Raw genomic sequence first — 230,686 nt, 5'->3', positions numbered from 1 at the left:
GGTAAAGAAGCTGATGAAGGGTCGCTGAAACTGATTGATAACAATATTAACAGCAAGTTTTTGCTTTTCAGGATAGACCAGATCGGCGGGCCATTCCATTGGCAATTTGAGTACTTTCAACGTCAAGTTATCAATGCATATACCATGACTACCGGTAACGATGCCTTGGGACGCGATCCAAAAAACTGGGATATGTTAGCCTCGAATGATGGCGAAAATTGGGTAACGCTAGACAGTAAAAATGATTATATTTTCCCAACTACGGGGGGACCAGATAATAATGGACGCAAAGCAACCTATACTTTTACATTCGACAATGCGACACCATACCACTATTATCGTCTTCAGGTAAGAGCTGTAGGTTCAGGCACGCTATTTCAGATGGGAGAATTCAGAATGCTACAGTTGCCCCTGTAGGACAGACGGAATTAATTAAAAGATAGCTTCATCTAAAAAGCTTTCAAAGACTTAAAACGCAGATTGTTAAGTTATTTCATAACTTAACAATCTGCGTTTTTTAATATAAATAACAGTATGCTTTTCTCTATCCTCCATCTCTTCTTTCGTTATTGGAAGCTCTCCCTCTCTCTCTTCCCCATGCCAGGTGAGATTATAGTTTCTATCCTCACTTATGCGGATAGTTGGTGGTCGTTGGTAATCAGCTAGCGCTAATATTTCGGAAGATGCTGTTGATAAGCGATATTCTCCTCTGTATGGATTTTAAACAAAAAGAGAAGTTGTCTGTAAAAGAATGACGTAATTTTAGTATCATTAACTCTTTAGGAAACTCCTATAACGTTACTTATTTTTTTGAGATAATCCACAAAAATTAAAAAGTTTTTTTGGCATATATTAGTCATTTTTTCAGTGCAAAAATCCTACTGCAAAATAACGTTTTTAAAGTTATCCACATAACTTAAAACCTGTAAAACAAATCATTATACAAAAACCACCTCCACCAAGTGCATTTCTGCTGAAGTTTTAAAATTAATGTGGAAAAGTATAACTACCGCTCGCGTATAAAATATATGATATTTGTTTAGCGAGAGATTTTGACAATCTCGAAAAATCATAATTCATTAAACGTGGTATCAGCGGATTAACTTCTTCTGTTACTTTTAAACTTAACTATAACATGGCAAGAATCATTAAATTCGAAAAAAATGACTGTGCTCCATGCGCACAAGTATCGGCTTACCTTGACAACAAAGGTATCTCTTACGAAACGGTTAATCCTTTCGATGAACCTGAATTGGCGGTTAAGTTCAAAGTAAGAACCGTACCTACGGTAATTGTGCTAGAAGAAGACGAAATAAAACACCGTATTATAGGATTCAGACCAGAAGAATTAGAAGCAGCTATTGCTCACTAAGAAACTCGTATTATTTAAAGCATGACTAACATGACACATTTATATTACGATAGCAAAACGGGCAATGTACAGCGCTTTATAGATAAAGTAACTCAGATCACAGGCTGGACGGCACACCGCATCCACAAGGATATGGTGGCTGACAAACCGGGACACCTCGTTACTTTTACGACTAATTTTGGCAAAGTGCCCTCGTTAACTGAGGAATTTTTACAGACACAGCACAGCAACTTTTTTTCGGTGACTTCAAGCGGCAATCGCAATTGGGGAAGAAATTTTGGCGCAGCAGCAGATAAAATTGCAGAACAATACGACATCCCAATGGCCTTCAAATTTGAGCTATCGGGAACAATGGAGGATATTAATCAATTTATAGACATCATAAAAAATCAATACTATGATAGCAAACGAGGTAGCAAAAAACTGGATATTGCTTAATAACGAAATCATGATTAAACATGATGACGAGTTCAGCCTTCACAAAGATAAAGAGGCTGTTCGCGCCTATTTCCTAGAATATGTCAATAAGAATACGGTATTCTTTTACAATCTAAAGGAAAAAATTGATTATCTGGTAGAAAACAATTATTACATTGACTTCTATCAATGGTTTACGTTTGAACAAATGGAAGAAGTATACAATTTTGTATATGCTAAAAAGTTTCGTTTTCAATCTTTTATGGCAGCTTTCAAGTTTTTCCAAAGCTATGCACTACGCGACGACTCCGGAGAGAAATTCTTAGAGCGTTATGAAGACCGTGTCGTAGCAGTATCTTTATTTTTAGCACGGGAAGAAGGGGTTGAAAAGGCCATCCAATACGCCGAAATAATGATCAATCAAGAATATCAACCTGCTACCCCGACATTCTTGAACGCTGGAAAAAAACGTTCTGGAGAACTTGTTTCCTGTTTTCTGGATGAAATAGGTGACAATCTAAACGGTATTGGCTACGCAGTAGATTCAGCAATGAAATTATCATCAATAGGTGGAGGAGTTTCATTTAATATCTCAAAAATCCGCGGACGTGGTGAAGCTATTAAAGGCGTAGACGGACGTGCGGGCGGTGTTTTACCCATCATGAAGATTATGGAAGATACATTTTCCTATGCCAACCAATTAGGGCAACGTCCTGGTGCTGGAGCGGTATATTTAAATATCTTCCATTCTGATATAGAAGAATTCCTGGATTGCAAAAAAATTAATGTTGATGAGAAAGTTCGTATTAAATCGTTATCCATCGGCATTATTATTCCTGATAAATTCATGGAATTGGCCGAGAAAGACGAAGCCTGCTACTTAATCTATCCACATACCGTAATGCAAGAGTATGGTAAGCCCCTTGACGAAATGGATATGGATGAGATGTACGATGAATTGATCACCAATCCAAACGTTAAGAAGAAAAAAATCAATGCCCGCCACATGTTGGTGAAGATAGCGCAAACACAAAAAGAATCTGGCTATCCATATATTTTCTTCAAGGAAAATGCAAACCGTGCACATGCTTTGAATGGAATAGGAAAAGTGAAATTCTCTAACTTATGTACAGAAATTATGCAGGTTTCGGAAGTTTCTGATATCGAAATTTATGGTAGAGAAGACACAATCCGCTATGGCATTTCATGTAACCTCGGTTCACTGAACATTGCAACTGTAATGGAGAATAAGCGTATCAAAGAGACCGTAAAAACCGCGATGCGGTCCCTAACTGTAGTATCCGACGTGACAAATATCGAGATGGTGCCTTCTATTGCGAAAGCAAACCGCGAATTACACTCTGTAGGTTTGGGTGCTATGAATTTACATGGGTTCTTGGCAAAAAGCTTCATCATGTATGAATCTACAGAAGCACTGGATTTCGCCAATACATTTTTCATGATGATGAACTACTATTCATTAGAGGCGTCGATGGAGATTGCAAAAGAGCGCAACAAAACATTTACAGGTTTCGAAAAATCAGGTTATGCCGATGGCTCATATTTTGACATGTATGTGAACCGCGAGTATACACCAAAAACAGACAAGGTAAAAGAACTATTTGAAGGAGTACACATTCCTACTGTAGCTGATTGGACGAACTTGAAAGGACAAGTACAGGAGCACGGAGTGTATCATGCTTACCGCTTAGCAATCGCTCCTAATCAATCTACATCATACATTATGAATGCAACCGCGTCGGTAATGCCTGTGGTAGATATCATCGAGGTGCGTGAATATGGAGATAGCACAACGTATTATCCTATGCCTTATTTGACGAACGACAATTATTTCTACTTCAAATCAGCATACGATATGGATCAGTTCAAAGTATTGAAACTGGTTTCCGTAATTCAACGGCATATCGATCAAGGTGTTTCGACGATTCTTCATACCAATTCAAAAGATAGTACGCGCGACTTGTCTAAATACTATATCTATGCACACAAAATGGGCTTAAAATCCTTGTACTACACCCGCACACGTAAGTCAAGCATTGACGAGTGTGTATCGTGTTCGGCATAAAAATACATTAACCACTACACAAAACACAGGAGCAGAAATAGAACGGTTTAATACCGATCTATTTCTGCTTCTTTAACAAATAGAATACGTGATGAGTAAACAATTTACAGCGGTAAACTGGAATACCCCGGACAATGATTATGCATTAATGTTTTGGGAACAAAATATCAGACAATTCTGGATTGATACAGAATACATTCCTTCTAAAGACATCGATAGCTGGAAAGGCTTAAGCTGGGATATGAAAGAATGCTATAAAAAAGCTTTGGGAGGCTTGACCCTATTGGATACATTGCAAAGCCATACAGGTATGCCCAAAATTATCGATCATATCGATTCATTGCAAAACAAAGCCGTACTGTCATATATGTGTATGATGGAAGCTATTCATGCTAAATCATACTCTACTATTTTTACCACAGTATCGACAACAAACGAGATCAATGATGTATTTGGCTGGGTGTCGGAAAATAAATTCTTGCAATATAAAGCCGGAACCATCGATAAGTATTACCGCGCCATTGATAAAGAAAATGTTTCTGATGAAGAACTATTCATGGCATTGGCTGCCTCCGTATTATTGGAGTCGTTCTTATTCTATTCTGGTTTCTTCCTCCCGTTGTGGTTGTGCGGACAGGGACAGATGGTGGCCTCCGCAGATATTATCAAAAAGATCGTTGCGGATGAATCTATACACGGTGTATTCGTAGGTTTGATTGCGCAAGAAGTATATGCCAAGCTTTCCAATAAAAGCCAAGTCAAAGAAAAATTCCTAGCCTTACTAAATGACTTATACGAAAACGAAATCAAATATACCGAAGAGTTGTATACTGTTGTGGGCCTCACTGCGGAAGTAAAGGAATATGTACGTTATAACGGGAACAAAGCCTTGATGAATTTAGGATTTGATCCAATTTTTGAAGTAAAACAGGTAAATCCAATCGTATTAAACGGGCTGAATACCGAAACTACACAACACGATTTCTTCTCTAAGAAATCAACAAACTACGAAAAATCAATGGAGATTGTCCATCTAATGGATGATGATTTTAAAATGGATGCCACGGTAGAAGTATAAGAAATGAGAAAAGGGAACTTACAATAGCTTCCCTTTTCTCATTTCTTATATCCTAATACAGATAATCCTCCTTCATCATTTGCAAATAACAGCTCGTTGACTTCTTGCAAACTACCTACGATACGGTCAGCTTTAGACAACTTTTCAATTTCCGATCCATATTTCGTCACCGCTACACAAGTCAGCCCTGCTCCTTTTGCTGCCGCGCAACCTGTCGACGTATCTTCTATTGCCATAATATTTTCCTTAGGGAGACCCAAAGTCTCCGTAGCCAGGAGATACGGTTCTGGATTCGGCTTCGCATATACGACCTTCTCTCTCGTAATAAAAAACTCGAAATGCTCCAATAATCCGTGCTGACCCAAAACGGTATCTACTGTCGTTTGATAGCTTGAAGTAACTAATGCTAATCTTTTATTTTCAGTTGTTAATTTTTCTAGAATCTCTTTAGCATAAGGCATAAGTCGAATAGTAGTCATATCCGACTTAGCATAATTAGCACGGGTTTCTTTCCACATAAACTCTTCCGTCGTTTCTATTCCATAACTGTCCATCAGCATGCTTACATTTCGCACTAAAGTATGTCCTGCAAAATACTGTATCCAATCTTCAAAAGTAATCCGAAGTCCGAATTCCTTCGCCAATATCGGAGACCAATTGCTATAATAAAAGTACTCAGAATCAATTAATGTTCCATCTAAATCAAATAATACAGCGTCTAATTGTTCTAATTGTGCTATCATATAATCTTTTCTTTTTATTCAAACTTAGATAAAATGCTTTGCAATCACGAAAGCAAATAGAAAAACATTATTCGTATTTTTTTTGCATTTACATACAACTATAATTACGTAGAATAAAAATGCAAATTATTCATTCGCGTTTGTTCATATTGTAGGAATGAACACCGCGCGGTTATCGATTTACCTACGGCAAGCTAGCAAGTTCGGTTTTCCTCAGCCTTTGATAATGTATTTATAGTGGAAAAATTGGAAGTATGTCGGAACAATTTTGTCCAAGCACCATTAGTTTTATTTTACTTATTTTTGTTTCAAAGCATACATGTCACAACGAACAATAAAAATAAGCAGATGAAGGTAATAGCCGTAGGTAGAAATTATATAGATCATGCGAAAGAATTAAATAATCCGATTCCCGAAAACCCGGTAATTTTTATGAAACCGGATACCGCTATCTTAAAAGACAATAAAGACTTTTATTATCCAGAATTTTCTAAGGATATACACTATGAAGTTGAAGTGGTGATTCGTATATGTCAGGAAGGAAAGCATGTTTCTCAAAAATTTGCCCATAAATATTATGACGCATTAGGTTTAGGAATCGACTTTACCGCTCGGGATATTCAATCCACACATAAAGAAAAAGCGTTACCATGGGAACTCGCAAAGGCTTTCGATCATTCAGCAGTTATCAGCAATTTGATACCTAAGGAAGAATTTGACAATGTGAACAACCTCAATTTTTCGCTGTCAAAAAATGGAAAAACTGTTCAAAACGGCAACACGGGAGATGTTATGTTTGATTTTGATAGTCTCATTGTGTTTATCTCGAAATACATCACGTTGCGCAAGGGCGATTTGATCTATACAGGTACGCCTTCCGGAGTCGGCCCCGTAGAAATTGGGGACAAGTTGGAAGGGTTTTTGGAAGATAGTTCCATGTTCACCTGCAATATAAAATAGTATGCATAAATTTATATTAGCCATAGGCTGTGGAATGCTTTATTTATCCGCAGTCGCACAGAACAACGATATAATCACTTCGCGGAGCTACCCTCAAGGATATTTTCGTAATCCATTGAATATTAACCCCGACGCTTCGGGTACATTTGGAGAATTACGTTCGACGCACTTTCATGCAGGTGACGACTACCGCACGCAACAGAAAATTGGTCTTCCATTACATGCGGCAGCAGAAGGTTATGTTTCGCGTGTCCGCGTACAAATCGGAGGTGGGGGTAATTCGATTTATATTGACCACCCTAATGGGTATACATCTGTTTATCTCCATATGGACAGCTTTAACGACATTCTCACAAATATTGTCCGCGCAGAACAATATAAGCAAAAGCGATTTGATGTAGACATCGCGCTCGAACCCCGCCAAGTGAACCTAACTAAAGGGCAGCGCATAGGAAACGCCGGAAATACCGGAGGCTCAGCTGGCCCACATTTACATTTCGAAATTCGAGATACTAAAAGTCAGCATCCTTTTAACCCCCAATTATTCGGCTTACATTTTACTGACCGATTTAATCCTACAATTAACGGTGTTACTATTTACGATCTTAATGATGGGATTTTCAATGAGCATACACCTCGACGGCATCAACAGGTAAAAGCGACCACCTCAGGCCGGTATACACTAGCCTCGCCTGCAGTCATTCCAGTAAATGGTAAATTCGGTTTAGGAATCAATACCATTGACAGACATCGCGCAGGCGGATTTCAAAACGGAGTGTATTCGATTGAACTATTTATGGACGCGAAACCTATTTCGACAGTTCTCTTTGAAGAATTGGATTTCAGTACATCAAGGGGCATTCATTCTTATTTCGATTACCCATATTGGAAAATAACAAAGGCCAAAGTACAAAAAAGCTTTAAAGATCCTGGCAATCCCATTGATATTTTTACGCTATTAGAAAATAGCGGAATTATCGAATTGAAGGATGATCTCGTCCATGACCTTAAATACGTGGTGAAAGATGTACATGGAAATTGCAGCGAATTAAATTTTAAAGTACAAAATAAAGCGACTTATAATCCAAAGGTAAATACACCGTCGGGCGTGCAACGATTTGCTTATAATAAAGATAACAAATTCGAGGCGCCCAATGTTAAAATAGACATGCCTATAGGTGTGTTATATGACCATCTCGATTTTCAATACCATGAAGGTCCTCAGGTGGCTACAGGATATTCTTTGTTACAAAAAGTACATAATAACTTAATTCCGCTATTTACAACGTATAAATTGAGCATTAAGCCAAATAACCTTCCAGTACATTTACAGAACAAGGCTATAATTGCTTCCGTCGAAGCTGGCTCTGAGGGGGGTAGATTTGAAAATGGCTGGGTGACTGTAAATACACGTAATTTTGGAAATTTTTATGTTGCCGTAGACACGATCGCTCCTTCAATTACACCTCGCAACCTCAGTAATGGCAAAAATGTAGCTGCACAAACTAAGATAGACTTTACGATAATGGATAATTTCTCTGGAATCCAATCTTTTGACGGTTATATTAATGGCGAATGGGTATTAATGGAATACGATTCCAAAAACAGACATCTTTGGCATCGCTTTGATTCCTCGCTACCCAAAGGAACCCATACATTTAAACTTGTTGTAACAGACTGGAAAGACAATGAAAAAGTTTATGAGGCAAAATTCACGAAATAGCACAAAGATTAATGGAGCTAAGAACAGGGATCTTCGATCCATTATCTTAAATCTTAAACGAATCAAAATCAAAGACGATCGCTATTTTTCTCTTTTATCTTAATCAATAAACGACATGGCAACACTACAAATAGGAGATAAAGCTCCTGAGATCACCGCGAAAAATCAAAAAGGTGAAACGGTAAAACTTTCAGATTTCAAAGGCAAGAAAGTCATTTTATATTTTTATCCGAAAGATAATACACCGGGATGTACGACCGAAGCATGCAATTACCGCGACAATTATCAAAGTCTGATTAACGATGGGATCGAAGTAATAGGTGTCAGTATCGACAGTGAACAATCACATCAAAAATTCATTGCTAAATTTGATTTACCTTTTACGCTATTAGCTGATGAAGATCAAAAAATTGTTAACGATTATGGTGTTTGGATTGAAAAAAACATGTATGGCAAAAAATATATGGGAACAGCCCGTACAACTTTTATCATTAACGAAAACGGAATTATCCAGCACATTATAAAAAAAGTAGACAATAAAAATGCGACACAGCAAGTTCGGGATTTGTTATCCCGTCCTTAATCTTTGTTCTTTTATCTTTGTTCTTTTAGTTATATTTGCCCCTTATGAGCAAGCAGACAGACGACTTTTTCAAAAATATTATTTCTCACGCTAAGGAATACGGATTCGTATTTCCTTCAAGTGAAATTTATGACGGTCTAAGTGCCGTTTATGATTATGGTCAATTAGGTTCGGAATTAAAAAATAACCTAAAGACGTATTGGTGGAAATCCATGGTGCAATTGAATGAAAACATTGTAGGTATTGACGCCGCAATTTTCATGCACCCTACCACTTGGAAAGCTTCCGGTCACGTGGATGGATTCAACGATCCGATGATCGATAATAAAGATTCTAAAAAACGTTACCGCGCCGATCAGCTGATCGAAGATAAAATCGATCGGTATGAAAAAGACGGCAAAACAGATAAAGCAGCACAATTGCAAAAGGATCTAGATGACGCATTGAATGCAGATGATCTCGTTCGCTTGAAAGCTATTATCGAAGAACACAATATCGTTTGCCCTATTTCAGGAACTAAAAACTGGACTGATGTTCGTCAATTCAATTTAATGTTTGCTACGCAGATGGGTGCCATGGCTGATGGTGCAGAACAAGTATATCTTCGCCCGGAAACTGCTCAAGGTATTTTTGTAAACTTTCTGAATGTACAAAAGACCGGAAGAATGAAAATTCCTTTTGGTATCGCACAGATTGGTAAAGCTTTCCGAAATGAAGTAATTGCCCGACAATTTATTATGCGGATGCGCGAATTCGAACAAATGGAAATGCAATTTTTTGTACGCCCGGGTTCGGAATTGGAATGGTATGAAAAATGGAAAGACGCACGCTTAAAATGGCATTTGGCGTTAGGTTCTAATCCAACCAAATACCGCTACCACGATCATGTAAAACTTGCACACTATGCAAATGCTGCCGTGGATATAGAATACGAGTTCCCATTTGGGTTCAAAGAGGTTGAAGGTATTCACTCCCGTACTGATTTTGATTTGAAACAACATCAAGAGTTCTCAAAGAAAAAAATGCAGTACTTTGATCCGGAGATTAACCAAAATTACACTCCGTATGTAATTGAAACTTCGATCGGTCTAGATCGTCTTTTTCTGACCGTATTGGCCAATTCGTTAGTGGAAGAAGACCTCTCTACCGAAGAAAAAACAGACTCTCGTACGGTATTGAAATTTCATCCTGCTATCGCTCCGGTAAAAGCCGCCATCTTACCTTTGATGAAGAAAGATGGATTACCAGAAAAAGCCCGCGAGATCATGGCTAAACTGAAGTTAGAGTTCAATATTCAATACGATGAGAAAGATGCTATAGGTAAACGCTACCGTCGTCAAGATGCAATTGGCACCCCTTACTGCATCACGGTAGATCATCAAACATTACAGGATAATACAGTAACTATCCGCCATCGCGATAGCATGCAACAAGAGCGCGTAAATGCGAATGAATTAGAAAAAATAATAGGCGATTTGGTTAGCTGGACCAGTTTACTGAAACAACTGATCTAACACAGATTAGATCCATTAATACAAAAAGGTAGCATCACTATCAGCGATGCTACCTTTTTTCGTGTTCCTACTATAAAATGTCCCTTAAAAGGTCTATATATAACTTCACTCCCTCTTTAATTTCATCGAGATATATGAACTCATCTGCCGTATGCGAACGCGCCGAATTTCCCGGTCCTATTTTTAGTGAAGGAATAGGCAACAATGCCTGATCACTCATGGTTGGACTCCCATAGATCTTTTTACCTAATTTTATGCCCGAAAGGACGATGGGATGTTCTAGATCTATCACTGAAGGATTTAAACGTGTAGAGCGTGCTGTTACTTCTGACTGGACCTGCGATTGGATTATGTCCAAGACTTCTTGATTGGAATACACATCAGTTGTCCGTACATCCACTACAAATGAGCAGGAAGCAGGAACAACATTATGCTGAGAACCCGCATTAATCATAGTCACAGACATTTTAATAGGGCCTAAATACGATGATGTTTTATCAAATTGGTAGCTTTTAAACCAATGGATATCTTCGAGCCCTTTATATATCGCATTCACACCTTCCTCACGGGCGGCATGCCCCGACTCTCCATGAGCAACACAATCCAACACCATCAATCCCTTTTCAGCCACTGCTAGATCTAAAAGTGTAGGCTCTCCTACTATTGCAAATTCACAAGAAGAAACATGCTTGTAGGCTTCTTCAATACCATTCTTCCCAGACACTTCTTCTTCGGCTGAAGCTAACAAGCAAATATTATATTTCAAATTCCTTTGGGAATAATAATATAAAAAGGTAGCGATCAAGGATACCAAACATCCTCCAGCATCGTTACTTCCCAGTCCGTACAATTTACCTGCTTCTATCGACGCCTCAAAAGGATTTCTAGTGTAACCCGGATTAGGTTTTACAGTGTCGTGGTGTGAATTTAACAATAACGTCGGTTTATCTTTATCAAAATACTGATTGTAAGCAATGACATTATTACCGACGCGATGTACTTTTACACCTCGTTTCATCAAATATTGTCCAATCAGCGATGCAGTGCCTTCCTCATCTCTACTAAATGAGGGCGTCGCGATCATTTGTCGAAGCAAATTAATACTATCTTCAGTTAGCTGGACAATGCTAGTCATTATATAAACCTCCGGCTTGTTTAGCGGAGAATTTAATTCCTTTTATAAATGCAGAACTAAACCCGTTGTGCTCCATCTCGTTCAACCCCGCAATCGTACATCCTTTAGGTGACGTGACTTTATCGATTTCACTTTCCGGATGATTATTCGTTTGCAACAATAAATCCGCAGCTCCCTTAGCGGTCTGTATAGCCATTTTCAACGCGTCGTGTGCATGAAACCCGATCTCCACCCCACCCTGCGATGCCGCGCGAATACTACGCAAGAAAAATGCTATTCCACATGCACATAACGCCGTGGCAGACGTCATCAAATCCTCATTGATCACAACTACCGAACCTACCGTTTCAAACAACCTTTCTACCACGGCAACTTCTTCCGTGTTGGCATTATCTGTTGCAATACAGGTCATCGACTGGCCAATGGCTATTGCGGTATTAGGCATCGCGCGCACCACTATCGTGTCCAATCCCAGCACTTCTTTGATATGAGCACAAGAAACTCCAGATGCAACCGAAACGACAATTTGATGGGGTGACAATGCGGGACGGATCTCCTCCATTACTTTACGAATCTGCTGGGGTAAAATGGCCAATACAATCACTTCAGCCCCTTGAATGGCTTCTTGATTATTTGCGCTTACATCAAAACCCAATTCCTTTTCTTCTTGTAAAGATTGCAGGACGCGTCTTGTGAGCGTAATATTATTCGCTTGGTATTCATCAGATTTCACTAAGCCTTTCGCCAGTGCCAATCCGATATTACCCGATCCAATTATGGTTACTTTTCGCATACAGTTTACTTTGATTATTTTATTGCCAGGCAGGTGCCAAATTTACCTTGTTGGAATAAGTGCAAGTTTAACGCATTACCAATGTAAACATTTTTAACGCCTTTACTTATTGCATTAAATGCATTATCCAATTTTGGTATCATCCCTTCACTAATAACTCCACGAGATTTCAATTTTTTAAAATTTTCGAAGTTGATACTTTCAATAACAGAATCTTCATCGTTTATATCGGCCAGTACACCGTTCTTCTCAAAACAGTAAATCAATGAAGTTTCATACAACTCAGAAAGGGCCAACGCTAAAGATGAGGCTATTGTATCCGCATTGGTATTTAGTAGCTGTCCATTTCCATTGTGTGTAATAGCCGAAAAAACCGGGGTAAATCCAGCATCCAAAAATTTCTTGATGGACAATGTATTCACCGAATCTGCTAGAATATCTCCTGCAAAACCATAATCAATATCCTTCACAGGACGCTTAATCGCCTTGATCACGTTAGCGTCTGCGCCGCTTAGTCCCAACGCGTCGCAGTCGTATTTTTGCAACGTTGCAACAATATTCTTGCTTGTAAGCCCTGCATATACCATTGTCACTACATCCAGCATCTTTTCATCCGTAATACGGCGACCATCTACCATTTTAGCTTCAAGTCCCAAGTCAGAAGCCAGACGTGTAGCGATTTTACCCCCTCCGTGTACCAATATTTTTTTCCCAGGAATAGCTGCAAATTTCTCGAGAAAAACTGCTAATTGATCGCTATCATCAATTATATTTCCACCAATTTTTATTATATGTAGTGTGCTATTTGACATCTATTATTTAATAGTTTGTTATTTTAAATTTTCCAGTATACGCTTCAAAACCACCTGCGCTGCCCACACCCGATTACTTGCCTCTTTAATAACTAGCGAATTCGGGCCATCCAATATCTCAGAAGAAAGTTCCAGATCACGTCTTACGGGAAGACAGTGCATGATTCGAGCATCGTTCGTCAGTTTCAACTTTGCGTTGTCCATCATCCAGTTTTCATTCACTGGATAAACTTCACCATACTCCTTATATGAAGACCAATTCTTTACATACACAAAATCTGCATTGGCCAGTGCTTCTTCCAGATTCGATGTAATGGTAGCGCCTTCGGTAAAGTCTTCACTTAATTCATAACCAGCGGGTTGAGCTATCGTAAACTCGATCAGATTTTCCGCTTGTGCCTTACACATCCACTCCGAAAAAGAATTTGGCACCGCCTGTGGCAATGCTTTTACATGTGGTGCCCAAGCTAAAACGACTTTCGGTTTGACGGTCTTCTTGTATTCAGTAATGGTAATTAGATCTGTTAAGCTCTGCAATGGATGTCGTGTAGCACTCTCTAAAGATATTACCGGGACTCCACAAAATTTTATAAATTTATTGAACAGATCTTCATTATAGTCTGCTTCTTTATCCTTTAAAGAAGGAAAAGAACGTAAACCTAAAATATCGCAATATTCGCCCATAACAGCCGCAGCTTCACGAATATGCTCCACTGTCGTACCGTCCATTATCACGCCATCTTGCGTTTCCAAAGCCCAACCGTCTTTATCCATATTCATTACCATTACGGTCATGCCTAGGTTCGTAGCCGCTTTCTGTGTACTAAGACGTGTACGCAGACTCGGATTTAAGAATACCAAACCTAAGGTTTTATATTTTCCCAAGGTTTCATTTACATGGGGATTGGCCTTTAGTTCAAGAGCCTCTTTTACAATGCTGTCTAAATTCCCGACATCAGCTACTGAAAAAAACTTCTTCATATTTAAAAATTATCTTCGATGAGCGCATAAAGCTCCGTTAAAAACTAAACTCCTTAATTTACGCCTTTAAACGCTCATCTAAAGCGCTTAAAAATCTATCCGCAATTTCCTTTGTAATATTAAGCGCTGGTAATATACGTATCACATTAGGTTTTGCTTCACCTGTAAAGATTCTATTCTTTAACAATAAGTCTTTTTTTACAGTCGAAAGTTCCTCCGGAAGATCAATGCCAATCATTAATCCTCTACCGCGAACTTCCAGTACCTTATCAAAGGTCTTTAACTCTTCAATCAAATATGATCCCACTTGAGCCGCATTTTCTAACAGATTATGCTGTTTAATAATCTCCAAAACAGCCAGAGCTGCCGCACAAGCCAAATGATTACCACCGAATGTAGTTCCCAACAAGCCAAAAGAAGCTTTAAATTTCGGCGCGATGGCGATACCTCCTATCGGAAACCCATTACCCATTCCTTTAGCCATCGAATAGATATCTGCATCGACATCAGCATAGTCATGAGAATAAAAATCGCCTGTGCGACCATATCCGCATTGTACCGAATCAGCAATAAAAACTGCCCCATACTGATCACACAATGACCGAATTAGTTTTAGAAAGGGGATTGAAGCTTCGCGAATACCGCCTACGCCTTGAATACCTTCTGTAATAACTGCACATATCTCTTCTCCATAATCTGTAAACGCTTTTGACAATGCCTCCTCGTCATTAAAAGGAAGAAATACGACGTTTTCCGTCTGATTTACAGGGGCCACAATATTTGGATTATCCGTCGCTGCTACAGCCAATGATGTACGGCCATGAAACGACTTCTGAAAAGCCAGGACTTTTTTCCGCCCATTATGAAATGACGCCAATTTTAATGCATTTTCATTTGCTTCAGCTCCTGAATTACATAAAAATAACGTGTAGTCTTCCTTACCAGATACCTCACCCAATTGCTGTGCAAGTTTATGTTGAATAGGAATCTCAATAGAATTAGAATAAAAACCAATTTGAGTTAATTGTTTGGTCAGTGACTCCACGTAGTGTGGATGGGTGTGACCAATAGAAATAACAGCGTGGCCACCGTATAAATCCAAATATTCATTACCTTCTGCATCCCAAACGATAGAACCTGAGGCTTTAACAATATTGATTGGATTTATTGGATAAACGTTAAATAAGTTCATGAATAAAAAATAAAAGGCGCGATAGCCGGTTACAAACTTAGATAAATTTGCTTTGATATTCAATTATAATCGCGTTGAATATCAAAGCAATTTATCGATCTCTCCTCTGTCTTTGAAAATTAATTATATCTGAAAATATAAATAAGACAAAGTTTAAATAGCTGATCAATAACAAAGAAAGCCTATCATCGCTGATGATAGGCTTTCTTAATCTTATAGAAAAAGACTAGTCTTTTTTCTCTTCAGTAGCAGGAGCTTCTTCAGTTGTTTCTGCTTCCTCAGCTTTCACTTCTTCAACAGCTTCTACAGGAGTTTCAGCACTCTCAACAGCTTTCTTTTTAGAAGAACCGCGACGTCGTGTAGATTTCTTCTCAGTTTTAGCAGTAGCCCCGTATACTTCATTATAGTCAACCAATTCAACAAACGCCATTTCAGCGTTATCACCTAAACGGTTCTCCAATTTAATAATACGTGTATAACCACCTGGACGAGTAGCTACTTTTTCCGAAATTTCTCTGAACAAAATAGTAACAGCATCTTTATCTTTTAAGTAAGCAAATACTGTACGACGAGAGTGGGTCGTGTCGGTCTTCGATTTTGTAATCAAAGGCTCAACATATTGGCGCAACGATTTAGCTTTTGCTAACGTAGTTGTAATACGTTTGTGTTTGATTAATGAAGTTGCCATATTCGCCAACATCGCCTTACGGTGACTGTCAGTGCGGCCTAAGTGATTTACTTTTTTTCCGTGTCTCATTTTAGTTTTGTGTTTTGTGCATACCGTCCTGTTTTGGAGCAAAGACTAAGGAGCAAGGATATTCTTAAAGGGTATTTATTTTTATCCTTGTTCTCTTCTTTCTATTCTTTACCCCTTAAAAAGGGGAATTATGCATCAGGTCGCTTTATATACTATTAATTATCCTCGTCTAATTTAAACTTAGACAAATTCATACCGAATGATAAACCTTTCGATTTAACCAACTCTTGAATTTCGCTTAATGATTTTTTACCAAAGTTACGGAACTTCAACATATCAGCTACGTCATAAGTCACTAACTCTGCTAAAGTACGAATATCCGCCGCTTTAAGACAGTTTAATGCACGTACTGAAAGATCTAAATCCACTAATTCAGTTTTCAAGATCTTACGCATATGTAAAATTTCCTCGTCTACTACCTTAGTTTCCTCTTTAGTTTGAGACTCTAACAACATATTTTCGTCAGAGAATAGCATAAAGTGTTGGATTAAAATACGAGCAGCTTCTTTCAAAGCCTCTTCAGGGTGAATAGAACCATCGGTAGAGATATCTAACAACAACTTCTCGTAGTCAGTCTTTTGCTCTACACGGTAGTTTTCAATGGTATATTTCACATTCTTGATCGGAGTATAGATCGAATCGATAGCGATTACCCCTACAAGACTATCAGTTACTTTATTTTCTTCAGCATTTACATAACCACGACCTTTAGAAACCGATAATTCAACTTCAAGAGTAACCGAAGTTTCCATATTACAGACAACTAAATCTGGATTCAAAACTGTAAAATTATTCGAAAACTTAGTAATGTCACCAGCTTTGAATTGATCTTGACCATTGATAACTACAAAGATCTTCTCGTTGTCACCTTGCTCACCTGACTTTTTGAAACGTACCTGTTTTAAGTTTAAGATGATCTCGGTTACGTCTTCTACTACACCTTTGATCGTAGAGAATTCGTGCGAAACGCCAGAAAACCTTATCGACGTAATTGCATATCCTTCTAGTGAGGACAATAAAATACGGCGCAAAGCATTACCAATAGTTACACCAAAACCTGGCTCTAATGGACGAAATTCGAAAGTACCATCAAAATCTGTTGATTTTTGCATGATTACTTTATCCGGTCTTTGAAATGCTAAAATTGCCATTTATATTCTTTTAATATTTTTTTATAACAATAATTATACCTTAATAACATATGCATAATCCAAGTTTCAGATTATACATATGTCTATCAGTTATTATTTAGAGTATAACTCTACGATTAAGTTCTCTTTAATATTTTCAGGAATATCAGCTCTTTCTGGGAAAGTAACGAACGTACCTGTCAAATCGCTTACATTCCACTCCAACCAAGCAAATTTATTGATTGCTCTTCCGGCTACAGATGTACTGATAGCTTCTAATGATTGTGAACGTTCGCGAACAGAGATTACATCACCTGGACGTAAGCTATATGATGGAATGTTAACTAAACTACCGTTAACATTGATGTGCTTGTGTGAAACTAATTGACGAGCGGCAGAACGAGTAGGAGCAATTCCTAAGCGATATACCACATTATCTAAGCGAGCTTCTAATAATTTCAAGAAGTTCTCACCTGTGATACCTTGTTTTGCCGATGCTTTTGCAAATAAATTAGCAAATTGACGTTCCAATACACCATAGGTATATTTTGCTTTTTGCTTCTCTAACAACTGAATAGCATATTCAGATTGTTTGCCTCTTCTCTTTGAAGGTCCGTGTTGACCAGGAGGATAATTCTTTTTTTCTAACGCCTTATCTGGGCCAAAAATTGGCTCTCTAAATTTACGCGCAATTTTGGACTTTGGTCCTGTATATCTTGCCATTTCTTTTTCTGTTTGAAGTATCTATCAGCCTATAACTGATGAATCTTATTCTTAAACAATAATATTTATTAAACTCTTCTGCGTTTTGGAGGACGACAACCGTTATGAGGAAGCGGAGTAATATCTTTGATGATAGTTACATCGATACCCACAGTTTGTAATGTACGGATTGCAGACTCGCGTCCTGCACCTGGACCTTTAACGAATACTTCGACTTTACGTAAACCCAAGTCATGAGCAACTTTACCACAGTCGTTAGCCGCTTGAGAAGCTGCATAAGGAGTATTCTTTTTAGAACCCCTGAAGCCCATTTTACCAGCACTAGACCATGAAATTGTTTGACCTGAATTGTTTGTCAACGTAATAATAATGTTGTTAAAGGTAGCGTTGATATGAGCTTGACCAATAGCTTCGATAACTACGATACGCTTTTTGGTAGCTTTTTTAGTTTTAGCCATTTCTTAAAGATTATTTAGTAGCCTTTTTCTTGTTTGCAACTGTTTTACGTTTACCTTTACGTGTACGCGTATTGTTCTTAGTACGTTGACCGCGAACTGGTAAATGTTTACGGTGACGTAAGCCACGGTAACAACCTATGTCCATCAAACGTTTGATGTTCAACTGAACTTCCGAACGTAAAGCACCTTCTACTTTGATCTCATCATTGATGATCGTACGAATAGCGGACAATTGATCATCATCCCACTCTGATACTTTTACGTCTTGACTGATACCTGCCTTATCTAAGATATAAGCAGCAGTGTTGCGACCAATACCAAAAATATAAGTAAGGCCAATCACACCTCTTTTGTTTTTAGGTAAATCTATACCTGATATCCTTGCCATATACTATTTTAAGCGATTTTGTTAATAAATTATCCCTGACGTTGTTTAAATTTCGGGTTCTTCTTGTTGATCACAAAAATTTTTCCTTTACGACGGATGATTTTACAATCCGCACTACGTTTTTTTACTGATGCTCTTACTTTCATTTTACTAATTATTTAAGCTCTATTAGAGCAAAACCTTATTTATAACGATAAGTTATTCTTCCTTTAGTCAGATCATAGGGAGACATTTCCAATTTCACCTTGTCTCCAGGTAAAATCTTGATATAATGCATCCGCATTTTACCGGATATGTGAGCAATAATCTCGTGTCCATTTTCTAATTCTACACGGAACATTGCATTAGAAAGTGCCTCTCTAATTATACCGTCTTGTTCTATCGAGGCTTGTTTAGCCATATGTCAATTACTTATTTACGTTGTTAACAACCTGCACAAACAGGAGTGCAAAGATAAATAAAAAATATTGAAAACCAATTACTTTTTATCCAAAACTTTCTCAACATGCTCAAATGATAACAACACATCAGGTTGGCCTTTACGTATTGCAACCATTTGTTCGAAGTGAGCGGATAGCTTACCATCCTGTGTACTTACGGTCCATCCATCATCCCAGAACTTAACCCCGGCCTTGCCGGCATTAATCATTGGTTCGATACAAATTACCAAACCTGGCTCTAATTTAGGGCCTGAACCGCGTTTTCCATAGTTAGGTATTTCGGGTTTTTCATGTAAATGAAGCCCCACACCATGTCCTACTAACTCACGAACAATACCGAAATTATAAGGTTGAACATATTCTTGAATTGCTGAAGAGATATCTCCCACACGCTTACCTGCGACAGCCTGCTCTAAGCCTTTGTACAAAGCATCCTTTGTAACTTCTAATAGCTGTTGAGCCTCTGCGGAGATCTCACCTATACCAAAAGTATATGCCGAATCACTTATAAATCCATTGAGATTAACACCTCCATCCACAGAGATCAAATCACCTTCTTTAATCACATAATCGCTTGGAAATCCATGTACAATTTGATCATTCACAGAGATACATAATGAATATGGGAATCCGTGATAATTCAAGAACGCTGGTGTTCCTCCATGATCATGAATGTAATCGTGCGCCAATTTATCAAGGGACAAAGTAGTAATACCTGGCTTTATTTCCTTGGCAATCTCAGCAAGTAAATGCGAGAGTACATTTGCAGACTCTCGCACTTGCTCAATCTCTTCTTCTGTTTTATAAATTACTTTAGACATTAGAGATTAAATAGCCGATTGATCATATCCTTCTACGGTAGCTGCTGAACGGCCTTTAACACGACCCGTTTTCATTAACCCGTCGTAATGACGCATCAATAAATGACTTTCGATCTGTTGCAATGTATCCAAAACTACTCCCACTAAAATCAATAACGACGTACCTCCGTAAAAGTGCGCAAATTGATTGTTCACACCGAACAAGCTGGCTATCGCAGGTAAAATAGCAATGATTGCCAAAAAGAATGCTCCCGGAAATGTAATACGAGAAATCACATTATCTATAAATAGATTCGTGTCAAACCCCGGTTTGATCCCAGGAATAAATCCTCCATTTTTCTTCATATCCTCAGACATCTGTTGAGGGTTAACCATAATAGCGGTATAGAAAAATGTAAATGCAATAATCAAAATTGCAAAAGTCACATTATACGTCACCGAAGTATAGTTGCTCAAGGAAGTCAAGAAATCGGATTGAATATTTGGAAAAAACTGTGATAAAGACATGGGCAAAAACATAATTGCCTGTGCAAAGATAATGGGCATAACCCCGGCAGCATTCACTTTCAAAGGGATGTACTGACGCACACCACCTACTTGTTTATTACCGACAATCTTCTTAGCATACTGTACCGGAATCTTGCGTACACCCTGTACTACCAAAATAGTGAAGATAACGACAAAAAACAACGCAATAAATTCCAATAATAGCGGAATAATACCACCACCGCTAGGTGCCATCCGCGAAGCCCATTCTGCTGTAATACCAGCAGGAAGCTGCGCAATAATACCTGCCATAATGATTAACGAAATACCATTACCGATACCTTTATCAGTGATTTTCTCACCCAACCACATCACAAACAACGTACCTGCAGTCAAAACAAAAGCAGAAAGGATAGTGAACATTGGGTCAGCAATTGTTTTAGCCGCTGGCTCAATTTGTGTTCTCACATATGCTACCGCTTGTACCAAGGTAATAGCCAATGTAAGGTAACGTGTAATCTGCGTCATTTTTTTACGCCCAGACTCACCTTCCTTTTGCATTTTTTGAAAAGCAGGAACTGCAATCCCCAATAACTGTACAACGATAGATGCAGAAATATAAGGCATTACACCTAGAGCAAAGATAGCCGAACGGGAGAATGATCCCCCAGCAAACATATCCAATAGACCTAGAAGGCCTTCTTTTTGCCCAGTAACTAACGCATCTGGATTAACACCTGGCAGCACCACATGACATCCAACACGATAGATGAGAAGAAAAAGTAAGGTATTTAAAATACGCTTACGTAGATCTTCGATCTTCCATATATTGGTTAAGGTTGTGATTAGTTTCTTCATGTATTAAAGTTTAACGATAGAACCACCGGCAGCCTCTATAGCCTTTTGTGCAGAAGCTGAAAACGCATGTGCCTTAACTTCTACTTTAGCAGTAAATTCGCCACGACCTAATACTTTAATTAAGTCATTTTTAGAAGCTAAACCATGAACTTTTAATGTATCAAAATCAATAGTTGTTAAATTAAATTTCTCAACAAGACTTTGCAATACGTCTAAATTAACTCCGTTGTATTCTACACGGTTGATGTTCTTGAAACCAAATTTAGGTACACGACGTTGCAGAGGCATTTGACCTCCTTCGAAACCGATCTTCGCACTGTTACCAGAACGAGAACCTGCCCCTTTGTGACCACGTGTTGAAGTACCTCCACGGCCAGAACCTTGACCACGACCGATACGTTTTTTGCTTTTTGTTGAACCAGCTGCTGGTCTTAAATTACTTAAGTTCATTCTAAACTAAGATTATGTTGCGCCTTCGCTCTCACTAAACAGGACACAACGATTGACAATTTGATTATTAACGATTAATGGAAAAGGTAAAATACCTCTTCCATTAATTTATTTTAGATAGTCTCTATAGCTACTAAATGGTTTACTTTACGTACCATACCGATAATAGCCGGTGTAGCTTCAACCTCTACCGAGTGGTTCAATTTTCTCAAACCTAATGCCTCAATAGTTTTCTTTTGGCGCTCGCTTCTGTCGATAACGCTCTTTATCTGGGTGATTTTGATTTTTGCCATGATAATTAACCGTTAAATACTTTGTTTAAATCAACACCACGGTGTTGGGCCACTGTATATGCATCACGCATGCTCGCTAAAGCGTCAACTGTTGCTTTCACCACATTGTGTGGATTCGACGATCCTAATGATTTAGCCAATACGTCTTTGATACCAGCTGATTCCAATACCGCGCGCATCGCACCGCCCGCTAATACTCCTGTACCGTGTACAGCTGGTTTGATCAATACCGATCCTCCTGAATATTTACCGTATTGCTCGTGCGGAACCGTGCCGTTGATAATAGGAACTTTAACCAAATTCTTTTTAGCATCATCGATACCTTTAGTAATTGCTTCAGTAACCTCTTTTGCCTTACCAAGGCCATAACCCACGATACCGTTTTCATCACCAACAACTACGATAGCAGAAAAACTAAACGTACGACCACCTTTAGTCACTTTTGCTACGCGCTGGATGCTTACTAAGCGATCTTTTAATTCAATTTCGCTTGATTTTACTCTTTTTATATTGCTTAATGCCATTTCTATATTGATTAAAAGTCTAAACCGCCTTCGCGAGCACCTTCAGCCAATGATCTGATACGGCCATGGTATAAGTACCCATTACGGTCAAAAACTACTTTGCTAATACCTGCTGCTACAGCTTTCTCTGCTACTAATTTACCTACTGCTTTAGATAGCTCTACTTTATTACCTGAGCCTGAAAAATCCTTTGAACTGCTAGAAGCAGATACTAAAGTTTTCCCCGTTGTGTCATCGATAATTTGAGCGTAGATACCTTTATTACTTCTAAAAACTGATAAACGTGGACGTTCAACCGATCCAGTCAGGTTCTTTCTAATTCCTTTTTTAATTCGCTCTCGGCGATTTGTTTTACTTCCTGCCATGGTTATTATTTTTTAGCTGATTTACCTGCTTTTCTTCTTAATACTTCACCTGCAAACTTAACACCTTTACCTTTGTAAGGCTCTGGTTTACGGAAGCTGCGGATCTTAGCTGCTACTTGACCAATTAATTGCTTATCAGTAGATTCCAAAGTAATAGTAGGGTTTTTACCTTTCTCAGCAGTTGTTGTAATTTTAACTTCCTGTGGCAATACAAAAACAATCTGGTGAGAGAAACCTAATGTTAACTCTAATGTATTCCCGTTGTTTGAAGCACGGTAACCTACACCGACTAACTCCTGCGTAGTCTTGTAACCTTCTGTTACGCCCACAACCATATTATTGATTAATGCGCGATATAACCCGTGTAATGCTTTGTGCTTTTTTTGTTCGGTAGGACGACTTACCACGATGTTGCCATCTTCTTCTTTTACGGTAATGTCGCTGTCTACTTGTTGTGTTAATTCACCTTTAGGGCCTTTCACTGTTACCAGATTCTTATCTGATACAGCTATCGATACTCCCGAAGGGATAGCGATAGGCGCTTTTCCAATTCTTGACATCTCTTTGTGTGTTTTTTCCTAGATTAATAAACGTAACATAAAACTTCACCACCTACGTTTTGTATGCGAGCTTCTTTATCTGTCATTACACCTTTCGATGTAGACAAGATAGCAACACCCAAACCATTCAAAACGCGAGGCATGCTGTCAACACCTGCATACTTTCTTAAACCAGGTTTACTCACACGTGTCAGTGTGCGAATAGCCGGTACTTTGCTAATCGGATTGTACTTCAAAGCAATCTTGATCGAACCTTGAGGTCCCTCTTCGATGAATTTGTAATTAGCAATGTAACCTTTGTCAAAAAGAACTTTAGTAATTTCCTTCTTAAGGTTCGATGCAGGAATTTCAACAACCCTGTGGTTGGCCTTAATGGCATTCCTTACTCGTGTAAGGTAATCCGCTATTGGATCTGTATTCATTATTGTAATATAAAATTAGGATAATGGTTTCTTTGGCTAACCTAAGCCATTGACCTACTATCTGTTAATAAAATTCGCAAAGTAAACCTGCTTGAATAGCAATAGGGACTATATAAATAGTTCAAGCAAGCTTTGTTATCATTAAAATAAACACCAAGTGTAACGAACTAATTGATACAATTACATTTCGGCGCTCATACCGCCGGAGGCAGCATGGACTAAATAACTATTTCAATGAAAAAACCCGATAAACCATTTTTCAGGTTTATCCGGGCAAAAGTAAATATTTTTTTCTATTACCAAGAAGCTTTTTTCACTCCCGGGATCTTTCCATCTAAAGCCATCTCTCGGAAAGTAACACGAGAGATACCAAATTGACGCATATATCCTTTAGGACGACCAGTTAATTTACAACGGTTGTGTAAACGTACCGGGGAAGCATTCTTCGGTAATTTATCTAAGGCTGCATAATCACCAGCCTCCTTCAAAGCTGCGCGTTTTTCTGCAAATTTAGCTACCAATTTTTGACGCTTTACTTCGCGTGCTTTTAATCCTTCTTTAGCCATTGTTATTCGAATTTTGATTTTTGAACGGTAAACCGAATTGCTTTAATAATTCCAATGCTTCGATATCATTACCTGCTGAAGTCACAAATGTAATATCCATACCTTGGATTTTATTGATCTTGTCAATGTTAATCTCAGGGAAGATAATTTGTTCAGTAACGCCTAAGTTGTAGTTACCTCTTCCGTCAAATCCTTTGTCATTGATACCGCGGAAATCACGGATACGAGGCAAAGATACTGCGATCAAACGATCAAGGAATTCATACATATTGTTGTCACGTAACGTTACGCGAGCTCCAATTGGCATACCTTTACGTAATTTAAAGTTCGAAATATCTTTTTTCGATTTAGTAGCGACAGCTTGTTGACCTGTAATCAATGTCAATTCTGCAATTGCACTATCAATTAATTTCTTGTCAGCTGTAGCCGCTCCAATACCCTGTGATACGACAATTTTTTCCAGTTTCGGAACCTGCATAACACTTTTATACTGAAATTTTTCTTTAAGCGTTGTACGGATTTCCTCCGCATATTTTGCTTTTAATCTTGGTACGTAAGCCATTATTTGATCTCCTCTCCTGATTTTTTTGCGTAACGAACTATTTTACCATCTGCATTTACTTTACGTCCTACACGTGTTGTTTCACCCGTTTTAGGATCGATTAAAGCCAAGTTAGAGATGTTGATAGCAGCCTCTTTCTCAATGATACCACCATTAGGATTAGCTGCACTTGGTTTAGTGTGTTTTTTTACGATGTTAGCGCCTTCAACGATAGCTCTGTTTGCATCCACTAAAATTTGCAATACCTTTCCTTGCTTACCTTTAGAGTTACCAGCGATAACTTTCACTAAATCACCTTTTTTAATTTTGATCTTGTGAGTTGTTGTTGTTTTGTGTGCCATAATTATAAAACCTCCGGTGCTAGTGATACAATTTTCATGAACTGCTTCTCACGTAATTCTCTTGCAACCGGGCCAAAGATACGTGTTCCACGTGGTTCATCGTTGTTATTTAATAATACTGCCGCGTTGTCATCGAAACGAATGTAAGAACCATCTTTACGACGTATTTCCTTTTTCGTACGAACCACTACCGCTTTAGAAACTGATCCTTTTTTCACGTTTCCAGAAGGTAAAGCGCTCTTAACGGTAACAACAATTTTATCACCGATAGATGCATAACGCTTGCGCGTACCGCCCAATACACGGATTACTAAAACTTCTTTAGCTCCGCTATTGTCAGCCACATTTAGTCTTGATTCTTGTTGTACCATGTTATTTAGCTCTTTCTAAAATTTCAACTAATCTCCAGTTCTTTGTCTTACTCAGCGGACGTGTTTCCATAATTAATACCGTATCGCCGATACCGCAGGTATTAGTTTCGTCATGAGCTTTGAATTTAGTAGTTTTCTTTACGAACTTACCATAGATAGGGTGTTTTACTTTACGTTCAACAGCTACTACAATGGATTTGTCCATTTTGTTGCTAACTACTAAGCCGATTCTTGTTTTTCTTAATTTTCTTTCCATTTCGACTTAATTTTTATGCCTCAGAGGCTGTTTCAGATTTTTCAGCATTCTTACGTTTCGTAATCTCAGTGGAGATACGAGCGATAGACTTGCGAGCTGCTTTAAGAACGTTTGGATTCTCGATAGCAGAAACAGCATGTGCAAATTTCAATTTGTTAAGGGCAGTCTTTTCTTCTACAAGACGAGCTGCTAAGTCCTCTTTTGATAATTCTACGATTTCTGAATTTTTCATCATTTTTAATTTTTGACTGATGGCAACGAAATTCCCTCGACAAGTCGAATAATCCCATGTGGCGTTTCAGTTGTGTTGGGTTATCAATTCTGCTTATATAATGCCTTACGGGTAACGGCCGTAAGGCTTAAACTATTGACATTACCAAACTTCTATTATTATGCTTCTACGTAATCTCTACGTATCACAAACTTAGTTTGAACCGGTAATTTTTGAGCGGCAAGACGCAATGCTTCTTTAGCTACTTCTAAAGGCACACCCTCTGCTTCAAATAACATACGGCCTGGGCGTACTACTGCCACCCAGTATTCAGGAGCACCTTTACCTTTACCCATACGCACCTCTGCAGGTTTTTTAGTAACGGGTTTATCAGGGAAGATACGGATCCACACTTGGCCTTCACGTTTCATAAAACGTGTAACGGCGATACGAGCTGCCTCGATCTGACGGCTAGTGATCCATGCTTGCTCCAATGTTTTGATACCGAAAGAACCGAAAGCTAATTCCGCTCCACGAGAAGCGTTCCCTTTCATGCGGCCTTTCTGCATCTTTCTGAACTTCGTTCTTTTTGGCTGTAACATGTTCGTATTTATTAATCTGTATTTACAGATATTTTAAAATCTAAATTATTTAATTAACCTCTTTTTGCACCACCACGGTTACCACCACCACGATTGTTGTTGCTATTGTTGTCACGACGGCCACCACGGTTACCACCACGATTATCACGGCGATCAGCACCACCTTCGTTACCACCTCGTGATTTTACTCCCGAAGTTTGGCCAATGTTTGGAGACAAGTCACGTTTTCCGTAAACTTCACCTTTACAGATCCAAACTTTGACACCGATTTTACCGTAAGTGGTTAATGCTTCAGCTAAAGCGTAGTCAATATCAGCACGTAATGTGTGTAAAGGAGTTCTTCCTTCTTTGTACTGCTCGGTACGCGCCATCTCAGCACCACCTAAACGACCAGAACACATAATTTTGATACCTTCCGCTCCCATGCGCATGGTAGAAGCTATGGACGTTTTCATTGCACGACGGAATGAAATACGTGCCTCTAATTGCTTAGCAACACCTTCAGCCACTAATTTCGCATCTAGTTCAGGACGTTTGATCTCGAAAATATTGATTTGAACATCTTTCTTAGTCAATTTTTTCAATTCTTCTTTGATCTTATCAACTTCCTGACCCCCTTTACCAATAACGATACCTGGGCGAGCTGTATGGATAGTAACTGTGATGCGTTTTAAAGTTCTTTCAATAACAACTTTTGCCACGCCACCTTTAGAGATACGTACAGAAAGATACTTTCTGATTTTCTCATCTTCAACTAATTTATCGGAATAGTTTTTTCCTCCGAACCAATTAGAGTCCCATCCTTTGATGATCCCTAATCTGCTACCTATTGGATTTGCTTTTTGTCCCATTCTATAATAAATTAGCTGTTAACGTTATTTAAACTATCTACTACCAACGTTACGTGGTTAGAACGCTTGCGAATTCTATATCCACGACCCTGTGGAGCCGGACGTAATCTTTTTAATTGACGGCCTCCGCCTACTGATACTTCTTTCACAAATAAAGCAGAGTTCTCTAATGAAGTACCTTCATTTTGAGTTTCCCAGTTTTTGATCGCTGATAATAACAATTTTTCAACACGACCAGCAGCTTCTTTACTTGAATGCTTAAGAATGTATAAAGCGTTTTCCACTTTCGCGCCACGGATTAGATCCACTACCAACCGCATTTTGCGAGGTGAAGTAGGGCAGTTCAATAACTTGGCAGTAGAAGCTCCTCCTACTTGAGCTTTATCCTGCTCTTTGCGCTGTCTAATTAAGACAGATTTTTTGAGTTTTTTTGTTGCTTCCATTACCTATTATTTTTTCTTTTCTGCGTGGCCTCTAAATGTACGCGTAGGCGCAAATTCTCCAAGCTTGTGACCTACCATGTTCTCTGTTACATAAACCGGAATAAATTTATTCCCGTTGTGCACTGCGAAAGTATGGCCAACAAAATCAGGAGAAATCATAGATCTACGAGACCATGTTTTGATAACTGACTTTTTGTTAGTTTCATTCATAGAAAGAACTTTTCTCTCTAAGTTGTGATCGATATAAGGACCTTTTTTAATTGAACGAGCCATTATTTTTTCCTTCTCTCAATGATGTAACGATTTGAAATTTTCTTCTTCGAACGTGTCTTGAAGCCCTTAGCTAACACACCTGTACGTGAACGAGGATGACCTCCTGAAGTACGACCTTCACCACCTCCCATAGGGTGATCTACCGGATTCATAGCTACCCCACGTACGCGAGGCCGACGGCCTAACCAACGTTTACGACCTGCTTTACCTAATACTTGATTAGCTTTCTCAGCATTTGATACGGAACCTATAGTCGCAACACATGTCAATAAGATCATGCGCGTCTCACTCGAAGGTAATTTAATGATAGCATACTTACCATCACGTGCAGACAATTGTGCATATGTGCCCGCTGAACGTGCAATTGAACCTCCTTGACCTGGATTCAATTCAATATTATGAATGATAGAACCAAGCGGAATGTTTGCCAATGGTATTGTATTACCTACTTCTGGGGCTACTTTATCACCTGCTACAACAGTTTGACCTACTGCAAGACCAGTTGGAGCAATAATGTAACGTTTCTCCCCATCTGCATAATGCAATAGTGCAATACGCGCAGTACGGTTTGGATCGTATTCAATAGTTGCTACTGTTGCGGGGATATCTTTTTTATCGCGTTTGAAATCTATCAATCGGTATGATTTTTTATGTCCCCCACCGAGATAACGCATAGTCATTTTACCGGACTGATTACGACCGCCTGATTTCTTGATTTTTACTACTAACGATTTTTCAGGAACGTTAGTTGTAACATCAGAGTAGTCTGCGCCTACTCTGAAACGAGTACCAGGGGTTACCGGTTTGAATCTTTTAACTGCCATTTTAGTTATATAACACTGTAAAAGTCAATAGTTTCACCGTCTTTAATTGTAATGACGGCCTTTTTATATTTAGGAGCTCTTCCAGATACAAAACCTGCTTTCGTATAGCGGCTTTTGGCTTTACCAGCGACCACTGCTGTATTCACTGCTACTACAGTAACACCGAACATTTCCTCTACAGCTGATTTAATCTGAATCTTATTGGCTCTATGATCCACTTTGAAAGCGTAACGGTTTAATTTCTCCGTCAATATTGAAGCTTTCTCAGTTAAGATAGGTTTTTTTATAATTTCCATATTACTTAGCTAATGCTTCCTCCAAAGTTTTAACAGAATCCGCAGTCAACAATAATTTAGTAGCATTTAATACGTCATATGTATTTAAATCCGACGCTACCACTACTTTTGCTTTCTTCAAGTTTCTGCTTGATAAATAAACATTATTATCATACGCTGGCAAAACCAATAACGTTTTCTCGTCAGCGATATTTAACGCGCTTATCAAAGACACATAGTTTTTCGTTTTGATCGTATCGAAACTTACTGCATCCAATACTACAATGTTACTTTCTTGTGCTTTGTAACTTAACGCTGATTTACGTGCTAACTGCTTTAACTTCTTGTTCAACTTGAAGCTATAGTCACGAGGCTGTGGACCAAATACACGGCCACCACCATTAAACAATGGAGATTTGATAGAACCCGCACGAGCACCACCCGTGCCTTTTTGTTTGTGTAATTTACGAGTAGAACCCGCAATTTCATTACGTTGTTTCGATTTGTGAGTTCCTTGGCGTTGATTCGCTAAGTATTGTTTCACATCTAAATAGATCGCATGGTCGTTTGGCTTTACGCCGAATACTGACTCAGGTAGTTGCACCTTGGCACCTGTTTCTTTACCTGATAAATTTAATACATTAACTTCCATCTCTACTATTTGTCTACGATTACATAAGAACCTTTAGCTCCTGGAATGGAACCACTAACAACAATTAGGTTTTGATCCGCGTAAACTTTCAATACTTGTAAGTTTTGAACTTTTACCCTTTCACCACCTGTACGACCAGCCATGCGCATTCCTTTGAATACACGTGAAGGCCAAGAAGAAGCACCTAACGAACCTGGAGCACGCAGTCTGTTGTGCTGACCGTGAGTCGCACCACCTACACCACCAAATCCGTGACGCTTCATTACACCCTGGAAACCTTTACCTTTAGAAGTACCGACTACATCTACGTACTCTCCTTCTTCGAAAAGTGTCACATCCACAATGTCTCCTAGTTGTTTCTCATCTTCAAAAGTTTTGAATTCAACTAGTTTACGCTTAGGACTCACTCCTGCTTTTGCAAAGTGTCCCTTTAAAGGAGCTGTCGTGTTCTTTTCTTTGGCATCATCATAGCCTAATTGAACAGCGAAATAACCATCCTTTTCTTCCGTACGTATCTGCGTAACCACGCACGGCCCAGCCTCTATTACTGTACAAGGGATATTCTTCCCTTCTGCATTGTACAGGCTGGTCATTCCTACTTTTTTACCAATAATTCCTGACATGTTATAAATAAATTAATTAAAGTCCATCGAAGCAGTAGGGCTTCGCTCAAGACACACTATTCCCACTAAGGGACTGCAAAAGTACAAACATTTTTATAACTATCAAATAATTAGTGCATTATTTTTTTATTTTATATTCCTATGCCATGCAACTAGCAGATAAAGTAAAAATAAATTTAAATACGCCGTATGCCGCGGGTGCATTTTCCGACACGTTATCTATTTCAACACGTCAATATGAAGCAAATCGTGAACCCTAATAATTTATCGAACATGAATGGTACACAAATACCACCCAAGTATAATGTAGGTATTTGTGTAGGGCAGGCAAAACGTCGGTAAAAGAATAAAAGGAAATTGACACAATAGCCGAGTGCCAAAAAAACGTATCGCAATATGGTCACGCCAATTCCTTTTGCCAAAAAAATCCGTTTAGCCTTAAAGTGGTTATGAAAGCAATATATACTATTTTAAGAACCGTCTTATATAACACGGCTTGACAGGCAGCTATATCTCATTTTGAAAACAGACGAAGTGGACCAAGGGGAAAACGACTCGTGAATACTCTCCCTCAACAGGAGCTACCTAAAATTCCTAGAAACTTTCATGACTAGAAATTATTCCTTTTTCAGTTAAAAAGATCAAACAAAATGCTCGGTCTTTCTAACGTTGTTTTTCATCTATTTATTTTTTTACCTGGTTGATGAAAGCGTGATACGAATAATCATTGCTGTGTATCAATACTATTTACATTTCTGTTTCTAAAACTGACCTGTGTTCAACATAACCAGCGTACAACCCTCTATTGTTTCAATGCCCGCTTGCTCCAATTTCTGCTGTAAATCAGGATTTTCAGATCCTGGGTTAAAAATAACCCGCTTGGGATTAGTTTGTAAAATATAATCGTAATAAGGTGCTTGATTTTGAGGACCTACATACATAGTAATGGTATCGATGTCCGTATGGATGGTCTCTGCTGGTTCTATTGCAACACCCGCCACCTCTCCTATCTTACGCCCCACATTCACAATAGGATGTCCTTTACGAACCAATTTATTCGCTACTAAATAAGAGTATCGAGTAGTATTTGTAGTTGCACCTAAAATCAAAGTTCTTTTCATATTATCTAACTGTAATCAATTAACGACAAAATCCCCATTTGCATTATAAGCATTTTGTCTCAAAATAGGCATTTCTAATATTTTATACAAGTCATCCAACTGATTTAGGCTACTATTTACAAAATTTGACAAAAGGACAATTGTTATATCATTTTTTAAATCACGAACATAGAGGTTTTTAAAACCATGCCACCAGCCGGTGTGATAAACGATTTGTTCGTTTTTAGGTGTAAATGTACGCCATCCATATCCATAGCTGAAAACACCTCTTTTTGCATCACTTCGGGGAACATATGCAGAATCCAAAATGGACTTTTCTAGTAACCTTCCTTCGCGAAGCGCGATATCCAACAGGTACATATCCTGTACCGTACTATAGGTTCCTTTATCACCCACTGGCCCGTCTAAGTAATCCTGAACCACCGAGCGTCGCCAAGTACGGTCATGCCCAATTACATCAGTCGGAATTTTTTCATATACCGCTTTAGATAGAACTGCAGTGTTTTTCATCCCGGCCGGTTTAAAAACATGTTCCATCATATAAACACCAAAATCAAGTCCAGACACCTTCTCTACTACCCCAGCTAGGATCATGTAATTGGAATTATTATAATGAAATCTTCCGTCGGGAGTGCCATATCGATTAGGCTTATGCTGGATCATTAAGTTGATAGCATCCAAATTTGTCATTCCCTTCTTTCGATCAGTCCATAATTCTTCCACAAAATACACGTAATTGGGTAAGCCCGAACGATGTGTCAACAACTGTCTAATTGTCACGCCTTCAAACGGAAAACCGGGAAAGAACTCATCCACTTGTTGATCTAATTTAATCTTTCCTTTTTCGACCAATTGTAAAACGGCAATTGCAGTCATCGGTTTGGATACGGAAGCCAACTCAAATTTAGAAACAATTTTCAGGCTATCTCTATGCAGATAGTCGGCCCAGCCAAATGAATTTTGATAAATAATTTTACCTTTTTTAGCAACAAGTACATTTCCATTAAAGCCAGATTTCTTATGTAATTTTACCATAAATTCGTCGATCTGTCTATTGGCCCGAGAGGTGTCATACACCAAAGCTATACTGTCAAGTTCCGCCTGCTTTTGTATGACTTCTGCCTGTTTTTTTTCGGTATTTGAGCAACTGGACAGCCCAATAAAAGAAAGAATAAAAATGAACGGAAGTAATATAAATCTCACTAATAAAAAAATTTGGTAATTAATCAGCCGTTTTTCTACGACAATAGCGAAAAAAGAAGCCACCTTATTATCTAAAGTGGCTCCGTATTTTTACTAAAATTTGATTATGCTAATAAACGAATTGGAGCTTCTAATAACCCTTTCAATGTTTGCAAAAATTGAGCTCCAGTAGCGCCATCCACCACACGATGATCACAACCTAACGTTAACTTCATGACGTTACCTGGAACAACAGCACCATTCTTAACAACAGGAATCTGTTGAATTGCACCTACAGAAAGAATAGCACCATCAGGAGAATTGATAATAGATGTAAATTCATCAATACCAAACATACCTAAGTTGGATACTGTAAATGTAGATCCCTCCCAATCCGCGGGCTGCAGTTTCTTCGATTTAGCTTTCTGTGCAAAATCTTTAACTTCTGCAGAGATATGCGATAAAGATTTACCATCAGCAAAACGGACAACTGGGACCAACAAACCATCTTCTACTGCCATAGCTACACCGATATTCGTATGTTCGTTAAAACGTATTTTATCGCCTTTCCATGAAGAATTTACTGCGGGGTGTTGTTTTAACGCAATAGCCACAGCTTTTATAACAATATCATTGAACGATACTTTTACAGGGGCTACATCGTTGATTTGGGTGCGCGCAGCCATCGCATTATCCATATCTATACTTACGGTCAAATAGAAATGTGGCGCTGTAAACAACGATTCGCCCAAACGACGAGCAATTGTTTTACGCATTTGCGACACATTTGTCTCTGTATATCTTTCCTCCCCTACATATTGCGGAATACTTACTGCTTTTGTTTCAGACCTAGCATCTTCCTGAGATGGAGCAGCTTTAGCTGTAGGGACAAAACTTTCTACATCTTTCTTAACGATACGACCGCCATCTGCAGAACCTTTTACATCGTTTAAATTAATGCCTTTATCACTAGCAATTTTACGCGCTAAGGGAGAAGCTTTTACCCTTGAATCATCTGATGAAGACGAGGACGCTATAGTACTTGTCGCCGAAGAAGATTCTGAAGATGATTTTGATTCTTTAGCTTCAGACTTCTCTTCCGAAGCAGCAACGGCCTTAGCCGGTTTTTGATTCAATAAAGGTGTAACATCTATACCCGCAGGGCCAACTATCGCAATAATATCATTCACCTTTGCTGCTTCTCCAGCTTCTAAACCGACATACAATAAAGTACCATCGGCGTAAGCTGTCACCTCCATTGTCGCTTTATCTGTTTCTACATCTGCTATCGCATCATCAGATTTAATGGTATCACCTACTTTAAAATTCCATTGTGCGATGACCCCTTCTTTCATCGTATCACTCAATAGCGGCATGGTGATTACAGTACAATCCAATTCTTCAGGAGTCACTATTTTACCTGTATCAGCCGATTTCGATTCGTCTTCCGAAGAAGGGCCATCTTCTTTTTTCTGTTCCTGTTTAGGAGTTTCTTCCGTTGATTCTCCACTCAATAGCGCTTCGTAATCTTCACCCTCTTCACCTAAAATAGCGATAATAGCATCTATTGCGACTGCCTCACCTTCTTTAGGGCCTATATACAGCAATGTACCTTCTTGATAAGATTCAAAGTCCATTGTCGCTTTATCTGTTTCAATCTCTGCAACAAGATCGCCAGAATTAACTTTGTCTCCGACTTTTTTGTGCCATTTAGCAATCACACCCTCAGTCATGGTGTCGCTCATTTTCGGCATTTTTACTACTTCAGCCATGTATTATAGTAGATTATATCTTTAAATGTTAAAGTAATTAATATGAATTAATCCAAAATAAAAGGATAATCCTCTTGTACATAAATATCATTGTACAGTTCATCATCACTAGGATATGGAGATTCCTCCGCAAATTTCACAGATTCTTCCACAATAGATTTGACCTCTGCTTCTACTTCCTTAAACCAAGTGTCATCCGCATAGTTATTTTCTAAGATAGCAGCCTTAGTAGTAATCAACGGATCCCGACCTTTATATTCTTCAAGTTCTTCTTTCGTACGGTATTTTGCGGGGTCAGACATTGAGTGACCCTTATAACGGTAGGTACGGATCTCTAAGAAAGTAGGACCTTCACCTGCACGCGCGCGCTGAACAGCTTCATCCATTGCATTGTGAACAGCTACCACGTCCATACCATCTACCGGCATACTCGGCATATCAAAGCCTAAACCCATTTTGTAGATATCCATCATATTAGTCGTCCGTTTTACCGACGTACCCATGGCGTATCCGTTGTTTTCACAAACAAATATTACAGGCAACTTCCATAACATCGCCATATTTAACGTTTCGTTGAAAGCGCCCTGACGAACAGCTCCATCTCCCATATAACATACATTCACATTATCGTTGCCTAAATATTTTTCAGCAAATGCGATACCAGCTCCTAGTGGAATCTGCCCACCGACTATACCATGACCACCCATCATTTTGTGTTCTTTGGAAAAAAAGTGCATCGACCCGCCTTTACCTTTTGAACAGCCCGTAGCCTTACCATACAATTCAGCCATACATGCATTAGCCGACACGCCTTTTGCTAACGCCTGTGCGTGATCACGGTAAGATGTGATCATTGAATCTTCCGGCTTTGTCGCCGAAATAGTACCCGCTACCACCGCTTCTTGACCAATGTATAAATGACAGAAACCACGGATTTTTTGCTGTCCGTATAATTGACCAGCTTTTTCTTCAAACTTACGCATGAGTAGCATGGATCTATACCACTCTAAATATGTTTCTTTTGTTATAGGTGTTGAACTCATTTTATAGTCTTTGTTTCTTACTAAACTGATTACAAATCTAATAATTTATAACGACAAAAAGGATACTTTTAACATCCTTATTGGTTAATTTTTGTTACATTTTATTATTAATGTCAAAATAACAGATCTCTTCGTACGGATAACTATTTAAATAACAAAAAGACGAACATCTCTCGCTCGACTTCGAATTTACCTGAGTATCTCAATTAATTTTTCCTCTTCCAGGGATTCTTGTTTTCCGGTAACCATGTCTTTCAGCGTCAACTTTCCAGACCGAATCTCCTCTTCTCCTACCAACAAAACATACGGAATTGCCTTAGCATCGGCATAGCTCATCTGCTTCTTCAATTTCACAGCTGTGGGATAAAGTTCAGCTGCAATATTTTCTCGACGTAGCTTAAAAAGTAAAGGTAGTGTAAAGGATTCGGCGCCTTTGTCAAAGTTCACAATCAATAATTTTGTACTTGCCATCGTTTTTTTGGGAAATAGATCCAGTTCTTCCAATACGTCATAAATACGATCCGCCCCGAAAGAAACTCCTACTCCAGTCAAGCCTTTCAGCCCAAACATTCCTGTTAAATCATCGTACCGGCCTCCGCCGCCAATACTTCCCATCGCCACCTCGTTGGTTTTTACCTCGAATATACATCCCGTATAATAGTTCAATCCTCTCGCTAAAGTAATATCCACTTCGACCAGCGCATTCAACGCATCCTCGGATTGCTCGAATTGCTTCACATATTCGAATACATCCTCAATCTCGGCAATTCCCTTTAGTCCGTTTTCAGAAGAAGATAAAATAGATTTTAGCTGCTGAAGCTTTTCATGATTAGTTCCGCCCAGCAGGATTATCGGCTTTAACACATTCAAATCAGCCTCCGTAAAACCTCTTTCCAAAAGTTCCTTATTCACACCTTCCAAACCAATTTTATCTAACTTATCTATCGCCACGGTCATGTCGACAATAAGTTCAGCTTTTCCTATCACTTCCGCGATTCCCGTTAATATTTTACGATTATTGATTTTAATGGTAAAATCTTTAAGTCCTAAAGCCTTTAACGCCTCTTGATAGATTAAAATGAACTCTGCCTCATTAAGTAAGCTATCAGATCCCACTACATCCACGTCACATTGATAAAACTCTCGATAACGACCTCGCTGAGGACGATCTGCTCGCCACACGGGCTGGATCTGAAAACGTTTAAAAGGTAATGAAATATCATTCTGATGCATCACGACATAACGTGCAAATGGCACTGTTAGATCATAACGCAACGCCTTTTCCGAAAGGTGGACAATGAGTTTATTGGAGGATTTGGATACTAATAACTCGGAGGGGGCCTTCGCTAAATAATCTCCAGAATTCAATATTTTAAAAATCAATTTATCGCCTTCATCCCCATATTTTCCTGTAAGCGTAGACAAGTTTTCAAAAGAGGGAGTTTGAATTTCATTATACCCGTATTTTTTAAAAACAACTTTCAGTGTATTAAAAATATGATTACGTTTCTCCATTTCAATGGGAGAAAAGTCGCGTGTACCTTTTGCCAAAGAGGGTTTTACTATTGCCATAGCGCAAAGGTAATATAAGAAAGCGAATAAGAAAAAAGGAATTAAAGTAAAAAGGGAGTACTATATCGATTCGATAATCTTCAAAAATTCACAAGCGCGTTCAGCTGCCAGCTTTTCCGCACTCTTCTTGTTGAAATCACGTCCTAAGCCACACACTTCGCCATTTACCTGCACCTGTATACTAAACATCTTGGACGATTCCCCTTCCGGATTATCTGTTTGCACAAATTGCACGTCCTTACCTTCCTGTTGGCACCATTCGATCAAACGACTTTTAAAATTTGTCTCCGTATTCTCTAATGTGTGTATATCAACATGGGGTTTTATAATCCGTGACAATAAAAATTCCCGTGTAAATTGATAACCCTTATCTAAATATACGGCACCAATCAAAGCTTCAAATGCATCTCCTAATAACGAACCTTGTTTATTAGGATAACTTATCATTCTTGCATCGTACTGAATCAATTCGTTCAGCCCCAATTTTCGGGATAACTGATTTAAATTGGCTCTTGAAACGATTTTCGAACGCATTTCCGTCAAAAAACCTTCATCTTTATACGGATAAAGCTTAAAAAGCAACTCGGCTACCACCGATCCTAAGACTGCATCTCCCAGGAATTCTAGGCGCTCATTGCTATTTTTCACACCTTCTTTAATTAATTTCGCAACGGATTTATGTCGAAAAGCCATTTGATATAACTTAACATTACCCGGAACGAATCCAAGTAAATTCTTAAGCTTCTTAATGTAAGCTTTCTGAGGCGATAAATATAGCTTGTAAATACTTAAAGACATGTTTCTACTATAAGAAGAAATAGGTAGCTATACACTACCTATTAAAATCTTTAGCCCAATCACACTGTTAAGCTTTGTATTTTTTAATCACAACAGAAGCGTTGTGACCTCCGAATCCAAAGGTATTGCTCATAGCAGCATTAACCACCCGTTTTTGAGGAGTATTGAACGTGAAATTCAACTTATTATCCAATTCTGGATCATCCGTAAAATGGTTAATAGTGGGCGGTACTATATCATTTTGAACAGCATAAATAGATGCAATAGCTTCAACAGCTCCGGCAGCTCCCAATAAGTGACCTGTCATCGATTTAGTCGAGCTAATGTTCAGATTATAAGCATGTTCACCAAATAATTCTTTTATTGCTTTGGTTTCGCTAATATCTCCCAGTGGAGTAGACGTACCGTGTACATTGATATAATCAATATCCGACACCTCCATATTAGCGTCTCTCAGCGCATTAGTCATTACTAATTTTGCACCCAAGCCTTCGGGGTGCGGTGCAGTAATATGATTTGCATCGGCACTCATACCTCCTCCTACTATCTCTGCATAGATCTTCGCACCCCTAGCCAGGGCATGCTCAAGACTTTCTAAGATAATAGTACCCGATCCTTCCCCCGCAACAAACCCATCGCGATCTTTATCAAAAGGACGCGAGGCAGTCTCAGGATCATCGTTCCGAGTAGATAACGCATGCAATGCATTGAATCCACCTATTCCAGCTTCATTGATAATGGCCTCAGAACCTCCTGTGATGATTATATCGGACATACCAGTCCGAATATAATTAAACGCATCAATCATGGCGTTTGTTGAAGATGCACATGCGGATACACATGAAAAATTCGGACCACGCAAACCATAACGCATTGAAATATGACCTGGAGCAATATCCACAATCATTTTAGGTATAAAAAATGGATTAAAACGAGGTGTACCGTCTCCTTTGGCGTAAGAAGATACTTCATCGTAAAATGTCTTCAATCCGCCAATACCCGATCCCCAAATGACGCCTATGCGATTTGTATCTAGTTGCTCAAATTTCAAATTAGCATCTATTACTGCTTCATCAGTTGAGGCGATAGCATATTGCACAAAAGGATCCACTTTACGTGCTTCTTTTCGATCCATAAACTCATGAGGATCGAAACCCTTTACTTCACAAGCGAATTGTGTTTTAAACTTTGATGCATCAAATTGCGTAATAGGAGCAGCACCACTTACACCATTAAGCAATCCATTCCAGTATGCTGGAGCTGTATTGCCCAATGGTGTAAGAGCGCCTAATCCTGTTACAACTACTCTTTTAAGCTCCATCTATTATGTTTGGCCTAATAAAATTAGTTAGTTAACGTTCTTTTCTAAATAAGCAATAGCTTGACCTACAGTACTGATGTTTTCAGCTTGGTCATCAGGAATTGCAACGTTAAATTCTTTTTCGAACTCCATGATCAACTCAACTGTATCAAGTGAGTCTGCACCTAAATCATTCGTGAAAGAAGCTTCCGGTGTTACTTCGTTTTCATCTACACCTAACTTTTCTACGATAATTGCTTTTACTCGTGATGCGATATCTGACATGATTTTATAGTTTAATTGTTTAATAAATCTGTGCAAAGAAAAATAAATTTCCCCAAAAATCAAACTCTTTTGATTCTTAGCGAAAAATAAAGAACAATAATTTTCAGCTTTTCGGCCCTAAACGGCTCTAACAAACCTCTTTCAATATTAGTAAAAGAATTATCTTTTTGCAAATATATTCTAATTTAATACAAATATTACACATCGGCAACATAAAACTCTTTCATAAATTGTATTTTCGTAAACATAAACAATATCTTAACACCTTGAATAAAATAACATTCAAATTAGAAACTGATTTTGATCTTGAACTGGATTTTATTTTAATTGGCATCAGTTCTTCTCTTCGGGACTATAGACTTTGCCATTTCATAAACAAACATACTGGCCTTAAATTCATCTACGGCAAAGAAGATCCCTTAGATCACAATAATAATCTTAAAAATAAAAACCAAGAAGAATTGGATTATCACATTGTGTTTGAAAAATCAAAGAATAAAAAAGACAATATCCATCATTTTCCGACGTATAGATATTGTAACGACTCTTTCGAATATGAGTTTTATATTATGAATAATAAAAGTATTGAAAACGGTTTTTTGTTACCGGAAGCAGCTAATTTTGACTATTTCTTAATCGTAAAGCATTTCATCGACGAAGAGGATTTAGAAACGCTAATAGATAACCTAAAAAAAGTAAAAGACATATTGTTGGTAAAAGAAATTGACCCAATTACATTGAAATCTAAAGAAAATCTAATATTTTAGCGAATTATTTACAAAGTGTACAAACTACACATTGTAGTATAATAATTATAATATCAACCTAATTAATGATTCCTGAAAATTATTTCAGACACTTAATAAAGTTAAAGAAGAACAAAAGAATACTTACATGAAGAAGATTCAAAAACGAACGAAAATAGTAGCAACTCTGGGCCCAGCCTCTTCCAATAAGGAAGTGCTAACACGCATGATCGCAAAAGGCGTTGACGTGTGCCGTCTAAACTTTTCTCACGGCAGTCAAGAGGACCATCTAAAAGTCATCAATACGATCAATGAAATTAACGCTGAAAACCCTTTCAATGTCGGCATTTTAGCAGATTTACAAGGTCCTAAAATTCGAATTGGAAAAATGAAAGAAGGCGGGGCCATATTGATCAATGGGTCTACCGTAGAGATTACCACACATGAATTAATTGGCGACGAAAACCGCATATATATTACCTACGAAAATTTCCCTAACGATGTAAAGGAAGACGAAATCATATTATTGGATGATGGAAAGCTTCAATTACGTGTCATCAACACCAACCACTTGGATACAGTAAATTGTGAAGTGGTTCATGGTGGTGTCTTGACTTCAAGAAAGGGTGTAAATTTACCAAATACAAAGGTTTCTATCCCCTCGTTGACCGAAGAAGATTTGGACAATCTTAACTTTGCCTTGGATCACGGAGCAGATTGGATTGCAATGTCGTTTGTACGTTCTGCTGAAGACATCAAACAAGGTAAAGCAATCATCGCTGCGAAAGGAAGCCATGCGAAAATAATTGCTAAAATCGAAAAGCCAGAAGCCATTGAAAATATCGACGCCATTATCGAAGCTACAGACGCAATCATGGTAGCCCGCGGTGATCTAGGTGTTGAATTGCCGATGGAAGAAGTTCCAGGTCTTCAAAAGATCATTGTTCAAAAATGTCGCGATTTATCAAAACCGGTAATCATCGCAACACAGATGTTGGAAAGCATGATTACAACACCACGTCCTACCCGTGCAGAAGTAAACGATGTCGCGAATTCTGTTTTAGACGGCGCCGATGCTGTGATGTTGAGCGGAGAAACTTCAGTGGGTGAATTTCCTGAGATGGTAATTGAGACAATGGCTAAAATAATTACCCATGTAGAATCTACTTCTTATCCCTATTACAGCTCCAAGGAAGACACCTATATCGATATCACTAAAATTCCAGATGCAATCTGTAGCTCTTCAATTTTCTTAGCCGAAAAAACAAAGGCCTCTGCAATTGCTGTTATGACAACATCTGGCTATACAGCAATGGAAATTGCCAGTTACCGCCCAGATGCTAATATATATGTTTTCACGGGAAACAAAACCTTATTACGCCTATTAAGTTTAGTCTGGGGTGTTAATACATTTATTTATGAAAGATACGAAAGTACGGACGGCACCATTCAAGACGTAAATGGCTTACTTAGAGAGTACCAATTGGTAGACCCCGGTCAAATCGTAATTAATACCTCCTCTACGCCACTACACGAAAAAGGAAGAACAAACACGATTCGTGTATCCGAATTAAAATAAAAACTGATACTATATAACGGGAAAAGCGGGATACCACATGGCATTCCGCTTTTTCTATTTTCAGAATTAGCAACAATTCAAAGGTGCTTTTTTTATATAACTATTCCCATATATCCTATGAAGAATCATACAAGAGTTTTATGATTAAAGTACTCAAAAACTTAATCAACTATAAAATAAGCTGTTAAATAGTGTTAAATGCGCATAAACGGCTATTTTCATTACTATTTTTGTACGAAATGAAAGCCGGGTTCGCAAATGCATTTAATATTTTTTAGTACATTGAAGCCGTCATGGCGTATCGCATACTAACAGATAAGAACATCTTTGCGATACTTGCCTTGGAGATTTAGCTTCATTACCATTGAAAGGAAAATTGTATTCCAAATGAAAAAAAGAAGTATTGCATTAATAATATGGTTAATGTCGATCGCCTTATTAGGTGTCGTCGCTATGCAATATTATTTTATTCGAGAAACATACCAACAGAAGTCAAAATTATTTGATGAAGGAGTAATGGCCTCATTAAATGCTGTTTCTGGTCTTATAGAACGTAGAGAAATCTATCTTTTCACCCGAGAACAGCAAAAAATGAACCAGACAAAGTACTTGCAGGATCAAGAGAAACAACGAAAAAAGGAGCGTCTTCTAAGTGAACAATTAGATGTCCAAGAAAAAATAAAACTCCTCCAGCAAAAGCAAATCGAAATCGAAAATCGATTCCGGGATGCAGAACGTGAACTCAAAGATGAGTACGGGAACGCTGTAGAACTGGAAAATTCATTTTACGAAACGTATATTCGACGGCCAGCATATCAACGCTATGTGGATATCCAAATCAGCCAAGGGCCTAGTCGAGATGGAAATTTTATTAACAATGATGTGAGCATCGTAGCAACGGTAAACGTGCCAATTATTGCTGCAAAAGACGACAGTGTCCGATACGGGATACCCATCATAGACGGTACCACAGGAAAAGCAAAGCTCTATACGATCGTACTCCCTCCCAAATCCAGCGACAAAATCGCTTTCGAGCTCTATAATTATGAGCGAAAACTAAAAGAACTAAATCTACGGAAACTCGAAAGCGCATTTAGCTTAGAAGATTCGGTGGCTATCTTAGGCGGAAAGAATCCGGAGTTGGTAGAACAAGTAGCTATCGCCATGGAATTGGCAAAAAAACCACTTCGGGAACGTATTAACATTACTTCTGTGCAACGGCTGATCAAAGACGAACTGAATCGCCGCGATATCCATACACCGTTCAATATCGAAATTCGTGATAGACACAATAATAATCTAATCTTTAACATCCAGACTGCTGCCAATTTCAATTCGTCAGAAAAGATCACTCGCTACAGCACACCTCTCTTCCAAGGAGATGCAAATAATCAAACGCCGGGGCTCTTATCGGTATATTTTCCGAATAAAAAGTCTATTATAGCTGACAACATGAGTTACCTCATTTTGCCTACATTGGCTTTATTTGCATTGTTGATAGGATGTTTTGTGTATACATTAAGCATTATCTTCAAACAAAAGAAGATTTCAGAGATGAAAACCGATTTCATCAATAATATGACGCATGAATTCAAGACCCCAGTCGCTACAATAATGATCGCTAGCGAATCCTTGCGCGACCCCGAAATCTCATCCGATGAAAAACGAGTGAACAGATTGGCCAACATCATCTATGATGAGAATGTCCGCTTAGGATCACATATTGAACGGGTATTAAATATTGCGCGTTTAGAAAAAGAGAATTTAAAAATAGAACGTGTTGATGTTGAAGTAAACGATTTGGTGTCAGGCGTATTAGACAGTATGCAATTGCAACTTCAAAAAGCAAACGGCAGAATAAACATCGATTTATCTGCCGAAAAAGACACGGTAATTGGTGATGAATTGCATCTTTCTAATGTAATGTTTAACTTAGTTGACAATGCGATAAAATATAGCCTTGATGCTCCTGAGATAACGGTAAAAACGTATAACTCAAAGGGTAACATTATATTCACAGTGGCAGATAAAGGCATGGGAATGACCAAAGAACAACAAGAAAAAATATTTGATCAATTCTATAGAATACCAACTGGTAACATCCACAATGTCAAAGGATTTGGATTAGGTCTGAGTTATGTGAATGACATTATCAAGCGATTAGACGGGCGTATAGAGGTGAAAAGCGAGAAAGATAAGGGAACACAATTCGAGGTCACCCTTCCGCTGAAATCCAATTAATAGAGGTTACAAACTTAAAAACAATTGTTATGCAAAAGATATTATTAGCGGAAGACGATCCAAATCTAGGTGAATTATTAAAAGACTATCTAGAGCTTAAAGGCAAATATGATGTTGTATTGTGTCAAGATGGGGATCAAGCTTTGGAACAATTCCGAAAAGAACGTTTTGATCTCTGTATTTTTGATGTGATGATGCCTAAGAAAGACGGATTTTCGCTAGGAAAGGAGGTACGTAAGATGGACCAAACTATACCAATAATATTTGCTACGGCGAAGGGTATGATGGAGGACAAAACCCAAGCATTTGAACTAGGAGGAGATGATTACATCACCAAACCATTTCGTGTAGAAGAATTATTGCTACGCATACAAGCGTTATTAAAACGCGTCAGTAAAGATAAGGAAGAAGAATTAGCAGATAAATTTGAGATCGGAAATTACTTCTTCGACTATACCAGCCAAGTAGTTACTTACAAAGGCCAACAACAAAAGCTTTCTACAAAAGAAGCGGAATTATTACGCCTTCTGTGTTTAAAGAAAAACGACGTATTGACACGAGAAGAGGCTTTAGTGAAAATATGGCATGATGATAATTATTTTACCGGCAGAAGTATGGATGTTTTCTTGAGTAAGCTAAGAAAATACTTAAAAGAAGATCCTAATGTAGAAATTGTTAATGTTCATGGTAAAGGATATAAGCTACTTGTAAGCTAAATTAAAAGAATAAAGATGATGGGGAGCTAGGACAAACGACCGATTTGGGCGCGTGATAAAGCCAGTCTAATCTTGTCCTTTTGTTCTTTTATTTATTCTTTTTTTGTAATATCAATTCTTATTCCGATATTAGCTGCGCTTATAGAGAAAGGCAGAGGGACTAGACCCGTTGAAGCCTTAGCAACCTGTCTCTTGACAAGGTGCTACATTCTACTCCGAAAGGGGAAAGATAAGCTGAAGAAACTGATTCAAGTCTCCTTCTCTTACAGCAAAATTTTATACGTAAAAAATTAAAAAAGGGATAAGAGCATGTTAATTACCAACAACTTAGGTTACCCAAGGGTGGGACCGTTCCGCGAATTAAAAAAAGCCAATGAAGCATATTGGGCTAAAAAGATTTCTGCGGAAGAATTATTAGAAGCGGCTAAATCTATTCGCAAAAACAACTGGAAAACTCAAAAAGATGCCGGGATTGATTTAATTCCCTCGAACGACTTTTCTTTCTACGACCAAGTGCTTGACTTGTCATTGACTGTAGGCGCTATTCCAGCCCGTTACAGTTCACTATTAGACAAAATTGACCGTAAATATAACCTAGATTTATATTTTGCTATGGCTCGCGGTTTTCAAGAAGAAGGTGTTGATGTAACAGCAATGGAGATGACAAAGTGGTTTGATACCAACTACCATTACATTGTTCCTGAATTCACTAAAAATCAAGAATTTAAATTGACTTCCGAAAAATTCTTAAACGAATACAATGAAGCGAAGTCGCTGGGTATTGAAACAAAACCGGTACTAATTGGACCTATCACTTACCTTTTAGTTGGTAAAGAAAAAGAAGCCGATTTCAACCGTATAGATTTGATCGACAAATTAGTACCTGTTTATGAAGAAATTTTATCAAAATTAGCAGAGGCTGGCACGCAATACGTCCAAATTGACGAACCTTTCTTAGCATTGGATATCGACGACGCGACACGTGCATTGTACGGCAAAGTATTCGAAAAATTAGCTGCTGCTGCCAAAGGCATCAAGCTCATTGTGGCTACTTATTTTGAAGCTTTGGCTGACAACGAAGAAACAGCGCTGAACTTACCAATCCATGCGCTCCACCTAGACCTGGTACGCGGTGATCAGCAACTGAATACGGTATTAGCTAAAGTACCTGCTACATTAACACTTTCGTTGGGAGTAGTGGAAGGACGTAACATCTGGAAAAACGATTACGAAAAATCTTTGGCATTAATCAAACAAGCGGTAGACGCATTAGGAAAAGACCGTGTATGGATCGCACCTTCCTCTTCGTTATTACATGTTCCTTTTGACTTGGATAACGAGGACAATGAAGAATCACTTCCAAAAGATGTTAAAAACTGGTTAGCATTTGCTAAACAAAAACTTACAGAGGTTAAAGATCTAGCAATCTTAGCCGACGGAGAAGTCGACACCGAAACTGCTGAACGTTTTGAGGCTAACAAAGCGGCCGCTGAAAGCCGTCGTACCTCTCCTTTAATTCACAGACCTGAAGTAAAACAACGTACAGCGAACATCACAGATGACGATGCAAAACGCACATCTCCTTTCCCTCAACGTAAAGCTGCTCAGCAAGCAAAATTTAATTTACCGGCCTTTGCCACGACGACAATCGGTTCTTTCCCACAAACGAAGGATGTACGGAAATGGAGAGCTGACTTGAAAAAAGGAGCTATCTCTCAGGAACAGTATGACAAAGAGATCGCAGAAGAAACTGAAAGAACAATTCGTTTACAAGAACAGTTAGATATAGACGTGTTAGTCCATGGAGAATTCGAGCGTAATGACATGGTAGAGTACTTTGGCGAGCAATTAGCAGGGTACGCTTTCACGAAAAACGGATGGGTTCAATCTTACGGATCCCGCTGTGTAAAACCACCGGTTATTTATGGCGATGTATACCGTCCAGCAGACATGACTGTACGTTGGTCGTCGTATGCACAAACATTGACCGAACGTCCAGTAAAAGGAATGCTAACCGGTCCCGTAACCATTTTACAGTGGTCTTTCGTGCGTAACGATCAACCCCGTTCCACAACGACTTACCAAATTGCTTTAGCGATATTAGATGAAGTACAAGCGTTGGAAAAAGCGGGAATAAAAATTATCCAAATAGACGAACCAGCTATCCGTGAAGGCCTTCCATTACGTAAAGCGGATCAAAAAGACTACTTAAACTGGGCTGTACGCGCATTCCGTGTTTCTTCTTCTAATGTAGATGACGACACCCAGATTCACACACACATGTGTTATTCGGAGTTCAATGACATCATCGAAGATATTGCAGCAATGGATGCTGACGTCATCACGATCGAAACTTCACGTTCTCAAATGGAATTATTAGATGCGTTTGCCGCTGATTTCAAATATCCTAACGATATCGGTCCCGGAGTATATGATATCCATTCACCACGTGTACCTAGTACAGCAGAGATGGTCGAATTATTACGCAAAGCAAAAGCTGTAGTTCCTGCAGAACAACTTTGGGTGAACCCTGACTGCGGATTAAAAACACGTGCTTGGCCGGAAACTAAAGCTGCGCTAGAATCTATGGTTGAGGCGGCCAAAATCTTAAGAGCAGAATAAGACCCGAAAATTAGTGTTATTAAATAAACAAGCCCGAGGCCTAACAGCTTCGGGCTTTATTGTGTTTAATGTCATATTATTAACGTAAAGATTATTTTGCATTCTTTAAATCTCACCTTCCTATCCGCAACGTTATCAAATCCCAAACTTTCCATCTAATCCTAATATTTCACCTATCTAAAAAGAAACAAAAGTTCCGGTTATATGTTATTAGAGGAAAGAAAATAATTACTTATATGAGACATCAAACGATAATTCCCATTTCACTCGTAGCATTGACTTCCACATTACTTACCGGTTGTTCTGTTATTGAAGGCATCTTCAAAGCAGGTGTATGGACGGGTGTAATTGTTGTTGTACTGGTAGTCGCGCTGATTATCTGGTTAATTACTAAGATAATAGGTGGCAGAAATAAATAGCACAGAACCCCACTGGTTTAAAAAATTGTCATTAAAAAGATATTACCATCATAGTACATGACAGAGTTTAGCATAAATATTATGATATTTGCGTGCTAAACCCTATCATGTTATAATCATGTCAAAAAAAATATATTTTCCTTACAAGTCACAGTATCCGTGTATAGGCGATCTGAAAAAGAAAGCAAAAAAAAGGATACCAAAATTCGCCTTTGATTACCTTGAAGGAGGATGCAATGAAGAATTGAATTTGGCCCGAAATGAAAGTGATTTTGACGATATCCTACTAAAACCTCAATATCTACATGTAGCCGAAGATATTGATATGTCTGTTGAACTATTTGGCAGACGGTACAGTGCTCCATTCGGTATATCCCCTATCGGACTCCAAGGTTTGATGTGGCCAAATGCCCCTGAAATACTAGCAAAAGCTGCAGCAAAACATGATATCCCTTATACATTAAGCACTGTATCAACAAGCAGCATAGAGCGTATTGCGGAGGTTTCAGATGGTAAAGCCTGGTTTCAACTTTACCACCCAACGGAAAATAGATTACGGGATGATATATTAAAAAGGTTAAAGGATGTCGAATGTCCCGTTTTAGTCGTATTGGTCGACGTGCCTTCTTTTGGCTTACGGTACCGTGAAATAAAAAGTGGCTTATCCATGCCTCCGAAAATGAATATTTCTAATGTTTTACAGGCGATGATTCGCCCCACCTGGGGAATTAAAACCTTGCAACATGGTATCCCTTCCTTTGCCACACTAAAGCCGTACATGGAAAAAGGATTGGATTTAAGCCAACTGGGACAATTCATGAATAGGACTTTTACAGGAAAGGTCAATGTTGAAAAAGTAAAAGCTATTCGTGATATTTGGAAAGGGCCTCTAGTACTTAAAGGCATCACTACCGATGAAGATATGCAAGCCGCAATTGCGATTGGGGCAGATGGCGTAATTGTTTCTAATCACGGCGGCCGTCAGATTGATGCTGGAGAGTCTTCCATTCATTCACTTATTAAATTGGCAGGAAATCAAGCGTATAAAGAAAAGATCAAAATTATGCTGGATGGTGGAATTCGTTCGGGTGTAGATTTAGCGAGAGCACATGCTGTTGGATCAGATTTTAATTTTATGGGACGACCCTTTATGTATGGTGTAGGAGCTTTGGGCAATGAAGGTGGAGAAAATACAATTAATCTTTTCAAAGCACAGCTTTATCAGGTTATGCAACAATTATCCCTAGAAAATATAGCGCAGTTACCAACAAGATTAATAAAGTAATACACTTAAATTTTTCGGTCCTTATTCATATTACGAATAGGAACCGAAAAATCTTCAATTTCGTTTTTCAAACTATTACTACCTCTGAATTAAACGCTGTCTGTCGTGTTGTTGGATTCTCTTGTAAGTCAGTTAGACTCCTTTATTTTACTTCCAAAACAACAGGGCAATGATCTGAATGTACCGCATCAGATAGAATCCCTGCGTGCGAAATATGATGTAACAAAGCAGGGGAAGCCATATTATAATCAATACGCCAACCTAAGTTTTTCGCTCTAGACCCTGCACGATAGCTCCACCAAGTATAGTGATGTGGATCAGGGTTAAAATGTCTAAATGTATCAACGAATCCCGATTGGATAAAATTCTCCATCCACTCCCGCTCAGCAGGTAAAAATCCAGATGTGTTTGCATTGGATTTCGGATTATGAATATCAATAGCACGATGACAGATATTGAAATCACCTGAAATAATTAATTTAGGTTTTTCGAGTAGTAGTTTATCCGTATATACTTTAAAATCATCCAGAAAACGATACTTGAATTCCTGACGCACATCTCCGGTGGTACCGGAAGGAAAATACGTGCTCATTACAGAAATATCGTCAAAGTCAGCTCGAATTATTCTGCCTTCAAAATCGTAATCTTCATGACCACAACCATACTCAATGTGGTTAGGAGTTATCTTCGTAAATATAGCTGTTCCACTATATCCCTTTTTTTGAGCGGGGTACCAATAGTGCTCATAGCCCATTTGTTCAAGGTAAAGTATTTCAGGAACCTGATCTGCAGTCGCCTTTATCTCCTGCAAGCACACGACATCAGGATCTACTGTCTTCAACCAGCCTAACCAATCCTTTTTAAGCGCAGCACGTATTCCATTGACATTGTAGGTTACAATTTTCATTTACTGAACGTTATAATATTTAGATTTAAAGGAATCAAACAATTTCGTAAAGAAATCATCCTTTGCTTGCAATCCGTTATTTTCACGCTCTAAATTAATCGCCTCTCTTCGCGTCAATATGTGCATTGCCATTCGCTCGTTCTTTAATGGACGATCAAAAGGATCCGTTTCGACCACGGCTATCTTGTCCACGATTTCCACCCCTGTTAAAAGCTCTCCAAAAACCGTATAATTCCCATCCAAATGAGGAGTCCCTCCTACCGTCGAATACGCTTGACGTTGAATAGGTGACAATTTTTTACCCTGCATTCTAAATTGTTCCAAAGAATCTAGTCCAGCCTGTGAGTACTTACGTCCTTGGACGAAATAGAACTGCGAAGCGGAAGATTGCTTGGCAGGATTATTATCCCGCGCAGCACCGATCGTTCCTTTTTTATGAATTAATTCCGATTGGATTTCAGATGGAATTTTATACTCAAGACCTCCATTACCCAATTGCACGCGATCCGCAGCATATCTGGAGTCCGGATCTCCACCTTGTATCATAAAATTATGGATAACACGATGAAATAATAAAGAATCATAAAATCCTTCTTTTACCAACTTTACGAAATTGTCACGATGCTTGGGCGTTTCATTGTATAACCTCAAAATAGCACTACCTTGACTCGTAGAAACATTAACGTAATAATGCGTAGGCTTTTGCGCCTGCGTTACGATACAAAAAAGCAACAAAACGGCGGTGAATAACTTCTTCATCTATTAAATAATTTCTAACTCCTGAAAATAATCTATGATCAACGATTTCATGATCATTTCCTGTTCCAATAAGGTATAATTTGGAACAGGCTTTACCAACTCCCAGTGCGGCCAACCATCCTCATCCAGTCCTTTAAGCTCATAAAAGCCCATAGCACTAAACAACCGACAAGTTGCGATATGCATGAGCTCTTCCTTCTCGCGCTTCGAAAACTTCTTAGGGCCTTGTCCCAATTCTTGCACACCAATCAGAAAAAGCATTACTTTCATATCGGGCAGTTCCATATCAAAGTTTTCGGCGATCACACCGCGCAACTCTTCCCACTTCCTATTTACTTCTGCTATCTTCATATAATAATCCAAAAGTAAAAATTATCTTTGATGAACACGGCAAGCAGTACATAAAAAATGTGGCTTCCCAAAGAAAGCCACATACTAACAATATAAACTATCTATGAAAACTAATACTCAATCGGCACATTAAACTCTACTCGGCTGCCTCTTTCTGGCACACCTGTTACCCGTACAATATTACGTTTAGTATTACCCAATGCAGTCTCTACATCATCTACATTATTTACAGGTTTGCCATTAATTTCAGTAATAACTAAGCCACTCTCTACACCAAAATATTCGAATACCCCTCCACGATGTATCTGTGTTACCACAACACCCGAACTAATTCCCAATTCTTTCTTACGGGCATCGGTAGCCGGAATAAAGCTGGCACCTAACTTATTATAGATTTCCGTCGCGCTAGCGCTGCTACCCTCTTCTTCGGCTTTAGCCTTCGCTTCTTCACCCTTCAAGGTAATGGTAGCTTCTCTTTCTTTACCCTCACGTTTGTAAGAAATTTTCACTTTGTCGCCAGGACGTAATCTTGCTACACGCTCCTGCAAATCTGATGAAGAATAAATTATGTTGCCGTCAATTTTAGTAATAATATCGCCTTTTTTAATACCGGCCGCTTCTGCTCCACCCCCTTTTACCGCATCAAAAACATAAAGACCTAAAATATCAGTGAGACCAAATTCCTTCTTCTGTTCTACGGTAAGCTCTGAAATTTCTCTAAAACTTACACCCACATATCCACGCTTCACACTACCGAATTCTCTAAAATCGTCTAAGATCTTTTTCGCCAAATTGATAGGAATAGCAAAACCATATCCTGCATATACACCGGTCGGCGACGCAATAGCCGAATTGATACCGATCAACTCTCCTTTTGCGTTTACCAAGGCTCCCCCACTATTCCCTTTATTAATTACTGCGTCAGTCTGGATAAAGGACTCTATCGCTGTATTTACAATCTGTTCTTCTTGTTGACCTTGGCCCTGACCGTACCCGTAGCCTCTTGGTTGTTGTTGCTGTGACTCGCCTAAAATTCCTATCTGACGACCTTTCGCACTTACAATACCAGCTGTTACGGTAGACTGTAAACTCAATGGATACCCTACTGCCAGTACCCATTCACCAATCTGCACATTGTCCGAATTCCCTAATTTCACCAAAGGCAACCCTGTCGCATTCACTTTGATAAGCGCCAAATCGGTATTAGGATCTTTACCAATTACTTTTGCTTCAAATGTACGTTTGTCAGTAAGTTGCACCTCAATTATATCCGCATCTTCTACAACGTGATTATTCGTTACGATATAGCCATCCGGCGAAATGATTACACCCGATCCGGAAGCCTGCTGTGGCTGACGCGGTTGCGCACGTCTTTGCTGTGGCATGCCAAAAAACTCTTCAAACATATCGAAAGGCGAACCACCACCACCACGCTGAGATCCGCGACTTGTCATCGTGACTTTAATATGCACAACTCCCGGAGACACAGCCGCAGCTGCTTGTGTAAAATCTAAATTCCCGGTTGAAGACACCATATCCTCTATGGGACTGGCATTATTCGCATAGTAGACCTTCTGTCTTTCTTCAAAAGACATATTATCTAGTTGCTTATTTTCAAACAATTTATACCCCCCTACTGCTACAGCTCCTCCTAAGACAGCTGTTAATAATGTGATTCCTATTTTCTTCATATTTATTTGCTGTAATATCTTAACTTTGTTAAAAATTTATGTTACTTTATTCTAGTTGTGTATGTTCAAATGTAATACCATTAAGCGCCTTCATGCAAGTTTTGTCAGTTAAAATTTGTTAACAAAACGACTCGTTTCTTTAATTTAACAAGATTTAACATACTTTAAAAGAATTGTAACAAGAATATTAATTTTATGGTGGATTTTCAAATTAAACATAAAAAAATAAAGTTTTTTAAATATCAAGGAGCAGGGAATGACTTCATCTTGATTGACAATAGAAAAGGCCTTTTTGACCGTGAAAACGAAATATTAGTCCGTGATCTATGTGAAAGAAGGTTTGGAATCGGTGCAGACGGGTTGATGCTACTTCAAGATACGGAAAATTACGATTTTGAAATGGTATATTATAATGCGGATGGGCGCGAGGGTACCATGTGCGGTAATGGCGGTCGGTGCATCGTCGCTTTTGCCAGAGATCTTGGTCTTATCCAAAACAAAACTGTCTTTTTGGCAGTAGATGGTGAACATATAGCCGATATTGATGGCACACAAGTAAATCTGGGTATGATAAATGTCGCGCAAGTCGCCCGCGATTCTGATGCTTATGTTCTTAACACGGGCTCGCCACACTATGTTAAAATAGTCGAAGATTTAAAAACGTTCCCTGTTTATGACCAAGGATCTGCTATCCGAAATAACGACACCTATCGTATGGAGGGTATCAATGTAAATTTTGTTGAAAAAGAAGAGCATGGTTATTTCCTGCGCACCTTCGAAAGAGGCGTGGAAGATGAAACCTATGCCTGCGGAACCGGAGCTACCGCCACGGCTATGGCAATTGCAATACACGAGAATAGGGAGGGCGACATAGCGTTTCCGATACGCGTAATGGGGGGACAGTTGTACATTTCTTTTCACAAAGAAGGTGATACATTCACGAGTGTATTCCTTAAAGGACCAGCTACTTTTGTTTTCGACGGCGAAATTTAGTCCATTTTATTTGAAGACTTCCCCTCCTAAACGTGAATTTATCTGTATATTAGAAACCTTTTTTAGAAGAAATTGGTTTTGATGCAAAAGATAGATAATTCCGTACCTTACCGTTTAATATATTCATTGGGAGAACACCCCTATTTAGGCTATTTAATTGAACCTCATATCGTCCAGCTAAACTCCAATGGCTCCGACTCTTTATCATACAAGCGCGTATTTACCAATACTGTGGACGAATTTAAATCGGCACTCGATGAAGAGGATTATAAAATAATCAAGCTTTTGGATGAAATCGAACAAACACATGTCATTAAGCGATTTCACAAGAAAGCAATCCGACCAATGGATTACTTTTCTAAAATTTTTGACCAAAAAATACACCATTATATTCGTCCTAAACTGGACCAAAAAATGCTGAAGGCATTGGAACTCATCGGTGACAAACCGCTATTTCTAATGAGTAAAAAAGATGGATATCCGGCGAATCAAGCACTTAAAATAGCAGATCGACCAACTTCCATTCTCTTCCATTTTAGACGTAGTGAGGAAGAAACCCGTTATTTCCCTACACTCAAATATAATGGATATCGCATGGAGTTCATGTTTAAAAATGCGGAAGTTATTATCAACCAGCAGGCCTGGTTATTGTTAGAAAATACATTATATTATTTTGACCAACCTTTGGAAGGTAAAAAACTCAGCCCCTTTTTAAATAAAAGGTATATTGCTGTAGGACGCACCACAGAAAAGAAATATTTTGAGACTTTTGTAACCGGACTAATTGAAAAATATAACGTATACGCCGAAGGATTTGACATTAAAACCGTTAAGGAAGATGCGATTCCTGTCCTAACGTTAAATTATGTGGAAGGCGGACAATCGCATCTCAAACTTTCATTTAACTATGGAGACTATTCCTTTTCGGCCGGGGGCGAGCATAAGGTTTCTGTCCGCATGCAATACGAACCCCAAAAAGACCTGTATACCTTCATTCGTATCAAAAGATCCATTACTTGGGAAGAAAAACAACGAGAGCTTCTCAATGGATTCGGTTTACAAAAATTGGACGCTTTGTTTGGGAGCTATGTTACCGAACAAGGAAAATCCATTTTTAGTTGGCTAAATGAAAATCAACGTGCGCTTCTCGAGAAAGGCTTCATCATTCAACAAGAAACACGAGATAAGACCTTTTTTATCGGAAAAAGTTCCATAGACATAGAGGTAAACGAAGATAACGATTGGTTTGATGTACGGGCATTCGCCAATTTCGGCCCGTATAAAATACCTTTTATCCAGCTCAGGGATCATATTTTAAACCGTATTCAGGAATTTGTATTGCCTAATGGCGAAATAGCGATCCTTCCTGAGGAATGGTTTGCACAATATGAACACCTCTTCCATTTTTCAGTAAAGAAGGACATATTGCAGTTTAATAAAGCGCACATCGGCCTTCTGTACGAAATCAGCGAACATACCGCACTCACTATAAGTCGCAAACTGCAACATCTTTCCAGTTTTGAAAAAATTGCAACCATTGATCCACCTCATCATTTCACAGGACAGCTAAGGCCTTATCAGCAAGCAGGCTATAATTGGTTTCATTTCTTGCAGGAATTCAAATTTGGAGGTGTATTGGCAGATGACATGGGGCTTGGAAAAACTGTACAAACGTTAGCATTCTTACAAAAGCAAAAAGAAGATCTAAAAAGTACAGATCACGCCAAAACGTCTTTATTAATTTTACCCACTTCTCTGGTGTATAACTGGCAAAAGGAAGCAGACAGATTCGCACCTGAAATGCGCATCTTACTGCATACTGGGTCCAATCGATTCAAAGACCCCTATGCGTTCTCCCATTTCGATTTGGTCATTACCACCTATGGTATAGTGCGATCTGACGAAGTTATTCTAGGCAAGTTTTTTTTCAATTATATTATTTTAGATGAAAGCCAAAATATTAAAAACCCGACTTCTAAATCGTTCAAATCGATAAAAACACTTAAAAGCAGAAACAAATTAGCATTAAGTGGGACCCCTGTTGAAAATTCCGTTTCAGATATATGGTCGCAGATGCATTTTACGAACCCAGGTCTTTTAGGAAGCTACGCGTTTTTTCAGAAAGAATTTGTGGTCCCTATTGAAAAGAAAAAGGATGAGGAAAAAGCCAAAAGGCTTCAAGCAATTATAAAACCGTTTGTTCTTCGCCGTACGAAGAATCAAGTCGCTACAGAATTGCCGCCTAAAACGGAACAGATCATTTACTGTGAAATGACAGAAAAGCAGAGCGACAAGTACGAAACCACCAAGTCTGAGTACCGTAATGCGTTATTAGAAGGGGTCGTACAACAAGGCGGAAAAACATCACAGATCACATTGCTACAAGGGTTAACAAAATTGCGTCAACTCGCTAACCATCCGAAAATGGTCGATGAAAATTTCAGCGAAAATTCAGGTAAATTCCAAGCGGTTTTGGATATGCTAGAGTCCATTTCTTCGGAACAGAACAAAGTCTTAATTTTCTCTCAGTTTGTAAAACATCTTCAGCTTTTTAAGACACATTTTGACAAGCACAAAATCAAGTACGCCTATCTCGATGGTGCGACGAAAGACCGAGCAGATGCAGTACAAAACTTCAAAGAAGATAAGGACACAAAAATATTTCTGATATCCATCAAAGCCGGCGGTGTGGGCTTAAACTTAACAGAAGCCGATTATGTCTTTATTCTCGACCCGTGGTGGAACCCCGCTGTAGAGCAACAGGCTATCGACCGAACGCATCGCATCGGTCAAACGCAGAACGTTTTTATTTACAAATTCATCAGTAAAGATACCGTTGAAGAAAAAATAGTAGCTTTACAAAACCGCAAAAAATCAATTGCTAACTCACTCATTACGACCGAAGAAAGCTTCGTTAAATCCCTATCTAAGGATGATTTAAAGGAGTTATTAAGATAATATACCACGTGAGATCTATCTTATGCTTCTCTGTTATCGATAAAAGTAATCGGCTTACGGCTTAGTGGATTGAAAACCGAGCGTTGTAACTCTTCAAGTGCAACAAACTCAATCTTTGGAGTAACACGTAACTTAGCACGGAAATGATCCTTCACTTCATTCAGAAATTCCGCCGAAATATCGGGAGAGAATACACGAATAATGATCTCGTCGGTACCAATTTCATTATGTAAAATTTCAATTTGATGAAGCAAAATCTGGGGAAACCCAGCTAATAGATCATGCATAGCCGGCGGATATAAGGTTGTTCCCTTGTACTTTACCATATGTTGTTTTCTACCTTCCACAGCTCCTATCCGATATGTATTGCGTCCACATTTGCAAGATTCAGTATACTTACGTACCATATCGCCGGTTTTGAACCGCAACAACGGCAGCCCCTGTACACCCAATGTAGTGACAACCAATTCCCCACTCTCGCCATCGGCAACAGGCTTTTCCTCCTCATTCAATATCTCCGTAATAATCAAATCTGGCTGGACGTGACCTCCGTTGAAATGTTCACATTCCGTAAAAGCAGCTCCCATCTCTGTCGATGCATACGTCGAATACAATTTTATATCCCATTTTTCCAAGATCCGCTGTGTAAGCACTGTATTGTTCAGCTCTTTATCACGAAGCGCTTCACCTATGCAAATCACGCTTTTCACACTTGATTTTTTGTAGTCTATACCATGTTGTTCCGCAAATTCGATCAGTTTTAAGAGAAAAGAAGGAACAGAAACCAAATAATTTGGGTTGTATTTCAAAATAGAATCCCACTGCATTTGGGGAATACCTGATCCAACGCGGATGATGCCTGCACCTAACTTTCGAAGTCCCAAGAAATAGGCTAATCCAGCCATAAACCTACGGTCTATCGTCGTCATCAGCTGCACCACATCACCTTTGCGAACACCTGCAATTTGAAAAGATTGCATTTCATTTTCCGCCAATCGCTCTAAATCCGCATCCGTTAAACCAAAAGTCACAGGTGATCCTAATGTTCCGGAAGTCGTACAGTAATCGACAATTTCATATGGAGGAACACACAAAAAATCGTCATTGTGCAATTGTAAGTCGTTCTTTGAGGTGAGGGGTAATTTTCGCAGGTCTTCTATCGTCTGAATGGATTTCACATCGATTCCGTAGGTAGAAAATAACCGCTCATAGAAGGGAGAATGGTCAGCGAGATATTGTAATTGAAGTTTTAGTAACTGCTCTTGAAAGCTTTTAATTTCTTCTCTCGAGCGGTATGCTATTGTACTTTTACTCATCTTCTATTTTTAATGTTAAAATTACCCGAAGATAATAAAACTCGTGCATTATACTTTCCATTTTGTCATCTCGACGTTGGAAATTTTGAAGCAATTATTCAATTTAATACGCCCCCAAACGAATAATGATCTAAGAACTATACTTTATAAGACTTTAGAATACCTTTGACGAGCCCTCCGTTTAATAAACCGGGATTTCAAGAAGCCAATTAAGAAGATAGTGATTCACGAATATGCCCCATTAAATACGTACGTCCTAAAATTTCGGCACAAGTAGCTATCCCACCTATTGTGACACCCAAAATTCCATGCATATTTACCCCTTGTCCCGTAAAATAAAGGTTCATTATTTTTGACTTTGGAGAAATCATCGTTCGCAATGGATCATTATAATCCTTTAAAGGCCCATATAAACTACCTTCAAAATTACCGATATAATCGCGGTAAGATAGCGGTGTAGATGCATAACTTGCTTTGATTACCTTACCAAGGTCAGGAATTTTCTTTTCTACCTCAACGATCATTTGATTTATTTTCTGTTGCTTGAATCGTTCATATGACTCCCCCCGCTCCCCCATTTCTGCAACAGTATTAAACGTATCATTCCATTCTTTCAATTCATCAAACCGCATATAGCTGAGGATGGTGATCGTATCTGCATAACCCACATTATGTTTGTCTTCCGTCATAGAAAGCATATACATGGCAGGCCAATTAGTAATCGAATATCCAGAGGCCGACCAAACTGATTCCAAATTCCGATGATAAAAAAGATTAGAAGGGTTATAAAACACTTTTTTCTCCAAAAGCACGAGATGTACACTGAAAGAGGATACCGTAACAGGCAGCGCAGTAATACGTTCAAAATAAGCCTTGCGGAAATAGTTCCGCCCTATTTGCTGCAGAGTTAATTTCGGATCTGTATTCGAAATAAATAAATCGGCAGTATATCGATTGCCTTCCGCCGTTTCGACATCGGCAATTTTCCCTTCCTTTAAATGATATTTTATGACTTCTTGCCGTTTATAGGCTTGGCCGCCAAGTTTTTTCAGCCTCCGAATCAATAATTTACTAATTTGACTTCCTCCATTTACGCAGCGGAAAGCACTTAGTATATAGGAATTGACAGAAAGCGCATGCACATAAAAGGGGGTTTTCGATTCCTCCCCCGCATACAAAAAATTAGCCCCTACCAGCACCGCTTTCAGTTTATTATTAGTCGTGAGGTCGTCGAAATACTTCTTCACGCTTAAATCTAAAACATGTTGTGGATAGGTCTGTTTATCTTCAAGATTGTATAACGGAAAAGCCCTACATATATCTTGTAGATCCACTACGTATTTTCGCAACGCCTCCCCCTCATCTGGAAAATAAACTAGCAGTTCATTTACAAACCTGTCATATCCCTGAGCAATAGGATATCTATTTTCATCGCCATCAAATAAGATTTCATCAAAAACTGTTGGCATACGCTCTAATTTTAACGAAGACATTATTCCCAGGTAAGAAAAATATTGAAACAGATTTTGCCCCTCATCCAGTCCTCCAAGGTAATGCACTCCCGTATCAAATATTTTTTTATTGCGCGAGAAGGTTTGTAAATTACCTCCAAATTGACTGTTCTTTTCGAGAACACAAACACGATAACCTTGTTTGGCCATCACAACAGCCGACACCAGTCCCCCTAATCCACTACCTACTATTATGACGTCGAATTCCTCCGTTGTCATATTACCTTCTTTTTAGTACATCACAAAAAAGTTCTTCGTCATTGCGAGAAGGAGGTACGACGACGAAGCAATCTCTATGGAAGAAAAACGCAGATTGCTTCGTCATACTTCCTCGCAATGACGCGTTTTTTATTTTGTTTTCAAGTTTTCTCATGTATTGTATACTTTCTTGTAAATTTCGATTTTGTTTCCAACACGTATTCTTTCAAAACCCGCTCGGATCAAGGAGTCCAAATCATTCAATGTGTTCACATTTATTATTTTTGAAAAACCAGCAAGATCAATCGATGCTATTTCATTAGTCCCCAACAAAGTCGATATCAACAAAATATCACCCATTTCCATTTCCGCTTCGAATCGAATCCGTCGATGTTGTTTCCAATAAATACTGTTGGCCACTTCACGCTTTTCTCGATCAGCTATAACTCCCGTCAATCTCCTCGATCCATCCTGTAAGGATAACAAATAATCCAATTCGCCATAGGAATCTGAGAGGTGCACCACATTGCATCTTCCAGATATATGCGAATCTACATTATAGAACAGTTCTTTATTTGCTTCTAGACTTGACCGTACAGACTCCGTTATATCGCGGTCCTTATACAGGTAAGCAGTATTTATTTTAAATATAAAATAATTTTCATCTTCTAATTCTCCTCTCCATATATTGTATTCTTGGCGAAAATAGGCTGATATGATTTTAGTTCGATCCGAATAGACTGCTCCAAAAGTGAGATCGTCAATTGCTATCCGCTTTCCGATAATCGCTGTCAATTTTCCGTTGAAAGTCATGAAATCACCTTTTGGCAATACATCGCCATTTCCGTGTATATAGATTGGAAGGATATCCATTTTAAGCTGTTCAGCCAAATAAAATGCGCCCTTGTGAAAACGCCCAATCCTATTATCATACGAACGCGTGCCTTCGGGAAAAACAACAATCGAAAAACCATCTTCCACCTTCCCTCGGATCAACTCCAAACTTTCTTCTACACCCTTACTTATAGGATAAAACCCTAAAGCCTGAACAGCCTTTCCAAAAATCGGAGATCTCCAAACCCAGTCATTCACCAATAACATCATTTTAGGGATCAGCATGCCCATTGTTAGTGTGTCTAAAAAAGAACTGTGATTAGCAATAATAATCGCTGGCTTTTTAAAATTTTCCTGATGCGGGTTAATAGTCGTCTTCCGTGTTAACGGATGAAGATACAGCACCGACTTCATAAATGTCCCTGTTATACTGCGGAATAAACTTTTCTGCCGCTCTTTACCTATCGGAAGAAGTGGAAAAACAAACCGCCCTATACCTGACACGATCAAACAACCTAAACCATAATAAGCGAAAAGCAGAATAGAAAAAATTAAGATGGTTAACGTAAAGGGAGATTTTCCCTTTTTTGCACGATCAGAGATAAAGAACCGAAATAATATCGGATAGAAAACAAAGGTGATAATAACCGCCGCAAACACGCCTATCAACGATACAGAAGAAATAGAAACTAATGCAGGATGCTTGGCGAATATTAATGCGCCGATTGCCAACACAGTCGTCAAAACAGCCAATAGGATTGATGTGCGATAGATCTGTAATTCATCCTTTCCTGTCGCGTATTGCTTCTGAAGCGCCGTGGTCATGAAAATACTAAAATCAACACCGTGCCCAAATATCAATGTGCAAACTATAGCACTGAAAATATTGAATTCAAGTCCAAAAACCCCCATCAAACCTGCCGTTACCAATCCCGTTAGCCCAATTGGAATAGAAGCCAGCAGCACTAATTCTATCCGTTTAAAAAAGAACCAAAGTATCAACAAGACCGCCACAAATGAGTAACTGACAAGCGAATTAAAGTCGTCTCGAAGTTTCCCTAAATACGTTTCGTTTAATTGCTTTCTATCGATCACGACCACACCTTCCAGTAATTCCAAGGATTTGACTAAATCGTTCCGGTGTACTTCCTCCAATTTCACCAAACTCGACACCGTAAAAAAATGTCCTTTGCTTGCCACAAAGTCTGTTAAACCCATATTCGGTGCATCTTGAAAATCGCTGTAGGTCAACGGCGTAAAATCTTTCGCCAACAAGTTGTAGAATTCCTGATGTGCGTCAGCGCTAAACCCGTAGACCGCTCCCTCTTTTCGAATCTGCCTTTCCAACGTTGTTTTGTTGTAATAGTGCCAAAAAGAATTCCACTCCGCGATTTGTTGGCGTTGGTCTCGTGCAGATTTCAGCAGTGCATTGATATTGGAGAAACTTTTTACCTCACCCCGCTCTTTCGCGGCCAACAGCACATTGGCAATTTCTACATTACGTTCCAGCGCCGTATCCAGTGTATTTCCGGTAGCCACTACATACAAAGACTTGGCAGACGAACTTGTTAATTTATCAAGCTTTTGATCCACACCTTTCAAATCTGCCGGGATATAGTTCAAATCTGACAAGTCATTGTTGAAAGTGACCTTACGACTCGTAAAAAAACTAACAAAAATCAATAATAGACAGATGCCAACCAGAGCCTTACTGCGTTCAAATGGAAATGCCGCGATTTTATCTATAAAACTATTGTGTGTTAATGTGCTCTTTGGACTATAGAGGTGAGGGATGATCAGTAACGTAAATATTGCAGAAGAGAATACCGTGATCGCAGCGAAAATACCAAGATCTATCAACGCTTCAGAATGTACAAATAACAAACACAGAAAGGCGACAGAAGTCGTAGCCCCACTCATGACAAGCGGTTTCGTCAATTCCTTGTACAGGGTTTTAACGTCGGTATTCTTCTTATAATGTGTTAGCACATGCAACGCATAGTCTATCGTAATCCCAATTAAAACCGCTCCTATACTTATGGAAATGGCTGATATCACCGGCTTATACAGATACACACAACCTAAAGCAAACACACCTGCAAAAATTGTAGGAATAAATACGAGCAATGGAATATAGATCTTGCGGTAAAAGAAAACCAGAAGAATCATCAAGATACTCATTGAAATCAGCACCGTCTTCGTGATGTCTGATTTTATTTGGTCAGCATTGGCTACTGCAACTAATGCCGATCCGAAATAAAAAACCTTAGCCCTATTTTCAAACTTCGTATTTAGCGTCTTTTGTATCGCATACAATTTATTTGCAAAAGCTTTATTATGCTCCGTTTCAACACCCACATATTTAGGTGACAGGAACAGAAGTACAGCACTGGAATCCCTGGTCGTAACAAATCCATTATGCAGGATAAAATTCTCCCCTACATTTACCTGCTGTAATTTTTCCAATCCCAGAAAAGCCAACCCTAACGGATCCTTTTGAATGAAATCCGTAGCCACAAATCCGGTAGGCGAGATCAACGTATGATAATTCGCAGCAGCTTTTGCTTTTATTGCTGTGGGTGTAATTTTGTTCGCGATGCTGTCATAATCTGTTGATGTTAAAAAAACTGGAAGATTTTGGAAAACGAAATCATAAGTCTCCCCCAGATCCTCATTGGTTATCTGTCCGATGATCTCAGAAATATACACGGTATCCTGTAATAGTGTATCTGCAATCTCTTGAGCGAGGGAAGTGACATCATCGATACTGCCGTCTCTATCCTTTTCTAGAAGAACGGTGATTTTATCCGAAAAGTTAATTTGCTGGATGACTTCGGTTGTTAAGCTCGAATTCTCACTTTTAGGAATAATCTGCGTAATATCCTCTTCAAAGCGAATCTTGGATGCTAAATACCCAAAGATGACAAGGAATAGCACGGCAACACACCACGAAAAAAAACGATTTCGTTGTACCCAACAATAGATATGGTAAAATAGGTTGTGCATTAATCAGCAGACACCGTCCTGTTATTTCTTAATTTGATCAACACATAACTCCCGAAACCGGTAAGTAATGCCATTGCCGTAGCTAAGATAAGGCTCCCTACTAAATATTGAACTAAATGAGATTGAATAATTGCAAAACTAATCTCATCAGGATAAAATAGACTTTGTTGCTTTACAGCAGGTACTATGAGACTTCCCATCGCTAAGGAGCCGTAAATAATTATGGGAATAAAAGGGGGAAGGCTAATGTTTGAAAAAGCAAAAGCCAAAATTTTATTTAAGCGTAAAAAAACAGATAAAGTAATCACTATAGCTGTCTGAAAGCCCCAAACGGGTGCTATGCCCATGAAGACACCAAGACCAATAGATGCGGCCATTTTTTCAGGAGAATCTTCACTTCCAAAAATATTCTCTTTCACAAAATCAGTGAGATTTTTTTTTTTGAAAGAACGAATTAAATTTCGGGGAACAATATAGAAAAAGGTTAAGAACACCAATATCGTATTCAATATGCTGATTCGCGTGAAATCCCTGAATGGTCTAAAGTGAGACACACGTTCCTCCGGATCATACAATACCCGGACAGGCACATTTTTTACGGTCACACCATTCCAAGCAGATCGTACGATTATCTCTATTTCAAATTCAAATTTGCGCGTGTAAAAACGAGATGGAATTACCCCTAAAGGATAGGCACGATACCCAGATTGGGTATCGGTTAATTTAATTCCAGTCTCAAACCAAAACCAGAAGTTGGAAAATTTATTCCCGAAACTACTCTTTTTGGGAACCGATTCATGCGACATATTCCGACTGCCTATCAGTAGTAAAGGCGCTGAAGCCTGCCTTATTTCTTCCACAAAAATGGGTAAATCGCTGGCGTAATGCTGTCCGTCAGAATCGATGGTGATTGCGTAGTTGAACCCTAATTCTTTTGCTTTTTTCAGACCCGAGCGCAGCGCCATCCCCTTGCCTTTATTCGCTGCAAATGTAATATGATGCAGTTGCGGATACACTGCTAAAATTTGAAAGGTGCTATCCGTAGAGCCATCATTTACGACAATAATCTGATCGGTATATTCCAACACCCCATCCAAAACACGTTGTAGGGTTTTATGGTTGTTATACGTCGGTACGACAACCACTATACCTAATTGGCTCATTTGTATATGAATAGGTTGTTGCATCTTTACCGCATCTATTTTGATAGCTTATCAATTTCCGAAGCAGTGAAAACTCCAGAACGTTTTGTTACATACCGCCTTACCAGATCTTTTACAGCAGTATTTTGAGCAGAAAAGTTAGTCAAAATCATCTGTTTATCCGTATCTATATCCATCTTATATTTGAGTATCTTGGGTGTATTTTCTTGAATAATTAAACGAATTAATCTAATCTCCACATTATTAGGCGCACTCTTAACAGCGGCTTCTATATTCTTGATTCCAGCCACAACTAATTCTTTCTTATCTTTCTTATCTGTAATATACCGAGCCTGTAAACCATATACAGCTCCTTTATACGCTTGGATAACCGGATCTCCTTTATCGTAACCCTTCAGTATATGATACAAGTGTTCGGTATTCGCTTTCGAATTATCTGCTTTCTCAAAATCGGCACGAATAGTGCCCAAATCAATCGGAGAAATCCAGAAACAGGAAAGAACTAAAGCTACTAAAATCTTCATATTATTTCAATCTATACGTACTTACCAACTTCAATGCTATTGTATCATCAAAGTATGTTACATTTTTCACTTTATATTCTGACTCTTCAGAACCCGAAATGTCAAGTTCTAATTTTAGATCAGGGTTAATTTCTGGATTAATCAGCGCCATGAATTTAACATTCGATGCTTTGTGCATAAAGAGCGGTCTTTTCACAACACTTTCAGTTAGCTCTTTAATAATCTGCATCATGCATACACCCGGCGTAACCGGATTATTTGGAAAGTGCCCCTCGAAAATAGCGTGACCTTTATTCAATGTTATATGCGCTATATATTTTTGATCCTCGACCTGTTCCAATGCACGCAACGTATAAAAGTCTTGTAAAAGCATATATGGTTCTTTAGATTTCAAACTTAGATAAAATGCTTTGCATTAGGGGTAAAATTCCGCCAAAAAGTTTTTCGGGGTACCCCATATTTTGGCGGAATATTACCCCCTCCGCGCCAGACCGATGTACTATGTTTGTATCGTTGCAACAAGAGTTCGTAAATGTTTAGTGTTTGATTTAAATTTTTTCAATTATGGCAATTAACTATAATGTCGCCGAAATCGGCAAACCGGGAGATCCTACGGCTCCCAAAAAGTTCTACGCACGTCCGGTAAGTGCCGGAGAAATCGTATTGGAAGATCTAGCTTCTGATATTTCACATGCTTCGTCTATAAACGAAGCCGATGTATATGCTGTGCTGCAGAGTCTGCTCAGGGAGATTCCGCGCAACATCTCGCGGGGATACATTGTCCGTCTGGGCAATCTGGGTTCCTTTCGTCTGGGCTCGAACAGTACCGGCACCGATACAAGGGAAGAGGTCAGCGCTACGAACATCGTTCGTACACGTTTGATTTTCCACCCGGGCAAGCAGCTAAAGACGCTCCTGCAGGGTTTAACTTTTAAGAAAACCGAGTAGTTCGCCTTTTTGAATTACAGGCCGAAGTCTGCATCTATTGGGTACAGACTTTTTTTTGCCCTAAAAAAAGCCTAAAACGACTGTGTTAAAATAAAAAAACGCTTCGTAAACTTTCCAAAACCTGTGGACAAGTTGACAAAGTTCACGAAGCGTTTTAAAAAATGACTTCGACGGGTTTATAAAGCCGCTAAACGTACTTTTCTGACACAAGAAACATTTCTTTGAAATTAATTTAATTAAATAAATTAAATGTTATTTAACGTGATTTCAGTTCAAATCTATTCAATTATATCGCATTGAATGAGCATATAGGATAGATTTTTACAACTCAAAAATAGCATCAGCAATGGCTTCATTCACCCGATGATGACTAAAGACAAATCGGGTAAACCCGTTAGCGTTATCTAATAACTTTACTTCAGAAACCTGATAGCTGGACTTATCAAAATAAAGGACAAGCTGTTTCATCGCTTTTTTCACGTCCTTTGCTAGGGGATCTAATTTCAGAATATACTGCGTATTGGTTTGGAAATAAGAAGGTGAAAATTCCGTTCCCTGATAACCACTGCCGTTCATATTGGATTGGATAGCCTGACTAATCTTCTCAAACTGCTTACTACGCGACATATCCATCGTTTTTTTACTACCCTTTTCTTCTACCGTGATTTTTTTATCTTTAAAAATTAAGGCTGAAGATACCGGATTACGGTAGATCCACGCTAATCTATCTGGATTCTTTACGTAAAATTTGCCTGAGGAAACCAGTTCGTTCTTGACAAAACTCACTTTCTTGTACTGTGTAAAGTCGGCCGTCAACGTTTTCAACTGGACGGACTTCCGCATAACACTTTGGAAATTTGCGACATCCGAAGCCGACATTTTTTGTTCCTGGGTAAAGCCCATTGATACCCAACAGCAAAAAAAAGTAAATACAACTATCTTAATGTTCATACGCCTGCAAATTTAACAATTCATCGACCGTTACCGATTGAACGCTTTCCTGATGCATGTATTCTAAGAGACGAGCCACAACACGAAGTGTCTTATTCGATGTATCATGAAACAAAATAATATCCCCCTGCACCAAACGTTTAGATACACGATCAAATATTTTATTTTCGTCAACAATTATGGTATCCAACGAACGATTACTCCAACCGATAACATGATGTCTAGTCTCTTGGACTGCTTTAGCAACAGAAGGATTAGTTACACCAAACGGCGGTCTAAAAAAACGCGGCTTATGCGGCACAATATCATTGATAGCGGCATCACAACTGTCAATTTCCTGTTCCACTTGATGTGCATTCAAAAACCCGAATGCTTTAGCATGATTCATGGTATGGTTGCCGATCGTATGTCCCTCTTCTATAATTTTCCTGAAGATATCTGGATGTTTGTTAATCTGTTTTCCGATACAGAAAAAAGTAGCTTTAGCCTGATGTTGTTTTAGTAACGCTAAAATTTCAAGTGTAATCGGGGTGGGTCCGTCATCAAAAGTAAGCGCAATTCTCCGACGGCTTTCACGTTGTTTTTTATAAAATACATCTGTAAAATAGCCTTGCCGGATATCAAAAGAACCCCAGGTCGTAATACCTAGCCAAATGAACAGAACCAAGAATACCCACCACCAGGAGCTAACGGCAAATAAAGCGAGGAGCGCGCTTATAATTCCGAGCACGACTAAAGCGGGTATTATGTTTTTATGTTTCCACATGGCACAATAACGTGAGGCTATGATCTTTTCCTAAGTATTGGTTATATAGTAAAACATACTTTAACGCGGAATGTTTGACAGCATTCCATTGAATAGTTGGTGGGATGATCTGATTCTTTAAAACAAAAGCAGCGGCCGCTAGTCCAAATGCAGACGCCACATCCGATTGCCCAACAAGGTGTTTGTAGAAAATCTGTGGCTTATCCGCGAATAAAGCGCAAAAGGAGGTATAATATCCGTCGTACATCAAATCGCCATTATTACCAATGATAACAGCTGATATATCTGCCAATCGAATCTGATTTTGGGTTAAAAAAGAAGTTATAAAGTCGGTTACCTCCTCTGTTGCTAACTTATTCTGGATAGATACTTCCAAAATTTGGGCATAGGTAGTTTCTTTTTTCGCTGTACTCAGCGCGAAGAATGTTCCGCCTTCTCCGAAATTGACCCCTGGAGATTGCGAATCCCTAAGTCTTTCTTCCGTTCCATTCGCCTTCACCTCTTTTACCAACTGTTTAAGAAGAAAAGTTTGTCCTGCGATTTCATCTATCCCACCTATCAAGACTTGATTCGCTTCTTCAGACTCCATCTGTAAAAGTGCATCCAATAAGGCAGATTCAAACGATGTCGAACCGTTCACATAGGTAAAATTGTACGATTTACAGCCCAATCTTAGGGCTATTTGCGCGCCTACTGTATTATGCGTAGACTGAATAAACGAAGTGGGTGTCAAAAACTGTTCATCATTATCCAACACATTCCTCAGGAATTTTTCGGAATCCTCCAAACATCCAAGCCCCGTACCTGTAATGATCGCATCTACCTGATCCATCTCCGCCTCATCCAAAGCTTGTTGGGAAGCAAATATCCCCATCTTAATACCCTTCGACATCCTCCGAATCATTGCCGGAGGTATCAGTTCTTTATAAGAAGGCTGGATCGCCATGGCCAACGGATTACTGATTTCTGTTATATGTGTAAAAGGGTCTTCGCTCCAAGTACCTTGTGCATTGACCGCTCCTATTCCATTAATATAACACGGATTCTTCATTAGGCTTTTGAGAATATTAACGTGGAACAATTTCCTCCAAACCCGAAGGAGTTGGACAATACGTGATTTACGGATTGTTGAAGTAATCCCGTTTGTGGCAACAGATGAATTTCTTCCATCGGAGTTTCGAAGTTAAGATTCGGAAATATTACATCATTTTGCAAGGCCAGTATACTATACACAGCTTCTATTCCTGCCGCAGCAGCCAATGTATGCCCTGTATATGCCTTCGTCGAACTAAATGCAGGTACGTGTTCGCCAAATACCCGAATAAGGGCATGGCCTTCCGATAAATCATTATTCGGTGTAGCTGTACCATGTGCATTGATGTAATTAATATCCTGCGGACTTAACCCTGCGATTTCAAATGCTTTTTTCATGGCCAAGTACGCCCCCTCACCATTTTCGGATGAGGCCGTCTGATGAAAAGCATCATTGGCATTACCGTATCCGGAGAGGTAAGCAAGTACTTCTTTGCTTTCCTTTTCAACGATTTCAGCCGATTCAAGAATCAAGTATGCTGCCGCTTCTCCCAGATTCAATCCTTTCCGATTTTGATCAAAGGGCTTGCAGTATGTATCCGACAGAATCATTAATGTATTGAATCCATTCAATGTAAACTTACTTAGTGCATCTGTCCCCCCCACGATTACGCGATCCAGTCTACCGGATTTAATTAATTGCGCGCCCAACATAATGGCATTTGCGGCCGATGAACAGGCTGTGCTTATTGTAGTAACGAAGCCCTTCAAGCCTAAGTAGTCGGCTATATGTTGAGAAGATACACCGGCATCATGACTGGCAATATAGCGATGAAGCTCGGGATTGTTTTCATATGCGTAAAAATACTTCTCGGTAATATCCATACCTCCGACGCTGGTTGAAGAAACCAACCCCGTCCGATAATTTTGCGATGTCACATCAATCTGAGCACTCGCTACAGCCTGTTGGGCAGCCAAAGCTCCCAACATACCGGTACGTGTCATACTATTATCAATCGGGAGCTGCAATTTTTTGCTCAACTGCTCGTTGGATAGTTTTATTTCCCCTACCCGCACCTTATCCAGCAAAGAAGTCTCGAAATTGTCTACCCGCGTAATTCCTTTCTGTGCATTGCGCAAGGAATTGAGGTTCTCAGCCACCGATAATCCGATAGCCGATACGATTCCCATACCTGTGACAGCAACACGGTTCTTCATTCTTATTTCGTTCGGTTTTTAGCGATGTAATCTGCCATGGTATTTACAGATTCGAAAATGGATTTACCTTGTTTAGGATCACTCAATTTAATACCATATTCTTTATCTAAAAGTACAATAAGCTCCAATGCATCAATAGAATCCAGACCTAATCCATCACCAAATAAAGCGTCAGAATCATCGATATCAGCTACCGCAACATCTTCCAAGTTTAACACTTCAATGATTTTACCCTTTAGTTCCTCTTTTAACTCTTCCATTTTTAATTTTTAACTAATTGATTAATATTATTTATTGTATGTAGCTTAGTTCCCGCACGTTCAACAAGATACAAAACTGCTTTATAATTTTCTTCGAAAAGTTCAACCCAGCCACATAATACTTTTTTTGCCTTCTGGCTTGCTAATAGATACGTCGCATAGTTTGAAATAGTGACCACATCGAATGCATCACTCACGAAAAAGACCTGCTCGGATTTCATCCCATGGCGGATACTAATTTCACCTCCGCATATATTGGCCAGTGTATATACAAAAACAGCCGGACTCGGATAAAAATTAGCGGCATCTTGAATACTCTCCTGATGCTTTACATCCGTGTCCAAACTTCCCGATTTATTGGCCAAAACCAATGCAATATCTTCTTTATCCTCCTCATCTCTTAACAGCACTTCGGCGGATAAAAAAGCCAGTTTGCTTAGATTATCCATTTTGTAAAATTTGGGATAATCTAGCTGTTGGTACTTAAAAGCCTGCTTGATAAAATCAGAAAATTGAGCTTCGCCTGCATGAAAAATAACATTTCCATCAACAGAAATAAGTCCCTTTTCTATTTTACTATAATGCGATATGTACAATGCGCTATCCATTAACTTTTTTCAAAATTGCTGCGGCATTACTACCACCGAAGCCCGAAGCCGTCTTCAAAATATAGGTTAGCGGAACATCCATCTTTTGGGTAATGATATTGACATCCTTCGAGGTTCCCCTACTGACAAATCCTTTGGTAGGGATCAATTTGTTATGCCGAAGGGATAGAATAGAAATAATTAATTCCAACAATCCAGACGCACCCAGTGTATGTCCATAATAACCCTTCAAACTATTCAACGGAATGTCATTCATCCCCAAACGATCAAAAGCGATCGCTTCCATTTCATCATTATATGGGGTAGCTGTTCCATGAGCTGATATAAAATCAATCGCAGAGGCGTCGATACCGGCTTCGTTCAATGCGGAAGAAATACTCCGATATAATCCTTCTCCCGTTCTCGACGGGCCGGAAATATGATTTGCATCATTGATCGCGCCTTCACCTACAATTTCTACTAACGCATGTTCTGGTGATTTGGTCACCAAAATAGCGCCCGCAGCTTCGCCCAGCGTCACACCGTCACGTCCTGAATCGAATGGTTTACACGGTTTGGCACTCATCGCTTGAAAAGCATTAAATCCAGACAGTACAAACTCACTTACTTTATCTCCGGCCAACACGAAAACTTCATCGAATTGTCCCGTCTGTATAAGTCTTTTGGCAACTGAAACGGCTAAAACTCCAGACACACATGCATGCGAGACTACGATAGGTCGCGTAATAAATCCGAAAAGGCTACTCATCTTAAAGGCCAACTTATGCAACTGCGCTTCCTCGGACTTCCCCTCCGACAAAAACTCTATATTTCCTTTTGTTGTCGATAGAATAAAACCTGTCTTTGCACCTAGAGGTTTTGACCGTACCATCGGTTCAAGGGTCAAATAAAGCATCCTTTCCAAATACGTCAAATCCGTTCGTACAGTCGGAAGATCTTTTATTTTTGCGGTATAAATATTTTCAAAACATCCTACTGTATGCACGTCGATACCCGTATCTTCTTTCAGTATGGCAATCCAGTTATCCTGTAAATCCAAACCTAAAGGAGTTACACAATTCATATCTGATATGTACACAGGAGAAAACACGTTATAATAAGTTCATTTTTTTCTTCCAATCCATGATAAAAGCCGGTGTATTTAACACCAAATTATTCGCTGCATCTAAAAAAACCTGAACTGTTTCTCCGGTGCACACTAACTGATTATGCGCATTAAAAATACGATACCGAAAGATCAATTTCGCCGTAGGTGTATCCACAAATGTGGTCTCAATACGGCATATGTCACCGTACCGAAGTGGTAGCTTATGCTCACAAATTGATTTTACAATTGGTGTAGTATAACCTTCGCATTGTACGGTAAGGTAATCTATTCCGTGTAACAGGCCAAAAGCCTCTCTTCCATCTTCGAAATAAGAAATATAGTGGCCGTGCCACACGATACCCAACGAGTCTACCTCATTAAAGCGAATACTCACTTCTTTCGAAACGGTGAGGTGAAGGATTTCGTTATATAGTTCTTTTCTTTTTATCATATATAATGGCGATAGCTATTGTAAACCCAAAAAACAAAAATAGCAAAATAATCTCAGGCATGATATCTATCCATGATCCATTCCGGAGCAACACATCGTAAAACCCGTTCAGCGCCCAATTCATCGGCGAAATTTTAGAAATAATTTGCATTACCTTGGGCATAATAAATACGGGAACCCATACCCCGCCAATTGCCGCCAATATCACGACGAAAGTAGCACCAAAAGGTGCAGACTGCTCTTGTGTAGTCGCAATCGTACCGACCGCTATACCCGTTCCAATCGCAGCCAATCCAGAAAATACTGCTAAAACCGAAAGTTTCAAGAAGTTGTTGTCGATTTCAAAAGCCGGAATCCCCATGAGCGGAAATAAGTAGACACCAACAGCCAACATCAAATAAAACTGTATCAGACTAATAAAAAGATAGCCAATCGTTTTACCCAAAATAAATACATAATATGGAACAGGGTTTGTAATTAAGCGGATCATCGTACCCTGCGATTTTTCCTTCACAATATTAATAGATAACGGAACGATGATAAAGAATATCGCAAATAATGTCCATGCTGGCACGTTATGCTGTCCGGCATCGGGTTTTATTACTTCGCCCTCTTTCTCAGGACCGATTTCTTTAAAAGAGATGAAGGCTTTCTGTTCGAACGCATCGTCTACCCCATCGCTGAGCTGTTCCTGAAATTTAGAATAGATGCGTCCCGTTTCGATCGTGGCAACTAGTTTATCAATAGAGCTTTTTACTGCGGTTTTGAACGAAGGTTGGGTTGCGGGATCAAAATACAGTCTAATCTCTTTAGCTACCACCGTTAGATTTTCCGCAACGATGCTGTCTTCCTCTGCATAGCTAAATTCACTCATAATACGATCCACATTCTGCTGTACTTGCTTGTTCAAATCCGATGTCATATTTGCAGGTAACACAATCGCGAGTTGAAAATCTCCTTTAAAGACAGCCTGTTTCGCTTTCTCTTCGATAAGCGGTGTACCATCTATCTGATTGACTAAGGTAAAGTTCCCTATTGATCCCAATTCCCTTTGGATAGCATGCGAGATAGAATCCTGATCATTGTCTACGAGTAATACCGGAATTTTAGCACCTGTTAACGAATCAAAAGAACCTTTTTGCACGACGGTAATCGTGATAAGAAGCAACAGTGGCATCACAAAGAGGATGATGAGTCCACCGACATCCCGTATCTGCAATAACAATTCTTTTTTGACTGCCATTCCCAATTTATATACCATCTCTAAGCCCCCTCCCTGTCATTGCGATAAATACATCTTCTAAATTCCGTGCATCTACAACCGATTTAATCAATGCTGCCGGCGTACCTTGAGCAATGATTTTACCTCCTTCAATAATAGCGATCCTATCGCATAATTCTTGTGCTTCGATTAAGTGATGAGATGTATAAACAATGGTTGTACCTTGTCCATTAAGTGCTTTTAAAAAATCAATAATCGAATTTTTTGACTGTACGTCGACCCCTACCGTAGGCTCATCTAGAAAAAGCACTTTTGGACGGTGCAGCACACCCGCCAGTAAGTTCACCCTCCTTTTCATACCGCCCGAGAATGTTCCTACTTGTTTATTCGCAAAACGCATCAGTCCCATCTTCTCTAGTGAAACATTGACCAGCTCCTTAAGACGTTTTCCTTCCAGCCCATGCATAGCACCAAAATAACTTAGATTTTCATGTGCAGTCAAGGTAGGGTAAAGCGCATATTCCTGTGGAACTACACCAATAGATTCACGAATCGCTAAACCATTTTCCTTATAGGTCTTCTGATCGATGGAAAAATGTCCTGAAGTCGGCTTTATCAAACCGCAGAGCATGGAAATCAATGTGGTTTTACCAGCTCCATTTGGCCCTAAGAGGCCAAAAATTTCGCCTTTTTGGATATCCAAGGACAGATTATCTACAGCCAAGAAATCACTGTTCTTATATTGTTTAGAAAGATTCTCTACATGGATAATAGCCTGTAAGTCCATTAAACTGCTTTTTTAAGTTTTTTAAAAAATGCTTCTTCTAAATCAGCTAATTTCATTAAATCGGCAGATAAGGCCGCATACACATTTTCTTGGTTACTGCGTTTTTTATAAACACGGGAGGCCGAAACAGCAAAATCACGCCATAAGTCACCTATTTCAGTCATTTCTTCCGACAGCTGAAGCAAACGAGGGTTATTGATCTTTTTACTCGCTTCTTGCAGAAAAGCCGAATAAATGTAGCGAAAACCTCCCCCACCCGTACCAATCTCTTCTTGCATACGCACCATTTGGGCTAGGTAATAGTTTGCCTTTGCGATACCATGCTTCTTCGGCCATTTTAATATTGCGCGTGCAACCATTCGCATCCCCTTTACCCCAATGATGGGAACAGGAGCCAACATATCATTGCAGGTTTTTTTAATGGATTTGAGGATTGCCTGCTCCCAATCTATCGTTTCTTCCTCCGGGATGTATGTCGGATAATAGATATGCCCTTTTGGCGCTAAAACGCCCTTCGAGAACCTAACCTTTTCCAATTCCTTTTCTGTTAGGCGATTTACCTTTTCCATAGTCGGATCACTGATTAGGTACTCGTTCTCCTCTTTTCCATATACAACAATATTGTGGGCATTGAAATGGAAACGGTAATCGTCTGGAAAATAAGGCAGATGATATACGCCTACCTGTAACCCCGAAGGAATATTATTTTTTAAGTTATCATCAAGTTGCCGTTGTGCCCGCTCTTTACTGGAAAACTTTTGACGTTTTATTTTAATACCTAAGCGACGAGCCATTCGTCCGAATATCCATCCCGGCATAGGCCTGTAGCTTAATCCGGGAGCATTGCTGACCCTCAAAAACGGCAGATATACATAAAACAATCCTGATCCTAAACCAAAAACCATCGGCTCGCTAATATTTAAGCCCTTGTTGCGCAATAAGTTTGACGCAACGCCATTTTCACAATGTGCCGTTTGGTGATGTGTAAAATCTAACTGCATTAATCTCCTTTGTAATTTTTTAACTCCTCCACAGTAATTTCGAATACGTCCGCGTATTTCTGCAACTGTTTATCTGATAATTTTCTGAACACTTCGGGTTTATTATGCCGCTTTACACGCCATTTCCAATACCCCGTATATTGAGCAAGTAAACCCCAATCCATTCGGTTGAGTAACATAAAGTATTGAATCGGACTGTTCCGGCCTGCTTTAACATTTGCGCCGGCCTGATTTATTTCTTGCTGCAAAACTTCCATCGTATGGTCCTGCACGATATTTTTGGCCTCCCAACCCGTACTTAATGCCGTTGTATATTCGCCATTTTCATCCAGCGCATAATACAACTCCCGCGATCCTTTTTGGATTACTCTTCCATCATCCTGTGGAACTTCAGATTTCTTCATTTATTCCTCATTTTTAAAAATAAATTGATCTCCGCCTCTGCACAACGGCTTTCTCCGACCCTACTGAACACCTGCATTGTACAGATACTGTAGTCAGTCCCATCAAACTGCGATGACAATGTCGCTTCCGTAATCAATAGATCTCCTAGCTGCGGAAGTGCTAAAATACGCAAACTTTTTATGCCCGAAATAAATCCAATTGCTCTCTCGTCGACCTCTGCGTTATAGTCCTTCTCATAATAGGTTTGTCCGACGATAGAAGAACATACTTGAGCCATATTTTCCACTAACCCGCTTTCATCAAGAAAACCTTCCGCCAATAAAATATTATCTCTTTGAATTAAAAAGTGACATATTACATGATCAGGCGATATTTCTACGATATGATCCACCATAAGCATGGGCTTACGATGCGGCAAAAATGCCTGTATCTCGATCATATTACCTGCCGACGACATATTAACTGGATGCTATAACCGTTTTCATTTGCGCCTTTCCGATCACCTCACCGCTTATTTTGGAGGTGATATTCACTAATGTTACACCCATAAACTCCTGAATAATCTGAACTTCTGTCTGAACGACATCGCCAACTTTTGGCAGGGAAGTCAATTCTATTCCCTGCATAGATCCGATATAGCCTGTTGGAGCCTCTTCATTTCTTTGGAAATAGTCGAAGCCGGTATGCAAAGCCACCGACTGTGCCATATGCTCCAACAACCCACATTCTTGAAGCGTTTCTATATCAACAAATAAAGTATCTCTACTTACGTGTAATCCAGACAAAAGCGAATCTTCTGCATATTCATATAGCGTATCCACCATTACGATAGGATACCGCTGTGGTATTAGTGCTAAAATCTGCTCTCCGTGAATAGGAAAATTCATATCGAGCTTAACAAACGGTTAAATAAGCATATGAATACGTAAACCGTGCACTTTCCGGAACACACAAATAGATATGCTGCCCTTTTTTCAGTTTGCCCGAATTCACGAGTTCTTCTAACATCAGATAAACAGATCCCGCCCCCACATTTCCCACAGTTTTCAAATTCAAAAACCATTTTTCCCGCGTAAACTCCAGCCCTGCTTTCACCAATCGCTCATAAAGACCATCTACAAAATAATGCGACGACACGTGCGGTAAAATATAATCTACATCATCTGGTGTGATATCGTGTTTAGCCAATGCATGTTTGGTACTTTCTACTCCTTTATCTAAAATATACTTATCCAATAATTTGGTATCCTGTTTCACCGCAAAAATAGATTGATTCAACCATTCTTCAGAAGGGTAATCACTAAATGATTTTAAGGAACCATCTGCCTGTTTTTCAGACCCCGCGTACATACAAACCTCTAGTTCATGTGCATAGGAGTACCCCTCTATCCATTCAATTTTTAGCGGCAACTTTCCTTTAGGTTTGTTTTGTAATAGGAAAGCACCAGCTCCGTCGGAAAGCATCCAACGCAAAAAATCCTTATTAAAGGAAATAATAGGCTGTTCCTCCAGTTCCTTAAGATTTTCAACCTCTTTATTGAAATGATCCGCCAACATCCAAGAAGACATCCGTTCCGAACCAGTACACACCGCATTCGAAGTGTTTCCAGATTTCACGGAAAGATAACCGAATTTCAACGCATTCATCCCTGCACAGCAATTTCCTGAAGCTGAATTTACTTCCGATTGACCATTTTTCAATTCGCCATGAACCATAACTGCATGAGAAGGCATCAAATAATCAGGCGAGGATGTACCGCAGGAAATTAATTCAATTTGATCGCCAGAAAACTCGTCATCTAATAAATTACGAATTGCATTAGCGGTAAGTTCTACATTTGTATGAGTAGGCTTCCCCTGTTTAGTAAGTGCATAATATCGGGTCTCTATACCATTATTTCGCAGTACTATTCGTCTTCCTTTTGATTCGCGGTCATTAATCTTTCCTAAGTAATCCTCCATCTCATCATTAGAAATAGGATCATTAGGCAAAAACTTACCGATTCTATTAATATATACTTCGTTCATTTAAACTCCCAGATAATGTGCTCTGTCTTTTCTAATTTTTATAAAATACAGAAGCGGATATAATATTAATTCGACAACAAATACGATCGGTGACAACACATATAATGCGAATATCACATAATATTTAAACATGTTGACCAATGTCTTCCGTCTCTTAGGATTCTTCAATATTAATTTGGACCAAAGATCAAACATACGATTTGCTTTTTGGTCCATTGAAACTAAGAAAAACTTAAATTTTATTGCGCCATTTTCTACCAAGTCATTTTGCAGCGTTTCAAAATTACCATTTTTTAAATAGGGAATAATTATTCTGCCAAATTTTACTGAATTTTTAATTTCCTCTTCGGCAACTCCAGGCATCGGAAAAATCCGAAAAGCTTTCCTTTTCACGCCCGAAAATAACCAGTCGACGATGGTAATGACCGAGATTAAATTGGGATGTCGATCTGTTAATGCGATATTTCCAACTAACCGTCCCCCATTTGACAAGATCAGCTTTTTCACCTTATCTTGCGCTTTTGCCCACATATTACGTGTTCCACTTACGGTAATGACCGGCCTTCCTTTAAGCAAGGGCGCAGCATATTTACTTTTTAAAAAAGAATTGATGGGAATGGAAGGACTCAAATACCACACTTGATAATGAAATAACACCAAGTCGTATTCTTTTTCCAGAATACTTGATGCAGGAGGGTGAATTTCTTCGGGGATTTGCTGAAATGTCTCCGGGAACGTATTAAAAAAGGCCGATCCTGTCCAAGGAAAAGGAAAGGAGTGTACCATTCTTATCTCATAAAAATCTACATTGATCTCCGGATCGGCTAACATTGGACCACAAATAGATTCTGCAATCTCCTGCAATTGTCCAGACTGACTAAAGTAGACTACTAAAACGTTCTTCATCCGTTATTACTGTTTTCTTTTCCAAAAATCAAAGAAATTAAACCATTGTAAGGGATATTTCCTTACTATTTTTTCTACACTCGCGGTATATGCCTTCAACACCGATTGTGCATCTCTCCGTTTGACACCTTCCGCCACCCGCGCATACAGATGATAGTGGAGATTAGACTCCTTCATCACATATACAAATATCACAGGTACACCCAAGCGAGACGCCAAATGAAATGGTCCCGCTGGAAAAATAGCCGTCTTACCTAATAGTTCTTCTTCCAAGACTTTTGATCCTTCGAAATAGCGATCGCCCGTAAAACAAATCAATTCATTATTCGACAAGGCATCATTTATATCAAATACATGCGACATGTCGTCCTTAATAAAGATATATTTAATCGTGGATTTATCGGCAATACTTTGCAGATATTCTTTGATAATTGACACTTCCTGATCTACTGTAATCTGGTTGATCTGAAAATCTACGTTAAGTTCAGAAAAAAAACGTTCGGATATTTCAAAATTCCCTACATGCGCACTAATTAAAATACCTCCCCTTTTCTCCTCTAAAGCTCGTTGCAAGTGCTCAATGCCGTCAAATTCGTACGTAAAACAGTTTCTCAATCCGGAAGAGATGGCTACTTTATCTATAATAGTCTGCCCGAATACGAAGTAAGTCTGATAGACTTTCCAAAAGGACCTCCACTTTGAGAAACCTTGGCGCTCATGGAGATAATAGAAAATTTCTTTAAAGTTAGCCGGGTAGAAAATGAAATAATAAAATGCTACAAAAACAAGAAGTCCGTAAGCAGTACGGACGCCCAGTTTTCTGATCAAGAAAACAAATATTTTATAGCCAAGGAGTGTTCCTTTAGACTTTCCGTCCCATTGGCTCATATACTCAATTATTTATTTCGCTGCGATCTTAGTTTCAATCACATTATAAAAATCTTGGAAGGTCGTCATTCCCGAAAAATCAGCCTCTCCCAATTTAACGCCAAAATTTGATTCGATCAAAACGACTAAATCCACATAGTCTAAACTATCCAAATCTAATGATTCCTTTAATGGGGCGCCTGGTTGAATCACCTCTTCATCCACCTCAAATTCTTCAATCAATATGTCGTTTATTTTCTGCTTGATATCTGTGTTACTCATTTACTTAAATCTCTTAACTACTATCGCTGAATTGGTACCACCGAATCCAAAAGAATTAGACAAATATATGTCAAATTCTTTTTTAATTGTTGTCGAAACTAAATTTAATTCTTTAACGTCATCATCTGGTGATTCCAAATTAATATTGGGCGCTATAAAACCATTTTGAAGCATCAATGTAGAATATACAATCTCGCTTGCCCCTGCCATCCAGCATTCATGTCCGGTCATTGATTTAGTAGAACTCACATAAGGGTTTTTACCAAAGACCTCCAAAATAGCTTTCGCTTCGTTGGCATCTCCAAGTGGTGTGGAGGTAGCGTGGGCATTGATATACTCCACTTGCCCTGCTTGTATGTTTGCCTGTTCAAGTGCGCGACGCATTGCAATAGACGGACCTTCAACATTCGGCGTGGAAATATGCCCCCCATTGGATGAAAAACCGTAACCTAATACTTCCGCAATAATCGGAGCACCACGTTTTACGGCAGATTCATAGCTTTCTAAAATAATTGCTGCCGCCCCTCCACTCGGAACTAATCCGGTTCGACCGCTATCAAAAGGCCGTGAAGCTTTTTGAGGATGCTCGATATCCGTTGCAAATACACCTAACCCGTCAAAGCTTGCCATCGCATAGGGGTTTATTTCTTGTGCACCGCCACAAATAATAATATCCTGAAGTCCCTGTTTGATAAACATGTACCCTAGTCCTATGGCATGAGAACCACTTGCACAAGCGGCACTGATACTCATATTGATGCCTTTTAAACCAAGTATGGTTGCTAAATTCATGGTTACCGTGGAGTTCATGGATTTGAAGATGGCTCCCGAACCAATCAGTTGGGTATCTTTCTTTTCGCGTGCAATGTCTGTTGCTTCAATTACAGCCTTCGATACACTATCATTCCCAAATAGAATTCCGACTTCGTTATGCTCAAAATAAGCCATATCAATACCGGAATTTTTTAAGGCCTCCATCGTAGCCATGTATGCATATTCGGACTCCTCACCCATACTTATTCGCTGACGACGACTTAATACCTTTTTCAGGTCGGGGGCTGGAACCATCCCTGTAAGCGGCGATTTATATCCAAAAGAAATCCGCTCCGGGTCTACTACAATACCGGATTTACCTTCAAAAAGCGATTTTGTTACCTCCGCTAAATTTGTTCCAATACATGAATAGATGCCCATCCCTGTAATCACGACCCGTTTATCCATAATTACTTAAGAATAAATACCTCCGTTAATATTAATAACTTCACCTGTAATATAGCTAGATTTTTTTGAAGCCAAAAAAGAAACTAATTCTGCAACCTCTTCAGCTTCTCCAAAACGGTTCGCGGGAATCATCTTCACGAGTTCCTTTTCATCCATATCGGCAGTCATGTCAGTACGTATAAATCCCGGAGCCACCGCGTTGACGGTGACATTTCGTTTAGCAACTTCTTGTGCAAGAGCCTTCGTAGCACCAATAATTCCGGCTTTCGCTGCCGAGTAGTTCGTTTGTCCAGCCGTCCCCTTCACTCCAGATACCGAGACAATATTAATGATACGTCCATAACGGTTACGCAGCATTTTTTGGATGAAGAAATTTGTAACATGGAAAAAACCATTGAGCGAAATATCGAGTACCGATTGCCAATCTGCTTTCTTCATCCACATGAATAAACCATCTCGCGCTATACCTGCATTGTTAACGATAACCTCGACAATTGCTCCCGGATTCCGATCAAGCCAAGATTGTAATACCTCTTCTACCGCTTCGGAATCCGAAACATCAAATTTCAATATCTCTCCTTTGCCACCAACTCCTTCGACTAGTGACAGACATTGCTTTGCGGCTTCCTCATTACCTTGATAATTAATCAAGATATAGTAGTTAGAATCTTCGGCCAATTTTTTACAAATTGCACGTCCGATTCCTCTTGAGCCTCCCGTTACTAATGCACAGATCATACTGATTTTACTTCATTAAATATTCCTTTACCGCTTTGATAGCTGGATAAAGGGGTTTGTCATCTGAAAAGACCGGAATAATCTGACGAATATCCTCATATATCTTTTTCGTTCTTGAAGATACTAAATTTTGATAAGATAAAATATCTACGGCTTGAGCCAAAGATATCATTTGAATCGCCAAAACTTCATACGCGTTGATAATTACTTTATGGGTGATCATAGCCGCATTAGTACCCATACTTACAATATCCTGATTGTCGTTATTATTCGGGATACTATGCACGTACATTGAATTGGATAACGTTTGGTTTTCTGCTGTTGTCGATGTAGCCGTAAATTGTGCCCCTTGCATTCCGAAATTAAAACCCAGTTTCCCCATATTCACAAATGGAGGAAGAACTTCGTTAATTTTAGCATTCATCAAGTAGTTAAGCTGACGTTCAGACAACATGGTCAGACGGGTAATGGCTAGCTTCAATTTATCCATTTCTAGGGAAATATAGTCTCCATGGAAATTACCTCCGTGATATACATTTCCATCTTCTACCGAAATAATGGGATTATCACTTACCGAATTAACCTCATCTTCCAATATTCTGCCTACGCCGTTAATGGTTTCCAAAATAGGTCCCAAAATCTGCGGCACACAACGAAGTGAATAATATTCCTGTACCTTATCTTTAAAAATCTCTTCAAGATTGTTGCCTGAATATAGATCATCTTCACGCTTACGTACCAGCTTACTGTCTGTAAGATGTTCGCGCATCATACGCGCAATATCTTGTTGACCTTCATGTTTTTTTACTTCATTGAGTGTAGTCGAATAATGATCATCATGCGCTTTTGCCAATTCGTTCATAATAGACGACATCTCCACAGACCATTTTAACAACTTCTTTGCATGAAAATAGTTGACCAATCCTGCACCGGTCATCACGGAAGTTCCATTAATTAATGAAATACCTTCACGAATGACCACCTGAATAGGTTCCAATCCCAATTCGGTAAACACTTCTGCCGTAGATCTTCTTTGACCGTTGTAAATCACCTCTCCTTCACCAATCAGTGTAAGTGCCAAATGAGCGAGTTGAACTAAATCGCCACTTGCTCCTACGCCTCCATGTGCAAAGATGACCGGTGTAATGTTTAGATTAATAAAATTCTGTAGTCGCTCAACAACACTGATATGAATACCGGATTTACCTTTCGAAATATTACTTAAACGAGTTAACATCGCGGCCTTCACCACATCCGGGGGCAACAATTCTCCAGTACCGGCCGAATGGCTGCGAATCAAATTATATTGTAACTGAATACGATCAGAATCCTGAATCCGATATTGAGCCATCGGCCCAAACCCGGTATTTATACCGTAGATTATTTTATTTTCAATGAATGATTTTAAAAAATCGTGACTTTTTGTTACGACTTGGCGCGTTTCTTCAGAAATAGTAACTTCTTGTTGACCCAGTAATATATTTGAGAACCCTTCTAGAGTTAATTCTTTATTGATGGCAATCATTAATAGTGATTATTATAACTTTTCAAACTTAAGATTATCTTCTTTGCGGTTAAGATAATATGTTACTTTTGCTCTCGCTTTGCACCGCAAAAGTAACATATTTAAATTTAATTCTTTAGGAATGAGTACAAGTGATGTTGATATTTTGATCATTGGCGCTGGTCCCTCCGGATGTGTTGCCGCAGGATACCTACAGAAGCAGGGAGCAAAAATAAAAATGGTTGAAAAGACCAAATTTCCCCGCTTGGTTGTCGGCGAAAGCCTAATCCCTCGTGTGATGGATCATTTTGAGGAAGCAGGATTGCTTGATGATCTGAATATGCAGAATTTCCAACCAAAACCCGGCGCTCGTTTTATCAAGGGGAATGTTATCAGTATTTTTGATTTCAGCAAGAAATTTGGTGAGGGCTGGGACTGGACATGGCAAATTCCACGCGCTGACTTTGACCAGGTCATGGCAGATTCACTTATAAAAAAGGGGGTAGACATCTCATTTGAGACCACAGTTACCGATATCATGTTTCAGGGAAGAGACTCCATAACTACCCTAGTCGACAAAGACGGAAATCCTTCTCAAATCAAAGCAAAATTTGTCATCGATTCCAGTGGATACGGTCGCGTATTGCCGCGATTACTGCACTTAGACAAACCTTCCGAGCTTAACCCTCATTCGGCCATTTTTTCGCATGTAAAGGACATCAACAGACCGGAAGGTATTGAAGGCACGCAGATCTCATTCGATGTATTGGACACAGAAGTCTGGTTATGGGTTATTCCGTTTTCTAATGGTAATACCAGCCTGGGAATTGTAGCCAACACAGCGTTTATCGATAAACTATCTGCTGATGGAGATACAACCGAGGCATTGCGCAAAGCGATCCAACTATCCGACTTTTACGTGCAACGTTTTGCAGATACCACATTCCTATTTGATCCTATTCATCTGAAAAATTATTCGGCTGCTGTCACCAAGATGTATGGCGACGGGTTTGCGCTAACCGGCAATAGCTCAGAATTTTTGGATCCGGTATTCTCTTCGGGAGTTTGTTTCGCTACGGAGTCAGGAATTTTATCGGCCAAATTAGCTTGGAAACAAATCAACGGGGAGAACGTCAATTGGGAGAAAGACTTTGCCGCATATATGCAAAGAGGTATAGATGTTTTCACGACTTATGTAAAGGAATGGTATACCGGAAACCTACAAACCTTATTTTTTCACCGACCTGAAAATAAAGAGGTTAAAGAGAAAATATGTGCTGTGCTTGCTGGCTATGTCTGGAACGAAGAAAATCCGTTCGTTAAAAAACATGATAGGGTAATTCGAAGTATGGCTTACCTTTTGAAAAACAATCCCGCTGCATTCAAAGAGGTAATCGGTGAATAAGTAATACATGACAACAAGCAGATAATAAATCATCTGCTTGTTGTCAGTTTGACGCTATTTACAGTATCGCTCGTAAATTCGCTGCGCTTTGTTTGACATCATCTTTGTTATTCTCCCAATTATACTCATATTCTGCCGAAAGCATTCCCGAAAACTTTTGACGTTTTAATTCATTAACAATGTCCCGGAGAGGCAATTTTCCTGTCCCCCAATGCACATCATGGGCCTTTTTGTCCCCAAAAGTATTCAAATCCTTAAAATGTATATGAAAAACACGACCGTCCAGCTGCTTCAAACATGCTACCGGGTCTAACCCCGAACGCATCCAATGACCAACGTCGGCTGCCGCTCCCATACGATTGCTTCTACCTTTCAATGCAGCAAGTACAACATCCGGCGTCCAATATTTTGAGGGTTGGGGATGATTATGAAGTGCTACTTTAATATCGTATTTATCACACAACCTGGAAATAACGTCCAAATGTCCCTCTGAAGGTTCGACATTTAGCACTTTTACGCCCATGTCTTTAGCAAATTGAAAAACTTTTTCCCATTCTTCTTCGTTTTTAGCTCCAACTACCCCGAATGCGTGTAAGGTAATATTCTTTTTCTTTAAAAGATCTTTTACCAGTTTTCTTCCTGATTCCGAAAGACCGTATCCCATTTGTTCGGTACTTCCCGCGCCAATTATTTGCCCTGGAAAAGCTTCTACATAACGTAAGTCGCAGCTATCAATTTTATCCAAAGCCTCAGCAAACGTAAATAGCCTGAATGTGTAGGCCTGCGAACCTAATTTCCATCCTAGTTTTTTCTCTGGATTTGCATGAGAAAGATTTTTAGTGGAAGAGCACGATGTCGAGATGGCAAGACACCATACGATCAATAGGTTCAGAAAGGTTGATTTTATCATGATTGGGGTTTAAGTATTTTAAAGCACCTAAAGTAAAAAAAAACGTTAAGAAATAGGAATTTCTTAGCGTTTTTTTTATCAGGTGATAAATCATTCAGAAAAATGAGGCAAGGCTTTTTTGATGCGCTCAGTGACTTCCTTCTCTTCTAATAGTTCTGCTATTTTAAAAACATCCGGACCAAATTTCCCACCCACGAGCATAATGCGAAAAGGCATCATTAACTCACCAACTTTCATTCCAGATGACGCGACTTTTTCCTTAAAAAATAAATCTAACGCCGATGCTTCCCAAACAGGCAGCTCAATTAACTCGACCACTAATTCTTCAAAAAAAGAGGTTTTTTGCGCATTCCATTTCGGCTTAATCGCCTCCACATCATAGGAATTAGGCCGCTGAAAGAAAAATGATGTCTGCGTCCAAAAGTCCGAAATATATGTCATACGCTCTTTAACAGCAGACAGCACCCCGTCTAAAAAGATCGGATCTACTTTTTCTATCCCATGTTCAACCAATATATTCCGCATTTGCACAATTAGCGCAATATTATCGGTTTGTTTAATCCATTCGTGGTTGAACCATTTTGCTTTTTCGAAATCAAATTTGGCACCGCTCTTACTGATACGTTCTACTGAAAATTTTTCAATCAATTCGTCTTTGGTAAAGATTTCCTGCTCTGTTCCATCGTTCCAGCCCAATAGCGCAAGCATATTAAGAAAAGCTTCAGGCAAGAAACCAAGCTCTCGAAATCCCTGAGTCGTCCCTCCCGATTTAGCATCTGCCCAATTCATTGCATATACCGGAAAACCTAATCGATCACCATCGCGTTTGCTCAACTTACCATTCCCGTCAGGTTTTAAGATCAAGGGTAAATGCGCCCACTGTGGCATTTCCCGTTGCCATCCCAGATATTCCCACAACAGAATGTGTACAGGAGCAGATGGTAACCATTCCTCGCCTCGAAAGATATGGGATATCTCCATGGCCTTATCGTCAACTACTACAGCCAAGTGATACGTGGGCATCCCATCTGCTTTTAACAGCACTTTGTCGTCAACTAGTTTTGTTTCAAAAGAGACGCGTCCACGAATCATATCTTCAAAAGATAGCACTTCATTTTCAGGCATTTTAATACGTATCGTATACGGAACTCCCTCTTCAAGCAACTTCTTAACTTCTTCGTCTGAAAGGCTTAATGAATTTCGTAGTTCCGCTCTATTTTCGTGACTATATCTGAAATTCGGATGAGTCTTCCGTTGTTCTTCCAATTCTTCTGCTGTGTCAAATGCATAGTACGCATACCCATCTCTTATCAATTGTTCCGCATATTGACGGTAAGAAGGTTTCCTTTCGCTTTGTCTGTAAGGCCCAAAGGATCCGGGTTTATTTGGGCTTTCATCTGGTTCGATACCACACCAAGCAAGGCATTCTGTAATATATTCTTCTGCACCAGGCACAAAACGTGTCTGATCGGTATCTTCAATACGTAAAATAAATTCACCTTTGTGATGACGAGCAAATAGATAATTGAACAAAGCTGTTCGTACTCCTCCTAAATGCAATCCCCCCGTAGGGCTAGGTGCAAAACGCACCCTAACTTTCTTTTGTGAACTCATACAGCAAAATTACATATTTCTAGGGGATTTACTTTAATAATCGCTATAATAGAATCGTTTCTATGGGATAAAATTTTTATTTTGCGATACGATATACATCATGAATCCATATACGTACAATAAACAACTTTGGAAATTCTTACTTTTATTATCCGCTGTGATAATAGGGGTTGCGTCTCTTGTCTACACAAACTACCTCGTGAAAAGCTTATCCAAATCAGAGCGCACAAAAGCCGAGGTATGGGCTATGAGCACAAGGAGCATCGTGACTATGCCGGATGTAGATGATCAATTTATCAGTTTCATCTATGCCGTAAGAGATAGTCTCACCTTACCTGCCATCATTACAGATCAAAAAGGAAATATTATTTTTTGGCGGGATCTGGATTCAACCAAAACGAATATTCGAACGGAAGACACCATCCAAGCACAACTAGCATACGACCCATCTTATTTTGAAAAACAGCTAAATGGAATGAAAAGAATGCATTCTCCTATCGTCATTGATCTGGATACGGGAGAGAAGTGGTACGTCTATTATCACGATTCGGATGCGCTGCGACAACTCCGTGTGTATCCTTATGTACAGATATCGCTTATCGCCATATTTCTTATTATCGCCTATACCGTCTTCAACTCTATTAAAAGATCCGAACAAAATCTCGTCTGGGTAGGTATGGCGAAAGAAGCTGCTCATCAATTAGGCACCCCTATTTCTTCCTTGATGGGGTGGTTAGAACTAATCCGTATAAAATATGAAGCCGAGGATGATAGTGTCCTCAATGAAATGGAACGTGATGTCCAGCGACTGGAAGTAGTAGCCGATCGATTTTCTAAAATTGGCTCCACCCCATCTCTCACCAATCATAACGTATACCGTGTCGTCAACGACTACATCAACTACTTTCGTATCCGCACAAGCGACAAGATTACATTTGTTATTGAAGGTGATAAACATGTAGAAGCCATGCTAAATATCCAATTATTTGATTGGATCATCGAGAATTTACTTAAAAATGCCGTCAACGCAATCGAAATCGAAGGGAAAATTACCGTAACCATTTCAGAAAATATTGCAAAAGAGGAAATTTTTATAGACATTAGCGATAATGGCAAGGGAATTGCTCGTACAAATTTTGAAAACATCTTTCAACCAGGATTTACCACACGCAAACGAGGATGGGGTCTTGGCTTAAGTCTTACCAAACGGATGGTAAGCTACCACAAAGGACACATCTTTGTGAAGGAATCCGAAATCGGTAGAGGTACTACATTTAGAATAATATTAAAAAGCAACTTACGCTATGAACCAACTCAAGTCTGACGAATATCCAGCTATATATAGTGATTATATCGAAACCATAGTTGGCGATATAAAGGAAGAACTTGTCCTTCAGATTGAATCTTTTCCTGAATTTATTCGCAGTATACCCGAAGCAATGGGAAAATATACCTATGCAGAAGACAAATGGACGGTGAAAGAAGTATTATGTCATATATTGGACACCGAGCGCGTAATGGCTTATAGAGCATTGCGGTTTGCACGAAATGACATGACTGCTTTGGCAGCTTTCGAACAAGATGAATTTGTAGCAAACGGTCGTCATAACGAGCGTTCGTTTGATAGTATTATTGAGGAATTTATCCATTTGAGAAAAGCAAATTTGACTTTCTTTAACACGTTGAACGAAACGGAACTTAACCGTAAAGGGATGGCATCAGACCGCTTAATTAGCGTACGCGCATTTATCTACGTCATCGCAGGCCACTTGAATCATCATCGTATTATTCTTCAAGAACGCTATTTAAAAAAATCAAATGATCTGGCTTAAAAATTATTCTCTGAAGGAAGTTAACCGTATTTTTGATAAATACATGACCCAGCTGCTTGAAATTAAAGCAACGGCTATTTTAGATAATGCCATTATCGCCACCATGCCGATTACAGATAAGGTAAAACAACCTTTCGGGATCCTTCATGGCGGAGCTTCAGTAGTCTTAGCCGAATCGATTGGAAGTGTAGCATCCAGTCTTATCATCGACACCACAAAACATGTAGCCGTAGGGTTGGAGGTAAATGCCAACCATGTAAAATCAGGAATAGCGGGGTTAGTAACAGCAACTTGTACGGCAGTTCATATTGGAAAATCTACACACGTGTGGGATATTAAAATACATAATGATCAAAACGCATTGTTATGTATATCCAGACTTACGGTAGCGATTGTAGAAAAAAAATAATAATTTTTAAAAACATTTTTAAGTCAACATTGTACTACTAATATAGATACCATACATTGGTTTTATGATACGGTTTAGGTTTAGAGAGACTTCGCCCATCGAAGTCTCTCTATTTTTTACAAATGCATGCAAACGATTGTTTACTTTATTCTATTTCTATTCTCAATTTATTTTACTAGTCTTGTGGTAGGAAACATACTATGACCGGGTGAGCTTAATTACCTTATGACCTACTTATGTGTCCTCGAAAAAAATACTTACATAAATCAAAACGATGAGTTCGATCAACACTGGAAAAACCGCATTCCGCCCCATGGCAATTTGTTGCGCATTATTTTTTATTTTAGGATTTATTACGTGGGCCAATGGCACGTTAATTCCATTTTTAAAGATTGCTTGTAATCTAGAAACTGATCTTCAAGCTTTTTTTGTGACCTTCGCCTCCTATATAGCCTACTTTTTCTTAGCGCTTCCAAGTTCTTGGATACTCAAAAAGATCGGATTTAAAAACGGACTTGTAGTTAGTTTAATCATTTTAGGTCTAGGCTCGTTGATTTTTATCCCTGCTGCTGATCAAAGAAGTTACGGCTTGTTTTTAACAGGTATTTTTATTCAAGGATCGGGGATGGCTTTATTGCAAACGGCGGTAAACCCCTATTTAAGTATTATTGGCCCCATTGATAGCGCCGCACAGCGTATTTCAATCGCTGGCGTTTTCAACAAAACAGCCGGTATCATCGTACCGATCATATTTGGATCTCTATTCCTAAAAGATGCGGAAAAAGTAACCGAAAAACTGAATGCGACAACAGATTTGGTTGCTCAAAATATTATTCTAGATGACTTATTACAACGTGTACATACACCGTACATCGCATTAGCTATTATTTTCGTATTATTTGCTATTTTCATTAAATTCACCTACCTGCCAGAGGTGGACGTAGATGCAGAGGAAGAAATATCACAGGACGATACAGTGATTCATTCCTCTCAAAAAACAAGTGTAACACAGTTTCCACACTTATTTTTAGGTGCATTTGCTATCTTTTTTTGTGTGGCAGTAGAAGTAATGGCAGGTGATATTATTGGTGTATACGGACGAGAGTTGAACGTGCATAACTTCTTTGTAACCTATGCTACAGCCTTTACACTCGTATGTATGCTAGTGGGGTATGCTATTGGAATTATCGCCATTCCAAGATTTGTTACTCAGCAAATGGCTTTACGTATCTGTACCTTAGTAGGTATATTATTTACATTAATATCCGTATTCACTACAGGAACCACTTCCTTTATTTTCGTCGCTTTATTGGGGGTAGCTAATTCGTTGATGTGGCCTGCTATTTTCCCATTAGGAATTAAGGGATTGGGAAGGTTCACAAAAACAGGATCGGCCATAATGATTATGGGTATAGCGGGTGGGGCCATCTGGCCTTTGATATACGGTTATTTAAAAGACAACTTGGGCATCGATTTTCAACATGCATTTTTATATGCTATGGTTCCTGCATATTTATATATTTTGTATTTCGCAACAGCAGGACATAAAGTTGGACAGAAAAAAGCCTAATCAAATCGGCTATACATGATATCGACTGACCCCCATGTAAAATAATTATATGGAAGCAGTAAAAAACAATAGCCTAAGCTTTTTTTGTCATCCTGAGGCCTGTCGAAGGATCTTAAAACTATATTTGTTAACAGATCCTTCACTTCGTTCAGGATGGCAATTCTCTTAAGACAATGTCCGAAAAATCGACGATAACCAAAGATATGTGTCCAGCATGGACAGCCTTCCGCAGGCAGCTTTCGGTACGATCACATAAACGTCGGTAAAAAATATAACTAATAAATTGAATCATGAAAGTTCATTTAGTCCTTATATTACTATTTATCAGCTCAATCGCAACGGCACAATTTGTCGAATCTAAAGATCCAAAACCAGCAGATCCCCAAGTGTGGGATATCGTTAAAAAACCTGCAAATTTCTCCTTTATCGATACAGAATTCAGTTTATCCAAAACTACCCCTCCCACTCCAGAACAACAAGTCCCAACATGGCATGCAAAAGGTTGGAAAAACGAGACTATCCACACACAGCTCGCCTTTTGGAGTACAGCGGATTTCAAGAACATCAAACTTTCCGCTTCGGCACTGCATTCCGCTCAGGCTACAATTTCTGCTGATCACATTAAAATTAATCCCATCACATACGTATTATCGGATTTGCCGGGAGATCTAAAGAATGGATGTGGGATCAACATCACACTGGATTCCATATTGGTAGCAGATCGGATTGACAATAGTCAAAGCTTCGCTTATCAAAGAAAAGAAACCCGTCCAATTTGGTTAAGTATTGCGATTCCAAAGAATACACCAGCCGGTTTTTACAAAGGAAAAGTATATGTCAATACCGGTAACAAGGAAATAGGTTTAGACTATTCCGTACAGGTGAGCAATCATACGCTCCCCGATGCCAACGACTGGTCTTATCACCTAGACCTGTGGCAAAACCCCTATTCTGTAGCGCGACACCATGAGTTAGAGCCCTTCTCAAAAGCACATTTTGATAAATTAACACCTCATACTCAGTTGTTAGCAGATGCAGGACAAAAATCAATTACCGCAACATTGATTTACGATCCTTGGAATGGTCAAACCTATGATAAATATGATGCCATGATAAAATGGGTAAAGACAACAGATGGGTCTTGGAAATTTGATTATTCCGTATTCGATAAATGGGTCGAATTCATGCAAGATCAGGGGATTGATAAATTCGTCAATTGTTACAGCATGATTCCATGGAATCTTTCATTTTACTATTTTGATGAGTCAACAAATAAAATGGAAGTGCTCAAGGCCAAACCCGGAGAAAAGGCTTACGAAAACCATTGGTTACCTTTTTTGGTGAATTTTGCTACACATTTAAAACAAAGAGGTTGGTTTGGAAAGACCACCATTGCAATGGACGAACGTCCTATGAAGGATATGCTAGCTGCAATTAACATCATAAAAAAAGCCGATCCTGACTTTAAAATTTCGTTAGCAGGAACCTACCACGAGGAATTAGCACTTGAACTAGTCGATTATTGTATTACACTAAATGAGAATATGCCCACGGATATTCTGGCAAAACGGAAATCCCTTGGATACAATACCACAGCTTATACCTGCTGTTCCGAAATATTTCCAAATACCTTTACGAGCTCAGGATATAGTGAATCGGTTTGGTTGGCTTGGAACTCGGTTGAAAGGGGTTTTGACGGATATTTAAGATGGGCATACGATTGCTGGAACGCAAATCCCAATCAAGACACACGCTACGGAACCTGGCTCGGCGGGGACACCTATTTAATATATCCCGATAACACGACAAGTATCCGCTTTGAACGATTGAAGGAAGGTATACAAGACGCCGAAAAAATTAAAATAATACGCGCCTATCTGCGTGAAACAAAGAGAAAAGATGATCTCGAAAAACTAAACAAACTCATATCGGCTTTTAACAACAACGATAATAAACAAGAATTAATACCTGGACACGTTAAAACCGGAAAATCTTTCTTAAATTCACTGTAAAATTATACACAATGAACAAAACAATATTGAGCATATTTGCTGCTTCAGCACTATTTTTTATGCTACAAACTGCGGATGCACAGGTAAAATTACCTCCCGCAAGTAGTACACAGACTATCACACAGGGGGTAGGAATCAAGAAGATTTCCTTAACCTATCAACGACCAAATATCAACGGTCGCGTTGTATTTGGAGAGTTAGTACCTTATGGCGAAGTATGGCGCACAGGAGCGAACAATATCCCTACCATTGCCTTTGAAGAAGAGGTCAACATTCAAGGCAATAAAGTACCTGCTGGCACATACGGTCTATTTACCATCCCTAATCAAAACGATTGGACGATCATTTTGAGTAAAAATGTACAACAATGGGGAGCTTATCAGTATAAACAAGAAGAAGATTTCTTGCGTTTTAATGTAAAGCCACGCAAAACAGCCCAAAAAGTAGAAACATTTACAATTAATTTTGGTGATGTAACGCCTAGCTCTACTAACGTAATACTGGCTTGGGAAAACACACAAGTTGAATTTACCATTAAAGTAGATCAATCCACTGAAATCATAGCTTCGCTGGAACAAGCTATGCAAGGAGAGAAAAAACCTTATTTTCAGGCTGCTCAATATTATTTTAGCAACGGGCTTGACCTAAAAAAAGCTGTGGCTTGGATCAATGAAGCTGACAAAGGAAATGATAAAGCACCTTACATTAAATACTGGAAAGCTAGGATCCTTTTAAAAGCTGGCGATAAAGCTGGTGCGACCCAAGCTGCAAAAGAAGGAATTGCAATCGCCGAAAAAGCAAATAACGGCGAATATATCAAATTGAACAATCAGGTGCTGAGCGAGGCAGCTAAGTAGTAGGTGTTTTAAGATTGCTTCGTCGTCATTCTTCCTTCTCGCAATGACGTCACTACTTGTTCGTCAGAACGAGGAATACGACGTGGCAGTCTTTCTTAACTTAATACGTAAATAGATTTGCCTACGGCGAGCTCACAAGCTCGGCTCTCCCTTTGGTCGAAATGACGTTTACACGCTTTATAAGACCTTTTTAACCTCCTCCTTCTTCGTCTTTTAATGCATCATATAAAATCTCTACAGGATGATATGCCCTCTCCGAAGTACCGTCCTTAATCTGATGCCGGCAGCTTACACCGGGTGCTACAATCACATGTCCATCTTCTTTTTCCCCTATAGCAGGAAAGAGCACCAGACCGCCTATTTGCATGGAAATATCAAAATGCGCTTTCTCATATCCAAAAGACCCCGCCATTCCACAACAACCCGAGGCAATTGATGTTGCGTTATAGTGTTCCGGTATGGAAAGGACCCTTTCCGTAAATTGCTGCAGCTTCCAAGCTTTCTGCTGACAATGTGTGTGCACAAGCATTATTTTTGGAGACAGATTGAAGTCTGCAGATGATATATTCCCTTTCTCAAATTCCTTCCAAAGAAACTCTTCTATAATCATGGCATGTGGTGCGATTTTTTCCGCATCTTCCAAGAGGTGTTCATCCACCAAGTCAATATATTCATCACGGAATGACAAAATAGTCGACGGTTCGACACCAACAAGGGGTGTTTCACTGTTAATACGGGAGGCAAAAACCTTCACATTCCTATTGGCCAGTTTTTTTGCTGCACGGAGCATCCCTTTTGAAATTAGCGCACGTCCACTGAATGCATGATCTACTAATAAAACCTCATAGCCCAATTTCTCTAACAGCAAAATGGCTTTTTTACCAATTTCCACATCGTTATAATTGGTGAATTCATCACAAAAGAAATAAACGGTTCTTTTTATCTGGGAAATATCATATGCAGGTTTATGATGGCGCTTGAACCATTGTCGTAAAGATGTAGATCCGACCAAAGGAAGATTTCGCTTTTCTGAAAACCCGACCATACGCTTAATCGCCTTGCCAATCAGTCGGTTTTGAACAGACCAGTTGTACACTGCTGGCATGTAAGATGCCATCTGCGTTATCTTATCTACCCACCCCACCAAGCGTGTACGCATGGGAAGGCCATTAGCATCGTGATAGGCTTGCAGAAATTCCGCTTTAAGTTTCGCCATATCCACACTCGAAGGACATTCTGTCTTGCAACCTTTGCAACTGAGGCACAGATCCATCACCTCCTTGATTTCAGGATGGTCGAAAGGATTCTCTTTCGGCGAATGTGTTAAAAATTCCCGCAAAATATTCGCCCGTGCACGGGTTGTATCCTTTTCATCTCGCGTAGCCATATACGACGGACACATGGTTCCTCCAGACAAATGAGACTTCCGACAATCTCCGGAGCCATTACATTGCTCTGCATGTTGAAGAACATGTTGTGTTCCATAACGAAAAACAGTTTTTATCGCTCTCGCCGGTTGATCAGGGGCATAACGTAAGAAGGAATTCATTGCCGGAGTATCTACTATCTTCCCTGGATTAAACACGCTATATGGATCCCAGGTATACTTGATTTGTTTCAGCAATTGATAGTTCTGCTCCCCTACCATATAAGCTATAAATTCGCCCCTAAGCCTGCCGTCTCCATGCTCTCCGCTCAACGAACCCTTGTATTTCTTTACAAGTTTTGCGATCTCGAAAGCGATCTCCTTAAATAATTGATTACCCGCTTTAGTTTTCAGATTCAATAACGGTCTTAAATGTAGCTCTCCGGTCGCAGCATGTGCATAGTGAACAGAATATAAATTATATCGCGATAAAATCTGATTAAATTCAGCGATATAATCGGGCAAATCCTGCACATCAACAGCAGTATCTTCGATCACAGCTACTGGTTTTTCGTCTCCAGGTGTATTGCTCAAAAGTCCAAGCCCGGCTTTCCGTAAATCCCATACCTTCTTCTTGTCAGCGCCAAGGATCAAGGGAAAATAATATCCCACCCCTTCCGCGCGCATATGTCTTTCCACTTCGGCGACTTTACGTCGAATTTCTTGCTCGTCTTCCCCGTCGTATTCCACAATAAGGATCGCGGCGGGACCACCCTTTACGAAAAATCGGTTTTGCGTTTGCTCCAGATTATTCTCAGTACACGACAGAATATACTTATCCATAAGCTCACTTACAAGTGGCCTATGCCGAAGTGCAACCAAATTTGCGCGCAGCGCTTCTTCTATGCTATAAAAATGAACACATAACAATCCCGAAGGATACCGAGAAATCTCATTCAGCTGTAATTTAACCGAGGTGATAAACGCGAGCGTACCTTCCGATCCGCAGATTAATTTAGAAAAATTAAACCGACTCCCCCCTGCTGTAAAAGGATCGGTATCGACCAGAACATCTATTGCGTACCCCGTGTTTCTTCGGTCAATAGACGGTTTTGGAAATTCCGATCTAATCCGTTCTTGATTTTGATAATCACCGAGTATACTTCGGATTTGGGTATACAATCTTCCTTCAAGTGTGGCATCCACACATTTTTCGGTAAATTCTTCGAAGCTCAGCTCTTTAAATACCACTTTAGAGCCGTCGCTCAAAAAAGCTTCGATCTCCAATACATGCTCCCGGGTACTTTTATAGATCAAGGAATTTGAACCGCAGGAATTGTTTCCCACCATCCCGCCAATCATAGCCCGGTTAGCGGTGGAGGTTTCCGGTCCGAAAAAAAGACCATACGGTTTCAAAAACAAATTCAGTTCATCCCGAATCACTCCCGGCTGTACCCTTACCCATTTTTCAGCTTCATTTATCTCCTGTATTTTCGTAAAATGCTTGGAGACATCCACTATGATGCCCGGGCCCACCACCTGCCCTGCTAAGGAAGTCCCCGCCGTGCGCGGTATGATTGAAATTTTATTTTCTCGAGCAAAAATTATGAGCTTTCTTATATCTTCCGATGTCCGTGGAATGGCAACGGCCAAAGGCATTTCGCGGTACGCAGATGCATCTGTTGCATACAGAATACGCATGGTCTGATCCGTAAAGAGATCTCCCTGAAGTGATTCTTTAAGATTTAATAAAAGCTCTTCCAAAATCCGTCAACTTAGGAACCTTTAATCTGCGTCGTATACGTACTCTCAAAAATTTTATCCGCATTGTTTGTTTCGAATCCATCCCTGCGATGTTGCGGTTGAATCTGATTCTTCGGTATATCTTTATATTCGGGTAAAACACTCCGTTCAGCAAATTCGACATAGCTGCCCGCAATTTCTAACGATCTGCCATCCACAAACCCCGCTTCATATAGTGCCGAGACCGTACTACTTTGGCGTAGTAGCCCATCATCGCTTGTTTTAATAACTCCCCCTGAAGTATTGAGCTTCACGCCTATACCCGTCAAGAATCTATTAAATTCTTCTAGCGTATTATAGCCTTCTTTCAATTCATGGATACTAATCGTATAATGATTCAGGTAATAGCGGTTATATATCACCCATGCAGCATATTCGCTTTCTGCAAGCAAAGCCTGATAATCATTCGAAGTCGGCAGTGCCCACAAGGGTTTCTGCAAAAAATCAGCTACTTCTCTTCCTCTCCTTAAGTTCAATTTATCCACGGGATCGGAGGTAATGCCTTTTGTGTATCCATAGATAATATCCTGCGCAGTCTTTGACAAATCCGCGACCCTTAATTCGGACACAAAAATACGGGGATAATGTGTTGCTGGAGGCGAATACCAATATGCATCCAATTTTTTCCCCTCGAAATAGTAATAATCCCTTTTCGTATATCCATAGCTTAAGAATATCTTTTCAAATGATTGAATTCCTAAATGCGGAACGCCTAACGTTCTAAACGCAATATGATCGTTAACGATGTCGTCTTGAGCTGTAATCACATCCATATCCAATAAACTTTTGGTGATTTTATTGACATCAGCGACATGTTGGCGATAATGTTCAAACAAATCATTTAAGACTATATCCAACGGATTATTTTCATCAAAATGCATAGGACAAAAATTAAGTTTATATCTAACGTAAATCTAAGCAATACCTTTCTTATTTACGTCGTAAAAACAAAAAAAATGAACTTTATTCGAAAAAAAACAATAATCTAAAAATCTTATTCTAAAAAATAGACATAATAAGAAATACTATAACTCCTCGCGCAGAATTTTTTCCAGCTCCTCAGGTGTGAGATTCATATTAATATTTCCGTCTTTCGCGAATGAAATTTCCCCGGTTTCTTCGGAGACGATTACCGCGACAGCCTCCGAGACCTCGGTAACACCAATCGCAGCACGATGCCGCAATCCAAATTGAGGGGGCAGATCTTCGCTGTCGGAGAGCGGTAATACTGAACTCGCTGTCATTACCCTAAAATCTACTATGACGACGGCCCCATCGTGCAGAGGGCTGTTCTTAAAGAATATACTTTCTAATAATCTCTTCGACACAGGGGCATCAACATATTCGCCGCTTGTTTGGTAGTATTCTTCATCAAAATATTTAGAAAACACAAGTAAAGCTCCCGTCCGTGACCTTGACATACTTCTACAGGCTTCTATAATGGGTTTGACTTCTTCTGAGCGGTCTTGTTGTGTCGTCCTTCTGCTCGCTAAAAAGCTCCAGAAGAATTTCTTTCGTCTAAGGGATATGTTCTTACCGATATGGAGTAAAAATCTTCGAATTTCTTGTTGGAATACGACAATAAGCGCAATAGAACCAACGGAGATAAAACCTCCAAAAATCTCGGTCAGCAACCGCATTTCTAATTGTTTTACCACGAGATAAATACCATAAAAAAGGAAAACTCCCAAAAGGATATTAACTGCTATAGTACCTTTGATCAAACTGTAGATATAGTAAATAATTACAGCAACCAAAAGGATGTCTATAATATCCAATAACCGAAAACCCTCTAATAAATTGAAGCCTAACTCATCCATATTTCTATGCAATTTAGAAAATTCCCGTAAGATTCTTGTTATATAGCCCTAAAATTGGAACAACATTCGTTATATTTTGACACATCTTCGGTTCAACTAAGCAATATGGTTAATGGTGGTAACGCGTTTGCATTCTAAACGTATATAGAATCAGGAAAATGAAGTACGCAGAACGATTACAAATTGCAGGGCAATATTCCTATTTAAACTTTTTTTCGTAGATTTAGTCTATAAAAAAGCTCCTAACCAAGATTGCTCCTTCAGCTCCAAACTTATAATTTCCTTAACTATACAAGTCCGTACAAGTCCGTTAAAGTCCGTACAAGTCCGCTGAAGTCCGTCATAGCTTCGAGAGAGCCAGTGTACAACTTGGGGACAACCTCGACAAAGCTTCGGATGGAATTCGATAGACGACCGGTATCCTTTCAATTTTGTTGCAGTAGCTATCGAAAATCAGCCGAAAAATTATCAAAGAACTATTAAAGATGTCACGAACAAGGCCGGAGCCTGAACGCACGTCGGTACGCTGATCTTTCGAGGCAACGACGTCGATTTATAGATTGATACAAAAAGACAATTTATTGATACAATCAAACAACTTCTATCAGCGAATATTCACAAACTTTGTCAATTAAGTTTCCGTTAAGGGACCATTATAAACATGTTTTATTATCTAACTATAAGTCTTCTATATGCTAAGTACGTCAAAATCGTTGCTAAGATGGTTATAAATACCGGCATAGAGATGTGGACTAATTGACTAAAAACAAACCTTATGTTTAAAAAATCATTTTTATTGTTACTGACAATATGTTCCTTTCAGTTTTTATTGGCACAACAAAATTCGTTGATTCGGTTTCCAAAAGGATCAACCCCCAAAGAGATCGGCAAACAATTGGCCTACCATTTTATAAATGGCAAACATGAACTTTACGATAGATCGATCCATTATGCTGAAGTATGCACCTGGAACGGCGCACTGGACTACGCCCTGAAGGTTAATGACAAAAAACTAATCAAACATCTACAGGACAAATTTGAACCACTTTTCACGACGGAAAAAGCTTTGTTACCCCCTATGAACCATGTGGATTACAATATGTTTGGAAGTCTTGCCCTGAAATTCTACCAAATAACAAAAGATGAACGGTATAAAAAAATGGGATTAGAATACGCCGATACACAGTGGGCAGTACCGGCGAACGCCAAACCCGAACAAAAGGCTTGGGCAGACAAAGGATATTCTTGGCAGACACGTTTATGGATCGACGACATGTACATGATTACCGTGGTTCAAGGTGAGGCCTATAAAGTGACAGGCGACAAGAAGTATCTTGATCGCGCAGCTAAGGAAATGGTAATGTACCTAGACGAATTGCAGCGTCCTAACGGATTATTCTATCATGCGCCTGACGTACCTTATTATTGGGCGCGTGGCGACGGCTGGATGGCTGTAGGTATGCCTGACCTTTTGCGTATGATGCCTGAAGACCACCAAGACCGTCCACGCATCATGGAGGGTTACCTGAAGATGATGAAAAGCCTCAAAAACTATCAACAGCCAAGCGACATGTGGAATCAGTTGATCGATGAGCCTACTTTTTGGGCAGAAACTTCTGGAACAGCGATGTTTACGTATGCTTTTATTGTTGGTGTACAGGAAGGCTGGCTTGATGCGGCAGAATACGCCCCAATCGCACGCAAAGCTTGGTTGGCAATGATTCCTTATATTGATCAACGTAATAACGTAACTGAGGTTTGTATCGGGACCGGGAAAAAGAATGACAAACAGCATTATTACAATCGGCCGCGCAATGCCGGCGATCTTCACGGGCAGGCACCCTATCTGTGGTGTGCAGCCGCTCTTTTAGCAGAGTAAGAAGATACAGTTAGTACCGGCACAACGCGTATCAGATATATACCGGTCGTAAACCTATAATCAATTTTATTCAGTACATGAACAAAAAGAACATTTGTTCATGTAGATCTCAGCCCTCGAAAAGTAATACTACGTTGGAGATCGGGGTTATTAACAGAAAATGCGATATTGAGACGATTTAGCAATTTATTGATCGAGACAGATATTTTTTTGTTGTAAACATTCTTGAAATTTGAGTATTGAATTATGTAACAACTAAATTATAAACAGTAACCTAGTTAAAATTCAAAAAAAACAAAAGGCTGCTCAATGAATTGGGATGTGATGAATGTACAGTGTTTTGTATACTTAATATGTCATTTTGATATTATGACAAAAAACCACAAAAACCAATAGAAAGCTATATACTAATTAATTGAAAACTAAAAATAATAATAAAAAATTCAATATGGAATAAGATTACTAAAACCCCTGAAAATAAGCAGATGTTTCACTTTTGAAGATATCTTAAAGCATTACGAGAGACTTTCATTAACCACCAATTACAGATTATAAACCAACTAAATACATGAATAAAACTCATATTTTAACAAAAAAAAGCACCATTATTTCGCTAAGGAAACTCACATTCTTCGTTGTACCTTTTGATATCTTGTGTATAATACATAATGGCACTTCCCCTCCTTAAAGAAACAGCAATATCATTAAGTTAGTGCTTGTTGTCATCCTGAGAAATCGGTTTTTAAAACACATTGGAGGATTAATAACATTTCGCAGCTTTAAATACGTTTATGCAATGTGGTCAGTATAGTGTATATAGATCGCACTTTGCTTTGTACAATTATGCTATTGAAAAAATGGCAAGAAATAATTTTTACCAATATAAATACATGTTATGAGTTCAAAAAATAAGCTATTATTTCTATGTTTATTCCTGCTTGGCACAATAGTTCTAAATTCTTGTAAAGACAAGGAAGCTGAACTACAGGAGTACAATCCGGGAAAATCTGTTATTTTCTCCGACTTTTCACCTAAAAAAGGTGCAATACGGACGCGTCTGTACATTTATGGAGATAACTTCGGAACCGATGTTTCTAAAATACGTGTTTTCATCGGAGAAAGGGAGCTCAAAGTCGTCGGCGCTAATGGCAAGCAGATATATTGCTGGGTTCCAGGTCAAACCAATACCGGACAGGTACGTGTGGTTATCGATGGTGGTTCTGCTACCCCTGTTGAACACACATTTTCGGAAGAGTTTGCTTATGTGCGCAGTACCTCGGTGGGCACGCTCGTGGGTAATTTGGATGAAGACGGAAACTCTTCTATCATGGATGGCAGCTTTGAGGAAGCACAGTTTTCTTATCCAGCATGGCTAACTTATGAGCCTGAAAGCGATGCGTTATTCGTCACAGAGCTGGATCGGGCGGTAAGAAGAGTTGATTTGCAAGAGGAAATGGTATCCACACTCATCACCAATGGGCAGGCAGGATTCAACAAAATGCAGGGTACAGTGCTAAGTCCCGACACCGATACATTGTATCTTGTGGACGATAACGGAAACCGTACTACGCCAAATAAAGTGGCACTTGCTTATTCGCTACGATCAGAAAACTATCGCCGTGTGCATCCCCTATTGTATGATGTTGGCGCCTTTACCTGCGCCCCACATCCTTTTCATGGGGATCTTTATTATACCACTACGAATTCAACGCCTGTTAAGAAAGCCGTTTTAAAGGAAGGAACCGGAGAGCTAGTTCCTGAACTTATGTTCAATATCGGAGGGAATCTTAGCGGTGTGATAATCTTTTTCCATCCCTCGGGTGACTATGTCTATATTACAGCACATAGCCGCATCTATAAAAGTATCTACAACTGGGAAACTCGCAAGCTAGAACCGCCTATTGTATTTGCAGGCAGTGGAACTGCAGGCGATGTGGATGCTATAGGCACCTCGGCTAGGATCAGTAGGGCTTATCAGGGAGTATTCGTCAAAAATCCTGCTTATGCAGGACAAACTGATGAATACGACTTTTACTTTTGCGACTTGCCGAACCATAGCGTCCGAACACTAACACCTACCGGCGTAGTTAGCACTTATGCAGGTAAAGGAAGTCCTACGCCAGATGGTAGTAAAAACGGTTATATAGATGGAGATCCGAGATTGGAGGCTCGCTTTGCCGCTCCTTCAGGTATCGCTTATGATGAGAAAAGAAAAATTTTCTACATCGCAGAGCGTGACAACAAACGTATCCGCACGATAACAATAGAATAGGAAAACACCATTTAATCACCTTTTATTTTAAACCAATTGCTTTGTTGTGCCAAGCATAAGGATCTTGCTTTTGTGAGGCAAACATGCAATTATTGAATACAGATTAATGAGAAAATTTATTTTTATACTAATGGCGATTATAGCGTCCGTTACCTGCATATATGCGCAGGATACCACACAGGTAGCTATTACCGTTACCGGAATAGTTCTGGACGAGCAGCAAGAGCCGCTACAAGGGGTTACTGTTACGGTTAAAGATCAGCCAGGGCTGGGCATAAGTACCAACGGTAAAGGAGAATATACTGTAAAAGCAAATAAATACCAGTGGCTTGTCTTTTCGTTCATAGGCTATGACCAACAGGAGATCCTGATAAAAGATGCGGTGAAGATAGATGTAACGCTTAAAGAGTCGGAGCAAAGGGCAGTGGATGAAGTAGTCGTAACAGCTTTAGGAAGACAGAGAAAGGCGACTGTAACCGGAGCGATCACTACGGTAGACGTTAGTACGCTAAAAACTTCTACTTCTAGTATTACCAATGCGTTGGCTGGAAACGTAGCTGGTGTATTGGCCATGCAGAGTAGTGGGCAGCCGGGCAGCAACACTTCGGAGTTCTGGATACGGGGTATCTCCACATTTGGGGCAGGTACATCAGCTCTTGTATTGGTGGATGGTTTTGAAAGGAGCCTTGATGAAATCAACATCGAAGACATCGAGACTTTCACAGTTTTGAAAGATGCCTCGACTACGGCCATATACGGCTCTCGTGGCGCTAATGGTGTGGTACTTATTACTACCAAAAAGGGTAAGATGGATAAAGTGAGCATCAATGCCAAACATGAGGCATCTTACAATACCCGTACCTTTACGCCAGAATTTGTAGACGGGTATACCTATGCCAAGCTGATGAATGAAGCACGGACTACCCGTAATGAGGAGCCGTTTTATTCTAATCAGGATCTTACCCTGATTAGGAACCAGCTGGATCCTGACCTGTTTCCGGATATAAACTGGATGGATATGTTCTTGAAACCCGGTGCTTTCACACAGCGCACCTCCCTCAATTTTGACGGAGGTGGTGCTCTGGCCCGCTATTTCGTCTCAGGTAGTTATATCGACGAAGGCGGTATGTACGAAACAGATGAAAATCTAAAAAATTACAATACCAATGCAAATTATAAGCGCTGGAACTATCGTGCAAATGTGGACATGAACCTGACCAAAACGACATTGGTCAGAATGGGGGTAAGCGGTTCTTTAGGTAAACAAAACCTGCCCGGAGGTACATATAGAGAAATATGGGCTTCTCTTATGGGACAGAATCCTATTTCCATCCCTATTAAATATAGCACTGGGCAGGTTGCTTCAAGGGGAGGTGCCGAAAGACAGAATCCTTGGGTCCTGATCACCCAACAGGGGTATATTGAAAATTGGGACAACAAAGTACAGACAAATGTTACCCTAGAGCAAGATCTGAAGTTTGTCACGCCCGGCCTGCGTTTTGTTGGGCGCTTTGGTTACGACAATAATAACAAGAATTATATACGCCGTATGAAATGGCCGGAAGGTTGGTTGGCCGAACGGCAACGTGAGTCGAATGGAGAACTAAGGTTGAGGCGTACCATTGCCGAACAACTGCTTGTCCAAACCTCTGATGCAAGCGGTGACAGACTTGAAACCTTACAGGGGGAAATGCACTATCGCAAAACCATTAATAACGACCATTCTATTGGGGCAATCGTCCAATATACGCAGGAAAAGAAGGTGAATACGTCTCGGTATGACACCGATATCATGCAGGGCATAGAGCGCCGCAACCAGCGTTTGGCAGGGCGTTTTACGTATGGTTATCAATCTCGTTACTTCTTTGATGTTAACTTTGGATACAATGGCTCCGAAAACTTCGCTACGGGCCATCAATTCGGGTTGTTTCCGGCAGTGTCAGGAGCTTGGAACATCGCGGAAGAAAAGTTTGTACGGGATAACCTTACGTGGATGAATATGTTCAAGATCCGTTATTCTTATGGAAAAGTCGGAAACGATATTATCAGGGATAATAATAACAATCCCATTCGTTTCCCTTATTTGGCATCTTTTGGCACAAATACTGAAGCCGGTTACAACTGGGGTGATATTGAAAGCAGAAATATATATTCTGGTCTGACGTATTCAAGAATAGCTTCTAACTCAATAACCTGGGAAGTTTCGACGAAGCACGATTTGGGGCTTGATTTTTCTCTTTTTGGCGACAAGTTCAGTGGTGCTCTCGATTACTTTCATGAGCGGCGTGACGGTATATATATGGAACGGCAATACGTTCCGGATATTGTAGGCCTGATGGGACAGGATCCGCGTGCCAATGTGGGTGCTACCCTATCCAAAGGATTTGACGGACAGATGAAATATACGCAAAAGATCAACAACCTGAGCCTTACAGCCCGTGGCACCATGACATACAGTAAGAATGAAATACTGGAGGCCGATGAAGAATTCAGTAATTATCCTTATACAAATCGTACAGGTTTCCGGGTTAACCAGAACAGGGGATTGGTAGCTCTTGGGCTTTTCAACGACTATGACGATATCCGGAACAGCCCTATCCAGAATTTCGGTAGAACTGCACCAGGTGACATTAAATACAAGGATATCAATGGCGATGGTACTATCAACAATGATGATGTGGTACCGGTTGGTGCTACCCGTTATCCGAATCTCGTCTATGGTTTTGGTTTATCCGCCAGTTGGAATGGTCTGGATGCGAGTGTGCTATTTCAGGGAGCCGGCAAGTCCTCTTTTTTCATCGATGGCTTTACAGTGTACCCATTTAGTAGTGGTGACTGGGGAAATATCCTGACCGATGTGGCCGAATCCAACCGCTGGATTCTGGGAGAGAACGAAGATCCTAATGCGGTATACCCCCGTCTGAGCTATGCCGGAAGTGCCAACAATTACCGTAATTCAACTTATTGGTTGCGTGAAAGTTCGTATTTACGTATCAAGACGGTGGATTTGGGGTATACATTCTCCAGAAGTTTGGCCAGTAGATTGGGCTTAAAAACAATGCGTCTCTATTTTCTAGGTACTAACCTGCTTACTTTTTCCAAATTTAAGATGTGGGATCCTGAGATGAACAGTACAAACGGACAGGCCTATCCACTAGCTAAGTCATACACTCTTGGTTTAACCGTAAACCTATAATATACAAGATTATGAAGAAGAAACAAATCATATTTGGGATATTACTGACAGGTGCAATTGTCTGTCTAAATTCCTGTAATAAATACCTAAGCGTCGAACATTATTTTGACGATCGCCAGAGCGAAGGACGTATTTTCAACAGTAAAGACTATACGGAGCAATGGCTCGCCAACTGTTATAACAAATTGCTGGATTATAACCTCGAAATGGGTCACAGAAACTATACCGTGACTAATTATTCAGATGATATGTTTTACAATGAATCCGGTAATGCTAATGGAGATCATTACCGGAGGTTCAAGTTTGGGGAATACGATCACACTTGGCATCAATCCTGGGCCCAGTCTTATGCAGGCATACGGCAGGCATCTGTTATGCTCAACAGCATAGACGATGGCAGCACCTTCAGCGCCGCTCAAGTAGCTGATTATAAAGCTCAGGCAAGGTTTATCCGAGCCTACCTGTATTGGCTGCTGTTGCGTAAATATGGTCCGGTACCCATCATGCCAGATAAAGGCGTTGATTATGATGAGAGCTATGAAAATCTTTCCTTCGCCCGCAATACGTACGATGAAGTGGTCAATTATATAGCAGAAGAGATGGCAATAGCGGCTAAAGACCTTCCCCTAAAGCGGGATAACCGCAATATCGCCCGCCCAAGCAAAGGTGCAGCACTGGCTACCCGTGCCAAAGCATTGCTGTTTGCGGCGAGTCCGCTGGCAAATGGCAATACAGAAATGGCCGATTTTACTGATGATAAGGGGCAAATGTTGTTTTCTCAGCAATATAACGAAGAAAAATGGGCTAAAGCGGCGGCGGCCTGTAAAGATGTTATAGACCTTAATACTTACAAGTTATATGTAGCTGCTCCTAAGGCTAAAGGAACGGGCGGGGAAAAGGATCTTGGGTATATGAAGGTTTACGATTATCCGGCGACTATCGCTCCACCTTATCATCCCGAATACTCTGAAAAAAATTTCCCTGAAGGCTGGGCTAATATTGATCCTTTTGAATCGTATCGGGCATTGTTCAATGGTGACCTCTACGCTTCAGAAAATAGCGAAATGATATTTACCAGAGGTGAGAACCAAACCGATGAAGCCCATGGCATCATTTCCTTGACAAGGCATCAGATGCCCCAGACCGGAGGTGGATATAACGCTCACGGTATTACCTTGAAGCAGTGTGATGCTTACGCCATGGACGATGGTACACCATTTGACAGACAGACGATAAAAAATAAATATGATAATATGTTTGTACAGACCACTGAGGTGAATGACTTTAAACCGCTATTAGCAAATACTTGGAAGGAGTTTGCCCATAGAGAGCCTCGCTTTTATGCTTCTGTAGCATTTAGTGGTGCGCTTTGGACTATGTCAAGTGCTATTAATAATGCTGCAAATGTTACCTACCAACAGATTTTTTATTATCGTGGGGAAAAGGAGGGCATGATAAACGGAGATCGCTGGCTGCCAACAGGTATAGGCATGATGAAATTTATTAACCCTAAAGATAACATCGCAACTGATACCGGCGGTAAAATATTACCTAAAGTAGAAGTAGCTATACGCTATGCGGATATTCTGCTTATGCTGGCTGAGGCACTTAACGAATTAACCGGTAGTTACAACATCCCGTCATGGGACAATTCTAAAAGCCACGCCATAACAAGAAATACGGACGATATGAAAATGGCGTTAGGTCAGGTGCGTATCCGTGGAGGCGTGCCGGATTACGATATGTCTATATATGGCAATAGAGAAGAACTGCGTTCGAAAATAAAACGCGAACGCCAGATTGAGTTGCTCGGTGAAAATCAGCGGTATTATGATTTACGCCGTTGGAAAGATGCTCCCGTAGATGAAGCAGAGCAGATATTAGGTTACAATACCTTTATGACAAAGGATCACGCAAACCTATTTTACAAGCCCATACGCGTGCCGCTTCTGCAAACTACATTTTCCAAAAAAATGTATTTCTGGCCTATACACTGGGATGAGCTGAAGAAAAATAAGCGACTAACCCAATCGCCGGGATGGACTTCTTTCGATTAATGGTCAAAATAATGAAATAATGAAAAATATATATACATATATCATGATAGCGGCACTGGGCCTTGTCTCCAGCGCCTGTAACGATGAATGGGAAGACGAGCTTTATACACAAATGGTTTCCTTCAAAGCAAGTCTTAATAGTGAAGGTGTTTCTCCGGTGTATCTTCGATATACACCAAATGGTGAGGTCACGTATAATCTTCCTGTTATTGTAAGTGGTTCTCAATCCAATAATCAGGATCTAAACATTCAAATAGCGGTAGACAACGATACGCTCGCGATCTATAATAAAGAGAAATTTCAACACCGTACAGATCTGTATTTTAAACAACTCTCTGATCAGTTCTTCGAACTGAATTCTCCTACATGTTTTATCCCCAAAGGATCCAATATTGAGAATTATCCGGTAAAGTTCAAGTTTGACAATCTGGATTTAGTAGAGCGGTATGTATTGCCACTTACTATAAAAGATGATCCATCGTATGTTTCCAACTATCGCAAAGGTTGGCGCAAGGCGTTGTTGAATGTGATACCGTTTAATGATTATTCGGGTAACTATTCGTCTACTTCGATGAACGTATACCTGGATGGTCAGACTACCAATCCTCTTGTCTCCAGTACACGGGCGGCATGGGTTGTAGACGAAAAGGCGGTATTTTTCTATGCTGGCGTAACGGAGGAAAAGTCCAACTCGCGTGGTGAGTATAAAATTATCATGGAATTTTTGGAACCCGTAACAGAAGCCAACGGCGATAAAGTAGGGGCGTTAAATGTTTACGCTAGTAGCGATGCTATCAATTTTGAAATGGTCGGACAGCCAACCTATAAACTTACACAGACAGTAGACCCTACTAAAAAATACTTAGTAAGGCAGTATTGCACCGTCAACCTACAGTACAAATATGATGATATCTCCACGATGCCGGGAATACCTGTACGGTACAGAGCCTCGGGCTCTATGACCATGGAGCGGCAACGGAATATATTGATACCGGATGAAGATCAGGCTATTGACTGGTAAGATCTCTGTATAGGATAGATCATAAAAAACTATGCAAATGAAACATTCATATAAAAAGCATTCTTTTGACAAGGATGCTGGGGATTTACTCATGAAATCCAACTCGGGTAAAATTAATAAATATTTAAAAATGAAACGAACCATGACAACGGTATTTCTAGGGTGTTTGTTACTATTGAGCGCCTGTCAAAAAACAAAGGAACCTTATTTCGACCCGATACCTGAAACTCCCCAAAAACCAGAGGAACCCAAAGGAGAGTGGTCTGGCTTTACGTTGGACAGCACTTTTACCAATCCCATCATGCCTGGCGGTCCTGATCCATGGGTAATACAAAAAAATGGGATCTATTACTATACCTACACCCAGGGAAGTAAATTAGTAATTTTGGAAACCAAAAAATTATCAGAACTTGCTTCAAGTCAAAGGTACGATGTCTGGACGCCACCTGGAGGTCAGATGTATTCAAAAAATCTATGGGCCCCCGAATTGCATGAGATAGATGGCAAATGGTATTTTTATTTTGCTGCTGATGACGGAACCAATGCCAATCACAGGATGTATGTCGTAGAGAACAGTTCTCCAACACCGATAGAAGGAAACTGGGAGTTTAAAGGTAAAATCTCAGATCCCACAGATATGTGGGCCATAGACGGTACCGTGCTGCAGCACGAAGGCCAGATGTATATGATATGGTCGGGCGGAAATGCCGGTGCTGCACCACAGAATCTTTATATAGCCAAGATGAGCAATCCCTGGACCATTAGCGGCGAAAAGGTCATGATTTCGCAACCCGATTTTGCTTGGGAAAAAAATGGCAGTGCCATCAACGAGGGACCGCAGGTCCTTATCAATCCGCAAGGACGCGTTTATATCGTCTATTCCGGTAGTGGCTACTGGTCGGATGGTTACTGCCTTGGTGAACTTGCTTTACGGGATGGCGGAGATCCTATGAATCCGGCTCACTGGAAGAAAAAGGTACATCCGGTTTTTGCCGTTAGATCTGAAAGCAGTGCTTTCGGCCCCGGGCACAACGGTTTTTTCAAATCGCCTGATGGAACAGAAGATTGGATAATTTACCATGCACGGTCGGTTGCCAATCAAGGAGCTTCGGGTGGCCGCAATCCACGTATTCAACGCTTCTCCTGGAATCCGGATGGCTCACCTAATTTTGGTCTTCCAACAAGTTTATCCGCACAACATAAGCGTCCTTCTGGTGAACCCTTCCGATATATTCATGATAAGTCTAAATGGAGCATAGCAGGAGTTAGCTCAGAGGAGCCCACGGACAGCCGACTTGCATCTCTCCTTATCGACAACAATCTGACAACGATGTGGATTGCACGATATAGTATTGACCCAACGGAGTATCCCGATCACTGGGTTACAATAGATATGGGTGAGACTGCTATGGTAGATGGATTTATTATTTCACAGAAAGAAGGTGATCGTAAAATAAAAGAGTTGGAGATACAAGTCAGTAATGACAATGCTAACTGGGAAAGCCTTGGTATATTTAAATTGAATGATGTAAACTTGCTTAGACAATTCATCGATCTATCAGAACAAAAGCAGCTTCGTTATTTTAAGCTAGTACCTAAATTAGGCCACGATAGCCAGAAACAACCTGGGTTAACAGAAGTATCAACATTTCGGTTAAATAATTAACATCACAGTCTGTTGTACATTATAATTTTAGTCTAAACCACTAGGGACTGAAAGGGCATAGGTCTGGGTAACCAAAGAATGGAATTGTTTCCTTCAGCTGGAAAATACTATTTTTATTCTGTGGGAAACAAATTTATGAGGCAGAGGATGTTTTGATACTGTCAGGTGTAGTTAGCTCAGACCACGTGCCCTTATATGTTTTATATTACAAATGAAGAAATTCAACCTTATGGTAAGCAAACATTTCATTTTGGCTGTCACGCTGTTCTGGTCGTGCAAAACAACCAATAACATAGCAACTAAACAAGACGACGGGAGCGCCAAGGAGGACGCTCCCCTATCCTACGAGATTATTGGAGATAAATTACCTATTGCCGACCCTTACGTGTTGTATCACGGTGATAAATATTATGCTTATGGTACGCGAGTAAATGGTTTCGAAGTATATATCTCGGAAGATCTGAAACATTGGAAGCGTAGTGCGCATTTGGCCTTGTCGCCCGAAAACTCGTGGGGAACGAGATGGTATTGGGCTCCCGAAGTCTACTATGTGGCATCTAGAAATCGATTTTATATGTTCTATTCTGTTGACGAGCATATCTGCGTAGCGTCGTCCAACAGACCTGAAGGTCCTTTTATACAGCAGGAGAAAACACCTATTGTGAGTGAAAAAGCAATTGACACCCATTTGTATATTGATGAGGATGGTACACCCTACCTATACTATGTACGGTTCACCGGTGGAAACGTCATTTGGGTGGCTGAGATGAATGATGATTTAAGAACTATTAAGGCTGAAACATTGACAAAATGTATCACCGCCGAAGAACCGTGGGAACGGAAGCAAGGAACGATTACTGAAGGTCCCTCCGTGATCAAGCATGGTAACATGTATTACCTCATGTATTCTGCTAACCATTTTGAGAGCCAAGATTATGCTGTGGGTTATGCCACATCAAATTCACCTAAGGGTCCATGGAAAAAATACAATGGCAATCCGATTCTACGCCGGGATAAACCTGCTGCTTCCGGATTAGTCGGCACAGGTCATGGCGCTCCTTTTATCACTGCTGATGGAAGTTATAACTACATTTATCACGCACATGCGAATATGAATAGTATAGGTCCAAGGACTTCCTACATCAACGACATGACAATTTCTGAAGATGGTGTCATTCGTATCAGCGGAGAAGCAACCAAGCCGGTGTTGGTAAAATAAGAAACTCTCCCTGCAAAATTAATTGGGCAAGCTATCGTGCCTGCCCAATTAATTTCGCTTATTAGCGTGCATCGAAGCTTTTGGGATCATAAATCGCTACACCCACCCGACTGTCTGCGCAACCGTAAAACAAGAACCATTTGTCTTTAAAATAAACAAGTCCTTGGATAAATACCGTACCGTCCGGGTACTGTCCGCTTTTTTCGAAGGCCTCTGTCGGTACAAAAAATGGCTTATCCAAACGACCAATAACTTTGGATGGATTTTCTAAATCAAACAGTACTTGTCCCGCTGCATAGGTTCTGGCGGTGTAATTCGTATCCCTTCCATCTCCCCCTTTGTTTTTGCCGTTGTATAAGACAAGAATGCCTTTATCTGTGATAATGGCCGGAGGGCCACATTCCGTCATATCACTATCAAAATACCCCTGTCTTGGTTTTACAATCAGATCCAGATCACCCTTTTCATTCAAGGTAGGTTTCCAGTTAATCAAATCATCAGACGTAGCAATATTCATAAAGCGCTCACCCCAGTACATCATATATTTCCCGTTTACCTTGGTGATCACCTGCTCTCCGTTGTTGATTTTGGTAACGATGGAACCTGATTTACAGAACATATCCTTAAACTTTCCATTGTGTGCTTGTTGAAATGCGGGGCCGTGCTTTGTCCAATTCTTTAAGTCTTTCGATGTGGCAACAGCTAGGCGTGCTACTTTTCTGTTCCATTGCGTGTACGTCATCACATATAGGCCACCATCGGTAACAGCGATGCGTGGATCTTCGCATCCACCCGGCCATTCATTTTCCTTTTGTGTGTCTTCGTCGGGATAAAAGATCGGCTTGCTGCTTCTTTTCATGTTGATTCCATCTTTACTTTCGGCGATGCCCAATCTCGATGTGCGTTTACCAATACCCATACCAGATTTATCTTCTCCTCGATAGAGCACGTAAATCCGGTTATTTTTCACCACCGCTCCTGGATTGAACACATCGCTCGCTTCCCAAGCTATATTTTGCTTGCTCATCGGATCGAAAAAAGTGCTTTCCGGGTTAGGCGATATCACTGGATTGGCCCCTTCTGGACGTATGAAAGGACCCAATGTCCAATCAGGAAGCTGGTATTGGGCGTTTGCAAACGCAATAAAACAAAGAAAAGCTATAAGAAGCTGTAGTCGTAAATTGATATAATTCATAAGAGGTCTTTTTGTTCGATTATGGTCACTCGACCATACAAATATTACTAATATTTACCTAAGAAAACCCGTTAATTGTATCAATAAATTGATTTTTTGTCTCAGCAGCAAATCTAACTAAGCAGCAATCGTCTATGCTATCAAAAAACATATTGAGACGATTTCACATTTTATTGATACAGAGAGATATTTTTTTCCGGAAGACATTTGGGAAATTTGAGTATTAAATTGTGTAAAGCTAATTTTTATAAACGATACCCGATACTAATTCGAAAAAGAATAAGCTACTTCATGTAAAAGGATTTCATTGTAAATTCGTAAAATTAAAACCAACGTGCCGATACAAACTAACAACATACGCATGAAGATAAAGGCTATTTCTAAAATTTTAGGTTCCCTTACTATAGGGCTGGCCTTACAGCAACCAATCCAAGCAGCTGCACAACATACAGCAAATAAAGAAACAACAACAAAGCCAAATTTTATATTTTTCATCACCGACGACATCGGATGGAACGATTTAGGTTGTTACGGAGATCCTAATGTTAAAACACCAAATATCGACAGTTTGGCTAAGTTAGGACTTAAGTTCGAAAACGCGTATCTGACGACCAGTAGCTGTAGCCCAAGTCGCTCCAGTATTATTACAGGGCGATACCCCCACAATACCGGGGCGCCCGAACTACACGATCCACTTCCTAGCGGACAGGTCATGTTTCCGCAGCTCCTGAAGGAAGCCGGCTATTATACGGTGTTATCCGGCAAAAACCATATGGGGCCACAAACGAAGCATGCGTTTGATACGATCTCACCGGGCAAGGGGCCAGGTGGCGAAGGAGATTGGAACCAGATTATAAAAAACAGACCGAAAAATCAGCCTTTTTTCTTTTGGTTTGCCTCACACGATGCGCATCGAGACTGGCAGATTAACGATAAGGGCCCCATATACAGTCCCGATGATATCATCGTGCCACCGATGTTATACGATGGACCAAAGACACGTCAGGATCTTGCCGCATATTACCACGAAGTGTCGCGCGCCGACTATTACCTAGGGGAAATTGTCAAGGAATTAAAGAAGCAGAACATCTTGGAGAATACCTATATCATCTTTATGAGTGATAACGGCAGACCGTTCCCTAGAAGCAAAGGAAGATTATATGACAGTGGTATAAAGACGCCATTTATTATTTATGGCCCTAATGTACATAAAGGTAAAACTAACGCTTTAATAAGCGCAGTAGATATTGCATCTACGGTTCTAACATTAGCAGGTAATGACGTCCATGATAATATACAGGGCGTGAGCTTTCATTCCATTTTAGTCGACGGCGGAAGACCGGAACACCGTGATTTTGCGTTTGCAGAACACAATTGGCACGTCTTTCAAGCCCATGAACGAATGGTTAGGCACAAGGACTGGGTATACATCAGAAATGAATTTCCCGAGCGCCAGAATTTGGTCGGTGAATCTACACGACAGTTTCCTGCAGGAAGCGAATTGTGGGATGCCTACGATAAGGACTTGACTTCCCCAGAACAAGAAGATGTCTTTCAGAAACCTCGGGAACAGGAAGAGTTGTACTATTTACCTGCTGATCCATATCAGTTTAACAATCTCGTTTCCGATAAAAAACACCAGAATTCCCTCGTTTATTTGCGAAAAGTAATGGATCAATGGGTTGCCGAAACAGGAGATTCTGTGCCACAGAACCCAACACCTGATCGAGATGATGTGCATGGAAACCGGCTTCCTAGAGAATGGAAAAAGGGGGAAAGGGCCGGGCTGGCTAAGGGTGCTTTAAAAACAAATGAAAAAGGCCCTCGTCATATTAAGGATGTGCGGTAAAGTTAAAAGTTACCAAAAGACAGCATAATTTCGTATATTCACAGCGCGCAATTAGAGATCGCTATATTATAAATCAAAAGTCGTAAATAACAACTTCTTGTTAGTAAGAATGGGATATGAAAAACCTAAGAAATCATACGGATGAAGCATTGGTTATCTTATTGAATGATGATGACGAAAAAGCTTTTTTGGAGATTTATGATCGCTATAAAAATGAACTCGCGCCGCATCTCGTTCGGCTGTTGCGTTCCTATGAATTAGCTGAGGAGGTGTTGCAAGAGGTGTTTATGATGTTATGGGAGAAGCGTCATGAGATGGATGCCTCAAAGTCCGTTCCAGCCTACTTGTACCGGAGTGCCATAAATAAATCGAAAAATGTGTTTCGTAAATTGGCGAATGACAGTCGTTTGCGAGCGGAATTTCTTACCTACTTTAGGTCAACGGATAATAATATCGTGGAAGAATGGATAGAACATAAGGAAACGCAACAATTGCTTCAAACATTGTTAGATCGCTTACCACCTCAACAGAAAAAAGTTTATGAACTTTGTAAGCTTGAAGGACTAAGTTACAAAGAGGTAAGTGAACGACTTAAAATTTCCATAACGACCGTTAATAGCCACATCAGAAATGCTAACATTTTCTTAAAAGGGGAACTGAAAAATCAAACTGAACTTACCAGTATTTTATATCTCACTTTTATTTTTATCATTTTTTAATTTTTTCCCACTGACTACCAGCACATTGTAAAATACATCCTATTTCCGTTGCTTGCTTTTTGCATTTGAGGTGTAATAATACAGTTAGCCAAAAATTATAATGGGTAAGAGCCAGTACGATATCGAAGTATTATGTAGAAAATATATAGACCTTTCTATTTCTGAGGAGGAGTTGAAGGCCATGCTGGATTATTTCAAAGACTATGGTATACCTGAGGCATTTGATCATCTTTTGCGGAAAGAATTCTCGAACACGATCGCGCACAATCTTTCTGGGGAAACAGAGGACCTGACCGATAAGGTAAAATTAAAGTTGAGAAAACATATCGCATCGAAAAAGAAATCAGATTTAAATCGCTGGCTTCCTTATGTTGCGGCCGTATTTATATCAGGGATGATCGGGATTTCATGGTTTACATTCTCCCCGAAAGCTGATGATACCGTTGTGTCTGAAATAGATATTATGCCGGGAGGAAATAAAGCAAAGATAATACTTGCCGACGGCAGGATACTTACCTTGGACGAAAGTCGTAGTGGCATTATCGTCGATGAAAAAGAGATCACGTATAATGATGGAACATCCACTGTTTTAGCATTGGAATCACCTTCTCCGCAATGGTTGACGCTAAGTACACCACGTGGCGGAACATATAAAGTTACGCTAACCGACGGAACAACGGTGTGGTTAAACGCCGAATCAACGCTAAAATATCCTACCCATTTCGCTAAAGGAGAGCGCATCGTGGAATTGGAGGGAGAGGCTTATTTCGATGTAAAACGTGTACAAACAGATAACACGGCTGCACATTTTAAACCATTTAAAGTCGTTAGCGCCAACCAAACGATCACCGTTTTAGGTACGGAGTTTAATATTTCGGCTTATCACGATGAAGAGGAAACGAAGACCACCTTGGTGGATGGTAAAGTTCGTGTCGAAACACCTCGATCTGGTGAAGAATTGACACTTCTTCCAGGGGAGCAGGGAAAAAATGGAAAGAATGGACTTGAAAAAAGTAAGGTGGATGTACACGATTATGTCGATTGGAAGAACGGCGAATTTGTATTTCGGGATGAGACTGCAGAAGAGGTGTTGGAGAGGATAGCCCGTTGGTACGACTTCGAAATTGATAACAGCAAATATCTGCCTTCCAATGAGGTTTTTTCCGGAAGTATTTCGAGGTACGGTAACCTACGGACGGTCCTGGATATTATGCAGGAGGCGGGCGGTTTAACATTCGAAGTTAAAAATAGAACCGTGATCATCCGCAATAAAATCAAAAACTAATATAAAAATTTAAGCATAGTGTATGTTATAATTTGACAACAATAAAGTGAACAAGAAGCCGAAAGTGCGACCAACACTTTCGGCAATATCTGCAAGGCAGAAAATGTTCAGGACAACGTATAAATCTAGTTATTCAATTGAACCAAACATTACTGTAAATGTACGAAAAAATTACTTTCCCGCTTCAGCGGGTGTTAAAAACTCAGGTGCTTATGCGCATTCAGCTCACGCTAACAATTATTATCTTCTTCGTTATGCAGGTTGGAGCGCGTAGTGTGGCACAACACCACGTTACGCTTCAGCAAAATGGCATTTCCATGAAGGAAGTCTTTCGCGAAATTAAGAAGCAGACCGACCGGACGGTTTTTTATTCAGCAAAACGATTGAATGATACCCGGAAAGTTAATATTAATCTTAAAAATGCTACCCTCGAAACCGTGATGGACGAATGTCTTAAAGGACTGCCCCTTACGTACGTTATTATGGATAAAACGATCGTACTGAAAGAAAAGGAGACTGAAAGACGCAAACATATCCACCAACAATCGGAGGAAAGGGAATCCAATATGCATATTCAAGAAAATGTGGTAACAGGTACCGTCCGCGATGCAAATGGAACTGTATTGGCGGGGATTTCTGTATCGGCGGAAGGAACAACTTCCGCCGTAGCTACATCGGATAATGGAAGCTACAGCATAGCTGTTAAATCAGACGGAACACTCATTTTTCAGTCTGTAGGTTTCGTACGTAAAGAGGAAGCCGTGCGAGGTAGATCTGTTATAGATATAACCTTGGAGCAAGAAATCAGTGATTTGGACGAAGTGGTCGTTGTGGGGTACGGCACGGTGAAGAAATCTGATTTAACAGGTGCCGTCAACGTAATCGATGAACAAACAATCCGTAATACGCCTGCCGCAAATATTGCAATGGCCCTGCAAGGTGCAGGATCAGGGGTGAACATACAGCGAAGTGGAGGTTCAACACATCCGGCACATACCCCTGAGATCCGTATCCGCGGTACGCGATCGATCGCTGCAGGCAATGACCCCCTTTTGGTTGTGGACGGTATTCCTTACGATTTAGGTATGCTGAACAATATTTCACCAGATGATATCACTTCAGTTACTGTTCTTAAAGATGCTTCGTCAACAGCAATCTATGGTTCGCGCGGAGCCAATGGCGTTATACTGATGACGACCAAGCGTGGAGTAGAAGCGGCAAAGGCTGCAGTGACTTATAATGGATACGTAGGAGTTAGCAAGCCGTTAGGGTTTTATGATGCTATGAATTCAGATGAGTATATGCAACTACGGAAATGGTCCATGTACAACCGTTACAAAAATTCGGACAGTTACACAGGTATCGACGATCCCAGAATATTACAACGTGTATTCGAGGGAGGACTTGATGGAGAAATCGAAGGTTATGACAGAGGTGTATATACTGACTGGCAAAAAGAGTTGTATGACAAGGATCCAGTCATCAACAATCATCAGATCGGTATAGCAGGCGGATCGAAAAATACCCAATATGCTACATCGTTGGGATATTTTAAATCGACAGGTATATACGATTTACAGTCGATGGAGCGTGCAACCCTGAAATTATCTATGGATCACACCATAAACAAGTACCTCAAATTAGGGTTTAACACATTGAACACCTACTATATAAGTAGAGGAGAAAGTCTGAATCCGATGGGCGATGCGCTTTCACTCAGTCCGCTCCTATCGCCCTATTTGGACGATGGATCGATACGGGAAAAAGTACATCCAAATGACCTGATGAGTAATCCCCTCATGGATCTTCGTCCAGGAGCGATTCAGGATGACCGCAAACGGTTGTCAACATTTACGACAGGATATTTAGATGTAGATTTCACACATGGCTTTAAATACAGGCTCAATGCGGGTGTACAGTTATCGCAGACCACATTGCAACGTTACTATCAGCAAGGGACAAGCCAGCGTCGCCAGTCATCGAATTATGGCTATAACGAATCCGCTTCGCTTATAGACTATACTATTGAAAACCTTTTGACGTATGATAAAAAAGTAGAGAAGCATAATTTTAATGTTACGGCGTTGTTTAGTGCCGGAGAAAGGGAAGCACAGGATTTCGACCTGAACTATGAAAACGTACCGACCAATCAAGTAGGATACTACAATCCAGGTACGGCTGAAAACCATAAAGGAGGTGGAGAATATAGCAAGTGGAGCATGCTTTCTTACATGGGACGTCTTAATTATGATTATGACCAACGTTATTACCTGACGACGACACTTCGTGCCGATGGCTCTTCCCGTCTGGCCCAAGGTAATAAGTGGCACTATTTTCCTTCTGCTGCCCTTGCGTGGAACATAGGCCATGAACAGTTTATGGAGAGAACCGCTCATATATTGTCGCAGTTGAAACTGCGTCTAAGTTATGGTGAAGTCGGCAACACCAACGTGGATCCTTATGACACCATGGGCAATATGAGTAGCAACAGGTATATCTTCGGTTCGCAGGGTGTACTGGGATATTATCCGACAGCGGCCTCCAATAGGGAGCTGAAGTGGGAACGTACGGCCAGTTACAATGCGGGTATAGATTTTGGCTTTCTGAAAAATCGGGTTACCGGTTCTATTGAAGCCTACAAACAATACTCCAACAATTTGATGATGAATTTCACTCCTCCTGCAACAAGTGGTGTCAGTACAGCTATCCCTTACAATGTAGGTAAAACAGAAAATGTAGGGTTTGAGACGAATGTCCGTATGGATATTTTCAATGGCGACGGCAAGAATAAATTCCAGTGGAGTACGGATCTCAATATCTACTTTAACCGGAATAAGGTTGTGCAGCTTACTGAAGGAGTAGACCAATTGATTTCTGACAACCTCTTTGTCGGTCATCCACTAGGATCTTTTTACGAATACGTAGGATTGGGTATCTGGCAAGATACTCCTGAAGACAGGGCGCTGGCCGAAAGCTTCGGACTTAAAACCTCGGGCGACGAATCCGTGATAGGGACTATTAAAGTGTCCGACATCAGTGGACCCGATGGTGTGCCTGATGACATAATCAACGACAATGACCGCAAAGTATTGGGAAGCCATCAGGCCAACTTCGAAGGTGGATGGACAAATACCCTGGCCTATAAGAACTTTGACTTTACAGTAGTGATGAATTTCCGCCAGGGTGGTTTACTTAGGTCTGAACTCTATGGCGGCGGACAAAACTCGCTGTTAGGTGGTTATACAAACAATCTGGATGTGGACTATTGGACCCCGGAAAATACAGGTGCGCGTTGGCCAGCTCCAAACAACAGGGTGCAGAGCATACCTTATAAAGGAACGCTTACACTATTCGATGCGTCTTACCTCAAGATACGGACAGTGACATTGGGTTATACTTTACCCGATCAACCTCTTAGATCAATAGGATTAAGCAGGGCCCGCATATATGCAACCGCTACAAACCCGTTGACCTTCTTCTCAGAATATGTGAACAAATATAAAGGTCTCGATCCGGAGACCAACCGTGTGATGGGTACAGTGGTTCCTCCATCGTGGCAAATGTTATTTGGTATTAATATAACTTTTTAATTACGAGATGAAAATGAAAAATCTAATATTTTTATTAATAGGTCTACCGTTACTATTCGTCACGGCGTGCACGGATTTTCTGGAAGAGGAAAATCACTCAAAAATTACACCCGAGTCGTTTAATACACCACAGGGATTTGAGCTTGGATTAAATGGTGTTTATGGAGGAATGCGCGCTTTCTATGGTCCCATCAATGCTATTCATATGTTGACGGTCACCGGAACCGATGAGTTCTACAGCCGTTCTTCGGGTGACATTTATAATTTTGGCAATTATACGGCAAATTACAAACCCAGTTCGGACTATATTTATGCCTACTGGAGATCCTCGTATACATTGATCAATACCTGCAATGGTCTTGTGCACTTTGGGCAAGACATGACGGGCATTACAGAAGCCAAAAAAACAACTATGCTGGCGGAGACCAAATTCTTCCGGGCTTTGCTTTATTTTCGTTTGGTGCAATTCTTTGGCGATGTAACATTGAACCGTACCTATAATGATGGGATTATAAAAGAGGCTAAGCGAGACCCTATGGCCGATGTATACGATTTTATTATCGAAGACCTTTTGTATTGTACAACGCCGGGTAACCTGCCCGCAGGAGCGAAAGATACCAATACAGGCCGTGTTACACAAGCTTTAGCCCGTCATCTACTGGCAAAAGTGTATCTCACCCGTGGATGGAGCAGTGCCGCCCAATCTACCGATTTCCAGCAGGCATATGATGTAGCAACAGCACTAATTGAGGATGGCGAGCAAATAGGCGTCAAGCTTATGCCAAAATATGCAGATATCCATAAACCCGGTAATGAAAATAATCAGGAAATATTGTATAGTGTACAGATGACAAACGATCCGATTTATGGTGTACCGGAAGCGGACGCCAATATGAATCATCTTTCACATGTCTTTGTTGCCGGTTATTTTAATTTTAATGGTAGCGGTAATGTTCAACAGATAGAAGATGGACGTGTTTATGCGCGATACCATGGAACAACCTGGCTTTATAATGAAGCCTTTGGCGATGTAGACAAAGATTCGCGCTATTACGCTACGTTTCAAAGCGCGTGGAATGCTCCAGTGGATTTTCAGAATAGAACGCAGGAATTTTATGTCGGCAACACCAAGTATTCTGCCGTTAGAAGTGGAGCAAAAGGTAACCTTGCAGGTTATCTTCCCGGCAAAAACATGACCAGAGAAGACATAGGGGCGACAAATTACTATATACTCACGCCCGAAAACTACACTGACCCTTCATTCCCAACCATGAAGAAGTTTTTGGATCCCAATCGTGCAAGTCTTTCGTTCGACTCTCAGCGTTCAATCATCGTATATCGTTTGGCTGAAACATACCTTATCGCTGCCGAAGCTGCTTTTAAACTGGGTAATAATTCGACAAACAACGGAGCTGCTTATTACATCAACGAACTTCGTAAAAGAGCTGCCTCGAAGGAAGAATATATTGACGACCTGATGATTGCTCCCGGAGATATAACCATCGATTATATTCTTGATGAAAGAACACGTGAGCTTTGTGGAGAACAGTTGCGCTGGTTCGACCTTGTTCGCACACAAAAATTGGTTGAGCGCGTACGGAAGCATGGGTTCTTTACGACAAAATGGACAAATCACACCCTGCCTAAGGATAATATACAGGATTTCCACGTATTGCGCCCAATTCCGTTGAAACAAATCGAGTCTGTTATTGCTGGCGATCCTTATCCACAACAATCCAACGGGTGGGATAATATGTAATATTGAAAACGCATAATAGAATGGTTACGCGAAAACTTATTAAACGAAAATAGAGATGAAATTAATGGTGACACTTTGCAGTATATTGTTATCTCTCTCTGCTTTATGTCAATCTCGCATGATGGAACAATTGAAAAGCGGTAAACCGCAACATATCGTAGTATATGGAACCAGTTTGTCCAGCGGTGGAAATGGAAGGGCATGGATGGATGTCGTCGAAGCACGTATTGCGGAGGAGTATGGAGATAATCTGATCCACTATACGCTCGCCGGTAAGGGCGGGATGTGGTCTGTCTGGGGCGTCAAAAACTTCGAAGATAGTGTCATTGCCAAAAAGCCGGATGCAGTGTTTATAGAGTTCGGTATAAACGACGCGTTTAAAGAATACGGGACATCGGTTGCGCTTGCTAAATTGAATCTGGAATATATGATTGACCGCGTACGGCTTTATAGCGATTCCTGCGACATCTTTTTACAGGTTATGAATATGCCTATCGGAAAATCTGCTACTTTTAGACCAGATCTATCAGCGTATTATGCGATGTATCGGGAAGTAGCACGGCAAAAAAAGGTAATGCTTATCGACCATTACACCAATTGGCAGAATATCTTAGATCAGGGGGAAGAGGTTTTCAGGCAGTACGTTCCGGATGGCTTACATCCCAATAAGAAGGGTGGAGAAGAGGTCATCGCACCGGAGATAATAGAATTTTTAAACTTAAATGTAACAGATAAATAGAAAACATGAGGAAAACACTATTGGCTATGGTTATCATAAGACTACTTGTTTCTTGCAACCAATTGCATTCAAATGAATATCAAGCAGACCTGATTGTCTATGGCGGCACATCAGCGGGTATTATTTCTGCAGTACAGGCAAAAAAATCGGGGAAATCGGTCATCGTCATATCGCCCGACAAACACTTGGGCGGATTGTCATCAGGGGGGCTTGGGTTTACGGATACAGGTGATAAATCGGTCATCGGGGGGCTAGCACGCGATTTCTATCATCGTGTGTATATGCACTATCAGGATAGCGCAGCTTGGCGCTGGCAAGGTCAGTCGGAATACGGCAACAAAGGCCAAGGTACAGCAGCAATAGATGGTAACGAGCGTACGATGTGGATTTTCGAACCCCATGTAGCCGAACAGGTCTTTGAGGATTATGTAAAAGAATACGAGCTGGAAGTTTGGCGAGATGAATGGTTAGACCGGGAGAGTGGCGTGACGAAAAAGGGCGACCGTATTGTTTCCATTACGACCTTAAGTGGAAAAACGTTTAAGGGAAAGATGTTTATCGATGCCACGTACGAGGGAGATTTAATGGCGGCTGCAGATGTGAGCTACCACGTGGGACGCGAGGCGAATAGTGTATACGGAGAGAAATGGAATGGCATACAAACTGGAGTATTACACCACGACCACTGGTTTAAGAGCGACATTAGTCCATACATAATAGCGGGTGATAGCACGAGTGGACTTTTATACGGGGTGTCCGCTGAGGATCCAGGTGTCTACGGGGAGGGTGATGATCGGTTGCAGGCCTATTGCTTCCGGATGTGTTTAAGTAACCACCCCGATAACCGCGTTCCCTTTCCGAAACCAGGTAATTATAATCCGGAAAACTATGAGCTACTGGCGCGCGTTTTCGCATCGGGCTGGCGTGAGACCTTTCGTAAATTCGACCCAATCCCCAATCGTAAAACGGACACCAACAACCATGGCCCCTTTAGCACGGATTTTATTGGTATGAATTACGATTATCCTGAAGCGAGTTACGAACGTCGTAAAGAACTAATCAAAGAACATGAAGATTATCAAAAAGGATTGCTGTATTTCATGGCTAACGACGAAAAAGTACCGGCTGATGTGCGCAGGGAAATGGCACAATGGGGCTTAGCGAAAGACGAATTTACAGACAATGGACATTGGCCCCATCAGTTATACATTAGGGAGGCACGTCGCATGGTAGGCCAGCACATAATGACCGAACACGATACATTCAGCGAAAGTGAGATTTCTGACCCTGTAGGCATGGGGTCTTATTCGCTGGATTCGCACAATGTGCAGCGATACGTAAAGGCTGACGGGTATGTTCAGAATGAAGGAGATATCGGTGTGAAGCCCAAGAAGGGGCCTTATAAAATATCCTATGGTTCACTCGTACCCGAGAAAGAAGAATGTACAAATCTTCTTGTTCCGGTATGTGTCTCCAGTTCACATATCGCTTTTGGGAGCATTCGTATGGAACCGGTATTCATGATACTGGGAGAAAGTGCAGCTTTAGCCGCATCTTTGGCTATTGACCAAGGTATCGGCGTGCAAGATATACCCTATAGCGCTCTTCAAAAGATGCTGCTGGAAAATAAACAGATCTTATCCAAACCATAAGCAAAATATGGAGGATATTAGAATTAAATCGTAATTTCAAACAGAAAGGATTATATATGGATTTGATCAACAGAAGAATCGCCATTCGCAGGTTATTGTTTATCGCAGGCGGTACACTTTTGCTTCCAGCCTGCTATCGAAAATCGGGCAAGCCAACTATTGAACTGACCCATTTGGTGATAGAGGAAGAACATGAAAATTTGCTAGCCGAGCTAGTTGAGACGATTATACCCTCTTCTAATACCTCTGGAGGACGGGAATTACTACTACACCTCTTTGTTTTGAAAATGGTGGATGATTGTCATAATCCAGAAGATCAAGCAGCTTTTATGGCTGGATTGGCTTCATTTTCTACCTATGCGCGCGAGAAAATGGGAAACGATTTTATCAAACTGGAACCAGATAAGCGCCTTGCCTTTTTAGAAGAGATGAAGGACGTAAAAGATGAACAGATAAAACGGTTTTATGCCATTACGAAACGCCGCACCATACAGGGGTTTGTGAATTCGAAGTATGTGATGACTGACTTAAAAAAATACGAGTTAGTTCCCGGTCGATATAATGGCTATGTAAAAATGGCCTGACGGCCCGTAGAAGAGAACAGAAACAAAATAAGAGAGAACACATAAAAGAATGGCAAACTTAAATATAGATGGTGTAAAGACGCGCGTTTTCGATGCTATTGTAATCGGATCCGGAGCAAGTGGAGGTTGGGCGGCAAAGGAATTCACCGAAAAAGGGTTAAAAACACTCGTCCTCGAACGGGGACGCGATGTGGTACATGTCAAAGACTACCCAACGACCAACCTCTATCCATATGAATTGGAACATCGTAATGAAATAACCTATGCCGATAAGCAAACGAATCCGATTGCCAACAGATGTTACGCGTACAGAGAGGACACGCAACATTTTTTCGCGAAAGATGAGGAACATCCTTATATTCAGGAGAAAGATTTCGATTGGGTTCGCGGATATCAGGTTGGTGGAAAATCATTGATATGGGCACGACAAACGCAGCGCTGGAGCGAATATGATTTTGAAGGACCTGCACGTGACGGCTTTGCGGTCGATTGGCCTATCCGGTATCATGATATCGATCCATGGTACAGTTACGTAGAACGTTTCGTTGGTATTGCGGGCAATAAGGATGGCCTATCTACACTCCCGGATGGTGATTTTTTACCGGGTTACCCGTTGAATGCGGCGGAAGATTATTTCCGTCAATCCGTCAATCAGCACTTTAAAAACAGGCACGTCATCAGTGCGAGGTGCGCACACCTCTCCGATCCACAGCCTATCCATCTTCAGCAGGGACGTGTAAAATGTCAGCACCGCGTACTGTGCCAGCGTGGTTGTCCTTTTGGAGGTTACTTCAGCAGCAATGCCTCTACTCTTCCTTGGGCACAAAAAACGGGTAATCTCACCTTACGTCCCCATTCGGTAGTGCATTCGATACTGTACGACCAAGAATCGGGCAAAGCGAAAGGTGTAAAAGTAATTGACACAGAATCACTGGAGGAAATAGATTTCTTCGCTGAGGTAATTTTTGTTAATGCTGCGGCTTTAAATACCAATCTTATTCTACTCAACTCTAAGTCGGACCGTTTTCCAGAAGGACTAGGAAATGACAACGGACTGCTAGGAAAATATATTGCTTTTCACAACTACACCGCACGTATCAGTGCGGAATATGATGGTCTTCTCGAATATCGAACAGATGGTCGAAATCCAGCCGGTGGGGGGTATATCCCGAACTTCCGTAATGTGGATCGTCAGGAAACAGCTTTCTTGCGCGGTTGGGCAGCAGCTTTCAGTGCCAATCGTTCACAGGTTCGGGATACCAACGGTGTGGGTGATGCGCTCAAGAATGCATTACTTGATGATTCAAAATGGAGTAACTGGCGCATACATTCTCATATGATGGCGGAAACTATCCCCAAGGAAAGTAATCAAGTGTGGTTAGACGCAAGTAAAACCGATAAATGGGGCGTGCCGCTCTTACATATTTCTGTGGATTACGCCGAAGACGATTGGCAAAGGCGCAAAGATTATTACGAACAGATGACTGTGATGTATGAGGCTGCCGGATTTAAGAATATTAGGACATCAAATGATTCCCGTCGACCCGGAAACGATATTCACGAGATGGGTGGGGCTAGGATGGGCAACGACGCGAAGACTTCGTTATTGAATAAATGGAATCAACTTCACCTCTGTAAGAATGTTTATGTAACAGATGGCGCATGTATGACATCAACAGCGACGCAAAACCCGACATTGACCTATATGGCACTCACCGCGAGAGCAGTGGACCACGCTGTTAAGTCATTAAAAAAGGGGACTTTATTAGATGGTAAACAATAAATAGGTTGTCCCAAAAATTTAGTTTACAGTGTACGATTTAAGCTGTGCTAATCGAGTGTTAAGAAGGTATTGGTTGCAGTAGCCAATACCTTCTTCATTCACTACAATAGCCTTTCCGTTTCCAGATATTTCATAATGATTTGGGTCGCTCCAGCACGCTGTTTCACGTATGCGCCGGCCGCCTCTCCATATAACTGTCGACGCTCCTGCTCTTGAAACGACAGAAAAATGCCCTGCAATTCATTGTAATTTGTAACCGAGAATGCCGCCATCAATGTAACGAGATCAACTGCTTCCTGAAACTTCCCATATTTCGGTCCAAAGATAACGGGAATACCGTAAGTTGCGGCTTCCAGTGTATTGTGGATACCCGCTCCAAAACCGCCTCCTATGTAGGCTACATCACCATAGCAATAAAGAGACGATAACATGCCAATATTATCAATAATCAGGATCTGATTCGCTTCAATTTGTGCAGGACTGTACGTCGACAATGCGGAGAATTTCATGGCTTGCGGAAAGAGATTACACAAAGCTGTGATATGATTCTGATCTACCTCATGCGGGGCAAGAATAAACTTCCACAAGGGATATTGTGAAGCTAACTGCTTTAATAAGGTTTCATCTGCTGGCCATGTACTGCCAGCAACCAGCACCTGCTGTTTACCGACAAAATGTTTTATAGACGGAATTTCCTGATGTTTTTTGGGCAACTCCACGACCCGATCAAATCGGGTATCTCCCGCCAAACCTGCATGCGTAATTCCAATCCATTTTAACATATGGACACTATCCGTATTTTGGGTAAAGAAAAAGGAAACTTTTTCGAGAATAGAACGGTAAAATCCGCCATATGGTTTAAAGAACAGTTGCTCCTCTCGAAAAATGGCCGAAATCATAAGCAAACGAATCTTGCGTTTATGGAGTTCATTAAAATAATGATACCAATATTCGTATTTGGTAAAAACGGCAAATTTAGGGTTGATGGCTTCTATAAAGTTGCGTGCATTCCACGCAGAATCTTCAGGTAAATAAAACACATAATCCGCTAGCGCGGTGTTTTTGCGAATCTCATAGCCTGAGGGCGAGAAAAAAGTTATTACAATTTTTTCATGAGGATATTTCTTTCTGATCTGTTCCAAAAGTGCCCTTCCTTGCTCGAACTCTCCTAAGGAAGCAAAATGAAACCAGATATGTTCCTGACCTTTTTCAACCGTGTGTTTTATGTGTTTTAACAGCCCTTTTCGACCGTCTACCCAACGTTGTGCCTTGGCATGAAAAGGAGCTATCAACCGTAGTATCATACCGTAAAAAACAATTCCCAGATCGTACAGTATCCGCATATTAATGAAATAATACTTATATTCGTCAAAGATATTAAACCTTTTCTAATTCACGACAAAGTGCAACAGAAGGCTCAAAAAAGAATACTTATAACCGGTGCAGCAGGATTTTTGGGTTCACACCTTTGTGATCGTTTTATTCACGAAAATTATCAAGTTATTGCGATGGATAATCTGATTACCGGAGCCATTGAAAATATCGAACACCTTTTCCATATGGCGAATTTTGAATTCCATCACCATGATGTTTCCAAATTTGTACACGTACCCGGAGAGCTGGATTACATTCTTCATTTTGCTTCGCCCGCCAGCCCGATAGATTATTTACGCATTCCGATTCAGACCTTGAAAGTTGGTTCACTAGGCACACACAATCTGTTAGGACTAGCTAAAGAAAAGCAAGCGCGTATTCTGGTTGCTTCAACTTCCGAGGTATACGGCGATCCAACCGTCTCTCCGCAGTCAGAAGAATACTGGGGAAACGTGAACCCTGTCGGTCCCCGGGGTGTCTACGACGAAGCGAAACGTTTCCAAGAGGCCATGACTATGGCTTATCATAATTTTCATGGACTGGATACAAGGATCGTACGTATCTTCAACACATTCGGCCCACGTATGCGACTGGAGGACGGAAGAGCTTTACCTACCTTCATTGCACAGGCCCTTAGGAATGAAGACCTAACGGTATTTGGCAGCGGCAAACAGACGCGATCGTTTTGCTATGTTTCCGACCAAATTGAGGGTATATATAGACTATTACACACCGACTACCATGAGCCATTGAACATTGGTAACCCAGAAGAGCTGTCTGTCAAGGAGGTTGCAGAAGAGATCATAGCCTTAACAGAAAGCAAGTCAAAGATCATCTATGAAGCTTTACCTGTAGACGACCCGCAGCAGCGAAGACCCGATATTACAAAGGCAAAACGAATACTGGGGTGGGAACCACAGGTATCCAGAAAAGAAGGCTTAATACAAACGATAGCGTATTACAAACAAAAATTAAAAGACCAAGTAAAACAACAAATCAACATATAAATGAGCAAAATATTAGTTACCGGAGGCACAGGTTATATTGGTTCCCATACAGTAGTGGAACTCTACAAAGCAGGATATACACCTGTAATTATTGACAATTTATCCAATTCAAGCCGCAAAATCTTAGCACAGATCGAAAAAATTATCGGCGTAACACCCGAGTTTCATCAATTTGACCTATGCGACACCGAACAAACCACAGCATTCATCAATAAAAATCCCGACATCAGTGGCATTATTCATTTTGCGGCTTCAAAAGCCGTGGGCGAATCCGTTCAAAAACCATTAAAATATTATCACAACAATTTTTTCTCCCTCATCAATTTGTTGGAAGCCTACCAGGAGAAGAAAATCAATTTTGTATTCTCTTCAAGCTGTACGGTATATGGTGAGCCAGATGCATTACCCGTTACAGAATCTGCGCCAGTGAAGAGAGCCAGCTCTCCCTACGGCAATACCAAACAGATCGCAGAGGAAATCCTCGCGGAATCTGCTGCTGCATACGACAACTACAACATAATCGCACTACGTTATTTCAATCCGGTAGGTGCGCACGAGTCGGCCTTAATCGGTGAATTGCCACTGGGCGTACCCCAAAATCTACTGCCTTTCATCACGCAGACCGCCATCGGAAAACGCGAAAAGTTAACCGTCTTTGGAAATGATTTTGATACACCTGACGGCTATTGTATACGGGATTTTATTCATGTTGTAGACTTGGCAAAAGCACACGTTGCTGCGATTCAACTTTTAGAAAAAGGTAATCCAAACGGAAAATACGATGTATTCAATGTCGGTACCGGAAAAGGATACTCTGTCCTTGAAGCAATCAAGGCTTTTGAGAAAGTCTCCGGTAAAACGTTAAATTATGAGGTTGGTCCACGAAGAGAAGGCGATATTGTAAAAGTATATGGAGATGTCACCAAGTCATCCAGCGAACTAGGTTGGAAAGCCCAGCTCGGCATTGAGGAGATGATGTCTTCCGCTTGGAAATGGGAAAATTATCTAAAAGAAAATCCGATTGAATAATTAGCAGTTGTTCGCGGATTCGCTTATTTGAGAATTTGCGAATCCGCGTATCTGCACACCGGCATATTTGTTAGGCGGCGCCCCCTCCTTCTTTCACATCAGCATATCGCTCCGGCCTATATTTAAATGCCGGTGTTAACCAATACATCAATACGATGCGTGAGTACCTATAATTGAAGGGAGCCAAGATTATAGTAGCCAATACCGCAACAGTAAGGTACAACCACGGAGATTCCATATTATGGGTAATGATATATGTCCCTACACAAGCAGTAACTAACTCCGCTACGACAAATACATAACTCACATACATTGCCACGTAGAAGTATCCAGGTTCTTTCTCGAACTTCAGACTACAATATGGGCAAGAACTTCTCATCTTTTTAGATGAGAAACTCAATAACGGGCCTACAAACATATCCCCTTTTCTACAGCGTGGACACTTGCCAATGGCAGCACTTTTCAATTCACTGGGAATAATATATTTTGTTTCTTGCATAGTTCTATTGTTTGTTTCTGATTATTTTCTTCTAAACTCTTCGGGCGTAATTCCCTCCATTTTTTTAAAAAACTTCGTAAAATAAGAATTATCACTAAATTTCAACTCATAGGCTATCTCTCCGATAGTATGCCTACGTGTCGCTAATAAGCGCTTTGCTTCCAACAAAATTCGACTCCGAATAAACTCTCCCGCGGAAAGCCCCAAATACTCCCTTGAAAGCGCATTAAGATGATTGGGCGTGACGTGAAGCAACGAGGCATACTCTTTAGGTAAATGTAAATCTTTATACCTCTTTTCTACTAAAGATCTAAAATTTTTAAGCAATGTATAGTTATATGATGAAGCTTCAATCTTTTCATTTGGTTCCATTTGCTTTTCAAATAGCATAAACAAATAAAGTAAAGACACTTTTACAAAATCCATCTTAAAATGCTTTGCAATTAATTCATCCATTAGACGTACAACTGCGTCTCGGCTTTCATTGCAAATCACAAAAACAGATTTATTCTTCAAACCTAAAAAGAACGGAAAATTCGAAAGGTAATCTGATTGCAGCAGAAAAGTCTGAAATGTGTCCACGCTAAAATTCACGATATAACCATCTACTTCTCCCTCAAAATCCCAAGTATGAATCTGTCCCGGAATCATAAAATAAACCTGCCACGGCTGCACGTCATATTCCTCAAAATCGATGGTATGTTTTCCACGGCCATTTGTAAATATTACAAAGTGATAAAAGTTATGTTGATGCGGAAAAATAAGATTATGATTTCTTTTCAAATAACTCGAAAGACGCTCCACCAGAATTCTTTGTTCCTCATTGCCCGATAGAGCGCATTGATCAAGTATTGGCACTTTTAACGTCATCTACACAAAGATACCAAATCATTTCCGAAATGAGTGGTATATTTGACTGTTTAATTGGTACTTTTTACTGATAGCAAGAAACTAAAACCTTCACGAATCTACTAACGCTTTTGACATGATAAGATTAGATAATTCTTGATATCGGATCAATCCTAATTTCTTCTTTAGCCGCTGCCTTGACTTCTTGATAGCTTCGCTCGTAATACCGAGCAAGTTTGAGATCTCTTTATTCGAAAGATCTAACTTGGCCAACAAGATATACCTAAGATTTGATTCTGTAATTTCTGGAAAATCCGTTAAAAGTCGATCATAGAAAATAGGGTTATCCACTTGATAGGTTCTTTTAAAATTACCCCAGTTCTCTTCCGTCATCAAATGCGAGTCCAATAAAGCCTGAAGTCGTCCATTCTTCTCTTCAAGAAAAGAAGAGGAAGAGATTCTTATTTGGTCAATTTCAGTCGTCAAACGATCTATTTGTTGATTTTTACCTAGTAGATAGCCTTTATAGGTGAGAAGAGTCTCACTTGCTTGTACAATCTTTTGATCCATTGCTGTCTTCTCGCGCTGAAGATCGGCAACCATGGCGTCATAATTACGTTCTTTTATACTTAGTTTTCTTTTATAAATATATGTGGAGAGAAAAATCACAACAACAAGTATAAGACAGATAATAATAAAAACTCTTTTCGAAAGTTGCTCGTGGTGGTACTGTTCTATTGACCGCACTAATTCCTGATTAAATTTATTTCTATCTGACGAGATTCGTATTTGCTGTAATACCGATTCGCCATCCCAATTTTGTAACGTATTTGACAACCCATCTAACCGACGTCTAGCCAACAATTCGCCCGAGATATCCCCCTCTCGTATAGCTATTTCAAGCCGGAGCTTAACAATTTCTTTTTCCGATTTCTTTAAGTATACTTTAGATGATGCATATCGCTCTGCTCTTTCCAACGATAATTTCGCCTCTTTGATATTACTATTTCTGACATATAATTCTGCCAAAAGTATCGAGGCGTACATTGTATTCCGATCTGCCCGATATCGTTCCGAATAAACAATATCTTGCTTTAGAAACGCAATTGCTTCATTTATCTGCCCTCTGTCGCGTAATACTAAGGCTTGATTACCCAACGTTTTACCTTTACGAACAAAATCACCGATCTCGTGTGCTAACATCTCAGCCTCTCGAAAGTGTTCCATAGCTCTGGAGGTGTCTTTCTTGGCCAGATAATAAATTCCGGTATTATCAAGAATCTCCGCTCTCAAATTCGATTTTTGAGGCGCATATCGAATTGCATGTTCGAGATATGTAATAGCCTCTTCGTAGTCTCCTATCGTACCAAAGAAATATCCAAGCTTTTTATATGTTTGATCCGGCATTATAATTTTCTCAGGAGAAAGGCTCTTGATGATTTCGATCGCATTTAGATACACATTCTGTGCCTTACTAATGTTCCTAAAATCATATAGGTAGAATCCATATTCGACCAACATCCATGCTTTGAGGGCAGAAGCCGGGTGTACGATATCAATTGCTTTTTGGTAGTTATGGTCACTCGTATTGTTTATGCGGTCCAGAATATTCGCATAACCACTTGCAAGAAGTATATAATATACGGCTTCAACTTCCCTATCCTCCGTTGTGGATAGATACTGTGTTAACGGCTGCAGATAAGTTACCAGACGCACAGAGTCTCTTGGGAGATCTTTTTTTTGTCCAATCAGATTTTCTATCAAAAATGTACGGTCACCTGAACGGGTAAACTGAATAGACTGCGAAAAACCCGATCTAAAAATCAAAGAGAACAGTAATATCAAATAAAAAAAAACAAATTTTCCTTTTGCCAAAACGATAGAGAAACCAAAAATTAAGAATGCTTTTTTAGCTACTCCAAAGATAGCAATTACTTTCACAGCCAAATTACTAAAAATTGAAAAGACATTCTTTGCATATATTTTTTTAGATTAGCATATGTCTTTACACAAAAACACTATCCTTAAGGAGGCGGTTCTTTCTCTGGCACAAAAAGAGAAAGACAAATTACTAGTACGTCTAATCAACAAAGACAAAATGCTATTAAAGCAACTTCAATTTCAACTCTTGGAAGATAAATCCGATCTCGAAGATCGAATTGAAAGGCTAAAAAAAAGTTTGGAGACTTTGCTGTCAATTGCCGAAACATCCGTCAAAAACATTCCGATATATAGCAATTACAGTCAGCTTAATGCACTTTTACGCCAAGCAAGTGGTATGATAAATGAACATGAAAAAGTAACGAAGGACAAAATAAGTGAAATCGAATGCCGTTTATACTTGTTAAAAACATCTTTTGAAAAATTCCCAAAACTTTTCGAAGCCACAGCGATAAGTAGTGGGCTTAAATTGCAAAAATATGCTATTGGCCGAATCAAAAACGTTACGGGAAAATTTGACAAACTCCATGAAGATATACAATTTGATTTATATGCCGAGATGGAATTTATTTTAGGATTTGCGATGAAACATGGAATGAGTTACTAAATGATTTTATTTATTTTATTAACTTCGCATAAAAAGTAATTCTCCGGGTGAATATTCAAGAAATTCTAGAAAAATACGGAAAGACAGAACAAGTAAGGACGCTCGTTAACGTTATCCAAAGTAAAAACCCAAAAGTTCATCTTAAAGGTTTAATTGGTTCCGCAGACGCAATGGTTGCGTCGGCTGTATATCATCTTCACGTACGTCCGTACGTTTTTATTTTGCCGACTCATGAGGAGGCTTCTTATTTTCTCAGTGATCTAGAAAGTATCTTTGATAAGCAAATTCTATTTTTTCCGGCCTCTTATCGAAAAGCTTTTGAATTCACACAACTAGATAGTGCCCACGTCTTGCAACGCGCCGAAACATTGAGCGCTTTGAATCACACTTCGGAGCTCCCAAAAATAGTAGTAACCTATCCGGAGGCTATCGCAGAAAAGGTCATCAACCGCAGTGATCTCGAAAAAAACACTTTAGAAATTACGCAAAACACCAAACTTAGCATTGATTTTATCAATGAATTTTTCTACGAATATGATTTTGAGCGTACCGATTTCGTCTACGAACCCGGGCAGTTCGCTATTCGGGGAGGGATCGTTGATATCTTTTCTTTTTCAAATGATCTTCCTTATCGGATTGAATTCTTTGGCGATGAGATAGAAAGTATACGCACCTTTGATATCGAAAGCCAGCTCTCAGTTAGTAAAATACACACCGTTACCATTGTTCCAAATGTTCAAGCGAAGTTTCTCGCAAATAACCACATCTCTCTACTCGAATATGTAGACAGAGACACCGTCGTTTGGATCAAAGATGTACAGTTTACCTTCGATATTATAAAAGAGGGTTACAAGAAAGCTTCACAATTTTGGAAAGCATTATCCGAAAAGGAGATAAAAAACAACCCGGAATGGCTAGATCCGAGGTTTACCTTTAACGATGACCGGAATTTTGCTTCTCTGTTATTCGAATTTCCGAATATTGAATTTGGTAAACAGTTTTTCTATAACGCGTCAGAAGTTATTATTTTTGACACACACCCGCAACCCTCTTTTAATAAAGATTTCTCCCTTCTTACACACAGTATGAAGGAGAATGAGAAGAATAAAATTACAAATTTAATATTCTCAGATTCCAACAAGCAGATCGAACGCATTTATGCTATATTGGACGATTTAGACAAGTCTACAACGTTCATACCTGTACATCGTTCCTTACGCGAAGGTTTTCGAGATGACAGTATACAACTTGCCTGCTATACAGACCATCAAATCTTTGACCGCTATTATAAATATAAACGGAAGAAAGGTTATGAACGGTCTCAAGCTATTACACTAAAGGAGCTACGTGATCTCAAACCGGGCGATTATATCACCCATATTGATCATGGAGTAGGTAAATATGCAGGATTGGAAAAGGTGGATGTCAACGGCAAAACGCAAGAAATGATACGGCTGGTTTATGCAGACAATGATCTATTATATGTCAACATAAACTCCCTTAACCGTATCTCCAAATATTCGGGAAAAGAGGGAACGATTCCCAAAATGAATAAGTTAGGTACGGATACTTGGGATAAGCTCAAGAAAACGACCAAAAAGAAGGTCAAAGATATCGCTCGGGACCTGATCGTCCTTTATGCCAAACGAAAGGCACAAACGGGCAACGCTTTCAGTCCGGACACCTATCTACAGAATGAGTTAGAAGCTTCATTTATTTACGAAGACACCCCAGATCAAGAGAAAGCTACCGCAGATGTAAAACGCGACATGGAGTCACCGCACCCCATGGATAGATTAATCTGCGGTGACGTTGGTTTTGGTAAGACGGAGATCGCTATCCGTGCAGCCTTTAAAGCTGTAGCAGATAGCAAACAAGTAGCAGTACTAGTACCTACCACTATCCTTGCCTTACAGCACTATCGTACATTCAAAGAGCGTCTCCAAGGGCTTCCGGCAAATATCGACTATATCAACCGTTTCAAAACATCTAAACAGATAAAAGAAACCCTCAGCAAACTAGCAGAAGGGAAAATAGACATCATCATCGGTACGCATCGCTTAGTAAGCAAAGATGTAAAATTCAAAGATTTGGGACTGATGATCATTGATGAAGAACAAAAATTTGGTGTATCCGTCAAAGAAAAGCTAAAAGTAATGCGTGCCAATGTAGATTCGCTCACATTGACTGCCACCCCTATACCGCGGACACTCCATTTTTCATTAATGGGGGCGCGAGATTTAAGTCTAATTACTACCCCTCCCCCAAATCGACAACCTGTACAAACGGAATTACACGTATTTAACGAAACATTGATTCAAGAGGCGGTGGCTTACGAACTGGATCGTGGCGGACAGGTTTTCTTTATTCATAACCGTGTCGCTGATTTAAAACAATTGGGTGCAATGATTCAGAAGCTGGTACCGGGAGCGCGTATAGGCGTAGCACATGGTCAACTGGAGGGCGACGATCTGGAAGATGTGATGTTGAAATTTATCAACAATGATTATGACGTGTTGGTCGCAACAACTATTATCGAAGCAGGGTTAGACATTCCAAATGCAAACACCATCATTATCAACCATGCACATATGTTTGGGTTGAGTGATCTACACCAAATGCGTGGCCGTGTCGGACGTTCCAATAAAAAAGCATTCTGTTATTTGTTAAGCCCTCCGTTATCAACCCTCACAAATGAAGCCTACAAACGCCTTTCAGCCATTGAGGAATTTTCTGAATTGGGATCGGGATTCAATGTTGCCATGCGCGATTTGGATATTCGCGGTTCAGGTAATCTTTTGGGTGCTGAACAATCTGGATTTATCGCAGAAATCGGTTTTGAAATGTATAATAAAATATTAGACGAAGCTGTGCAGGAATTGAAAGACGATGAATTCGGAGACTTATTTGCTGATGACAAAAACCGTAAATATGTTGCTTTCACACAAATAGATACTGATTTGGAAGTATTGATCCCTGATGAATATGTTACTAATATCGGCGAGCGCTACAACCTATACAACGATATTGCTAAACTTGAAAATGAATCACAACTACAGGAATTTATCCAATCGCTAGAAGATCGATTTGGACCAGTACCTGTCCAGGTTTACGAATTATTCAATACACTAAGACTACAGTGGATGGGTAAGGAAATCGGATTAGAAAAAATATCATTCAAGAAGAATACGTTAAAAGGTTACTTCATCAACAATCCTAAATCTACTTACTTTGAGTCGGATCAATTCGGTAAGGTATTGTCATTTGTGCAAACCCACCCCACCGCCAGTAATCTCAAAGAGGTAAAGGGACAGTTACGTATCGCCATAAATAATGTAACTAGTATCGAATATGCATTAAATCTGTTAAAAGAAATGGTGTAGCGGATCTCAGGGCGTGATAATTTTAAATGAAGGTTTATTTTAGGCAATTAACTTTGTCCATTGCCTTGCCTCTCCGCCACTCGCCGTGGCAGGGTCTTCTTTTTTACCCTAAAAAAGAAGCAAAAAAATCGTCGCTGTACCGGCTCGACACCACGGTTCACCATTCCTGCTATTGTCGACCCGCTAAGGCGACATTTTTCGTGAATGTATGGGTACTACGTTTTTTATTAAATATTTACTTTGAACTCCAGCTGAAATTAGAAAGGACGACCTAGGCCGATGTAGCGTTATGAAAGCTTTTGGATTTGCGTTAAGAACAGATTCCAGAAGTGAAACGGCTTGGAGCTGTTTAGTAAATCCAAAAGCTTTTAGCGTAACATTGGCCCAGTCTTGATCTTTTGGTCCATTTCCATCAAGGGAAAAGGACTAGGCCGCCCGCCGATGAGGGCAAAAAGATAAATATGGATATTTATGCTTGTCAATATAATTTGGTATTTACGAGCGACAAACTGTTAAAATAAACCTTCATTATTACTTCCCAAAATTAAACATTTACTTCATAACATTAAAACACCAAACAATATCTACTAACCAAATAGATTTTATTACTTTTGATAAACTAAACATATGACATGGCAAAGGTAGAAACGAATCTTATTCACATCGGCGAAGAATTTAATAAAACAAATGCCGTAGTAGCTCCTATTTATCAATCGTCAACATATCTGGCAAACGAAGATATAGACGCCTATATTACTGCAGCGACCGCGCCAAAATACCCGGAATTTTACCACCGTCATGGCAATCCGACGAATAGTCAAGTCGCTGCCATTGTTGCAAATTTGGAAAAAACAGCAGATGCTTTGGTTTTATCCACTGGTATGGCGGCCATCAGCACGGCTATCCTCGCACTTGTCAAGGCTGGAGATCATATCATTGCTCAGCATGCGCATTATTCGGGAACCACCTTGTTCTTTAAGCAATTCTTAATCGACTATGGCATCGAAATCACACATGTTGACCAAAAGGATATCAATGCATTCGAAGCAGCCATACAATCGAACACCAAACTTATTTATTTAGAAACACCATCCAATCCAAATTTAGATATTACGGATCTTGAGCTATTGGGAAGATTAGGAAAAGAAAAAGGTATCACGACTATGGTGGATAATACATTTGCTTCCCCCATAAATCAGTTGCCCAGTGAATTTGGTATCGACGTCGTTATTCATAGTGCCACAAAGTATCTGGGCGGACATTCTGATTTAACCGCAGGCATCGTATGTGGTTCCAAAGAATATATTGAGAAAGTCTGGAGCCGTTCCCTAGTATTGGGCGCCACGTTAAGTCCATTTGACTCTTGGCTGCTGTTAAGAGGTTTAAAAACCCTTTCGCTTCGGGTTCGACAGATTAACGAGAACGCGCAACAACTAGCGGAGTGGCTGGAAAGAAATGCCGCTATCCAGCATGTCGCCTATGTCGGGTTACCTTCACATCCACAGCATGAGCTAGCAAAAAAACAGATGAAAGGTTTCACAGGAATGTTGTGTATAGAAGTGGTAGGACAAAGTGACGAAAATGCCTTTCAAAATGCCCAAAGAATACTCAACAACCTAAAAATATTTACGAATGCAGCGAGCTTGGGAGGGGTTGAATCACTGGTTGTCCATCCGGCAAGCATGTGGGGCTCGCATCATTCAGCGGAACAAAAACAAACCTCCGGTATTACAAAAGGAATGCTTCGGATTTCAGTAGGTATTGAACACATTGACGACCTGATCGCAGATTTCGATCAGGCAATCCGTATGATTTAGCATAAGTAAAAGGCTCCTTACGGAGCCTTTTACTTATTATTTATTTACCGAAAAGCTATAGATTGTTTTCGTCTTGTACGTATCTCCCGGTTTTAACACCGTTGATGGAAAATTGGGCTGATTAGGGGAATCCGGAAAATGCTGCGTCTCCAAACATAGTCCCGTTCTAAAATCATCCTTTTTACCATTTTTCAATGTTACCTTACCGGCCATGAAGTTACCGCTATAAAATTGAATACCTGGCTCGGCCGTATAAATATCCATTACAATTCCAGACTGATCCCCCGTTAAAGTTGCCGCATGGTTCAACCCATCCACTTTTGTTCCATTTAGCACCCAGTTGTGATCGTATCCTTTCCCAAAGGTCAACTGCTCATTCTCTACACCTATATCCTGACCTATCGTTTTGGGTATGGTAAAATCAAAAGGTGTACCTTTTACGGGCGCCAACTCTCCGGTAGGAATCAAACCACCATCCACAGGTGTGTACTTATCCGCTAAAATTTGAAGTTGATGATCGAGGATCGTTCCACTTCCTTCTCCGTTAAGGTTAAAATAAGCATGATTGGTTAAGTTTACCACGGTTTCTTTATCAGTCGTTGCTATATAATCAATTTCCAAACCTGTATTCCGTAACCCATAAGTAACTTTGATGTCCAGATTTCCAGGAAATCCTTCGTTACCATCGGGCAGGGTGTAAGCGAATTGGATTGTACTATCATTCAGCTGCTGTCCTTCCCATGCCTGAAAATGAGTTCCCTTTAAACCGCCATGTAATGTGTGTCCATTGTTATTTTGTGGCAAGGTATATTCTGTACCACTGAGCTTGAATTTACCGTTGGCAATACGATTACCAAACGGACCTACAACAGCGCCATAATATGCTTCTGCAGGATTATTATATTCCGTCGCTGTGTTAAATCCCAAACTGACGTCCACTGTTGCCCCATTTTTATTGGGTACATTCAGCGATACCAAACGCGCACCATAATTTGTAAATGATGCCGACAGACCTGACTGACTTTTGATCGTATACAGATTTATCTTTTTGCCATCAATTTCAGCAGCAAAAGAATGGGAAGTATCTACTCCAGTATGGGAGGTTGAATCTTGCGAAGAAGAACTGTTGGTTGACGATTGGCACGAAACGAATGCCAGTGATAGCACACCAAGTCCAAGTAATGAAAATTTTGTCATATTTGTTTATAATTAAGTTATATTAATATTCTATTTCAGAAGTTGTGAGCCTCCATCCGCTTTCACAAATATTGGATCCAATTCGAGGTTAAACTTCGTCTTATAAGCCGGAGCTATTGCATCAGCAAGTTGCTGTCCAAAACCTTTTTTCACGATATTGATTGTGCAACCGCCAAAGCCACCTCCCATCATCCGTGCACCTACTACTTCGGGAATATCCTTTACAAAATCCACTAAAAAATCCAACTCTTCGCAGCTCACTTCATATTCGTCACTCAAAGCAGCATGCGCTAAAAACAACTGTTTACCAAGCTCTTCAATATCACCTTTTTTCAATGCTTCGCAAGCTTTATCCAAGCGTATATTCTCCTCTACCACATACTTACATTTCGTATACGTGTCCACGTCACGATCTTTTACCAACTCGTCTAACATATCGACCGTAATATCACGAAGGCTATTTACATCCGAGTGCTTCTCCTTTACCCAAGCAACCCCTTGCTCGCACAACTCTCTTCTTTTGTTATAGGCCGACGAGGCCAAGGAATGTTTAACATTTGTGTTTAGCAACACAATTTCATACGCTCCGAGCTCCAAGGGGACATATTCATATTCCAATGTGCGGCAGTCGAGTCGAAGTACATGCCCCTCCTTGCTTAATACCGAAGCAAATTGATCCATGATACCACATTTTACACCGGCATACGTGTGTTCAGCCAATTGGCCTATTTTCGCGATATCTACCCTTTTTAAGCCAAATGAAAACAGTTCATTCAATGTGAATCCAGTTGCACATTCTACTGCCGCTGAGGAAGACAACCCTGCACCTAAAGGCACATCCCCATCCAGATAAAGATTAAAGCCACTGAGCGGAAGATCTAATTTCTGTAACTGATCTACTACCCCTAAAATGTAATTTGGCCAACCTTTATCGGTTATAGCAAGATCTGCTAGATCTATCGAATACTTTTCGTTAAAATCCTCCGCATACAGATGTATTTCCTGATCTTCGCGCTTTCCTACTGCGACATAAATCGCCTTATCTATGGCTGTGGGCAATACGAATCCTTCATTGTAATCGGTATGCTCACCAATAATATTGATCCGCCCAGGTGATTTGGCTAACAAATCGGGTTCCGATCCGAATACTTCTTTATATCTATTTTTAAGCAATGTAGTCTCTATCATTTATTTTTTCTTGTAATGTGTAGTCGATTGTTTTCTTAATATGTCAGCGGCAAACTCTGGTGTGATATCACGCTGCGGATTAGCCAACATTTCGTAGCCAACCATGAATTTTTTTACTGAAGCCGATCGCAATAGGGGTGGATAAAAATGCATATGCCAATGCCATTTCTGTTGATCTCCCGAATTAACTGGAGCTTGGTGCATTCCCGCAGAATAAGGGAAAGAAGTCTGGAAGATGTTGTCATACCGAATCGTCAATTCTTGGAGTGTCTTTGCTAAATCTTCCTTTTCCTCCTCCGTAAACGCAAGAATATTGGTCACGTGTCGTTTGCTAATTACCAATGTCTCGTAGGGCCAAGAAGCCCAAAAAGGAACCAAGGCGACAAAATGAGCATTGTCTATAATGATTCGCTCTTGTTTTACCAGCTCGATTTCTAAATATGCACTTAATAGAGACTTAGCGTTCGCTTTATAATAGTTTGAAAATTGCAACGCTTCCTTCTCAATCTCGACGGGAAGGCTGCTTTGTGCCCATATCTGACCATGCGGATGAGGGTTACTACATCCCATTATTGCGCCTTTATTTTCAAATATCTGGATATATTTTATCCATTCCGTATCTGACAATTCCCGAAATTCCTGTTGCCACAGGTCTACAACAGCTTTAATTGCGGGTAGTTCCATTTCGGGCAGTGTTAAGTCATGCCTAGGTGTAAAGGAAATCACTTTGCAAATGCCCCGTTCGGTTTCTGCCCTTAATAAATCTCCCTCATTATATGTTCCATCCGGAGACTCCGCCAACAACGCCGAAAAATCATTGACAAACACAAAACTTTCTTCATAGTCGGGATTCTGCGTACCATCTGCACGAGAATTCCCTGGACACAGATAACATTTCGGGTCGTACTCGGGTCTCTTATCCGTAGGTAAATCCTCGACTTGTCCTTGCCAGGGTCTTTTACTTCGGTGCGGTGAAACCAATATTTTCTCTCCTGTCAACAAGTTAACCCGAGTATGCGGTTGGTCTAAAAATGAAAGCATATAATTATTTAAATCAAAGGTTTAGAATGCTAAAAATAAGTTTTTTCAAGTAATTATCAAAGTGTATTTTTTACACCAGCTCAGAAATATAAAAAATGATCTATTTGTGCCTTTTTATGAACGAAATATTGCGAAAAAAAATCCTTATATATTTCTCTATAAATAAATTCTCAATGGCCGAGGAGAGACCGATAAATTTGCATTTTTATTCAACGCAATTATAATCGCACCGAGCAAATTTATCTAAGTTTGTTGTTATAAAAAAGCATACTTTTATAGGCGATTTGATTTACATTGTCCAAAGAAGTAAATTTATCTAACTTTGTAGTTAGGAGTAGAAATCATGACGAAATTATCAGTAAACATCAATAAAATAGCCACTCTTCGTAATTCTCGGGGAGGGAACACACCAAATCTATTGACTACGGCATTATCATGCGAACGATTTGGAGCCGAGGGTATCACTGTACACCCTCGGCCTGATGAAAGACACATCAGATACCAAGATGTATACGATCTCAAAGCGAATATTACAACAGAATTTAATATTGAGGGGAACTGTCAGGAGCAGAAATTTGTAGACCTCGTGCTAGCCAATAAACCGGCACAGGTTACGTTGGTGCCGGATGCATTAGGTCAGATTACATCAAATCATGGGTGGGATACCATTAGAAATCGGGCGTATCTTACCGACATGGTTAAACTGTTTCAAGCCCAGGGAATCCGGGTATCTATTTTTGTAGATCCAGATGAAGACATGGTAGAGGCAGCAGCCGAAACTGGCGCTGATCGCATTGAATTGTATACCGAAGCCTATGCTGCAGATTACGGTTTTGATAAAGACAAAGCAATTCACCCGTATTTTAAAGCTGCCTTAAAGGCGCGTGAAGTAGGCTTGGGACTCAACGCAGGCCACGACTTAGACTTAAACAATCTAGCTTATTTTAACCAGCACATTCCTAGCCTATTGGAGGTAAGCATAGGGCATGCACTGATATCGGATGCGTTGTATCTCGGTTTGGAAGAAACCATCAAACGCTATTTAGCAGCGTTAAAATAGTATCAAGTAGTGAGTATTAGGTATTAAGTACCTAAAAAGGTACTGTCCAAAAAGGCCATACAAAGTGTTTAAACGTCATTTCGACCGAAGGGAGAACCGAGCTTGCGAGCTCGCCGTAGGCAAATCTAATGGAGAATTTTAACAAACTAATTTTTAATAAGTTAAAAGACAACCTCCTGACCATAGATTTTGCTTCGCAGAGCCCTTCGGGGTTCTCCTGGTACCTCCTCGAAATGAAGGTGATGTTGACTTTTTAGACGCCGTCTTTAGTGAATTCCTCTAAAAATTCTATTCCAACGGATTTTAGACAAGAAGGTACCATCTTTATCCCAGCTTAGCCAAGTAAATAATGCCTTACCGACAACGTGATCCACCGGAACAAATCCAAATTCTCTTGAGTCTAAAGAATTATCTCTATTATCACCCATCATCCAATAATAATCCATCTGTATCGTATAGCTATCTGCTTTGACTCCATTAAGGTAAATACCGTCTGTTTTTTGCTCTAACGTATTTCCTTCGTAAACCGTAATCAGACGATTATACAAGGGCAGGTTTTGCGTATTCAACTTAACCACGTCTCCTTTTTTAGGAACCGTTAATGGTCCGAAATTATGAAAATTCCAACCGTATTCTTCTGCGTGAGGAAAAGAAGATTCGGTATTTTCAAACGGGATAACCTGTTTTACATTTGTCCACGATTTTACATCTTTTATTTCTTCATCGGTCACGTATAATACATAGGGTTCAGCCATACCTTGCACATAGTCGTATCTTTTATCCACAAGACGTTGCGGGTTAAGCCCCGTCCCGTCCGTATAGATCAAATAAGCCGATTGTACATCAGAAGAACCGAATCCGGGTATACCGTTTACAATCAGTTTAGCATTCTTCATTTCGACTACGTCTCCTGAAATAGCTACAGCACGTTTAATATAATTCTCCCGCTTGTCTACAGGTCGATTAAACGGTGCATCGGCTTCCATTGGATAGTTGAAAACAACCACATCATTACGCTCAATTACCTCAAAACCAGGCAGACGTTTGTACGGAATATGAATTAGTTCCGAATAAGCTTTACCACCGGTAATGGGCATGGTATGATGGGCAAACGGAAAGGCAAGCGGCGTATTGGGAATCCGCGGACCATAATTCAGCTTACTCACAAAAAGAAAATCCCCGACCAATAACGACCGTTCCATTGATCCAGTTGGAATCATATAGGCTTCAATCAAAAAACCTCTTATCAACGAAGCCGCTACCGTGGCAAAGATAATCGCGTCGGCCCATTCGCGCGTAACGGATTTTTTATACGGGTATTTTTTCTTAAATTCTTCGGTATTAGGCTGTCCTAAATATTTAACCCCCGGATCTCTTCCCCACATCGGTAATACAATAAAGGGGATTAATACTGCGGCTGCATTCTCCCAAAAACGCTTTTTACCAAAGGCTTTGATAAGATCTAAATATAATCCATAAAAAATGAAAATATTAACAATCGGAATGAGTAATAAGATCACCCACCAAGTAGGTCTCGCAACCAGTTGAGCCATGACATATTCTCTGTAAAAAGGCACGATAGCTTCCCATCCCTGCTTCCCGGCCTTCTTGAAAAGTAGCCATAAGCCATATAAAGCGATTATTGTTAACACCCCAAAAATGATATACCACATATAATTAATAAGTCAAAATTAAAAAGTCAAAACCAAGCTTGCCTGCTTCCCGCAGCGTAGGCGCGCTCATTAAAATTATTAAAAAGTCAAAATCTACCAATCACTAGTTACCAACTACGAATTACTAACTCCTAGCCCCTAGTCACGAACTCCTATCTCCTGATACCTGATTAAAATCAAAAATTTCAGTTACCTGAAAGAATCCCTTCTTCCCTTGCAACCATTCCGCAGCAATAACTGCTCCTAATGCGAAACCGTCCCGATTATGCGCTGTATGTTTAAATTCAATCTGATCCACCTCCGAGCTGTACAAAACGGTATGTGTACCCGGAACCTCTTCTATTCGAAGACTTTCGATCAGCAGTTCATCCGACTTCGCAATAATCTCTTCTCCTTCACCAACTACATCATTCACCCACTTATTTTTCGTAGAGCTGTTCTCTAATATCCCCTCTGCTATCGTAATCGCTGTACCACTAGGCGCGTCCAGTTTGTGAATATGGTGTATCTCTTCTACCTGCACATCGTATTGCTTGTAAGGATCAATGGCTTTGGCCAATAGTTTATTGATATGGAAAAAGATATTTACGCCAATACTAAAATTAGATCCGTAAAGCAATGACTGATTAGATTCGAGACAGGTTTCTTTTACCTCCTGCAGATGATCGTACCATCCAGTTGTACCTACAACAAGTGGCAAATCAGCTTCAAAACACAGGCTTATATTATCCAAAGCCGCATGGGGTGTACTGAAATCAATCGCAACATCCGCTTCTTCTAAATCTTCAAGATCAATCGACGACCGATTATTTTCATCCACAATTAGTACAACTTCATGCCCTCTCTTCATGGCAAACTTTTCAATCAGTTGCCCCATTTTGCCATATCCTAATAAGACTATCTTCATGTTTCTTGTTCGTTTTTTATGGTAGATGCGTGTTTTTGGTTCTTTTATTTTTGTATTCCAGTCTTTTTATACCGCTAATATACTAATCCTTCACATATTCTACTAACTAACTATCGAATGTTAAAGGTTAATTTTATTCCGGGTACAAATTGGTTTTTAAGCGGTGATTGATAGCCTAAGTAACCTGATGGCATAAAAGTTGGTGATATTTTTACACTTAAATCGTCACCCATATTATATCTATTTTTCAACATAGATGTTACATATGCTTCCACCACATTTAAGCCCCAAAATCCTACCGTTGCAAGAATAGTGAGATCCCGGTTGCGGCGTGCATTATCTTTTGATTGGATAAGCCCCGGCAACTCCCATCGTTCTAAATCAGGATCATTAACCGCGCCGTTATTATCTATCCGATATTGTGCTTCACTCAAAAACTTACTATAATACCATTGCCAATAATCAAACGTCAAGTATGCACCCACAAACCCACCATAAATAATCGGAACCTTGACCCACCATAAACCACCATTCGTATACTGTCCCCAGCCGGGCAATATGAGTGAACGTCTCCAAGCAACCCGCGACACGTGTTCTATGGCTAGGCGAGTTGAATCTTTAAGAATGTCTTTATAATAAAATTTCGCACGTTCCTTTTCCGCTTTTTCTCTCGCCCTTCGTTCTTGTTTAGTCTCCTTTTTGACCGTATCCTGCGCAACGGAATCCACGGTCGCTGTCAATGAGTCTGCTTTTATTGCTAATGAATCTACACCTTGCGCCATTGTGGGAAAGCTGGCACAGCCAAATACAAAAAGTAGAAAACAGATTTTATACATCACCAATCTAACAATTCTAAAATGCGGCTTAAATCATCCTCCGAATCAAATGGGATTTCTATCGCACCTTTTCCTCGCGTATTTTTCAAATTCAAACGGACCCGTGTAGAAAATCTGGAAGCCAAGTCGTCTTCAATCTTCTGATATTGAAAATCCAATTGCTTTCCTACATTTTGATTCTTTTTCGGTTTTGTCTGTTGCTGGATATTACGCACCAATATCTCGGTCATCCGCACAGATAGCCCCTTATCAATAATCTCTTGGAAAACAAATAATTGCTTATCCACTTCCCCTACATTGATTAAAGCACGTGCATGTCCCATCGAAATCTGTCCGTCACGTATGCCGGCTTGTATAGCGGGTGGCAACTTCAATAGGCGTAGATAGTTTGTTACTGTCGACCGATTTTTACTTACACGGTCGCCCAGTTCCTCCTGTTTCAGGTTACACTCCTCGATCATACGTTGAAAACTCAACGCCACTTCGATGGCATTCAGGTTTTCACGTTGGATATTTTCGATGAGTGCCATCTCCAACATCTGTTGATCATTGGCGGTACGAACATAAGCGGGCACCTCTGTAATATCCGCCAATCTTGAAGCACGTAGTCTTCGCTCGCCACTAATAAGTTGATATTGGTTTTTGCTTACCTGCCGCACCGTAATAGGCTGAATAAGCCCTTGTAACGTAATAGAGTCTGCTAACTCCTGTAATGCCTCCTGATCAAAATCTGTCCTTGGTTGAAAAGGATTTACAGCGATTTGTTCAACCTTGATGAAATTGATACTTCCTGCTGCCGGCACCCCGGTTTTGGTATCGGTTGCTTCTTTTTGATCAGATTTAGGATTTATTACAACATCATCCTGCAGTAATGCACCCAATCCTTTTCCTAAACCTGTTTTTCGTTGTAATGCAGCCATACTATACTATCACTTTTTCTTTATTTTCTTCTAATAAACCGTTCTTTTGCAAAATTTCACGCGCCAGATTCAAGTAATTTATCGCGCCTTTGCAAGAGGCATCATGCATGATTACGGAAATCCCAAAACTAGGGGCTTCACTTAATCTTGTATTACGTTGTATAATTGTTTCAAAGACCAAGTCATGGAAATGTGTTCGCACCTCCTCTACTACCTGATTAGACAGACGAAGGCGAACGTCATACATGGTCAGCAAAATACCTTCTATTGCTAAATCCGTATTCAGACGGTTTTGAACGATTTTTATTGTATTTAGTAATTTTCCTAATCCCTCTAATGCAAAATATTCACATTGAACTGGAATAATAACAGAGTCTGATGCTGTTAAGGCATTAATTGTGATCAATCCCAATGAAGGTGAACAATCGATAATGATAAAATCATAGTCGTCTTTGATCTGTTGGAGCATTTTTTTCATTTTATACTCACGTTCATTCAGATTGATCATTTCAATCTCGGCACCTACTAAATCTATATGCGCGGGCAATAATTCCAAATTGGGCGTATCTGTCTTCTGAATGGCTTCCCTCGGATCTAAATCATTGACCAGGCATTCATATACACTAGCTTTAATAGCTCTTGGGTCAAACCCGATACCTGAAGTCGAATTCGCCTGCGGATCTGCATCTACCAACAAAGTCTTATACTCTAAAACCGCTAAACTAGCTGCTAAGTTAATAGAAGTCGTTGTTTTACCTACGCCACCTTTTTGATTTGCAATGGATATTATTTTTCCCATAAGATACTGAACCTTTACCTATTAAATGTATACTTTCTGTTCTCGCACCAAATTTACATTTCAATAACTTACCAAATGCTTAAATGATGTTAAAATTGTTATTTTTGAGAACATTCCTGAGCCCATAACTCAGCATGCTAAGATACGAAAAATAGATTTACCATTTACATCGTCATTCATTGAGAGACATAAATTACAAAAGCACAATGAATTTAATTATTTCGGGAACAAATAGGTTGGGAAGCAACTCGTTAAAGGTAGCCAGATATTATCAAGCGCAACTGCAACGACGCGGTGAGGAGTGGGAAATATTTTCGTTGGGCGACCTCCCTCACGACATCATTTTTTCGGACTTGTACGGCAAAAGGAGCACGGCTTTTGCGCATATACAAGAAAAAATATCTGCTGCTCGTAAATTTATTTTCATCATTCCGGAATACAATGGCAGTTATCCGGGTGTACTGAAGGTATTCATTGATGCCTGCGCATTCCCCGCGTCATTTTTTCATAAAAAAGCGATCCTAGTAGGGGTGGCAACTGGAAAATACGGCAACATTCGAGGCGTTGACCATTTCACGGGGGTTTGTAACTACATGCGAATGCATGTTCTTCCTCTTAAAATTCATATCCCGCATATCCAGAACGAACTCAACAACGACAATGCATTCATCGACAATATTACGGTCAAATTTATTGATGAACAGATCGAAGAAATTATTCGGTTTTAGAGACTTTGGACACGTACGCGCTCTAGAATATTTTCGAGCGAATAATTCAGCAGTATATCGTGTATCGGATATCTGCCAAGCGTATCCTTTTTCTCCTCGTAGCCAAACATGTCCCATTCGCCATTGTGGTACTCTAATGCGGAAAGGTTCTCAATCCAGTCTCCGGAATTCATGTACACACACGAGCCTTTCTTCGTCACCACAGTTCGGATTTCCGGTTGATGGATATGTCCGCATATGACGTAGTCGTACTCGCTTTCAATGGCCAGTTCCGAAGCAGTCTGTTCGAAATCTGAAATAAATTTAACAGCCTTTTTCACCGAGCTTTTAATTCTTTTAGACAACGAATATTTCTCCTTCCCAAATCGAACAAGGATCCAGTTGATCAAATTGTTCAATCCGATAAGTCGATCGTACCCCCAACCACCTAACTTCGCCAACCACTTGGAATGCTGAATAGAAGCATCAAACACGTCTCCATGAAATATCCAAGCCCGTTTCTCCCCCAAATGTAACACCAATTTATCCACCAGTTGGATATTGCCAAAATGTATATTGGTAAATTTACGCAACATCTCATCGTGATTACCCGTAATATAGATTACTTCACAACCTTGATATGCCATATCAAACAGATACTTAATCACTTTCAAATGCTGATCAGGGAAATAACTCTTTTTAAACTGCCAGATATCCATGATATCACCGTTTAAAACCAGCTTTGCCGGCTTGATTGAATACAAATAGTGTAGTAATTCTTGTGCCCGGCAACCGTAGGTTCCGAGGTGTACATCAGAAAGTATTACTAAATCGACTTCTCTCTTCATGTATACAAAAAAAAGAAACAACTGTTAACTCATCATTTTCAGACAGTTAAAAAATCATCAAGTTTTTGAGTAAGTTGTTTTTAACGAAGGTTTTTCTTAATCAATTTTTATGCGCCTCTTTCGCCGGCGCAGGGCGACTTCTTTTTTTATAAAAAGAAGGAAAACCGGAACGAAGTGGAGCTCACCGAAGGTAAAATCATCGCTGTACCCATTTGCCAGAATGGCTAGTGCGTCCTCCTGCAATTGGCAAATGGCTAAGGCGATATTTGTCTAATTTGTAAGGATAGTGCATTATTACATTTAATTTTTATTTCAGCTGAATTAAAAAGGACGACCTAGGTCGATGTAGCGTTAAGAAAGCTTTTGGATTTGCGTTAAGAACAGATCCCCCAAGTGGAACGTCTTGGAGCTGTTTAGTAAATCCAAAAGCTTTTAGCGTAACATTGACCCGGTCTTGACTTTTTTGCTTCGTTTTTTGGTCAAGCAAAAAATGAAGGCCCTGCCACGGCGAGTGGCGGAAAGGCGGTGAGGTGGACAACCTCAATCTGTATAAAAAACCTTCGTTAAAAACATCCTATTCATAAAACATCAAAGCCTTCGATATTCTCGAAGGCTTTGATAAATATTAAAATACCAAGTAAAAGCTTATTGGAATTTTTTAGCATTTACTTTACGCTCATTTTCTGTTAAATAGATCTTACGTAAACGTGTGGACAGCGGAGTCACTTCAATGTATTCATCTGCTTGGATATACTCCATTGATTCTTCTAACGAAAATTTGATTGCCGGTGCGATACGCGTATTGTCATCGGTACCGGAAGCACGCATGTTGGTCAATTGCTTACCTTTCGTGATATTGATTGTTAAATCATTGTCACGTATGTGCTCACCTAAAATCTGTCCTTCGTAAATATCTACGCCTGGATCAACGAAGAATTTACCACGGTCTTGTAATTTATCGATCGAGTAAGCTGTCGTGGTACCTTTATCCAAAGAGATCAATACACCGTGCAGACGTCCAGGAATTGTCCCTCTCCAAGGCTCGTACCCTTTTAAACGGTGTGCCATCACAGCTTCACCTGCTGTAGCTGTCAGTACGTTGTTACGTAGACCGATGATACCACGAGAGGGGATTTCGAACTCTAAGTGTTGCATTTCGCCTTTGGTCTCCATAATCAATAGCTCACCTTTACGTTGCGTAACAAGCTCGATTACTTTACCGGAAACTTCAGCAGGAACGTCTACCACCAATACTTCGACTGGCTCGCATTTCTTACCGTCTATTTCTTTGACAATTACCTGTGGTTGACCTACCTGCAATTCGTATCCTTCACGACGCATGGTTTCGATCAATACGGATAAATGGAGGATACCGCGGCCGTACACCAACCACGCATCCGGTGATTCGGTTGGAACAACACGTAAGGCTAAATTTTTCTCTAATTCTTTTTGAAGGCGATCGTGAATGTGACGGGAAGTAACCAACTTACCTTCTTTACCGAAAAATGGAGAGTTATTGATCGTGAACAACATGTTCATCGTAGGCTCATCGATATGGATTACCTCTAATTGCTCAGGATTATCAAAATCAGCAATTGTATCACCAATATCAAAACCTTCAATACCTACTACAGCACATATATCACCACAAGCTACTTCTGTAACGCGGCGGCGACCTAAGCCTTCAAAAGTATGTAATTCTTTGACACGGGACTTAACGATTTTACCATCGCGCTTCATCAAAGAGATTGGTTGATTTTCTTTAATTGTACCACGAGCAACGCGACCAATTGCGATACGACCTACGAAAGTAGAGTAATCTAAAGAGGTAATTTGCATTTGTAAAGTTCCTTCTACAAACGGAGAGGGAGGGAAGTGATCTATGATCGCATCCAATAATTCGGACACATCTTCTTTCGGTTCTTTCCAATCGGTCGACATCCAACCTTGTTTTGACGAACCATATAATACAGGGAATGCCAATTGCTCTTCTGTAGCATCTAAGCTAAAGAATAGATCAAATACATTCTCGTAAACTTCTTCAGGACGACAGTTTTCTTTGTCCACTTTATTGACAACAACTAACGGTTTTAGGCCCAAAGCTAAAGCCTTTTGTGTCACAAAACGTGTTTGTGGCATCGGGCCTTCAAAAGCATCCACTAATAACACAACACCATCAGCCATTTTTAATACGCGCTCTACTTCACCACCAAAATCGGCGTGACCAGGAGTATCAATAACGTTGATTTTTACACCTTTGTATTGTACAGATACATTCTTAGCAACGATCGTGATACCGCGCTCCCGTTCTAAATCATTGTTGTCTAGAATTAAATCACCTGTACCATCATTATCTCGAAAAAGATTTGTGAAGTGTAAGATTTTGTCTACCAGCGTAGTTTTACCGTGATCGACGTGAGCGATAATCGCTATATTTCTGATATTCTGCATTTAGCAACGATATTATATAAAAATTTGAGGTGCAAAGATATGAATTTTGAACCTCATTTTTAAATATTTACCGTGAATATTTTGTTAGTTTATTGTTTAGTCCCATTAACACTAGGGACAACAACCTGCTGAATACCTGTTATTTAATAGCAGAGGGCATATTTTAGGTAAAAAGAGATGTCCCATTATTTTTATAATGATATGAGAATTGGTTGTCTTCAAAGGTGTTCAGGAATTGAAATCAAGTAGATTTTTAGGGGATTATTAAAATAAAGGGGAGGTTTTTCTTAATCAAAATTTCTTTTGTCGCTCGCCGCGACGGGGCATTCCTTTTTTCCGCAAAAAGGAATCAAAAACTCGTCGCTGCGCCGGCTCGACAAGACGGTTCACCATTCCTGCTATTGTCGACCCGCCAAGGCGACATTTGTCGGGAATGAAAGGATGGTGCTTAATTCTTAAATATTATTTTATACTTCAGCTGAAGTTAGAAAGGACGACCTAGGTCGATGTAGCGTAAAGAAAGCTTTTGGATTTGCGTTAAGAACAGATCCCCGAAGCGAAGCGGCTTGGAGATGTTTAGTAAATCCAAAAGCTTTTAGCGTAGCATTGGCCAAGTCTTGAATTTTGTCAAACTTTTTTTCAAGAAAAAGTTTGGAACCCTGCCACGGCCAGTGGCGGAAAGGTAATGCGATGGGCATTCTTAAAAGTGTTTGAAATAAACCTCCGTTTTAAACCAACACCATTTAAAATTAAAAAAAACCTTCACAAACCCATTATCCCCAACTAACGTATTTATGAAAGTTCTACAATAAAACCAATTTATCACTGTATCACACCCAATGCTTTCCCTACCTTGGTAAACGCGGCAATTGCTTTATCTAAGTGTTCGGTTTCATGTGCAGCGGAGATCTGTACGCGGATACGTGCTTTTCCTTGGGGAACGACCGGATAATAAAAACCGATTACATAAATTCCTTCTTCCAGCATCTTTGCAGCAAACTCCTGTGCTAGTTTAGCGTCGTATAACATAACGGGAACGATCGGATGAAAGCCTGATTTGATATCGAAGCCGGCTGCTGTCATTTTCTCACGGAAGTATGTTGTATTGTTTTCCAGCTTATCCCGTAGTTCGGTCGTTTCGCTCAACATATCCAACACCGCAACGGAAGCACCGGCGATTGCTGGGGCTAGGGTATTTGAAAATAAATATGGACGAGAGCGCTGACGCAACATATCAATAATTTCTTTGCGCCCAGAGGTGAAACCTCCGGAAGCACCACCCAAAGCTTTGCCGAGGGTGCCTGTTATGATATCTACACGATCGATGACGTTAAACAATTCGTGTGTACCGCGACCTGTTTTACCAATGAAGCCGGAGCAGTGAGACTCGTCTATCATCACTAATGCTTCATATTTATCGGCAAGATCACAGATCTTATCCAAGGGTGCTACTGAACCGTCCATTGAAAAAGCGCCGTCTGTCACAATGATACGATGGCGTGCTTCTGAAGCTGCTTTTAATTGTGCTTCAAGATCTTCCATATCGCAGTTTTTATAACGGAAGCGCTGCGCTTTACACAAACGGACGCCATCGATAATCGAAGCGTGATTCAACTCATCCGAAATAATTGCATCTTCGGCGCCTAGTAACGGTTCGAATACGCCACCATTTGCATCAAATGCGGCCGCATATAAAATGGTATCCTCGGTACCTAAAAATTTGGAGATCTTTGCTTCCAGTTCTTTATGAATATCTTGCGTACCGCAGATAAAGCGCACGGAAGACATGCCATAGCCATGCGAATCAATGGCCTTTTTCGCTGCTTCTGTAACTTTGGGATGGGATGACAACCCTAGGTAATTGTTTGCACAGAAATTAATCACTTCTTGTCCTGTACTCACTTTTATATCGGCCCCTTGGGGGGTAACGATGATACGTTCTTCTTTGTATAAGCCCGCATCTTTAATGGCTGCTAGCTCTTTTTCTAATTCGGGTTTTAATGTAGTAAACATATTATAAGTCAAAAGTTAAGCCTATTTGCGAAACTGCAAATCTGCGTATTCGCAAATACGCAAATCAGCGAATAATCCAAAGATACAAGAAATTATAATGTACTTACAACGAAATCGATTGTCCTATTTAACGCGTTTCCATGTTTCGGTACGTCCCAAAAGGCTCACCCCTACGTATCCGCGGATATCAAGTTGATCAGCACCTTTAATACTCATTTTGCAGCTGTAGGTTTTGCCCGACTTGGGGTCATAAATCTGTCCTCCCTCATAGGTGCTGCTTTTTTTGGTAAAATTGGTAAGGATCTCTAAACCTTGAATATTACGGGAGCGAAGTTTCTCATCGGGATTATTGATGTCTTTTTTTGCGGCGTCTTTAATCCAATATAACTTCCCAAAATATTTATCCCCTTTCTTATAGACCTCTATTCGTCCTTCTCCGGAAGGGTTTTGCCATTTACCAATGATAGGGTCGCTTGTTTGTGCAAATAATGCCACAGACATTACCAAAGCACATAATGTGAAGATTAACTTGTTCATACGCATTTGTTTATAATTAAGGTGAAGATAATAAAATTTCATATGCAAGCATAATATATATTTTTTTATTTTATTTATAGAATACTATTACCTGATTGTAGATGGTGAGGGTGAAAGTGTTTAATTTCGAAACTTTTCCTTTGGCACTAAATTTGACCTGTTTTTACAAACTAATACTTTATAATTATGAGATTCATCATATCACTTTTGTTAACGGGGCTTGTTATCGCATTAGCATCTTACATTATTCCTGGTGTACAGGTAGCTGGCTTTGGCTGGGCTATCGTAACGGGATTGGTTATCGGATTTGTCAACGCGGTTATCGGCGGAATACTACGATTATTTACATTTCCACTTAATTGGCTTACTTTTGGCCTTATTTCATTTATCATTACGGTATTAATGGTCATGCTCAGCGACAGCATCATGGGCTCTAAATTCGATGTTTCGGGATTCTGGGCTGCAGCTCTATTTGCTGTTGTGGTTGCTTTACTAGAAATGGTCCTTGGAAGAATCGGGGGCGAAAAACCCACCAGATAACCGTTAAGAAGGCTCGTTTACAGACTAAAGAGCCTTCTTGGTTTGAAGGTAGCTCCCCCCATTCATGATCGGGATCATCGCATTTTTAAAACCCTTGAAGCCGGAATGGATTGCTATGCGATACTATCAGGCTTCATCTGTCTTTCACGATAATGGCCGTATAGTTGGCGAATTTTTTAAGTAGTTTTTTACCTTTTTTGTTTCCTAAAACCATAATGGATGTGCTGAGGAAATTGGCAAACTCTGCTGATGGTCCTGATACCGTTACACTAGTTAGTCCGGTAGAGGGCCAACCTGTTGTGGGATTGATAATATGCGCATAGCGTTTGCCTTGTAATTCTGCAAACTTCTCATAGCTCCCGGATGTCGCCAACGAGCCGTACCCCAATTTCAAAACCTTTATCATTTTAAGGGGGTTGAACGGATTACGCACCCCTACTTTCCAGGGCTGCCTATCAGATTGTGTACCCCAAGCTGAAAGATCACCGGAAGCGTTTACAATACCACCTCGGATGCCCAAAGATTGTAGGAGCTCCCGACCTTTGTCAGCGGCGTAACCTTTTCCGATAGAACCAAAGCCGATTTTCATGCCCTTTTTTTTCAAAAAAATGGTCGAGTTTATGCTATCCAAAACAATATATTGGTAGCCTACATACTGCACAGAGTTACGAATAGCATCATCAGATGGCAGCTGCTCCATACTGCCGTCGAACACCCAAACGTTATCCAGAGCAGCTATGCTGATATCGAAAGCGCCTTCTGTTAGTTGGGAATAATGGATGGCACGGCGGGTAAGCTCGAAAACTTCTTTGTCTACTTGTACGGGGCGGATACCGGCATACTGGTTTACTTGTGAAATTTGCGTATCTGGTCTCCATTCTGAAATGAGATTTTCGATGCGCTCTATCTCCCCTGCGGCCTGTTGAATATGTTGCCCTGCCTGTACGCTATCTTCATCCACGACTGTGATGTCGAAAAGCGATCCCATTTTGCTCAGTTGTCTTTTAACCAGAACCTGTGCATTCGCAGTCTGAAACAACAGTCCCAAACACAAAAACAAGAGCGTGCTTCCAATGTATTTCAACATTCTTAAATTTAGTCTGTACATATGCTATGTCCCAATGAGCCACTAGTTACTATCACCAGTTACTAAACTAATAACAATCCGTTAAAATCTGTGCTTTATAGTTGCTTAGGTCTTTGGCCTGAAGTATCTCACAAAGCAGTTGTTCGACGTCTTTTTGCATCGCCAATGAACCACAAATCATAATGACGCCTTTATTTTCTAATAATTCGGAAAAGAATACTGCATCCTTTCGGATCAAATCCATTACATATTGTCGGTTTTCCTCACGTGAAAAAGCACTGTAATAACCAACCAATCTATTGGCAGCCATTTCTTTTTGGGCAAAGGAGTCGTATTGCTTCGACAAGATATTGTTGTGCCTAAAGCCTGCATATAAGTGAACCGGAATCTGTCTTCTGTTTTCCTTAATCATGCCAATAAATGGCGCAATTCCGGTGCCATTGGCAATCATTGCGACAATGGGTGCATCTTTCGGGAAATGAAACCCCTTGTTAATGACAATCCGGGCAGATGTACTATTGCCCTCATCGAGATGATATAAGAACCGGGATCCTAATCCGCCGGGATGCAACTTGACGATAAGCTGTATATTACTGCCTACTTTAGCGATGGAATAGAGCCGCTCACGGCCATCGTTTGCTGGGTAGAGAGCTAGGAGATCGCCCGACTGAAAAGCCTGCTTGCGCTGTGGCTTCAGAGTAATTCTAAACGTTGCGTTATCTTCGGTGACGGCGGTTTTTTCCAAGACTGTGAATTTCTTCAATCCGGTTACTTTCGTCGCGTACAGGGCGGGTGTAGTTCCTAATCCACAGGCGGTTTTCCCATTCCATGCCTTCACCCAGGTCATAAATTCTTCTACGGAGCGGTCGTTTACGGTATGCAGATCAAGCATCCGTATCGCCCAACTTTGTCGTGCCAACAGCTCGTCGAGCTGTGTTGCATAGGCACAGAAGTCGGGATAGGCTTTTGATCCGAACCCGATGACGGAATATTGCACGGGTTGATTTTGTGGAAACTTGGCAATCAGTTTGTCAAAATCTATCGCATTTGCCGGTGCTGTACCCAAACCATACGTAGAACTGAAAACCACGAAATGTGTCGCTTTGGGAAAGCGTGTAAACTTGTTCATCTCGGTCAGAAAGGATTTATATCCGAGGGCCAGTAGCTGCTGATGGATTTTATTGGCAAAAGATAGTGTACTGCCGTTTTCTGTTCCGACCAAAAATACGTATTCGGCTGAGGAAGCATTGAACTTGTTTTTTACTTTAGTTCCTGTTCTGCGGAAGGTAATCGCAAATCCGGTATAAATGAAAAAGAGGATATTGAGCGAGGCAAGACCCAAAACAATTGCCCAAATCGCATTCGTTCGCCCGGTATGCAGGTCTAGGCTGAGCTTCTCCAAAAGCAAGCTATAAGGGTATCGGGTTTCTTCTGCAATTTCGCCTGTCATCTGATTGACAGACAGTTCCCTATCTTTTAATTTTAACACATAAAACTCCTCGGCATCGTCGGGCATAAATGGAAATTCGATTTTCTCCACATCTGCCAGCCGTGTTTCGTTGAAAACGGGAAAATCGGCTAACGCTTTCTGCTCTGCCACCGCCTCGTTTAATGCGTAATCAACAGTTTTGTTTTCGCCTCCGGCCAAACCTACCCTGACCATAAAAAGGTAGGTCCCTGTGAGGGCTAGTATCAGCACGGGGATCAGAAAAATCCGCCCACTGACGACGTGAAAGTACTGGGCAAAGAAGTCTTTATTGATCTTCGCGAAGAAATTTCGAAGTCCCTGTTGGCGTTTGGCAATCAACACAACGCCGGAAATCGTAATCAGAAAAAGCAGAAAGGATGCAACGCCGACGATGATACGTCCGGTTTCTTTCAAAAACAGCGAACGGTGCAGTGCAATATTCCACTGTATAAAATCGCTTTGGGGCTTTACTTCTCCTAAAACTGCTCCGGTTCGGGGGTCGATGTAGGCTTTGAGCGAATTGCCCTCCTCATCGAAAGCATCGATAGTCACGAACTGATTGTGATCTATAGTAAGTTCTGTTATTTCGGAATATACCTCCCACAGTGCCGGTACGGTCTGTGCAAGGTTTATTTCATCAAAATTATTGACTTTATACCCTTGCGTTTTTTCATCCACCGCCCCAATAGCCAGGATAACTCCCGTCACCGAAAGTATCAACAGGAACATTGCCGAAACTAGGGCTAAAGCCAGATGGGCATACCGCCAGATGGATAGGGTCATTTGCTTCTTACTGAACTTTACTTAATTTCACGAAACGGATGTATCCCGTGCCGGTGGCACGTTCTACCAGCCCTTGGGGCGTCACAGCGAGTTCTACATCTTTTACGTGGTATTTTTGTTCTTCTACTGCGGACTCAAAGCGCAGCTTATACCCTTTGTTCAGTTTAGCATCATCTATTTCGATGGTACGCACGGCACGGTCGCCACCGCCCACCGATGCACCAGTGACGGCACTGATTTTCTCTTTTGTCTTGGACTGAAATTTGTACCATTCCTTTAAGGTATTGAACCATTGTTTATCAGGACCAAGTACCGAAAGGGTCTTTTCGTATTCGCCTTTGGGATTGATCAGTGAGAGAATGACGTATGCTTTTTCGCCCTGGTACCCTACCATCTGGATCATGCACTTGTATTTACTCGTCTGGGCAAAAGATTGATTGGCAACTAAAAATAAACTGCAGATTGCTAATATAAGTTTTACGTGTATTTTCATCTTATTATTTTTTATGACTACCAAGGAATTACATTGGCATCAAGTAATATACATCATTGCGCACCGAAGCGTTAGACTTTGCGGAATTGCTTCGTCGCACCTCCTCGCAATGACGGAGTCGCTTTTAGATCCGCCATTCATTGCCGACCTATACAGCTTCAGATCCCTCCGAAGCCGGGGTGACAAGGTACGGCATGAATAATTACGGCGCAATTTACTTTAAGAAATCAACCGCTATATTATTGCTTTTCAAAAAGTCGTTGTCTTGAGCCAGATCATAGGCTGTCTCCTCGAATTCTGTTTTCAAATCTTTTTTTGCGCCTAATGCGACAAGCTCTTTTAAGAGACTATCGTCTTTGGCTATCAGAGCGGCTTTATGTAATGCAGTAGTCTGCTCTGCATCTTGCGCATTGACATCCGCACCCAATTCGGCTGCTTTCTTGATGAGATTCACATTTTCTTTGGCTACGGCCAAATGAAACAAGGTGCGCCCATTTGCTTGTGGCACGGTTACATCAAGACCTTTTGCCTTTAAAATAGCGAGCTTGTCGGCAAAGTCGTCGGTCCGAGGCTGTGCACCTACTTGCCCGCCCTGTGGGCCGCCCATACCACCTGGTCTGACGTCCCTGAATGAGTTAAACCAGTGATAGGCCAGGTTGTTGCCGTCGCGATCGATTACATCGATGTCTGCACCTTTTTCTACGAGCAATGAAACGATCTCGGCTGTGCTGTTGGCAACAGCTTTGGTCAGCGCGGACTCTCCTTTTTCATTGACGGCGTTGATATCTGTAGTTTTAGCTATTAACGTAGCTACTAACGCCGCATCTGTTCCACTGGCTGCAGTGGCCAATACGGTATTGCCTTCGTTATCTTTTTTGTTGACATCCACACCTTTGGCTAAGAAGTAGTTGATGACATCGTTGTTAGGACGGCGTACCAAAGGGTGCAGGATCGTAGAACCGTCTTTTTGATAGATAGCTTTTGGGTCTAACTTTAATTCTTCGACTAGGTACTGGTAGGTCTCGATGCCATTTTGGTGCGCCCGGGAACCTTGTGTTGCAAAGAATAGTGCATTATTTGTTGGCTTTATACCTTTAGCAATTAATTTTTCGATTAATTCTTTGTTACCCAACTTTGCAGCATAATCAACAACAGTACTTCCGTATTCATCTGTATCGCTGTAAGACAAGCCTTTAGACAGAAAATAGTCTGACTTAGCAAGGTTATTATCTGTAGAAATTCCTAACAATAACAAGGAAGCACCATCACCGAATTTCTGCTTTGGATCTACACCAGCTTTGAAAAGTGCATCCAAAACTGCAAAGTTATCCGTGCTGCTTACTGCAGCATTCTCGATAACGGAGCGACCATGGCTGTCGTTTAGATGGATATCGGAACCTTTTTCGATGAGATAATTAACTAGTTCGGCATTTCCTCTTCCTGCCGCCCAGTGTAAATAAGATGCGCTGTGGTGTGTCTTTTTGGCTACACCATTGCCTTCTTGTTCGACCATAAACTTGATGGTTGCTAAAGGAGCTTCGTTAAGAATAGCTCGTGCTGTTGGATCCCAGGACGCTGCATCGGGTTGTGATGGGCTATTCCCTTTAGCAATCTCTGCTTTTACCTGCTCTATCGTCGGTTTCGTTTTCCAAAAATCAGGCGACATCAGTGTATTGGTATTGGATTGCTGTGCGGTGGCATATACCGAAGCGAATAAAAGTGATGCTAGAAATATTTTTTTCATATGTATATAATTTGCTTTTTAAATGTAATGAAGCTATCAGATTTATTCATACCCCTCTGTGGTTTGAATAAATCATGATGATTTCATTGTATTTGGTATTGAATTTATAATAAAAGCAACGAGACACATTGTTCGCGGCTATTTAATCGCATTAATGGTTTCTTTAACTTGTTTTACATAGTCTTGTAATTCAACCGGAAGCGTCTCCATATTTTGGTCAAAACTCCAATAGTATTTATCGCCATCGATTTCAACATGCACATAGAAGTTCTTTAAATTTGCACAGGCATTGCAGCCAAATACCATTCTGTTTTGTTCTTGTTCTAACAAGAACTCGGGAATAGGTGTCTTTTTTAACTGGATACCTGTACTAGTCTTTGCTGCATTTAACAGTGTTTCTACTTTTCCGGCATCTGTATATGTTACTTCGACTAGTTTATTTTCTTTGACCCGGTACTGCGTTGTAATATTTATCCTGTCATCAGAAATGGTATAGCCTTCACCCTCACCAAATGTAAATGTACCGATATTTGCATTAATTTCGGTATCATTTTCGGGCTTACTGCAGGAAAAAAGAGCCATGGAAAGCAGGAAATAATATATCGTTTTCATGGGGCTGTTCTATAACTTAATTACGGATTTGTATTATGCAAGAATCAGGTAAGGTTTTGATGCCCTACCTGATTTGATGTAAAATATTGTTATTGAAAAGCTTAGTAAGCGCCCAAATAGAAACTACCTGATTGCCCCTTCAGTTTAATTCCTTTGGCTATCGTTTTAGTTTTCCAATTGACAAGATATAGATTTCCGTCCTTACCATTAGGTGTCAACGGGAGATATACATAATCGCCGGCAAGACCAATATTTTGGAACTGACTAAGCGACCCCTGCAAAGCCGTACCTCCATTTTGAGATGCGGAAAGACCAGAGAAACCTCCATCGGTTTGGTTTTCTGTAGTCAACTTTGTCGCTGTCTTCGCATTCAAATCCACAAGCGCAACATAGCCACCAGCAACACCTGTTTCAGTGTACAAAACAATACCAATGCCGTCTTTAATATATCTCCAAGCCCTGATACCTGTAAGATTACCGGTTCCTAAAGCTTGAGACAAGTCAAATAAATATGTATTGTCATAATCGTTCGTGTTTTTGTCAATACGTAAAATGTGAGGATAACTTGTTGTGTTAACACCTGTTGATTGGTATATATGACCATCTGTTCCTATATATTGCGTCATCGTACGGTAGCTATTGTTACCATATGTACTTTGTGTAGACCAAATTAATTTCGGATTGGCTAAAGAAGGATAATCAACGACTAACGTTGCGGTACCTTTTATATTAGGAGCATCTCCAGCCCAGCTCCAGGTTACAGCCTGTGTCTCTGAGTTTACTGTTTTTACAAGTTTATTAGGATCTGCCTTGCTAACTGCACATCCGATAAAGATTTTATTCCCACGTATTACAGGAACATCAAGACGGCCTACAGAATAACCGGCTTCTTTTTCTGCTTGGGTAAGAGGAAACTCAAATTCAGTGGTGTTAGGCACCCGCGGATCATCCAAATTTATAAGCGCTATACTGGCTGTACCTCGTGTATATTCATAAGTCTGTGTACCAGCTTCTGCTTTTACCGGATCGATAGGTGCAGATGCACCAGAGATATTTACGCCTACTCCTATTCCTTCAGCAGCTTTGACCCAACGAGGAGATGTACCTAAGACACCCGAAACATTTAACTCTTCGTTCGTATCTTCAAAAGCTTTGCCACCTGACACTCGATATTTATTAAAGATACCTCCGTTAACACCTGTGTATTGTATATTGTACAAAAAATTACCATTGACAGATCCTTGCACACGCGCCGTTCTTTGAGAGCGCAAACCATATCCATTTGTCCATATATTAACTTCTTTTGATGCATCGAGGGCTTCTTCCAGTGTTAAAGCATAAGCCAATGATCCTCCATTGCCTGCTGTATTAGTTTCTGCATCTGGAAACGCAGCTGTCAACGTGATGTATTTTCTTGGGCTATTATCTGGACCGGAAGCACCTCCTCCAGTGTCATCTGGCCCGTCATTCTTATTACAGGATACCATTGTACCTAGTACAATCGCCGAACCGAACAATACGGTTTTTAGTAGATTTTTATTCATCTTGTATTAAAAGTTATTGTTAGCTATTATTTTTTGTTAAAATTATTCAGCATATAATTCAATTTTAAGTATACACCCCGTCCTGGCTTCTGAACACCAAAATTGTCATATACTTCTGCATTTGTAATATTTTTCAAATCCAAACTAACTACCACACGACCATTCGGTGTACGATAACTCCCCCCTAAATCATGATAAAATTGTGTTGGAGTAGTAAACCATTTATCCGAATCAATCCAGACCGTCTGAAAAGGTGCTACATAGCCAGAGTTATAAAAAATATTGAAAGTTGATTTTCGCTGAATGAGGTTGTTTATTCGATATTGCAAACTTGCGTTTAACATAAAGAAAGGCTCATTAGGCAATTGTCTATTATACAAACGATGGGGTTGACCATTTTCATCAAGCTCTACCTTCATTAACGAGTTAAATCTGGAAAAGTTAACTAGTGCATTTAGCTTATTATCATACACATAAATAACCTCTGCTTCAAATCCTCTAGATTGGGTTCTTCCAAGATTGATATACTTTGATGTTTCTATGTTGGCATCACTTTCGCGCCCCGCAATTACCGAATCGACGGCCTGCACCGCTATTTTATCATATCCGTTCCTCCAAAAAGTACTTGCGTAAAGCGAAAGCTTATTTTTCGTTCCTTCTAAAGCTGTGTATCTAAAACCTAAATTATAATTGACATTTTTCTCAGGTTTCAAATCCAGATTTTCTAAAATATTTGTTTCCGGGCTTCCAAAAATTTGCTCATCTCTTGGAGATATAAACGTATTCTCATTAGAAGCTATCACAAATAGTTTAGGTATCACATTATAGGATACAGTGATGCCATATCCGGGATTGCTATTAGTCACAGTGGTCACCTGCCCCGCATTATTATAATGATTTTGGTTAATAGTATACTTTGCAAGAAGATTCGTCCTCAACTTATTACCTAATGTCTGCGCTTCATAGTTAAATCCAAATATATTCGTTGAAGTATTACGGTCATTCCCTGAATTTAACGGAGCATCCGGATTGAGCAAATCCTCGTCTTCACGGCGAGTGGAATTCAAATTATGATTTAAAGATAAACGATGCCCATGCGCAACGGTGTACGACAAATTAGTACGGGCATTTATAATCTTTCGGTCTATATTAGTAATAGTAGCAACACCTTGCTGTCCCTGACCAGGCCTCTTAACCCAAGGTGTTGGCACACCATTAAATATACGCTCCATAGGACTTCCATCCCAATTATACATCGTTCGTGCCGTATCTTGTAGATAGGTGCTTCTGTTACTATAAACTGCATTCACATTAAGTGTCAATCCATCAACAAACAGATTTGCTTTATTATAATTCAAACTAAACACATGCGCTTGATACTCATTGAATCTTCCCACATAAGGTTGTGCCATAGTTGTTCCATGCGGAATATCTTGGTAGGTATCTGATATGTTATATCCTAAGAAAAATTGATCAGCCCATTTCACATCTGTAAAACCAAACTCAAAACGTCCTCCAATAGATTTGTACGTATTATTGAACCGATTAAATCTGTTAAATCTTGTCAATTTTAGCTCAGCATCAGTTTTCATGGCAAATTTACCCCACATCTCGTAACTATTATCGGTATAGGTATAAAAACCGGAAATTCTTGTTGTAAAACCTGATTTTTGATCTCTATACAAAGCTCCTATATCCGTCTGAAAGGTATTAAATGAGCCATAGGACACTGCTGCTGTAACACTATTAGCCGAGGCATCTTTTTTCATGATGACATTGATCGCTCCACCAACATAATCACCAGTCAAATGAGATGGCAACACACCTTTGTAGACCTCGATACGTTCGATCATTGCTGGAGGAATATTATTTAGGTTGAAAGAAGATCCAAAGGTCGAGATAGGAGTTCCATCTAGAAATATTCCGACGGCACTGCCGGACATACCATTCAAATTGTACTCTATCTGAGATCCAATTCCTCCATTTTGTCTTACTCGCACACCTACCGCACGATCCAACAATTCATTAGTAGTCAGGTTTCTTAGCGACGCTTCCTTGGTTTCAATAACAGCTACCGCAAAGCCGCTCGTTTCCATTTCCCGCTTAACTGTCATGCCCTTAACAGTCACCTCATCTAATGTGATATCACCTTTTGGACTGATGTGTACATCCAAATGCTCTTTTGCCTTTTTCACGACAAAAGTCAACGTCGTTGGATCAATTTCTACCGAAGAAACGCGGATCTCTTGCTTTCCAAACGGAACATTTTTTAAGGTGTAGAAACCTTTGTCATTCGACATACCTGCTATTTCCGTTCCGACGACACGAACCGTGACATTGCTCAACGGTGTACCATCTTCTAAATGTACCTTGCCAGTTATATCCCCCGTCTGTGCAAACGTAAGCACCGAAAACAAAATGAAAAGGACCGTAGAATAAAATTGTTTCATTAATACAGATTAATATAGTATGTTCAAATTTCTTTTAGAACAAGTCTAAATAAAATTCAACGACGCAAAATTAGAATTATTCTAAATAGAAGAATGACGCATTCGGAAAAAAAAGCTTCACAATCAGAAATATCTTACACTCATAAATAGTCGATGCTCATAAAGTAAGGAGGTCAATGAGCTGGCGTAACCATTTTATTTGAGCTATCAAGCGAACTGAGTAGTGCGATATTGCCACGTAGCTGGCTCGCACGGTTGCTAAATTTATTACACTTTTTACTGCGTTCAGCATGCTTAACCCTAGTATTTTTGGGTTAATTAAATTAATCTATGATATAGGTTTTTAATCAAAAAAGTCCAAAAAAACCGTTTTTAAAACTCGCCGAAGTCATTTTTCAAAACGCTTCGTGAACTTTGTCAACTTGTCCACAGGTTTTGGAAAGTTTACGAAGCGTTTTTTTATTTTAACACAGTCGTTTTAGGCTTTTTTTAGGGCAAAAAAAAGTCTGCACCCAATAGATGCAGACTCGGCCTGTAATTCAAAAAGGCGAACTACTCGGTTTTCTTAAAAGTTAAACCCTGCAGGAGCGTCTTTAGCTGCTTGCCCGGGTGGAAAATCAAACGTGTACGAACGATGTTCGTGGCGTTGACCTCTTCCCTTGTATCGGTGCCCGTGCTGTTCGAGCCCAGACGAAAGGAACCCAGATTGCCCAGACGGACAATGTATCCCCGCGAGATGTTGCGCGGAATCTCCCTGAGCAGACTCTGCAGCACAGCATATACATCGGCTTCGTTTATAGACGAAGCATGTGAAATATCAGAAGCTAAATCTTCCAATACGATTTCTCCGGCACTTACCGGACGTGCGTAGAACTTTTTGGGAGCCGTAGGATCTCCCGGTTTGCCGATTTCGGCGACATTGTACTTAATTGCCATAATTACAAAAATTTAAATTAAACACTAAACATTTACGAACTCTTGTTGCAACGATACAAACATCGTACATCGGTCTGGCGCGGAGGGGGTAAAATCCCGCCAAAATTCGCAAAGTCCAAAAAACTTTTTGGCGGAATTTTACCCCTTGAAGTGGAAATTAGTGCGTTTGTAAATGCAAAGCATTTTCATTACGTTTGTATACAGCTTGGAACAAGTCTAAATAACATCTATTAAGACCAGACCATTAATCAAGGTAGCAAGATGACTCCACTAGATAATAACGATTCATTTTCAGCATTTACAACGCCTTTGCCAGCAAACAGCTTCTTCTCTGAGCTGAGCCTTGTTATGCAATATGGCATCTGGAATGGAGGTACTGTATCTGAACTTATACTACCTATATCAGGCTACTTAAATATATTCTGTATCGAAGGACAGGATCCCTGTTCTTATGCTGTAGGTAACCGGCAATATTCGGTAGCATGCGACCATACCAACGTTCATCTTGTAACGACAGGGCAGCTGCTCGATATTTCTACAATAAAGGAAAATGTAAAAATCATGGCATTCATTATCCCCAAGGAATACCTTGACGCACACCATAATACGGGGATAATGCGCTCTTCCGACATATGGGTAATTCGAACCAACAGCCGCATTGACCTGATAAAGCAACGCATCGCAACGCTGTACGCCAGTGAAGACTTGCTGAGTAGCATCAAAACCCACAGCCTATTATTGGAGGCACTGGCCTTACAGGTGGAAATACTGCTTTCAGAAAATAAAGCTATCGTTAAAGACCAACTGCTGGATAAGGTCATTGAGGCAAAAAAAATCATTCAGGAAGACCTCACCCAAAACCACAGCATAGGCGACCTCGCAAAATTGATAGGCACGAATGAACAATACCTAAAAAAATATTTCAAGCAGCATGTCGGCAAAACGGTAATGAGCTTTACTCTGGAAACGAAAATGCTGTATGCCAAAAAGCTGATCATGACCGGAAACCACCGTATATCGGATGTTGCACGGTTAACGGGTTATAAGCATGCGACTCACTTTACGACAGCATTTAAAAAATATTTCGGCTTTATTCCCAATTCGTTAAAGTATGGATTTTTAGCTTTTCATGAAGCTTTCCTAAGGGTTTGGGAATTCGAAAGCTTCGTCTTTCCCCTTCTTTCTGTATAAACAATGAGAACATACCTCTTTTAATCATATCCAGTAGTGTCTGTTTGACTTGGATGCTTTCATTAAGTTTCGCAGCGAACTGCCTGATTAAAATAAGGTACTGATCTCTAACTGCAAAAATTCTTGCCATGGCAAGTTGCTATCACCAACTAAAAGAACCCGATCGGGCTTTTGGGTTTTGTGAAATACTTGCATCCCGGATGTTTTTTGTGCCTGTCCGCTTTTTATTTCTATACCTATTACTTTACCACGATATTCCAAAACAAAATCCACTTCATGATTTCCTTCACGCCAATAATACACCTTAAATCCGGATGCGTAAGAACTATTGACAAGGTACGCTCCGACTGCTGATTCAACAATTCTTCCCCAGGCGTCGGGATGAGACCGTACTTCTTGAAATGTTTCTAATCGTTGCGCACTAATAAGAGCCGTATTATGTACTTGGAATTTAGGACTGGACGATCGTTTGCGTATAAGCTTGCTATCAAATTTTTCCAACCCATTTAATAATCCGGCTGTATCCAATAAATCAAGGTAGTGGGCGAGTGTAGTCGTATTTCCGGCATCTAATAGTTGCCCCATAATCTTGGTATAAGATAGTATCTGACCAGAATAGTTGCATCCAATTTCAAATAGCCGTTTCATGAGCGCTGGCTTATCCACCCGAGTGAGCATCAAGATGTCTTTTGAGATACTGGTTTCAATTAAAGAACTAACGACATACTGTTTCCAGCGTTCCTCATCCGAGACTAAACTTGCTGATCCTGGATATCCGCCATACCAAACGTACTCATCCACAGTCCAGCCAAAGGCTTGTTCCATCTCTGTCAAAGACCAGTGACCCATATAGGTTGTTTCAAATCTACCTGCTAGCGATTCGGTTAATCCTTGCTGAAGAAGTAAACGAGATGAGCCTAATAAAATAACCTTCAGATTTGTAGTTGTTCGTGTATCTGTGTCCCAAAGCAGTTTTACAGTTTCGCTCCAATTGCCTATTTTTTGAATTTCATCGATGATTAACAAAAATTCAGCACTTTCCTTTCGCTGCATCTGTATGCGCGCAGTATCCCATTGCGCCGAAAGCCAGCTCTTATCGGAAGCGGGGACAGCATCTGCTGAAACAAAAAGGTAAGGCGTACTTAATTTTTTTGTGAGTTGGGTGACTAATGTGGTTTTTCCTACTTGACGAGGGCCCATTAACACTTGAATGAACTTTCTTGGCTCTTGCATTCTCCTCGTAAGCTCTTGTAAATAAGGTCTTTCGAACATTTTTTTAAATTTACTCAATACACTGAGTAAATTTACTCAATATATTGAGTAAATCAAAATTAACCCATAAATGAAGTGATAGAACGAAATGAGGTTCACCGCAGGGTAAATTTGTGGACCCCTTATGAAGTAATCTCGAAGGAAACAACGTGCAGTCCATCCAATAACGACAAGAGGACAAACGCCAATCTTAAAGGAAAAAGGAGCTGCTTAAAAGCAGCTCCCTCTCTTTTTACTATATAACTTTTAATCAAATTTCCAACGTACAAAAGCTTCAATCGCTTCGTAATTGGCAAGACCCAACTTATGGTATAGGTTTGCGGTATCGCTGGTGCGGTCTTCGGCACGCACCCAGAATTCACGTGGATCATCACCCGGGAAAACCGGAAGATCTTTCTGTGACTGGTGTTTGAATATGGCCAAACGTTTACGTTTTACCTCTTGTGGTGAAAGTGGCACTGCCATCTCTATTTCATGAATTGGATACTCGTGCCATGCGCCACGGTACAACCACAGCCAGCAGTCTTTTGTCCATTCATCAGTCTTCGATAAGCGGTGTAAGGCTTCAAATAATATATCGAAACATACTTTATGTGTTCCATGTGGATCAGCAAAATCACCGGCAGCAAAAACTTGGTGTGGTTTTACCTTGCGAAGCAATTCTATGGTTTGCTGGATATCATCTTCGTAAGATACCTCTTTTGAAAATTTACCTCTATCATAGAATGGAAGCGCCTGAAAATGTATATTTTCGTCAGGAAGCCCTACAAAGCGTGCACCTGCAATGGCTTCGCCCTTACGGATATATGCTTTGGTGATGCGAATGATTTCGGGATCAACCTGGTTTGGTTGTTTTGTCTTGAAAAATTCTCGTGCCTCTTCGTAAACTTTACGCGTGGTGCCATTATCATCGGCAATGGCCTGTGCAAAATCCATAACGAATTCCAGGTAACGCAATACATCATCATCCCATACGGCCGTATTACCCGAAGTCTGATAGGCTACGTGAACGTTATGCCCCTGATCGGCCAAACGGATGAAGGTACCACCCATCGAGATTACATCATCATCGGGATGTGGAGAGAACAGCAATACATTCTTTCTCGCGGGCTCCGCACGCTCTGGACGGCTACTATCATCGACATTGGGCTTACCCCCCGGCCATCCTGTAATGGTACGTTGCAATTCGTTGAAAATACGGATATTGATGTTATATGCTGGTCCCTGCTCGGTTACAAGCTGTGCCATACCGTGGTTATTGTAATCATCGTCCGTTAACTTCAGGATGGCTTTGTCAAGGTGTAATGATAACCAAACCACCGCCTTCTTTGCTAGCGATTCTGTCCAGATGACGTCTTCAGCCAGCCAAGGTAAGTCAAAACGTGTTAGTAAGGATGCGGCATCCTGATCCAACACAAACTCTACATGGTCTGACAATTGCAGATAGGTTGCTGGAATATCAGAAGAGATTTCACCTTCTATTGCTTTTTTTACAATCTCTGCCTTCTTCTCGTTCCAAGCCATCAAAATAATTTCCTTGGCCTTGAAGATGGTGCCGACACCCATAGTGATTGCTTTGGTCGGTACGTTTTCTTTACCACCAAAATCACGGGAGGCATCTCTTCTTGTCAAATCATCCAATGTAACAAGACGTGTCCCTGAATTGGGTGCAGATCCTGGCTCGTTAAAACCGATGTGACCAGTACGCCCGATACCTAAAACCTGAATATCTAACCCCCCGAAAGAAGATATTTTTTGCTCATATCCTTCACAGAATGCAGGCACTTCTTCCAACGCCAGCGTTCCATCTGGAATATGGATATTTTCGTGAGGGATGTCGATGTGATCAAATAACTGTTTGTTCATAAACTGAACGTAGCTTTGATCGGCTGTTGGCTGCATTGGATAGTATTCGTCCAAGTTGAACGTCACTACATTTTTAAAGCTCAAACCTTCTTCTTTGTGAAGACGAACCAACTCTTTGTAGACTTTAATCGGAGTTGCCCCTGTAGCTAAACCTAATACAGCGGTCTCACCCTTTTCTTGTTTTTCTTTGATAATGGAAGCAATACGTCTTGCAACATCTAGCGAGGCAGCATCTTGATCCGGATATACCTTTACAGGCACTTTTTCAAAACGAGTTTCCTCTAACAAATTTAATCTTGCCATTGATAAGGAATAATAATTTAGAACGTGAATAGCAAATTTAGAAATAAAAACCTCGTTTTGTCAATAAACTAACATTTTTTTTGCAGGTTTTTGCGTTTTTCGTCTTAGCAATCGTTTGTCATACTATAACTTTTTTAGATACTGGACAGCAGAAGCCAATGTTTCTTCTTTTTTAGCAAAACAGATCCGCAAGAGGTGCTGGTTACAAGTTCCGGAATAAAAGGCTGAAACCGGAACCATCGCTACTTTGTATTCTTTTGTGAGATACTGAGCAAAGGACAACTCATTTTGATCGCTGATACTGGAATAATCGACTAGCAAGAAATAAGTTCCCTGACTAGGCAGAACATTAAATCTCGTTTCTTTTAACCCTGTAATCAACTGATCTCTCTTTTTTTCAAAGAAGGACGATAAATTCAAATATCGCTCTTGCTGTTCCAAATAGCGTGCAACGGCATATTGCATCGGTGTATTCGAAGAAAACACATTGAACTGATGAATTTTTCTGAATTCGGCGGTGAGCAATGAGGGCGCAATGATATAGCCTAATTTCCATCCGGTCGTATGCAGCAGCTTCCCGAAAGAGGCTACTATAAATGCCTTGTCACGTAGCCCGGGATACTGAATTATGCTTTGGTGGACGCGTCCGTCGTAAACGATGTGCTCGTACACCTCATCACTCAATACGTAAATATTCTGGTCTGCTATAAGCCGTTCTAAAGCTGCTAAATCTTCTTGTGTCAGCACGGTTGCTGTAGGATTATTGGGATTGTTGATGATGATAAGTCGCGTTTTATCCGAAATCAAATCTTCCACTTCATTCCAATCAATCTTAAATGCAGGAGCCTGTAAGCGAATGGGGATTACTTTTCCGCCGAAAACTTCTACACTGGGTTTATACGAGTCGTACGCGGGTTCGAAAATAATGACTTCATCTCCGGGACTTACCACGGTACCTATCGCGGTAAAAAGCGCTTGGGTACCCCCTGAAGTGATTGTAATTTCGGTTTCGGGGTTTACTTGTACACGGTACAGGTATTCCTGTTTATCTGCTATAGTCTGTCGAAGTGCCATTATGCCCGGCATGGGCGCATACTGATTAAACCCTTGGTGCATATACTCAGTCACAAGGTTGATTAATTCTGGATCGGCCGGAAAATCGGGAAAGCCCTGTGATAAGTTGACCGCACCATAGGTATTGGAAAGAGCGGTCATCTGTGAAAAGATGCTCACAGCGGTTTGTGGAAGCTTGGACGAGAAGGCATTTTTCATAGATATCTTTTTTATCTTTACGTAAATTTTAATGACATGATTAGATTACTAGTTTCGCTATTGCTAATGATTCCGGTTCTTTTGTTTGCTCAGTCGAAAGAGGAACTCCTTACACAAATAAAGGATAAACCAACCGAAATTGCAACACTCCGCTTAATTCAACGTGTGGGCGGGTATGATCCAGACTATAAGGAGCTACGAACGCTCTTTAAAGGGTTGGATAAAAAGGTAAAAAAATCCAATGAAGGTAAAGTTTTCGAAAGGTATTTGGATGCCTTGGAAAATAGTTCCGTTGGGAAAAAGGCCCCAGGTATTACGCAACTGGATCTAAGCGGCGAACCGTATTCGCTACAGGATCTCAAAGGTAAATATGTATTGGTGGACTTTTGGGCTTCATGGTGTCCCCCATGTCGAGAAGAAAACCCCAATTTAGTGGCTACATATACCGAATTCAAAAACAAAAATTTTGAGATATTGGGTGTTTCGCTGGACAGGGAGTTCGGCCCATGGAAAAAGGCTATCGAGGACGATAAGCTAACATGGAAACATATTTCAGATCTACAGTATTGGAACAGTGGAGCTGCTCAGACGTATGGTATCAAAGCAATACCACAGAATGTACTGGTGAACCCGGAAGGGATTATCATCGCGAAGAATATTCATGGGGAGGCACTAAAAAATAAGCTAAGAGAAGTGCTGAAATAGAGCTGGATACGGGAATCAGAGAGCAATGACGACGCGACAGCAAGAATGATTTAACGGAAGGTTTTTTCATATAGTTTGTCGCTCGCCGCGACGAGGCTTTCTTTATTCCTTGATGAATAAAGAAACAAACAAATCAAGACTGGGCCAATGTTACGCTAAAAGCTTTTGGATTTACTAAACAGATCTGAGCCGTTGCACTTTGTAGATCTGTTCTTAACGCAAATCCAAAAGCTTTCTTAACGCTACATCGACCTAGGTCGTCCTTTTAAATCCAGCTGAAGTATAAAATAATATTTAAGAATCAAGCACTATCCTTTTATCACCGAAAAATGTCGTCTTGGCGGGTCGACAACAGCAGGAATGGTGAACCGTCTTGTCGAGCCGGCACAGCGACGCGCTTTTGCTTACTTTTGGCAAGACAAAAGTACGGACCCGTCGCGGTCTAAGCGACAAAAGAAATTTGATTAAAAAAAACCTTCCTTTTTAGTACACATATCATTCAAACAAAGAAGAAAAACACTATCCGAATAAAGTGCTGAATAGATCCTCTAATGTAGCCATGGGCCGGATAGCGATATCATATTTTTTGACATCCAGTCCTTTTACATTGTATTTGGAAATAAATATACCGTCAAACCCTAGCTTTTCGGCTTCGGCTATACGGTGTTCTATACGGTTCACAGCTCGGATCTCTCCCGACAAACCTACCTCACCTGCAAAAGTGACGTTCGTTGGCAACGGGATGTCTTGCTGAGAAGATATCAACGCTGCTATAACGGCTAAATCTATGGCGGGATCTTCTACACGAATACCTCCAGCTATATTTAAAAACACGTCTTGTGCGCTCAGGCGAAATCCAAATCGCTTTTCCAACACCGCCAATAACATACTCAATCGCTTGGCATCAAAGCCTGTAGTTGTACGCTGTGGTGTCCCGAACGCAGAATTACTAACCAATGCCTGTACTTCAATCATCAACGGTCTGATCCCCTCCAACATTGCTGCGATTGCTACACCGCTGACAGGTTCGTCACGTTGTGACATCATAATTTCGGATGGATTAGACACTTCCCGTAATCCTGAGCCCTGCATTTCGTAAATGCCCAATTCGGAAGAAGATCCAAAGCGATTTTTTACAGAACGAAGTATCCGATATACGTGATGACGATCTCCTTCGAACTGCAGTACGGTATCGACCATATGTTCCAACACTTTTGGTCCTGCAATAGCGCCATCTTTAGTGATATGCCCTACGATAAATACGGGTGTACTGGTTTCTTTGGCGAAGCGCAACAATTCTGCAGTACATTCACGGACCTGAGAAACTGAACCCGGGGCGGACTCTATCTGCGTCGAATGGAGTGTCTGAATGGAATCAATAACAACAATATTGGGTTCTATAATCTCGATTTGCTTAAATATATTCTGTGTAGATGTCTCTGTGAGGATATAACAATTGGCTTTGGAATGTTGTACCAGCCGCTCGGCGCGCATCTTAATTTGTTGCTCACTCTCCTCTCCCGATATATACAGGGTTTTTACCTGCGGTATATTTAAAGCGAGCTGCAACATTAAGGTGGATTTACCGATACCGGGTTCCCCTCCGATCAATACGAGTGACCCGGGGACTATCCCTCCGCCCAAAACCCGATTAAACTCTTTATCGGGCGTGGCTAACCGATGTTCGTCCTGATAAACGATTTCATGTATGATCGCCGCTTTATTGGCTCTTTTGGGAGAAGCAGCGGTACTTCGCCATTCAGGGACTTTAGAACTAGACTTTTCGACAACTTCTTCTACAAAAGAATTCCATTGCTTACAGGAAGGACACTGTCCCAGCCATTTGGCAGACTCATAGCCACAGGATTGACAGAAATATGCTGATTTTGATTTTGCCATTGTACGAAAATACTAAAAAATAAGGTGCTTTAGATTAAACGAAAAACACTATTCTTCTGCTGACAGCGCTGAATCTGATTGCGGAAGTTGTTCGGTCAATTCCGCCAACAGCTTTTCTACTTCTGCTTCCGTTGCAGTAAGCTTTGCTTTGCAAACGGCAATTAATTGAGATGCCCGTTTAATCTTTTCAGAAAGTTCGTCTACATTTACTTTCCCCGTTTCAATTTCAGCTACGATGATCTGTAACTCTTCAAAAGCTTCTGTATAGGTATAACTATTTGCCATGATCTTCTTCTTTATGTGTAACTGTACCAGTAATTTTTCCGTCAATAAAAATGGTTTCGATTTGATCTCCTTCTTGCAACTGGTTGATATGGGTCACAACTTTTCCATTCATTTTGGTAATACTAAACCCTCTTTTTAATAATTGTGCTGGATCGGCCAATTTAACGAGTCGGCCGAGATGTTCGAGGTTGGCATGTTTCTCCCGTAAGAATTGATCGCTAAAGAGCTGTAGACGTTGTGTGAGGATGAGGATACCGTGTTTTTCGGACGCAATTTTATTTTTACTGCTCCAACTGATTCGCTGCATCGACTGTGCAATACTGGTCCGTTCCCTGTCAAATATCTGTTTGGAAAAATAAACAAGTTTCTCCTGGGATTGATCCAACGGAGTCGCGAAACTGTGAAATTTCTGAATTAGAAAATCAGCAAGTTCGCTTGGGGTTATGGCATTTTTATAGGCAACCATTTCGCTTACTGTTTCATTTGTCGAATGACCGATACCTGTTAATACAGGCAAAGGGAACATGGCAATGGCTTTGGCAAGTAAATAATTGTTGTAGCTGGACAGGCCAACTTCGCCCCCCCCTCCTCGGATAATGGCAACCGCATCATAATTATCCATACGCTCTGCTAATACACTAAGCTGCTTGACGATAGAAGGAATGGATTTATCCCCTTGTAAGAGTGCGGGATATAAGGTTGTTTCGAACCGGTATCCCCAGGGATTGTTATTGATGATTTTGTAAAAATCGGATAAGCCTTTGCTCGTTTCGACAGAAATAATAGCCAAGCGTTTGGGAACTGCCGGGAAGGGCAATTTCTTATTGGTACCGAAAATACCTTCTTGCTGCAGCTTCAAGATGCTCTCTTTTTTTTCCCGCTCAAGTTCTCCTAAGACAAACGTTGAATCAATATCGACGATTCGAAGGCTTAATCCGTACATCGGGTCGTACGAAATACCGGCCTGAAATAGTATGGTAATACCATCTCGCAAGGGTTCATTAAGTAGCTTTATAAATTGTTGATTGATGCGATTAAAATCTGTTTTCCAAAGGATGGAGCGAATCTCAGCTACTATTTTACCGTCTTTCTTTTCAACCAACTCGGGATAACAATGTCCGGAGTGCGAATAATGGTTCAATTTATTCATTTCGGCTTTGATCCAGTACAGATTCTTATAGCGATCCGCAATTGTTTTCTGAATACTGCGTGACACCTCTAATAACGAAAAAATTGTTTTACTATCAATGACCTCCGGCATAATCAAACTTAACTAAAATGTGTTGAATTTACAAACCAAATGGAGTACCAGATGTATTCCTCTGAACGATATAGTATACTAGAATCACAAGAAATAAAAAAGATGCGGTTTTATGCGGTTTTATTAGTAAATTTACTTTAAGAAACGAAATTATGAAAACAAGAACTCCTTTATTTCTATTATTCACACTGTTCAGTATCGTCGCGGGTACTTTACACCTGTCTGCACAATACAAACAAACAACGGTAAACCGAACCACACTTGTGCGGGATCAGGGAAATATACTTCCGCTGCAGCGTTTGGATCGTTTAAAAATAGCCGTGGTAACACCCGTAAAAGGTACGTATACTCCCTTCATCGAACAGCTTCAAAAGTATGCTGAGGTACGTGTTTTCGACTTTAATAAATACGCGGAAAATACCAAATACTTCAATACAATTATCGTGGCGGGCATAGAAAAAGATCTACGAAGTGATCTGATCTCGCTCCTGCAACAGTCTGCCGTGAACGGAAAGCAGGTGATCTTGTGTCAGTTTCGGGAATCTAAATCGCTAGGAAATCCGTGGAATACGCCTACTTACCAATCGGCATTTACTGAGCTAGTGTCTCCTGATTTCGCTCCCATCTCGCAACGAAATGCAGCGATGTCTATTTTTGGAGGTTTGGCACTTACAGAAGGCAACTTAAAAACAGAACAAACACGCATTCAATATACTGCAGGTGAAAATTCGGGATTGGATATTTCCACGATGACCCGAAAAATCGACGCGATTGCGAACGAAGCGATTAGCAATCGGGCTACTCCTGGACTAGTTGTAATGGCTCTAAAAAGCGGCCAGGTTATTTTTGAGAAGGCTTACGGCTCACATACGTATGAAAATAAGCAGGCTACGACAATAGACGATATTTTCGACCTGGCTTCTATTAGTAAAATTGCAGGTACCACGCCGGTGGTGATGACATTGCAGGAGCAAGGTATTATTAGTCTGGATAGTACGATTGGTCATTATTTGGGACAGGCCAAAACAACTAACAAAGCGGATATCACAACACGATCTGTGCTGCTACATGAAGCTGGCTTCACGCCTTTCATCCCTTTCTATCGCAACTTGAAGTCGGGCGACCTGCTGTCGTATGAAGATACGGAACATCAGGTTAAAGTAGCGGACAATGCCTTCCTGAAAAATAATTATTACCGGGATGTGATGTGGCCTGAAATGCTCAGTTCTGCTGTTAAGCCAGTTGGAAATTATGTATATTCGGATATCAGCATGTATGTGATGAAAGAGATTGCAGAACACGAAACGAGTACCCGCATGGAAGAATTTGTACAGCAGTTCTTATATAAACCTATCGGGATGAAAACTGCCGGCTATAATCCACGGACCCGCTTTGATAAATCACGTATAGTGCCCACCCAAAATGACACATCCTTCCGCAAGGTGCTGTTGCAAGGCTATGTGCACGACGAGGGAGCTGCCATGGCAGGGGGCGTAGCTGGTCATGCAGGGTTATTTGCCACGGCCAATGATCTGGCGATATATGCGCAGTTGCTGCTAAACCGGGGTGAATATGGCGGGGTTCGTTATTTCAAACCTGAAACGGTAGATCTATTTACTTCGAACCAATCGCAATCTAGCCGTAGGGGACTGGGATTTGACAGGGCTGATCCCGATCTTAAAAAGGCGTATCCTTCTAAATTAGCCAACAGTTCGGTATATGGCCATACGGGCTACACCGGAACATGCATTTGGATTGATCCAAAAGATCAGTTGGTGTATATATTTCTCTCCAATCGGGTGCACCCACAGGTAACAGGAAAATTATATGAACTAAATATACGCAGCCGTATTCAAGATGTTATTTATGAAACAATTAACGAAGCAAAGTAAATGAAGAAGTGGTTTTATATAGGGCTAATGCTTACGAGCTATAGCATACAGGCGCAGGATTTTAAAACAGTCCATCGTGATTTAATCGTGGTCGATGGGCATAATGATGTGATTATAGAATCTATATTGCCGGGTCATGATATAAGCAATCGTCTTACAACGGGACATACTGACATTCCACGATTGATAGAAGGGGGTGTGGATGTGCAGGTTTTCGCGGTATGGTCGGATGACAAAAAGTGGCAGACCGGTGCCTTCAAGCATGCTAATGATCAATTGGATGCCCTGGAAAAGGTATTGGATAAAAATCCGGATAAAATTGTCTTAGCAAAACATACAGAAGATATTAATCGTATTATCAGCGAAGGTAAGATTGCCGCTGTAATTGGTATAGAGGGTGGAAATATGATTGAGGGGAGTATTGCTAATTTGGAAAAATTGTATGAGCGAGGCGCCCGCTACCTTACCCTGACATGGAATTATAACTTGCCTTGGGCTACGGCTGCCGCGGTAGAAGTAAAAACAAAATCGAATACGGGTAAGGGTCTTTCAGAACAGGGGAAAAGTATCATTCGTAAAATGAACGAGCTCGGCATGATGATAGATTTATCCCACGCCGGTGAAAAGACGTTTTATGATGTCATTCGCATTTCTACTAAACCCGTACTGGTATCACATAGCAATGCAGCAGCCCTTACACCGCACTCTCGCAATTTGGACGATAAGCAACTTGAAGCTTTGAAGCAAAACGGCGGAGTGGTAGGGGTCAACTTCTATTCTGGTTTTTTAGATGTAACGTATGAAGGTCGGGTGCAAAAATTGTATCGAACGCATTTTGCTGAAAAAGGAGACTATACACTTTCAGTGACAAGACAATACGGAAAGCTACCAGCTAATTTACAGTATGAAGCAAACGCACCTTTATCTACCTTGCTTGATCACATAGACTATTTGGTTCGTAAGGTAGGCATAGACCATGTCGCGATTGGATCGGATTTTGACGGCATAGAATCCCCACCCCAAGGACTGGAAGATGTTTCTAAATTCCCAAATCTCACGAAGGCGTTGTTCGAACGAGGCTACTCCCGAGAGGATATCGCGAAGATCATGGGAATTAATTTTTTGAGGATATGGAAAGAGAATGAAAATTAGTGATCTAATTGAATAAGTTCTTTATAATTTTTATAGAGTTTCTTCGTAAGTCGTATATACAGGAAATAATAAAATAATGCAATTAACGAAAAAAGGATTGCAGCCAAAACCAGTACAATACCTATAAATAAGCTATATTGAATCCAAGTCGGTGTACCATTGCGCACAGTAGCATCTGCTATGTTATGCCAACCGTCCCACATACCATGTATAAATTCTACCGAAATAACAATAAAATTGACATAAATATACAGTTGTACCAATTTCCGTGTTGCGATAATATCCTCCGTCAATTTTTTTGTATTCTTTTCGGCTTTAATGTTCTTATATTTTTTATAGAAAAGCAGAATAAAAACTAAAAGGACAAGATAATAAAACACATATACAACGTCTTCCCATAAGGCATCCGAGCCAGCACCCCAATATTTTTTCGAAAAATAATTAAGCAGGATCCCCGCTAAAAACTCCAGACAACTGATTACAAAAATCCACTTTACTATAGAAGAGGAACTTTGATGAAGCATTTTTCTTATTTCCTCCCGATTGATCTTCGGAAAGCTGTTGTCCCTATTCCAGTGCTGTTTTAATACATCTAATTCATCCATTATGCACCTCCTTTCGTATTTAACATGTTTTTCAATTTTGCTTTAATGCGGTTCATCTTCACCCGGGCATTCACTTCGCTAATTCCTAAAGTTTCAGAAATTTCTGCATAATCTTTATCCTCCAAATACATATATACCAAGGCCTTTTCTATATCATTAAGCTCGTGCACCGCCAGATATAACGATCGTAATTGCTCCTCTTGCCTATTGTCATACTCTTCATAGCGAATATTATGAAGCGAATTATCCCATTGTACAGTCGGGATACTGCGCTTTTTATTTCTATAAAGAGAGATAGCTGTGTTCAAGGCCACGCGATAAGCCCAGGTTGTAAATTTGGAATCACCTCTAAAAGACGGATAAGACTTCCATAGTTGTATCGTCATCTCCTGAAACAAATCTTTGTGCGAATCCATATCGCCTGTATACAGTTTACAGATTTTGTGAAGGATATTTTGATGCTCCTCCAGTTGATTGATGAATTCTACCTCAAGATTGGAATACATATGAACTATTTGTCGAAGTTAAGAAGATATTGTTACATCAAAATGGTATGTATTGCAATAATTTACATGATAAGTAATCGTAATATATACCGATCCAGTAAATTGCATATCAGGTACAATTTATCTAGCTTTGTAGGCTATGCAAAAAAAAGCAGAAAATATCTCACGATCATATATTCAAATAAAAGGGGCACGCGTCAATAATTTAAAAAATATTGATGTAGACATTCCTAAAAATAAACTCGTCGTCATCACCGGGATGTCAGGTTCCGGGAAATCATCCTTAGCCTTTGACACGCTATATGCCGAAGGCCAACGTCGCTATGTCGAAAGCCTTTCTTCTTATGCCCGTCAATTCATGGGCCGCATGAATAAACCCGAGGTAGATTACATTAAAGGTATTGCTCCTGCTATCGCCATTGAGCAGAAAGTCATCACGAGTAACCCGCGTTCTACCGTAGGTACATCGACAGAAATATACGATTACTTAAAATTACTATTTGCACGTATAGGTAAGACCGTCTCTCCTATTTCTGGAAAAGAGGTAACGAAGGATACGGTTTCATCTATCGTAGATACGCTTATAACCTATCCGGTCGATAGTACCCTTACGATTTTGAGCCCGCTTATTCCGCTAAATGAGCGAAAACTTAAAGAAGAACTCTCGCTCTTACTTCAGAAGGGATTTGTACGCGTGATTTTCAAAGGGAGTATGCAGAAGATTGAGTTGCTACTCGAAGATAAGAATGTCCCCAATAAACAGGTCAAAGAAGGTGAAGTAGAAATTGTAATAGACCGTATACGATTAGATAAAGAAGAGGAGACCATCCACCGCATAGCAGATTCTGTGCAAACAGCCTTTTTTGAAGGAAAGGGTACCTGCGCAATTGAGATTGATAGTGAAAGACTGTCATTCTCCGATAAATTTGAATTGGATGGAATCACTTTCGAAATTCCTACCGCTAATTTCTTCAGTTTTAACAATCCATTTGGTGCCTGCCGTAGATGCGAGGGATACGGCAAAATTATTGGAATAGATCCCGACTTAGTTGTGCCAGATAAAAGTAAATCGGTATACGACGGTGCGATCGCACCTTGGAGAGGTGAAAAAATGGGTATCTGGCTGGAAAAACTAGTTCGTACTGCCATTAAGTTTGATTTCCCTATCCACCGGGCCTATGGCGACCTAACCCCCGACCAACAAAATTTATTATGGACAGGGAACAGTTATTTTAATGGGCTAAATGCATTTTTCAAAGAACTGGAAGAACAGACTTATAAAATACAGTACCGTGTAATGCTTTCGCGATACCGTGGAAAAACAGATTGTCCCGAGTGCAAAGGAAGCCGTCTACGCAAAGATGCGTCTTTTGTAAAAGTGAGCGGTAAGTCGATCATCGATGTCGTGCTGATGCCGATTGACAAGGCACTTGATTTTTTCCAAAACCTGCCTCTTGCAGATAACGAACAGATCATTGCAAAAAGACTTCTTTCAGAAATACTAAACAGAATTCAATTTTTATGTGATGTCGGTCTGAGTTATCTCACATTGAACCGGCTGAGCAACACCTTATCTGGCGGGGAGTCACAGCGGATCAACCTAGCTACCTCCTTGGGAAGTTCTTTGGTTGGTTCGATATATGTATTGGATGAACCTAGCATCGGCCTTCACCCCCGCGATACGCAAAAACTGATCGGTGTATTGAAGTCGCTTCGTGACGTTGGTAATACCGTCATTGTGGTAGAACACGAACAAGAAATGATGGAGGCTGCGGATTACTTGATCGATATAGGGCCAGAGGCCGGGATCAATGGTGGCGAGTTGGTATTTGCCGGAGATTACAATCAAATATTAAAAGACAAACATTCTCTTACCGGTAAATATTTAAGTGGCAAACTACAGATTCCTGTCCCTAAAAGTCGGCGCAAGTGGACGGACACTATCCGGATTAAAGGCGCGCGAGAGAATAACTTAAAAGGTATCGACGTGGATTTTCCACTAAATGTCTTCACTGTTGTAACGGGCGTTTCGGGTTCGGGTAAGACCTCTCTTGTAAAAAGAATCCTCTTCCCTGCTTTGCAAAAGACAATCGGGAATTACTCGGGCGAACAAACGGGTATTTTTGACGCACTCGAAGGGGACTTCGAACAAGTAGAGCAGGTAGAAATGGTGGATCAAAATCCAATTGGACGATCTTCCCGCTCTAATCCGGTAACCTATGTAAAAGCCTGGGACGAGATCCGTGCCTTGTATTCAAATCTTCCTGCAGCTAAAGCCAATGGATTAAAACCTTCTGCTTTCTCATTCAATGTGGAAGGGGGCCGGTGCGATGTGTGCCAAGGAGATGGTGAGGTAAAAATTGAAATGCAATTCATGGCAGATATTGTATTGCCCTGTGAGGCCTGTGACGGAAAACGCTTTAAGCAGCATGTGCTGGATGTACAGTATAAACAAAAATCAGTCGCTGATATTCTAGGGTTAAGCATCGACGAAGCACTTTCCTTTTTTGGAGATCAACCAAAGATTTTGGCCAAATTACAACCTCTGCAAAATGTCGGACTAGGTTATGTCAAGCTGGGACAATCGTCGAGCACCCTTTCGGGAGGTGAGGCACAACGGATTAAACTAGCATCTTTCCTTATTAAGGGCAATAATCAAAAGAAAACGCTGTTCATCTTTGACGAGCCAACCACTGGTTTGCATTTTCACGATATTGAAAAACTATTAAAATCTTTCGATCAGTTAATTGCTTTAGGTAACAGTATACTGGTAATCGAGCATAATATGGATATGATCAAATCCGCAGATTGGGTGATTGACATTGGTCTTGAGGGAGGCGACAAAGGGGGACATGTAGTATGTGTAGGAACACCCGAAAAATTAGCAGATTGTGCAGCATCTTTTACGGGACAATTTCTTATAAACCATCTAAAACCCTAACTTGGTATCCTATAAATATTCATATGAAGAGACGCATTTTTTTATTACTATCACTGTTTTCAAGCATCTGTTCCATTTCAAATGCACAGGTAGACCGTCCTAAACTCGTCGTGGGGCTTATGGTAGACCAAATGCGTTGGGATTACCTCTACCGATTTGCAGACCGATACGGCGACAAAGGATTCAAAAGAATATTAAAGGATGGTTTCTCCTGTGAGAATACGATCATCAACTACATCCCCACCTATACAGCGATTGGTCATAGCTCCGTGTATACAGGATCTGTCCCCTCCATACATGGCATTTCGGGTAACGACTGGATTATACAAGCTACCGGCCAACAAATGTATTGCACACAGGATGATAAAGTTAACGGAGTCGGTACAACAGGAAAAGAAGGGCAGCAGTCTCCACGAAATTTATTGGCCTCTACAATCACAGATCAGCTAAAATTAGCGACCAATTTTAAATCGAAAGTGATTGGAATCTCGATAAAAGATCGAGGTGGAATTTTACCGGCAGGTCATTTTGCAGATGCGGCCTACTGGTTTGAAAGTAAATCCGGGGATTGGATTTCGAGCACATTTTACATGGAAGAATTACCAAAGTGGGTAAATGGCTTCAACAAAGAAAAATTGGCCAAAAAGTACCTAAAACAGGACTGGAACACCCTCTATCCAATCGAAAGCTATCAGACAAATAGCATCGAAGACGATAATATCTATGAAGGAAAATGGGCAGGTGAAACGAGTTCGGGATTTCCGCGGAAAACTTCTGAGCTCATGAAAGATGCCGGATTAGAGCTGATCAAAACAACTCCTCAGGGCAATACGTTTACACTCGACTTTGCGAAAGCAGCTATTGCGCATGAAAAATTAGGACATAATCCGAGTCAAAGTACAGATTTCTTATGCGTGAGTCTTTCTGCAACAGACTACGTGGGTCACCGCTACTCTGTTTCGGCAGTAGAAATTGAAGATACATACCTGCGATTGGATCAGGATATTGCTGATTTTCTAGCTTATTTGGATGAAACGGTAGGTGAAGGCAAATACACATTTTTCCTGACAGCCGACCATGCCGCATCGTATAATCCCTTATATTTTACGGATCAAAGAGGAAACGGCGGATATTTATTCACCCGTCAGATCTTGCGCGATCTCAATGCGGAATTGGAAGCAGAATTTGGAGCTGGCGAGATGGTAAATAGCTTACTGAATTACCAAGTGCATCTTAATTATACGCTCATCGATTCATTAAAATTGGATGCCGATTTGGTAAAGAAAGTTATTACTAAAAACCTGAACAGGGTGGATGGAATAGCATACGTGATCGACATGGAGAATAATGAAAATATGTTTATTCCTGCCCCACTCCGCGAAAAGATCATCAACGGATATAATCGCAAAAGAAGTGGGGCAATTCAGCTGATTACCGAGCCGCAATGGTATTCGGGCACACCACGGGGCACGGGTACCACCCATGGTGTGTGGTCGCCATATGATTCGCACATCCCGTTGGTATTTATGGGATGGGGGATTAAAGCAGGCGTAACCAACAGAGAAGTGCATATTGTAGATATTGCCCCTACATTATCGGCTTTATTGCACATAATGGAGCCAAACGGAAATATTGGAAAGCCCATCGCAGAGGTACTGGGGCAATAATTTTTTTTAGCGCTTTAAATTATGTATTTTTGATGGTTAAGAGGAATTACTATGCTTTCTAAGAAAACAAAATATGCTATAAAAGCCCTGATGGTACTGGGTAGAAACTACGGTCAGGAGCCAATACAGATTATAAAAATTGCTGAAGAGGAACGTATACCAAAAAAATTCTTAGAGCAGATTCTTTTAGAAATGAGGAACGCGGGAATTTTGTATTCTAAGAAAGGTGCGGGAGGTGGATACAGCTTAAATAAAGCGCCTGAAGATATCTTCTTATCACAAGTGATGCGTTTAATCGACGGTCCTATTGCGTTACTCCCCTGCGTTAGTCTCAACTTCTATCGCTCTTGCGAAGAATGTGTTGAAGAGCATGCATGTGGTATCCGAGATACCTTTGTAGAAGTACGGAATGCGATGCTTCAAATCTTAAATGACACCAGTGTTGCAAATCTCATCAATAAGGAAAAAGAGCTTAATCTCGAGTAAAGAAATTAAAAAAGGGAATTCAAATTTGAATTCCCTTTTTTAATTCCTTATTATAACTTAATTTCCTCTTCTTTCGAATTGAAGAAATGAAACTCCGTTAAGTAATACGACTGTATAGATTTTACCTTAATCCACTTGCCGTATTTAAAAAACCACTTGATTCTTCTTGAGATAAAACCTGACTTAATGTAGGCGTCGATATAAGGATGTACACATAATGTAATACCTTTTTCGTTTTGCTCTTCAAGAATAAAACTCAAATTATTTTCTATATCATCAAGCAACACAATGCTCGATCTTATTTCTCCTGTACCATCACAAGCCGGACATTTCTCGCTTGTCACGATGCTCATTTCGGGTCGTACACGCTGACGCGTAATCTGTACGAGGCCAAATTTACTTGGAGGAAGAATGGTATGACGGGCTCTATCCTCATTCATACATTCCTTTAAGAAAGTATACAACTCTTTACGATTTGGCGCTTTGTGCATGTCGATAAAGTCAATAACGACTATACCTCCCATATCACGTAATCGCAACTGTCTTGCGATCTCCTTTGCCGCCTCCTTGTTTACCAAGAGTGCATTATCTTCCTGATTTTCTTTGTTCGCAATGCGGTTACCACTATTTACGTCGATGACATGCAGCGCTTCGGTATGTTCAATAACCAAATATGCACCACCCTGTAAATTTACCGTCTTGCCGAAAGACGCCTTAATCTGCTTTTCGATACCATAGTGATCAAAAATAGGTTCTTTATGTTTATAAAGTTTAACTATTTTTTCCAGTTCTGGCGAAATTTCCTGTATGTATGATTTCGTTTCCTCATAAATAACAGGATCGTTAACATATATATGTGCAAACTCATCCGTTAAAAGATCACGTACAATGGTAGAAGCTCTATCCATTTCACCCAATATTTTTTGCGGTGGTTCTACAGTTTTAAGGCGCTTGGTAAACAGTTCCCATTTAGAAATCAAATCCAGAAGATCCTTTTGAAGTTCGTCGACTCCTTTACCTTCTGACACTGTACGTATGATGACTCCAAAATTTGCAGGTTTAATACTTTCTACAATTTTCTTCAGTCTACTTCGTTCAGCGCTGCCCTTGATTTTCTTTGAAATAGAAACCGAACTTGAAAACGGCACCAGTACTACAAAACGCCCTGCAATGGACAAGTCCGAACTCAAGCGCGGGCCTTTCGTAGATATAGGTTCTTTGGCTATCTGTACCGGTAAAATCATATTTCGGGATAAAATGTCCGAAATTTTTCCTGCCTTATCGATATCCTTTTCAAGCTTCAAACTATTGAGCAGTTTCTCCTGATAACTGCCATTCTTTACTATTCGAGTCAGTTTAAGCAACGATTGTACCTGAGGTCCCAAATCCAAATAGTGCAAGAACGCATCCTTTTCGTAACCTACATCTACGAATGCTGCATTCAGACCGGGCATAATTTTTTTGATGCGTCCGAGATAAATATCTCCTACAGCAAAATTACTCCCAGCTTGCTCACGATTGAGTTCAACAAGTTGCTTGTCCTGTAGTAAAGCAATAGTCACTCCTTTTTCAGGAGTTGAATCGATAATTAATTCCTTTACCAACAGCTACTAATATTATGGGAAATAGTACCTCGCGCACCATTGAAATCCCTTATGAAACATAAAACTCGTTTAATGAAAAAATACAATCTACGCTAAAACAAGCTGTTTTGTTATAGATTGTACCATGTCTTGAAGTAATAAAACCTCATTTGACTATTAGCAACAAGAAACTATTTTTTCTTGTGTCTATTTTTTCTTAAACGCTTTTTACGTTTGTGAGTAGCCATTTTGTGTCTTTTTCTTTTTTTTCCGCTTGGCATAGCTTTAATGTTTTTAAAAATGATGTAAATAAAATCTGTTAATTACTTACTCAATGCTTCGATCTGACGATCGATGTATTGAGAGAGAGTTGGATCTGCAGCCATTGCCTTACTCTTTTGAAAAGCAGAAATAGCCTCCGTCCTCAACCCAATTTTTTCATATCCTGTCGCTAAGTAAAAGTACGACTCCGCATCAGGCTTCAATTCTACGACAGTTTTGAAGCGCTCAATAGCCTTGTCGTATTGTTGTGATTGTAGTGAAAACAAACCCAACGTTTTATTCGCTTCGATATTTTTCGGTTCCGCTTTAACCACTTCTTGTAGCAATGCAATACCAGCCATAGGATTGTTAGATCCTGTTACCAGCGCTGCTCCAAGACCAGTTTTTGCAGACAAATTGTTTGCGTCTAATTCCAACGCCTTTTCATACGATTGAATAGCCCGCTGATTTAAAGCAGACGCCATTGTTGTATCCTGCAAATTAGTGTACGCAGCACGGTACGAATCTCCAGCTTTCAACCAATAGTCGAATTTAGGTGTAATCTCGGCCATTTCAGCATAGACAAAACCCTGAGGAGCATCTTTAGCTACGTCATCCCACTTATTTGCCAACTCTTGCAACAATGTAACTTTTTCTTCTCCCTCAGCCTCTTCTACTTTAGCCTCAATCGCTGCAATATCCTGCACGAGTGACGCATTGATACTTTGCTTTGCAATATCCGAAACATATTTCAGATTATACATAGATTCTGTAGAATTCGAAGAGGTGCTACCTGTTGTTTCTTTCTCCCCATCAACCAGACCTTTAATAGGACGTGCCAATAGAACGCCCATTAAGACGACTATGAATACAACGACAATTATTTGTTTGGTATTAAGCATGGGACGAATTTACTCTTATTTTTTTGCTTTATTTCCAGTTTTTACTTTTTCAACGAAAACTTTTGCCGGTTTAAAACTTGGAACAAAATGTTCGGGGATAATAATCGCCGTGTTTTTGGAAATATTACGCGCAGTTTTTTCAGCTCTCTTTTTTACCACGAAACTTCCAAAACCTCTAACATAAACATTTTCTCCTCCAATCATTGAATTTTTAACCACTTTGAAGAACGCCTCTACTGTCTCTTGAACATCTACCTTCTCTAAACCTGTCTTGGTAGAGATTTCCGCAATAATTTCTGCTTTAGTCATATCTATTATACTGTAATTATTTATTACTCGCTCATCCCATCATTTGGGGATGCAAAAGTATCTTTTTTAAATGAACTTTAAAAATTTTTTCATGTATTTCTGATACAGAAAATTTTCATTTTCAAACATTTAACGTTCTAACTGATACTCTGACTCCTCAAAAATGTCTGCAAAGCTACTATTATTTTACTGACTGTCAAATATTTATTACGATTTCGCATAAAAGATAGCAGCAATGTGACGTAAATCTTGTTCTTCATGTAAAGCCGAAATTACAATACGGTTTAGCAAGGGGCTTGCGGGAAAAGGGTACGAAAAGCTGGATATCAATACATTTTTGTCCAATAAATACTGATATAGATTGGCTTCCAACGCGCTAAAAACTGAAAAATTAGAAATGCTTTTAAACTGCAAATGCGCAAATAGTTGCTGAGCTAAAGAAATATTATGTTGTAACTTATCAAAAGATTGCTCATAAATATCCTGTCCTTTCAAAAGTACATACATGCTCGCAGGGGAAGACGGCGATGCTCCGGTAAAAATAGGATGCTTCCGCAACATATCCATATGCTCTTTATTGCCCAGAACTACTCCCGCATCTGTACCCATCCCCTTAGCCAAAGAGGCTACGACGATTAGCGTAAAATTATCCCGATCTGCAAAATTCAGACCTACCGAAGTTCCATTTTTTCGTAACACCCCGATACCGTGTGAATCATCTAATACGAACAACACCTTTTTATTCGGGTTTATAGCTTCAAAAGACGAAAAATCATATAACATAGGTGTCAAATTATCGAGTGCGTTGGACACGACAACAAATTCGCCGCCGTCTGAGCAGTTAATATAGTTTATGGTTTCTTCCATCCAAACATCGAAATTTTCTTTCACATGCGGCTTTCCATCAATCCATAAAGCAGGATGCGTATCGGGCGCGTAAATTAGTTCTCCGCGCCCACACAAAACTTTGATAGCTAATTGGGCGGCTAAATAACCACTGGAAAGCAAAATCGCATCTTCAAATCCAAAACGTTGTGCGGTATGGTTCTCAGCTTCACGATATATCCCCAATTGAACATTATTGTTACGCGATGTACCATTATTGAGCCCATACTTATCTATCCCTTCTTTGTAAAGCGAAATATAACGCGGATTATCAAGCAATCCTAAATAGGCTGTACCGCCGAAAAAAAGATAATTCTCCCCATCCTGTTGAATAATACGCCCAGTAGGTTGATTTAAATATTGGAAATCTTTCATGAATACGAATGTAAAGAATTTTTCAGCTTGGTTGTATCCACCTATACAATCTTACTATCCTTAAATTGTCTCCGCTCAAATATAGAAACTCCAGCTTTGCAAGGCAATAAAGTGCCGCAAGAAAGTACCGTGCACCAATTTCGACTAAAATCACCCTGTTTATTAATGAAAAGCACCCCTCTTCTTCAATGGAGGAAAGTGTATATTTATATGAATAAATTTTAGATAATTGATGAAAGGAAGAGCACTCATTTCTGTTTTCTTGTTGACAATAATTTTGTCAACGTACGCGCAAGATTACAAATACGGCCCGGCGGAAAAAGATTACATAGGGTATCTATTTACCTATTTCAAGGGCAACGATGTAAACGAAGAGGCAGTCTGCTTTGCAGTGAGTCTTGACGGCTATAATTACCTCACCCTAAATAACAATCAGCCGGTTTTACAATCCAATGAAATCAGTTCCACAGGAGGTGTACGCGACCCCATATTATCCGAGGCGAGGATGGCAAGACTTTTTATATGGTGGTAACCGATATGACTTCTTCAAAAGGATGGGATTCCAATCGTGCCCTGGTGCTACTAAAATCAACAGACCTGATTAACTGGAGTTCCTCGATAATCAACATCCAAGAGCGCTATTCGGCACAGGAAAATCTTAAAAGAGTATGGGCACCACAGACCATATACGACCCCAACACCCAAAAGTACATGGTTTATTGGTCCATGAAACATGGTACCGGACCTGATATCATCTATTATGCTTACGCAAATGCTGATTTTACCGATCTTGAAGATGAACCAAAAGTCTTGTTTATACCTAAAAATGGGAAATCCTGCATCGACGGTGACATCATCAATAAAAACGGCTTATATTATTTGTTCTACAAGACTGAAGGAGATGGAGATGGTATTCGATTGGCATTAACAGATTCCTTAGCTTCAGGAATATGGGTTGAACAACCCGGTTATAAACAACAGACCCCCGAAGCTGTGGAAGGCTCTAGTCTATTTAAGCTTATCAATTCGGACACCTACATCTTAATGTATGATGTATATATGAAAGGGAAATACCAATTCACAGAGAGTAAAGATTTGGACGTGTTCAATGTAATTGATAAGGACATCAGTATGGACTTTCACCCACGTCATGGTTCAATTATTCCAATCACCCGACGTGAGCTCAATGTATTGACAGCGGAATGGGGTATACCACCTAACTTGAACACGCCAACAGACAACAATCCTGTTCTCGAAGGCTATTATGCGGATCCGGACATCCTTTACTCGAATAAAACGAATAGGTACTATCTATATCCTACAAGCGATGGTTTTGATGGTTGGAGCGGCTCTTACTTCAAAACATTCTCTTCCAACACCTTGAAAGACTGGATTGATGAAGGAGTTATATTAGATTTGAAAAAAGATGTTTCTTGGGCAGATCGCAACGCATGGGCACCTTGTATCATTGAAAAGAAAACAAAAGGAAAATATGCGTATTATTATTATTTCACAGCGGCTCAAAAAATTGGTGTAGCAGTAGCAGATGATCCTGCGGGTCCCTTTGTCGATTCGGGCAAACCGTTGATCGACTTCAAACCTGACGGTGTAAAAGGCGGTCAAGAAATAGATCCCGATGTATTCGAAGATCCCAAAACAGGGAAAAGTTATTTATATTGGGGTAATGGATATCTAGCCGTAGCTGAGCTGAATAAGGATATGATTTCAATTGATAAAAAAACTATTAAAGTAATGACACCGGATCATACCTTCCGTGAAGGCATCTATGTATTTTACCGTAAGGGCCTATACTATTTTTTGTGGTCTGAAGATGACACACGGAGTGAAAATTATAGTGTCAGGTACGCAACCTCAACGTCAGCCACTGGTCCTCTTACTATACCCACGAACAACCGCATCTTAACGAAATCTCCTGGTAAAGGAATCTATGGAACGGGACATAATTCGGTAATACAAGTACCGGGAACCGACGAATGGCATATCGTCTACCATCGGTTTAATCGGCCTAATGGAATAAAGATGGGCGGGGCGGCAGGATTCCACAGGGAAGTATGCATCGATAAAATGGAGTTTAATAGTGATGGAACGATAAAATCTATTGAGCCGACTTTATAGAAACCCTTTATCTTAGCTAAGCATATAAAAAATGTTTTACCCTTATCGATTAAGCGTTTTTTATATAGATTTAATATAAATGAAAATTCAATGGGAGATTTAGTCCAACAGAAAATGTAAGCCCATCGATCTTCTTAAAATCAGATTTCTGATTGATATTAAAGCCATACCCTACACTGATATCGACCAACGATGCCAGACTCACCCCTACCTTAGGCGTCGCGCTATAAGGTGTAATTTCACCTTTAACAAATGGCCAGATTCCCCTATCACTAAGATAATAGGTAAGCCCAACCTCCGGTACCACAGTTGTACGATCCATCATCCAGGTAAAATTAGCCCCTCCATTTATTTTGATATACTGGTATTCGTTGGGAGCAAAAAGTCCCCAACCCGATAGCTTTAAAAAGTTTCCATTTTGATATTGATAGCCGATTGACGGACCCCATATCCACGAATTGCCGGCGCGCTTTGCTCCAACAGTTTCCTGACCGCTTACGGACACAATACATGACAATAAAACATAGCAAAATATGACAATTTTCTTCATACCCGGGATTTTGACAAGCACTAATCTACAATATATATTTAAAAAACTGAACCCCAATAAAAAATGTACATCAAAACCTATAGCGCAGTTTTCATTTGTTACTAAACTTACGTAACGAAAGTGCGTTACTAGGTGTCGACAAACCACAAATTTTATTTCTTTAGCAAATTTTGGCCTTGTAAGGGATTCTTGCCCGTCGGATCTTAACAATCCAGAATCCAACAAAAGCGTGAAGATTTTACCACGGCCTACGCTGGAAGCTATTGAATACTATGGAAAGATAAACAAATGGTAAAAAATGTATATGAAGTTCTTAATAGGCCTTGACAAGGATTGTGTTCAGAAAAAAAGCTCCACTTTACAGTGAAGCTTTGCGCAGTGACCCCGGAGAGGCTCGAACTCTCGACCCACTGATTAAGAGTCAGTTGCTCTACCAACTGAGCTACGGAGTCTTTTTCTGAGGGTTAAAGGTACAATAGATTATCACAAAATCAAAAGACTTTTGTACTCTTTCTGTTAGTATTCGCCTCTTATCTTGGGTTTAATTTCTTCAAAATATAACGTTCTAAGGCTCGCTAAGGTTTGTTCCGAAATAGTAGGTAATACAGACGCTCCAATATTATTCAAGACCTGATTCGGTGAGCTAGCACCGGGTATCACACTCGTAATTTCAGGATAGGATAATATCCATTGAAGTGCAAACTGGCTCAAAGTGATTTCCTGTGGAGCATACTGCTTTATTTTCTCTACAAACGCTAATCCTTGATTAAATTGTAGACCTGAAAATGTCTCACCGACATTGAAGGCCTGTCCATCTGCATTAAAATTCCGATGGTCGCTTTCTGCAAATTGTGTATCCGTTTTAAACTTTCCCGTAAGTAGCCCACTGGCTAACGGAACCCGCGCAATCAGTGAAACTTCATTTGACTTTGCTTTGGTAAATATTTCATCTGCAATATGTTGACGAAATAAATTAAAAATAACCTGTAAGGATCCTAACCCTTCTTGTGCTAAACAGATAAGTGCTTCATCCGTCGTTTCCACACTCACCCCCCAATGCTTAATCAGTCCTTCGGTTTGAAAATCACGTAGGTAATCAAACACATCTCCTTTTAAAAGTTCGTCTTTGGGAATGCAGTGGAGCTGTTCTAGAAAAAGCTGATTGACATTAAGACGTTTCAACGACTCCTCAATATGCCGTCGGATCTCGTCTCTGGTAAAATTTTGAGGCCATCCATTCGCTCCATCCGAACGGCGGCCCAGCTTCGTCGCCACATGAATCGGCTCACCCTTATACTGCTGCAAGAATTCTCCTATGATACGTTCGCTCACTCCTCCGCCATAAATATCAGCTGTGTCAATAAAATTACCGCCACTATTAACATAAGTAGCTAATATTTCAAAAGCTCTATCTTTCTCAACAGCCCCCCACTCTTGCGACCCCAATTGCCACGTTCCTAATCCTATTTCGGATATATTTGTACCTCTAAATATTCTTGTTTTCATAGTTCATACATATAATGAATCTAAAAGTAGGAAAATAATCTGACCGTAAAATGCTCAATTTTAATTTTGGGATGTTTAATTTTGCAGCTGAAATTTCGTCTCATGTCTACGTTAAAATACTACGATCAACCTGATCTTTTACAACATAAAAACAGAATCCGCATCGCGGTGTCCCTTTTCTATTTTTGTCAAGGAATAGCTTTTGCCTCATGGGCGAGCCGTATCCCAATCATTAAATCAAATTTACAACTATCGGAAGGGGAGCTCGGAACTATCCTTTTAATGCTTCCTATAGGTCAACTGGTCACCATGCCCTTGTCGGGAAAACTGGTTTCTAAATACGGCAGCCATCATCTCCTTCCTATTACAGCCATCATCTATAGCTGCATATTGTGTCTTATCGGATTAGCGACTAATGCGTGGCAATTAGGAGGTATACTGTTTCTCTTCGGCGTAATTGGAAACATGTGCAATATCGCGGTAAACACACAAGGCGTATTGGCTGAGGATATATTTAAAAAGCCGATCATGTCATCCTTCCATGGCGCTTGGAGTATCGCTGGATTTACTGGCGCTCTTGTAGGTCTATTGACACTAAATCTAGGCCTTACCACCCTTCAGCATTTCTTAATCATTCTCGGCTTAGTCATTCTAAGTACATTTATTAATCGGGCATTTTTGGCTCCTCCAAAGCAAAGTACCACTGAAAAGAAATCAGGTTCATTCAAACCCGATCGTACCCTTATTTCATTGGGTGTGATCGGATTTTGTAGCATGGCAACCGAGGGCGCGATGTTTGATTGGAGTGGTGTTTATTTCCACGATATCGTAAAATCGCCCGAAAACCTTGTCATAGTAGGTTACGCCTCCTTTATGATCATGATGGCACTGGGGCGATTTGTAGGCGACTTTGTAATCAGCAGGATCGGGCGCCAACGAACTCTTCAGATTAGTGGATTATTGATGTTTGCTGGAATGATGCTATCGGTGATATGGCCATACTTTATAACATGCACGGCGGCTTTTATGCTAGTCGGACTAGGAGTAGCCTGCAATGTACCAACGGCTTATTCTATCGCTGGTAAACATAAAACAATCCCATCAGGTGTAGCACTCGCCATGGTTTCTAGTATTAGTTACCTCGGCTTTCTGATGGGACCGCCATTAATTGGATATATCGCCGAGCTGTTTAGCCTAAGATATTCCTACGGTATTTTTGCTTGTTTCGGTCTTTTGCTATTTATTATGACAAGTAAGCTTAATGTATTCAAAGCGAATTAGCAGGTAACCCTAAAAACTGACATCGACAATCTCAATTGCTGTCGGTGCAGTTGGCTGTAACCCCTCACCATCTTTTTGTATTACTTCTTGTGTAAACAGGCTGATTACCTTTTCACGCTTCCATCTTTCCGTGTCATAAGAAGGCTCCCAATCGCCAAGATTCTGATTGGTCAATGAAAGGATGTGATAAGCCGATTTTCCAATCCGGGGAATAATGGCTACCGAAGCTTTAGATCCAAGATCTTCATCCCGAAACAGGAGGTATACTTTAGCTTTTTTTCTACTGCCGGAAACGAGTATCTGCGGCCTGGAGATCGGTATTTTTTTCGTTCCTCCACCGGAAAGTCTAAAGTCTTTCTGACGAAAATCTAACGCACGCGTTCGCCACTTCTTTTTATCTTGAAATACAATATGATACTGTGGCAGATTACTTACTGGATCTCGCCAATAATTGGCAATGTACACCTTTCCATTTTGGTCTGTAGTCATGGAGGTTTGATTCATGAGATCACTATTTTCCGGGATGATATGAATTATGTCAGACTGTTTATAGTCAATAGGTAATTGATAAGATGCACCTGAAGATTTTTGCCAGGTCTTGCCCCCGTCTTTAGAGATTGCATAGCAAAGATTGTGATTTGTTGCTACATCCGGCGTATTACGCCACACCCAAGAGAGATGCATATTATCATTACGATCCACGAAAAATTGTGGATACGCATTTCGCTTTCCTTCTCCATCAATTAAATTATCTTGCACGCGCGTCCATTTTTTGTCGGCAGTAATATACTCATTCAGTACCAAATTACCTCTGCCCGAACCGCCGTCTCTATACAAGAACAAAATATTCCCGTTGCTTTTTCGATAGAATTCTGGATAGGTTACACTTTTTTCAAAAGAACCTACCATAAGCGATTTCTCGAACTGATCTATTCCGAACGGTTCATTGCTTCTCGCGTAGTTTAATGCATTATTATGGTGATCCCAGGATAGGTGGAGATATCCGTCTCCGTCTACCATGATACTGATAGAGTTGTGGGCGTCTTTAACATTCCCGACAAAGGGCGTCCTTTTTACGCTCCAATCTTTACCGTCTAATAACCTACGGGCTACACATACAAAACCATCGTTGTCATAGTAGGATGTGAATTGATATTTTGCACTGGAAACGATCGAATTTTTGCGAAAAATAGTGGTGTTGATGGAGTTGCTCGCCCAACCCAAGCCTACCGTGCTACGCTCCGTTTTTTGCGCAGAAGAAACCCCCACGTACAGTATAAAAAATAAGGTTAAAAACTTTTTCATTTCGCTTTCAATAATTTTTTAAGTTCTTTTCGGGAAATTTTGAATACCGTACCGTGACGAATCCCTTTAGGCATAGTAATGTGTGCTGAAATATCCTGCCAATTTATCAAATCATTCGATTTTACGGCGCCATATTGATGATTGGTATATTTATCAAAATACACGAACCATTCGTCATCAATTTTTATAGCTGTGGGGCCTTCCGCCCAATACTCACCAGTAATCGGAGCAGAAATATCGGAATAAGGTCCGGTGATAGTCTCGGCGAAAGCAGTCTTTATATTCTTCTGAACAGGTTTTTTTGTTTCATCCTTTATGAACATCACCCACTTATTCTCGTGTTGCACGATAGAGGCATCAATAGCGTTAAACCCTGGATCATATAATAACTTTGCATCTGTAAAATATTCGAAGTCTTTAGTTGTCACATAGTACATCCTATGATTATACCGGTTGTCATCCTCTATCTGTGTTTCGGGAAATTTCCCTTCGATGGTTGTCGCCCAATAAATCATATATTCTTCATTCTGGGGATCGTAAGTGATTTCAGGCGCCCAAGTATTCCGAGCTTTAAGTTCATGTTCCATCACAGGAATATATTGCTGATCTGACCATTTCATCAAATCTTTCGAAGAGGCATAACCTATTCCTTTTTGTGTCCAACTCACGGTCCATACCATATGAAATCGGCCATCCTCACCACGAATAATGCAGGGGTCGCGCATGAGTTTATCAGCACTTATTTCAGGTTCCAAAAAAGATTGATCATTCTTTAGCGCTTTCCATTCCAAACCATCTTCGCTAAAGGCCAGATGCAATCCGTCCTGCCCATTATTTTTAAAATAGGAAAACGCATATACCGAATCTCTTTTTTGCGCATAAACGTTTGCGCAAATAAATAGCCCAAGTAAAAGAAAGAAATTATTTTTCATTCGTGTTTTTTGTTGTTAAGTAGGTTGTTATATAGTTGCTAGATGTAAACATAACAATTAAAAATTAGCTGTCTAAATGATAATGTAAATTTCAAAAAAAAGCGACTTTAAAAAAGTCGCTTTTTTCGTAGCCCCGAGCAGAATCGAACTGCTATCAAATGTTTAGGAAACATCTATTCTATCCGTTGAACTACGGGGCCGTTTTCTGCATACAAAGATTTCAAAAATTCTAACCAATAGCAACAATTATTTTTAATTATCCTAAAAACCACAAAAATAGATTTTAACTATAGAACATCATTTACACATATAGATTTCAACAATATGACATTGGGATTTTCGATACCAGATTGAGCTATTTATGCCTATATTTGTAGCACAATAAGAAAAAGAAAATAACTATGAGTTTTACAGGTAAAAATTTCCCAAACATTACAGCAAGTGCAATCGATTATTTAGGTGACAATCTTTCAATTAACATTTTTGAAAAAGCTCAACAAGAAAACAAAAAAGTAGTATTATTTTGGTATCCAAAAGATTTCACTTTTGTATGTCCTACTGAATTGCATGCGTTTCAAGAGGCTACAGCCGAATTTGAAAAACGCAATACAATCGTTATTGGCGCTTCTTGCGATTCCAACGAAGTACATTTTGCGTGGTTAAACACAGCTAAGGACAACGGTGGAATTGAAGGTGTTGAATATCCTATTATTGCAGATACAAACCGCAATTTATCAAGCATCTTAGGTATCTTAGATGTTAAAGAAGTAGAGCATCCTGAATTTGGCACTATTGCAGAAGGTGATGCGGTGTCTTATCGTGCTACATATTTAATTGATGAAACGGGCAAAGTATTCCATGAGTCAGTAAACGACATGCCTTTAGGCCGTAACGTAAAAGAATATATCCGTCTTATCGATGCATATACGCATGTACAACAACATGGTGAAGTATGCCCTGCAAACTGGGAAGAAGGTAAAGAAGCTATGAATGCAACCCGCGAAGGAGTAGCTTCATACTTGTCAATGAATTAATAGATACACCATCGGGGGGAGATAATCCTATCTCCCCCTTTTCAAAAATATTATTATTATGTTAAAAGAGTTAGAAAACGACTCATTACAAGAGATTGTAAGTAGTGACAATACGGTAATGGTACAATATTCTGCTTCATGGTGCGGGAATTGCCGCATTATGAAACCAAAATTTAAAAAATTATCGACTGAGAACGAACACGTTTCCTTTGTCATCGTTGACGCGGAGAAATTCCCCGAGTCAAGAAAATTAGCTAACGTCAGTAATCTACCGACTTTTGCCGCCTTCAAAAATGGCAAATTGGTCAATCAGGTACAAACGAACAAAATCGAAGGATTAATAAATTTATTAGATGAAGTTACCCGTAATTAAACACCTAACCGATTTCATAGAAGAGAATGATGTGGATTTCGTTTTAGAAACTATTGAGACATTAGAGGCTTTGACAGAAATACCAACTTTAAAAGACGAAGAGCTTGATGTTATTGGTGAATTAATTTCCAACATGTACGGTGCTATAGAGGTAGATAAACTAATAAAAGAAGGTTCGCCAAAAAAAGAAGCATTGAATATCTTCATGAAACGTGTTTTAGGATCGATAGACAAATAGAGTATGTTCATAACTTAGTTTGTGTGGAAAAATTTTTCTAGGAGACTTGCAGCAATATTATCTTTTTATAGTACTTTTACTATAGTTGAAAGGTTACTCCCTTAAAGCTTGTGAGTTTGAACTAAACATGCGTTTAATACCACTACATTAGAAGCATCACTGTTTTAAGACAAGAAAGATTTTAATTGTTGGTAAAAGGAATCAAATTAAATTTTGATTCCTTTTATTATTTTTGATAAATGCCCTCTAAATCACTATGAGATTAAAATACTTAATTTTATTGCTGTGCACGCTTTGTTTGCGTGAATCTCCTGCTCAAAATACGGCCAACTTGTCTTCTTCGGAGATCCTGTTGAAGCTTGAAAAACTGAATGTATTAGGTTCCGTCCTCTATTTTGCGGCACATCCTGATGATGAAAACACCAAGCTTATCGCTTACTTGGCTCAAGACAGGAAGTATAAGACTAGTTACTTATCCTTAACAAGAGGAGATGGTGGTCAAAACCTGATTGGAACAGAACAAGGCATTGAACTTGGACTAATTCGAACACAAGAGTTACTCGCCGCTCGGAAAATTGATAAAGGAGAGCAATTCTTTACATCCGCCTATGATTTCGGATTTTCCAAAACACATGAAGAAACGTTCGCCTTTTGGGATAAGGAGACTGTTTTGCGGGAAGCTGTTTATCTTATCCGGAAACTAAGGCCCGATGTGATCGTTACCCGGTTTCCGCCCGACGAACGAGGTGGCCATGGACACCACCAAGCCTCAGCTATACTCGCACACGAAGCCTATTTAGCGGCAGCAGATAACAGCAAATACCCTGAACAATTCGCCACAGTCGAGCCTTGGAAAGCTAAACGGTTGGTATGGAACACCGCCAACTTTGGAGGCATGAATAACACTTCTGACGATCAATTATCGATCGATATTGGAAACTATAACCCGTTAATAGGTGCGTCTTATGGTGAAATATCTGCAAAAAGTCGCTCCCAACATAAAAGCCAGGGATTTGGTTCAGCCTCAAGCAGAGGGAAAAGTATCGAATACTTCGAGCATGTAGCCGGAGAAGAAGCCAATGAAGATCTTTTTGATGGAATAATCACATCTTGGGACAGAGTACCAAAATCGACCGGTATTCAGCAGTTAATAACCAAAATAAACGCGCAATTTGATCCCAATCACCCGGAGAATTCCGTAAATGATTTAATCCTTTTGTTAAAGGAGGTCCAAAAAGTAGAAGACAACTACTGGATAGTCGAGAAATCAAGGGAGATTAGAGAGTTAATATTGGCTTGTGCGGGCATCTGGATAGATGCAACTACACCTAGAACGCAATATGTGGTCGGTGAAGCCATTCCCGTAACGCTTGAGGCCATTGTCAGACGTCCGAATGTCGCCGTAGAAATACTGTCCGAACAACAGAAAGCTCGTTTAAAAACCAATGAACTATGGAAAGGCGCCAAAAACTTGAACTGGAATTACATAACTCAACCTTACTGGTTAATCAGTCCACATACACTCGGAAAGTTTAGCGTCAAAGCAGAAGACGTCGGTTATCCAGAAAATAAAAACCTCCCTATCGTCACGTTTCATTTGAAAATCAACAATCAGGAGATAAGGATTGACCAAAATATCCGTTTTCGTTTTGTTGATCCCGTAAGAGGGGAGTTATATCATCCAATTACGATCATGCCAGATCTAACGGCTAAAACGGATCTAACTTCTGTCTTGTCGAAAAATGGACAATCTCAATCCATCGAAGTAACGTTTGAAAATCACCATCCTTCTAAAAAGGAATATCATATTGAAGTTGCTCATCCTACAGGATGGACTGTAGACCAACGTGAAATTTCGTTGGATTTTAGTCAATTAAACATCATTTCCAAAACACTTACCATCCAACCAAACCACGACTATCGTCTAGACACAGCTGATTATCTATCCTTCTCCGAAAATGGAGAAACGCTACAGGATGCTAAATTTATCCACTATGATCACATTCCGAATATTACCTGGTTTCCCCCTGTAAAAATTGCATTAAAGAAGGTTGATCTTGCTAATCCTATTAAAAGGGTGGGATACATCCATGGAGCTGGAGATTTAATCCCACAATCGCTTTCAGCAATCGGAATTGATGTAACCCTGTTAAATTCCAATCAGATTTCGGGTGCCAACTTGGCACAATTCGACGCCGTCATTTTAGGCGTGCGTATATTTAATACCAATCCAAATAGCACCAAAATTCTATCTGAACTGTTAGATTTCGCTAAGAAAGGCGGGACAGTATTGGTACAATACAATGTAAATAGCCGCCTTCATACCGAAAATCCAGGTCCTTATCCTTTCACCATTACCCGAAATCGGGTTACAGAAGAAAATGCGAAGGTTAATTTTGACAAAAATGATCCGGCGCTCAATTTCCCGAATAAACTAACGGACGCCGACTTCGAGGGATGGATACAAGAACGGGGATTGTACTTCGTAGACAATATTGACAAAAACTACCGCACCCCGCTCGTAATGAATGACCGGAATGAAGCACCAAATGAAGGTTCTTTGTTAATTGCGAAGTACGGTCAGGGCAAATTTGTGTATACTTCTGTATCTTTTTTCAGACAATTGCCGGCGGGAGTTCCCGGAGCTTACAGATTATTTGTAAATTTGCTGGCTAAAGAGTAATACATTATATTAATTAAACATGGAAAATCAAGTAACTGAAACTAAATCTTTAAACGCAAAAAGCTTAATCTTAGTAATAGGCACAATATTTGGTGCGTTAATATCTTTTGCAGCAAATGGCACTTTCTTAAGCATTATAGGTGGAGCTGTTGTAGGATTAGTTATCGCCATTTTATTCAACTCATATATATTACCGCAAAAACCGCATGACAGATAAGGGCTTACCACCATTCATACGCAGTTGGCGACAATTTTACATCCTCGTTGTGACTTGGCTCGTCGTATGCATCTTGCTTATGTATCTGTTTACCCTATATTTCATATGAATACAGTTAATTTTTTAATGATCCTATGGAATAATCGTATGTGTAGGCCTTGTCTTAGGCAAGATGAATATTTCATATGAGTGATATTGACTGGATAGTCCTTTTTATTACACTTCTTTTGATTATTCTTTTCGGGGTATTCAAAAGCAGAAACATTAAAAATATCGACGGTTACTTACTCGGTAACCGTTCTTTACCTTGGTATAACGTCGGCTTTTCAGTGATGGCCACCCAAGCCAGTGCCATCACATTTTTGTCTGCGCCAGGATTAGCCTACTCTTCAGGGATGAGTTTCGTACAATTTTATTTCGGTTTGCCGCTAGCGATGATTGTACTCTGCATCACGTTTGTACCTATATTTCATCGACTTAAAGTTTATACCGCATACGAGTTCTTAGAAAAAAGATTTGATATCAAGACCAGATCGCTTACAGCGGGATTATTCTTAATCCAACGTGGTATATCGACGGGTATCACCATCTTCGCTCCTTCCATTATACTGTCGACCATCTTACATATAGATGTAACCTATACCACACTCGTTATCGGGAGCATGGTAGTTCTTTATACCGTCTACGGTGGAACAAAAGCGGTCTCTTACACACAGCTATTGCAGATGGCGATCATATTTAGTGGCCTGCTTGCAGCAGGCTTTATGGTGATACATCTATTGCCGGCAGATATTGGGTTAAAAGAAGCACTTCATATTGCTGGAAAATCGGGTAAAACGAATGCCATCGACTTTACATTTGACCTTAACAATCAATATACCGTATGGACGGGATTAATTGGAGGCTTTTTCTTACAGCTGTCTTATTTTGGAACAGATCAGAGCCAAGTGGGACGATATCTTACAGGCTCTTCCATTCGCGACAGTAGAATAGGTCTATTGATGAATGGCCTATTGAAAATACCGATGCAATTCTGTATCCTATTAATCGGGATTCTTGTCTTTGCCTATTATCAATATCATACGCCACCAATTTTTTTCAATGGTCTAGAAACGGACAAATTACTTAAAAGCGAATACAAAGACGAATATAATGCCGTACTGGAGAATCATCAGAAATTAAGTGCTGAAAAAACAGTTATCATTCACGAGCTAACCAAGGCAGTCAATCAGGATAATGATGCACAAGTAAATGCAAGTAGAGAAAAACTCGTACACCTTAATGAAGTGGGGGGGCAATTACGAGAACAAGTCATCACTTTAATAAAGAAAAACGATGCCACTGCAGATACGAACGATAACAATTATATTTTTTTATCCTTTATTACCTCTACATTCCCCAAAGGATTTATCGGTTTACTTATCGCTATTATTTTTCTCGCGTCCATGGGGGCCACTGCAAGCGCCATTAACTCGCTAGCTTCGACCACCGTGATCGATATCTACAAACGCTTCGTCAATAAAAACGGTTCGGAAGCTAGCTATTTAAGCGCTTCACGCCTATTTACTCTGTTATGGGGTATATTTACGGTAATCATTGCATTGTATGCTAGCAAACTGGGCAATCTTCTCGAGGCAGTGAATATCTTGGGTTCCCTTTTCTATGGTACTATTCTAGGCATATTTCTAGTCGCGTTTTATTTCAAGCGTATAAAAGGCCGGGCTGTCTTCTGGGCGGCTCTTTTGTCTGAAGTAGTTGTTGTCACGATATGGGAACTAGATGTCATTGCTTTTTTATGGCTTAACTTAGTCGGCTGTGTAGCCGTCATCATGATCGGTTTATTGCTGCAGTCTCTTTGGAAAGACCGGAAATCAGCAATAGATTAATAGTATCTCTTATAGATATTGTATAAAACAGTTTTATCATAAGCCGTCAGGATCCCATTTACCTCTTTAATAATATATTTTCGCTTAAAAGCTCTAATAGCCGCCGCCTCATTACTAACATCATACCCAATTATTTTAAGCGCATCAATAGGGTTGAAGTTAAACGGAGGCTGAATCAAAAAACTTTCATCATACCACACGCCAAATCCCCTTTCTGCCAATAATTTCCAAGGGAAAAATACATTAGGGTCGTCTTTTCTATTCGGAGAAATATCTGCGTGACCAATGAAATTAGTGTGTGGAATTGTATATTTTGTTTTCAGCGTATCAAGGAGAATCAGTAAGGAATTGATCTGCGGATCAGGAAATGGTTCCCTTCCATTATTATCCAACTCTATTCCTATGGACATGGAATTCATATCCGTAATTTGGCCCCATTTAGATCGACCTGCATGCCACGCCCGTTCGTAATCGTTGAGCATCTGCACAACACGTCCGTCCCGACCGATAACATAATGTGAACTGACTTTCGAATGTTCCACTTGAAATGTACGGATGGTTTGTGTGATGCTATTTTGGGAAGTATGGTGAATAATGACAAAATTGGGTTTACGCAAATCATAATGAATAGCACCAGCCCAATCTGCACCTTTGTGTATCCCAGTTCTCTTTTGTTCCTGTACCTTTTCTTCAGGCGTTAATGCACGTTCCGTAAACTGCTGATCTGGTGATAAAGTGTCTACAAAGGGTTTAACGATCACGATTGGCGAGTCCAATGCTAAGTTTGCTTCCGGAACAACGGCATCTACCACTTTAAGTGTATCCACAGGCCTTACAACCGACGCAGACTGTAAAACCCGCTTTTTTGCTCCGCATCCCGCTAAACAGAGAACAAATACCGATACACAAAGTAAATTTACCCTCATTCTTATTAAATTCAACTATCTCGGTAACGAATAGACAATTCCCATAGCTAATGCCTGGCTCAACTGTATACCAGGCTTTTCATCCGAATTATATACCATTATTCCGGTAAGGGAGACGTTCACCAAACTCGTTACTTTTGCAGTTAGCGTCGCATCCAGTCTGTGATCCGGGTCCTTCAAGTCTTTATAGTCAGCAAACATATTATAACGCGATTTTAAGTTCAGGTTCTTCGCCAAATTTCTATCTAAGTTAGCCGTCAGCTGGAAAGCCAAATCATTTTTGAAATTCCCCTCCCCTTCTATACCGAATCTAGTCTCCCCTTCAAGAGGCTTTAATCTATTATCTAAAATTAGCGTCTGTCTAGCCGTACCTGTACCTAAACGCAACGAAAACGTGTTATCCGGTTTATATTCCAAACCGAAAGATTCTGTAAAATATCCCGGAGCCATAAAATTACTCGTTATCGTATCAATAACTTCAACAACTTGATCACCTTCATCCCTCTTGGTATACTTATATCCCGCATCAAACTGCGATTCGAACGTAAAAGAAAAATACAGCGCCCAACTTTTTGCCAATTTATAGGCTAATTTATTGTCCCAAAAGATCCGGTCATTATTCTTTTTGGCCAGCTGATCTTTATTCTTTATCTTACCGTATCGCAAATCGATCTCAGAAACAAAATTGAAGTTATCTCTGTTATATTCTGACTTGTGCCATATATTTCCTCCTAAGGAAACTGAGTTAACCCCACCGGCATTCCATTCTTCGTTAAAATAAGCTTGATTAACATTGACACCAAATTTGCTCCAATGCTTCCAATAATTTACTTCCAAATTTAACTTTGGAATAGGAACGTTAATCGGAGTTATCGTTAAACCTTTAGCAGTATCAGTATCTGCAATATTGGCGTCTGGTTTTTCCCGAAGATCCTTCAGATTCACTTGAGCATTTGATTCAAAGCTAAAAATGCACAGTAAAAAAAATAGAAGTAAAGATGTATGCTTCATAAATAATATATTAATTTTCATCGATTAAATGTATTGGTAATTTTGGTAAAGGTCTGTAATTTGGATTTAATTTAAACGTTTCATACTTACTTTTAATATATTCTGTTATTTGATAGTGCCCTGCTGTTTTTGCAAAAAAGTAGGACGGTCGATACCGCAGCATAAAATTATCTAATAAAGTACCTTCTAAGCCCGTAACGCTTGTAACAATTTCCTTGGTAAACCGCTGGTCGATCACATTTTCTTCGTATTCCTTTTGAAAAAATTTTGTCAACCGCCGCGCATTCTTTGCCTCTTTACTGAACAAATTGTATACCGCATTTATACCGAGCCCTGCTCCGCTATGTCCTACGGTAAAAAAATCGCCCGGATCTGCCAGTTTATATGCTTTATCATAGTCTTTACGTCGTTGTGCAAGAATCTCCTCCGGAGATTTTTTCCCTTTCACCGTTACCGGATCAATGTAAATCGTGGCACGTTTCAAATAAAACAAGAGTACTTTCTGTCCTTCATAGATCAAGGTATCTCCGTAATAATTTTCTTTGCTCGCAATCAAATGATCGCCCATTTTCACATTGATCCCAAATTCGCCGCGCAAATTATTAAACACATTCTCTCCTGTATTTGTATTGATGACCAACACTTTACCAATACGTTGCTTGGTATCTGCATCAAAACCAATTCCCTCCACCCTTTCTTGCGAACTCGCGTAAAAAGGCAAAAGAAATAATAGGAGTAAAAGTTTGATTTTCGTTACTAACATCACAAATGTAAAACTACATTTTTGATTAATTATTTATCAACAATTTAACAACTTTTAAAGCTATTTCGAAATTACCAGCAATTGTCCCACCGAAAGGTTATCGGACTCCATTGCATTCAGCTGTTTGATCTGTTCTACGGAAACACTATAACGCTTACCCAAAGAATACAACGTTTCAGATGGCCCAACTTCGTGAATAACCATCGCAACGGGAGATTTTACTTTTTCTGTTTGCACAGAGGGCTCGATTTCTGCCTTAACTTCAATGATCTCAACCACTTTTTCTTCTCGCTCTTCTTTTTCTACATACGATTCGGCACGATCATATCTATATAACTGATAACGCTCTATTAGATCGACCAGCAGTTCGGGGTAACGTGGATTCGTTGCGTATCCCGCATCTTTCAACCCCCGTGCCCAACCTTTATAGTCATCCTTATCTAAAGTAAAAAGTTTCTCATATCGCTTACGAAGTAGAAATTGCGAATGGTCTCTAAAAGATTCTTCGGGATTACCATATACCCTGAAACAATCGTTGGGATTGTCATCATCTCTAGCGACACTTTTTCCATCCCAAATACCACCACATTTAATCCCGAAATGATTATTCGCCTCCCGGGCAAGGTAACTATTACCGTTGCCGGATTCTAGCAAAGCTTGTGCTAATTTAATACTGGCCGGAATACCATATTGATTCATTTCGCGTATCGCTATACCCTTGTACTGATCAATATAGGCTAAACCGGAAGTAGAAGTCGGTTTCGTGGTTTTATTCGTGCTCACTGCCCCTATATGTCCACCGCCCCTGTCGTTCGGATTTCTCAGGACGGTTCCTCTTTTGCTCGCACAGGAGGTCAACAGCAGTGCAAAGACTAATATAGATAAATATGATCTCATCGACGACGAAGATACGCGATTCTACTCGGTTTTTAAATCATACTGATCAAGATCATAACGATTGACCGTGGACAACACCCTACTTTTCCAATCTCCACTTACCGAATATCCGGAACGGGCAATACCCGCGATCCAAGATTGATAATCTGCGGAAGAGCGCTTTTCAAATAAAGGCTGGGTAGCTTTTCGTCTTTTTAATAGGCCTACGAAATCACGGTAAGAAGATAATACAGATTCATACCCTTTATAAGCGGAACGAATCACTGAACTGCTATTTTTGCCCTTGATTCCGAAATGGTTGTTTAAGTGTTTTGCGATTTTACTATTGCCGTAAGCGCTTTCATGAATAGCCACTGCTAAAATCACAGATGCTGGCACACCTGTTTCACGCATAAGTTGCTGTGCAACGTCTTTATGTTCATCAATATAACTCGAAGGCGAAAATTTTTTCTGACCAAAGGTCATTGTAATTGATGACAGGCATAATACAGTTAACAGCAACATTCTGCTACACAATGATTTTTGCATATCTTTTTTTTTAGTTCAACAATTACTTTTTGCGTAACACAAAAAGTCCATCTCTAATTGGCAAAATCAATTTTTCTACCCGTATATCCTTTGCCATTGTACTATTTAATTCAATAATCCGTTGGGTTTGTACATCCGGTTTATTATCAAAAACCTTGCCTTTCCACAACACATTATCAATTAAGATTACCCCCCCAGAAGGCACACGGTCAATCAGCATATTGAAATAGATTAAATTCCTCTTTTTATCAGCATCTATAAATACGAGGTCGAAATCTCCTTCGATCCTAGGGATTACCGCAGCGGCGTCTCCTATGTGGTATCTGATATTAGCGGTATACTCCGATTCCCTAAAGTAGCTGGAGACACGTTCCTCCTGCTCTTCATTAATGTCAATCGTATGTAAAACACCCCCTTGCTTTAACCCTTCTGCCAAACATAACGTCGCATATCCCGTAAAAGTACCTATCTCCAAAATTTGATGGGGCGAGACCAGTTTACTTAGCATGGAAAGCACCCGCCCCTGATAATGCCCCGACAACATGTGGGGCATGGTTTCTTTCAGATAAGTCTCCCTATTTATTTTCCGCAACAAGGCATTCTCAGCGTCGCAGGTCTGCTCTAAATAAGAACTTATTTGATCTTCATTTTGAAACATACCTGCAAATGTAACTAACTTATTTTATATCGGGCCTAATTATGGTGATTTCGATATGACAATCCAGCAGTTATCGGGCCTAATTATGGTACAAAAAATAGCCTCTATTTGGATTCAAATAGAGGCTATATTAGATAAATCACATTTTTCAGTCTGTTAATCTAACGAAGCAGTAATCAGTCTTAAAAATTCCGATCGTGTAACATCACTTTGAAAAGCGCCTGTAAAAGCCGATGTTGTCGTCACTGAATTTTGCTTTTGTACACCGCGCATCGCCATACACATGTGTTTACACTCGATCACTACCGCTACTCCTGCAGGGTTCAACGTCTGTTGGATACAATCACGGATCTCATTTGTAAGCCGCTCTTGTACCTGAAGACGACGCGCATAGATATCTACTACCCTCGGAATCTTGCTCAAACCAACAATATGCCCGTTAGGGATATATGCGATATGGGCTTTACCAAAAAAAGGTAACATATGATGTTCACACATGGAATACACTTCAATATCCTTAACGACAACCATTTGGCTGTATTCTTCTTCAAACATTGCCCCTCTTAATACTTCCGCTGCATCAATATCATAACCATGCGTCAAAAATTGTAAAGCTTTAGCCACGCGTTCGGGCGTCTTGAGAAGCCCCTCTCGGTTTGGGTTTTCACCTAATGCTTCTAAAATATCTTTATAATGACTTGCTATACGTTCTACGTGTTGGGTATTGTATTGGTCTATCTTAACATAGCCATCTAATGCTTCATTGAAATCCGTAGGATCACTCATTTCTAATTGATTTTTATGATTATTCGCCGTAATATTCAACAGCGTTATTTTCTGTTTCGTGTAATCTAATACAATGTAAGCTGACATCTTCAGCTTCAAATAACGGTTTGAGGACATGGAATATTTCCATAGCAATTACTTCAGTAGAGGCCATTTTACCCTGCATAAAATCTACATCCAAATTCACATTTTTATGGTCCAACTTCTCGATAACATGTAGATTGATTATCTTTTTCATTACCTTGAGATCGATCAAAAACCCAGTAGTAGGATTTATGTCGCCCTTTACGGTAACAAATAATTCATAGTTATGTCCATGCCAATTGGGATTCGAACAGTTACCAAATGTCGCCTCATTCTCTTCCAAAGACCACTCCTGACGATGCAATTTATGCGCCGCGCTGAATCGTTCTCTTCTCGTAATGTATACCATAATGCAAAGATAATCCTAAAAAACTATATTTTAGCACTTCAAATCCATTACGATATAATTATGACGCTACTAATAGTTACAGCTACACGAGACGAAATCCTGCCCAGTATCCCCTTATTGGAAAAACAAAACACCTCTTACTTGATAACCGGTGTCGGGATGGTAGCTACGGCATACCATTTAGGACAAGAGCTCCTCAAGAACAAATATGATCTGATTCTAAACGTCGGAATAGCGGGTTCTTTTGGTAGCCGTATCCGGATTGGAGACGTGGTTTACATCTCCAAAGATACGATGGCTGAATTGGGGGCAGAGAATGATCAGCAATTTTTATCGATAGAAGAGTTGGGATTTGGAGATTCTTCATGGACAGGATTCATTCCTCCCCATATTGTTTTAGATCTCCCACAAGCGGAGGCAATAAGTGTCAACACCACACATGGCAACGAAAAAACCATCCTAAAAATTAAAGACCGATTTCCGCAAACAGAAATAGAAAGCATGGAAGGAGCAGCCGTATACTATGCTGCCGCCCTAGAGAAAACAGACGTAATACAGGTTAGAGCAATCTCTAACTACGTAGAAAAAAGAAACAAGGCAAACTGGAATATTCCGCTAGCCATTAAAAATCTGAACGAATGGCTACAACATTTTCTCGAAAACCATCATACAACTATTTACTAGATAGCGATAAAGACGTATTAAAAAATGACATACATCATCATATTTTAACGTGGCATTCATTACGAAATATCAATTTTAAATAGTAGTTTTGCGTATTCGACAAAAAAGACACTATTTTACAAACTGATGAGAGAAATACAATTCAGAGAAGCGCTTCGTGAAGCTATGAACGAAGAAATGCGTAAAGATGAAACTATATTTTTATTAGGTGAAGAAGTTGCAGAGTATAACGGCGCTTATAAAGTTAGCCAAGGTATGCTGGATGAATTCGGAGCAAAACGTATAATTGACACTCCAATTGCAGAATTAGGGTTTGCGGGTATCGCCGTGGGTGCTGCAATGAACGGTTTGAAACCAATCGTTGAGTTCATGACGTTCAACTTTTCTTTAGTAGCAATCGACCAAATAATCAATGCGGCTGCGAAGGTACGTCAAATGTCAGGAGGACAATTTTCATGTCCTATTGTGTTTCGTGGACCAACAGGTAATGCCGGACAATTAGGTGCACAACATTCGCAAAACTTCGAAAACTGGTTTGCCAATACACCTGGATTAAAAGTGGTTATCCCTTCCAACCCATATGACGCAAAAGGTTTACTAAAATCTTCTATTATTGATCCAGATCCTGTAATTTTCATGGAATCTGAAGTCATGTATGGGGATAAAGGAGCAGTTCCTGAAGAGGAGTACTACTTACCCATTGGCAAAGCTAATGTCGTGAAAGAGGGTACTGATGTTACTGTTGTTTCTTTCGGTAAAATGGTTCCTCGTGTAGTAATTCCTGCCGCAGAAGAACTAGCCAAAGAAGGAATCAGTGTAGAATTGATCGATTTGCGTTCCGTTCGTCCAATTGATTTTGAGGCTATTCTCACTTCTGTTAAGAAAACAAATAGATTAGTGGTCGTGGAAGAAGCGTGGCCTTTGGCGTCTATTTCCTCAGAGATTGCTTTCCGTGTACAAAAAGATGCATTTGATTATTTAGATGCACCTGTAACACGCGTTACCTCTGCAGATGTTCCTTTAGCGTATGCACCTAACTTAGTAGAGGCTTCATTACCAAGCATTACTAAAGTAGTAAAAGCCGTTAAAGAAGTTTCTTACTTGAAAAAATAAAGAACTTAATATACCATAAAAAAAGCACTTTTTGAAATTCAAAAAGTGCTTTTTTTATGGTATTATTTTATCATCTTCTTGGATCTATTTCTCATCTCCAGTCGGATAAATTCATTTTCCTTCCATACCCCCTCGAGGATATTATTATCCATGCCGTAAAGCTTAAAATCAACATTCCACTCTTTGGGCCAGGTTGGCAGAACATATACTTCATCACCCACCTCCTGCATTAACATCTCTTGTAGTCCGATCATACCGCTCCCTCCCCAATTGTGATCCGGCACCCAGTCAAAACCCGGGCCCCAGAATGCGGGGAATCTTCTCCCGCTATCCTCCAGTTTCTTAGACAGTAGGTCTTTTGCCTCATCGATCAAACCTAAACGCGCTGCAAAGATATTATGCTGTCTCCACCCCACATGACTACGAAACTTTTGTACATCAGGATCTAACAGGTACGTGCTCCTTGCAATTGTTAAACTATCTCGTCCAACACCGAACATATCCCAAGGAAAGACGGGGTACAGTTGAGGAGATTCCGTATTATTCATCCGTTCCCATAGGACTGCAGGCGCAATTACGGTTTCCCCATTTATTTCGCGAAAAGAAATCTCCGGCAAACGATCTAGAAACGCCGTCCAAAACTCCTTTCGTTCCGTTGAAAGTAAGGCTTCCGGCAATTGCGTCAGCTCTGATGCCACTCTTCGTAAACCTGCCACGGTACTATTCGGATTATAAGCCATCTTATACGTCTCAGCAGCAGTACCCGGATATATAACAAGTTTACCTTTTTCGTCCAGCGCTTTGCGCCCCCTTTGGCTCGCCAAATATTGATAGTGTTCATCAAAAAACGTTAGCGAACTTTCTATTAACGGGATATACTGTGAAATATCCCGCCCCTGATACCCGTGATACTTAAGGATCATATAGCAGAATTCCAACACATTATCCCATTGATATTCCAACCACGCATTATATTCCATGCCAGCATCAAAATCCGCAGGCCTTTTCCACCCGTACTCGGCAGGATTTGGTAACCCAAAGTTTTCCAGCTGTTCGGTAAAGCTTGCCCCTCGATGTCCCCAATATATTTTTGTTCGCAGCTCGGCATTAGTTAACAAACGGTTGTAGAACTCAAATTGAGCAGGCATCATATCCAGATCCCCGGATCGCAACATGGGCCAATAGACTAGCCGTTGATTTTGAGCTGTAAATGTGCCCCCACCCCAATTCCGGAAGTCAGGCGTAAAGGTATAACTCGAATCAACAAAGACCGGATCATAGGTAAATAGTCCGCCATTGAATTTCGTCGGATATTCACCGTAGGCGTTACAAGCCAGCATATACCGGAAAAGTTGATAGTTGCGCCCTATCCTAAATCCCAAGTCGGATTCGTCTTTCTCGTAATTAATTTTGATATGGCTTCTATTCCAAAAATCTGCCCACCAAGTTAGTGTCTTCGATTGTGCCAATTTTGTTGTTGGGTTCTGAACACGCTGCGTAACGGTAGATTTCCATCCCGCAAGCGAATCTTGCGCATTGAAAAGCGAAATTTGAAAACGATTGGATCTAGCAGGTTTACTGTCGAAACGCCAATATTTAAATGCGGTATTCAGGTATTTCCCAAATCCAGTATCCTTAAACGTCAAATTTCGCAGGGCAAGAACTCCCCCAGAAATACGTTCTTTCAACGGATTAACGAAAGAATCCTTATATGCTATCAATTGTTGCTGCGCTACCACTGTGTCGAAAGCAGTTGTGGGCAGATTGTGGTGGTAAAAATAAAAAAACGATGGCGTTACGTCAAACTGATCAGCTTTAGTCACTACGCGTTCTGGAGGAGCCCATTTCCAGGAATTCATATTGTTTTCTCTTCCTTTTGGGAACAGATCTTCAAACCGCCAATTCTCATAGAAAATTTCACTCCTTATTTTCTGTGCCCCATCAACCTGGACATGGATAACAGAAGAAAAGACGTCTACCCAAAGTTTGACTTGTACATCCTTACCTTTCTTACCGCCCCGGATCAAAACATCACCTGTCTTTAGACGCAGCGTCTGACTAAAACTATCCTTAAACGGATTTGGATACAATCTTATCCGAATCCTTCCCTGCTTAAGCAATGTGTTGTTCTCGTCGAATGAACCGCTCTGCGCCATGTAAAACAAAATGTCATCATCTTCCACCCACACATTCAGGCCCACATCTCTCCCTCCTAGCGGCATAGATTCAGCAGAATTCTTGCTTTGGGTCGCCCATTTTACATTATATTTCTCCAGATCCGTCTGCGCAGATAGGCTTTCGATTCCAAAAAGAAACACTAGAAATAGATGTTTCAAACTCATCCTTATTATTTAATTTATAGGAAGTCCAAGACTTCAATTAATCCTTGCAATTTTGCACTGCAGACCGGAAATTATCTTACACTTGGAAGCCACACCGACATATCACCAAACTCCCGATTTCCCCAAGCAAAATAAGGCACCAATTTGATCGGCACTTCCTTTTTAGTGCTTACCGCCACCTCACGGTATAGGCCATCCCAATCCTTATCGTTCTCAAGCAGCGCTTTGCCTTCCAAAAGTACAATATCCTGATTGTGAATTTGGCGCACTACCGGTTTAAAATCGCCAAACAATTTGACTTTTAAATCAAATATATCTACATCTGCCGCTACGTCTTCTTTTTCCAAACAATACACAACAGGTCCGCGCATAATAGCCACCTGCCCACGGCTCTCTTCCACTAGCGGATTAGATTCCATAAAAGCTACCTCTAGTGGGATTGTAATTTGGATAACGTCACCTTTTTTTAGGTTACCATCTAGGACAGCGTACCCCTTTTCGTTCTGAAATGCGACAGGCTTTCCATTTTTAACGACATCAAAATCCTTAGCCCAGCCCGGGATACGAAGTTTTAAGGTGTAATTAGCAGGGACATCTTTTACCCGTAAGGCAATTGACCCATCCCATGGATAATTTGACACCTGCTCCACTTTAATGGCTTTTCCATGATGCCGTGTATCCAATACGTTTCCACCGTACAAATTCACCCATATTTGACCTTCTGCCACGCTATACGCATAGTTGCTCACCTCGGCAACGGTACGTACCACATTGGGTGGGCAACAGTTGGACAATGAGATATAAGGCACTCTCTTTTTAGACCACCTTTGTTGAAACGGCAACTTATCCGAATAGCTCAGTGGGTTGGTGTACAAAAACTTATCTCCATCCAAACTAATTCCAGACAACACACTATTATACAAAGCTAATTCCATCACGTCAACATATTTAGCGTCGCCGGTTAAGTTGGCCATCCGCCAATTCCATAATACATTACCGATATTTGCACATGTTTCGTTGTGTGCCGTTAAATTAGGCAATTGGTAATCGCGTCCAAATGCCTGATGTATCTTTTGCACATCTTGGGGATTATAGGACGTTCCATCCGGTGATGTACCATCGTACAACGATCCGACACCGCCCGTGATGTACATCTTCGTTTGCGTCATATCGTCCCAGATATTATACAGACGATTGCTCAACGTGGTATCTTGAATCTCTGCACTCAAATCAGCTACGCCTGCGTACAGATAAGTAGCACGTACGGCATGGCCAATAGCTTTATTCTGCTGACGGAAAGGGACACGATCTTGATTATCGTCTGTACCGTCTTCAATCTCTCCTTTGATGTCGATCAAATGCTTTGCCAGTTCCAAATATTTGGGATCTTTTACCGTTCTGTATAGTTCGATGACACCCATATAGTGGGAAGGACAGATGGCATTACGCGCCAGCGTAGGGTTTGATTTTTTGTAAAACCCATATAAATAATCCGCTGCGTTTACGGCAATATCCAATAAATCCCGCTTACCTGTCACCCGAAAATGTATACAGCCTGCCGTCATTAAATGACCAATATTGTAGGACTCAAAGCTCAATCTATCTTGAAATTCGATATTTTCTCCAGAATTACGTTGATCAATAGTCGCTTTGGTATAAATGTAGCCATCGGCACGTTGCGATTTAGCGATTACAGGAATGACCTCATCGACCATCTGCAATAGTTTTTTATCTTTCGTTTGCGCATAAATAGCAACCACAGCTTCCAATGTCTTATAAAAATCGCCATCATGAAAGGAAGGGCCTTTATGCTCTCCCTCCTGTAGTCCAGCTGCTATCTCAAAATTACGATAAGCATGACTAATATCCGCATCCGTATACACTTCCCAGAGATGCGGCACCATACGATCTACACATACGGCTGTTCGATCTGCCCAAAACCCCGTTGTCCATGATACATCCCCTATATTAATGGCTTGCTTTACAGCAAAGGGACTATCAGAGGTATTCGTAATGGCTTTATCCTGACCACTCACGATGGGTGTGCAGGCGAGTGCAAGGCCACATATATAAATTACTTTACTCCAGTTCATATCTATAGTTCTCCTTATTTATTTTTATACCAACGTAGTTTCACGTCACCTTTCAGTCCTGCGGGTTGTAATCCTTTGAGAAATTTCGGTGTAGCAGTTGTCTGCACAAGCTGTTCTTTAGGTTGTTCGCGGCTTTCGTAACCAAAGCGATTACCCCAGGTATTATAAACTTTTATTTCCAATTTGTTTTTACCGACTTTTAAATAGTCTGTTACATCGATTTCGTAAGGTTTCGTCCACACCACACCAACAGCACTGCCATTCAATAGTACCTCTGCTAGATTTTCCACCTCTTCCAACTCCAACACGACGCGTTGCTTACCTATTTTTTTGCGTTGGTCAAATGTTAAGCTATAGCTCCCCATCCCGGAATGGTAGCGTATATCTGCTATTGTAGAAGTTGTCCAAAGATCTGGCGTCTGCTGCACGATCGGATCGTGGGGAACACCAGTGAGTTGGACGGTCCATTGTCCTTTTAACGTATTTACCTTACCCTTCTCCCATTGCGGCAATGAAATCTTCTTTTCACTGAACAGAACAAAAAATGATTGATAGGCATCGAACGGCAGCGTAAATCTCGAGCGTCCCGCATCCACCGTAAATGCTAAGGAGATTAATCTATCCTGAACCGCATCATATACATACGCGTGTGAAGCTTGCGCTCGAACCGAAAAATTAGCCTGATGGGCCACACTATCCTGATTTGAGAAAAAATAACTATCTCCTCCATCAAAACGACGATGATTCCATGCGATAATGTTGTTATTTTTTTCATTGATGAGGACGTCCTCCTCGATGCCCAAGTCCGTAAAATTATCAGAAGAATAGGTTCCCACGTAAACATTCCCTTTACCAACGGTTTTATATAACAATGATCCTTTAGCTAGCATATCTCCAAAGAGCTTATTCACTATATTCGTAAAAGCAAGTGAATCCGCCGTAGATACATGTCCAAGTAATGCTGTCGGCCTTTCATGGAAAAGCACAGTAGCCCCTTGTTCAATAAGCGCATTAAATTTTTCCAACACGGCCAACGAATAGTGAGCAGGATTTGGATTCAAAAGATGCTTACCCGGTACCACTAATAATCGGTAGGCAATATGGTCTGATAATAGCACTTCGCCAGCGACTACCTTTGCGTTTTTAAGCAATACATCCGGATTGAAAGAGTCGTAAGCATAACCACGCAACGGGTCTATCCAATCGACGGGGTTATACATATTAGCCGATGTATTCACTGCCGCTATCTTCTGCATGGGCTGTCCTTCATTACGCAATAACGAATCGGTATGATTTACACGAGGTTCGCCAATGATGCCTGGAAGCGTACGCACAAGGCGATCCGGCAAAATCGATCGCCTCGGCATTTCTTCGCCGATAAATACAGCTATATCGCGCACCGGCTTTCCATGCTGCAGCAGCTGCTGAGTCCGTATTGCATAATCTATCCAAGCTTTTCCGGGTTTCCACCACGTCTGATCACGTTGAAAATAGGTTCCCACACCATCTAAGGTCATACCCGGTTTACGGTCCATCCACGGATTGTGTACGTAGACATGATAGGCCAAGTTGTTTACCCCCAAAGCATAGTTTCTATCTTGCAATGATTTTAACAAACGCGGATGTTCATCCCATTCCATACGGATTTGCGTAAATGCTTCAGACATCACGATATTCTTTCCATAAATATGTCCTCCCGAAACGGCATCCAATATATCATTCGGTTTATCATGTGAAGGGCTCCTAAACCAAAACTCGCCCATCGTACGATCCGTGTAGTTAAAATGCGATAGACCATCACTTGTCATAATCGGAGCGGTCGTCTCTGCGGTAAACTCAACACCATATGTGTCCGACATCCGTCGTAAGGTCTGAAACCCTTTTTCCTGCAGTAAGTCGTTGATAGTTTCTCGATAATCGTGTAGAAAGGCTTCAGAAGCCTTTGCACTATTTACCACATAACCGGCCAACACCGGGAGGTATTCCGTCAGGTCGTAACCTCTTCTTGCTAGAAATTCAGCCCGCATCTGCCTGGTCCAATTTTGACTGCCCGACTCCCAAGAGTCAATATGAAATACCGTTAACACGTCTTTTGACAATTCGGAACTAACCGCCTGTTTGGCCTTGCCAAACCATTGTTCAAATTGGAAAGCGACGATATCTGCATCTAATTTATCGCATTCTAGCCCCTTCCCTGCACCTGCAGTTTCATTTTTATGTCCGGTGGTCGTGTGTCCAATACGTAAGATTCTCCACGTTCCTTCCGACAATGCAACTTCGACTGTATCATCACCTGTTGCAGGCTGTAGGCGTACCATATTTTCACCCTTCATGATGCTTTCCGGGTGCACGTCGGATGCAGTTGTAGGCAACGATACCCGCCAAACTTCTCCCGTTTTCCCTTCGAACTGGTTTATCTTTGCCTCTTCAAAAAGGGTAATTCCCAAAAGGTTAATCGAAGGCTTCCATTTTGCCGCATCCAAATCCTCTCCACCCGGCTCTGAGCCTGCAGGATCAAATACAAATCGAAAATACTTGGCCTGTGTATACGGTATCGTATGCGTTACGCCGTTGTCCCAGTCCAACCACCCTGTACGTGGGGATTGCAACCGGGTCAACTCCTCGAAGTGCTGCCCGTCATTACTGATCAATATTTTAAATCTATTTGCCCCGTAGTTATTCGCCTTACGCTGGATCTTTATCGCATTGCAAGGGAAAGATTCCGCAAACTCGTACTGAATCCAACCCGGCTGCGAAGAAGCAAACCGCTCGGCATTATCCCGAAGCACTAAGCGCTCTAGATTTTCATCGTAGCTTGTACTGACCTTTGGTGATTCGTTGTAGCTAACTCTAAACTGCTTTGAAAGAGGGATCGCAAACAATTGGATATCCTGATAGTAATCGTGGAGCTTTTCAGGCTGTGGTAAATGGATCTTGACCTTTCCTTTTCGCTGCACGTGTATACTTGTATCGGCATACACCACTTTCTGCATAGACTTCTCTGGTGTAATCCATGGCCCACCAGCTGTAGCAAAACCGTCATTCGGGAACAATGCAATCTGTATACTGTGCTTCTTTGCTTCCTGTACGAGGTAACGAAACATCTCCCACCATTCGGGGGATAGCGTCTCTGCAGAAGGCTCAAATAACGGCGGATCGGTTTGTGCTTTTATCGGCGTAAAATAGGCTCCTGCAATGTTATTGGCGGCCATAGCCTCCAAATCCGCTTTTATCCCTTCTTTTGAATAGCTTGCGTGCATAAAGTACCATACCACCCATGGCTTAGCTTCTTGATAGGAGCTAGAAGAAAGGGGCACAATAACAGATGGAATAGCTTTGATCTGAGCGTTGCTCTGCAGAATAAAGCAACTAAAAAGTAACGCAATACCTATATTTAGATTCTCTTTCATTTTATTTCTATCATATTTTCTAATAGCGTTATATCGCTTTTAGCGTTACTTCCTACAGACCTTGGATTTATTCCGACAGTCGCACTGCACGTTTTTAATTACTAAACAATGATTTGACATCTGTATTTTTCTGCACGGGGATAATCCGAAATCCGTAATTGTAATTTTGTGACGGTATTTGATACTGAGGTAAGGGTTGGGAAATGTCCGTCCAAGTATCATTACCACCTACTCCCATAGTTTTGAAATCCACATTTAATGTAATCTTATCTTCTTTTTCCAGTTTAAACCAATGCTTCTTCTCTTCAATCTGTTGATACGAATAAGGCCATGCGCTTACATTCAGCGGCTGATTGCCCACAATCAAAACACCGGCGTCTTTCCCCCGCATGGCAAACCAACGCACATCCATTCGATTCCCATTTTCCTGCGGCTTGAGATACGGTTCCATAAACTCCTCCAAACTCATTTCATAAACCCCCAAATCAAACCCATATGCACGGTCGGGATAAGTTTCCATCTCACCTAACCCGTAGTATTGTATTTGTTCAAAAGCAGGGTTTACACCCATCTGCAGGCCGACTTTCGGTATATTTGGAAGTCCGTCTTTTACAGTCAGTTTATAGTGTACGTGAACAACTCCACCTCCATCTACTCGATAGGAGACCTCTATCACGGCAGAATCCTGAGGTAAAACATAAGTCGACTCCACAACAAATGCATCCTTTTCCTGCTTGGCTACTATCGTGCGGAAATTGGGTGCGTTGTACCAGTATTTCAATTTATTCTGCGGCTTCCATCCTCGTCTTTCGTTTTCAGTGGCCGGGCGTACAAAGTTTGGCAAAACAGCTTCTTTGATTACTTCTTGCCCTTTGGACGCATAACTCACCAATGCGCCGTTATTTTTATCAAACCGCACCTGAAAACCGTTGCCTTTTACCAGATATTGATCGGTCGATTCGGCGATCTCCAGCTTTCCAGCGCTAACTTTTGTTGTCGTAGCGAAAGCTTCCAGTTCCTGCCAGCGCAATTGCGAAGAAGACACGATAAATCCTGCCTTTGCCCAAGTTTCATCTGCCCCTAGGCGGAACTGTACATCAAGCTGATATTCTCGATTTTGTTTAGGTTTCACCCGTATATACTTCGCCAGAGAGAGTGTTGTAGAGTCGCCTGCCGCCAAAGCAACCGGATCCATTTTTACTTCACGCACAACTATCCCATTCTCCCGGATCAATAAATAAGCGGTATAATAGTCTAAGTTCAACACTGCCGCTCTATTCTTGATCTTCACAGTTAGATCTGCAGCATTTAAAAATTGTACCTCTGCGGGTTGATAAATTCGCTTATTGTCGTACATCGCGGCTTTCGGCTTCCCCCAGGCATCTACAATACCATTTAAGCTAAAAGCACCGTTATGTATTTTCTCACCAAAATCTCCACCATACGCTAGCACTTCACCATATACGCTATCCTTACGGACCAACGCCTGATCTTTATAGTCCCATATAAACCCGCCGATTAAGCGCGGATGTGAACGAAAAATGTCCCAAAATTCCTTCATATTTCCCGTCGAATTCCCCATAGAGTGTGAATACTCAACAAATAAAATTGGTCTTTTGTCGCCATTATCTTGATCGAGTAATAACTTGGGCGTGTGGATCCCCGGATAAAAACGAGACACCATATCGACGTAATATTGATCTTGGATATTTTGAATGCGATTCGCATGGTCGTTAGACTTTGGATAGCGTGAATCAGAGGGGTCGATATAGCCCGGTAGTTGGTGACTACCCATGGCTGGCTCATAATGAACCGGGCGTGTGATATCAAAATCGTGAATCCAAGCTGCCATGGCAGCAGTGGTAGGGCCGCGCCCCGATTCGTTGCCAAGCGACCAAACCACGATAGAGGGGTGGTTCTTATCACGCTCCACCATTCGCATTACTCGTTCCATATGTGCATGAAGCCATACGGGTTCATTCATTAGCTTACCTCCTAAACCGTGTGTTTCCAAATTTGCTTCGTCCATGACCATCAGGCCATATTGATCACACAATTCATAAATATAGGGGTCATTCGGGTAATGTGAGGTACGAATAGCATTGAAGTTAAACTGTTTTATCTGGCGGATATCGGCCTCCATATCGGCTCGCGTCAAAGCCTTTCCTCGGATAGGATTATGATCATGGCGGTTTACGCCATAAAAATAGGTCGTCTCGCCGTTGATAAGCAATTTTCCGGTAGCTTTTGAAAATTCAACGGAACGAAATCCGACGTTACAGCTCTTCGCTTCCAGCAGATTCTCTTTATCATCATAGAGCGAAACCACCAATTTGTATAAGTTGGGTTGCTCAGGCGACCATTTTTTTGGATTATCCAATATCGTTTCTAACAAACCGAATTTAACGTTGTCTAAGCGTGGGTAAATCTCGTTGAAGATATCCGCTGCGCTACGTTGTAATCCATCTTTCAGGACCGGCTTGCCGTCCGCATCATAAAGTTGCGCCTTTACCGTAAATCCGTTGATGCTATCGCCGGAGAAATTATTAATACTTGGACGCAATGAAAATGTAGCGTTTTCGTAATTTTCGTCCAATTTTGCCTGCCAATGGAAATCAGCAATTCGAACTTTGGGTTCAGCCATCAAGAATACCTCCCTATGGATACCGCTCATTCGCCAGTGGTCTTGATCTTCCAGATAAGAAGCATCGCTCCAGCGGATTACCTGCACCGAAATACGGTTTTTACCTTGCTTTAGATAGGGTGTTGCATTGAACTCAGAAGGGAGGCAAGAGTCTTCTGCATATCCCACATAATGCTCATTGATCCATAGGTGATAAGCCGAGCTCACGCCCCCAAAATGCAGTGTAACGTTCATTCCCTCCCATTTTGCAGGCAGATCGAAATTCTTCTGGTAAGACCCGACTGCATTGTAATCCATCGGAATACGTGGGGGATCAATCGGTGTAAACGGGTAGACTGCCGAACGATAAATCGGAATATCATACCCTTTCATTTCCCAATTGGAAGGCACCTCGATTTTATCCCAGCCTTCGACATCGGCCGTGTGAAAACCTGTTGGTGCATCTGCCGGTTTGTAGACAAACTTAAAATCCCACTCGCCATTTAAGAACAGCAGCCTATCATTATTCGTTCTATTGCCCGTTAGCGCATCTTCTATCGATGCGTACGAGTAGGCTGTTGCTCTAGCCGGCTCTCTATTAACCGAAGTAATGAGTGGGTCTTCCCATGCCGTAGCAATACGCCCATCAGGCACTGGAGGTATCACAGCTGGTTTCCCATCTACCGTCTGCCCACTTACTTGGGATAAACTTGCTATCGTTACTAGCAAGATGCTTAGTTTTTTAACCATTATCTTATTACAAGCTTTTATAATCAACCTCATACGCAACACCCGCTTCCAACGCCATAGTATAAGTATCTTTGTCTACCGGAATAAAAGCCCCTTGTTTCGATTTCGGTTTTGACTTACTCTTTATCTTTAGTGTACCGACTCCTACTGGTGATTGCACTTTTATCTTATTTTTCGAAACGTACAAATCAATCTCACCAGCCGGGGTTGGCACTTTACCTTCCATCCATTCTTGAGAAGCTAAATAGGGTTCGATATCATAACTCTGGTACCCTGCAGCAGTAGGCTTTACACCTAAGTAATACTTGCCTAACAAATATATCGGGCTCGCACCCCATGAGTGGCAAAGGCTTTTGCCAAATTCTCGGCCATACATGCTGTAGTGATCCGCTCCTGATTTCGCGGGGTTGTACTCCTCCCAAAATGTGGTTGCTCCTAGTTTCAGCATACCTCCCCAGTAGTCTTTCATCTCTTTCATAACGAAGTCCTTTTCACCGAGTACACATAATGCTTCCAGTTCATAATAGCGCATGTAAGGTGTCATGATTTTTTGTACGTTGTCATTCAACAACACACTGCTTTTTATACCCTGTTGTTGCTCTTTGCTCATATAGTCAAAAAAAATCGCAAACATATTGGTGTAACGTGTAACGTTATCCGTTTGCACACCATCGATACGGCTGTGGACAAATGCGTTCTTTGCCGGATTCCAGTAATAGTCAAAAATCTTCGCCTTTAGTGATGCTGCCTCTTTTGCATACAAGACTTTATCATCCTGCTCTTGAAGTAAATCCGCACATAGGGCCATTGTTTCGAGGCTACGACAGAACAAAAGCTGCTCAAAGCTCACTTCTCCTTTTTTGCTTAAACCGTCTGCCCAGTCAATAAAAACCCAATCACCAGAGAGCCCTTCCATTAAGCCATTTTGATTCCGGCGTCCCAAACAGAACTCCATCAAGCTCTGCATCCGAGGATAGACGGCTTCAATAAATTCCTTATCCCCGGTATACTGGTAGTAATCGTAGATGCTCAAAAACCAATAGAACGTATAATCCATAATGGTATTGATATGCGTAATGGTCGGTTCTTTACCTCGCAATGCTAAGATTGTACGTTTAACCGTTTCTGAGTCGAAGCCCAAATAGTAATTCATCGCATATGATTGATAAGCATCTCCACTCCAAATCCATCGATCACGCTTGATCCCATCAATGTAGAATTCACGCGAAGTCAATTCCATGGTATACTTAGCTACCTCCCAGATCTTATTCAGCTCTTCATCCGAACTACGGAAAGCACCACGGTCTTCGACTGGCAGATATTCATACTGCATGGACACGTTATCAAAAGTAATACCATCCTCGTGCTCAATATAGACATAGCGAAAAGCTTTGGATAGATCTAATGTACTGTCCTTTGTAGCGGCATGCTGTATATCAAGATAGTCTAATGTTTCACATGTCGCTGTTCCTAACGCTTCTTCCTTAGACTCTCCGTAATAAATAGAAAGTTTACCGTTACCTTTTAACTGATGTAGGGTTAAGAAACCAAAGGTGTTTTTACCAAAATCAACTAATGTACCCTTAGCTTGCTTGGTCATGGCAACAGAAGCTTCCGCGCGTATAGGCAGCCTAAATTGAGAGGGAAACTGATCCGGCTTATCAAAATTCCAATATCCAGCCTTGACATAGGTCGTCCCGGAGGCATCTGAGGCTTTACCGGTTTCATCGATCCACTCCTTATCTTCAAATGTCGCCAACCACTCTTTATCCGTCGATACCGTTTTTCCGTGAACATACAAGGCCGGGACTTGCGCTTGATTATATACCTTAATGTTTATTTTTTGCTTCCCTTTCTTGAGCTGCACGGTCTTTGGCATACCTGGCAACATTTTTCCGTCTACTTTGACATTATACTTACCCTCTGCGACAATATGGATTTCCTCATCAGCGGGCACATCGAATTCTTTATGGAACTCTACCAATACATAATGGCTATCCATCTTCCAAAAAGGAGGAAAGAAAGTCCCTCTTTCAGTTCGACGATTTTGCATGTCGTTGCTCAGCCACACTTCAAAATCTCCGGGATACCATATCCAGGTTGCCTGCTGTTGCGCAAAAAGCAAAACAAAAGCGAACGTAAAACAAAAGGTCGCAATTAATTTCTTCATAAATATGTCGTAAAATAGTTTATGGTTTGATTTGATCATGAAAAACCAATTTTTATACAATAGAATGCGATTAGCTTGGTAGCCTCTTCAAGCCATAGCGAACCAACTACAAACTTACTTTAAAAGTCATGTCTGTCGTTGTAAAATATTCTCTAGCTATTGTAGTTTTTTAGCATCGACAGGTCCCTTACCTTGCAATACAAGATAGCATGTTACTAAAACGATACCATCCTCGTATCGTTTTAGTGTATATCCGACAGCAAGGCGTCTGATTTAAGCCACGAACATACCGGCCCTTGGTGTTTGTTAGTTTTTAGACATCACCGGCGCTTTATACCCTTTAACAGCGTACCAAAAAATCACTAAATAACAAACGAACGGCACGATATAACCTAACTGTGTATTATCACCAGAAGCATCGATAATTCCGCCCATAATAAAAGGAAACACGGCACCGCCGACAATGGCCATAATCAACCAAGACGAAGCCTGTTTGGTTTCATCACCCAAACCGACAATACCTAGTGAAAAAATTGTAGGAAACATGATGGACATAAATAAGCCTAGCCCTCCCAACGCATAAAGCACGACCATTCCCGATCCCATAACGGCGACTAAAGCCAATAAAACGGTCGCTATAGCATAAATCGCGAGCAAACGCTGAGCTGTTGTATATTTTAGCAAGAAGGTTCCTATAAATCGGCCTATCATAAACAGAAATCCGTATACGCCAAGGTAATATCCAGCAGTTTTTTCGTCGACGCCTGCGCCCTGTTGCGCCATTATAATGAAAAAACTTGTGACACAGACCTGAGCACCCACATAGAAAAATTGGGCGACCACAGCGAAGGCCAAGTTTTTGTGGCGGAGTACGGCAAATAGACTTTTCTTTTGGTTTGCTTCACTGCCTACAGATTCCGCTTCCTTAATTTCGGGAAGCTTTACGAACATAAAAATAACGGCGACCACCAATAAGACCGCACCCAATATAAAATAAGGCAGCTTCACCGAAGAAGCTTCCGTAGTCAAATAGGCTAAGCGTTCCGTATCCGCCATCGCAGCCATTTCCGCAGCCGTATAACTTTTACCCGAAAGAATAAACACCGTTCCTAAGATAGGCCCCAACATGGCTGCCAGTCCATTGAACGAGGCAGCTAGATTGATCCGCTGCGTAGCAGACTCGGGCGGTCCGAGTATTGTTGCATATGGATTTGCTGCTGTTTCTAAGACAGCCAGCCCACAACCAATAATGAACAAGGCGACAAGAAACAACTCATACATACGTGCATTCGCAGCAGGAATAAACAAAAAAGCGCCGATCGAAAAAGCCAGCAACCCTATGACAATTGAAGTCTTGTACCCTACCCTACGCAACAAAAACCCCGCGGGAAGAGCCATCACAAAATAGGCAAAAAATACAGAGGTATCCACTAAAGCCGATTGGCTATTATCCAGCTGGCACGCCTTCTTCAGGTGAGGGATCAGTACACCATTTAGATTGTGCGCCATTCCCCAAAGAAAGAATAAACTGACAACCAAAATGAAGGGGAACAAATAGTTTTTGGCCGAATGACCGGAAACCTGGATATTATCTTTCGAATCTATATGCATATATGTTAGTATTTAAGAGACGTTCTTTCGTCCTCAAGCCGGACGGGTATATTTTTATTCATAGCAAAAATAGCATTAAAATGCACCTTTAGAGATTTTTACGTTTAGCCAGTAAAATATGATCGGCGACCAATACGACCTGACCATGCTGGTTAACAACCTCGACATGCTCTATCACGGTACCGTATGCCGGATTCTTAGCCTCCGATTTTTCAGAAATAGTAACTTCCACGTGGATCGTGTCGCCGATGAAAACAGGTTTCACAAAACGGAGTCGATCGTAGCCTTTGGAAAAAGCTTCCGGATTAATGACCGATGCTGTAAGACCAATGCCTATAGCAAAAATCATGGTACCGTGCGCGATCCGTTGTCCAAAAGACTGTGTCTTACACCACTCTGCATCCATGTGATGTGGAAAAAAATCGCCTGTATGTCCTGCGTGAACTACGAAGTCTGTCTCCGTAATGGTTCTTCCCAATGTTACACGTTTATCCTCTAGCGTGTAATCTTCATAAAATATTGATTCGAAATGCATATTTTTAGCTATTAGTATTTAGGTATCAGACCATCTACGTTCTTTAATCTGTTGTCCTCATTCTTTATTAAACGTTGTATTTGATAGGTTGCCCGCCTCCCGCGCTACTTTGGTATGCCGCTTCCACTACGGCCATCGTATCAATAACATCCCCCACTGCAGCGGGCAGAACGTCTATTTCACCCAACTTGAATCGCATTAAACTTCCCATGCTACCGACAAACGCATCAGGGAACCACGACCCTTCAATCGGAAAGCTAACCCATTCGCACTGCCCATTTTCATCTTTAATACAATATTCAAATGCGTCCGGCACACCATCTGGGTAGTTCATTAATAGGCCCATTTTAGCTTTGACAGCTCCTTTTGTACCTTCCCATTTGATGTAACTTTCCTGATGTCTCGCGCCAAAATCGTGATCATGATTGGTATTCACCACGGCGTGCATTGTATCGCCATAATCAAACAACAGTGTGGTCCGACTGGAGGAAAGCGCCTTGGCTGGATGCCTTAGTGTCTTCGCGTAGATACTCGCCGGATTTCCTAAAAAGGAACGTACGAGATCAATGTAATGAACACTATGATAAAGAATCTCTAATCGTGGGTGTACCATCACATGAGGGAAAAGTTCCCATGGCGTCTGCACCGTCACACGAACCTCCATATCATACAATTCACCGATGTGTCCTTGTTCAATTAGCCACCGAGCTGCATTCACGAATGGAGCTTGACGAAGTTGACAATTTATCGCAGCGACCAAATTTTTACGTTGGCAAACCTCTAGAATGGCTTTAGATTCAGGAAAATAATCGCCCATAGGTTTCTGGATTAATACTGCCGCCCCGTCGGGCAGCGCTTCCAACGTTTCGATAAACTGGCTTGGCATGATTGTGATATCATAAACTGCATTACTCGGTGCATGTGCCACAGCGTTCCTCACGGTGTCAAACACGTGCGGGATATCAAACTCTTGAGCTAATGCCTCCGCTTTCGACCTTGTCCGGTTCACAATACCGTATACTTCAAAACCTGCTTTCTTATATGCCGGCAGATGTGCATCTTTTACAATCCCCCCAGCCCCTATAATCACGATCGGTAATTGA

Annotated in this window: 204 protein-coding genes, 2 tRNA genes and 1 riboswitch (2 of these 207 cut by a window edge); of the genes, 68 read left to right on the top strand and 138 right to left on the bottom strand. The window is 40.4% G+C overall.

Features of this window, described 5'->3' with window-relative positions; genetic code table 11:
• From C4F40_RS12620 to nrdF, 5 genes are all read left to right on the top strand, one after another.
• Positions 1–417: the 3' portion of a PKD domain-containing protein gene (locus C4F40_RS12620; protein ID WP_196939746.1), read on the top strand. Its footprint begins 648 nt before the window's first position; the window shows 417 of its 1,065 coding nt (coding positions 649–1,065); its start codon lies beyond the left edge, outside the window; the stop codon is at positions 415–417.
• Positions 418–1,135: 718 nt separating this feature from the next.
• The gene (locus C4F40_RS12615; protein WP_196939745.1) at positions 1,136–1,372 is read left to right on the top strand and encodes a glutaredoxin family protein; all 237 of its coding nucleotides are present in this window, start codon (positions 1,136–1,138) and stop codon (positions 1,370–1,372) included.
• A 30-nt stretch (positions 1,373–1,402) separates the two neighbouring features.
• On the top strand, positions 1,403–1,810 hold the full coding sequence (nrdI, locus tag C4F40_RS12610) for a class Ib ribonucleoside-diphosphate reductase assembly flavoprotein NrdI (protein WP_196939744.1): 408 nt from the start codon (positions 1,403–1,405) through the stop codon (positions 1,808–1,810).
• On the top strand, positions 1,770–3,875 hold the full coding sequence (gene nrdE / locus C4F40_RS12605; protein WP_196939743.1) for a class 1b ribonucleoside-diphosphate reductase subunit alpha: 2,106 nt from the start codon (positions 1,770–1,772) through the stop codon (positions 3,873–3,875). Before nrdI ends, nrdE begins: the two co-directional genes overlap by 41 nt.
• Positions 3,876–3,966: 91 nt before the next feature.
• Positions 3,967–4,953, top strand: coding sequence for a class 1b ribonucleoside-diphosphate reductase subunit beta (gene nrdF, locus C4F40_RS12600; RefSeq protein WP_196939742.1), 987 nt, complete (start codon positions 3,967–3,969; stop codon positions 4,951–4,953).
• 38 nt (positions 4,954–4,991) lie between these two features.
• Here the strand turns inward: nrdF and C4F40_RS12595 are convergent, their stop codons facing one another.
• Complete coding sequence (locus C4F40_RS12595) at positions 4,992–5,696, bottom strand: HAD family hydrolase (protein WP_196939741.1); 705 nt, start codon at positions 5,694–5,696, stop codon at positions 4,992–4,994.
• Between the two features lie 348 nt (positions 5,697–6,044).
• Between C4F40_RS12595 and C4F40_RS12590 the strand changes: the two genes are divergently transcribed.
• The 4 genes from C4F40_RS12590 (at position 6,045) to C4F40_RS12575 (ending at position 10,476) form a co-directional block, all read left to right on the top strand.
• Complete coding sequence (locus C4F40_RS12590) at positions 6,045–6,656, top strand: fumarylacetoacetate hydrolase family protein (protein ID WP_196939740.1); 612 nt, start codon at positions 6,045–6,047, stop codon at positions 6,654–6,656.
• A gap of 1 nt (position 6,657) precedes the next feature.
• Positions 6,658–8,379, top strand: coding sequence for a M23 family metallopeptidase (locus C4F40_RS12585; RefSeq protein ID WP_196939739.1), 1,722 nt, complete (start codon positions 6,658–6,660; stop codon positions 8,377–8,379).
• Positions 8,380–8,494: 115 nt separating this feature from the next.
• Entirely contained in the window at positions 8,495–8,962 is a 468-nt protein-coding gene (gene bcp, locus C4F40_RS12580) for a thioredoxin-dependent thiol peroxidase (RefSeq protein WP_196939738.1), read from the top strand.
• 44 nt (positions 8,963–9,006) lie between these two features.
• Complete coding sequence (locus C4F40_RS12575; protein WP_196939737.1) at positions 9,007–10,476, top strand: glycine--tRNA ligase; 1,470 nt, start codon at positions 9,007–9,009, stop codon at positions 10,474–10,476.
• A 70-nt stretch (positions 10,477–10,546) separates the two neighbouring features.
• Here C4F40_RS12575 and C4F40_RS12570 read toward each other — a convergent pair whose 3' ends face one another.
• The 42 genes from C4F40_RS12570 to C4F40_RS12365 form a co-directional block, all read right to left on the bottom strand.
• Positions 10,547–11,611 carry a M20 family metallo-hydrolase gene (locus tag C4F40_RS12570; protein WP_196939736.1) on the bottom strand — a complete coding sequence of 355 codons (1,065 nt, stop codon included), beginning with the start codon at positions 11,609–11,611 and terminating at the stop codon, positions 10,547–10,549.
• Positions 11,604–12,404: a pyrroline-5-carboxylate reductase gene (gene proC / locus C4F40_RS12565; protein WP_196939735.1), complete on the bottom strand. Its 801-nt coding sequence runs from the start codon at positions 12,402–12,404 to the stop codon at positions 11,604–11,606. Before proC ends, C4F40_RS12570 begins: the two co-directional genes overlap by 8 nt.
• Positions 12,405–12,418: 14 nt before the next feature.
• Positions 12,419–13,216, bottom strand: a complete 798-nt coding sequence (gene argB / locus C4F40_RS12560) for an acetylglutamate kinase (protein WP_196939734.1) — start codon at positions 13,214–13,216, stop codon at positions 12,419–12,421.
• An 18-nt stretch (positions 13,217–13,234) separates the two neighbouring features.
• Positions 13,235–14,197 carry a Rossmann-fold NAD(P)-binding domain-containing protein gene (locus C4F40_RS12555; RefSeq protein WP_196939733.1) on the bottom strand — a complete coding sequence of 321 codons (963 nt, stop codon included), beginning with the start codon at positions 14,195–14,197 and terminating at the stop codon, positions 13,235–13,237.
• Between the two features lie 58 nt (positions 14,198–14,255).
• Positions 14,256–15,389 (bottom strand): aspartate aminotransferase family protein, encoded by a 1,134-nt coding sequence (locus C4F40_RS12550; protein ID WP_196940404.1) that lies wholly within the window; start codon positions 15,387–15,389, stop codon positions 14,256–14,258.
• Between the two features lie 226 nt (positions 15,390–15,615).
• Positions 15,616–16,146: a 50S ribosomal protein L17 gene (gene rplQ / locus C4F40_RS12545; RefSeq protein WP_196939732.1), complete on the bottom strand. Its 531-nt coding sequence runs from the start codon at positions 16,144–16,146 to the stop codon at positions 15,616–15,618.
• Positions 16,147–16,301: 155 nt separating this feature from the next.
• Positions 16,302–17,297, bottom strand: coding sequence for a DNA-directed RNA polymerase subunit alpha (locus C4F40_RS12540; RefSeq protein WP_196939731.1), 996 nt, complete (start codon positions 17,295–17,297; stop codon positions 16,302–16,304).
• Between the two features lie 93 nt (positions 17,298–17,390).
• Positions 17,391–17,999 carry a 30S ribosomal protein S4 gene (gene rpsD, locus C4F40_RS12535; protein ID WP_196939730.1) on the bottom strand — a complete coding sequence of 203 codons (609 nt, stop codon included), beginning with the start codon at positions 17,997–17,999 and terminating at the stop codon, positions 17,391–17,393.
• A 68-nt stretch (positions 18,000–18,067) separates the two neighbouring features.
• Entirely contained in the window at positions 18,068–18,457 is a 390-nt protein-coding gene (rpsK, locus tag C4F40_RS12530) for a 30S ribosomal protein S11 (RefSeq protein WP_196939729.1), read from the bottom strand.
• Positions 18,458–18,467: 10 nt separating this feature from the next.
• Entirely contained in the window at positions 18,468–18,845 is a 378-nt protein-coding gene (rpsM, locus tag C4F40_RS12525) for a 30S ribosomal protein S13 (RefSeq protein WP_196939728.1), read from the bottom strand.
• Between the two features lie 29 nt (positions 18,846–18,874).
• A complete protein-coding gene (ykgO, locus tag C4F40_RS12520; RefSeq protein ID WP_021071232.1) occupies positions 18,875–18,991 on the bottom strand; it encodes a type B 50S ribosomal protein L36 in 117 nt (38 codons plus the stop codon).
• A gap of 35 nt (positions 18,992–19,026) precedes the next feature.
• The gene (infA, locus tag C4F40_RS12515) at positions 19,027–19,245 is read right to left on the bottom strand and encodes a translation initiation factor IF-1 (RefSeq protein ID WP_002997456.1); all 219 of its coding nucleotides are present in this window, start codon (positions 19,243–19,245) and stop codon (positions 19,027–19,029) included.
• 78 nt (positions 19,246–19,323) lie between these two features.
• A complete protein-coding gene (map, locus tag C4F40_RS12510; protein ID WP_196939727.1) occupies positions 19,324–20,106 on the bottom strand; it encodes a type I methionyl aminopeptidase in 783 nt (260 codons plus the stop codon).
• Between the two features lie 6 nt (positions 20,107–20,112).
• Entirely contained in the window at positions 20,113–21,450 is a 1,338-nt protein-coding gene (gene secY, locus C4F40_RS12505) for a preprotein translocase subunit SecY (protein ID WP_196939726.1), read from the bottom strand.
• A 3-nt stretch (positions 21,451–21,453) separates the two neighbouring features.
• On the bottom strand, positions 21,454–21,900 hold the full coding sequence (gene rplO, locus C4F40_RS12500; RefSeq protein WP_196939725.1) for a 50S ribosomal protein L15: 447 nt from the start codon (positions 21,898–21,900) through the stop codon (positions 21,454–21,456).
• Between the two features lie 113 nt (positions 21,901–22,013).
• Entirely contained in the window at positions 22,014–22,193 is a 180-nt protein-coding gene (gene rpmD / locus C4F40_RS12495) for a 50S ribosomal protein L30 (protein ID WP_136900219.1), read from the bottom strand.
• 5 nt (positions 22,194–22,198) lie between these two features.
• Positions 22,199–22,717 (bottom strand): 30S ribosomal protein S5, encoded by a 519-nt coding sequence (gene rpsE, locus C4F40_RS12490; RefSeq protein WP_140937326.1) that lies wholly within the window; start codon positions 22,715–22,717, stop codon positions 22,199–22,201.
• A gap of 11 nt (positions 22,718–22,728) precedes the next feature.
• Entirely contained in the window at positions 22,729–23,082 is a 354-nt protein-coding gene (gene rplR / locus C4F40_RS12485; protein ID WP_196939724.1) for a 50S ribosomal protein L18, read from the bottom strand.
• A 5-nt stretch (positions 23,083–23,087) separates the two neighbouring features.
• Positions 23,088–23,642 (bottom strand): 50S ribosomal protein L6, encoded by a 555-nt coding sequence (gene rplF / locus C4F40_RS12480; protein ID WP_196939723.1) that lies wholly within the window; start codon positions 23,640–23,642, stop codon positions 23,088–23,090.
• A gap of 23 nt (positions 23,643–23,665) precedes the next feature.
• Positions 23,666–24,064, bottom strand: a complete 399-nt coding sequence (gene rpsH / locus C4F40_RS12475; protein WP_196939722.1) for a 30S ribosomal protein S8 — start codon at positions 24,062–24,064, stop codon at positions 23,666–23,668.
• 296 nt (positions 24,065–24,360) lie between these two features.
• Positions 24,361–24,630, bottom strand: coding sequence for a 30S ribosomal protein S14 (gene rpsN / locus C4F40_RS12470; RefSeq protein ID WP_196939721.1), 270 nt, complete (start codon positions 24,628–24,630; stop codon positions 24,361–24,363).
• A complete protein-coding gene (gene rplE, locus C4F40_RS12465; protein ID WP_196939720.1) occupies positions 24,623–25,192 on the bottom strand; it encodes a 50S ribosomal protein L5 in 570 nt (189 codons plus the stop codon). Before rplE ends, rpsN begins: the two co-directional genes overlap by 8 nt.
• A complete protein-coding gene (gene rplX / locus C4F40_RS12460; protein ID WP_390881641.1) occupies positions 25,192–25,533 on the bottom strand; it encodes a 50S ribosomal protein L24 in 342 nt (113 codons plus the stop codon). Before rplX ends, rplE begins: the two co-directional genes overlap by 1 nt.
• A gap of 2 nt (positions 25,534–25,535) precedes the next feature.
• Positions 25,536–25,904 carry a 50S ribosomal protein L14 gene (gene rplN / locus C4F40_RS12455; protein ID WP_002997484.1) on the bottom strand — a complete coding sequence of 123 codons (369 nt, stop codon included), beginning with the start codon at positions 25,902–25,904 and terminating at the stop codon, positions 25,536–25,538.
• Position 25,905: 1 nt separating this feature from the next.
• On the bottom strand, positions 25,906–26,160 hold the full coding sequence (rpsQ, locus tag C4F40_RS12450) for a 30S ribosomal protein S17 (protein WP_136900226.1): 255 nt from the start codon (positions 26,158–26,160) through the stop codon (positions 25,906–25,908).
• A 13-nt stretch (positions 26,161–26,173) separates the two neighbouring features.
• Positions 26,174–26,392: a 50S ribosomal protein L29 gene (rpmC, locus tag C4F40_RS12445; RefSeq protein WP_136900667.1), complete on the bottom strand. Its 219-nt coding sequence runs from the start codon at positions 26,390–26,392 to the stop codon at positions 26,174–26,176.
• A gap of 158 nt (positions 26,393–26,550) precedes the next feature.
• Entirely contained in the window at positions 26,551–26,973 is a 423-nt protein-coding gene (rplP, locus tag C4F40_RS12440; protein ID WP_136819168.1) for a 50S ribosomal protein L16, read from the bottom strand.
• A gap of 53 nt (positions 26,974–27,026) precedes the next feature.
• On the bottom strand, positions 27,027–27,824 hold the full coding sequence (gene rpsC, locus C4F40_RS12435) for a 30S ribosomal protein S3 (protein ID WP_196939719.1): 798 nt from the start codon (positions 27,822–27,824) through the stop codon (positions 27,027–27,029).
• Positions 27,825–27,835: 11 nt separating this feature from the next.
• Entirely contained in the window at positions 27,836–28,267 is a 432-nt protein-coding gene (gene rplV / locus C4F40_RS12430) for a 50S ribosomal protein L22 (protein WP_196939718.1), read from the bottom strand.
• Between the two features lie 6 nt (positions 28,268–28,273).
• Positions 28,274–28,540: a 30S ribosomal protein S19 gene (gene rpsS / locus C4F40_RS12425; protein ID WP_002997495.1), complete on the bottom strand. Its 267-nt coding sequence runs from the start codon at positions 28,538–28,540 to the stop codon at positions 28,274–28,276.
• Positions 28,540–29,364 carry a 50S ribosomal protein L2 gene (gene rplB / locus C4F40_RS12420; protein ID WP_196939717.1) on the bottom strand — a complete coding sequence of 275 codons (825 nt, stop codon included), beginning with the start codon at positions 29,362–29,364 and terminating at the stop codon, positions 28,540–28,542. The genes rpsS and rplB overlap by 1 nt, the downstream gene beginning before the upstream one ends.
• Positions 29,365–29,369: 5 nt before the next feature.
• A complete protein-coding gene (gene rplW, locus C4F40_RS12415) occupies positions 29,370–29,660 on the bottom strand; it encodes a 50S ribosomal protein L23 (protein ID WP_196939716.1) in 291 nt (96 codons plus the stop codon).
• 1 nt (position 29,661) lies between these two features.
• Positions 29,662–30,291, bottom strand: coding sequence for a 50S ribosomal protein L4 (gene rplD / locus C4F40_RS12410; protein WP_140937321.1), 630 nt, complete (start codon positions 30,289–30,291; stop codon positions 29,662–29,664).
• Between the two features lie 5 nt (positions 30,292–30,296).
• Positions 30,297–30,914 (bottom strand): 50S ribosomal protein L3, encoded by a 618-nt coding sequence (gene rplC, locus C4F40_RS12405; protein ID WP_196939715.1) that lies wholly within the window; start codon positions 30,912–30,914, stop codon positions 30,297–30,299.
• Between the two features lie 761 nt (positions 30,915–31,675).
• Positions 31,676–32,035 (bottom strand): CoA-binding protein, encoded by a 360-nt coding sequence (locus C4F40_RS12400; protein WP_196939714.1) that lies wholly within the window; start codon positions 32,033–32,035, stop codon positions 31,676–31,678.
• Positions 32,036–32,050: 15 nt separating this feature from the next.
• Positions 32,051–33,238, bottom strand: coding sequence for a serine hydrolase domain-containing protein (locus tag C4F40_RS12395; protein WP_196939713.1), 1,188 nt, complete (start codon positions 33,236–33,238; stop codon positions 32,051–32,053).
• Between the two features lie 104 nt (positions 33,239–33,342).
• Complete coding sequence (locus C4F40_RS12390) at positions 33,343–34,989, bottom strand: dihydrolipoamide acetyltransferase family protein (protein ID WP_196939712.1); 1,647 nt, start codon at positions 34,987–34,989, stop codon at positions 33,343–33,345.
• A gap of 47 nt (positions 34,990–35,036) precedes the next feature.
• Positions 35,037–36,032 carry a pyruvate dehydrogenase (acetyl-transferring) E1 component subunit alpha gene (gene pdhA / locus C4F40_RS12385; protein WP_196939711.1) on the bottom strand — a complete coding sequence of 332 codons (996 nt, stop codon included), beginning with the start codon at positions 36,030–36,032 and terminating at the stop codon, positions 35,037–35,039.
• Between the two features lie 189 nt (positions 36,033–36,221).
• Positions 36,222–37,604 carry a histidine--tRNA ligase gene (hisS, locus tag C4F40_RS12380; RefSeq protein ID WP_196939710.1) on the bottom strand — a complete coding sequence of 461 codons (1,383 nt, stop codon included), beginning with the start codon at positions 37,602–37,604 and terminating at the stop codon, positions 36,222–36,224.
• A gap of 60 nt (positions 37,605–37,664) precedes the next feature.
• Positions 37,665–38,402, bottom strand: a complete 738-nt coding sequence (rnc, locus tag C4F40_RS12375; protein ID WP_196939709.1) for a ribonuclease III — start codon at positions 38,400–38,402, stop codon at positions 37,665–37,667.
• Between the two features lie 67 nt (positions 38,403–38,469).
• Entirely contained in the window at positions 38,470–39,723 is a 1,254-nt protein-coding gene (fabF, locus tag C4F40_RS12370; RefSeq protein WP_196939708.1) for a beta-ketoacyl-ACP synthase II, read from the bottom strand.
• A gap of 27 nt (positions 39,724–39,750) precedes the next feature.
• On the bottom strand, positions 39,751–39,987 hold the full coding sequence (locus C4F40_RS12365; RefSeq protein WP_079643602.1) for an acyl carrier protein: 237 nt from the start codon (positions 39,985–39,987) through the stop codon (positions 39,751–39,753).
• A gap of 266 nt (positions 39,988–40,253) precedes the next feature.
• Between C4F40_RS12365 and C4F40_RS12360 the strand changes: the two genes are divergently transcribed.
• The 7 genes from C4F40_RS12360 (at position 40,254) to C4F40_RS12330 (ending at position 49,595) form a co-directional block, all read left to right on the top strand.
• A complete protein-coding gene (locus tag C4F40_RS12360; RefSeq protein WP_196939707.1) occupies positions 40,254–40,754 on the top strand; it encodes an IPExxxVDY family protein in 501 nt (166 codons plus the stop codon).
• Positions 40,755–40,881: 127 nt separating this feature from the next.
• On the top strand, positions 40,882–42,312 hold the full coding sequence (pyk, locus tag C4F40_RS12355) for a pyruvate kinase (protein WP_196939706.1): 1,431 nt from the start codon (positions 40,882–40,884) through the stop codon (positions 42,310–42,312).
• Between the two features lie 387 nt (positions 42,313–42,699).
• A complete protein-coding gene (locus C4F40_RS12350; protein WP_196939705.1) occupies positions 42,700–44,553 on the top strand; it encodes a sensor histidine kinase in 1,854 nt (617 codons plus the stop codon).
• Positions 44,554–44,582: 29 nt separating this feature from the next.
• Positions 44,583–45,269, top strand: a complete 687-nt coding sequence (locus tag C4F40_RS12345; RefSeq protein WP_196939704.1) for a response regulator transcription factor — start codon at positions 44,583–44,585, stop codon at positions 45,267–45,269.
• Positions 45,270–45,405: 136 nt separating this feature from the next.
• Positions 45,406–45,505, top strand: a riboswitch (SAM riboswitch).
• Positions 45,506–45,578: 73 nt separating this feature from the next.
• Positions 45,579–47,891: a 5-methyltetrahydropteroyltriglutamate--homocysteine S-methyltransferase gene (gene metE, locus C4F40_RS12340; protein WP_196939703.1), complete on the top strand. Its 2,313-nt coding sequence runs from the start codon at positions 45,579–45,581 to the stop codon at positions 47,889–47,891.
• A gap of 236 nt (positions 47,892–48,127) precedes the next feature.
• The gene (locus tag C4F40_RS12335) at positions 48,128–48,310 is read left to right on the top strand and encodes a hypothetical protein (protein WP_196939702.1); all 183 of its coding nucleotides are present in this window, start codon (positions 48,128–48,130) and stop codon (positions 48,308–48,310) included.
• A 118-nt stretch (positions 48,311–48,428) separates the two neighbouring features.
• The gene (locus tag C4F40_RS12330) at positions 48,429–49,595 is read left to right on the top strand and encodes an alpha-hydroxy acid oxidase (RefSeq protein WP_196939701.1); all 1,167 of its coding nucleotides are present in this window, start codon (positions 48,429–48,431) and stop codon (positions 49,593–49,595) included.
• Positions 49,596–49,737: 142 nt separating this feature from the next.
• On the opposite strand, the gene C4F40_RS12325 is transcribed toward C4F40_RS12330, so the two are convergent.
• From C4F40_RS12325 to C4F40_RS12310, 4 genes are all read right to left on the bottom strand, one after another.
• Positions 49,738–50,502 carry an exodeoxyribonuclease III gene (locus C4F40_RS12325; protein WP_196939700.1) on the bottom strand — a complete coding sequence of 255 codons (765 nt, stop codon included), beginning with the start codon at positions 50,500–50,502 and terminating at the stop codon, positions 49,738–49,740.
• A complete protein-coding gene (locus tag C4F40_RS12320) occupies positions 50,503–51,261 on the bottom strand; it encodes a peptidylprolyl isomerase (protein ID WP_196939699.1) in 759 nt (252 codons plus the stop codon). It abuts the gene before it with no gap.
• A gap of 3 nt (positions 51,262–51,264) precedes the next feature.
• On the bottom strand, positions 51,265–51,612 hold the full coding sequence (locus tag C4F40_RS12315) for a hypothetical protein (protein WP_136819146.1): 348 nt from the start codon (positions 51,610–51,612) through the stop codon (positions 51,265–51,267).
• 110 nt (positions 51,613–51,722) lie between these two features.
• Positions 51,723–53,303, bottom strand: coding sequence for a trypsin-like peptidase domain-containing protein (locus tag C4F40_RS12310; RefSeq protein ID WP_196939698.1), 1,581 nt, complete (start codon positions 53,301–53,303; stop codon positions 51,723–51,725).
• A gap of 195 nt (positions 53,304–53,498) precedes the next feature.
• Here C4F40_RS12310 and dapF point away from each other — a divergent pair, with 195 nt between their 5' ends.
• A complete protein-coding gene (gene dapF / locus C4F40_RS12305) occupies positions 53,499–54,296 on the top strand; it encodes a diaminopimelate epimerase (protein ID WP_196939697.1) in 798 nt (265 codons plus the stop codon).
• An 81-nt stretch (positions 54,297–54,377) separates the two neighbouring features.
• Positions 54,378–57,254, top strand: a complete 2,877-nt coding sequence (locus C4F40_RS12300) for a DEAD/DEAH box helicase (RefSeq protein WP_196939696.1) — start codon at positions 54,378–54,380, stop codon at positions 57,252–57,254.
• Positions 57,255–57,274: 20 nt separating this feature from the next.
• Here the strand turns inward: C4F40_RS12300 and C4F40_RS12295 are convergent, their stop codons facing one another.
• The 6 genes from C4F40_RS12295 to C4F40_RS12270 form a co-directional block, all read right to left on the bottom strand.
• Positions 57,275–58,570: a flexirubin biosynthesis putative acyl-CoA ligase FlxY gene (locus C4F40_RS12295; protein WP_196939695.1), complete on the bottom strand. Its 1,296-nt coding sequence runs from the start codon at positions 58,568–58,570 to the stop codon at positions 57,275–57,277.
• A 209-nt stretch (positions 58,571–58,779) separates the two neighbouring features.
• A complete protein-coding gene (locus C4F40_RS12290) occupies positions 58,780–60,300 on the bottom strand; it encodes a phytoene desaturase family protein (protein ID WP_196939694.1) in 1,521 nt (506 codons plus the stop codon).
• Between the two features lie 150 nt (positions 60,301–60,450).
• On the bottom strand, positions 60,451–64,119 hold the full coding sequence (locus C4F40_RS12285; protein WP_196939693.1) for a 1-acyl-sn-glycerol-3-phosphate acyltransferase: 3,669 nt from the start codon (positions 64,117–64,119) through the stop codon (positions 60,451–60,453).
• Positions 64,119–65,306, bottom strand: a complete 1,188-nt coding sequence (locus C4F40_RS12280; RefSeq protein ID WP_231390047.1) for a DUF2062 domain-containing protein — start codon at positions 65,304–65,306, stop codon at positions 64,119–64,121. Before C4F40_RS12280 ends, C4F40_RS12285 begins: the two co-directional genes overlap by 1 nt.
• Positions 65,307–65,317: 11 nt before the next feature.
• On the bottom strand, positions 65,318–65,806 hold the full coding sequence (locus tag C4F40_RS12275) for a hypothetical protein (protein ID WP_196939691.1): 489 nt from the start codon (positions 65,804–65,806) through the stop codon (positions 65,318–65,320).
• Position 65,807: 1 nt separating this feature from the next.
• On the bottom strand, positions 65,808–66,179 hold the full coding sequence (locus tag C4F40_RS12270) for a hotdog family protein (RefSeq protein WP_196939690.1): 372 nt from the start codon (positions 66,177–66,179) through the stop codon (positions 65,808–65,810).
• Positions 66,180–66,370: 191 nt separating this feature from the next.
• Between C4F40_RS12270 and C4F40_RS12265 the strand changes: the two genes are divergently transcribed.
• Positions 66,371–66,754: an HU family DNA-binding protein gene (locus C4F40_RS12265; RefSeq protein ID WP_196939689.1), complete on the top strand. Its 384-nt coding sequence runs from the start codon at positions 66,371–66,373 to the stop codon at positions 66,752–66,754.
• Between the two features lie 321 nt (positions 66,755–67,075).
• On the opposite strand, the gene C4F40_RS12260 is transcribed toward C4F40_RS12265, so the two are convergent.
• From C4F40_RS12260 to C4F40_RS12160, 21 genes are read right to left on the bottom strand one after another with little or no spacing between them, the layout of a single operon-like run.
• On the bottom strand, positions 67,076–67,705 hold the full coding sequence (locus C4F40_RS12260) for a flexirubin biosynthesis/transport protein LolA2 (RefSeq protein WP_196939688.1): 630 nt from the start codon (positions 67,703–67,705) through the stop codon (positions 67,076–67,078).
• Positions 67,695–68,471, bottom strand: a complete 777-nt coding sequence (locus tag C4F40_RS12255; protein WP_196939687.1) for a polysaccharide deacetylase family protein — start codon at positions 68,469–68,471, stop codon at positions 67,695–67,697. The genes C4F40_RS12260 and C4F40_RS12255 overlap by 11 nt, the downstream gene beginning before the upstream one ends.
• Positions 68,458–69,522, bottom strand: a complete 1,065-nt coding sequence (locus C4F40_RS12250; RefSeq protein WP_196939686.1) for a beta-ketoacyl synthase chain length factor — start codon at positions 69,520–69,522, stop codon at positions 68,458–68,460. Before C4F40_RS12250 ends, C4F40_RS12255 begins: the two co-directional genes overlap by 14 nt.
• Positions 69,522–70,721: a beta-ketoacyl-[acyl-carrier-protein] synthase family protein gene (locus C4F40_RS12245; RefSeq protein WP_196939685.1), complete on the bottom strand. Its 1,200-nt coding sequence runs from the start codon at positions 70,719–70,721 to the stop codon at positions 69,522–69,524. Before C4F40_RS12245 ends, C4F40_RS12250 begins: the two co-directional genes overlap by 1 nt.
• A gap of 2 nt (positions 70,722–70,723) precedes the next feature.
• Positions 70,724–70,981: a phosphopantetheine-binding protein gene (locus tag C4F40_RS12240; protein WP_140937267.1), complete on the bottom strand. Its 258-nt coding sequence runs from the start codon at positions 70,979–70,981 to the stop codon at positions 70,724–70,726.
• Positions 70,982–70,983: 2 nt separating this feature from the next.
• Entirely contained in the window at positions 70,984–71,589 is a 606-nt protein-coding gene (locus C4F40_RS12235) for a hypothetical protein (protein WP_196939684.1), read from the bottom strand.
• Positions 71,582–72,652: a beta-ketoacyl-[acyl-carrier-protein] synthase family protein gene (locus tag C4F40_RS12230; RefSeq protein WP_196939683.1), complete on the bottom strand. Its 1,071-nt coding sequence runs from the start codon at positions 72,650–72,652 to the stop codon at positions 71,582–71,584. The genes C4F40_RS12235 and C4F40_RS12230 overlap by 8 nt, the downstream gene beginning before the upstream one ends.
• Before the next feature lie 28 nt (positions 72,653–72,680).
• Entirely contained in the window at positions 72,681–73,127 is a 447-nt protein-coding gene (locus C4F40_RS12225; protein ID WP_196939682.1) for an acyl-CoA thioesterase, read from the bottom strand.
• Positions 73,102–74,370: an ABC transporter permease gene (locus tag C4F40_RS12220; protein WP_196939681.1), complete on the bottom strand. Its 1,269-nt coding sequence runs from the start codon at positions 74,368–74,370 to the stop codon at positions 73,102–73,104. Before C4F40_RS12220 ends, C4F40_RS12225 begins: the two co-directional genes overlap by 26 nt.
• A gap of 7 nt (positions 74,371–74,377) precedes the next feature.
• Complete coding sequence (locus C4F40_RS12215; protein ID WP_196939680.1) at positions 74,378–75,136, bottom strand: ABC transporter ATP-binding protein; 759 nt, start codon at positions 75,134–75,136, stop codon at positions 74,378–74,380.
• Positions 75,136–76,137, bottom strand: coding sequence for a BtrH-related acyltransferase DarH (locus tag C4F40_RS12210; RefSeq protein WP_196939679.1), 1,002 nt, complete (start codon positions 76,135–76,137; stop codon positions 75,136–75,138). The genes C4F40_RS12215 and C4F40_RS12210 overlap by 1 nt, the downstream gene beginning before the upstream one ends.
• On the bottom strand, positions 76,137–76,541 hold the full coding sequence (locus C4F40_RS12205) for a flexirubin biosynthesis protein DarG (RefSeq protein ID WP_196939678.1): 405 nt from the start codon (positions 76,539–76,541) through the stop codon (positions 76,137–76,139). Before C4F40_RS12205 ends, C4F40_RS12210 begins: the two co-directional genes overlap by 1 nt.
• Positions 76,538–76,981 (bottom strand): hotdog family protein, encoded by a 444-nt coding sequence (locus tag C4F40_RS12200; RefSeq protein ID WP_196939677.1) that lies wholly within the window; start codon positions 76,979–76,981, stop codon positions 76,538–76,540. The genes C4F40_RS12205 and C4F40_RS12200 overlap by 4 nt, the downstream gene beginning before the upstream one ends.
• A gap of 19 nt (positions 76,982–77,000) precedes the next feature.
• Positions 77,001–77,429, bottom strand: a complete 429-nt coding sequence (locus C4F40_RS12195; RefSeq protein ID WP_196939676.1) for a hotdog family protein — start codon at positions 77,427–77,429, stop codon at positions 77,001–77,003.
• Positions 77,430–77,436: 7 nt separating this feature from the next.
• Entirely contained in the window at positions 77,437–78,570 is a 1,134-nt protein-coding gene (locus C4F40_RS12190; RefSeq protein ID WP_196939675.1) for a dialkylresorcinol biosynthesis protein DarB, read from the bottom strand.
• Positions 78,571–79,476, bottom strand: a complete 906-nt coding sequence (locus C4F40_RS12185; protein WP_196939674.1) for a hypothetical protein — start codon at positions 79,474–79,476, stop codon at positions 78,571–78,573.
• 6 nt (positions 79,477–79,482) lie between these two features.
• Positions 79,483–80,364 (bottom strand): LpxL/LpxP family acyltransferase, encoded by an 882-nt coding sequence (locus C4F40_RS12180; protein ID WP_196939673.1) that lies wholly within the window; start codon positions 80,362–80,364, stop codon positions 79,483–79,485.
• A gap of 12 nt (positions 80,365–80,376) precedes the next feature.
• Positions 80,377–80,625, bottom strand: coding sequence for an acyl carrier protein (locus C4F40_RS12175; protein ID WP_196939672.1), 249 nt, complete (start codon positions 80,623–80,625; stop codon positions 80,377–80,379).
• Positions 80,626–81,846 (bottom strand): beta-ketoacyl-[acyl-carrier-protein] synthase family protein, encoded by a 1,221-nt coding sequence (locus C4F40_RS12170; RefSeq protein ID WP_196939671.1) that lies wholly within the window; start codon positions 81,844–81,846, stop codon positions 80,626–80,628. It lies immediately after the preceding gene.
• Between the two features lie 6 nt (positions 81,847–81,852).
• On the bottom strand, positions 81,853–82,584 hold the full coding sequence (fabG, locus tag C4F40_RS12165) for a flexirubin biosynthesis SDR family reductase FlxB (protein WP_196939670.1): 732 nt from the start codon (positions 82,582–82,584) through the stop codon (positions 81,853–81,855).
• A 7-nt stretch (positions 82,585–82,591) separates the two neighbouring features.
• Complete coding sequence (locus C4F40_RS12160) at positions 82,592–84,109, bottom strand: flexirubin biosynthesis tyrosine ammonia-lyase FlxA (protein ID WP_196939669.1); 1,518 nt, start codon at positions 84,107–84,109, stop codon at positions 82,592–82,594.
• Positions 84,110–84,230: 121 nt separating this feature from the next.
• Between C4F40_RS12160 and C4F40_RS12155 the strand changes: the two genes are divergently transcribed.
• A complete protein-coding gene (locus tag C4F40_RS12155; protein ID WP_196939668.1) occupies positions 84,231–85,493 on the top strand; it encodes an NAD(P)/FAD-dependent oxidoreductase in 1,263 nt (420 codons plus the stop codon).
• A gap of 58 nt (positions 85,494–85,551) precedes the next feature.
• On the opposite strand, the gene C4F40_RS12150 is transcribed toward C4F40_RS12155, so the two are convergent.
• Both C4F40_RS12150 and gltX read right to left on the bottom strand, forming a co-directional pair.
• Positions 85,552–86,403 carry a sugar phosphate isomerase/epimerase family protein gene (locus C4F40_RS12150; RefSeq protein WP_196939667.1) on the bottom strand — a complete coding sequence of 284 codons (852 nt, stop codon included), beginning with the start codon at positions 86,401–86,403 and terminating at the stop codon, positions 85,552–85,554.
• Between the two features lie 90 nt (positions 86,404–86,493).
• Positions 86,494–88,017 carry a glutamate--tRNA ligase gene (gltX, locus tag C4F40_RS12145; protein WP_196939666.1) on the bottom strand — a complete coding sequence of 508 codons (1,524 nt, stop codon included), beginning with the start codon at positions 88,015–88,017 and terminating at the stop codon, positions 86,494–86,496.
• A 100-nt stretch (positions 88,018–88,117) separates the two neighbouring features.
• Between gltX and C4F40_RS12140 the strand changes: the two genes are divergently transcribed.
• From C4F40_RS12140 to C4F40_RS12115, 6 genes are all read left to right on the top strand, one after another.
• Complete coding sequence (locus C4F40_RS12140; protein ID WP_196939665.1) at positions 88,118–89,341, top strand: sensor histidine kinase; 1,224 nt, start codon at positions 88,118–88,120, stop codon at positions 89,339–89,341.
• A complete protein-coding gene (locus tag C4F40_RS12135) occupies positions 89,322–89,849 on the top strand; it encodes a DinB family protein (protein WP_196939664.1) in 528 nt (175 codons plus the stop codon). The genes C4F40_RS12140 and C4F40_RS12135 overlap by 20 nt, the downstream gene beginning before the upstream one ends.
• On the top strand, positions 89,836–90,258 hold the full coding sequence (locus C4F40_RS12130) for a hotdog fold thioesterase (RefSeq protein WP_262894821.1): 423 nt from the start codon (positions 89,836–89,838) through the stop codon (positions 90,256–90,258). The genes C4F40_RS12135 and C4F40_RS12130 overlap by 14 nt, the downstream gene beginning before the upstream one ends.
• 274 nt (positions 90,259–90,532) lie before the next feature.
• Positions 90,533–91,828, top strand: a complete 1,296-nt coding sequence (locus tag C4F40_RS12125) for a sugar MFS transporter (RefSeq protein WP_231390046.1) — start codon at positions 90,533–90,535, stop codon at positions 91,826–91,828.
• 290 nt (positions 91,829–92,118) lie between these two features.
• Positions 92,119–93,840, top strand: a complete 1,722-nt coding sequence (locus tag C4F40_RS12120; RefSeq protein ID WP_196939663.1) for a DUF4091 domain-containing protein — start codon at positions 92,119–92,121, stop codon at positions 93,838–93,840.
• An 11-nt stretch (positions 93,841–93,851) separates the two neighbouring features.
• Positions 93,852–94,697 (top strand): DUF2911 domain-containing protein, encoded by an 846-nt coding sequence (locus tag C4F40_RS12115; protein ID WP_196939662.1) that lies wholly within the window; start codon positions 93,852–93,854, stop codon positions 94,695–94,697.
• A 190-nt stretch (positions 94,698–94,887) separates the two neighbouring features.
• On the opposite strand, the gene C4F40_RS12110 is transcribed toward C4F40_RS12115, so the two are convergent.
• From C4F40_RS12110 to cdaA, 3 genes are all read right to left on the bottom strand, one after another.
• A complete protein-coding gene (locus C4F40_RS12110; protein WP_196939661.1) occupies positions 94,888–97,827 on the bottom strand; it encodes an FAD-binding and (Fe-S)-binding domain-containing protein in 2,940 nt (979 codons plus the stop codon).
• Between the two features lie 11 nt (positions 97,828–97,838).
• Positions 97,839–98,747: a DUF1338 domain-containing protein gene (locus C4F40_RS12105; RefSeq protein WP_196939660.1), complete on the bottom strand. Its 909-nt coding sequence runs from the start codon at positions 98,745–98,747 to the stop codon at positions 97,839–97,841.
• Between the two features lie 144 nt (positions 98,748–98,891).
• On the bottom strand, positions 98,892–99,686 hold the full coding sequence (gene cdaA / locus C4F40_RS12100) for a diadenylate cyclase CdaA (protein WP_196939659.1): 795 nt from the start codon (positions 99,684–99,686) through the stop codon (positions 98,892–98,894).
• 775 nt (positions 99,687–100,461) lie between these two features.
• On the opposite strand from cdaA, the gene C4F40_RS12095 reads away from it, so the two are divergent.
• The 7 genes from C4F40_RS12095 (at position 100,462) to C4F40_RS12065 (ending at position 112,996) form a co-directional block, all read left to right on the top strand.
• Positions 100,462–101,565, top strand: coding sequence for a glycoside hydrolase family 88/105 protein (locus tag C4F40_RS12095; protein WP_196939658.1), 1,104 nt, complete (start codon positions 100,462–100,464; stop codon positions 101,563–101,565).
• Positions 101,566–102,460: 895 nt separating this feature from the next.
• The gene (locus C4F40_RS12090; protein WP_196939657.1) at positions 102,461–103,837 is read left to right on the top strand and encodes an IPT/TIG domain-containing protein; all 1,377 of its coding nucleotides are present in this window, start codon (positions 102,461–102,463) and stop codon (positions 103,835–103,837) included.
• Between the two features lie 106 nt (positions 103,838–103,943).
• Positions 103,944–107,033 (top strand): SusC/RagA family TonB-linked outer membrane protein, encoded by a 3,090-nt coding sequence (locus C4F40_RS12085; RefSeq protein WP_196939656.1) that lies wholly within the window; start codon positions 103,944–103,946, stop codon positions 107,031–107,033.
• Positions 107,034–107,044: 11 nt separating this feature from the next.
• Entirely contained in the window at positions 107,045–109,090 is a 2,046-nt protein-coding gene (locus C4F40_RS12080; RefSeq protein ID WP_196939655.1) for a RagB/SusD family nutrient uptake outer membrane protein, read from the top strand.
• Positions 109,091–109,109: 19 nt separating this feature from the next.
• Entirely contained in the window at positions 109,110–110,111 is a 1,002-nt protein-coding gene (locus tag C4F40_RS12075; protein ID WP_196939654.1) for a DUF4973 domain-containing protein, read from the top strand.
• Between the two features lie 37 nt (positions 110,112–110,148).
• Positions 110,149–111,777: a family 43 glycosylhydrolase gene (locus tag C4F40_RS12070; RefSeq protein ID WP_231390045.1), complete on the top strand. Its 1,629-nt coding sequence runs from the start codon at positions 110,149–110,151 to the stop codon at positions 111,775–111,777.
• A 211-nt stretch (positions 111,778–111,988) separates the two neighbouring features.
• Positions 111,989–112,996: a glycoside hydrolase family 43 protein gene (locus tag C4F40_RS12065; protein WP_196939653.1), complete on the top strand. Its 1,008-nt coding sequence runs from the start codon at positions 111,989–111,991 to the stop codon at positions 112,994–112,996.
• A gap of 61 nt (positions 112,997–113,057) precedes the next feature.
• On the opposite strand, the gene C4F40_RS12060 is transcribed toward C4F40_RS12065, so the two are convergent.
• Positions 113,058–114,191, bottom strand: a complete 1,134-nt coding sequence (locus tag C4F40_RS12060; protein WP_196939652.1) for a glycoside hydrolase family 130 protein — start codon at positions 114,189–114,191, stop codon at positions 113,058–113,060.
• A gap of 361 nt (positions 114,192–114,552) precedes the next feature.
• Here C4F40_RS12060 and C4F40_RS12055 point away from each other — a divergent pair, with 361 nt between their 5' ends.
• The 9 genes from C4F40_RS12055 to C4F40_RS12015 all read left to right on the top strand — a co-directional run bounded on the left by C4F40_RS12055 (position 114,553) and on the right by C4F40_RS12015 (position 128,151).
• Positions 114,553–116,040: a sulfatase family protein gene (locus C4F40_RS12055; RefSeq protein WP_196939651.1), complete on the top strand. Its 1,488-nt coding sequence runs from the start codon at positions 114,553–114,555 to the stop codon at positions 116,038–116,040.
• Between the two features lie 116 nt (positions 116,041–116,156).
• Complete coding sequence (locus tag C4F40_RS12050; protein WP_196939650.1) at positions 116,157–116,759, top strand: RNA polymerase sigma factor; 603 nt, start codon at positions 116,157–116,159, stop codon at positions 116,757–116,759.
• A gap of 100 nt (positions 116,760–116,859) precedes the next feature.
• Positions 116,860–118,044 (top strand): FecR family protein, encoded by a 1,185-nt coding sequence (locus C4F40_RS12045; RefSeq protein WP_196939649.1) that lies wholly within the window; start codon positions 116,860–116,862, stop codon positions 118,042–118,044.
• Positions 118,045–118,202: 158 nt separating this feature from the next.
• Complete coding sequence (locus tag C4F40_RS12040; protein WP_196939648.1) at positions 118,203–121,634, top strand: TonB-dependent receptor; 3,432 nt, start codon at positions 118,203–118,205, stop codon at positions 121,632–121,634.
• Between the two features lie 13 nt (positions 121,635–121,647).
• Positions 121,648–123,393: a RagB/SusD family nutrient uptake outer membrane protein gene (locus C4F40_RS12035; RefSeq protein ID WP_196939647.1), complete on the top strand. Its 1,746-nt coding sequence runs from the start codon at positions 121,648–121,650 to the stop codon at positions 123,391–123,393.
• A 118-nt stretch (positions 123,394–123,511) separates the two neighbouring features.
• On the top strand, positions 123,512–124,132 hold the full coding sequence (locus C4F40_RS12030; RefSeq protein ID WP_196939646.1) for an SGNH/GDSL hydrolase family protein: 621 nt from the start codon (positions 123,512–123,514) through the stop codon (positions 124,130–124,132).
• A 5-nt stretch (positions 124,133–124,137) separates the two neighbouring features.
• Positions 124,138–125,784: an FAD-dependent oxidoreductase gene (locus C4F40_RS12025; RefSeq protein ID WP_196939645.1), complete on the top strand. Its 1,647-nt coding sequence runs from the start codon at positions 124,138–124,140 to the stop codon at positions 125,782–125,784.
• A gap of 56 nt (positions 125,785–125,840) precedes the next feature.
• Positions 125,841–126,368, top strand: coding sequence for a gluconate 2-dehydrogenase subunit 3 family protein (locus C4F40_RS12020; RefSeq protein WP_196939644.1), 528 nt, complete (start codon positions 125,841–125,843; stop codon positions 126,366–126,368).
• Positions 126,369–126,417: 49 nt separating this feature from the next.
• Positions 126,418–128,151, top strand: coding sequence for a GMC oxidoreductase (locus C4F40_RS12015; protein ID WP_196939643.1), 1,734 nt, complete (start codon positions 126,418–126,420; stop codon positions 128,149–128,151).
• Positions 128,152–128,252: 101 nt separating this feature from the next.
• Here the strand turns inward: C4F40_RS12015 and C4F40_RS12010 are convergent, their stop codons facing one another.
• On the bottom strand, positions 128,253–129,494 hold the full coding sequence (locus C4F40_RS12010) for a 3-deoxy-D-manno-octulosonic acid transferase (RefSeq protein ID WP_196939642.1): 1,242 nt from the start codon (positions 129,492–129,494) through the stop codon (positions 128,253–128,255).
• Positions 129,495–129,554: 60 nt separating this feature from the next.
• Between C4F40_RS12010 and C4F40_RS12005 the strand changes: the two genes are divergently transcribed.
• The gene (locus C4F40_RS12005; protein WP_196939641.1) at positions 129,555–130,532 is read left to right on the top strand and encodes a UDP-glucuronic acid decarboxylase family protein; all 978 of its coding nucleotides are present in this window, start codon (positions 129,555–129,557) and stop codon (positions 130,530–130,532) included.
• On the top strand, positions 130,533–131,561 hold the full coding sequence (gene galE / locus C4F40_RS12000; RefSeq protein ID WP_196939640.1) for a UDP-glucose 4-epimerase GalE: 1,029 nt from the start codon (positions 130,533–130,535) through the stop codon (positions 131,559–131,561).
• Between the two features lie 70 nt (positions 131,562–131,631).
• On the opposite strand, the gene C4F40_RS11995 is transcribed toward galE, so the two are convergent.
• From C4F40_RS11995 to C4F40_RS11985, 3 genes are all read right to left on the bottom strand, one after another.
• Positions 131,632–132,060, bottom strand: coding sequence for a DUF983 domain-containing protein (locus C4F40_RS11995; protein ID WP_196939639.1), 429 nt, complete (start codon positions 132,058–132,060; stop codon positions 131,632–131,634).
• 21 nt (positions 132,061–132,081) lie between these two features.
• Positions 132,082–132,930: an AraC family transcriptional regulator gene (locus C4F40_RS11990; RefSeq protein ID WP_196939638.1), complete on the bottom strand. Its 849-nt coding sequence runs from the start codon at positions 132,928–132,930 to the stop codon at positions 132,082–132,084.
• A gap of 90 nt (positions 132,931–133,020) precedes the next feature.
• On the bottom strand, positions 133,021–134,850 hold the full coding sequence (locus tag C4F40_RS11985) for a tetratricopeptide repeat protein (RefSeq protein ID WP_196939637.1): 1,830 nt from the start codon (positions 134,848–134,850) through the stop codon (positions 133,021–133,023).
• A 58-nt stretch (positions 134,851–134,908) separates the two neighbouring features.
• On the opposite strand from C4F40_RS11985, the gene C4F40_RS11980 reads away from it, so the two are divergent.
• The 3 genes from C4F40_RS11980 (at position 134,909) to C4F40_RS11970 (ending at position 140,657) form a co-directional block, all read left to right on the top strand.
• Positions 134,909–135,457 carry a hypothetical protein gene (locus tag C4F40_RS11980; RefSeq protein WP_196939636.1) on the top strand — a complete coding sequence of 183 codons (549 nt, stop codon included), beginning with the start codon at positions 134,909–134,911 and terminating at the stop codon, positions 135,455–135,457.
• A 47-nt stretch (positions 135,458–135,504) separates the two neighbouring features.
• Complete coding sequence (gene mfd, locus C4F40_RS11975; protein WP_196939635.1) at positions 135,505–138,840, top strand: transcription-repair coupling factor; 3,336 nt, start codon at positions 135,505–135,507, stop codon at positions 138,838–138,840.
• 632 nt (positions 138,841–139,472) lie between these two features.
• Positions 139,473–140,657 (top strand): trans-sulfuration enzyme family protein, encoded by a 1,185-nt coding sequence (locus C4F40_RS11970; protein ID WP_196939634.1) that lies wholly within the window; start codon positions 139,473–139,475, stop codon positions 140,655–140,657.
• 36 nt (positions 140,658–140,693) lie between these two features.
• On the opposite strand, the gene C4F40_RS11965 is transcribed toward C4F40_RS11970, so the two are convergent.
• The 3 genes from C4F40_RS11965 to C4F40_RS11955 are packed head-to-tail and all read right to left on the bottom strand — an operon-like array spanning position 140,694 to position 144,083.
• The gene (locus C4F40_RS11965) at positions 140,694–141,854 is read right to left on the bottom strand and encodes an aldose epimerase family protein (RefSeq protein ID WP_196939633.1); all 1,161 of its coding nucleotides are present in this window, start codon (positions 141,852–141,854) and stop codon (positions 140,694–140,696) included.
• 30 nt (positions 141,855–141,884) lie between these two features.
• A complete protein-coding gene (galK, locus tag C4F40_RS11960; protein ID WP_196939632.1) occupies positions 141,885–143,042 on the bottom strand; it encodes a galactokinase in 1,158 nt (385 codons plus the stop codon).
• Positions 143,043–144,083: a UDP-glucose--hexose-1-phosphate uridylyltransferase gene (locus C4F40_RS11955; RefSeq protein WP_196939631.1), complete on the bottom strand. Its 1,041-nt coding sequence runs from the start codon at positions 144,081–144,083 to the stop codon at positions 143,043–143,045.
• 343 nt (positions 144,084–144,426) lie between these two features.
• Between C4F40_RS11955 and C4F40_RS11950 the strand changes: the two genes are divergently transcribed.
• Positions 144,427–145,143: a pyridoxine 5'-phosphate synthase gene (locus tag C4F40_RS11950; protein WP_196939630.1), complete on the top strand. Its 717-nt coding sequence runs from the start codon at positions 144,427–144,429 to the stop codon at positions 145,141–145,143.
• Between the two features lie 266 nt (positions 145,144–145,409).
• On the opposite strand, the gene lepB is transcribed toward C4F40_RS11950, so the two are convergent.
• The 5 genes from lepB to C4F40_RS11925 all read right to left on the bottom strand — a co-directional run bounded on the left by lepB (position 145,410) and on the right by C4F40_RS11925 (position 150,278).
• Positions 145,410–146,816, bottom strand: a complete 1,407-nt coding sequence (gene lepB / locus C4F40_RS11945) for a signal peptidase I (protein ID WP_196939629.1) — start codon at positions 146,814–146,816, stop codon at positions 145,410–145,412.
• A 142-nt stretch (positions 146,817–146,958) separates the two neighbouring features.
• Positions 146,959–147,723 carry a 4-hydroxy-tetrahydrodipicolinate reductase gene (gene dapB / locus C4F40_RS11940; RefSeq protein WP_196939628.1) on the bottom strand — a complete coding sequence of 255 codons (765 nt, stop codon included), beginning with the start codon at positions 147,721–147,723 and terminating at the stop codon, positions 146,959–146,961.
• 110 nt (positions 147,724–147,833) lie between these two features.
• A complete protein-coding gene (locus tag C4F40_RS11935; protein ID WP_196939627.1) occupies positions 147,834–148,559 on the bottom strand; it encodes a DUF5683 domain-containing protein in 726 nt (241 codons plus the stop codon).
• Positions 148,559–149,479 (bottom strand): ParB/RepB/Spo0J family partition protein, encoded by a 921-nt coding sequence (locus tag C4F40_RS11930; RefSeq protein WP_196939626.1) that lies wholly within the window; start codon positions 149,477–149,479, stop codon positions 148,559–148,561. The genes C4F40_RS11935 and C4F40_RS11930 overlap by 1 nt, the downstream gene beginning before the upstream one ends.
• A 1-nt stretch (position 149,480) precedes the next feature.
• Complete coding sequence (locus tag C4F40_RS11925) at positions 149,481–150,278, bottom strand: ParA family protein (protein WP_196939625.1); 798 nt, start codon at positions 150,276–150,278, stop codon at positions 149,481–149,483.
• 206 nt (positions 150,279–150,484) lie between these two features.
• Between C4F40_RS11925 and C4F40_RS11920 the strand changes: the two genes are divergently transcribed.
• The gene (locus C4F40_RS11920) at positions 150,485–151,006 is read left to right on the top strand and encodes an NADPH-dependent FMN reductase (RefSeq protein WP_196939624.1); all 522 of its coding nucleotides are present in this window, start codon (positions 150,485–150,487) and stop codon (positions 151,004–151,006) included.
• Here C4F40_RS11920 and C4F40_RS11915 read toward each other — a convergent pair.
• The 4 genes from C4F40_RS11915 to C4F40_RS11900 form a co-directional block, all read right to left on the bottom strand.
• On the bottom strand, positions 151,003–151,833 hold the full coding sequence (locus C4F40_RS11915) for a UDP-2,3-diacylglucosamine diphosphatase (protein ID WP_196939623.1): 831 nt from the start codon (positions 151,831–151,833) through the stop codon (positions 151,003–151,005). The two genes, C4F40_RS11920 and C4F40_RS11915, sit on opposite strands and share 4 nt — an antisense overlap.
• A gap of 645 nt (positions 151,834–152,478) precedes the next feature.
• The gene (gene typA / locus C4F40_RS11910; protein WP_196939622.1) at positions 152,479–154,284 is read right to left on the bottom strand and encodes a translational GTPase TypA; all 1,806 of its coding nucleotides are present in this window, start codon (positions 154,282–154,284) and stop codon (positions 152,479–152,481) included.
• 822 nt (positions 154,285–155,106) lie between these two features.
• Entirely contained in the window at positions 155,107–156,297 is a 1,191-nt protein-coding gene (gene kbl, locus C4F40_RS11905; protein WP_196939621.1) for a glycine C-acetyltransferase, read from the bottom strand.
• 123 nt (positions 156,298–156,420) lie between these two features.
• Entirely contained in the window at positions 156,421–156,834 is a 414-nt protein-coding gene (locus C4F40_RS11900) for a DUF2147 domain-containing protein (RefSeq protein WP_196939620.1), read from the bottom strand.
• A 186-nt stretch (positions 156,835–157,020) separates the two neighbouring features.
• On the opposite strand from C4F40_RS11900, the gene C4F40_RS11895 reads away from it, so the two are divergent.
• Positions 157,021–157,374, top strand: a complete 354-nt coding sequence (locus C4F40_RS11895) for a phage holin family protein (RefSeq protein ID WP_196939619.1) — start codon at positions 157,021–157,023, stop codon at positions 157,372–157,374.
• A 133-nt stretch (positions 157,375–157,507) separates the two neighbouring features.
• On the opposite strand, the gene C4F40_RS11890 is transcribed toward C4F40_RS11895, so the two are convergent.
• From C4F40_RS11890 to C4F40_RS11855, 8 genes are all read right to left on the bottom strand, one after another.
• A complete protein-coding gene (locus C4F40_RS11890; protein ID WP_231390044.1) occupies positions 157,508–158,461 on the bottom strand; it encodes an FAD:protein FMN transferase in 954 nt (317 codons plus the stop codon).
• A 67-nt stretch (positions 158,462–158,528) separates the two neighbouring features.
• Positions 158,529–160,712 carry a PepSY domain-containing protein gene (locus C4F40_RS11885; RefSeq protein WP_196939617.1) on the bottom strand — a complete coding sequence of 728 codons (2,184 nt, stop codon included), beginning with the start codon at positions 160,710–160,712 and terminating at the stop codon, positions 158,529–158,531.
• 7 nt (positions 160,713–160,719) lie between these two features.
• Entirely contained in the window at positions 160,720–161,205 is a 486-nt protein-coding gene (locus tag C4F40_RS11880; RefSeq protein WP_196939616.1) for a DUF2271 domain-containing protein, read from the bottom strand.
• A 214-nt stretch (positions 161,206–161,419) separates the two neighbouring features.
• The gene (locus C4F40_RS11875; RefSeq protein ID WP_196939615.1) at positions 161,420–162,949 is read right to left on the bottom strand and encodes an ankyrin repeat domain-containing protein; all 1,530 of its coding nucleotides are present in this window, start codon (positions 162,947–162,949) and stop codon (positions 161,420–161,422) included.
• A 138-nt stretch (positions 162,950–163,087) separates the two neighbouring features.
• Positions 163,088–163,561, bottom strand: a complete 474-nt coding sequence (locus C4F40_RS11870) for a hypothetical protein (protein WP_196939614.1) — start codon at positions 163,559–163,561, stop codon at positions 163,088–163,090.
• 101 nt (positions 163,562–163,662) lie between these two features.
• Positions 163,663–165,105, bottom strand: a complete 1,443-nt coding sequence (locus tag C4F40_RS11865) for a hypothetical protein (protein WP_196939613.1) — start codon at positions 165,103–165,105, stop codon at positions 163,663–163,665.
• A 26-nt stretch (positions 165,106–165,131) separates the two neighbouring features.
• Entirely contained in the window at positions 165,132–167,555 is a 2,424-nt protein-coding gene (locus C4F40_RS11860) for a TonB-dependent receptor (protein WP_196939612.1), read from the bottom strand.
• A 552-nt stretch (positions 167,556–168,107) separates the two neighbouring features.
• On the bottom strand, positions 168,108–168,491 hold the full coding sequence (locus C4F40_RS11855; RefSeq protein ID WP_196939611.1) for an HU family DNA-binding protein: 384 nt from the start codon (positions 168,489–168,491) through the stop codon (positions 168,108–168,110).
• Positions 168,492–168,752: 261 nt separating this feature from the next.
• Between C4F40_RS11855 and C4F40_RS11850 the strand changes: the two genes are divergently transcribed.
• Positions 168,753–169,682, top strand: coding sequence for a helix-turn-helix transcriptional regulator (locus tag C4F40_RS11850; protein ID WP_196939610.1), 930 nt, complete (start codon positions 168,753–168,755; stop codon positions 169,680–169,682).
• A gap of 87 nt (positions 169,683–169,769) precedes the next feature.
• Here the strand turns inward: C4F40_RS11850 and C4F40_RS11845 are convergent, their stop codons facing one another.
• The 3 genes from C4F40_RS11845 to C4F40_RS11835 form a co-directional block, all read right to left on the bottom strand.
• Entirely contained in the window at positions 169,770–170,915 is a 1,146-nt protein-coding gene (locus C4F40_RS11845; protein WP_231390043.1) for an ATP-binding protein, read from the bottom strand.
• A gap of 285 nt (positions 170,916–171,200) precedes the next feature.
• Positions 171,201–173,123: a glucosamine-6-phosphate deaminase gene (gene nagB / locus C4F40_RS11840; RefSeq protein ID WP_196939608.1), complete on the bottom strand. Its 1,923-nt coding sequence runs from the start codon at positions 173,121–173,123 to the stop codon at positions 171,201–171,203.
• A gap of 123 nt (positions 173,124–173,246) precedes the next feature.
• Positions 173,247–174,395, bottom strand: a complete 1,149-nt coding sequence (locus C4F40_RS11835) for a methionine aminotransferase (RefSeq protein ID WP_196939607.1) — start codon at positions 174,393–174,395, stop codon at positions 173,247–173,249.
• Positions 174,396–174,431: 36 nt separating this feature from the next.
• On the opposite strand from C4F40_RS11835, the gene C4F40_RS11830 reads away from it, so the two are divergent.
• On the top strand, positions 174,432–175,100 hold the full coding sequence (locus C4F40_RS11830) for a TlpA family protein disulfide reductase (protein WP_196939606.1): 669 nt from the start codon (positions 174,432–174,434) through the stop codon (positions 175,098–175,100).
• Positions 175,101–175,619: 519 nt separating this feature from the next.
• Here the strand turns inward: C4F40_RS11830 and radA are convergent.
• From radA to xseA, 3 genes are read right to left on the bottom strand one after another with little or no spacing between them, the layout of a single operon-like run.
• On the bottom strand, positions 175,620–176,999 hold the full coding sequence (gene radA / locus C4F40_RS11825; protein WP_196939605.1) for a DNA repair protein RadA: 1,380 nt from the start codon (positions 176,997–176,999) through the stop codon (positions 175,620–175,622).
• Positions 177,000–177,047: 48 nt separating this feature from the next.
• The gene (gene xseB, locus C4F40_RS11820) at positions 177,048–177,284 is read right to left on the bottom strand and encodes an exodeoxyribonuclease VII small subunit (RefSeq protein WP_196939604.1); all 237 of its coding nucleotides are present in this window, start codon (positions 177,282–177,284) and stop codon (positions 177,048–177,050) included.
• Positions 177,274–178,545, bottom strand: a complete 1,272-nt coding sequence (gene xseA, locus C4F40_RS11815; protein ID WP_196939603.1) for an exodeoxyribonuclease VII large subunit — start codon at positions 178,543–178,545, stop codon at positions 177,274–177,276. The genes xseB and xseA overlap by 11 nt, the downstream gene beginning before the upstream one ends.
• 152 nt (positions 178,546–178,697) lie before the next feature.
• On the opposite strand from xseA, the gene C4F40_RS11810 reads away from it, so the two are divergent.
• Together C4F40_RS11810 and C4F40_RS11805 are read left to right on the top strand one after the other, a co-directional pair.
• Complete coding sequence (locus tag C4F40_RS11810; RefSeq protein ID WP_196939602.1) at positions 178,698–180,437, top strand: serine hydrolase domain-containing protein; 1,740 nt, start codon at positions 178,698–178,700, stop codon at positions 180,435–180,437.
• The gene (locus C4F40_RS11805) at positions 180,438–181,589 is read left to right on the top strand and encodes a dipeptidase (RefSeq protein ID WP_196939601.1); all 1,152 of its coding nucleotides are present in this window, start codon (positions 180,438–180,440) and stop codon (positions 181,587–181,589) included.
• On the opposite strand, the gene C4F40_RS11800 is transcribed toward C4F40_RS11805, so the two are convergent.
• Together C4F40_RS11800 and C4F40_RS11795 are read right to left on the bottom strand one after the other, a co-directional pair.
• Positions 181,586–182,194, bottom strand: a complete 609-nt coding sequence (locus tag C4F40_RS11800) for a hypothetical protein (protein WP_196939600.1) — start codon at positions 182,192–182,194, stop codon at positions 181,586–181,588. The genes C4F40_RS11805 and C4F40_RS11800 overlap by 4 nt on opposite strands.
• Positions 182,194–182,700 carry an RNA polymerase sigma factor gene (locus C4F40_RS11795; RefSeq protein ID WP_196939599.1) on the bottom strand — a complete coding sequence of 169 codons (507 nt, stop codon included), beginning with the start codon at positions 182,698–182,700 and terminating at the stop codon, positions 182,194–182,196. Before C4F40_RS11795 ends, C4F40_RS11800 begins: the two co-directional genes overlap by 1 nt.
• Positions 182,701–182,839: 139 nt before the next feature.
• On the opposite strand from C4F40_RS11795, the gene uvrA reads away from it, so the two are divergent.
• The 3 genes from uvrA to C4F40_RS11780 are packed head-to-tail and all read left to right on the top strand — an operon-like array spanning position 182,840 to position 187,794.
• Positions 182,840–185,641 (top strand): excinuclease ABC subunit UvrA, encoded by a 2,802-nt coding sequence (gene uvrA / locus C4F40_RS11790; RefSeq protein ID WP_196939598.1) that lies wholly within the window; start codon positions 182,840–182,842, stop codon positions 185,639–185,641.
• Between the two features lie 23 nt (positions 185,642–185,664).
• Positions 185,665–187,308, top strand: coding sequence for an alkaline phosphatase PafA (gene pafA, locus C4F40_RS11785; RefSeq protein WP_196939597.1), 1,644 nt, complete (start codon positions 185,665–185,667; stop codon positions 187,306–187,308).
• A 51-nt stretch (positions 187,309–187,359) separates the two neighbouring features.
• Positions 187,360–187,794, top strand: coding sequence for an RrF2 family transcriptional regulator (locus C4F40_RS11780; protein ID WP_196939596.1), 435 nt, complete (start codon positions 187,360–187,362; stop codon positions 187,792–187,794).
• Positions 187,795–187,844: 50 nt separating this feature from the next.
• Here C4F40_RS11780 and C4F40_RS11775 read toward each other — a convergent pair whose 3' ends face one another.
• The 4 genes from C4F40_RS11775 to C4F40_RS11760 form a co-directional block, all read right to left on the bottom strand.
• On the bottom strand, positions 187,845–189,398 hold the full coding sequence (locus tag C4F40_RS11775; RefSeq protein WP_196939595.1) for an Rne/Rng family ribonuclease: 1,554 nt from the start codon (positions 189,396–189,398) through the stop codon (positions 187,845–187,847).
• Between the two features lie 302 nt (positions 189,399–189,700).
• Complete coding sequence (locus C4F40_RS11770) at positions 189,701–190,540, bottom strand: TPR domain-containing protein (protein ID WP_196939594.1); 840 nt, start codon at positions 190,538–190,540, stop codon at positions 189,701–189,703.
• Between the two features lie 15 nt (positions 190,541–190,555).
• The gene (locus C4F40_RS11765) at positions 190,556–190,849 is read right to left on the bottom strand and encodes an HU family DNA-binding protein (protein ID WP_196939593.1); all 294 of its coding nucleotides are present in this window, start codon (positions 190,847–190,849) and stop codon (positions 190,556–190,558) included.
• 207 nt (positions 190,850–191,056) lie between these two features.
• Entirely contained in the window at positions 191,057–192,109 is a 1,053-nt protein-coding gene (locus C4F40_RS11760; protein ID WP_196939592.1) for a PLP-dependent aminotransferase family protein, read from the bottom strand.
• 232 nt (positions 192,110–192,341) lie between these two features.
• Between C4F40_RS11760 and C4F40_RS21585 the strand changes: the two genes are divergently transcribed.
• The gene (locus tag C4F40_RS21585; RefSeq protein ID WP_231390041.1) at positions 192,342–192,641 is read left to right on the top strand and encodes a hypothetical protein; all 300 of its coding nucleotides are present in this window, start codon (positions 192,342–192,344) and stop codon (positions 192,639–192,641) included.
• Positions 192,632–194,245, top strand: a complete 1,614-nt coding sequence (locus C4F40_RS11755; protein ID WP_231390040.1) for a glycoside hydrolase family 43 protein — start codon at positions 192,632–192,634, stop codon at positions 194,243–194,245. Before C4F40_RS21585 ends, C4F40_RS11755 begins: the two co-directional genes overlap by 10 nt.
• A 70-nt stretch (positions 194,246–194,315) precedes the next feature.
• On the opposite strand, the gene C4F40_RS11750 is transcribed toward C4F40_RS11755, so the two are convergent.
• The 3 genes from C4F40_RS11750 to C4F40_RS11740 form a co-directional block, all read right to left on the bottom strand.
• Positions 194,316–194,795, bottom strand: a complete 480-nt coding sequence (locus tag C4F40_RS11750) for a hypothetical protein (RefSeq protein WP_196939591.1) — start codon at positions 194,793–194,795, stop codon at positions 194,316–194,318.
• Between the two features lie 379 nt (positions 194,796–195,174).
• Positions 195,175–195,247 (bottom strand) — tRNA-Lys (locus tag C4F40_RS11745).
• 64 nt (positions 195,248–195,311) lie between these two features.
• The gene (locus C4F40_RS11740) at positions 195,312–196,301 is read right to left on the bottom strand and encodes an aldo/keto reductase (RefSeq protein WP_196939590.1); all 990 of its coding nucleotides are present in this window, start codon (positions 196,299–196,301) and stop codon (positions 195,312–195,314) included.
• 102 nt (positions 196,302–196,403) lie between these two features.
• Here C4F40_RS11740 and C4F40_RS11735 point away from each other — a divergent pair, with 102 nt between their 5' ends.
• Positions 196,404–197,582, top strand: coding sequence for an MFS transporter (locus C4F40_RS11735; RefSeq protein WP_196939589.1), 1,179 nt, complete (start codon positions 196,404–196,406; stop codon positions 197,580–197,582).
• A gap of 9 nt (positions 197,583–197,591) precedes the next feature.
• On the opposite strand, the gene C4F40_RS11730 is transcribed toward C4F40_RS11735, so the two are convergent.
• From C4F40_RS11730 to C4F40_RS11720, 3 genes are all read right to left on the bottom strand, one after another.
• Complete coding sequence (locus tag C4F40_RS11730) at positions 197,592–198,887, bottom strand: BNR repeat-containing protein (RefSeq protein ID WP_196939588.1); 1,296 nt, start codon at positions 198,885–198,887, stop codon at positions 197,592–197,594.
• Positions 198,884–199,819 (bottom strand): glycoside hydrolase family 43 protein, encoded by a 936-nt coding sequence (locus tag C4F40_RS11725; RefSeq protein WP_196939587.1) that lies wholly within the window; start codon positions 199,817–199,819, stop codon positions 198,884–198,886. Before C4F40_RS11725 ends, C4F40_RS11730 begins: the two co-directional genes overlap by 4 nt.
• Positions 199,820–199,947: 128 nt before the next feature.
• Positions 199,948–200,019, bottom strand: a tRNA-Arg gene (locus C4F40_RS11720).
• 201 nt (positions 200,020–200,220) lie between these two features.
• Here C4F40_RS11720 and C4F40_RS11715 point away from each other — a divergent pair.
• From C4F40_RS11715 to C4F40_RS11690, 6 genes are all read left to right on the top strand, one after another.
• A complete protein-coding gene (locus C4F40_RS11715; RefSeq protein ID WP_196939586.1) occupies positions 200,221–200,853 on the top strand; it encodes a peroxiredoxin in 633 nt (210 codons plus the stop codon).
• Between the two features lie 58 nt (positions 200,854–200,911).
• On the top strand, positions 200,912–201,226 hold the full coding sequence (locus tag C4F40_RS11710; RefSeq protein WP_196939585.1) for a thioredoxin family protein: 315 nt from the start codon (positions 200,912–200,914) through the stop codon (positions 201,224–201,226).
• A complete protein-coding gene (locus C4F40_RS11705; protein ID WP_196939584.1) occupies positions 201,207–201,464 on the top strand; it encodes a DUF6952 family protein in 258 nt (85 codons plus the stop codon). The genes C4F40_RS11710 and C4F40_RS11705 overlap by 20 nt, the downstream gene beginning before the upstream one ends.
• Positions 201,465–201,720: 256 nt before the next feature.
• A complete protein-coding gene (locus C4F40_RS11700; RefSeq protein ID WP_196939583.1) occupies positions 201,721–204,147 on the top strand; it encodes a PIG-L family deacetylase in 2,427 nt (808 codons plus the stop codon).
• Positions 204,148–204,166: 19 nt separating this feature from the next.
• Positions 204,167–204,364, top strand: a complete 198-nt coding sequence (locus tag C4F40_RS11695; protein WP_196939582.1) for a hypothetical protein — start codon at positions 204,167–204,169, stop codon at positions 204,362–204,364.
• A 185-nt stretch (positions 204,365–204,549) separates the two neighbouring features.
• Positions 204,550–206,250, top strand: a complete 1,701-nt coding sequence (locus tag C4F40_RS11690) for a sodium:solute symporter family protein (RefSeq protein ID WP_196939581.1) — start codon at positions 204,550–204,552, stop codon at positions 206,248–206,250.
• Here C4F40_RS11690 and C4F40_RS11685 read toward each other — a convergent pair.
• The 8 genes from C4F40_RS11685 to C4F40_RS11650 all read right to left on the bottom strand — a co-directional run bounded on the left by C4F40_RS11685 (position 206,247) and on the right by C4F40_RS11650 (position 212,252).
• Positions 206,247–207,176, bottom strand: a complete 930-nt coding sequence (locus C4F40_RS11685; protein ID WP_196939580.1) for an N-acetylmuramoyl-L-alanine amidase — start codon at positions 207,174–207,176, stop codon at positions 206,247–206,249. The two genes, C4F40_RS11690 and C4F40_RS11685, sit on opposite strands and share 4 nt — an antisense overlap.
• 15 nt (positions 207,177–207,191) lie before the next feature.
• Positions 207,192–208,187, bottom strand: coding sequence for a DUF3078 domain-containing protein (locus C4F40_RS11680; protein WP_231390039.1), 996 nt, complete (start codon positions 208,185–208,187; stop codon positions 207,192–207,194).
• Between the two features lie 10 nt (positions 208,188–208,197).
• Entirely contained in the window at positions 208,198–208,950 is a 753-nt protein-coding gene (locus C4F40_RS11675) for a hypothetical protein (RefSeq protein ID WP_196939578.1), read from the bottom strand.
• A gap of 60 nt (positions 208,951–209,010) precedes the next feature.
• Positions 209,011–209,847: a glucosaminidase domain-containing protein gene (locus C4F40_RS11670; protein ID WP_196939577.1), complete on the bottom strand. Its 837-nt coding sequence runs from the start codon at positions 209,845–209,847 to the stop codon at positions 209,011–209,013.
• A gap of 21 nt (positions 209,848–209,868) precedes the next feature.
• Positions 209,869–210,375, bottom strand: coding sequence for a glucosaminidase domain-containing protein (locus C4F40_RS11665; protein ID WP_196939576.1), 507 nt, complete (start codon positions 210,373–210,375; stop codon positions 209,869–209,871).
• 22 nt (positions 210,376–210,397) lie between these two features.
• The gene (locus C4F40_RS11660) at positions 210,398–211,033 is read right to left on the bottom strand and encodes an O-methyltransferase (RefSeq protein WP_196939575.1); all 636 of its coding nucleotides are present in this window, start codon (positions 211,031–211,033) and stop codon (positions 210,398–210,400) included.
• Positions 211,034–211,189: 156 nt separating this feature from the next.
• Complete coding sequence (gene folE, locus C4F40_RS11655) at positions 211,190–211,819, bottom strand: GTP cyclohydrolase I FolE (protein WP_196939574.1); 630 nt, start codon at positions 211,817–211,819, stop codon at positions 211,190–211,192.
• Between the two features lie 19 nt (positions 211,820–211,838).
• Positions 211,839–212,252 carry a 6-pyruvoyl trahydropterin synthase family protein gene (locus C4F40_RS11650; RefSeq protein WP_196939573.1) on the bottom strand — a complete coding sequence of 138 codons (414 nt, stop codon included), beginning with the start codon at positions 212,250–212,252 and terminating at the stop codon, positions 211,839–211,841.
• Between the two features lie 60 nt (positions 212,253–212,312).
• Between C4F40_RS11650 and mqnB the strand changes: the two genes are divergently transcribed.
• Positions 212,313–212,936, top strand: a complete 624-nt coding sequence (gene mqnB / locus C4F40_RS11645; protein WP_196939572.1) for a futalosine hydrolase — start codon at positions 212,313–212,315, stop codon at positions 212,934–212,936.
• A gap of 126 nt (positions 212,937–213,062) precedes the next feature.
• Complete coding sequence (locus C4F40_RS11640; protein WP_196939571.1) at positions 213,063–214,049, top strand: pyruvate dehydrogenase complex E1 component subunit beta; 987 nt, start codon at positions 213,063–213,065, stop codon at positions 214,047–214,049.
• A 62-nt stretch (positions 214,050–214,111) separates the two neighbouring features.
• Here C4F40_RS11640 and C4F40_RS11635 read toward each other — a convergent pair whose 3' ends face one another.
• The 8 genes from C4F40_RS11635 to C4F40_RS11600 form a co-directional block, all read right to left on the bottom strand.
• Positions 214,112–216,391 (bottom strand): DUF5703 domain-containing protein, encoded by a 2,280-nt coding sequence (locus C4F40_RS11635; RefSeq protein WP_196939570.1) that lies wholly within the window; start codon positions 216,389–216,391, stop codon positions 214,112–214,114.
• 71 nt (positions 216,392–216,462) lie between these two features.
• Positions 216,463–218,484 (bottom strand): aceric acid hydrolase, encoded by a 2,022-nt coding sequence (locus tag C4F40_RS11630; protein WP_196939569.1) that lies wholly within the window; start codon positions 218,482–218,484, stop codon positions 216,463–216,465.
• A gap of 14 nt (positions 218,485–218,498) precedes the next feature.
• Complete coding sequence (locus tag C4F40_RS11625) at positions 218,499–221,894, bottom strand: glycosyl hydrolase (RefSeq protein WP_196939568.1); 3,396 nt, start codon at positions 221,892–221,894, stop codon at positions 218,499–218,501.
• 94 nt (positions 221,895–221,988) lie between these two features.
• Complete coding sequence (locus tag C4F40_RS11620) at positions 221,989–225,267, bottom strand: glycoside hydrolase family 2 TIM barrel-domain containing protein (RefSeq protein ID WP_196939567.1); 3,279 nt, start codon at positions 225,265–225,267, stop codon at positions 221,989–221,991.
• Positions 225,268–225,274: 7 nt separating this feature from the next.
• Positions 225,275–227,437 carry an alpha-L-rhamnosidase-related protein gene (locus C4F40_RS11615; protein WP_231390038.1) on the bottom strand — a complete coding sequence of 721 codons (2,163 nt, stop codon included), beginning with the start codon at positions 227,435–227,437 and terminating at the stop codon, positions 225,275–225,277.
• 306 nt (positions 227,438–227,743) lie between these two features.
• Positions 227,744–229,048 (bottom strand): L-fucose:H+ symporter permease, encoded by a 1,305-nt coding sequence (gene fucP / locus C4F40_RS11610; RefSeq protein WP_196939565.1) that lies wholly within the window; start codon positions 229,046–229,048, stop codon positions 227,744–227,746.
• 88 nt (positions 229,049–229,136) lie between these two features.
• The gene (locus C4F40_RS11605) at positions 229,137–229,583 is read right to left on the bottom strand and encodes a MaoC/PaaZ C-terminal domain-containing protein (protein WP_196939564.1); all 447 of its coding nucleotides are present in this window, start codon (positions 229,581–229,583) and stop codon (positions 229,137–229,139) included.
• 67 nt (positions 229,584–229,650) lie between these two features.
• A protein-coding gene (locus C4F40_RS11600; protein ID WP_196939563.1) for a Gfo/Idh/MocA family protein crosses the window boundary here: on the bottom strand, positions 229,651–230,686 show its 3' portion. 35 nt of this gene lie beyond the right edge of the window; only the last 1,036 of its 1,071 coding nucleotides appear in the window; the start codon falls outside the window, past its right edge — the gene reads right to left on this strand; its stop codon occupies positions 229,651–229,653.

Source organism: Sphingobacterium pedocola (assembly GCF_015209965.1).
Classification (GTDB): domain Bacteria; phylum Bacteroidota; class Bacteroidia; order Sphingobacteriales; family Sphingobacteriaceae; genus Sphingobacterium; species Sphingobacterium pedocola.
Note: the sequence above shows the minus strand (reverse complement) of the source record. Positions and strands in the feature narration are given on the sequence as shown.

Coding starts and splice junctions, on each gene's coding strand:
- C4F40_RS11935 (WP_196939627.1), bottom strand. CDS start 148,559: ATGTATAAAATCTGTTTTCTACTTTTTGTATTTGGCTGTGCCAGCTTT.
- rplP (WP_136819168.1), bottom strand. CDS start 26,973: ATGTTACAGCCAAAAAGAACGAAGTTCAGAAAGATGCAGAAAGGCCGC.
- dapB (WP_196939628.1), bottom strand. CDS start 147,723: ATGAAGATAGTCTTATTAGGATATGGCAAAATGGGGCAACTGATTGAA.
- C4F40_RS12090 (WP_196939657.1), top strand. CDS start 102,461: ATGAGTTCAAAAAATAAGCTATTATTTCTATGTTTATTCCTGCTTGGC.
- C4F40_RS11885 (WP_196939617.1), bottom strand. CDS start 160,712: ATGACCCTATCCATCTGGCGGTATGCCCATCTGGCTTTAGCCCTAGTT.
- rpsH (WP_196939722.1), bottom strand. CDS start 24,064: ATGAATACAGATCCAATAGCGGATTACCTTACACGAGTAAGGAATGCC.
- rplB (WP_196939717.1), bottom strand. CDS start 29,364: ATGGCAGTTAAAAGATTCAAACCGGTAACCCCTGGTACTCGTTTCAGA.
- C4F40_RS11630 (WP_196939569.1), bottom strand. CDS start 218,484: ATGAACTGGAGTAAAGTAATTTATATATGTGGCCTTGCACTCGCCTGC.
- C4F40_RS11805 (WP_196939601.1), top strand. CDS start 180,438: ATGAAGAAGTGGTTTTATATAGGGCTAATGCTTACGAGCTATAGCATA.
- rplN (WP_002997484.1), bottom strand. CDS start 25,904: ATGGTACAACAAGAATCAAGACTAAATGTGGCTGACAATAGCGGAGCT.
- C4F40_RS11830 (WP_196939606.1), top strand. CDS start 174,432: ATGATTAGATTACTAGTTTCGCTATTGCTAATGATTCCGGTTCTTTTG.
- C4F40_RS11705 (WP_196939584.1), top strand. CDS start 201,207: ATGAAGTTACCCGTAATTAAACACCTAACCGATTTCATAGAAGAGAAT.
- uvrA (WP_196939598.1), top strand. CDS start 182,840: ATGCAAAAAAAAGCAGAAAATATCTCACGATCATATATTCAAATAAAA.
- C4F40_RS11880 (WP_196939616.1), bottom strand. CDS start 161,205: ATGAAAATACACGTAAAACTTATATTAGCAATCTGCAGTTTATTTTTA.
- C4F40_RS12190 (WP_196939675.1), bottom strand. CDS start 78,570: ATGAACGAAGTATATATTAATAGAATCGGTAAGTTTTTGCCTAATGAT.
- rpsD (WP_196939730.1), bottom strand. CDS start 17,999: ATGGCAAGATATACAGGACCAAAGTCCAAAATTGCGCGTAAATTTAGA.
- rpmC (WP_136900667.1), bottom strand. CDS start 26,392: ATGAAAAATTCAGAAATCGTAGAATTATCAAAAGAGGACTTAGCAGCT.
- C4F40_RS11660 (WP_196939575.1), bottom strand. CDS start 211,033: ATGTTTCAAAATGAAGATCAAATAAGTTCTTATTTAGAGCAGACCTGC.
- rplW (WP_196939716.1), bottom strand. CDS start 29,660: ATGGAAATTATAAAAAAACCTATCTTAACTGAGAAAGCTTCAATATTG.
- C4F40_RS12030 (WP_196939646.1), top strand. CDS start 123,512: ATGATGGAACAATTGAAAAGCGGTAAACCGCAACATATCGTAGTATAT.
- C4F40_RS11680 (WP_231390039.1), bottom strand. CDS start 208,187: ATGAAGCATACATCTTTACTTCTATTTTTTTTACTGTGCATTTTTAGC.
- C4F40_RS12125 (WP_231390046.1), top strand. CDS start 90,533: ATGAGTTCGATCAACACTGGAAAAACCGCATTCCGCCCCATGGCAATT.
- rnc (WP_196939709.1), bottom strand. CDS start 38,402: ATGTCTTTAAGTATTTACAAGCTATATTTATCGCCTCAGAAAGCTTAC.
- C4F40_RS11740 (WP_196939590.1), bottom strand. CDS start 196,301: ATGAAAACAAGAATATTTAGAGGTACAAATATATCCGAAATAGGATTA.
- C4F40_RS12055 (WP_196939651.1), top strand. CDS start 114,553: ATGAAGATAAAGGCTATTTCTAAAATTTTAGGTTCCCTTACTATAGGG.
- rplO (WP_196939725.1), bottom strand. CDS start 21,900: ATGAACTTAAGTAATTTAAGACCAGCAGCTGGTTCAACAAAAAGCAAA.
- C4F40_RS11640 (WP_196939571.1), top strand. CDS start 213,063: ATGAGAGAAATACAATTCAGAGAAGCGCTTCGTGAAGCTATGAACGAA.
- C4F40_RS11955 (WP_196939631.1), bottom strand. CDS start 144,083: ATGCTTTCATTTTTAGACCAACCGCATACTCGGGTTAACTTGTTGACA.
- C4F40_RS12070 (WP_231390045.1), top strand. CDS start 110,149: ATGAAACATTCATATAAAAAGCATTCTTTTGACAAGGATGCTGGGGAT.
- C4F40_RS11695 (WP_196939582.1), top strand. CDS start 204,167: ATGGAAAATCAAGTAACTGAAACTAAATCTTTAAACGCAAAAAGCTTA.
- C4F40_RS12315 (WP_136819146.1), bottom strand. CDS start 51,612: ATGAAGATAGCAGAAGTAAATAGGAAGTGGGAAGAGTTGCGCGGTGTG.
- C4F40_RS11620 (WP_196939567.1), bottom strand. CDS start 225,267: ATGGTTAAAAAACTAAGCATCTTGCTAGTAACGATAGCAAGTTTATCC.
- C4F40_RS12060 (WP_196939652.1), bottom strand. CDS start 114,191: ATGAATTATATCAATTTACGACTACAGCTTCTTATAGCTTTTCTTTGT.
- C4F40_RS11675 (WP_196939578.1), bottom strand. CDS start 208,950: ATGTTAGTAACGAAAATCAAACTTTTACTCCTATTATTTCTTTTGCCT.
- C4F40_RS12285 (WP_196939693.1), bottom strand. CDS start 64,119: ATGCACAACCTATTTTACCATATCTATTGTTGGGTACAACGAAATCGT.
- rpsN (WP_196939721.1), bottom strand. CDS start 24,630: ATGGCTAAAGAAGGATTAAAAGCACGCGAAGTAAAGCGTCAAAAATTG.
- C4F40_RS11855 (WP_196939611.1), bottom strand. CDS start 168,491: ATGGCAATTAAGTACAATGTCGCCGAAATCGGCAAACCGGGAGATCCT.
- C4F40_RS12575 (WP_196939737.1), top strand. CDS start 9,007: ATGAGCAAGCAGACAGACGACTTTTTCAAAAATATTATTTCTCACGCT.
- C4F40_RS11625 (WP_196939568.1), bottom strand. CDS start 221,894: ATGAAAGAGAATCTAAATATAGGTATTGCGTTACTTTTTAGTTGCTTT.
- C4F40_RS11870 (WP_196939614.1), bottom strand. CDS start 163,561: ATGAAAACGATATATTATTTCCTGCTTTCCATGGCTCTTTTTTCCTGC.
- C4F40_RS12115 (WP_196939662.1), top strand. CDS start 93,852: ATGAACAAAACAATATTGAGCATATTTGCTGCTTCAGCACTATTTTTT.
- C4F40_RS11750 (WP_196939591.1), bottom strand. CDS start 194,795: ATGAAGAAAATTGTCATATTTTGCTATGTTTTATTGTCATGTATTGTG.
- C4F40_RS12150 (WP_196939667.1), bottom strand. CDS start 86,403: ATGATAAAATCAACCTTTCTGAACCTATTGATCGTATGGTGTCTTGCC.
- rpsK (WP_196939729.1), bottom strand. CDS start 18,457: ATGGCTAAAACTAAAAAAGCTACCAAAAAGCGTATCGTAGTTATCGAA.
- C4F40_RS12200 (WP_196939677.1), bottom strand. CDS start 76,981: ATGATCGAGATACAGGCATTTTTGCCGCATCGTAAGCCCATGCTTATG.
- rplX (WP_390881641.1), bottom strand. CDS start 25,533: ATGGCACACAAAACAACAACAACTCACAAGATCAAAATTAAAAAAGGT.
- C4F40_RS12590 (WP_196939740.1), top strand. CDS start 6,045: ATGAAGGTAATAGCCGTAGGTAGAAATTATATAGATCATGCGAAAGAA.
- C4F40_RS12280 (WP_231390047.1), bottom strand. CDS start 65,306: ATGCAACAACCTATTCATATACAAATGAGCCAATTAGGTATAGTGGTT.
- C4F40_RS12595 (WP_196939741.1), bottom strand. CDS start 5,696: ATGATAGCACAATTAGAACAATTAGACGCTGTATTATTTGATTTAGAT.
- rpsC (WP_196939719.1), bottom strand. CDS start 27,824: ATGGGACAAAAAGCAAATCCAATAGGTAGCAGATTAGGGATCATCAAA.
- C4F40_RS11685 (WP_196939580.1), bottom strand. CDS start 207,176: ATGAGGGTAAATTTACTTTGTGTATCGGTATTTGTTCTCTGTTTAGCG.
- typA (WP_196939622.1), bottom strand. CDS start 154,284: ATGCAGAATATCAGAAATATAGCGATTATCGCTCACGTCGATCACGGT.
- C4F40_RS11615 (WP_231390038.1), bottom strand. CDS start 227,437: ATGAAGAAATTAATTGCGACCTTTTGTTTTACGTTCGCTTTTGTTTTG.
- C4F40_RS12080 (WP_196939655.1), top strand. CDS start 107,045: ATGAAGAAGAAACAAATCATATTTGGGATATTACTGACAGGTGCAATT.
- rplV (WP_196939718.1), bottom strand. CDS start 28,267: ATGGAAGCAACAAAAAAACTCAAAAAATCTGTCTTAATTAGACAGCGC.
- C4F40_RS11950 (WP_196939630.1), top strand. CDS start 144,427: ATGACGAAATTATCAGTAAACATCAATAAAATAGCCACTCTTCGTAAT.
- C4F40_RS12585 (WP_196939739.1), top strand. CDS start 6,658: ATGCATAAATTTATATTAGCCATAGGCTGTGGAATGCTTTATTTATCC.
- C4F40_RS11860 (WP_196939612.1), bottom strand. CDS start 167,555: ATGAAACAATTTTATTCTACGGTCCTTTTCATTTTGTTTTCGGTGCTT.
- C4F40_RS12570 (WP_196939736.1), bottom strand. CDS start 11,611: ATGACTAGCATTGTCCAGCTAACTGAAGATAGTATTAATTTGCTTCGA.
- C4F40_RS11865 (WP_196939613.1), bottom strand. CDS start 165,105: ATGAATAAAAATCTACTAAAAACCGTATTGTTCGGTTCGGCGATTGTA.
- C4F40_RS12365 (WP_079643602.1), bottom strand. CDS start 39,987: ATGTCAGATATCGCATCACGAGTAAAAGCAATTATCGTAGAAAAGTTA.
- C4F40_RS12130 (WP_262894821.1), top strand. CDS start 89,836: ATGATCTGGCTTAAAAATTATTCTCTGAAGGAAGTTAACCGTATTTTT.
- C4F40_RS11965 (WP_196939633.1), bottom strand. CDS start 141,854: ATGACAAAATTTTCATTACTTGGACTTGGTGTGCTATCACTGGCATTC.
- pafA (WP_196939597.1), top strand. CDS start 185,665: ATGAAGAGACGCATTTTTTTATTACTATCACTGTTTTCAAGCATCTGT.
- C4F40_RS12220 (WP_196939681.1), bottom strand. CDS start 74,370: ATGGCAGTCAAAAAAGAATTGTTATTGCAGATACGGGATGTCGGTGGA.
- kbl (WP_196939621.1), bottom strand. CDS start 156,297: ATGTTTACTACATTAAAACCCGAATTAGAAAAAGAGCTAGCAGCCATT.
- C4F40_RS12295 (WP_196939695.1), bottom strand. CDS start 58,570: ATGAGTAAAAGTACAATAGCATACCGCTCGAGAGAAGAAATTAAAAGC.
- dapF (WP_196939697.1), top strand. CDS start 53,499: ATGGTGGATTTTCAAATTAAACATAAAAAAATAAAGTTTTTTAAATAT.
- C4F40_RS12260 (WP_196939688.1), bottom strand. CDS start 67,705: ATGAACATTAAGATAGTTGTATTTACTTTTTTTTGCTGTTGGGTATCA.
- C4F40_RS12270 (WP_196939690.1), bottom strand. CDS start 66,179: ATGCTTTTACAAGACTTTTATACGTTGCGTGCATTGGAACAGGTCGAG.
- C4F40_RS12170 (WP_196939671.1), bottom strand. CDS start 81,846: ATGGATAAACGGGTCGTGATTACAGGGATGGGCATCTATTCATGTATT.
- C4F40_RS11900 (WP_196939620.1), bottom strand. CDS start 156,834: ATGAACAAGTTAATCTTCACATTATGTGCTTTGGTAATGTCTGTGGCA.
- C4F40_RS12120 (WP_196939663.1), top strand. CDS start 92,119: ATGAAAGTTCATTTAGTCCTTATATTACTATTTATCAGCTCAATCGCA.
- C4F40_RS12345 (WP_196939704.1), top strand. CDS start 44,583: ATGCAAAAGATATTATTAGCGGAAGACGATCCAAATCTAGGTGAATTA.
- C4F40_RS11980 (WP_196939636.1), top strand. CDS start 134,909: ATGTCTTTACACAAAAACACTATCCTTAAGGAGGCGGTTCTTTCTCTG.
- C4F40_RS12300 (WP_196939696.1), top strand. CDS start 54,378: ATGCAAAAGATAGATAATTCCGTACCTTACCGTTTAATATATTCATTG.
- fabG (WP_196939670.1), bottom strand. CDS start 82,584: ATGATCTGTGCATTAGTAACGGGAGGCTCAAGAGGAATCGGACGTGCA.
- folE (WP_196939574.1), bottom strand. CDS start 211,819: ATGAGTGATCCTACGGATTTCAATGAAGCATTAGATGGCTATGTTAAG.
- C4F40_RS12400 (WP_196939714.1), bottom strand. CDS start 32,035: ATGAAAAGAACTTTGATTTTAGGTGCAACTACAAATACTACTCGATAC.
- C4F40_RS21585 (WP_231390041.1), top strand. CDS start 192,342: ATGAAAGGAAGAGCACTCATTTCTGTTTTCTTGTTGACAATAATTTTG.
- C4F40_RS12185 (WP_196939674.1), bottom strand. CDS start 79,476: ATGAAGAACGTTTTAGTAGTCTACTTTAGTCAGTCTGGACAATTGCAG.
- rplE (WP_196939720.1), bottom strand. CDS start 25,192: ATGGCTTACGTACCAAGATTAAAAGCAAAATATGCGGAGGAAATCCGT.
- C4F40_RS12210 (WP_196939679.1), bottom strand. CDS start 76,137: ATGCAGTTAGATTTTACACATCACCAAACGGCACATTGTGAAAATGGC.
- C4F40_RS11725 (WP_196939587.1), bottom strand. CDS start 199,819: ATGAAAAATAATTTCTTTCTTTTACTTGGGCTATTTATTTGCGCAAAC.
- xseA (WP_196939603.1), bottom strand. CDS start 178,545: ATGCCGGAGGTCATTGATAGTAAAACAATTTTTTCGTTATTAGAGGTG.
- C4F40_RS12050 (WP_196939650.1), top strand. CDS start 116,157: ATGAAAAACCTAAGAAATCATACGGATGAAGCATTGGTTATCTTATTG.
- C4F40_RS12045 (WP_196939649.1), top strand. CDS start 116,860: ATGGGTAAGAGCCAGTACGATATCGAAGTATTATGTAGAAAATATATA.
- C4F40_RS11845 (WP_231390043.1), bottom strand. CDS start 170,915: ATGCAAGAGCCAAGAAAGTTCATTCAAGTGTTAATGGGCCCTCGTCAA.
- C4F40_RS11795 (WP_196939599.1), bottom strand. CDS start 182,700: ATGTATTCCAATCTTGAGGTAGAATTCATCAATCAACTGGAGGAGCAT.
- xseB (WP_196939604.1), bottom strand. CDS start 177,284: ATGGCAAATAGTTATACCTATACAGAAGCTTTTGAAGAGTTACAGATC.
- nrdF (WP_196939742.1), top strand. CDS start 3,967: ATGAGTAAACAATTTACAGCGGTAAACTGGAATACCCCGGACAATGAT.
- C4F40_RS12140 (WP_196939665.1), top strand. CDS start 88,118: ATGAATCCATATACGTACAATAAACAACTTTGGAAATTCTTACTTTTA.
- secY (WP_196939726.1), bottom strand. CDS start 21,450: ATGAAGAAACTAATCACAACCTTAACCAATATATGGAAGATCGAAGAT.
- pyk (WP_196939706.1), top strand. CDS start 40,882: ATGAAGAAGATTCAAAAACGAACGAAAATAGTAGCAACTCTGGGCCCA.
- C4F40_RS12550 (WP_196940404.1), bottom strand. CDS start 15,389: ATGAACTTATTTAACGTTTATCCAATAAATCCAATCAATATTGTTAAA.
- rplC (WP_196939715.1), bottom strand. CDS start 30,914: ATGTCAGGAATTATTGGTAAAAAAGTAGGAATGACCAGCCTGTACAAT.
- C4F40_RS11755 (WP_231390040.1), top strand. CDS start 192,632: ATGGTGGTAACCGATATGACTTCTTCAAAAGGATGGGATTCCAATCGT.
- rplF (WP_196939723.1), bottom strand. CDS start 23,642: ATGTCAAGAATTGGAAAAGCGCCTATCGCTATCCCTTCGGGAGTATCG.
- C4F40_RS12335 (WP_196939702.1), top strand. CDS start 48,128: ATGAGACATCAAACGATAATTCCCATTTCACTCGTAGCATTGACTTCC.
- bcp (WP_196939738.1), top strand. CDS start 8,495: ATGGCAACACTACAAATAGGAGATAAAGCTCCTGAGATCACCGCGAAA.
- lepB (WP_196939629.1), bottom strand. CDS start 146,816: ATGTGGTATATCATTTTTGGGGTGTTAACAATAATCGCTTTATATGGC.
- C4F40_RS12325 (WP_196939700.1), bottom strand. CDS start 50,502: ATGAAAATTGTAACCTACAATGTCAATGGAATACGTGCTGCGCTTAAA.
- C4F40_RS11605 (WP_196939564.1), bottom strand. CDS start 229,583: ATGCATTTCGAATCAATATTTTATGAAGATTACACGCTAGAGGATAAA.
- nagB (WP_196939608.1), bottom strand. CDS start 173,123: ATGGCAAGATTAAATTTGTTAGAGGAAACTCGTTTTGAAAAAGTGCCT.
- C4F40_RS12155 (WP_196939668.1), top strand. CDS start 84,231: ATGAGTACAAGTGATGTTGATATTTTGATCATTGGCGCTGGTCCCTCC.
- C4F40_RS12230 (WP_196939683.1), bottom strand. CDS start 72,652: ATGAATTGTGTAACTCCTTTAGGTTTGGATTTACAGGATAACTGGATT.
- C4F40_RS12020 (WP_196939644.1), top strand. CDS start 125,841: ATGGATTTGATCAACAGAAGAATCGCCATTCGCAGGTTATTGTTTATC.
- C4F40_RS11925 (WP_196939625.1), bottom strand. CDS start 150,278: ATGGGAAAAATAATATCCATTGCAAATCAAAAAGGTGGCGTAGGTAAA.
- C4F40_RS11915 (WP_196939623.1), bottom strand. CDS start 151,833: ATGAAGAGAGAAGTCGATTTAGTAATACTTTCTGATGTACACCTCGGA.
- C4F40_RS11875 (WP_196939615.1), bottom strand. CDS start 162,949: ATGAAAAAAATATTTCTAGCATCACTTTTATTCGCTTCGGTATATGCC.
- C4F40_RS12290 (WP_196939694.1), bottom strand. CDS start 60,300: ATGACAACGGAGGAATTCGACGTCATAATAGTAGGTAGTGGATTAGGG.
- C4F40_RS11780 (WP_196939596.1), top strand. CDS start 187,360: ATGCTTTCTAAGAAAACAAAATATGCTATAAAAGCCCTGATGGTACTG.
- C4F40_RS12350 (WP_196939705.1), top strand. CDS start 42,700: ATGAAAAAAAGAAGTATTGCATTAATAATATGGTTAATGTCGATCGCC.
- argB (WP_196939734.1), bottom strand. CDS start 13,216: ATGTCAAATAGCACACTACATATAATAAAAATTGGTGGAAATATAATT.
- pdhA (WP_196939711.1), bottom strand. CDS start 36,032: ATGAGTTCAACACCTATAACAAAAGAAACATATTTAGAGTGGTATAGA.
- rpsS (WP_002997495.1), bottom strand. CDS start 28,540: ATGGCTCGTTCAATTAAAAAAGGTCCTTATATCGATCACAACTTAGAG.
- C4F40_RS11835 (WP_196939607.1), bottom strand. CDS start 174,395: ATGAAAAATGCCTTCTCGTCCAAGCTTCCACAAACCGCTGTGAGCATC.
- C4F40_RS12175 (WP_196939672.1), bottom strand. CDS start 80,625: ATGAGTAACACAGATATCAAGCAGAAAATAAACGACATATTGATTGAA.
- nrdI (WP_196939744.1), top strand. CDS start 1,403: ATGACACATTTATATTACGATAGCAAAACGGGCAATGTACAGCGCTTT.
- C4F40_RS12105 (WP_196939660.1), bottom strand. CDS start 98,747: ATGCATTTTGATGAAAATAATCCGTTGGATATAGTCTTAAATGATTTG.
- metE (WP_196939703.1), top strand. CDS start 45,579: ATGTTAATTACCAACAACTTAGGTTACCCAAGGGTGGGACCGTTCCGC.
- galE (WP_196939640.1), top strand. CDS start 130,533: ATGAGCAAAATATTAGTTACCGGAGGCACAGGTTATATTGGTTCCCAT.
- C4F40_RS11970 (WP_196939634.1), top strand. CDS start 139,473: ATGGCAAAGGTAGAAACGAATCTTATTCACATCGGCGAAGAATTTAAT.
- proC (WP_196939735.1), bottom strand. CDS start 12,404: ATGCGAAAAGTAACCATAATTGGATCGGGTAATATCGGATTGGCACTG.
- mqnB (WP_196939572.1), top strand. CDS start 212,313: ATGACGCTACTAATAGTTACAGCTACACGAGACGAAATCCTGCCCAGT.
- rpmD (WP_136900219.1), bottom strand. CDS start 22,193: ATGGCAAAAATCAAAATCACCCAGATAAAGAGCGTTATCGACAGAAGC.
- C4F40_RS11690 (WP_196939581.1), top strand. CDS start 204,550: ATGAGTGATATTGACTGGATAGTCCTTTTTATTACACTTCTTTTGATT.
- C4F40_RS11930 (WP_196939626.1), bottom strand. CDS start 149,479: ATGGCTGCATTACAACGAAAAACAGGTTTAGGAAAAGGATTGGGTGCA.
- ykgO (WP_021071232.1), bottom strand. CDS start 18,991: ATGAAAGTAAGAGCATCAGTAAAAAAACGTAGTGCGGATTGTAAAATC.
- C4F40_RS11665 (WP_196939576.1), bottom strand. CDS start 210,375: ATGCAAAAATCATTGTGTAGCAGAATGTTGCTGTTAACTGTATTATGC.
- infA (WP_002997456.1), bottom strand. CDS start 19,245: ATGGCTAAACAAGCCTCGATAGAACAAGACGGTATAATTAGAGAGGCA.
- C4F40_RS12040 (WP_196939648.1), top strand. CDS start 118,203: ATGTACGAAAAAATTACTTTCCCGCTTCAGCGGGTGTTAAAAACTCAG.
- C4F40_RS12015 (WP_196939643.1), top strand. CDS start 126,418: ATGGCAAACTTAAATATAGATGGTGTAAAGACGCGCGTTTTCGATGCT.
- C4F40_RS11895 (WP_196939619.1), top strand. CDS start 157,021: ATGAGATTCATCATATCACTTTTGTTAACGGGGCTTGTTATCGCATTA.
- C4F40_RS12390 (WP_196939712.1), bottom strand. CDS start 34,989: ATGGCTGAAGTAGTAAAAATGCCGAAAATGAGCGACACCATGACTGAG.
- C4F40_RS12135 (WP_196939664.1), top strand. CDS start 89,322: ATGAACCAACTCAAGTCTGACGAATATCCAGCTATATATAGTGATTAT.
- C4F40_RS12555 (WP_196939733.1), bottom strand. CDS start 14,197: ATGAAGAAGTTTTTTTCAGTAGCTGATGTCGGGAATTTAGACAGCATT.
- galK (WP_196939632.1), bottom strand. CDS start 143,042: ATGATAGAGACTACATTGCTTAAAAATAGATATAAAGAAGTATTCGGA.
- rplD (WP_140937321.1), bottom strand. CDS start 30,291: ATGGAAGTTAATGTATTAAATTTATCAGGTAAAGAAACAGGTGCCAAG.
- C4F40_RS11700 (WP_196939583.1), top strand. CDS start 201,721: ATGAGATTAAAATACTTAATTTTATTGCTGTGCACGCTTTGTTTGCGT.
- C4F40_RS12075 (WP_196939654.1), top strand. CDS start 109,110: ATGAAAAATATATATACATATATCATGATAGCGGCACTGGGCCTTGTC.
- rpsM (WP_196939728.1), bottom strand. CDS start 18,845: ATGGCAAGGATATCAGGTATAGATTTACCTAAAAACAAAAGAGGTGTG.
- C4F40_RS12010 (WP_196939642.1), bottom strand. CDS start 129,494: ATGCGGATACTGTACGATCTGGGAATTGTTTTTTACGGTATGATACTA.
- rpsQ (WP_136900226.1), bottom strand. CDS start 26,160: ATGGAAAGAAAATTAAGAAAAACAAGAATCGGCTTAGTAGTTAGCAAC.
- rpsE (WP_140937326.1), bottom strand. CDS start 22,717: ATGGCATTAAGCAATATAAAAAGAGTAAAATCAAGCGAAATTGAATTA.
- C4F40_RS12240 (WP_140937267.1), bottom strand. CDS start 70,981: ATGGAAGAGTTAAAAGAGGAACTAAAGGGTAAAATCATTGAAGTGTTA.
- C4F40_RS11765 (WP_196939593.1), bottom strand. CDS start 190,849: ATGACTAAAGCAGAAATTATTGCGGAAATCTCTACCAAGACAGGTTTA.
- C4F40_RS11760 (WP_196939592.1), bottom strand. CDS start 192,109: ATGAAAGATTTCCAATATTTAAATCAACCTACTGGGCGTATTATTCAA.
- C4F40_RS12245 (WP_196939685.1), bottom strand. CDS start 70,721: ATGAAGAACCGTGTTGCTGTCACAGGTATGGGAATCGTATCGGCTATC.
- C4F40_RS12180 (WP_196939673.1), bottom strand. CDS start 80,364: ATGAGCCAATGGGACGGAAAGTCTAAAGGAACACTCCTTGGCTATAAA.
- C4F40_RS11800 (WP_196939600.1), bottom strand. CDS start 182,194: ATGGATGAATTAGATGTATTAAAACAGCACTGGAATAGGGACAACAGC.
- C4F40_RS12095 (WP_196939658.1), top strand. CDS start 100,462: ATGTTTAAAAAATCATTTTTATTGTTACTGACAATATGTTCCTTTCAG.
- C4F40_RS11670 (WP_196939577.1), bottom strand. CDS start 209,847: ATGAGATCATATTTATCTATATTAGTCTTTGCACTGCTGTTGACCTCC.
- C4F40_RS11730 (WP_196939588.1), bottom strand. CDS start 198,887: ATGAAAAAGTTTTTAACCTTATTTTTTATACTGTACGTGGGGGTTTCT.
- radA (WP_196939605.1), bottom strand. CDS start 176,999: ATGGCAAAATCAAAATCAGCATATTTCTGTCAATCCTGTGGCTATGAG.
- C4F40_RS12250 (WP_196939686.1), bottom strand. CDS start 69,522: ATGAAGAATCCGTGTTATATTAATGGAATAGGAGCGGTCAATGCACAA.
- C4F40_RS12225 (WP_196939682.1), bottom strand. CDS start 73,127: ATGATAAAAAGAAAAGAACTATATAACGAAATCCTTCACCTCACCGTT.
- hisS (WP_196939710.1), bottom strand. CDS start 37,604: ATGGCAATAGTAAAACCCTCTTTGGCAAAAGGTACACGCGACTTTTCT.
- C4F40_RS12025 (WP_196939645.1), top strand. CDS start 124,138: ATGAGGAAAACACTATTGGCTATGGTTATCATAAGACTACTTGTTTCT.
- C4F40_RS12065 (WP_196939653.1), top strand. CDS start 111,989: ATGAAGAAATTCAACCTTATGGTAAGCAAACATTTCATTTTGGCTGTC.
- C4F40_RS12215 (WP_196939680.1), bottom strand. CDS start 75,136: ATGGACTTACAGGCTATTATCCATGTAGAGAATCTTTCTAAACAATAT.
- C4F40_RS11770 (WP_196939594.1), bottom strand. CDS start 190,540: ATGCTTAATACCAAACAAATAATTGTCGTTGTATTCATAGTCGTCTTA.
- C4F40_RS12330 (WP_196939701.1), top strand. CDS start 48,429: ATGTCAAAAAAAATATATTTTCCTTACAAGTCACAGTATCCGTGTATA.
- C4F40_RS11995 (WP_196939639.1), bottom strand. CDS start 132,060: ATGCAAGAAACAAAATATATTATTCCCAGTGAATTGAAAAGTGCTGCC.
- C4F40_RS12035 (WP_196939647.1), top strand. CDS start 121,648: ATGAAAAATCTAATATTTTTATTAATAGGTCTACCGTTACTATTCGTC.
- C4F40_RS12310 (WP_196939698.1), bottom strand. CDS start 53,303: ATGAAGAAAATAGGAATCACATTATTAACAGCTGTCTTAGGAGGAGCT.
- C4F40_RS11715 (WP_196939586.1), top strand. CDS start 200,221: ATGAGTTTTACAGGTAAAAATTTCCCAAACATTACAGCAAGTGCAATC.
- rplQ (WP_196939732.1), bottom strand. CDS start 16,146: ATGAGACACGGAAAAAAAGTAAATCACTTAGGCCGCACTGACAGTCAC.
- C4F40_RS11890 (WP_231390044.1), bottom strand. CDS start 158,461: ATGTTGAAATACATTGGAAGCACGCTCTTGTTTTTGTGTTTGGGACTG.
- C4F40_RS11920 (WP_196939624.1), top strand. CDS start 150,485: ATGAATTTAATTATTTCGGGAACAAATAGGTTGGGAAGCAACTCGTTA.
- C4F40_RS12615 (WP_196939745.1), top strand. CDS start 1,136: ATGGCAAGAATCATTAAATTCGAAAAAAATGACTGTGCTCCATGCGCA.
- C4F40_RS12320 (WP_196939699.1), bottom strand. CDS start 51,261: ATGAAGAAGTTATTCACCGCCGTTTTGTTGCTTTTTTGTATCGTAACG.
- C4F40_RS12540 (WP_196939731.1), bottom strand. CDS start 17,297: ATGGCAATTTTAGCATTTCAAAGACCGGATAAAGTAATCATGCAAAAA.
- cdaA (WP_196939659.1), bottom strand. CDS start 99,686: ATGGATGAGTTAGGCTTCAATTTATTAGAGGGTTTTCGGTTATTGGAT.
- C4F40_RS11810 (WP_196939602.1), top strand. CDS start 178,698: ATGAAAACAAGAACTCCTTTATTTCTATTATTCACACTGTTCAGTATC.
- C4F40_RS12195 (WP_196939676.1), bottom strand. CDS start 77,429: ATGAATTTTCCTATTCACGGAGAGCAGATTTTAGCACTAATACCACAG.
- C4F40_RS12255 (WP_196939687.1), bottom strand. CDS start 68,471: ATGTGGAAACATAAAAACATAATACCCGCTTTAGTCGTGCTCGGAATT.
- C4F40_RS12160 (WP_196939669.1), bottom strand. CDS start 84,109: ATGATTGCCATCAATAAAGAATTAACTCTAGAAGGGTTCTCAAATATA.
- rplR (WP_196939724.1), bottom strand. CDS start 23,082: ATGGCAGGAAGTAAAACAAATCGCCGAGAGCGAATTAAAAAAGGAATT.
- C4F40_RS12235 (WP_196939684.1), bottom strand. CDS start 71,589: ATGGATAGCGCATTGTACATATCGCATTATAGTAAAATAGAAAAGGGA.
- C4F40_RS11650 (WP_196939573.1), bottom strand. CDS start 212,252: ATGGTATACATTACGAGAAGAGAACGATTCAGCGCGGCGCATAAATTG.
- gltX (WP_196939666.1), bottom strand. CDS start 88,017: ATGAGTTCACAAAAGAAAGTTAGGGTGCGTTTTGCACCTAGCCCTACG.
- C4F40_RS12085 (WP_196939656.1), top strand. CDS start 103,944: ATGAGAAAATTTATTTTTATACTAATGGCGATTATAGCGTCCGTTACC.
- fucP (WP_196939565.1), bottom strand. CDS start 229,048: ATGCATATAGATTCGAAAGATAATATCCAGGTTTCCGGTCATTCGGCC.
- C4F40_RS11710 (WP_196939585.1), top strand. CDS start 200,912: ATGTTAAAAGAGTTAGAAAACGACTCATTACAAGAGATTGTAAGTAGT.
- C4F40_RS11635 (WP_196939570.1), bottom strand. CDS start 216,391: ATGAGTTTGAAACATCTATTTCTAGTGTTTCTTTTTGGAATCGAAAGC.
- C4F40_RS11850 (WP_196939610.1), top strand. CDS start 168,753: ATGACTCCACTAGATAATAACGATTCATTTTCAGCATTTACAACGCCT.
- fabF (WP_196939708.1), bottom strand. CDS start 39,723: ATGGAGCTTAAAAGAGTAGTTGTAACAGGATTAGGCGCTCTTACACCA.
- map (WP_196939727.1), bottom strand. CDS start 20,106: ATGTCTAAAGTAATTTATAAAACAGAAGAAGAGATTGAGCAAGTGCGA.
- C4F40_RS11990 (WP_196939638.1), bottom strand. CDS start 132,930: ATGACGTTAAAAGTGCCAATACTTGATCAATGCGCTCTATCGGGCAAT.
- C4F40_RS12205 (WP_196939678.1), bottom strand. CDS start 76,541: ATGAAGAAATCTGAAGTTCCACAGGATGATGGAAGAGTAATCCAAAAA.
- C4F40_RS11735 (WP_196939589.1), top strand. CDS start 196,404: ATGTCTACGTTAAAATACTACGATCAACCTGATCTTTTACAACATAAA.
- C4F40_RS12265 (WP_196939689.1), top strand. CDS start 66,371: ATGGCAATTAACTATAATGTCGCCGAAATCGGCAAACCGGGAGATCCT.
- nrdE (WP_196939743.1), top strand. CDS start 1,770: ATGATAGCAAACGAGGTAGCAAAAAACTGGATATTGCTTAATAACGAA.
- C4F40_RS12275 (WP_196939691.1), bottom strand. CDS start 65,806: ATGAAGATTTTAGTAGCTTTAGTTCTTTCCTGTTTCTGGATTTCTCCG.